Below are 230,686 nucleotides of genomic sequence, written 5' to 3'. Positions count from 1 at the left end.
GACCACCCGCGTGCCTTCACCCACACGCGATGTGATCTCGAATTCATTCACCAATCGTCTGGCTCCACCGAGTCCCATGCCGAGACCTCCACCGGTGGTGTAGCCGTCCTGTAGAGCCAGCTCGATATCCGGAATGCCAGGCCCCTGATCTTCAAACGTCAGGCGCAGACCATTTTTGCTTTCGCGAATCAAAACTTCAATCGCCACGGTCCCACCACCGCCGTAATTGAGGACGTTGCGGGCGAGTTCACTGGCCGCTGTAACGATTTTCGTCTGATCGACCAGACTGAACTTCAATTCAACGCTCACGGCTCGCACTTTTTGCCTCACAATCACCACGTCCGTTTCGGTACGAATGGGCAGTACGCTTTGATTAAGTGTGTTCATCAATCACTATCTCTGGGTTGGACCTGAGCCAGGCTTGCAGATGCTCCATTCCCTGTTCAACATTTAATGCCGTCCGCACGCCTTTCAGTGTGAGTCCCAATTCCACCAGGGTGATCGCCACAGCAGGCTGCATGCCGACCACCACGGTTTCCGCATCGAGGATGCGGGACATACTCGCGATGTTGCTCAGCATCTGACCGATAAAGGAATCCACCATGGAAAGTGAGGAAATATCGATCAGGACACCGCGCGCTCCCGTCGCCGTGATTTTTTCAGTCAGATCATTCTGGAGACGCAAGGCCAGCCGGTCGTGCATATCGACTTGGATGGAAACCAGAAGGATAGGGCCCATCTTTAATATGGGTATCTGTTCCATGACGGCAGGTCCTCTCTACATTCGTCCTGACTGCGCTACGATGTTCATACCGACCCGCTGCATGGCAAGCCTGAACGCATCAGCCAAAGTCGCTTTTGTCGAAATGCCTCCCAGGTCAATGGCGAGGTGTACGATGGTTTGAGCGATCTGGGGTCTGATTCCACTGATGATGCAGTCCGCACCCATCAAACGGGCCGCTGCCACAGTTTTCATCAGGTGCTGCGCCACCACGGTGTCAACTGTTGGTACTCCCGTGATATCGATAATTGCAATTTTCGATCCGGTTTCCACAATCATCTGGAGCAGGGACTCCATCACGGTCTGCGAGCGTGCACTATCCAGGGTGCCGATGACAGGTAAGGCCAGAATTCCGTCCCAGAGTTTGACCACCGGGGTGGAGAGCTCCATCATCTCCTGCTGCTGACGGTTGATCACCTCCTCGCGGCCCTTTTGGAAAACTTCCATCGCGGTCAGACCCAGGGAGTCGATGATTTCGTTTGCAGTCCATATGGCCTGATAGAGGCTGTCGCTATTTTTTCCAAGAGCCTGACCGATGCGAGAGAACAGCGGTTTTTTTAGCAGGAATATGAAGCTGGCCGTCGCACTTGGCGAGAAACCCTGGATGGCCCGCTCCCGGACGAAGCTGCTGAGGAAGTTCCGCAAATCCCCCCATTCCGGACTTTGCAGACCAGGCGCGGAGGCACTTCGAAGTCCTTGAAGGAAGTACTGGAGAAAATTCCTGCACAGCTCACGCAGCTCGGCTTCACGGACCAAACCCATGCGGGTATGAGGGAAGCGTTCATTGTCCTGCTGCCCTTGAATCCATTCGGTAAGGATTTCTGTTTGGTATTGCTGGACAATGTCACCGAGTGGATTCTGCTGCATATTGATTCACCTTTCACACGTAATAAAGTTCAAAGATACATGGGTAATGATGGGGGGTGTGATGGCATCCCATCGTGCCCAAAGGCTTACATGAATTTCCTGCAAAAGCAAAGTGGCGATGGGATTGCGGGAAATGTCATTCGATGACATGCATCCTATTTCATACAGTAAGCAGCTCGACCTTAGGATTCGTGCTGATTCGGGCGCAAGAGAGTTCCCTGTGTTGACTTGAGACTGTCCTGAAATTCCTTCAGTGCTTTGGCTTCATCCCTGTACCTTTAACGAATTGGGCTCGTTCTTTGCAATAAAAAACTCCGTGCATTTCTGGAGGCAGAAATGTTTCACAATGACGTGAGTTGGAGGTGAATCATGCAAAACGAACAACCGGTCGAACAACTGAATCGTTTGCTGCGCGGGGAACTTTCCGCCATCGAAACGTACGAGCAGGCTTTGCAGCGCGTGAAGGACGCTTCCGCCACCGATACCTTGCGACGTCTTGCGGAAGACCATCGTTCGGCCGCGGATATCCTGCGCCAGCAGGTGGCACTGTGTGGTGGGACACCGGACCATGATTCCGGCGCCTGGGGTGTGTGGGCGCGTACTGTGGAAGGCACGGCGACCTTGCTCGGGGATTCGGTCGCGTTGAAAGCGCTCAAGGAAGGCGAAGAGCATGGTCTGAAAGAGTATCAGGATGTGGCTTCGGATGACGCCATTCCGTATACCGCGCGCAACCTGATCACCCAGGATCTCCTGACCCGTCAGCGGCAGCATATTGGTGTTTTGGAACGCGTGATGACCACGCTTTCTTAAATCTGTGGAAGGGTGAAGCATGGATAGTAAAGTCAAGGAAGCCAGGGCCCAGGCCTGGGAGCATCTGCAAAAAATGATCAAGGATGTGGAAATTGCGATGCTGACGACCGTGTCGGGCGAAGATTTTCTGCGCAGTCGCCCTATGATGACCCAGCAGACGGACGATAGCGGAGTCCTTTGGTTCTTCACCAACGATCATCATGCGAAGGCGCAGGAATTGGCGGAAGATCCACGGGTGAACGTGAGCTATAGCAACACCGCGTCCCAGCAATTTGTTTCAGTCAGTGGGCTTGGTGAAGTTGTTCACGATGACGAGAAAAAACGTAGACTGTGGAAACCCATCTATAAGTCCTGGTTTCCCGATGGCGTGGATGACCCACACCTGGCTCTGCTCAAGGTTTACATAGAAAAAGCAGAGTACTGGGATGCCCCCGGGAGCCGTTGGGTGGAACTGGCTGGTTTTGCTAAAGCCTTGCTGACCGGCAAGCCCTACGAAACCTCTCGGGATGAGCACGACAAGCTCGACTTGATGAAAAACCCGCCGCCTGGAACAGGTGCGGAATCGCCTGCAACATGAATCCCCGCGCGGCCTCCTGAGTCGAGGAGGCCCGACACTGTTTTCAAGCGCCTTCCCCGGTTTACCTTGCCATACATGTGATTGAATAAAAAAAACGTGGACGTTCCTATAATAATCTGGCTTTATTCTCTAATCATTGCCCCCGTGCCCGTAAAATATGCCATTTGAGGATATTCTGGCGTTAGGTTGCATGGGCTGTCCGGTTTTAATTCGATGTAAAACCCAGGTTCCAGGAGGGGAGGGCTGCACGACTTATCGCGGATCGGAAGACTCGTCAAAAGAATCTTGTTCACTGAGGGTGTATTTCAGTTCAAATATTTGCAGGAGACTCGGCCGTTTATGAAACATCGCATAGTGCCCATGGCAATAGTTCTCTTGGAACTCGGCGCGACGCAAGCCAAAGCGCAGACGACACCGGAAACAACCACGGAAACGAAACCCACGCAGGAAACCGCAACGAAGAAAACGGAGCGGATTGAAGTCACGGGTTCGCGTATCCGCCGGATTGATGTCGAAACCAGCGCTCCTGTGCAGGTGATCGATAAGAAGGAGATTGAGCAGAGTGGTGTGACCAGTCTGGGTGACGTTTTCCGCAAGTCGGCCTCGTCCAGTCCGACAGGTAACTTCTCGGGTGCGAGTAACTTCGTGGTCCAAGGTGCGGCGAGCATCGACCTTCTCGGTCTCGGCGGCAACCGAACACTCGTTCTTTTGAACGGCAAGCGCCTTCCCACTGTCGGTGGTCTGGATTCCGTCAACATCGATAACATTCCGATTGGTATTATCGACCGTGTTGAAATTCTGTCCGGTGGCGCTTCGGCTGTTTACGGCGCGGATGCTGTCGGTGGTGTGGTGAACATCATTACCAAGAAAGAACTGATTGGTAGTGAGATTTCGTTGTTCAAAACCTTTACGCAGCACAAAGGTGGCGACGAGCTGGAATTTACCGCCGCGCAAGGCATTCCTTTGGGGGATAGCGGCAGCCTGATTCTTTCGGCCGGCTATCGGGCCCGTTCGCCTATTGATAAACGTGATCGGGATTTGAACTATTCCTTTCCGGAACGCTCGCGGTCGATCTCCTCGTCGCCGGCGGGAACCTGGTCGTATCAGGCCAATGATACCAACTTCGACCCCATCGGCAATTGGACCCCAAGCCCGAATTGTCCGGCGGAAAATGCAGCCCCCATCGATCCGAATGCCCCGGATGATCTCTATTGTACGGGTGAGCGGGATACCGTTGCTACCGAATTGTACCCAAAGAAGCGTGATTGGTACGCCGCGTTGTCGGGAACTTATACCTTGCCCTCCGACTGGTCCATCTCCGGATTGCTGACTTATTCCCGGAGTGTGAGTGAATCTGACGATGGTCAGTTCCTGCCCTATGGTGTGGATCCTATCACGGGTCAGCCTCCGTTCTTCTCCCGAGCCAGAGCCCTGGAACTGGGCATTATCGATCCTTCCGTGCAGGGCAATTTTTTCCAGGTTTATGCGCGGATGCCGGAATTTCCTGATCGGACCTATGTCAACACTTACGATACCCTGGCAGCAGGTGTTTATTTGGACGGTAACCTGGGTGATTGGAAATCCTCAGCTGGCCTGTCCTTTGCGTCCAGCGATTCGAAGCGTGAAGGCAAGAAGATCTTCAATCAGGATGAGATGTCGGGCCTCCTCTTTAATGAGGGTAACGATCCAATCTATACACCGCTTGATCCAAACCGTGACTTCAGCCTGATCGAAAACACGATGACCGACCTGACGAGCGAGCTCAACAACCGGAGCAGCAGCTTTGATGTCTTCTTCAGCAAGGACATGTGGGAACTGCCAGGCGGACAATTCAGTCTGGGTTTTGGCGGTTCCGTGGCCGCGGAATCCTTTAAGCTGACGCCGGATGACAAGGATACTCAGTTCTCCGCCACGGGCGATCCTCTCTATACAGGAACATTTGCGGATCGTGGTGACGGTTCACGCTCGATCACTTCGGTTTATTCCGAATTCCTGGCTCCTGTTGTGAAAGACGTGAACATCGAGGGCGCTCTGCGTTTCGATCACTACAGTGATTTTGATAGTACATTGAACTTTGGTCTCGGGTTTAAAGCCTCTCTCTTGCCTTTCCTTGGTGTTCGTGGACGGGCCGCGAGCAGCTTCACAGCTCCGACTCTCAGCTCCTTGCACCAGGTCGGTGGTGGCGGCTATCTGTCGGTAACGGACCAGCACTGGTGCGATGTCCAGATCGCCAAGGGCAACCCCTGTCCCAGCAACATTCACCAGATCTATGTGGATGCGCCTGGTAACAAGGAACTGGAACCCGAAGTCGGTATGAACTACATCGGCGGTATCATTCTGGATCCGCTTCCTGGTTTCAACATCGTGTCCGACTACTACTGGATCAACCTGAAGGATACATTCTCCAGTGACGAACTGCAGGAGATTGTGGATGCCTGGTATCAGCAGAGCGGCGGTGCGGCTGGAGCCGGAACCATTCTCGACAACCCCGTGGAAACGGATGCCGACGGTGTCGTGACCAAAGTCGGTCTGCCCACGAAAAACCTGGGTCGTACCGAAGTTCGTGCGGTTGATACCAAGGCCAGCTATACCTTGACTCTCGGCGGGGCGCGGACTTCGCTCGACGTTCAGTACTTCCGCATGCTGTCCTATAAGGTCAAGGAAGCTGAAGATGCACCGATGCGTCAGCAGGTTGGCTTCTTCGGCGTTCCCGGCTGGCGCTGGAACAACAAGTTGACTCTGGCTCTCTCCGATCAGGATTTCACCATGCAGTCGCGTACCATTGCCCCTATGCATCAGGATCCTCAATCGGCGAATGCCTTCACTCTGAATAGCAAAGCTGGTGTGTACACCGAATACGACTTTGTCTATGGTGTGGATCTGCCCTGGAATGGAACGCTGCAACTGGGTGTGAATAACATCTTTGATACGATCGGCGGTAAAGTGGACCTCAACGCCACAGGTTCCGAAGGCGTAGCGAGTTCCTACATTTACTCGGTTGTCGGTCGCGCTTACTTCGCACGTGTGACACAGAGATTCTAAACTTCTTTCCATGCGATAGAACCATAAGGACTCTCATGAGGGAGTCCTTTTTGCGTCTTGGGCATCAATGAACTTGCCCGTCTTTACAAGGAGAAGATTCATGCGTTTTGTATCCGGTTCTCTGGTTCTTATGCTTCTGACCCTGTCCTGTTCCAGCCAACCCAAGGAGGAAGTCGCCCACGCCACGTTCCGGGAAACCCCCGCGCCGGCGGCGGCCGCTTCGGAAGTGGCGCAAAACAAGGCTCAGGACTGTGCGGACAACAGCTTTTGTACGCGTGAATATCTCCCGACAACGTGTGAGTTTGGTGGTGAAAGCTTTGAGGGCAGCAATCCGTGCGAAGCGAAAAAACTCGTGCGACGTTTCGCCTGCGAAAAGGGTTTGAAATTTGCCGATGCTGAAGTGAAATGCCAGAAGGTGGATCGGACGAAAGGAAACGACAAATGAATCCGAGGGAGCGGCTCTGGTGGGTGGGAGCCTATGCGCTGACGGCGACGCTGCCGTCGTTTTCGGAGCAGGATGCCGCCGGTTTTTATGCGGACGTGCGCCGACTGCCCTCGCTGGGTGGGCTGGAACTGCCCGTGCATCGACTCGAAAAGGCTGATGATCCGTGGCGGCATCTTCATTGTCTGCCGCGGGATATCGATTACATCCTCACGCCGCTTCCTTACGTGATGCAAAGTCTCGCATTGCAGCCGCTCTTTGGTCTCGCGTCGCCTGATGCGGAGGGACGGGTGGCGGCTTTGCAGTTGGTTGAGGATATCAGAATCCGGATTCGTCGTTTGGAGGATCACTGTGGACGCGCGGCGGTGCGTGCGGTGGAGCTGCACAGTGCGCCGACGGGAAAGGCGAAGGACGCCGCGTTGCGACAATCGCTTGAGGAGATTTTGCAGAAGGACTGGGGAACGGTGGAACTTTGGGTGGAACACTGCGATGCGTTCCGGCCGGGACAAACTCCAGCGAAGGGTTTTCTCGATATCGAGGCGGAACTCGCCATCCTTCGTGATTTATCCCTGGGCATGACGATCAACTGGGGACGCTCCGTTTTGGAAACAAGGCGACCGGAAGGAGCACTTGAACATCTGCAAAAGGCGCGAGAGGCAGGCGTGCTGCGCGGCCTTTTTTTCTCGGCGGTGACGGTCCATGATCCTGTTTATGGAACCTGGCTCGATAATCATGCGCCCCTCCAGGGAGTCGGGCAGGGGAGCTGGCAGCCGCAGAACTCCCTGCTCACCGGGGATCAGGTGCAGGCGGCTCTTCAGCTGATCCATGACGCACCGTACCGGGGACTCAAAATTCAACCCGCGCCGTCCACGCTGCCACTGGCGGAACGCCTCGCGTGTGTGCGTCAGCATCTGGAATTTCTCTCAGGTCCAGGAATGCCGTAACATATAGGGGATGGTGGACCTGGGCAGCGACATCGAGGGGGCTGATTCCCTTCGAAGAAGCCAGAAAGAGACATAAAAAAATATATACGATGTCGTCTTCTCTTGTTAGAGTTGCCGCCCGGCCTTGTTTTGGCAACTGTTCAGGAGAACTCTATGCATCTGGCTCCCCTGATTCAAGACCTTGCTGTTATTCTCGGGGTGGCGGCACTTGTCACATTTTTTTTCCGTCTGATCAAGCAACCGGTCGTGCTCGGTTACATTGTGGCCGGCATTATCGTCGGACCTTATACTCCGCCTGTTTTTTCCGTGGTCGATACCGAAAGCGTCAAGGTCTGGGCGGAACTCGGCGTCATCCTCCTCATGTTCTCCCTCGGTTTGGAATTCAGCTTCCGTCGTCTGGCCAAGGTCGGGATTTCGGCAGGTCTCACTGCGATCATTCAGATCGTGACCATGATCATGCTCGGTATTCTTACCGCCAGACTCCTGGACTGGTCGTCGATGGATGGCATCTTTTTAGGCTGTATGATCTCGGTCTCGTCCACCACCATTATCATCAAGGCTCTGGATGAACTGGGCCTTAAGACCAAACGTTTTGCGGAACTCGTCTTTGGCATCCTGATCGTTGAGGATCTGGCGGCCATCATCATGCTCGTCGCACTGGCGAATATTGCGAGCAAAGCCAGCCTGGGCGGCATGGATCTTTTGAGTGCGGGCGGCAAGCTGGCTCTGGTCGTGGGCTCTTGGCTGGTGATAGGCATGTTTGTGGTCCCCCGCCTGATCCGGGCCGTGGGCCGCCGCGGCAACAACGAAATGATGATCGTCTTCTCGCTCGGGCTTTGCCTCGCGCTCGTCTCGCTGTCGGCCTATTTCCATTATTCCGTGGCTCTCGGCGCCTTCATCATGGGGTCAATTCTGGCGGAAACGCGCGAGGCGCATCGCATCGAGGAGCTGGTGGGACCGCTCAAGGATATGTTCGGTGCGGTGTTTTTTGTCTCAGTCGGTATGCTGCTCGATCCTGAAATTATTTTCAGCAGCTGGCCCAGCATCCTTCTGCTCTGCCTTGTGATTATTGTCGGCAAGATGGGGTCGGTGGCCTTCGGGAGCCTGTTCACCGGGCAGACTTTGGGCACGGCGGTGAACAGCGGTCTCAGCATGGCCCAGATCGGCGAATTTTCCTTTATCATTGCCACGCTTGGCATGAACTATAAAGCCATTCGTCCGGATCTTTATCCCATCATCGTGGCCGCTTCGCTGATCACGACCTTTACCACGCCTTATTTCATCAGGTTCGCGCCCCGGTTGACGGAGACTTTGAAAAGCCGTCTTTCGCCCCGGGCCATGTCCCGCCTGGATCGTTATGGATCGTTCATTCAAAGGCGCTCCTCCAGCGGGACGTTCAGCAAGGATTTCTATGTGCGCGCCATGCGCTGGGTGGCGTGCATGGTGATCGTGCTCACCATCTTTATTATAGGGGGCGCGCGGATTTATCCGTGGCTGGCGGAGCATGTGGAACGAAGGGATGTCGCGCAGGCGATGGCCTGGCTTCTGAGTTTTGCGCTCTCGGCTCCCTTTATTTGGGCCATGCTCACGGCATTCCGGGCCCCTTATCAGCTGGCTGTTTTGATCAGCCGCATCGCAACGGTCGTGGTGCTCGTTCTTTTCAGTCTGGAATTCTTCTCGGTCTGGTTCCTTTTGGTCCTGGCGGCTGCCGTGGCCGGCGTGCTCTTCTTCCTCTTCCGACGTCGCTTTGAAATGTACTACCACTGGTTCGAGGAAAAATTTATCGCGGGCATGGATCAGGCGGAGGATCCGAATGTGTCCCATTCGCATTTGGTGCCCTGGGACGCTCACCTTGCGGAAATTACCGTTGAACCGCATTCCTCGATCGTCGGCCACACGCTGATCGAGCTCAGTCTGCGCGAGCGTTTTGGGATGAATGTGGTGGTGATTCAACGGGGCGACAAGGACATCGTCGCGCCCAAACCCACCGAGCGCATTTATCCTGGGGATGTGATCCTGTGCTTTGGCACCGATGAGGAATTGGAACGCTTTGATGCGGAATTGATCCGGCATCCGGAAGTCAACGAAGGCGATGAGGAACCGTCCTATTCCATGCGGCCCTTCGAGGTGCAGCCCAACTCCCGCGTGCTGCATCGTTCCATTCGCGATTCCGGCATTCGGGAGCAATTCGATTGCATGGTGGTGGGCATTGAACGCCAGGGCGAACGCCTGCGCAGTCCCAAGTCCGACCTGGTTCTGGAAGAAAAGGATCTTCTGTGGGTGGTCGGCAATGTCAAGCAGCTCAATCGTTTGCAGGAACATTTTCAATCGGCGGATTCAAGGCGCGCTAGCGTTTGAAGGCTGGCGAACCGGTGGCCAGGGCGTGGGAAAGGACGTGGGATCGAAAAGGAATGTGTCCCCGATCTGAACCTTTCTTTGTCCGGTGCGAATAAAAAGAATGGCCCCTTCATGGATGGGAAATCCGCGCGGTGATTTTAAACCCAGACCGCTCCCGTAAAATGCGACCACATGACCTTTGATCAGGCGCTCGCCGTCATCCAGATAAAGCCGATCATTCATCTCCAAACCCCAGGCCCGCCCGCGATCGAGATAAGCCCAGGCCCCGTAAATTTTGGCGACCTGCGGCCCATCGTCAGGCTTGATACTTTGCGCTTCCTTTTGCAGAAGCTGAATCAGGGCATTGGGCAGCTGCAATTTCTCCTGCGAGATATCAATGGTGGTGCGGACGCGCAGTTTGGAATCGATGGAGGAACCGAGCACGGCCTCGCTCCAGCGGGCTTCCGCTTGAAACTCAGGACCTTTGGGCTGCATGCCCCAGTCCATGACCAGCTCGCGAGTGGCGCGCAGAGGAGGCTCCTGAAGTGTCCACACCCGCCGCAGAAAATCGGCTTCGCGTTCACCCACCAGAGGCAGAACGATGAAGGAAGGGGCCAGGGCATGTGCGGTCAGCATATTCAAACAAAGATGCGAACCCTTGCGCCCATCATGACTGCCGCGGAGCAGGCCGAGCCTTAATTTAAAGGGATTTTCGCGAGCCGCGGATCGGGGTGTGCCGGCCTCTTTCAATAAATTTTGCAGAGCCTCCTGCCAGCGGGCCGTCGGCACCTCAGGGGCTGGACCAGGTTTGAGCCATTGTTCCCAGGGACCACGGGGCACCAGAATTTGCTGTGCGGCGAGCAATTGGCCCTCATGGGTGCTGATCAGTTCCACTGCAAAGAGCAGACTGTCCCCCACCGGACAGATGATGGGCTGCAGATGATGAGGTGTGGTCAGACCGGCTCGACTGGCTCCCACCATCATGCCATGAGCGAGGCGCTGCTCGTTCAGCGAGAGTCCCACACTGGCCTGCTGAGCCACCTGATCCAGGGGACGGGCATTTTGTATCCACGTGTCCTGGAGCGCGCGATGCATGCGCTGCATCTGTTCGCGATGACGGAGTGTGAATTCGGCATCGAGACCGATGAGCTGCCACGGCATCAGCGCCGCGGAGCGCCATCCAGCAGGGGAATCAGCCGCCGCTGCGTGAGTGTTTGCCATCATAATGAGCAGCGCAAGGCATGGGCACCACACCTTTGCGAGAAAGTGCAAAATTTCTCTTGGAAGTCGGGTGCAAAACCGTTTAAAAGGGTGTGAGGCCATATCATTGTATGGTTGTTGTGATGGATCTTCAGCCACGGAAGCTCGCATGGGATGTCTCTTCAGTTTTCCCGTAAGAATGCTTAGACTGTGTATCGGCTTCCGGTTTCCGTTGCTGAAGATGCCGCTCTTTGCGGCAGGAAAGTACGTTTCGCATGATGAATCCTATCCGCGAGTTGGCTCGCGGCAGTCGTCTTTATTGGTTGGGAGTCAAATGGCTGCGCCAACATCCGATTTGGTTCCTTCTTTTGTTTCTCCCAACTCTGGTAGGATTGGGACTGATGGTGGGCGCGCTCCTGTTTTTTTGGGAATACCAAACCGCCATTATGCGAACTTTGCTGTTCGAACCAGGTGAAGGGTGGCTCTGGGTCCTGCTTTATTACATCAGCAAGGGCCTGCTCTTTCTGGCAGCTTTGGGACTGTCGCTTTTGTTTGGTCTGCTGGCAACCAATGTGGTGGCGGCGCCGCTTTATGAGCAGCTGTCCTGCACGGTGGAAAAGGAAAAGCGTGGCTACGTGGAGGAAATCTCCTTCTGGCGCTCGCTGAAATATATTCCGGAGGAGCTTAAGAAGGTCCTGCTCATCATGATACTGTCCATTCTGATCTTCATGGTGCCGGGTCTGAATCTTCTGGGGATTTTTATCACGGCCAGTCTGGTAGGTTGGGATTACTATGATTATCCCATGGCAAGGCGAGGCTGGAGTTTGCGACAAAGAGTGCAGGAAGCTCGACAGGATTATTTTGCCATTTTAGGCTTTGGCCTGTGGCTGGTGATACCCTTCGTACATTTTATTTTGATGCCCATGGCTGTGGCAGGGGGAACCCTCATGGCTCTGGAGCGGATCGACACTATCGAGAGGAGATAACATGGGTTTTGAAAATTCCGCCGAACGCACCAAGGCTATCGACACTGCGCTCAGCGCCATTGAGAAGCAATTCGGTAAAGGCGCTATCATGCGCTTGGGGCAGGCGGAGCAGGAAGCCAGTCGTATTGAAGCGATTTCGACCGGCTCCTTGTCACTGGATGCGGCTCTCGGAGTGGGCGGTTTACCTAAGGGACGTGTGATCGAGATCTTTGGACCAGAATCCAGCGGGAAAACCACGCTGACTCTGCATATTGCGGCTGAAGTGCAAAAAGCCGGCGGCGTGGCAGCCTTCGTGGATGCCGAGCATGCCCTCGATACGTCCTATGCGAAAAAAATCGGTGTGAACCTGGATGAACTTCTGGTTTCGCAGCCCGATACCGGTGAGCAGGCTCTGGAAATCGTCGACATGCTGGTTCGCAGTGAAGCGGTGAACCTCGTGATCATCGACTCCGTCGCAGCCTTGACCCCGAAAGCGGAAATTGAAGGGGAAATGGGCGATATGCATGTGGGTCTTCAGGCCCGTCTGATGTCGCAGGCTCTCCGGAAATTGACCGGTTCCGTCTCCCGTTCGAACTGTACGGTCATCTTCATCAACCAGATCCGTATGAAGATCGGTGTGATGTTCGGCAGCCCGGAAACCACCACCGGTGGTAACGCGCTGAAGTTCTATTCATCGGTTCGTCTGGATATCCGTCGTCTGGCGTCCATCAAACAGGGCGAGGAAGTGATCGGAAACCGGGTGCGCGTGAAAGTGGTGAAGAACAAGGTCGCCGCGCCCTTCAAGGAAGCCGAATTCGATGTGCTCTTTGGCACTGGAATTTCGCATATTGGTGATTTGATCGATTTGGGTGCGACGCACGAGATTATTTCCAAGACCGGTGCCTGGTTCTCTTACAAGGATCAGCGTCTGGGCCAGGGCCGTGAAAAAGCCAAGGAATTCCTGGAAAACAATCCTGAGCTGAAAAATCAGATCGAATATGAAGTGAAAAAGAAGCTCAATTTCCCCAATCTGCAGGAACCGAAAAAAGAGCCGGAAGTGGGCAAGGCTGATGCCAAAGGCGCCCGCAAGGGTAAGGCCGATGACAGCAAGCCGGAAGCCAAAGTTGCCGGCGCCAAGGATTGAGTTTGAGCTTACTGTGCTTTCGAGCGGCTCCTCGGTAAGAGGGGTCGCTCTTATTTATTTCACTCAGCGGGTTTTTCGTCGTTGCGGTAAGCGCGTCCTGGAACCAGATCCGCACTGGATTCGAGCACGAGCTTGCCAAAGGCGAAACTCTCCTGATTCAAAAGATCCGCAACCGAGCGCGGGACATAGTGAACGACCACTTCATAGTCCCCAGGTGGCAGGGTGGTGCCTTTGATCACAGAGACCTTCTTCGCTCCGACGGGGATCGGAGCCTGGAAGTTGACGCCCACACCACGCAGCTCGGCGTAATGGATGGGGCGCATTTGCCCGCAGATTTCATCGACAGTGACGGTCAGAAGACTGTCCGCTGTCACCTTGAAAGGGAAGGTGAATTTCTGGGCTTTCAGGAACAGACGGAGATTTGGAAGCGTAGGATCCGGTTTCGCATTTTCACCTTCCGGTTGCTGGCAGCTCTGCGGAGCTGCGAATGAGAAGGGGTTGGTGTCGACCACAAAGCTGGCTGTGTTGCCATAAGCATAGCGCTTGTCCTGCAAGGTTGCAGGCGTGTCCGAGGTCTCCTCCACTTCGCTCGGCGGCAACGTCGAGATCGTGGTACTGAAATGATAGCGAACACCGTCCAGGAAGATGTCGAGGGCAACCTCAACCTGGTTGTCCTTGGGAATTTTGATCGCCCATTGCCAGCCGGTGGCAGGATCCAGAGCAAAAGGCGCAGCATCATAAGGGACATCGTTTTGCGTGAAGACCCAGTTTTCGAGCGTGGGCAGGGTTTCCACCAGAACAGGTTGATCGTTCTCTTCGAGACGACACCAGACTTCGCCGTTGCTTTCGACGACTTCATAGCGACAGGTCAGATAGGCTCCACCAATCGGCACTGGCTCGAGGGCCTGCTGAGCGGCTTCGGCATCTTCGCTGTCGATCTGATCTTGAGGTCTGAGGTCCTTGACCTGGGCTGATTCGCCTGGGTTATCGAACTTCGGCTCGTCCTTACAGCTGAACCAGCCTAAGGAAATAAAGCATATCCCCAAGATTCTCATGGTGAGTCGCATAATTCTTTCCTTTTGTGGCAGGACCTCTTTCTCTATCGGATGAGCTTTGTCAAAACCTAAAAGGAACCAAATACTGCAATTATTCCCGTTGAAAGCTGCGCATTTTGTATTCTTACTGGGCTTTTCAGACGCTCTTGATCCAAAAGTCCGAACAGGCGAGACTTTCGACACGTAAGAATTTGAAAGAAGGACAGGACATGGCCCAAACACTCTGCTATCTGCCGGGAGAAAAGATTTCGGATCCAGCGCTCTGGACCACACTGCGCGGCTGGCAAAAAAGCCAAAATCTCAGCGCGGACAAGGTTCGCTGGACACCTGATTTTCTGCGTGCTGATAGCATTGATCGCGAGGAGCTGGCAGGAGCCCTGGCTCTCTTACGGAGTGGACAGATTCAAAAGGTGGTTTACTTCGAACCAAGGGATCGGGCGGCGAAGGATCTCGATTGGCTGGCTTTCGCCTGCAGCTGCATTCAGCTCGGCATCGCGGTCGAGGATGCGGCAGGCCTGCCTCTTTTGACACCGGAAAAAGCGACGGTCCTCCAGGAACTGTTTATGAAGGCTTCGAAGAAACCCGCGGCCCCAGCACGTCGTTCCACTCGTGTTTAATGTAGCCGTTTTGGCTGTATGATCCAGCATTCGGTCACCTCAGCATAAAATATTCCAACAGTAAATACCTCATTCCGATAGGCCTGCAAACTCTGCTTGCAGGCTTGTAACCATTGATGCACGTAAAACAATTCAGTCAAAGTTCGTAAGTCAAAAACTTTAGCTTTCCGAAATTGTCTTGGCCAGCCGACCAATTATTCTTATAAACAATTAATAACCCTAAAAAAACAAAGGGAAAAAGAAGATGCTTGCACGAATCACTTCAACGGCTTTCGCTGGACTTGTCCTGACGGCTTCGGTGGCCAAGGCTGACTTTTTGCCGGAGAACGACCTCTGGATGGAAGATGGCCTGCTCCGCGCTTCTGGCATCACGCAGGATGAATTCAACAAGGTTATCGACGAAGCAGAAGCGACGTATGCGCAGGTTTTCCAGGGCTTCGGCGCCAAATTGAAAGTCAACCGCCTGTGGAGCGACTCCACCGTCAATGCCAGCGCCATGCAAATTGGCACAACCTGGCAAGTGAACATGTATGGTGGTCTGGCTCGTCGTCCTGAAGTGACTCGTGATGGTTTCGCCCTGGTTCTGTGTCACGAGATCGGCCACCACGTCGGCGGTTATCCCTTCAGTTCGTCCTGGGCTGCCAACGAAGGTCAGTCGGACTACTATGCAACGCTCGCCTGCGGTCGTCTCCTCTGGAGCGGTCAGGACGAAGAAAACGCTCGCTTTGCCGATGACCTCGATGCGATTCCCAAGGCGATGTGTGACAAAGCCTGGGACACCGATGCCGATCGCAACCTCTGCTATCGTATGATGGCCGGCGGCAAATCCCTGGCTGACCTTCTGTCGGCTCTGGGTGGAACCAAGGCTTCGTGGTCGACTCCCGACAAGTCTGTCGTAAAATCGACCTATAACGCTCACCCGGCTGGTCAGTGTCGTCTGGATACCTACGCAGCCGGTGCGCTTTGCGGCAAGGATTGGGATGTGAAAGTGATTCCTGCAAAGGATCTTGGCAGCAAGCGTAACAGCAAGGAAGGCGAGATGGACGCTGTGCAGTATAGCTGCAACGTATCCGAAGGCCTGACGCTCGGCACCCGTCCGACCTGCTGGTTCAAGCCTCAGCTGCCCGCCAGCACTTTTGAATGATACTCAGGGTCGGCTGCTTGCAGTCGACCTTTCCGGATTTTGCGCAAGAGGGGGGAAGATTCGGGTTCCCCCTGTCAAACGCTCAAAACGCAGGGGTTTCCTGCTCATCTGCGTGGTCCACGCATAGGTATACCAGGCCGCCAGCTCCACCGGCTGCGTCGTACGCAAAGCCTCCGCACAGCTAAAAATCTTCTTCCGTCCCTGCTCTCTGAGTTCCAGCGTAATTTCGATAAAATGCAGACTTGCGGTGTCCTTGGGATCCTGTTCCTTGCTGCCAAGGAAAAGACAGGCTCGCATACGGCCTTCCACGGTCCGCTCCGTATTCTGACAACGGAGCAGCGCATCCTGCTCGCGTTGCGGCATGTGCCGGCGCAACTCCGTCCAGCGCTTATCGGTGGGGTCCTGATGGAATCCGTCGAGTTGGACTGAGGCCAAGGCTTCCGCTGGTTTTTCGCACCAGACCTGCCAGGCGGCGGAGCCCTGCAAAGCCTGGTTGATCATACGACGCCTGGCTTCCAGATCCGAGGAACTCCGGGTGGTGCGTTCCACCGGCCCGATCACGGGAATATCCTCATCATGCCGGAGTGTGAAGTAAATGGAACCCACACTGAGGACAAAAAGGGTCGCCGGCAACCAAAACTGGGACAGGTTTGAGAAACGGTTCGGAGGAACAGCCATGATGTTTCCTAGCCTTCAAACGGGCGTTTCAGATTCCCGAATTTGTTGAGCAAAAGGCGCTGTTCCGTCATGATTCTTTGCAGCGGGACACCTTCTGAAAATTGGAGGACGACCGCATCCGCATCGATGCGCAGGACTTTGCCGGTAACCTGAGCGCAGCCCTTATCCTGAAAAATTATGGTCGCATCGAAATCCGCGTCGGTATCCAGAACAAAAGTCGAACGTTTGGCGTCGAAGGAGAATTTCACACCCTTCTCGCTCAAATTGATCACAGGGAATTTGCCGTCGCCGATGGCAATGTGCGGCCTGGCTTCCTTGGGATATTCCAGGCGAAAGTAATTGCGGCTCGGCTTTTCCGTTTTTTCGGTCATTTCACACCCGTATGCCCAGGATATATTAAAATTGTGACGTAGTTTGGCGGGGCCGTCAATTGCAGGGCCGCCCTGCCGCGACCAGCTCACATACGTTAGACTAAAGAAGAGCCCGCCCTTTCAGCGAACATCCCGGTTACGCGGCAGGCTTTTTTCGGTGGAAAGGTCTTTGCAAGGTGGCGGTAAAGCGTTACTTTGCATTCGACTTTACCGAATGCCCAACCCCCAATATGCCCAGAGGATGGACCTGACTATGAAGGGTGCGAGTCAAAGACAAGCCATACGCCAGCGACTCAAATCGGAGACATTTGATGTGGCCATCGTCGGGGGTGGCATCAATGGGGCGGTGGCGGTGGCGGCTCTCAGTGCGGCGGGCTACAAGGTCGCCCTGATTGAGAAGAAGGACTTCGCCTCCAGCACCTCGCAGGAATCGTCGAACCTCGTCTGGGGTGGGATCAAGTACCTGGAGAGCTATGAATTTTCCCTCGTCTGGGATCTCTGCCGTTCCCGCAACGAATTGATGCGACGCTACCCGCATGAAGTGCAGGAGCTGCGCTTTTTCACCAACCTGGAACGCGGCTTTCGGAAACCACGGTTTCTCGTCTTCCTCGGCGCGCTTCTTTATTGGTTCATGGGGCGTTTCAAAACCCGACCGCCACGACTCCTGTCACGAGCCACCATCACGCGCGATGAGCCGCTGGTTTCCACTCAAACCAGCCAGGGCGGACTTGAATACTCCGACTGCTTTCTGAAGGACAACGATGCCCGTTTCGTCTTTCATTTCATTCGGCGCGGCCTGCGTTCCGGGGCCGCGGTTCTGAACTATGTGGAAGCGCGGCAGGGCCGGCGGGATGCCCAGGGTCTCTGGTCCATCGCCTGTGTGGATCAGGGGACGCAGGAAACCTTCGATCTGAAAGCCCGCGTTCTGATCAACGCCGGCGGTCCTTTTGCGGATCGCTTCAACCAGGCCTGTGCGATTACCACCGAACATCAGCATATTTTTTCGAAGGGCGTGCATCTGATCGTGCCGCGTTTGAACAAAAGCGAACGCGTGCTCACATTCTTCGCTGATGATGGCCGCCTCTTCTTTGTCATTCCCATGGGCTCGTGCTCGTGCATCGGCACCACCGACACGCGGGTGACGGAGCTGCCGGCCCAGGTGAACGATGCGGATCGCAGCTTTATCCTGGATAACATCAACAAGCGTTTGAATCTGCCCCGGCCCTTGACCATGGCCGATGTCATAGCCGAACGCTGCGGCGTCCGCCCCCTGGTGATCAAAGGCAATGCCGGCGACTTTGATCGCGAGGAATGGATGAACCTCTCGCGCAAGCATGTGCTCGAATGCAATCAGGACAAGACTCATATCAGCATCTTCGGAGGCAAGCTCACCGATTGCCTGAATATTGGCCGGGAACTGGTGGAGGAAGTCAGCCGCATGGGTCTGCCCTCTGGGCAACGACTCCGCTGGTATGGGGAAGGTGATGCGGAGATTCAGGTGCAGTATCAGCGTCTGGTCGCGACACTGCCCTGCAAGGATCGCGAGTGGCTCGGGGAAGGCCATGCCAGGGAACGGCTCTGGCGCCTTTATGGTGATGATGCCCTGGATATGGTCGAACGCATTCAGGCTGACCCTTCCCTGGCGGAGCCCGTGATCGAAGAGGCCCCTGTCCTCTTTGCGGAAGTTGCGCACATGGCTGAGCGTGAACTCGTCGTGGATCTTGAGGATTTTCTGCGTCGTCGGACGCGGCTCAGTCTGGTCGTTCGCCATGAGGTTTTGGAGCAGAGTGCTGGTTTGAAAAAAGCGGCGGCGATGCTCTTTGGGGATGAGGCGGAGGCCCGCTGGCAGGCCTATTTCCGCCGGGCCGGCGCCGGGCCGCAGAAGACCCGGGCCTGAATTCACGACTTCACACAGAGACCCTTGAGCACGACCTTCTGCTCATACGAGAGCAGTTTGAAGCTGGTCAGATGCTCGGTGGAGACCTGAGCCAGGCGTCCCGGGCACTTGCTTTCCAGCTCCTTATAAGCCTGCTCCACATAGCTGGTGTTCGTCTGAAAACCGAGCACCACAAAGTCCATCGCATCGGCCGTGACCCACTGTCCCTGACCGGCGGATCGGGCATCCTGAGCACTGACATAGACCTGGTGAATGGAATGCGCGCAGCCGGTGGTCAGCAGAACCAATAACGGCAAAAGTATCTTCATGAACGTCATCCTTTGCTCCTTGGGCTCAGGCAGTAGCCGTGCATCACGACTTCCTGCTTGCTGGCGAGGCCGAAAAAGTAATTGGTATCCTGATGCTTGGTCTGCATGCCTTCAATGGCTCCCCTGGGGCACTGGCGTTCCAGATCCTCCCGCGCGCGTTCCACAAAGGAATTGCCGAAGGGAATGAGGAGGAACACAAAGTTGGAAGCCGAGCTGACCACTTTCTGTTTCCGCGCCGCAGCCGGCGGAATCTGACTGGTCGAGATCGAGGATACCGTCATGCAGCCCGGCAGCAGGGTCAGACAAATCATAAGAGAGACGAGGGATTTCATCACGCTTCACTCCTGTGACGAGGCGATGTCGCCCCATTCGGCTTCGAGGGATGCTGTATTCTGTTGCGGCAGACAATAGCCCTGGGCCTTGACTTCCCGCGCCCAGAAAAAGGCCAGGAAATAAAGGGTGACCGTATCGTGCGTGGTCACACCCCGCACCCGGCCCTGCGGGCAGCGTTCCTGGAGTTTCCTGGTCAGATCCAGGGCATAGTCATTGTCGAAGTTGAAGCCCAGCACGATGAATTTCTTCACGCTGACTTCCACAGGTTTTTTACGCTGCGCGGGAATATTGGTCTGCGACACGGCCATCGTATAGGTGCAGCCGCTGAACGTGAGACTCATGAGAGCACAAAGAGCCAGGAGCCGTTTCATATCATCTCGCTTGATTGTTAGGGTTGAATGCAGGTGGCATCCACACGCACGATCTGGCCTTTCACCACCGGATACTCGCGCGATTCGCGAATCGATGTGACGTTGGTCAGGTAACCGCCTTTGCATTCCGAGGCCAGGCGATCCGGAATTTCCCGGGCATAGAACTCATTGAATACCGGTGCTCCCGTGCGCGGCCCGAACTGAAAAAGGGTTTCATAGGCTTCCGCGCCTTTGCCCAGGTTGCCCAGTCCCTTGGAACCGGAGGAACGACCGAGACGCCCGGCGATCCGCGCCGCTTCCCCGAAATCGACGGTCGTTTCGCTGACTTTGACACTGACGGGACGGCCTCGGGGGGCAAATTCCACATCACTGAGCTGGACCTTGTAAAGAGCCGCACAGCCGCTGTTCAAAAATAGACAGAGCACGGCCAGGAGCTGAGTTCTCGCCATAATGGTTCCTCATGATTATTTCATTAGGATAGAGGACTTGAATCCAGGAATCAACTTTCGAAGCCCTGCATCGCCAGTTCCAAATCCTTGCGATTGGAAGCGTGTTCGAGAGCTTCCGCCTGGGTGATGATCCCGGACTTGTAGAGGGTGAGCAGAGAGTGGTCGAAGCTTTGCATGCCGTAAGTATTCCGGCTGTTGCGGATCGCGTCCTTGAGCAGGCTGAAGTCCTCGCCCTTCTGGATATTTTCCCTGACCAGTTCATTGGCGATCAGAATTTCAATCGCCGGGACCATGCCCTTGTTGTCCTTGCGTGGCACCAGACGCTGCGAAACGATCGCCTTGAGAGTCTGCGACAGCATGATTTTCAGGGAAGGGTGCTGATGCGGTGGAAAATAGGACAAAAGACGGGTGATGCTTTCGGTGGCATCCATGGTATGCAAGGTCGAAAGCACGAGGTGACCGGTTTCCGCCGCCATGAGCGCGGTCTCGGTGGTTTCCTTATCGCGCAGCTCACCCACCAGAATCACATCCGGGTTCTGCCGCAGGGCACTGCGCAGGGCGGCGGCGAAACTTTCCGCATCGACGCCGATTTCCCGTTGATTGATGGTGGAGCGCTTTTCGGTAAAGACGAATTCGATCGGATCCTCGATGGTCAGGATATGCGAGGCCCGCGAGGCATTGATCTTTTCAATAATGGAAGCCAGAGTCGTGGACTTGCCGCTGCCGGTGGCGCCGGTCACGAGCACAAGGCCACGGCGTTCCTCCGCAAATGTATGCATCACCTGCGGCAGCTGCAGTTCTTCCATGGTCCGAATATGATTGTTGATGACCCGGAGGATCATCGCATAGCTTTGCTTTTGGCGGAAAAGGTTGACGCGAAAGCGGTTGCCGAGGGGGCTGGCGTAGGCGAAATCGAGGTCTTCAAGCTGCTGAAGGCGATGCTTCATATGGGGCGGCACCAGCGTGCCGATCCAGGCCATCATCATTTGCGGTGTGATGACCTCACCGTCGGCCAGGTTCAGGATCTCACCTTGAAAGCGAAAACGGGGCATCACCCCGGGTTTCAGGATGATATCACTGGCACCGCCACGGACTGCAACTTTCAGAATCTTCTCGAGGTTCATTTTCCGCTCGACCCATATAAAATAAGAGGCCCTGCCAACAGTATAGCGGCCTCAGATCAAACTTTCAGGAGGACGGAATTGCCGATGGGTCTCCGGTTTCAGAGAACGGATGGTTGGCCTTTTCCCATGAAATTCTCTAAAAGATCGTGGGTTCAGCCCTGCGTTTGCAGCTGGTGGAAACACCGACTGCAAGAGTGTGATAGACTGCGCAAATCGCAGCCCAACCGGGGAAAATTCTGGATGAGTCATCGAGTAGTAACCCCGAAGCCCATCGGCAATATTCAACAGCTTCGTCTTCTGACCGGGGTCAGAAACCTGGGCTATTTCAAGCTTTTTTAATACGATTAACCAGTCCATGGTTTCTCACTGAGTGATGTCTCAACCAAGGGTTCGGCCTTCGCCAAAATTTTTTTAGAAGTCTTGTGATGCATGAAAAAGAAGGCAGTGCTATTCAGAGCTTGGAATGAGGAAGGTGCGTGCTGACCCTTTTTGATCCCTGGTAAGAATGCCCAGTGGAATTTGATTTCCCGCTCCAAGCTGCGGGAATGATGGGGCAATCGGCTCTGGACAGGGTTTACCGGTTTTACAGCCCGGCCGTCACCCTATAAAATGGAGGAAGATCCCTTCAATCATGGATAGTGTGATGAAACAGCTGATCGCGATCATCAGTCTGAGCTGGGCTTCGTTACTTTGGGCTCAGGATGACAATATAGGAAATGAGACGGACCTGGGTCACGTGGCAGCGGAGCCGGCCGAACACTTTGATATTTTGCAGCTGCCGAAAGGCGCTTCGGTGGTGCTGCCGCATCCGGCCTCAACCTTGGTGCCTTTGAATGTGAAGGTGCGAGTGACGGCGACGGATCGGAAGCAGATCCTGAAGATAGGGGCGATCAGTAGCAATGGTTCCACCAAGGCGGTGAACATCGCTGTCTATGATCGTTATCAGCCGCGGGTGAAATACGTGAGCATTCGCCCGGGCGGCTTTGTGCTTTATTCCTTTAAAAATCTCAACACCCTTCAGCTGGTGCCCCAGAACAGCAAGGATCCCGGCTTGCGGCAAACCCGATTGCTGCTCGAAAGCAACCGGCCTATGGGTGTAGGTTATTAATCACGCGCCCCAGCGCAGGGACATCTCCGGTTCGATAAGCCACTCATCATCAGCCTTGCGATGATCGGCAGGGAGCCCCATCGCGCGACTCATCGTATGGATGCCTTCCAGCGAGGGCGGGAAAATATCCTGCAGAATACGGCGGCCCTTGCTCACATTGTCCATTAGATTCAGGACATCGGTATGCATGCCATGACTCAGACGCAGGCTCAGGGAACGATATTCCTCTTCCACGAGCAGACTGAGATGGCTCTGGCTGTTGCGCATCACCCAGCGATGCAGGGCCACGAGGGTCATGCTGCGCGAGTCGATACATAACTTGCCGATCGTCTCCATCACGGAACTGGCGTGACGCAGACGCACCTCAAAGGGAATCGAACTATCATAAAGAGTGTCGATCGTTTCCCAGACGCGGATGGCCACCTTGGTTTTTTGATCCAGCCCCAGCTTTTTGAACGCGCTGCGATACTTGCGTAATTTTTTAATCGTGTCGAGATGCGAAGCAGGATTCGGCTGAGCATAGAGCCACAGCGCCAGGCGTACCACCAGCGAGGGGTGCAGGTTTTCTTCATCCTGTGCAGCCACCCAGACATCCAAATCATCCGGCATGCTGTACATCAGCTGTTCCCATTGCGCATGCTCCTGCACGCGCGCATGAAATTTGAGACCCTGAAGCTGCTGCATCATCTCCGGAATCAAGGTTTTTTGACCAGCCAGACGCAGGGATTTGATTTCACCCACGAGGCCGACCTGGTACCAGAACCGGCTGGCGGTCCCTTCCCGCAACTGGCGGAAGAGCGAGCAGGCGAGCATTGCCGACCCGTTGTTCAAGGCCAGATGCGCGTAAGTAAACTGGCTGATTTCCCCTGGTTTCTGGCTGCTGCCCTGGGCCAGGGTATGGCCGATGGAAACTTCCCAGATCGCGGCATCCAGATCTCCCTTCTGACAATGGTAATAACCCAGAATCTCCGCGACCTGACGATAGACATGACCCAGCTGACTCTTGCGCGGCTTCACCTTGTTGCGGAGGAGAAGACTCTTGATGATGCGCTCGAGTTTGGGAACCAGGGTCTGGGATGAAGCCGCAGAGTCCGCGAGGATCGCGATGCAGGCGATACCGTAATACACACGGTAGGCATCATGCACCGGATCCTCCACGCTCGGTTCATCCATCACTTTTTGCAGAAACTCCTCCAGGACGAGTTTGGGCTCAAGTTCAGCCATCGCGCGCGCCTTTTCCTCCTCGACGGATGCGCAGGCTCTATTGAGCAATTCCAAAGACCATTTGCTTGCCATATGGTGGACTCCCTCGGTTTCAACTGTTCTTGCTTGCCCCTTCTGTTTTGCAAAGCCGGGGCCACGCCTGCGATCGCACAATCTTCGTCACTTATCCCGGCCGCAAGGCGACAGGAAAGACGGCAGGAGAAACACATATTTTATCCGAGGGTTAGTTAACGTGATGATTTTCCTGATAGAAGCAGCACGCGAAATCATGACAGCGAGGCATCAGAAGTGGGGAAACGCACAGCTCACCTGGGATCCTCTGATTTGATAGGTTTTTTTTGGGGGCTTTGTTTAGGACATCACGCTGAAGAAGAGAAGAAGTGAAGTCGTTTCAGGAAGCGAAGGGATCAGAGCATGGGCTCTGATCCTATACTTTGCAGATATCATGCCGCGGCGCGTATGGCCTGAACTATGGAAAGACGCAGGACCTGAAGCGTGGAAAGAAAGGTCGCCGCGGTCGACGTAAAAATACCCAACAGCATGGCCAGAAGAATCGAGGATGCTTCCAGATGGAGCTTCACCGGCAGAAGGCGATTGGTTCCCGGCGTGGGCGGCATCGGAATGCCCTGGCCTGAAATCCCATGCACGAGCAGGGTCAACAGGATACCGAGGGTGGCTCCCGCCAGCGCCAGATAAAGTCCCTCCAGAACAAGGAGCTGAATCAGATCCTGCGGCGTCTCGCCATTGGCGCGCAGCATGCCGAGTTCCCGCTTGCGTTCGAGCACGGTATTCGACGCGCTGTTATAGATGGCGAGCATGATCATGCCCAGAAAGACGAGACGGAAAATATTCAAAAGCGCCGTGAGAAACAGCTCGCCATTCTCGGCCCAGACCTGGTCGAGGACATAGATCGAGAGCGCATCGTAACCCGGAAAGGCCCGCTGAAATCCCGCCGCGACTTCGTCCCAGTGACGTTCATCATCCAGACCTATCGTCACCGACTCCACCTTTTGGGTGTTCATCAGAATCTGGGCCTCGCTCAGCTGCACCTGAAAGAGCGTATCATCCGCTTCCTTCATACCCACCTGAAAGATTCCGGTGACCCGCGTATCAATTGCGTTGATGGTGCCATCAATGGTCTGCCCCATCACGGTCAAGTGATCGCCGACCTTGACCCCCAGAGCCCGGGCGAGCCCCACGCCCAACACAAGGCCATCCCGCTGATCCCCCATGGCCCCGCCGGCGATGAAGTTCATCTTGTTAAAGAAGTGCTGCTCGGCAGCGCCCACCACACCCTGGCCCCGTCCGGCGACATTGATACGGCCGTTGCTGAGAAGCGCAAAGAACTGCACCCGCGGAAATACCGCCTTCACATGCGGCTGCTCCTTGAGATACTGCATCACGGCCTCAGGATCCTCGAGCCAATGCTCCCAGGGCTTTTCAAAGGCCTGACCCCAGTAACCTTTGGTCATGACCTGGCCGTGACCAAAGCGCGAATGGATGGAATTCTCCTTATGCAGGGCGATCAGGCCCGAGAAGAATCCCTGCAGAAAGAGCAGTCCAAAAACGCCGACGGCGATGGTGCCGAGAGCCACGAGCGAACGCCTTTGATTGCGGCGGATATTCCGCAGCGCGAACTTAGCCAACATAACGAGCCTCCTGATCCGCGCTCAGAATGCGGCCGTCCTGCATGCGAATCTCCCGCAGTCCAAAACCCAGAACCATCGGATCATGGGAGGCCAGAATCAAAGTCACCCCACGCGACTCCTGGATGCTTTTCAAATTTTCCATGAGCTGACGACCGGTGCGACTGTCAAGGCTCGCCGTCGGTTCATCCGCCACCACCACCAGAGGCTGTTTCGCCAAAGCCCGGGCCACGGCGACCCTTTGCTTCTGCCCCCCACTGAGTTGATTAGGGCGTTTGAAACGATGCTCCCAAAGACCCAGGTCCTGCAGGGCCGCCTCCACCCGCTCCTGACGCAAGGCCTTGGGCACCTGCTGCCGGGTCAGAAAGAATTCGACATTTTCATAAACCGATAGCACATCGATCAATTGAAAGTCCTGGAAGATGAATCCTATATGAAAGCGGCGAATGTCATTCAACTCAGCCTCCTTCATCCCATGAACCGGGCGATCCAGAAAGCGCAGATGACCGTCCTGCGGCGCCTCGATCAAACCGAGAAGATTCAGCAAAGTGGATTTGCCCGAACCGGAAGGGCCTGTGAGGCAGACACCTTCTCCACGGGCGATCCTTACGCTCACGTCATTCAAAACCCTGGTCCCGCCATCCCGCTCATAAGCGAAAGAAAGCTGGTGTCCTTCATAAATCATAAGTTCCTCGCGACAGAAAATTTTGTGTGGCGTGGTCCTTGCTGCAAGGAATGGACCCAGGTTGAGTTTCCTGAAAAAAGATAATTCCTATCTGTAAGAAGCCCCGGAATCGCAACCCAAAACATCGACACTCAAATTCTCATTTCTCCGAATCCATCAATGAAGGTCCCATGATAACGAGGTTTGACACGATCGAAAGGTCGAAGCATCACAAGCACGCATCCTTAACTCCGATGATCACAAAGAAAAAAACTTTTGAATGCCATCCCCTTTCCTCCGTGTGAAACCCCAGCCCACGTCTGGTTTCCGTGGCTTACGTTCGTGGCGCGGCTCTTGCTCTCTCCCTCCTTACAAGTCGCAATTTTCAAGCAAGCATGCACACGTAGGCACACAAGGAGTAATGGTGATGAAAAAGCAGCAGGAGCGAGGTGGAAGCATAGCCATCATCGGGATGTCGTGCTGGTATCCAGGAGCCCAGACTCTGGTTGAGTTTTGGGAAAATATCCTGTCCAAGCGTCAGCAGTTCCGTCGGATGCCCGACGAACGCCTGCCCTTGCAGCAGTATCACAGCAGTGATCGTGCGACTCCGGACAAGACCTATGGAACGGAGGCGGCTGTTCTGGATGGATTTGAATTCGATTGGAAAGGCCGCCGCATTCCGAAACAGACCTTTGAAAGCACCGATATCGTTCACTGGCTGGCGCTTGATGTCGCCCTGAAGGCCCTGGAGGATTCCGGCCTGGATCTGGCGTCCTTGCAAAAGCTGCAGACCGGTGTGGTCCTCGGCAATACCCTGACCGGGGAATGGACCCGCACCAACGCCATGCGCATGCGCTGGCCTTATGTGGAACGCGTGATGCGTGAAACCGCAGCCGCTCGCGGCATGAGCGGAGCCAACCTGGATGATTACCTGAGATCGGTGGAGGAAGCCTTTAAATCGGTTTTCCCAACCGTGAATGAAGATACACTGGCCGGCGCTCTCTCCAATACCATCGCCGGTCGCATCTGCAATTTCCTGGATTTGCACGGCGGCGGTTACACTGTGGATGGGGCCTGCTCCTCCTCGCTGTTGGCCGTGATCAACGCCGCCCGCAGTCTTTCGAGTGGTGATCTGGATGTGGCCTTTGCCGGCGGCATCGATATCAGTCTGGATACCTTTGAACTGATCGGCTTCGCCAAGACGGGCGCCCTGACGCCTGATGATATGCGGGTCTATGACAAGCGCGCCAATGGTTTTATTCCTGGTGAAGGTTGCGGCTTTGTGGTCCTGAAACGTCTGGCCGATGCGGAACGCGATGGCGATCGCATCTATGCCGTGCTGAAAGGCTGGGGCCTGTCCTCGGATGGCAAAGGTGGAATGACAGCACCCTCCATTCAGGGTCAGGCGTCCGCGATCAGCAAGGCCTACACCATGGCCGGATACGGCCTGGAAAGCTGTGACTTTGTGGAAGGTCATGGCACCGGCACGACGGTCGGCGACAAGGTGGAAATTTCCGCCCTCGTTGAAGTCCTTGGTGACAAGGTCCCCGCGAAAAAGATCGGTCTCACGTCCTTGAAATCCATCGTCGGTCATACCAAGGCCGCCGCCGGCATCGGCGCCTTTATCAAAACAGCGATTGCCGTGAACCAGCGCGTGCAGCCACCGATGGCTGGTGTGGAGGAACCCAACGCTCTGTTTCAGGAGAAGGCCCGCTTCTTTCATCCTTTGATCGAAGGACAAAAATATAGCGAAGACCGTATTGTGCGCGCTGGTGTTTCCGCCATGGGTTTTGGCGGCATCAACACGCACGCCACCCTCGAAAGTTATGGCGCTCCGGCTGAACACCTGCGTCCACGCCTGGACGAGCGCATCATGTTCCACTCTCATGACAAGGCTGAAGTGCTGGTCTATTCCGCTTCATCCCAGGCTCTTTTGCAAAAGAAATTGCAGCAGGCTTTGACTTATGCGCGTCGCATCAGTCGCGCGGAACTCGCCGACCTTGCGCAGGATTCGGCCCGCTTCGTCCAGAATCATGAACCCTGGCGCGCCACGGTCGTGGTTAGCAAACCCGAAGAGGCCTTCCAGGCTCTGAATAAACTGGTGAGCTGGATGGAGCAGCCTTTGGACCAGCAGACCAGCCGTGAACAGATGGAAGGATCCACCTTCATCAGTCTTGGTCACAGCAGCCGCGCTCCCAAACTTGGTTTTCTCTTTCCAGGGCAGGGCGCTCAAAAACCCAACATGGGTCGCAAGCTGACCCGTCGTCACAGCTGGGCCCAAAGTCGTCTGGAAACAGCGGATGCCGTTGCGCACCAAACCAGCGACATCAAACTCTCGGCTGCGTTCCTGCCGGAAATGGGCAGCGATCTGGACGAAGCCGCCCGTCAGCTGGCGCGCACGGAATTGGCCCAGCCGGCCATTTCCCTGGTCAATGCTCTTTGGTTCGAAATGCTGCAGAAACTTGGCCTGACCCCTTCCATCGTCGGTGGTCACAGCCTGGGTGAACTCAGCGCTCTTTATGCCGGCAAGGCCTTTGACTTTGAAACTCTCATTCAACTCGCAGCGGTTCGGGGTCAGCTGATGGCCAACCGCGCGGATCGCCCGGGTGCGATGATTCACCTGAACTGTGATGCCGCCACCGCGCTGCAACTGATCGAAACCGTGAGCGGAACAGTCAGCATTGCCAACCGCAATGCTCACGATCAAACGGTTCTGTCCGGCGATCCCGAGGCGCTTCAATCCATTTTGGAAACCGCCAAGGCGCGCGGCATCCAGGGCGGACTTCTGCCGGTATCCAATGCCTTCCATTCCGTTTACATGGAAGAGGCAGCGGCGGCCTTTGCCAAAACCCTGGCCAAGGCTCCGGTGAAAAAACCGACCATTAAATTCTTCCGAGGCACCGACGGCCAGGCCTGGTCTCCCGATGCGGATGTGAAGGATTACCTCAGCCAGCAGATTCTGCAGCAGGTCGACTTCATCGCTCTGGCGGAATCCATGCGGGCGGAATGCGATCTTCTGATCGAAGTCGGCCCTTCACAAATACTTTCCGGTCTGGTGAAACGCATGACGGGTTCGACCCTGTGCCTGCCGACCGAATCGCGTCCTGGTTTTGATGCGGATCTTAAAATTCTTCTGGCAGTGGCCTTCACCAAAGGCGCGGCCATTCGTTGGGAGGAACTCTATCAGGCGCGCTACCTGCGGCCTTTCATCCGTCCCGAAGAAAAACATTTCATTCACAGTCCAACGGAACGACCGCTGCAATTCTCAAGCGGTGGCGCCGCTCCGGTGACCATCGCGGCTCCTGCTGTCGCCCCTGTTGCCAATCCTGTCCCCGCCGCTGCTCCGGCTCCGACACCGGCAGCGACGGCACCTTCCGCGCCGCCGGCCGGGGCTTCGATCGAGGACGTCATCTACGGTACGATCAACGCGCTTACCGGTTTTGAACGCAGTACCCTGAAGCCTGAAATGCGTCTTTTGGATGATTTGAACATGGACTCGATCAAGGCCAGCGAACTGATGGCGAATGTTACCATGCACTATGGAATCGCCGGTGAACTTGAGTCGACACCTTATGCCAACGCCAGCATCCAGGAGATCGCCGCCGCCATTCGTGAAAAAATCGGTTCGGGCGCCCAGCCATCTGCCCTAGCCCCGGCCGCAACTCCCGCGGTGGACGCACCGAAAAAAGCCGCCCCGGTTTCCCGCGTGGCCGAAACCAGTCTGAGCAGGAACAAGGAACCCTGGGTTAGAAATTTTACCGAAGTCTTTGAAAGAAGTTCACCGCTCGTCAGCGGCAGCTGGAGCGAAACTCAGGTGACCGTGCTCGCCGCCTCGCATGATACGGCTTTGAAGGATTCCTGGCTGTCGGCTCTGGAACTTCAAGGTGCCACCATCAACGAACAAGGCAGCGTGCAGATCATCCTTCTGCCGACAGCCACCCATGATGCCCAGGAAGCCTGGAATGCATCCATCGCCCTCTTGGCTCAGGTCGGACGCACGCCCTGGAAAAAGGGTCAAAGTCTGATCTTTGTTCAGGGTGATGATGGAATCTTTGGTCGCAGTGACAGCAGCCAGCAGTTGATCAGCGGCAAGGCCTTTGCTCAAAGTCTGGCGCATGAGCGTCCCGATCTTAAGATCCGGGTCATCTCCGTACCGCGGAACAAACTGGATGATACGGAAAGCCTTTTGCCCAAGCTGGCTGCCGAGAAGGATGCAGCGGAAAACCTGCTGGTCGCCGGTTATGATGCCGCCGGCATCCGCTTCCAGCCTCAACTGCAGCTCGATCAAACCGCTGACTATCCAAGCCGCACTTTGACTCTGAGCGACCAGGATGTGGTGCTCGTCACCGGTGGAGCGAAAGGCATCACCGCGGCCTGCGCCCTGGCCATGGCCAGAACCTATGGGACCCGCATGGCTCTCATCGGCTCCTCGTCCTTGACGGAAGAGGATGCCAACAATCCCGAGCATCCGATTCAAAAAACTTTGCAATCCTATCGTGACGCCGGACTCACAGCCGCCTACTACGCCTGCAATATCACCGAGGCGGATGATGTGAGTTACATGATCGACCGGATCCGCAGCGAACTGGGTGAGCCCTCCGCTCTGATTCATGGCGCCGGCAGCAACCAGCCTCGTCCCGTCTCGTCCGTGAAGGCGGCCGATGCGGAGAAGGAGATGGCGCCGAAGATCGTCGGCATGCGCAACCTTCTCAACGCCATGAACGGTACCGAGCTGAAACTCATCGTGGGTCTGACCTCGGTCATTGGCGTGACCGGCATGCCCGGCAATGCCTGGTATGGTTTTGCCAACGAAGCCCTGGATCTTATGATCCGTCGCTACCGGGCGCAGCATCCTGCCACGCAAACTCAGACGGTGGCTTACAGCGTCTGGGCGGAAGTGGGCATGGGCGCGCGCATGGGAAGTGATAAGAATCTGGAGCAAAAGGGCATAAGCTCCATCAGTCCGGAGCAGGGTATCCAACGCTTCATGCAGCTGATCCAGTCGGTGAGCCGTGATCAGCAGACCGTCGTCTGCTCACGACTCGGCGCCATCGGTGCCCAGGCGATGCCACGCCTGGATCATGAACATCTGGCTCTTAACTTCGCCCGGGATATCGTCCATCATCAGTCTGGAGTGGAAACGATCGCCCGGGTTCATTTGAATTATGACGAGCATGCCTACCTGCTCGACCATAATTATAAGGGTGCCTACCTGCTTCCCACCGTGCATGGTCTCGAGGCCATGGCTCAGATCGTATCCTTGCAAAAGGATCTGGGTGAGAGCCTGGTGCTGGAGAACATCCAGCTTACCCGTCCCATCACGGTGGGCCAGCAGGGATGCACCATCGAAATTCATGCCGAGGTTCTGGAACAGAACACTCAGGATGATACGGTCCGCGTCCGCGCCGGCATCCGCACCGCTCTGAGCGGTTATAAGGTGGATCACTTCGCGGCGGAATTCGTGCTGCAGGCCCGGGCCGTGGAAATGATCGAGGGCATTCCGGTCACGGAAACGCGTCTCGCCGTGGATCCGATGCGGCAGCTCTATGGCAGCATTCTGTTCCAGGGTCCCAAATTCCAAAGAATCCAAAGCCTCCATCATCTGGAGTCTGATAACGAAACCGAAGGCCGCACCCTGTTCCTGGCTCGCACCAACGCCGGTGATCTGAGCACCCATACGCTCGGTGATCCCTACTTCCGCGATGCCCTGCTTCAGTCGGCTCAGATCATCATTCCGCAGAACCAGTGTCTGCCGATCGAAATCGAGCGCCTCGAACTCCATCGCGGTTATAACAACGAAGTGGAAAGACTCTGCTGGACGGATGTGCATAAGGTCGATGCCAAATCCTATAGCGCGACCATCACAGTGTTCAATCCCGAGGGTCGGATTCTGGAACGCATGGTGAACTATCGCCTGCAGTTCCTGGAGAAGAAACCTCAGCTGCCCAAGGCCATGGATCTGATCCAGGCCGAGGCTTTGCCTGCCAATGAAAACAGCCTGCTCGCTCCCTATCGTGGCCTGGCCAAACGCCTTGTCATCGATGCGGAACCGAACGGACCGCAGGATCAGTCGGTCTTCGTGCATCGGTTCATCCCGGATTTCAAAACCTTTGCAAACCTGAACCGTTCGATCTACTTCTCACACTTCTTCAACTGGATGGGCCAGTCGCGGGAAATGTCCTCGCTGCCCGTGCTCGACAGGATTCGTGAGCTGACGGAAACCGGCCGCTGGGGGCAGGTGACCAACTGGGCCTCGATCGAGGTCCTGGGTGAATGCCGCAACCGCGATCGCGTGGTGGAAGCCCGCATGTGGTGTGGTCAGGTCACGGGTTCACGCAATTCCTCGGCAACGCTGAACTTCGACTGGGTCTCGCTCGGCGAGAACGGCATTGAAGAACGGATTGCCACGGGTCAGATGGGTTTCACCTGGGTGGAAATCCTGGATCACGGCATCGTGCGGCCGGCTGAGTTCCCGGCGGAATACCGGGACTTCATTGCCAGCATGATTGCTCGCAACGATCGTCCCAACAGCTATATCCCGGCGGCTGAACCTTATCGGAATCTGGACAAGGGAAGCACGCTCTTCCAGGCCCAGGAAGGTCCGAACACGGCCGTCCAGATCGCGCAGAAAGTCTTTGACACCAGTCTCTTTGATGCCAATCTGGTCGGCAACCTCTACTTTGGCAACTATTCGATCTGGATGGGCAAGCTGCGCGATACCTACTTCCACGGACTGGCGCCGCACCTCTATCGCGGCATCGGCGAAGCCGGTGAGCTGACCTGTGTGAAGAGTCGCATTCAACATTTACGTGAGGCCATGCCTTTTGATGATATCCTGGTGACCATGGGTATCAAAGCGGTTTATCAAAACGGAGTTGACCTGCAGTTTGAATTCCACAAGGTGACCCCTCAGGGTCAAACGGAAAAACTCGCGACGGCCGATCATCGTGCGATCTGGACCCGTCCCGGAGCCGATGGCGAGAAGGTGGCTTGCGAATTGCCGCCGGACATCATGGGTGCTCTGATCGAGCATGTGGAAATCTCACTCTTGAAAACCGTGATTTAAAAGGGGTCTGCCATGCGTACCATCAAAACTCTGGTTCTTGTGTTCTGGTCCAGTTCCCTCATGGCGCAAAGCGCTGATGAGATTCTGCAGAAAGCGGATGAGATTCGGGCGCCGTCTGAATCGTATCGGATGGAGGTCTCGGTCGAGTCCTCGGACGACAGCCGCTTCCGTTATGAAATCAAGGTGGGGGGGAAGGAAAGTTCCATCATCCGCACCCTGGAGCCGGCCCGTGAAGTCGGCAAGAATTTTCTGATGCTGCATGAGGATATGTGGGCTTATGTTCCCAATATCAAGCGCTCCCTGCGGGTCACGCTGAATCAGAAGCTGACCGGGCAGGCCGCGAACGGTGATATCAGCCGCATGACCTGGGTCGGCGACTATAAGCCCACGCTCGAATCCCAAACGGATAAGGAATGGGTGCTTCTTTTGAAGGCCGAACGTCGGGGTCTGACCTATGATGGCATTCGCGTCTGGGTCGACAAGAGCAACTATCGTCCTCTGCGCGGCGAGTATCTTTCGCTGCAGGGCAAGGTGCTGAAGCGGGTGGAATTCACCGGGTACAAAAGCATCGCCGGCAATGTGCGGCCGACCAACATCAGAATCGAAAATGCGGATCGGAAAGAGGATTATTCCATCCTGCGGATCCTTGATATGCAGAAGGCGGAATTTTCGTCCACTCTGTTTACGCAGAACAATCTCCAGTGAGAGGGTGTCATGAACCGTCTCATTGCGGGAGGGGTCCTGGGGCTTCTGCTCAGTGCACCAGCCCTCGCGATCCCCGGCATCCACGAGCGCCAGGGGCGTGATGCCGGACTCGAATATGCTCATGACCTGGCCGATGGCAGCACCCAGCATGGTCAGCTTTTCTATCAGGAGAAGCATGTCTGGAGCCCGTCGCGTGAAGCCATGGCCCCGCGCGTGCATCTGCAGTATCGTCTGTTCGTGGATGGAGCTGAGGCCGCGACTTATGAAGAGCCTGGTTTTCGGAATGTGGAAAAGCTGATCGCGTTTGTGGAAAAACCTTGGGGTGATTTCAAACTCAACGTCGGCTTGCAGGAAATCAGCTGGGGTGAAAATCTCCTGCTGCCCATCCTCGATGTGGTGAACCCACGCGACGTGGGTTACCTGCGCGGGTTTTACGATCCCGGGGCCAAGCAATCGAGTCCCATGATCCTGGGGGAATGGCGCTCCGGAGCTTTCGATGCGCAGCTGATCCTGGTGCCCTTGGCCGTGAAAAGCCGACAGCCCGAAAAAATCGGGGATTTCGGGATCGCTGATGAGCGTCGCTACAGGATGGGCCGTGACAGCGAGTATGGTGGACGGGTCGGGATGTTTCTCGACGGCATTGACAGCAAGGTCTACTTTTTTCGCCACCATCCGCGCGAACCGGCCTACCGCTTCCAGGCCTTCTCCGGTGAGGAGGATGTCATCATCGATGAGGAAATGGTGGACACGAGCGGTCTGAGCCTGTCGTATGCAGCGGCGAGCTGGCTTCTGCGAGCGGATCTGGCCTGGCATCGGAACTTCCCGGCCACCAGTGTGGCCTCGGAAGTGGAACGCACGGGTCTCGGGCAAAGCATCGTGGGCCTGATCTACACGACCGACGATGGTCTGCAGACGCTGGGTGTGGAGCTGCATAATGATCTTTGGGAGACTCTGCCGGAAGCCTATTCGAAAGGCGCCTGGACGGAAACGGAACGCGATCAAACCCTTCTGAGCTGGCTGGCGTTCACGGCAAACCTGAGTTTTTTTCAGACGCTGGTGGAACCCCAGGTGTTTTATCTGCAAGGACTCGATAACAGTGATCGCATGGTGCGCCTGATCCTTTCGAGTCATGTGAATGATAGCATCAGTATCGGGTCCGAGTATCAGAAGACGGAAGCGGCGACGACCAGCCCCAAGCTTCTTCTGAATAACAAGGAAACCCTGGCCGTGCGCTGCACGTTTTCCTGGTAACCGAGGGAGGAAGGTCACATGAATGAGAGTTTGGTTCAAAGGGTGGATTTGGAGAAGGCGGAGCACCTGACCCTGATCGTGGGTCTGTCGTGCCGGAACCTGCGAGGGTTTATCTTTATGTGGGTGAACATCTTCAGCTTCATCTGGTCGACGAAAAAAGCCGCGGGCTGCACGGAAATTCTGCCCGGAGTCATCGGTCCTTTTTCGATACTGCTCGTCAGCTACTGGGAAACGCCGCGGGATATGGTGCGCTTTGTGAAATCACCGGCCCATCTGCGTTGGATGGAATTTATCTATAAGCATCCGCGTAGCCTGAGCCTGTTTAACGAGACCTATGGCCGGCCCCAAAGGGCCAATCACATCAACCGCCCTCGCGGTTATGCCGCCAGTTTAATCAACAGCCAACAAGGGAGGCAAAAATGAAAGCGTATGTGATGGGAATGTTTCTGCTCCTCGCTCTGAAGCCAGCACCCGTGGTATCCCAGGGTGTTCAGCTCGCCACGCTGCATGTGGTGGTGGAGGGCATCAAGAGCTCCAAGGGACAGGTGAAGATTGGGCTGGAAAAAACCGCCGAGGATTTTGACAAGGGTCCCCTACATGAAGCCCGCTATCGGGGAGAAACGGTGGTGAGCAAGGAGGGGCGGATCGAGGTTCACTTTCGCGATGTTCCCTTTGGGACCTACGCGGTGAAAAGTTTCCATGATGCCGATGGCAATGGCGAGTTGAACACCAACTTCATGGGAATTCCGGCCGAGGATTACGGATTTTCGAATAATGCGCGTGGAACGATGGGACCGGCCTCATTCAAAGATGCCCGCTTTGAAATTGATGCTCCTGAGAAGACCATCACCATACGTTTGAAATGATCGCCTTGCGCTTGCGCGCGACACTTGTGTGCTGGGTCTCCGGGGATAAGTCCTCGGGGACCTTTTTCCATTCGAGCGTTTTTCCCTTCAATTTTACCGCCCAATTTCTGGCAAGCCTTCGTATTCATTTTTAAAACAGAAAATCCGGGATTTCGACTGCCGATCCTCATGCATTCGGTCTGCATTCTTACCTTTAAAATCACAATGAAAACAGATAATTGAGACGAAAAATCACAGCCGATCTTTGGTCGGAATATTGCAAGATCTCAGGGAACGATGAAACGGGGGTTATCATGCAAAGCTGGGCACACAAGGCTCGTTGGACTTTATTGTTGGCACTGGGTGTCAGCGTCAGTTGGATGAGTTGTACGCGAAAGAAAGATCAGGGCACCAAAACTGAGGTGTCAGAATCCAAATCAGCCATCGATATCGAAGCCCTGAATCGGCTGGGTGAGTATCCTGATCCGCAAACCCAGGAAGAGGTTGCGGGTGTCACAACCGGTCGCACGGTGGACCTTGGCGAGGACACCGAGGATCTGAATATCGTTCTGCCACAGTGCGGGATTCCGGATTTCGCCGATTCCAATGCCAAAACGTTTTCGACGACCATGAGCGAGACCTATACGCGCGTGATCAACGCAGGTTTTGCGACGGCCAACGTCGATATCACCTCGCACCTGGACCTGCACGGCACGCTGCGGGAAACGACCCTGGATGTTCACATCACTCATGCCAATTCCAATGGCACTTCGATTTACGGAGAGCTGACGGATGTGGAGCCGATCAATCAAAGGGCCTTGGAGCTGACGAAACTCTTCAAGGGCGCGGTGACCAACTATACCGTCGCGGATAATTCGAACTTTGCCAAGGATTGGAAGGGCATTGTTTGCACCATCCGGGCATCCGATCACCTCGTGAACACACGTGATGGCTTCACCTCCACGGTCGATTTCTATCCACCGGTGGCGCCAGCCATTTCCCCTATCGCTGATGCTGTGCGTTATACGAAGGAGCTGGGAGACTTCCGGTTCTTTAAAAACATCAAGGCCACCGTGACCGCGACCGACAATCCGATCCTGACGGTTGGCAAGGAATACATGGGCAGCATCCTGGTCGAGAAAATTCCAGCCGAGCGCATGACACATTTAGGACTATTTAAAGGGGATGTGGCCTTTCGTGTGACCAATCGCTTTGGTTCCGAGGCTGAAACTCTGGCCCTCGGTTTCCACCTTTGGACGGAATACTATATCGACAACGGCCAGCGGGCTTATTCCGCCATCATCGCCAACGTCGGTGATGAGGAACTTCGTTACTTTGCAGGTGTTTATAAGGGTCCTGCGGGTGTGCCGGCCAACACGATCACCTATACCAAGGATATCAAGCCGCTGATCGCCGAGCATTGCGCCAGCTGCCATCGCCCGAACAATTTTCCAAGGGTTGATCTGAGCACCTATGCGCAGGTGAAGGCCGCTTCCGAAGAGAAGGGCCTGATCGGTCGCGTGCTGGGCGGCTCGATGCCTCCATCCGGGGCTCTGGCCAATGAACCCAAGAAAATCTTTTCAGCCTGGTCGCAGGCTGGATTGCCGGAATGAGGTGGACCATGCGCCAGCTCATTCTTATTGTGCTGATGCTGATCAGCACCAACGCTCTCGGCAGGCCTCAAGCGGCTGACCTGTTCTGCCAGGCCTTTCCGAATAGCCCGTCCTGTACGGGTTCGGTGATCAGCTGCACCTTCTGTCACAAGGGCCAGCCACCCGCTTTGAATTCCTTCGGTGGCTGCTTCAAGGCTGGTGTCAGTCAAACCGTTCAGGAATTTCCGACCACTGTGGAGGATCTGCAGACGGCGATCGCAGCGGTTGGCCAGGAGGACTGTGATCTTGATGGTTTTGCCAACCTCCTTGAAATCGAGGCCGGTCATCTGCCGGGTGATGAGCATAACCGTCCCACGACCAATGGCTGTCAAAACACCTCCACCCAGTTGGTGAACAATCAATGGAGTGTTTGCCAGCGGGATCCGGGTTATGTCTATAAAAAGATCTGGCTCGACGTCTGCGGTGAAAACCCGGACTATGATGACTACAAAAGCTTTTTGGCCCTTTCGCGCGAACAGCAGGACAAGGCTCTGGATGAGCAGCTGGATGATTGCATGGAGAGCCGTCACTGGCGTGGCAAGGATGGTGTCGTCTGGCAGATCGGACACTATAAAATCCGCCCGGTGGGTTCGGTCAAATCCGGTGAAGATGCCGGTGTGGTGCCTATCGTCGACTACTATTCAGACTTTCATCTCTTCGTTTATTCCCAGATTGATGGTCATGATGCACGCGATCAGCTGCTGGCCAACTACACGGTAACCCGAACGGAAACAGGGTCCACGGTCACCTACACCAAGGTCACGCCGCAGCGTTTGATCGACGGCCAGGTGATGCAGCCTGACAAACGCGTCGGGCTTCTGACCTCCTTTTGGAACCTGAGTTTTTACCTGAACTATACGGGGATCGCCCGGGTTCTGGTCGCCCAGGCTTTCAATGCCTATCTGGGCGTGAGTCTGGTGAACATGCAGGGGCTGACGACACCTGATCCTGCCCTGAGTCAGTTCAAGGACTATGATTCCAAAGGGGTCACGCGTCCGGAATGCGCGCAGTGTCATGCCGCGATCGATCCCCTGACCTATCCCTTCCGCAATTACAATGGTCTGACGGGGACCACCGCCGTGCTGCAGGGACAGAATGCAACAGCGCTGCAGAACATTGAAAACCTGGGTGATGAACGCAATCTTACGCCGCTGTCCTATGCTCTGCCACGCATGGAGTATTTGGATCAGCAGTTTCCTGGCATCAAGGCCATGCCGGAAGCCGGTTATATCTTCGGCAAGAGGGTGGAAAACCTGCGCGAATGGGCCCAGGTGATGGTGGAAAGCGATCTCTTTGCAGCCAATACGGTGCGCGATTACTGGCGGGTGCTGGTGGGTCATGAGCCGCGGACCGAGGAAAACGCCGAGTTCGAAAAGCTCTGGCGCGATTTCAAAACCGTGCACAACTATAACGTCAAAGCCATGCTGCACGACCTTATTAAAACGGAGGCCTACAGTGTTCCCTAAAACACCAACACTGCTCCTCTTGATCATGCTCGCCAGCCTTGGCTGTCAAAAATCCAAGGAACTGAGCGGTGGTCCCACGCTGGCTCTCAGGGAGCAGGCCCTGCCTTTGGCGGCTTCCCCGAAGGCCCAGGTCAAGCGCATGCGGGCCGATCTGTTGCGTAATAACCTGGCCAAGGTCCTGGTGCTGGATCCTCAGGGCATGTGCCTTGAACTCGGAAGAATGCCCTGCGCGGATCTCGTGCACAAGGTGAGTCTGGGCAGTATGGATGCCTATGGCAATGCCCAGTATCGGCATCCCGAACAGATCAGCGTCACCTCCGCGATGTCGCTCGATCGTCTGGTTTTATCCGCCTGTATGCAAAGGGCGCAGCTGGACCTTGTGAATCCGGCCCGCGCGGTCATCTTCAAGGATGTGGAACTGAGCGCCGACGGGCGCCTTGTGAAATCCGATGCCGTCGTCACCGCGATTCATACCCTTTATCAAAGGGCTTTTTTGCGGGATGCCAGCGCTACGGAAGTTGAAAATCTTCTGCAATTTTATGAAGCCGTTTATGCCCAGCAGGCCGTAGGCGCCGCACGCAATTGGATGACTTTGAGCTGCTACGCGGTTCTAAGCAGCGTGGAAGCAGCCTTTTATTAAGAGGAGGGACGCACATGAAAAACCGAATCGACCGCCGCAAGGTGCTTCAGCTTATGATGGGTTCGCCCCTTCTGACGAGCTGCCTGAAAGCTCAGAATGCCCACCTATCCGGGGTATCGCAGGACGCCCATGCGGGCCCGCGCAAATTCCTTTTTGTGTTCACCGCGATGGGCGGCGCGTCCATCAATGACAGTTTTCTGGCTCGCCGTGAATCCGAAGTGAAGGATGCCGCGACGCTGAATGTCTTCCCGGACTTGCTCGTTAAATCGGTCGAAGGCACCGATCTGCGCGCGGTGGATATCGCCACCGATGCCATTGGAGCCCTGCCTTTTCCGGTGAAGGCTGTGCAGTCGCGCTTTTTAAACAAGTACAAGGACGATATCATGGTCGCCACCTGCACCGGCACCGCGGTGGCCCATCCCCTTGCCCAGGCCCGCAGCGTCACCGGCTTTGATGCCTGGAATGGTCGCACGCTGCAGGAAGCTGTCGCGGCTCACTATGGAAAGGGTCTGCTCCTTCCCAACATCAACATGGCGACCGTGGGTTACGCCGAAAACGGTCGGGATCACACTCTGCCATCCTTTGCCAGAGCGGAACCGGTGCCTGATCCGGCTTATTTTCCCTTCTCTCTGCATGGGTACAAGGGTATCCAGGGTGCACCCGATGATGTGCTGATGGCCATGGCTCGGCAGCTGCGCGATCAGAAACTGGAGCCGCAGTCCGCCTTTTATCAAACCTTTGGCGCCAGTCCCCTGATTCAGGATTGGCTGAAATTCCGGGCCAAACAGAGCCGATTTGAAGAGTCTGATGCCATCAATAAACTCAATCCTTTCGAAGACAGTAAGGATCTGCCTTTCAAAAACTTTGGTCTGGACCCCAATCGCGATGGCGAAATTCTGCGTGAAGTCTTCCCCGATGTGGGACCGGATTCCCTGCATAATCAGGCGCTGCTCGCTTACCTGAGCGTCACCCAGGGTCTGACCTGCACGGCCACCTTCGGACTGGGAATGAATGTGAGCATTGACGGCAAGGATGAAGATAATCTTTTGCTGACCAATACGCCCACAGCCTTTGACTATTCGCATAACGCCCATCGGTCGACCCAGGCTGTGTTGTGGCATCGCATTCTGGATACTCTGGATCGCCTCATTACGCTTCTGAAAGTAACGGAATATCAGAATGGCGAAAGCTACTGGGATCATTCGATGATTTACATCGCCACGGATTTTGGTCGGGATAAGACCCGGCGCGAAAATCTGCGCGAGTTCCCCACGGGCCACGATGTGAACAATGGCGTCACCATCATTTCGCCCATGGTCAACGGCGGTCGGGTTCTGGGTGGGGTGGACAACAAGACTCTCAAGACCTATGGCTTCGATCCGGAAACCGGCGAACCGGAACCGGGTCGTGAAATGACCGAACGCGAAATCTATGCCGGGATCCTGCATGCTCTGGGGGTCGATACCAGTGGCAGCGGTTTGCCTTCCATGCGAGCCATGCGTCGTAAAGCTTGACGCGCCTTCCTCGTGGCGGCACGGTTCTGGCAAACAGAACTGTGACGCTGTTTTTTTTCGTTTGCTCCCTCGGATATTCCAGCTGAAAAATGCGAAACGCTTTTCTTCCTCTTTTTTACATGTCAAAGCCAAAATCCACCTTAAAAAACAGTAATTTACGCCAAATCCTTGAATTCGATTGACCAGAACCGTGCAGGTCAAATGACGGAAACAAAGGGGTTTGAATGCGGCATGGGAGTTGCTCTATGGAGTTATAACTATTCTGTTGGGGGCACTATGAGAACGTGTTGGGTTCGAATACTCCTGGTCTCTTTAGCGGTTCTGGCGCAAGGTCAGACCGTGGAGCCCGGGCCTGTCTACAGCGTCCTGGCGCCAAAGAATGAACTGGCACTCACGCCGGAGAATCTTTGTCTTGGCTTCAAAAATGTATTCGCCATCACGAAGCAGAGCTTTCAGGAGGAAGTGAATCTTCTCTGCCCGAACATGGCTCCCTCGCCTCTGCTCCTGAGTCTGATTGCGGCGCCCTATCAGGGTGTGGGTGATCCCGTTCTGACCACCATTGCCAATGTCGAGAACGCAGATAACACCACGCTGCTGACCGTCGCCTATGCGATTCGGGTTCCGAAATCGCCCGCGCAAACCCTCATCGGTGAAGAGAAGCATGTCCCTGTTCCTTACTCGTTGGAACCTTTGACCGTGACCACCCGCTTTATGGATCCGGCTCCCAATGAGGGTGATGCGGATACCGTATTTACGGTGGAGCAAAGAACGGTTGTGGACGCCGGTGAGGAGTTCGATGATCTGTCCGTGCATGATTTGAAGCTTTACCGCATGCATCCCAATAATTTCGATTTCCTGGCGGCGGTGCGGACCCTCAGAACCCCCAGCGATCAGTTCAAGAAAGCTGTGGTGGTCCGTGGCGTGATGAAGGATCCGAATGATCCCAACAGTTCCATCAGTGTCAGCGTGCTGAACTTTCTGATGAACAGTCGCGATGAAGCGGACAACGTTGCCGAAGTCTTTTCGCAATTCATCGTGGACGATACCCGCGTCCTTTACACGGAACTCATCAAATAATCGCCCGAAGGAGTCATGTCATGTCACGCAAGGCTAACAAACTTGTTTTCGTTTCGGGCTTCGCCCTGATGGTGTCCTGTACGGCCGCGCCGAAGGCCTTTGATTCGAGTAATGCCGCAGGGACCAATGCTCCGGTTGTGGAAGCCCCCACCCGCACGGTGGACGCTGCTCCCGCAGTCGATAACCGCGGGCCGGAACAGCTTCTTTGTGAAGAGGGGCCCAAGGTCACGGCTGCGGCGAAAAAAGCCGATTTTTCCGAGCAGTTCAAATTGATCTGTGACGGCTCCAAGACGACAGCGCTTTTCAAGGAGACCATGGCCAAGGCTTTTGCCGGGACAGGCGAGCCCGCGGTCAATCTTCTCAAGTCGAAAACCAATCCGAATTTCGACACGGAGATGACCATGATCTACGCGATCAAAGCCCCTTTGAAAAGCCCATCCGAGTTCGCGGATCTGAAGCCGCATGATATTCTGGCCGCTGGTATCAAGGAAAGCGGTTCGGAAATTTTTGTCACGGTGGAATCCCGCAAACCTTTCCCAGGCAAAGGCAGTCTGGAGCAGGTGGTGCTGAACTATGATTTGCGTCTGGCCAACAAAGCCAGTCTGTTTGATAAGCGCCGCATGGAATTCAATTCCTATCTGCTCAATGAAACCAACCGCGATATCGTGGTGTCCACCGAGCATCTTCTGGATGTGGATAAAAATGAGTTCTATCACAAGGCTCAGGGTCTGACGATCGGTATCAAGGGAGAGGACGGCCAGTCCTATTTCGTCTTCATCACGGATATCATCATTAAGAATCGGATCGATACAGATCGTATGAAGGCCACATTAAGTAATTTGAACATCGGGACGGCCCGAATGTTGGGAGAGTTTTTGGTCAGTAAGGCATCCAACTAAGGAGAAGGATCATGCAAGCACACAAGTCGATGGTTTCTGTCCTGTTTCTGGCTCTGGGTACAACCTACTGCGGTGGTGGCGGTGGAGGAGGTGGTGGTGCGGAAGGCTCCGAGCCAGCTGCTGTCACCGGCGACGGGAACGCCACCGGGACTGCAACCGCAGGGATTGATTATCCCAAGCTTTACTGTGACAGTGTGAATGGCCTGAAGCTCCGCACCGACGTGAAAGAGGAAATTTCCTTTTTCTGTCTGAACGGAAAGCCAAGCAAGGAGTTTTTGGACTTCCGCACGGAAGCTCTCAACCAGGCACCCGGTGCCTACAAGCTCAAGCTTTTGCAGGCGGAGCACGATCCCGAAGGTGATCGCTCCGAGTTCCTGATCGCCTGGAGTTTCCGCGTGCCCATCCGGCCTTTTGATGTCAAAAGCCGGCCGATCTATAACTATATCGCCAAGGACTATGCATCGGCGGAGGTCGATTTGAAATCGGCCGCAACCCCGCGCACGGATCCTCTGGATTCCGCGCTGCATCAGTGGTCAGTGGATATTAACTATGACCTGGCCATCAAGGGAACTCAGAACCTGACGCTCGAAAGTCAGCGGACCACCCAATATAACCTTTATCAGGTTCAGGATGGCAACGAGGAACTTGGTTTTGGTGTGGAACACCTGACCGCCAGTGGCAACAACAGCTACACACGCTCGGTGATGTTGAATGTTTCGTTCAACGATGGCAAAGGTGGGTCTGTGATCGTGACAGTTCTGCACTTTGTGTTGAGCAATCAGGGCTTCCCTGCGACCGCCACGAGCGCGATCCAGGAAATCGCCCAGCATGCCGCCGATGGCATGTATAACGGCCTCAAGCAATAAGGGGCGAGCCATGACGTACGCCCAGGTTTTCATCACGGCAGCTCTGATCCTGACGGCCTGCAGTAAAAAAGCGGAAGGCCCACGTTTCTTTGCTTCCGAGCCGGTGCAGACCTGGGAGGACGTCCCGGATCTCTCGCAGGAAGACACAGCCCTGCGCGCAGACCTGAAAGAGGACTTCTGCGCGCAGGCTGAAAGGCTGGCTCTGACGACTGATTTTTATGTGGATCTGACTCTGCTTTGTGATGATGGAAAGCCCCATGAGATGCTGGACCGGATCGACCGTTATGCGGGCCATGTCGGGGACGCTCCACGGTCGATCAAGCTTGACCTGGAGCATGAAGCCGATGGCTTCACCCGGGTCACATATCTCACGGCCTTTCGTGTCCCATTGGATCCTCAAGCGGTCCGCAAGGCCAGCCTCCCCACTTTTATGGTGGCGGCCAGCCGCTTTCCCTACGTTCATCTGGAAGGCACAGTGCTGGCTGATCCAAAGTCCCAGGATGATCCCGATACGGGACCATGGCATTTATCCTACCGCGCCCAGGTTGAAACCTCCGCTCGCATTTCCTTTTCACTGGAGCGCAGGACGGAGCTGAGAAGCTATCCCTTGGAAGACGGCAATCCGGACATCAACCTCAGCGCCGAGCACCTGATCGGCGCGAGCCATCCCGATTTCAAATTTTATAACACCACGACCATGACCATGGGTCATGAGGAAGGAGGCAGCACACTGATCACCATCACGCGTCTCTCCGTTCGACATAATGGTTTTCCTGAGTTGGCTGAGCAGATCTTTAGTGACCTCGCCAGCGCTCAGGCGATGCAGATCCAGGATGGACTGCTGAGTGAAATGGCTGCCGGTCGCAAGCATCCATAACTCTTTCCCCCGGTAAGTAACACGAAAGATTGGCTTTTGCAGGGAAGCAGAAGCACAATCATTTTCGCTGGATAATCTCAATCTTCTTCTAAATTTATAAATTTACTCAAGAAAATCTTTATTTCAGCCGATAGGGTGCGAAACGGAGGGTTTATGCTTTTCCCGAAACTGCCCATCGCGGTCATGTGCCTCGTGGTCGTGAGTACCTGTTCGAAAAAGGCCAAGAACCAGACGCAAGGCGAATACGTCGCCGCGGTTCTCAGCGCGGATGCTGTGCCGGTGAAGCCTCTGCTGCCGACGAAGCCTGACGGTGGAATTGTGGAAGGGAAGCTCCAAACCCTGGACCCTGAAGAAGCGGAACGCCGCCGTAACAAAAACATCGTGGAACCGATTGTATTTGGGACGAGCGTGGCTGGCATTACGATGAATACATCCTATAGCGAAGCCATGAATACGCTGGTGTATTACGGCAGCAATCAGGGCATCGATTTCTTCCAGGAACATATCGTGGTCGCCTGGAGCGCCGGTACGGATCCGGTGCCTTTCCAGATCGGAATTCAGGAAGGTTATGGCGGCAAGCTGAAACTTCCGGAACCCTATGGTGAAGTGACCGTTGGCGAGCCGATGGTCAACCGGATTGGAACCTTGATGGATTTGCGTGCCTTCATGCTGTCCCTGGGCGCGGCCTTCGAAAACAAGGATCCCAATACCTATGACTGTGAAAAATCCCTCACCTGTCAGCTGAATGAGGATGATTCGTTTTATATGCTCGACTACAGGCGCGGCGGGATCTATCTGTCGAAGACCGCAAATCTGCCGATCGGTTTCATCTACTTCTCGCAGCCTCAGCAATTTTTCGCGCCACTTGTTGACCCCATTCTGCATAACCAATCCATTGGAGGTCTGACCTTCCAAAGCCGACGGGCCACGGTTGAAACGCGGCTCGGTCCATCCCTCGGCTTTCAAGACGAAGCTGGTCTGCGCTTCTTTTACTATGATAAGGCCAACTTCGCGGTTGCCTGGGATTCAGACACCTCGCCCCAGGCCACGCCCAGGGCCTTTAAAGCCCTTGGCGCGTATGCCGGCCCGCAGGCCTTTGGCGGAACGATCGGGACTCGCAAGCTGGGTGATTCCTTTGCCAGTTACGCAACGGTGGATGAAACCGGGAAAGCCCTGCTCCTCCTCATGGATCGCACTTTGAATAACCGTCCGGCCGAGCCGGCCTATGATTGCAGTATCGTCAACGGAGAAGTGCAGCCCACCTGTGAAGCCGTGATCGATACGACGGTGACGCCGAATCGCCTTTTGCTCGTGATTGATAACTCAGTTTACGGTTTTACCCATGATGCTACACGCACCTGGTTAAGCGTCGGAATGCGGAAGCCTTGAAAAATATGCGGAGGATACGGGACATGCGAGTTTCAGCCCTAATTCTTGGCCTTGTCATTCCGATGACTTTGGTTTCCACCGGCTGCGCCCGGAAAAGACCGGTCGAACGGAAGGTGGACACGGAAGGCAACCGCTGGGCCAAAGCCGACTTTGAGACCGGCAAGCCCTGGCTGGGCAAGGTCACAGTCGTCAATAACGGTTCGAATAGCGCCTTTGGATTCGTCGGTCTGCAGTCCGAAGTCACGCTGGGTTACTTTAAGTTCACCAAGGATCACCTGCAGTATCTGAATCTCACGGATCCTTACAAAGGTCCCAACGTCACCGATCGCGTGCTTAATCAGTGGACCATCGAACACAGTGACTACACGCAAAAAGTAAGCGGCGGTCGTGTCAGCAACGTCGAAACTGAAAACGACCTCATTCCTTTTGATCAAAAGCGCTTCTTCAAGGTCAATTGGGAAAGTGCCGTGATTGCCGAATCGGCCAGCTTCCCCTTTCAAATCGACGAGACCTGCTGGACCAGGCGCAGCTCGCGCCTCGTCGACGACTCTCAGGAAATCGAGGCGGGCGCCATCAACTTCGTGGTGGCCGTGGATTACCAGGTGAACCCTCTCTGTATCACCTACCCGCAGTATTTCCGTTCGGACTTCACGCATACGATGCACTATAAGTATTCGTTCATGCAGGAGAAGGAAAGTTCGTACAAGCCCTATGTTTATACGGGCGAAGACGATCCTCTGATGAAAAAATACGGCTACTTCCAAACCATCGTCCAGGGCATCGATGACCTGGGCCGCCCCAAGAATACTTTCCTGATGAACCGCTGGGATGACAGCAAGGTTCAGACGATCTATTTCACGGAAAGTTTCCCGGATAAGTATAAGTGGATCTATAACGATCCCAAGATCGGTATCATCCAGCGGACCAACGCGGTCTTTGAAAAGAACGGTTTGAAGCTCCGTTTTGAAATCAAGGAACCCGACGGCAAGCAGAAGTTCGGGGATATCCGCTACAGCTTCGTCCATTTCGTCGAGGAAGCCGACTTCCAGGCTCCTTTCGGTTATGGCCCGAGCAGCGCGCATCCTTTGACGGGTGAAATCATCTCGTCGACGAGTGTGGTCTGGATCAGTGATATGAAGTATTACATCCAGCGCCTCAAGGACTATGAAGCCAATGAACCGGTCCGGGCCGATATTTCGCCGATCTATCGCGAGATGAAAAAATCGCTGGGTCAGGAAGCGCAGAACTGGAGTTCCACCTCCTCGTTCCTGGCGGACACCCGTTACGCCACGCTCTATCGCTTCCTGCTTCCTGAGTTTACCTATGGCAACCCCGGCAGTCCTTTCGCAGCTCATGACACGCCGATGGAAATCCTCGGTGCCAGCAAGAACCTTGAAAAGCTGCAGAACTTCCGCTTGCAGAATTACCCCGATCTGGAAGCGATCGTCAGCAGGACCGAAAAGGCCGTCGCGGACAAGTTGAAGGAGCATGAGCTGCGGATGTCCGGTCCCCGGGCGCAGGCCTTCTCGACCATCTGGAACATGAATGAAGACATGTTTGTCGGTCTTGGTCCCGTGCTCAAAGCCGTGGATACGGAAAAGGCCATCAACGACATCCTTTATCGTGTGGCCATTCATGAATTCGGTCATAACCTGAATCTTCGCCATAATTTCTATGGAACCGTGGATGCCGGAATTGAACGCGCCACAGCCACTGACCCGAAGTTGCTGGTGACGTCTTCCGTGATGGATTATCTGAATTTGAAGGACGAGCTGGGCCTCGCCTATGACTGGGAGGCCTATGACAAGGCCGCCATGGTTTATGCGTATTCCAACGGAGCGAAGGACTTGCCTAAAGCGGCGGGAGCCTTCCCCTATCTTTACTGTACCGATGACCATGTTTTCCAGAACCCGCTTTGCAACCAGTTCGACATTGGCACTTCGCCTTCGGAAATTCTGGTCAGCATGATCAACAACTACGATGAAGCTTATCATATGCGGAACTTCCGCTATGGTCGCGCCTACTGGAACACGGGTTCCTATTATGGTTCCGTGTTCATGACCATGTTTGATATCAAGCGCTTTGTGAACCTCTATCAGCTGACCTTTACGTTGCCTCAGGTGACCGCGAGCCTGGCTGGTATTGAAGGCCTGAACCCGGTACTGCCCGATGCCTTCACCAATGCCATCCAGCTGGATCTGAGGCAATCGGTGAAACTTTCGGCCGCTTTCTACAATGCTGTTATCAAGCAAGGTGATATCGACCGCAGTTTCCGCGATCAGTATGATACGTTCTCGGGTTCTCTCACCCGTCTCGGGATCGGTGCGGACAAGATCTATGCGGCCCGTTTCTTCATGGGCAACGATGCCTTCCCGCTCGATCCCAACAACGCCGGCGTCCCGGTTTCGTTTGTGCCGCTGCGTGATGACCTTTTGATCGGCGGATTCATTGAGACCATGCTATCCGATTCCTTTATCAACTCCGGTCAGCATTACCTCGGCTTCAGTGATATGAGCCGGGCGTATTTTGCGATCAACGCCGCGAGTTACTTCGACTTTACAGGGAATCGCGGAGCGATCGAACTGACCCGCGTCTCCTGCTTCAAGCGGGCGACCTTTGCTGCGGCCTTCAACGTGGATCTCACCACGCATCCTCTGGGTGCGGCACCGAGTACCGATGTGCGGCTGGCGCTGCTGACGCCGACGTACAACGCCAGTGCCGATGCCTATTTTGTGGATGAGCCGCAGGTGGTGGTCATGCGGTATAACGGGGACTTCTATGTCGCCGGATTGATCAAGAATCCTTATTCATCGGGTATGTACTTTACGCAGGATTTGAACGGCGTTTTGAACAGCTATCGCAATTATGCACTGCTCACGGAAGGCAGGTTACCCGAGTGTCGCTGAGCCATGGGAAATATCGGGGACCTTTGGCCATGATATTACTTACCATAACCAATTCCGAGGTCTGGGCCTGGGACACCTCCGTGTCCGCTGACCTGTCCGTTCCCTTCGTGCAGGGGGATCCCGTGATGTCGTTTGCGGGAACGGGCACCTATAAGTTCACCGAGAAATACTCGCTCTCGCTGTCGCAAGGCGTGGAAAAGAACCTTTTCGTGGACAGTGAAGTGCGGGAGTTTGAACTCGCCGATAGCGTGATCTCTTTCAATGTCTATCCGCGGACCCTGATCCCCAAGATTGGTTGGACCGTGCGTCTGCTCGCAACGCTGCCGGTTTCTCATAACTCGCAGGTCAATGAAGTTTTCAGTAAACCGGAAGCCCGCTGGACGGCGGCCTATCCCGTAATTGAGACGTTCAATCTCGCTTTGAGCGCCTTCATCCGCTATACGTGGAGCCGCTATGATACGACCAAGCCGCAGGATCTGAGCGGCGGCCTGCCGTTGCCTGAATTCAGCGGCGGTTTCGGGCATAGCGGAAACTGGACATTCCTGCCGGAGTGGACGCTGTCCTATGGCGCCAGCTATTCGGAAATCAAATACCACACGGTCACCTATGAAGGCCCGGGTGATCCGCCGATCTTCGATCAACCGGATCAGGCCTATTCCCTCTCGGTATCCGTGAACTGGACGGTCACGCCGCTGGACTCCGTGAGTATGGTCTATAGTTATGGTGGCATCCTTCTGCAGCCAGGGCTCGATGATTACGTGCTCTTCGATGAAGAGGAATCACGATGGGCCATCGGCTATGTCCGGAGCTTCGAGTAGAAATTCCTGAGGCCAATACCAGGGCAGGGGCGCTTGAATCCGCAAGGGTTCCTGCGTCATGGGATGCTCGAATTGCAAGCGGGCCGCATGCAGGGCGAGGGGATTGAAGCGGTGATCCAGAGCTTCGGTTCCCGGCACCATGCGCTGCGCTCCGTATTCCTTGTCACCCACGATGGGCCAACCGCGACGGCTGAGCTGCATGCGAATCTGATGACGCCGCCCGGTGCCGAGTTTTATCGCCAGCAGCGTGAGCCCATCTTCACTCTTGAGCTTCACATAGGTTAAAACGCAGGCCTGCGGTCCTTTGGAAGGACGATCCGTCGAGGGTGGTGCTTCCAGAATATCCTCCAGCACAGCAGACTCAGCATCGGGTTCACCTTCAATAAGGGTCAGGTATATCTTATCCAGACTCCGATGCTGAAACTGCTCGCCCAAACGTCCCGCGACTTTGGAGTTGCGGGCGAAGAGAGCCACACCGGAAACGGGCCGATCCAGGCGATGCACAACACCGACATAGGGCTGCACCTCCGCCTTGATCTGATCGACCAGAGGCATGGGCAGGCCCTTCGTATAACCGTGAAACAGAAGGCCAGCCGGCTTATTCACGGCCAGCAGCGCCTTGTCCTGATACAGTATTTCCAGGACCGGCTGAAGGCCCAGGGTCAAAAACCGGTTCATACCAAATCCCTCCGCGAATCAGCTATAATGGAGCGAGCCCGGGAGGTCAAGCGGCATGCCTGAAGTTCCCCTTTTGGAACTGGAAAATCTGCATATCATCCGCAGGCGTCCGCGTGGTGCGGAGGAGACGCTCGTGCCGAATCTTTCGCTGCGCCTTGAGCGTGGCCAGAGCCTGGGGCTCGTTGGAGAATCGGGCAGTGGCAAAAGTCTGACGGCTTTGGCGGCCATGAATCTTTTGCCGGAACCGGAGCTGAGAATTCAAAGCGGTGCCGTGCGTTTTCAAGGTCAGGATCTTCGCACGCTGTCCCCGCGCGCCATGAATGAGCTGCGGGGATCACGCATGGCGATTATCGTTCAGGATGCGCTGGCGGCCTTGAATCCCGTGCGACGGGTGCGCGTGCAGATGGAGGAAGTGTTTCGCTTCCATCAACGTCCTGAGGGCCGCAAGGAAAAAGACGCGCGCATTCAGCTTTGTTTGCAGCGCGCAGGGCTGCCCGACACGGCCACGATATTGCGCGCCTATCCTCATGAATTATCAGGTGGCATGCGGCAGCGTCTGCTTCTTGCCATGGCGCTGCTCCTGGAACCTGATCTTCTTATTGCCGATGAACCCACCACAGCCCTGGATGTCACGCTGCAGGCCAGGTGGGTGCGCGAGGTGCAGGCTCTGCAAAGGGAACAACGGCTGGGTCTCCTGTTCATTTCCCATGATCTGGCGCTGGTGGCTGAGCTGTGTGAACGCATCGCGGTCATTTATAAGGGACAGTTGATTGAACTCGCAGCGACCCCGCAGCTGATGGAAAATCCAAAGCATCCCTACACGAAGGCCATGCTCGCGGCGCTGCCACGGATGGGTTATACGCCTCAGCTCCTGGCGCCGAGGCAGCAGGAAAAGCCTGGAAAACAAGGCTGTCCGTATGCCGCTCATTGCCCGGACGTCCTGCCGATTTGTTCCGAAACACAGGCCGCTCTGTCCGGTTCCGCGGAGCATGCCGTGGCCTGTCATGCCGTAAAAAAAGATTGAGGGAGATACCATGCTGCTTTTGGAAGCCCAGGGTCTCTCGAAAACATTCGCCGCGCATGCCGCTGTTCGCCAGCTTTCCCTGCAGCTTCATGCCGGTGAAGTGCTCGGCATCGTGGGCGAATCGGGCTGTGGAAAATCCACGCTCGCCCGTCTTCTGACCGGACTTTTGACAGCGGATTCCGGCCAGATCCTCTATGCCGGGAAAAAACCGGAAACCATGTCGCGTCTCGAACGTGCCCGCTGGATTCAAATGATGTTTCAGGATCCTTCGGCGGCGCTTCATCCGCGGCTGCGAGTGGGAAACGCCCTCGCTGAGGTGTTGCGAACGGTCCTCGGCCTGGGCCGGGATGCTGCCGCAGAGGAACTGAAGACCTGGCTGCCACGCCTCGACCTTCCCGCGGAGATACTGGAGCGCTTTCCGCATCAGCTCTCTGGCGGCCAGAAGCAAAGGATCTGCCTGTTGCGGGCCCTCCTTTTGCGACCCAGGGTCCTGGTCTGCGATGAGCCCCTCACGGCTCTGGACCGCATGACCCAGGCGCGAGTGCTGCAGCTTTTGCAGAGTCTGCAAACCGAGCTTGGTTTTGCCCTCATCTTTATCTCCCACGATATCACCACGGTGCGCGCGCTCGCCCATCGGGTGGGGGTGATGTATGCGGGGCAATGGATGGAGTATGGACCCGCGCGTGCGGTCCTGGAAAGCCCCCGGCATCCCTATACGCACTACCTGCTCCAATCCTTACCCAAACTTTACCGCGATCCGCTTTTGAAGCCGATTCCCGATTTCCAGGAGGCCACGCTGCGGGAACCAACAAGCGGCTGCCCGCTGGTGCTGCGTTGTCCTCTGGCCGTGACTTTATGCCAGCAGCCAGTCCCACTTACGGATTGCGAACACGCCGTGGCCTGTGTCCAGGAAGGTGTTTTTTAATTCGTCGACAGTGTCGCAGTTTTGGGCGTCTTACGATGGGTAAAATCACATCTAAATTATTGTTTTTATTGAATGTATTCATGTGCAGTTTTTTGGAATAAACGATGCATGAAACCCAGGGCACTCTTTTATGCGACCGTGCCACACAGCGAGGGATCTTTCCATGAACAAGGCCACACTCCTTGGGGCTTTCTTGTCATTTCACATAATACTACAGGGCTGTATGGGAGAACCTCCCAAAGCACCTTTGTCGTCCGCATCCTTGGATGCGGGTGGAAAAGCATTTCTGGCTGAAGATCCCGCCTTATCCGTTAACAAAAATCAGTGCACGCCAGGCAAGATGATCCTGGCCTCGGCGAAAGGCGCCCACTTTACCTGGGGAGCCAACAAAGGCACGACCACCAATACAACTGCGGAAATTCCCGTGATCGGCACAACCGATCTTGCCGGCTGCATCTTTCCCAAGCGGGATAGCAGCGGGCAAACCTTGAACGGCGCCACCGCAAAAATCGACTTCCGTCCTTTGACCACGGAATCCTTCAGTGAAGTGCGGGATAACCGCATCATCCAGTATATTTTTGGTCACGATATTCCTTCCGATCCGGAAGGTCCTGCCTCGAATACGGCCGCGACGGGCATCCTCAGCTTCAACCTGGAATCGGTGAGCGGTGATAACCTCACGGTGCCAGTTGCTGTCGGTGACAGCATCGCGATCAAGGTGAAAGGCACGCTGCATATCGCAGGCCTCAAAGTGCCCCTGGAAGTGCCGGTGGCTCTGACCAAAACTGACAACGGTTATAACGCAATGAACAATGCTCCGTTCAGCGTTAATGTTCGCGGCGGCACCCAATCCTTGAACACGCTGGGCTTGGACCAGCGCGTGACGGAAATTCTCGCACTGGTTGTCAACGGCACATTGCAGGATGTCATCGATCTCAACTTCAATGTGGATTTCGTCAACCTCTGTTCCTAAGCGTTACCCGCAGGTTTTTATCCCCAGCCGGCGAAGGCCTGCCTTTTCAGAAAGGCACGGCCTGCGCATCTGCACGCTTGTCAGTCGATCGCCTCAGTGTTAAAACCCCAAGGGCAACCACAAGAGGTGGATGGCCCGAACCCGTGGCTCAACCTGGATTCTTCAGGTCGTACCGACGGTTTCGTGTTAAGTCGTTTTCGCTGGGAGACTTCATGAGAAACGCGATTCTTGCCCCTGTCACTCTAGCCGTATCCTGTCTGCTGGCTACCGGCTGCGACTGGAACTCCAAAGAGGATTACAGTCCGAAACAAGGCTACAATCATTTTATAAAACAGCAGCAGGAAGCCGCCGCAGTCTCGACGCAGGCTGGTGCAGGTGGTGGTGCTGCGGCTCCAGCGGCTGTCCCGGGCAAGGCGACTTATGATTTGTACTGTGTCGCCTGTCACGGTACCGACGGCAAGGCCGACAGTCCTGCGGCTCTGGCCATGAATCCCAAGCCACGGAATTTCACCGATAAGGCCTGGCAAGCCAAGGTTGACGATGCTCATATTGCCAAGGTAATCAAGGAAGGCGGCGCATCCGTCGGCCTGAGTCCCACCATGGCTCCCTGGGGCGCCGTCATCAATGACGAGGAACTCAAGAACGTCGTCGCTTATGTGCGTCATTTCGGTCAGTAATGTCCGCAGAGGATGGCTGTGCGGTTTCGCTTAGGAGTGAATCTGCACGGCTGGCTGTCTTAGGATGCTTCCTTTTCCGTTTCCTCATCCGCGTCCAGCGCTGCTTTGCCGTTCGGATCGTAGCGGTAGAGGCCCCGCAATGCCACCGACAGATGCCGGTGAGCCACGAGATCATCCATCAGACCCAATAATTTGTAGGACTCGCGATCCTCTTCGGATCCTGTCGCCACTTTGGAAAATTTGAGTTTGCGGCCGGCCGCCTTGGATTCCTCGATGCGCTTGGAAAGGCTCACCGCGCGCCGATGCACCCGGCTTTCATAGCTTGTGGATTTCTGCAGATTTTCGAGACCCGGGTCGATCTCATCGTTTCGCAAAAAGGCCAGCGCGAGGTTGTAGTACACGACCCCGAGGAAATCCTGTTCCTTGGGCGGCAGCGATTTGATCGCGGAAAGATAAAGCTCGATTCCTTTTTGAAAGTTGCCGCTCTGGATGAAGGAAACAGCCTGGTTGTTCATGCGGGTGATGATTTCGGTCAGGTTATCCATATGCGCGAGGAACTGGGCGGCCTGATCGGTCTTGCCGGTCAGCAGCGAGAGCTTGGCGCCGGCCTGGATGACCTGAGCGTTGCCGGCATCGATTTTTTCGGCCTCCTCAATCGCGGCCGAGGCCTGCGTGACATTACCGACGTCGTAGTTCATCTCCATCAGGGCCATGAGGATGGCAATATTATAGGGCGAACGTTCGCGGGCTTTTTCCAGCATCTGGATGGCAATGCTTTTGTCACCCAGGCGGAAGAGACATTTGGCGAGGAGCACGGTCTTATCCAGGTTGGGCTTGACCTCGTCCTTGTCCTTTTCCGTGGTGCTGAGCTTGATGCCTTTGATCAGATAGTTGCGCGCCTTCGTGTAGTTGTGATGATGGTAGTTGAAGACCGCCTCGATATAGTACTTGCGGCTCGGCGGAATATTGCTGTCGGCATGATAGACCTTGCGCAGGTAGTAGGCATCCGCGCGGTCGCCGGTCTGCAAACAATTCACGATCTGCTGCTCGATCGGTTTGCGTTCCGTCGGGACTTTGGCCTGCTGGATGGCAAACGCGATCGACATCACCGCATGCTCTTCGCGCAAAGGCTTCTGCATCAGCTGGATCGCATGCACATCGTTGAGCAGCTGCGCCTCCTGAGGCCGCAGCTTATTGATCATGACGATCACAGGCAGCTTCAGAAAACCATGCCCACGCACCCTTTGCAGGTACTGCGCGGAACTGAGATCACCCTTGCGGGAACTCCACTCGGTGATCATAAGGCTCGGCTCTTCCTGAGTCTTAAGAGCCTCCCACGCGTCCTGGAAGGTCGGGTACTCGCGCACGGTGGGTACTCCGATGCGTTTCAACGCCTGCCGGAGGATCTGCACTTCCCGTTCATCCCGCTCAATAATCACGGCTGTGCGTATATCGAAGCGCTCCGCCACGGAACCCTGTTTTTCGAGGAGGGCCTTGGGAAATTTTTTCAGAAGGTCATCGATCGCCTGATCCAGGGATTCGACGGCCATCTGCTGGGCCTGCTGCACGAGCAGACGGCCCCGGTTGTATTCACCGGCCAGGAAATGGGCTTCGGCCAGGGACAGAAGATTCTCTGACTTCAAAGGGAAGTTATTGCAGAGAGCCTTTTCCATGGTGATCAGCTCACCCCAGATCATGTGCTTTTTCAAATAGCGTCGGAAATATTCCGCAGCGACGAAGGCTTCGTGAAGACTTCGCTCGTGCGCATCCTTCAGGATGTTGAAGAATTCCTCCAGATCGGCCTGAATGGTCCTTTGATCTTCCATCCGGGAAAGGTCAAACCAGGAGAGAAGGCCATCGGCAAAGGCTTCCGGCAGCTGGGGCAGCTGTTTTTCCGTCAGAAGGTAACTGATACGGATCTTGTCATGCATATGATCATCATAGAGACCATGCAGGTACATCGGCATCTTGATCGACTGCTCTTCCAGAAGCGTGCTAAGGACCCAGTCCACCCTGGTTTTGCGCATGCGGTCCGCCAGGTCCCGCACAGACTTGCAGATCATGACATGTTTGAAGCCCAGTTTATGCAAGACTTTGATTATGGCGACGCGTGATTCATGAAAAGGATCGATCAGCGCGACATGCACGGATTTGTTGGCTATCTTGTCGTAAAGCGCGGTTGACAAAGTCCTGTTCCTCAGTCTCCGATCATCACGGAGTCTATGCTGCCGAAAAATGCAATCAGATCGATATTCGACTTTTTGTCATCATGGAGTTCCAGACCACAGCGTCGCATGCTCTCAAAGCCATGCACAGGGTCATCCATCACGGAATGGACGTGTCGCACGACAAAATCCAGACTCGGATGGCTTTGATCCGTGAATTCCACACGAATGACCTGACCTTCCACGGGACTGGGGCTGACCAGCAGGCCGATACCGCGCGTTGAAATATCAATCGTGAGACAGGTCAGTTCCTGCTCGGTTGTGATGTTGATCATGCGGGCCGGGAGTTCCCCGAACAGGCTGTAGCGTATCTCCTGTCGACGTTCCTGACCAGACAAGGCCGTTTTCATGGTTTCCCCTATTTCAGTCACACAGTTCCTCCATCGGTTCCTGTTGGCCTGACATTAAGGGATATTTTGCGAGGTTAAAACAGAAGGATATCACCGGGCTTTTGATTGTTGTCCTCGCCCCGGGCCGCTTCGGGTATGAAAAACTCACAGGAATATTTTTCCTGGTCGGTCACCAGGGTGCGGTTGACGAGACTGAACACCGCGGCCTTCGTCCCACGCCAGTCAGCGCCACCGCGTTTCAGGAAGTCCTGGATGGCCTCGCTTTCATGCAGGCGATGCTCCAGGATCTGCCGCAGAAGATCGAAGCCCTGAAGAAGGATGATGATTTTGCTGAGAGATTGATCCACCGATTCCAGGTGCTGCACGAATTCATTGCGCGTTTCAATCCAGTCGCCATCCGAAAGCGGATCCATGATATCCATAGTCTCACGCACGGCGTTCATGGTTTCCTCGGACACATCCTCGACGCCCAGGACCAGCGCCTTGTATTTCCCAATGCGGCTGAGGTTGCTGATCTGCCTGCCGGTGCTGGCACCGATTTCCTCGATGCTCGCGAGGGTTGGGTAAAGCGTGCCGATCGTATTACTGAATTCACGCAGGAGCTTATAGAGCGCCTCGGCCTGCAGGAAATCCTGACTGCCGGCCAGGAGCTGCATGCGCACCAGCACATCGGAAACCTCGCCGCCGGATTTGTCCAGGATCGTCCCCAGCTGATCACAGGCCTTGCGCACGAAGAGAGCGACTTCGCTCAGGCTATGGGCTCCTTCCGCTTTGAATTCGGGAATCAGAAGGCCCAGCGACGTCTCAATCGCGGTCACGCCGAGTTCGATATCCCTCAGCAGGGATTCCAATGTCGCTTCCTGGCTTTGGATCAGGTCCATGGCCAGCGACAGCGTGATATTGGCAAACGACACATAATCGTACCAAAAGTCAAACTGCTCGGTATTTTGCTGGTACCAGCCGCTCGTCAACGCTGTCTGCTGATAATCCCGGCTGCCGAAGCGGGCGGGGCAGATAAAGCTGTCGCGACCGATCAGCTGCGCGCCATCTTCCAATTGAATGAAGGGTTTGGGATCCGCGTGGGCGATATGATTGAGGACAGCGGAATTCAAAAAGCGGGTCTGATACGCGCCGCCGCCTTCCGCTGAAGCAAGAAGAGTCAGCTCGATTTCGCCTAATACATACTTCTGTCCCACATTGGGCAGGAGCCTTAAATACTGAAAGAGATGATAGGGAATATGGGTCAGCGTGATCTGTCCTGAGAGTTTGCTGAGATAGGCATCCAGGCGCAAGAGGCCGTTCCAGCTTGCGCTAACGACCTGGCTGCAGTCGAAAACATTGCGATCGGATACCATTTCATCCAGAACCTTGAGGTTGGATGTATCCGTGATGATCCCGTGGAGCTGGATCGTCTCGCCTGTTTTGTGTACACGAAATCGTTTCTGTATTCCCAAGAAAAACCCCCACCTCCGAAATGACTTCGCCACGACGTTCGAGTGCTTCACTAAGACTATCGGCGGGGTCTGTTCAAACCTGAATCAGGGCCTGAATATATTCCAACTATCTGAGAATATAGTATTATTAGGGGAAAATTGCACACGAATTTAAGTGGCCTCCCAGACCCTCCGTAGGCCTGGAAAGGGGGGCGGACGGGCTCTGCAATGCGGTGTAAAGTTGTTAAAGGTCCTGCCGATAGACCTTCTGTCAGAATTATTTTTTGATGTAAATGGGCGACTCTAAAGGATGCGTTATGGGTGCTGAAAGCGCAGAAGCCAGAAAAGCAGTGGTGGACACGAGTGCCGTCAAAGAAGTCTTGAAACAAGTGATCCGGCACAGGGTGGAAAACACCATCGTCCGTGCTTCCGCGTTGAAAGAACATAAGTTGCAAGAGGTCAGCAACTCCGATGATTTTCTCTATGGACATTGGATGTCGCTGATCCTGGTTTCCGGCTCGGCCGTTCGGGTGATTCTGAAGATTCATTTCGATACGGCGACCAGTCGCAACATGCTGGCCAACAAATTGAAAAAGAAACTTGATGATATCGATGATCGTATGGCTATGGACCACATGCGCGAAATGTGCAACCTGATGGCCGGTGCCCTGAAGGCCGCCTTTAACAACGCCAATATCATCACAGGTATCAGTATACCCCTCGTCACCAGCGGCTTCGATGAGGCCGTGTTTAGTGATAAGATCGATCCCCGGAAAATTCATGACGTCTGGAAAATCACCTGGCCCGAAGGCGAACTCGCCTGTTCGTCGGTGCTTGATGTCCTTTCCTGGAATGATTTTACCGAGCTCAAAATCGATGAAGACAAACCGGATGACGAGGGAGATGGAGAATTCCTATGAGCGCAACCCTCAAACTCGACAATCGGCCTGAAGTGAACACCGAGATCGTGGCGGCCGAAGGGCTGCGTGCCAGTCATGATGTGATCTCCGTACTGGAAAAGTGCAAGTCGTCTTCGGAACAGATCATTCAGAACCTGCCCGACCTTTTTGCCATCATGGATCGCACGGGACGTATTCTGAAGGGCAATACGGAATGCTCCAAGCTTTTGAATTGCGACTATGAGCGCCTGCTCAACAAGAACGTCTATGATGTCTTTACCATTGAAAGCAAGAATATCTTTAAATCCAGGATATCCGTGCTGCTCAAGGACCTGGGCATCAAGCAGCTCCAGTTCGAGTTGACCTGTATCGATGAGAACGGACACCAGGCGGAATACCTTTGGACCATCAGCAAGTTCGCACAGATCAGCGAACGCCGCGGTCCATTAATCAAGGTCCTTGGCAAGAATATCAGCAAGGTCAAGGAATTCGAGAAGAAACTCTCGCAGATCTTCTCGGCCATTCCGCTCGGCATTTTCACGGTGAACTCGGCCGGTGAAATCGAGTGGCCCTATTCCCTTTACTCCGAATTCCTGCTCGGCGACAACAAGCTCGCCGGCAAGCATATCGAAAAGGTTCTGTTCGAACCCATCTGGGACAACCTCGATCCGATCGAACGCACAGGCGCCATGCAGGTCGTAGATTGCATCGGTGGTGATACTCTTTGGTTCGACCTGGCCAAGCTGCATTTTCCCCGTGAGGTGAAATACACGCGGCAGACCCCGGATGGATTGAAGTCGATCTGGATCGGCATCACCTATCATCCAATCACCCATGAGAACATCGTTGAAAAACTGATGATCGTCCTGGAAGATCGCACCGAGGTGGTGGAAGCCCGTCGCGCCCTTGAAATGCAGCGCGAAATCGAAAACAGCAAAGTGAAAAAGATCCTGGAAATTCAGGGTTGCAGCGGCTCGCTGCTCGAAGTGACCTTTTCGGACTTCGAGGAGCTGTTCCCGCGCCTGAAACGGGAAATCGATAGCCGCGACATGGACAAGATTGCCCGTTCGCTGCACGCCATCAAAGGGATCGCCCGCACCGCGCGGTTCTCGGATCTGGAGCATGACGTGCACCAGATGGAAGACACCCTGATGGATCATATCAATCAAAAGAAGCCGGTGGATGCGACCTGGCTCAATGAGAATTTCGATCGCATCCGCAAGGAATGGGTCGATATGAAGTCCCTGTGCTTTGCCCTGAGCGGCAAGCAGCACGGCCTGCATATCAGTCAGGAGGATTTCAGCGTCGCCATCCACGAACTGAGCGATCTGCGCCGCAAGCTGGATGATCCTGGCAAGCGTCAGGCCGACAAGATTTTGGAACGCCTGGGTGGCGGCAACTTTGCCAAGACCAAGGATCTGTCCACTCTGGAACCCAAGCTGATTCATCAGAAGGACGCGACCTGCCAGGCCCTCGGCAAGCAGGTGGAGCTGGAATTCGAATGGGCCGGCGTGCAGGTGATTCAGAATGAAATGCTGACCTTCACCGAAATTTTCCTGCATCTCATCAATAATGCCATCGACCACGGCATCGAAATACCCGAGGAACGTGAAAAGCTCGGCAAGCCGGCGCATGGCAGGATCAAAATCAAAGCAATCACCCAAGGCAACCGCGTGCATGTGGAAGTCACGGATGATGGAGCCGGCATCAACCGTGAAAAGGTGATCCGCGCCGCCATCAAGCGTGAACTCCTCGACCCGGTCGATGCGCCGAGCCTGAGTCTGGATCAGGTCTATGACCTTCTGATGCGGCCCGGGTTCAGCAGCCGTGACGAGGCCACCAGTATCAGTGGTCGCGGCATCGGTCTCGACTCGGTAAGCGAAGCCGTGCGCAGTTTGGGTGCGAAGAAACTCGAGATCACGTCTGAGGAACACAAGGGAACCACCTTCTCGTTTGATGTGCCTCTGACTTAAGTTTTAGCCTGGCAAGGGAGAGTACCATGGCCAAGATTCTTATCGCGGATGACTCGGAAACGCTGCGTTTGGAGCTGAAGGAAGTTCTGGAAAAGGGCGGCCATGTCGTGGTCGAAGCTCATGATGGTGCCGACGGCTTGAAAAAAGCTGAAGAACACCAGGGCGTCCAGCTGATCATCAGCGACTACAACATGCCTGGTCTTGATGGGATCACCATGATCACCAAGATCAAACAGATTGACCGTTACAAGGAAGTTCCTGTGGGCATGCTGACGACGGAATCGTCGAAAGAGCTGAAGCAATCAGGAAAGGAAGCCGGTGTGGTGGTCTGGGTAGTGAAACCCTTCGATCCCGAACGTCTTCTGAAGACTGTGGATAAGGTGTTGGAGAAGTTTGTCGCCTGATCCCTTCGGGTGCTCCGGCCTCGGCTATTCTCCCTAAAACCCCGCTCTGTACGCGGGGTCTTACCCTTTCCTATTTCACTCGAAATGTGTCGTCGATCCAGGTTCGAGCGGCGATTCGTTCTCCTCGTTTTCGTGCTGCCATAACAGATTCTTGCCGATCTCTGTCGACCCAGAAGAGTCCCCCCGTTGCACTGTCGAAGAAAGGTAAACCGTCAGTACTTTTCGTGCCTGGAACTTCTGGAAATTGGATCCAGCTCCAATAGGCCAGACGGTAGTAGGGGACTTCAAAGAGTGGGATGTAACTGGAATCCTGAAATACAAAGTTCTGAATCGCATGAGCCTTTTCGATCCGCTTCCGGTCATCGCTGGCATGTTCGTACTCCTCGATGAGTTGATCCAGGACTGGACTCGCCGTATTGGAAAAATTCGAGGTCTGCGGTTTGTTCGCAAAACTCGAATGAAACCGCGAGCGGTACTCGGGACGATACGGAATGCTCCAGGAGAAAAAAGCAATCTGATGCGCCTTGTCACGAAAGCTTTTATAAGCCAGGGCAGGGTCCATCGTCTGCAGCTTGAGGTCAATACCGGCCTTGCGCGCATCCTCCTGCAGGATCACAAAGCGCGGGGTCATATTGGGAAAGGCATAGCTTAGGGTGACCGTCAGCGTCTGGCCATCCTTCACCCGAATGCCTTCGCTATTGCGCTTGTCCCAGCCAGCCTGTTTGAATAGTTCATCGGCCTTGGCCAGATCAAAGGGGCGAGCCTTCACTCCAGGCGCCGTGAAGCTGCCATAGCCTTGGGATATCCCCTGGAGCCGCTGATAACCATCCTTCAAAAGCTCATCGATCACCCGCTGCACATTCATCGCATAAGCGAAAGCCTGGCGCACACGCTGATCCTGGAAGGGTCCGTAACTGGAGTTCAGAATCAGAGCATAATCCGCACGCGGTTGATCATTGTATGCCTGCAGCTTATGCACATAGCCCTTGGCAAAGACATCATCGCTTGAGCCAGGTTTCCAGAATTCCGGATTGGTGAGGGTCATAATATCGAGCTGTCCAGCCTTGAGATACTCAAAGGCGATTTGAATGTCCCGCACCACCTTCAGCACCACTTCGTCGACATTGAAGCGATGCTTGAAGTAAGGCAGATCCTTCGCCCACCAATCGGTCTTGCGTTTGAAGACGACCCGCCGGCCTTTATCGAGCGTGCTTAAAGTATAGGGTCCGACATTGGGCGGAATCTTCCAGTTGAATTTCGTCACAAAACCGGCATCCAGTTTGCCATAGAAATGCCGCGGCATGGGTTTGATGTTGGTCTTCAGTATGCGATCCAGGGTCGGTTCCTTAAGACGAATCGAGATCACCTCGGTTCCGGCCTTTTCCTGAAAGGTTTGAATGCCCTCAATGGTTTTGGTGTAATATTCGTTCGACCAGGGCGACTGAATATGCGGCGAACGCATGAATTCCAGTGTGAAGGCATAGTCGGTGGCCTTGACCGGCTGCTTATCCGACCAGCGGGCAGCAGGATTCAGGCGATAGTAAACCGTCCGGCCATCAGGATCCAAAGCCCAGTGACTGGCGAGCATCGGGATCCAGGTTTCCGTGTTCGGATGCATGGTGACGAGCGACATATCGTTTTCATCGAGCAGGACGCGAAAGGCTCCGGTGGCGTCCGGACCGACTTGACGCAAAGTCAGGGGATAGGTATCAATGTAACCCGTAATGCGACCGCCGGTGACAGCCTTGGGACTGCCGATCGGCTGCGGTTTATCGTTGGTTTCCCAGCGCAGCGTGGCCGGTGGCTCCGCCGCGTGCAGGGTTGTGATCCCGCTCGCGAACGCGAAGCTGAGCGCGAGAACATGGCAATGGACGACCCACCGGACCATAATGATCTCACTGGTTTTGTGTTTGCCTGGGATTCTGCTTGTTTCGGATAGCTTCGCCGATCACTGTCACCGCTGTCAAGACAACAAATAGCCCCACCAGAACGGGCGCTGCGATCCACCAGGCGTAAGGCCTTTCAAGAGCCTGCTGCAAAAGATCGCCCCAGCTGGGTTCCGGCGGTGGCAAACCAAAACCGAGAAAGTCAAGGGATGTCAGTGTCACGAGCGCAGCTGCCAGAACAAACGGAAGAAAAGACAGGAGAAAAGGCCAGATCTGCGGCAGAATATGAAAGCAGATGATCCGCAACTGCGGAAGTCCGAGAACGCGGGCGGCCTGAATATAATCCTGTTCCTTCACCTGCAGAATTTGCGCGCGCAGATAAAGACTGAGTGTAGGCCAGGAAAAGATGCTCAGAATAACGACCAGCAAGACCTTATCAAGTGTCACGAGACTCACGATCGCAATCGCCACATAGAGAAAGGGAATCATGACCCAGATCTCCATGCCGCGTTGCAGCACGAGATCGACCCAGCCGGGACTCAGCGCCGAAAGCAAGGCCAGGCCCAGGGCCAGCGCCATGGTGAGGGCCACATACGCGACCGCCATCACGAAGGCTGTTCGAAAGCCGTAAATGAACCGCGCGAGCACATCACGACCCGAGCTATCCGTGCCGAACCAGTGCCGGACATCCGGAGCTGCAGGTGGACTTTGAACAAGATCGATCGTCAAAGGACCGAGCGGGATCCAGGGCATCAGGATCCAATCCGGCGATCCTGTGTTCTGCCACTTTTCCTGGAGTTTGGGATATTCCGCTTCCCAGGCATAGTCCTCGCCAAAGAATTCCCCGGATCTCATGCTGGAAAAGATCGGAAAATAAAAATGATCCTGGTAGCGCACGAGGAGCGGTCGCGCTCCAATCCAAAGTTCCGCGCAGAAACTGATGAGAAGAAACGCGAGCAAGGTGAAGGTCCAGAACCGTTTCATCGCGCCCCCTTGATCAGGCGAATGCGCGGATCCGCCCAGGAGAGACAAAGGTCGGACAGCAGGTTGCCGATAATGTGCAAAAGCCCGGCGACGGTCAGGAGACCAATGACCAGAGGATAGTCGCGTTCATGAAGAGCTTCAAAACCAAGCAGACCAAAACCATTCAGATTAAAAATGCGTTCAATTAAAAAGGAACCGGCCAGCACCAGACTGATCTGATGACCGATCTGGCTGATGATGGGAATGATGGCCAGCGGCAGCGCATGTCCGATTAAAGCCTCACGCGCGCTGGCACCTTTGGCCCGGGCCATACGCACGGCTTCACCAGCCAGCTCATCACGCAGGCTGTCTCTCAGAATAAAGGTGAGAACCGCAAGCTGATGCGCGCAGTATGCGATCAAAGGCAGAGTCACGTGCGCGAGAAGATCCAGAAATTTTTCCCAGGCGCTGAGTTCCGCAAAGCTATCGCTTGTGAGTCCCCCCAGCGGAAAATAACCCTGCGCGGCGACCAGAAAAAACAGGAGCATGGCCATGATTGCAGCCGGGATCGCGTTGAAGAGCAAAAGAAGGCCCTGCAGGGCGCGGACCAGAAGGTGCTGCGGTCGATACGCGCAGAGCAGACCCAGACCGATGCAAAGACCATAGCTACAGAAAAGACTGGCGAAGCCAAAGAGCAGGGAAACCGGCAGCCGCTCCCGCATCATGGACCAGACCGGCTCCTGATAGCGTAGCGAAGTGCCGAGATCCCCTTGCAACAAAGCTCCAAGCCATTGAGCATAGGCCTTCAGCAGAGGCTGATCCATTCCATAATAGCTTTTTAAACCGGCCAGCTGCTCCTCGCTGAGCGTCGGCAGGGCGATGGTATCGGCCTGCGCCATCTCCCGGGCCAGCTGTCGATCCAAAGGCCCACCGGGGAGAAAGCGGGTGATGCAGAAGATCAAAAGGGTCAGACCAAGCACGGTCACGGGCACCAAAAGGAGCCGGCGCATGAGGTAACCATACATAGGAAGTCCCCCGGCTTTTCCAAGTTGAATCCTATTCTATCAAAATGGAGAGCCGGCCGACAGCCTGCCGTATCAGTGTAACTGCATGGATGCGGGCTGCAGCATCTGTCCCACACGGAGAGCCAGTTCCAGGCCCTGGTCAGAGTTCAGACGCGGATCGCAGCAGGTTTTATAGTTGGTCGCCAGCTGTTCGGCGGACAGGCGCGTGAATCCACCCACACATTCGGTGACCTTCTCACCTGATAATTCCAGATGCAGTCCAGCCATGCGGCTGCCTGCTGCACGGTGCACTTGGATCGTCTCGTGTATTTCATTCACGATGTCGTCAAAGATCCGTGTCTTGAGTCCTGTCGACGTCTTGATCGTATTCCCATGCATGGGATCACAGAGCCACACGGTCTGCAGGCGTGCGGATTGCACCGCCTCAAGGAGCGCCGACAGTTGGCTCTGAACCTGTCGGCTTCCGTAGCGGGTGATCAAGGCCGTTTTTCCGGGAACATTATCCGGATTCAGGCGCTGCATGATCAGGCAGATATCCCGGGGATCCGCACCGGGACCAACTTTGATGCCAACCGGGTTGGCGATGCCACGAAAATATTCGATATGCGCGCCGCCCTGGTCACGGGTTCGATCCCCAATCCAGAGCATGTGGGCCCCGAGATTGTACCAGGCATTTCTGCCAGCCACATAACGGGTTTGTGTCGCTTCGTAAGGGAGCAGAAGGCCTTCGTGTGACGTAAAGAAATCCGGTTCCGCTCCAGAGGGACGTTCGTATTCATCACTCTGCGAAAGCTCCGCGGCAATTTCGGCCAGAGGACTCGAAGGATCGTCCGCGAGCATCCGATCATGATCCTGGAGAGAGTTGGGCTCACAGTGGGCCAGCCAGCGCATGTAATTGAGAGTGGTCGCGGCATGAAAATAGCCCAGTTTGAGTCTTTCAGGATCCGCGCGGCGCTTGTCATGATCCGCGTCCTCCTGGTTGACGAAGTCACCGCGATAGACCGCGAAGGACTGACCACCAATGATTTCATAGGGACTGGAGCGTGGCTTTGCATACTGACCCGCTATGCGCCCGACCTTGACGACGGGCATGTGGCTGCGATTGCACAGGATGATGGCCATCTGTTTCAGAATGCGCAGCTTGCTGGCAATCATTTCACGCGTGCAGTCCGCAAATCGTTCCCCGCAGTCGCCACCTTGCAGAATGAAGGCTTCGCCGCGCGCGGCTTTGGCAAAGTGGGCCTTCAGATGCTCGACTTCATCCGGGCCAACGAGAGGCGGCAGCTTCTGCAATTCGGAGAGTGTTTTCTGCAGCCGCTGTTTGTCCGAATAATCAGGCTGCTGCACGATGGGATGGTCATGCCATGAGTGAGGTGACCAGGACGCTTCCCTTTGATTCATGACCGCTGTCCTTGTGTAGCCTGCGGTGCAGGAACTGTGGATGTGACGGGGACGGAGTCAGCCGCCGCTGGCACGCGCGGCAGCACCCCTTCCACCAGAACATACAGTGCAATCAGAAGACAGGCGCAGCTGAGAATCCCAAGACTCGGCATGCCGATGAGAGCGCCTGAGGTATCCAGGGACAGAAACCATGAAGAAAAGGTACCCGCGAGCCCGGCTGCCAGGTTGGAAACGGTTCCCTGCAGGGACATGAAGGAGGCCCGTTGCTGCGGCTCCGGAATTTTTGAAATGATGGCTGTGGTGACACTGGTCCGCCCGGAGCTCATGGCCATGAACAGGGTAAAGGCAATATAAAGCGACATATAACCCGGTTTGACAAAGCCCCCCAGGATGCCGAACAGCAGGAGGGCATTGAGGCCCAGCACGATCGGTTTGGTGAAGCCCCGATCCAGGATGCGACCGCAGAGCTGCAGGATGATTAGACTGGCAACGCCGCCCACGAAGTAGAGCACGGACAATTCCGCTCGTGGAAAGCCCAGATTAAAAACAAAAAAGTTGGCAATGTTGGGCACGATCAGGAAGTGACCAAAAACCTGGATGGCAACCATCATGAGGGCCCAGCGAAAGGCTTGCGGAGCCAGGAGTTGACGGAAGGATGACCGGGCCTGAGCTGGTGCCGAGGACGGGCGCTGCGCGGGAAAAAAAATCCAGGCCGCCGCGGCCAGCAGCAAACCGGAAAGACCAAACACCACAAACGGCGTTCGCCAGCTCGACCAGCGTGCCATTTCCAAAGAGAGAGGCACCGCGATGATCGCAGCCAGGGAAAACGCGCTGCTGACAAACGCCATGGCCTGACCGCGTTTGGCTGGAGGCGTGGCATCAATCACGGAAGCCATCAGCACGGCAATGCCTGGTCCATTCACACAGCCCGAGAGCAAAAAGAGCGCGATCAGGCTTTCGGCATTATTCACAGCGCCACAGCCGAGGATAAGCAGGGAACGGATGGTAAAGAAGAGACCGATCAAAAATTTGCGCGGCCAGCGATCCAGATAGGGAGCCGCTAAAAAGCCGCAAACCGCAGCAATGAACGTGGCTCCACCACTCAATAGGCCCGTGTGGTTGGCGTTCAATCCAATCTCACGCACCAGGTCGGGGCCCAGGGGCATGACCATCATAAAGCTGCCTAACGACACGAAATTTAAGACTGTCGCCAAAACCAGGACAGGTTGTGCGCTGGTACGAAATGCTTTTGGTTCCATCACGAATTCAATCCTTAAAGATGACAATGCTGCTCAGCAATCTGGGCTGCTCACGCCAGGAGTTAGCCCAGGCAATATATTGATAATGACAATGATTATCAATTACATTATAAATTCGTAGCGTGGTGACTTTTCAGTGAGGTTTCGGAACGTAAGTTCCTGTCCTCATGGAACAAAATAGACATATTGTGGAGAACAGTTTTGAGCGAAGAGGTGCTGCATCCCGGCCCTTTGGCCTTGTTTGAGGCCAGGCAGTCGTATTTTTTTTCCTCGCATCAGCTGGCCCTGATCACTCATGGCGTTTATGAATCGATTCGGACGGAGAACAGCTCGACCCATCCCGCCGCGGATCTCCATACTACGATTGACGAAGTTTTGCAAAAGGCCCGCAAGGGCGGAGTGGAAAATCCTATCGTCATCGGTGCGTTGCCTTTCGATCGGGCGCAGCCTGGCCTTATGATTGTTCCTGAAAGTTACCAAAGACTCCCTCTGCAGGCCACCGCGCTCACCGCGCCAGGCTTAAGGCAGAGCCGGATCCTGCGGCAAACAACCCAGCCCACGCCGGACAATTTTCAAAAAGCGGTCGTCCGCCTGCTCGATGAATTCCATCACGGCCAGCTGCAGAAAGTGGTACTCTCGCGCACCCTGGAAATGGAACTGGATCAGGACGTTCACATCCCTTCGCTTCTGGCCGCTCTGATTCAAGCGCAGCCTCATGGCTATCATTTCTCCATACCGACTCATGATGATGCCGTGCTGATCGGCGTCAGCCCCGAATTGCTGCTGGCGAAAAAAGGCCTGCGCATTGAAAGCAATCCTCTGGCGGGATCCATCAAACGAAATCCGGATCCCCTGCGCGATCAGGAACTGGCCGCGAACCTGAAACAATCAGCCAAGGATCTCCATGAACATCGCATTGTGGTCGACGAGGTTCGCAAGGTTCTCGAACAATCCTGTGAGGAGCTCGACGTTCCCGCGCTGCCGTCGGTCATCAGCACGCCTCAGATGTGGCACCTTTCGACCCGCATTCACGGTATGGTCCACGATCCGCGGCTGACGGCCCTGCGTCTGGCCGAAGCCCTGCATCCTACGCCCGCGGTTTGTGGCTTTCCTCCGCATATGGCCAAAGCCGCCATCAAGGAACTCGAAACCTTTGATCGCGAACTTTTTACCGGCATGGTGGGCTGGATGGATGGAGACGGCAATGGGGAATGGGTCGTCACGATTCGCTGCGGACTGGTGAAGGCGAACTTTGTGAAACTCTATGCCGGCGCCGGCATCGTTGCCGGCTCGAATCCGCGCCAGGAGTGGGATGAAACCAACACAAAGATTGGCACCATGCTCCATGCGTTCAACCTTATTTCCTGAAAGGAAGGCATTCGACGATGACAGTGGAATTTACCGCGTGGCCCTCCGAATTCGTGCAGGAATATAAAAGAAAAGGCTATTGGCTGGACAAACCCCTGCAGGACATACTCGATCGGCAGTGCTGCGAGCAGCCGGATAAGATAGCCTTGATCGCCGGAACGCAGGCGCTGAGTTATGAACAATTGAACCGAACCACGGATCGGCTGGCGCAGCAGCTTGCGGCATCCGGCATCAAGCCGCACGACACCGCCCTGGTGCATCTGCCGAATTCCGCTGCGTTTTACCTGGCCTTCTGGTCGCTTTTGAAACTCGGTGTGGTGCCGCTCAACGCCCTTTATTCGCATAGCCGGCGGGAGCTGAGCGCCTACATGGAACAGATCAAGCCGAGTCTTCTGATCGTTTCAGAGGAGCACGCGCTGTTTCGCGACGAAACGTTTTTGAAAACCGTACAGGAAAGTTGTGGCAGTATCCGGAAAGTGGTTTTTCAAAAAGATATCCAGGAGCTGATGCAGACGGCGGATACGGCCGCCGATGACGCCATCCCTCTGCCGGACAGGGATCCCGATCAGGTGGCTTTTTTTCAGCTGTCCGGTGGCAGCACGGGAATTCCCAAACTGATCCCACGCACGCACAATGATTACTACTACTCGGTCCGCCGCAGCGCCGAGATCTGTGAGCTGGATCATACGACGGTTTATCTCTGCACTTTGCCGGCACCTCATAACTTCCCCTTGAGTTCACCTGGCGCGCTCGGTGTCTGGTATCGTGGCGGCACCGTCGTGCTCGCACCTGATCCGGCGCCGTCGACCTGTTTCCCTCTGATCGCCCGGCATCAGGTGACGATGACCTCCCTGGTTCCGCCTCTGGTGAATCTTTGGCTCGACGCGGCTCCGGAGCATAAGGAGAAGCTGCAAAGTCTCCGCCTCATTCAGGTGGGCGGCGCGCGCCTGTCGGCAGCCCTGGCCCAGCGTTTGGAGACGGAGCTGGCTGTGGTTTTGCAGCAGGTTTTCGGCATGGCGGAAGGCCTCGTCAATTATACAAGACTCACGGATGACGCCTGGCATCGCCACCACACGCAGGGGAGCCCCATGAGTGAGGCGGATGAAATCAGAATCGTCGATGCTGAGGGGCAGCCCGTTCCCGTGGGTGAACTGGGCGCGTTGCTGACGCGCGGACCTTATTCGGTGCGCGGATATTTTCAGGCTCCGGAGCACAACAGCAAAGTTTTCGATAGCGAAGGCTTTTATCGAACCGGGGATCTTGTGCGACAAACAACGGATGGCTACCTGATGGTTGAAGGTCGCGAGAAGGATCAGATCAATCGGGGCGGCGAGAAGATCGCAGCGGAGGAACTGGAAGAGGTTCTCATCACCCATCCGCAGATCGCCCAGGCCGCAGTCGTTGCCATGCCTGATCCGGGGCTTGGCGAGAAAACCTGTGCCTTCGTGGTTTGCCATGAGGAAGCACCCACCATCTTCACTCTCAGAAAATTTCTTAGAGCCCAGGGCCTTGCGGAATACAAACTTCCTGATCGCATCGAAGTCCTTCCGAGGCTCCCGACCACAGCCGTCGGCAAGATCGATAAGAAAGCCTTGCGCCAGCATATTGATTCCGCCCTTCGTCAGCAGGAGACTCCCGTATGAGCATTCCAAGAATTCCCAGCTATGACCTGCCCGATGCCAGCTCGTTTCCCAGCAGCAAGGTGAATTGGGCCTTCCATCCTGAACGTGCGGTTTTGCTGATTCATGATGTGCAGGACTACTTTCTGGAATTCTATGGCCCGGGAAGCCAGCTGGTGCGTGATCTTCTGCAGCGTATCCAGGGTATTCGCACTTCCTGCAAGCAGCAGGGAATTCCCGTGATCTATACCGCTCAGCCCATCAACCAGACTCCCGAGGATCGCGGCCTATTGAATGACATGTGGGGACCTGGCATCGACAACCGGCAGGAGCTGCAGGCCATCGTCACGGCTCTGGCTCCGGATCAGGATGATATCGTGCTTACCAAGTGGCGTTACAGCGCGTTTCAAAGGTCCTCCTTGCAAAGCATGATGCAGGAGATGCAGCGGGATCAAATTCTGATCTGCGGCATATACGGGCATATCGGCTGTCTGATGACCGCAGTCGATGCCTTCATGCGTGATATCAAGCCTTTTGTGATCGGTGATGCCATTGCGGATTTTTCGATGGACGAGCATATGATGGCCCTCCGCTATGTGGCGGGACGCTGCGGCCGGGTCATCGCCGCCAGGGACCTGGGATGGCAGGCATGAGAGATGGACAAACCATGAATTATCAGGTGTTGAAGAACCAGATTCTGGATCTGCTCCGGCTGAAGGAAGAGGAGTTCGATCCCGACGAAAGTCTCATCGATTTCGGCATGGATTCGATGCAGGTCATGCAGCTGATGGAGGCCTGGACCAAATCAGGCGTGGATGTCAGCTTCGTGGAACTCGCTCAGAATCCGACGCTGAATTCCTGGTGGCAACTTATTCAAACGAGGATTGAGGCCCGATGATGGCACGCTTGAGTTCAGCCCAGGAAGGCATCTGGATCGGTCATGCTCTGGCCGCCGACAAGGCGATTTACAATACCGCGGAATGCCTTGAATTCGCGACCGGTATCGACCCCGTGCTTTTGCAAAAGGCTGTTCAGCTGGCTGTCAGCGAAGCGGAATGCCTTCAGGCTTTCTACGGCGAGGAAGGCACGGAGGCGCTGAGGATGGGAGCAGGGACGATGGCACCCGTTCGTGTGGAAACCCTGGCACCTGAAACCGCAGCGCTGGATTATATCCGAAGTTTTGCACAGACCGATTTGCAAAAGCCCTTCCTGTTGGCGACCGAACTGCCCTGCGCCTTTGTTATTTTTTCGGGCTCCGGGAAAACCTGGCTTTATGCCAAAATCCATCACATTGCGATCGACGGCTTTGGCTACAGTCTTTTGTTTCAAAGGATCGTCACGATTCTTGCCAACCTTCAGGATAACAGCCCGGTGTCCCAGGCCTGTGACATCCCGGATTTCCGTGACGTGCTGGTGGAAGAAGAGGCGCGCCTGGCGCAAGGCTACCACGACAAGGCCAGGGAATTCTGGGCTTCACGTCTGGACGGATCCCATGTTCCGGCAAGTTTTGCGGAGGGCGAGGCGGAATTGATGTCCGGCTTTCATCGACAGGCCTGTGTTCTTCCGGATGATCTCTGGCAGGGCCTGGCGCAGCTGGAAAAATCCGCGCGGACCTCACGGCTGGAACCCTTGCTCGCGACTCTCGGTCTTCATTTGCTCCTGGCCACAGGGGAACGCAGGCTTGTGCTGGGCTTGCCCGTTATGAATCGCATGGGGTCCCGGTCTTTGCAAATCCCCTGCATGCAAATGAATATTATCCCGCTTTGTGTGGAACTCCGGGATGAGGATACTCTCATCGATCTTTCCCAGCGCCTGCAGGCGGAAATTCGGGCGACCAGAAAATATCATTTCCATCGCTATGAAGCGCTGGCCCGTGACATGCGCAAAGCCGGCCGGAAGGATCGGCTGTTCGCGACGGTGATCAATATTCAGCCGTTTGCGCGGAATTTTCGTCAGGGGCCGATCAGCGCCATCAGTCACAGCATCTGCCCGGGACCGGTGGAAAATTTCAGTCTCGGCCTCGCCTTTGATGCGGCCGGTGCAGGGGCCCAGCTGTTTGCCGACGGCCATCCCAAGCTTTATTCCCAGGCAAGGCTGGCCCAGCTGCAGACGGAATTCCTGGATCTTCTGCAGCTCTGGTTGCCCCAACCTGAGTCCACCGTCGCCGGGATTTTGCAGACATATACCGCGAAGAAGCTGGAGACCTGCCTCATCTCGGGAGAATCCCATCAGGTTGCAGCGGGTCATTTCATGGACTGGATCGACACCCAATGTGAGCTTCATGGTGAAAAGCCGGCGCTGATAACGGGCGACGTGACGATCAGCTATCGCGTCCTGCGGGAGCGAATGGAAGCCGGCGCCCAGTTTTTGCTGGGGCTCGGTCTTCAGCCCGGCGATCGCGTCGGTCTTATCATGTCCCGTTCCACGGATGCGATTCTTGCCATGCTCTCGGTCCTGCGTGCCGGTTGCATCTGTGCCCCACTGGATCCGGGGCAGCCGTGGCCGCGACAGGAGGCGATCCTGAATCAGCTGAACCCGGCTCTCCTGATTCTGGATCAGGGCTGTGATCACGAGCATTTCAAAAAATTTTCTGTGGTGAACGGCCAGGACCTGCAAGCGACGGGCTCCGCCCAGCGTCAGCAGTCCGCCGATGGCACTGCGCTCATCATGTTCACATCCGGTTCAACCGGCAACCCCAAGGGTGTGAAACTCAGCAGCGCCGCTTTGAATCATTTTATCAGTGCCGCCAACCAGCGTTACAAAATAACAGCGGCTGATCAGGTTCTGCAATTCGCACCTTTGCATTTCGACGCCAGCCTGGAGGAAATATTTCTAAGTCTTTGCCATGGGGCCACGCTGGTTCTCCGATCAGCCTCCATGCTGGATTCCATGGCCCGTTTCGCGGAATTTCTGGCCGCACATCGCATCACCGTCCTCGATCTGCCGACAGCTTTTTGGAACGAGTGGGTTCTGGCTTTGCAGAACCAGACGTCATGGTTACCGGAATCCTTGCATACCGTCATCATCGGTGGCGAGGCGGTTCACCGGGATGGACTTCGGAAATGGTTTCAGGTCGCCCCTGCTTCGATTCGCTTGATCAACACCTATGGTCCGACCGAAGCCACCGTGGTCTTCACCACGGTTGAACTGAATGCCGCGCACGCCGCAAATGAAATTCCACCGATTGGCGAGCCTCTGCCGGCACTCCAGATTCTCATTCGTGACAAGGCCGGCCGCCCCAGCGATGAAGGTGAACTCCTACTGCTCGGTCCCACTCTGGCCAACGGCTATTTGGAAAATCAGGATGACCCCTTCACGATCGTTTCCATCCAGGGCGAGCCGCATCGTGCTTACGCCACGCGTGATCGCGTGCGGCGGGACGCAACGGGACTCGTTTATCTGGGGCGCCTGGATCACGAATTCAAGATCAGCGGTGTCCGCATTCAACCGGCCGAGGTCGAAGCACAGTTGCTTAAGATTCCAGGTCTGGACGAAGTCTGTGTGCAGGGCCTCCATCCTGCGCCAGGCGTCAAACGCCTCGTGGCCTTTATCGGTGGTTTGAAAGCGCCCACCAGGCAGGACATCCGGCAAGCGCTGCAGGAGCAGCTGCCCGGGCCGATGATTCCCAGCGATTTCATCTTTCTGCCGCATTTGCCTAAAAACGCCTCCGGAAAAATCGATCGCCCGCGCCTTGTGGAACAGTATTTAAAGGCCGAACGATCCCCCAATATGCAGTCGCATCAGACGCTCGAGGTCGTTGGCACTGTCTGGCAGTCGATCCTGGGCATCAGGGATCTGAACCCCGAGGATAATTTCTTTGATCTGGGTGGGCAGTCTCTGCAAACGATCCAGGTGGCGAATCGTTTGAGTGAGGCCTTCCATCTTGTCATCCGAACATCGGATATTTTTCAGAATCCCGTGCTGGCCGATCTGTGTCAGTTCATTGAGGCCAACCGGAACACGGCTCTCAGTGAAATGGAAGAAAATGCCAGACTCATTCCACTGAGTCAGGCCCCTCATGCGCTTCAACTCTATCTGGTTCCCGGCATCGGTGCCGACAGCACAAGTTTTCTTGCGCTCAGTCGGGTCCTGGGCCACCACGTTGCCATCAAGGTGCTGGAAGCGAATGCCCTCCCGCCCGAGCGTCACCTGCAGGATATCGCCAGGCAGTTTGCCGACCTGATTGCCCATGATGCCGGGGCGGGAACCGTTCACATCGGTGGCCATTCCTTCGGCGGAATTCTTGCTTACGAAACAGCCAGGCTGCTGCATGAAAAGGGGAGGACGATCATCCTTCACCTCATGGATACCTATTTCACGCTGGATCGCGATCCAGTCGCAACGAGAGACTGGATATTCCCGGCTGGTCTGCATGGTCAGGCGGCCCGCCCGGACCTGATTCAAGCTCAGCTGGACATGCTGCGCTCCTATCAACCGCGAGAGCGCTTTACGGGTGCCGTTCGTCGCTATCGGGCCAGGGACAAACAGGGTCCCTGGGCGAGGCAGCTGGATGCCGCGGCGGATGCGGATCGACTCCTGTTTGCTGGACCTCTGTTTGATCAGGAGGTGAGCGGCGATCATTTTTCGATGTTGAGCCTGGCTCACGTGCATGAACTGGGGCAGGGTCTTCACCATGCCTTGACAACCCTTTCACTGGAAAGTATTCGCGATGAATCTGGAAGCCTTGCGCTTTGACAATAAAATCGTTTGGGTCACCGGGGCCAACCAGGGCATCGGTCAGGAGCTGGCCCGCAGCTTTGCGGCCCTTGGCGCCCGCGTCCTTGGCTTTGATCGCCACGTCACGCAGCAGGACGCAGGCATGGAAGCCATCGAGCTGGATGTGAGCGATGCCGACAGCGTGCAGCGCACCCTGAGCCGCGTTCTGGAACGTGATCAAAGAGTGGATGTGATCGTCAACGTCGCGGGCGTTCTGGCCCTGGGCAGCATCGAGGACCTGACCACCGCGGACTGGCATCATTGCTGGAACGTCAATGCATCGGGTCCCTTTTATTTTTTACGGGCCGCGATTCCTTATCTGAAAAGGCAGCGGGCCGGCGCCATTGTCAATGTGGGGTCCAATGCCTCGCATGTTCCACGCATGAAGATGGCCGCCTATGCTGCCTCGAAAGCGGCGCTTGTGAGTCTGAGTCAGTGTGCAGCGCTGGAGCTGGCGCCCTATGGTGTTCGCTGCAATCTCGTGTCCCCCGGATCGACGGATACCGCGATGCAAAGATCCATGTGGGCGAACGCGGATGGACGGTCCCAGGTGATCAGCGGATCGCCTGAGCAGTTCAAGCTGGGCATTCCCCTTGGGAAAATCGCCCAGCCTGCGGACATCGTGCCGGCCATCATTTTTCTGGCTTCTGACCTGGCCCATCATATCACCATGCAGGATATCGTCATCGACGGGGGAGCCACCCTGGGCTGCTGAAGCCCAGAAGGAAGCCCTGTCGTTGTTTGCGTATGAACCGATTGATCAAAGGAATTTTTGTGAAACTGTCCATCAAACTCCTGGCTACTCTGCTCATGACGCAGGGCGCCACCCAACCCTTGCTGGCCGCGGACGTTCAAGAACCTGAGAACGAGGAGGCCAAGGAAGCACCCGCGAAAGCGGAACGCGTTCAGGTATGGGGAACCAAAATCTACAGCTCCTCGCTGTTTTTGAATGAAAGCGATATAGCCGTGAAGCAGGCGGATCATCTGAGCGATCTCCTGCGCGGCACACCCGGCGTCGATGTCGGAGGAACCCACTCCACGAATCAGCGCATCAATATCCGGGGGCAGGAGGATACCGACCTGGAAGTGCTGATCGATGGTGCGGTGCAGAATAACTATATGTATCACCATATGGGCAATCTTCTGATCAATCCCGATCTTTTGAAATCAGCGGATATTCAGGTGGGATCCAACTCGATCATTTATGGTGGTCTGGGTGGATCCGTTCAATTTGAAACCAAGGATGCCCGCGATTTTCTGGTCGGAGAGGAACGCGTCGGGGGCCGGGCCCGCCTCGCCTGGCAAAGCAACAAAGCCATGGCCTATTCGTTGACCGGCTATGGCCGCGTTACGGACACGGTGGATGTGCTCGCGTATACCTACCTCCTGGATCGCGGCAACTACAAGGATGGAAACGGTCGCGAAACTTTTGGCCGCAAAGGCCGCATGCAGAATCATCTCGCGAAGGCCGGCTTTGATGTGTCGGAAAGCCAGCGGATCGAACTCAGTTTTGATATCTACACAGACAAGGGTGACTATTCCGAACGCCCGGATATGGGAACCGCCACCAATGAAGCCATCAGCGGTGATCTCCTGTTCCCCACCGAATACAGCCGCCAGACAGCCAGTCTGCGTCATGAACTGGATCTGGGACCGGGATTCACATCGCAGGCCGTTGTCTATGGCAATATTCTGAACCTGGAGCGCACAAGCAACCTCACGACCGGCACCGAAACCAAAGGCCGGGCGGACAACTCCGGGTTGCGCTGGCTCGCCCAATCACGGGTCGCCACGGATGATGTCCAGCAGACATTCAGCTATGGATTGCAGCACAATACCCTGAAGCAAAAGTATGAGCAGACCGGCGCCGCCGAAGGCAAGGAGCAGGCCGATAGTTCCGCGGTGTTTATCGAGGATCGCGTGGCCGTGGGTCCCGTGGCCTTGACTCCGGGCGTTCGCTTCAATCGCTACACCCGCGAATTGCATTCGGGAGACAGCAAGACCTGGGACAATGTTTCCGGTGCCCTGGGCCTGGAATATAAAGTGCTGAGCAACCTGGAACTCCATGCGAGCGGGACTCAGCTTTTTCAAGGTCCTGACCTTTCGCAGATCTTCATCGGGTCGGGTGGCAACAAAATCTATAATCCTGACCTGAAACCTGAAACCGGCCTGAACACCGAAGGCGGTGTGCGCTTCCGGGACAAGGACGTGCTCGGTGCCGATCGGATTTCCTTCAGCCTGAATGTCTTTGAGACCCGCATCAAGGATATCGTCCAGGAGCAGGATTATCCCCTCGATGCGGACACGAGCCGCGGTGCTCCGGTCTGGGATTACAATGCCGAGGGTGTGAAGATCACGGGCATGGAAGCAAGCTTTCACTATGGGCTCGGAAACTTCAGCGGCCTGCTCGGCTATGGTCATTCGAAATCCAAACTGGATGACACGGGTTATCCCTTGGAAAGAGAACTCGGCGATAGTTACAACGTGACCCTGAATTACTTCGCGCCCAGCCTTGAAACCGCGTTCTCCTGGTCTGCTCTTTTCGTCCTGGAGGAAAAGGATCATGCACCCGGTGCCCAGAAAAAAGCGCCCTATGAAGTTCACAATGTGTCCCTCAATTGGCAGCCACAAAATGGTTGGGATAAGACCTCGGTTATTTTTGGGATAGACAATATCTTCGACAAACACTATGCATCTCATGCATCCCGAACGGGCGTCACCGTGCATCCTGTCTTTGGCGTCCTTGAAACGACTGACTTTGAACCGGGACGCAATGTTAAACTCACTCTTTCGCAGGCGTTTTGACGACATATGAAAACAGCAGGTGAGAAAAAACGAAGTCGATCGTGGATGATCTCAAAGAAGGCCAGACAGGTTTTCCAAACCTCGCGTGAGCTGCATATCTATGTGTCGACCCTGTTTTTTGCCCTGCTGATTTTTTTCAGCATCACGGGGATTCTGCTCAATCACACGAGCTGGATGGCCTCCGATGCGCGCGAGGGGGAACGCGAAATCGAAGTTCCCGCCGCACTCCAAAAGGAATGGGAGAACGCGGTCTGGGATCCGGATGCCGAACCGGTGTCGGTCGTGGAACTGAAAAAGTTTCTGCGGACGACCTATGGCCTGGAGCAGCCCAAGGAACTGAAGTTTGATCATGAATTTCGCGAGATCACTCTCGACTATCAGACCCCTTCCGCCTATGCCTTCGTCACGGTGAGGACAGAGGAAAAAAAGATCCTGCTGGAATTTCGACAGTTTGGTTTTTGGCAGGTCATGGGGGATCTGCACAAAGGCCGGAACAGCGGGAAAGCCTGGTCCTGGGTGATCGATGTGTCGGCGCTCGCGATGATTTTCTTCAGTCTGACCGGTATGGTGATCCTGGTCCAAAATATGAAATACCGTCGTATCGGTCTTGTCCTTTGCGTGGCGGGTCTGTTCCTGCCATGGATGATTTACTATTTTCTTGTTCCTCGATTGACTGGAGTCTGACGTGAAAGCACGCTTGTTACTGGGGTTCTGGCTGAGCACGAGCGCCACTCTTATGCCGGCTCAGACCCCGAAGGATCTTGAGATTGAAATTGAATTGCCGGATATCAAAGTGGAACCCTATCACCGCCCCTATGTGGCCATCTGGCTGGAAACGCCGGATCGCAAAGCGGTCTCCACGATCGCTCTCTGGTGGCAGAAGGATACCTGGCTCAAGGATTTGCGGCAGTGGTGGCGCCGAGTCGGGAAGGAATCGCTGGCCGGGATTGATGGTTACAGCGGGGCCACGCGCAAGCCGGGCACGTACAAAATCAATTGGAAACCTGTCGATCAAAAGGGCAAGCCCCTCCCGGCTGGATCCTACGTCTTGAATTTCGAAGCTTCGCGTGAGGAAGGCGGTCGCGATCATGTGAAGCAGACCATCGAACTGGGGCGCAAGCAGGAGATCAAAATTCCTGCCACCAAGGAATTGGGTGTCATCAGTCTGAACATTCCCGCTTTGTAAATTTCATTCGGAGGTTTTGTTATGGTGAGCCCTGGACTATTGATACACAAGGCCTGCATCGCCGGCTGCCTGCTTCTCCTGAGCCGCCCTGCGTTGGCCCACAGCCGCTGGATCCTGCCGAGTCACACCGTTCTTTCCGGTCAGGAGGCTGAGTCTGTGTCCCTGGATGTCAGCGTCTCGAATGAAATTTTTTTCCCTGATCTGCCATTGGGCGGCCCATCCAAGGCCCCAGCAGACGGGAAGAAAAAGGGTCCTCCCCGGCCGGACGTGAAACTGCAGGTGAAGCTTCCGGATGGCAAAACCAGGGATATTCCCGTCACGCCAATGGGACGAAAAAGTGTGGGCACCTGGCTGCTGGACCAGTCCGGAACCTTCCGCTTCACGATCTTCCAGGATGGCATGAAGTTCACGGAGTTCGAATCCGCCACAGGAAAACCGGAACGGCGCTTTGGTGAGTTTGTCGCGGCCGCTCAGCTCCCAAGTGGCAGCAAGAACATCAAACACGTGCGCTATTTTGCTCGCATTGAGACCTTTGTCAGTCGCAATGGGCAGGCCGGCAAGGCTCTGGACGGGGACGGCAAGGGCATGGAGGTGAAATTGTCCTCCCATCCGAATGATCTTTTCACGGGCGAAACCACCGACATGCAAATTCTGATCGCCGGCAAGCCGATTGAAAAGGGTGTGACCTTGAACCTGATACCGGGAGGGACGCGTCATCGCAACGATCGCGAAACGGTGACCCTGACGACCAATGACAAAGGAGTCGTCTCCATCAAGTGGCCCAAGGCCGGCTTTTACCTTCTGGAAGCCGAATACGCCCGTCCAGGGAAGACGCCGCTCGAGGAGGATCGCTACTCGCTGTTTGTGACGCTTGAGGTCTTCCCGAGCTGAAGCGCCGATATCGTCTTTTAAAAGGCCGTCCGACCCCCTATATTAAATGCATAGGGGGAGGACTCGCATGACCCATCGCAAATCGACGTTCCAAAATGCAGCGGCACTTGGCCAGGCCATCGCCTTTGCCCGGGGCGAAAAGAAGGTCCCACTGGTCATTCGGAACGCGCAGTGGCTGGACGTTTTTTCCGGACAATTTCGCAGCGGAGACCTGGCTCTGGCCGATGGCATGATCGTCGGCGTGGGCGAAACTTATGAAGCCGAACAGGTCATCGATGCCAAGGGCCTCTTTGCAGTGCCCGGGTTTATCGACAGTCACGTGCATGTCGAAAGCAGTCTGATGACACCCGCCCGTTTTCAGGAGGCCGCGCTGCCCAGCGGCACCACCACGGCCATCTGGGATCCGCATGAAATAGCCAATGTACTGGGCATGGAGGGCATTCACTGGGCCCTGGATGCCGTGCAAAATCTTCGGATCGATATCCATGTGATGGTGCCGAGCTGTGTGCCGAGCACCAGCCCCGAACTCGAATTCGAATCCAGCGGTGCCACGTTGAAAGCCGCTGATCTACAGTCCCTGGTGGGACATCCGCGTGTGCTTGGCCTCGCTGAGATGATGAATTTCCCCGGTCTTCTGCATCGCGATCCGGATATCATGCAAAAACTTTTGGACTTTGGTCCGCTGCGTTTGGATGGACACTGCCCTGGCTTAAGTGGCAAGGATTTGAATGCCTATGCGGTCGCCGGCATTCACAGCTGTCATGAGAGCACGACTCTGCACGAAGCCCGCGAAAAACTCAGCAAGGGCATTCACGTTTTGATTCGGGAAGGATCATGCGCGAAGGATGCCGACGCGCTGCTGCCGCTGCTGGATGCCTGGTCATCGGCGACGGTCGGGCTTTGCAGTGACGATCGCAATCCGCTCGATATCCTCGAGGAAGGTCACATCAGTTTTATCATCCATAAGGCCCTTACCAGCGGCACGGAGCCTGCCGATATCTTCCGTGCGGCCAGCTTTGCCACGGCCCGGCTCTATGGTCTGCACGATCGCGGTGCGCTTGCGCCGGGATACCTGGCGGATATCTGTCTGGTGGAAAGAAAAGGCCAGACCTGGCGTGAGGGCATGCGCCTCCATTCGGTCATCAAACGCGGCCAGGTGGTGAATGCAGACGAGCTGAAAAAACAGCGTTCGCCGCTGCCCCAAGCCAGCCGCAAAAATCTCAATCTGCCGGCTCCCCAGCTGAGCGATTTCGCCATCACCGCCCCGGGCTCCACTGCAACTGTGCGGGTGATTGAAGTCATTCCCCAGCAGATCCTCACGCGCGAAAGCCGGGCCACACTCAAGGTTCAGCAGGGAAAAATCCAGGCGGATCCCACCCAGGATATCCTGAAAATCGCAGTGCTCGAACGCCACCATCAACGCGGCTTTCGATCTTCGGCCTTTGTGCAGGGTTTTGGCCTTCGTCATGGGGCGATCGCCACCAGCATCAATCATGATTCGCACAATATCATCGTGGTGGGCTCCAGTGATGAACTCATGCTGGCCGCTGTCGAGGATTTGATTCGCATCGATGGAGGCATTGTGGTGCGCTCGGATAAGGGCGCCCAGGCAGCGCTGGCTCTGCCGATCGCCGGCCTCATGACCGATAGCAGTCCTGAGGCTGTGGCCCAGGCGCTGCGGGAACTGAAAGCGCTGGCCCGAAACATCGGCTGCGTTCTGAGTGAACCCTTTCTGCAGCTTTCCTTCCTGGCCCTTCCGGTCATTCCGAGTCTCAAGATTACCGACCGGGGATTGATCGATGTGCAGGCGTTCTGTAAGGTGCCCGTGGTTCTTGAGACCCCTTGAGTGCGAAAGGTTCACGCATGAACATCCTTGTGATCAATTGTGGCAGCTCGTCGCTTAAATTCCAGCTGATCGAAATGCAGGAACAAGGGGAAAAGGCCCTGGCTCAGGGTGTGGTGGAAAGAATCGGCGGCGAGGCGCTCCTGACCCTGCGAGCCGGTGCCCGCCGGATCCGCAAGTCGGCTCCGGTGCGCCGGATGCGTGATGCCCTGGCGCTGGTTTTGGAATGGCTGGTGTCCCCGGAATCGGATGGGCCGGTGATCCCAACTCTTGCTGCCATTCATGCAGTGGGCCATCGCGTGGTGCATGGCGGTGAAAAATTTCGATCCTCAGTGCGTATCAACGCCACAGTCATGACCGGACTGGAGGACTGCATCGACCTCGCTCCCATCCACAATCCGGCCAACATCAATGGAATTCGAGCCGTGCAGGAGATCCTGGGCAGTGAAATTCCGCAGATCGCTGTCTTTGATACCTCCTTTCATCTGACCATGCCTGAGCCGGCCTGGATGTATGCGATTCCTTATTCCCTCTATCGGCGCCACAAGATTCGGCGCTATGGTTTTCACGGAACATCGTGCCGCTTTGTGAGCCAGCGTTATCGTGAACTCACAGGACGCAGCGAAGCGGACACCAATCTGATTCTCTTTCATCTCGGCAACGGCTGTTCGGTGACGGCGATCGTCCATGGAGTCTCGGTGGACACGTCCATGGGGATGACGCCTCTGGAAGGGCTGATGATGGGCACGCGGTCCGGTGATGTGGATCCCGCGGTGTTGGAATTGATCGCCGACAAGGAAGGCATGAATGTCCATGAAATCGAAGGGCTTCTGAATAAACAGTCGGGGCTCCTCGGCATTTCCGGTCTGACCCATGACATGCGCGATCTTCTGGAAGAGGTGCAGGAAAACGGCGATCGGCGCGCGCAGCTGGCCATTGATATGTTCTGCTATCGCGCCCGCAAATATCTGGGCGCTTATATGGTGGGCACCAGCGGGGTTGATGCCGTGGTGTTCACCGGCGGTATCGGCGAAAACTCGGATGTGGTGCGCGAGCAGATCCTGCGCGGCCTGCATCGCTTTGGAATTGACCTGGATCCGGTACGGAATGCAGAAACGGTTGGCAGTCGCGAGGGTAAAATCAGTCGCGACGGCTTAAGTCCCGAGGTTTGGGTGATCCCGACCAATGAGGAACTCATGATTGCCCGGGATGTGCGGCAGCTGGTGAAGACCTGATGACCGCAGGCTTTCCCATCCTCTTTGAAGACGAGGATCTGATCGTCATCCATAAGCCCGCGGGCATCCTGGTGCATCGCAGTGAAGCGACGTCGCGGCAGGAACCGGCTGTGCTGCAGATCATGCGTGGGGTCGCAGGGCAGCATCTTTATCCCGTACATCGCCTCGATCGTCCGACCTCAGGAGTTCTGGTGCTGGCCCGCAGTCGGGAGATGGCATCGCAGCTCGGGCGGCAGTGGATGGAGCAGCGCTGTGACAAGACCTACTTCGCGGTGGTCCGCGGCTGGGCTCCGGAACAGTCGATAATTGATCATCCTCTGACCGATCCGGACGATCCCACAGCGCCCGCTCAGGAGGCGGTCACGCACCTCAGGCGACTCGCGACCGTGGAGCTGGATCATGCGGTCGATCGCTATCCCAGGGCGCGTTACAGTTTGTGTGAAATGCAACCCGAAACAGGGCGGCGGCATCAGCTGCGCCGCCACTGCAAGTCGATTTTTCATCCGATCATCGGTGATACCGTTTATGGGCATGGCGTGCACAATCGTTTTTTTCGGGAGGCATTCGGTGTGTCCCGTCTGCTGCTGCATCATCGGTTTTTGGAGATCGATCATCCACGTCATGGGCAGCGCCTGAGACTGGAGGCCCCGCTGGATGAGGAGTGGCGGCGTCTGTTTGCACGCTTTGGCTGGACATAACGGCCGGGTTTGGCAGAGTCACCTTTACCCGCGAACCTGTCTATGGTACATCCCGGATTGGATAATATTGCCAGTACCACCCCGGGAAGCTTCATGAAAGTGTTTCTTGTTCTGCCGACCTATAATGAACGAGCCAATATAGGCAGAATGATCAGCAGTCTGGATCAGGTCTTTCAAACTCTTCGACATGACATGAATATTCTGGTGGTGGATGACAATTCACCGGATGGCACCCAGGACGTGGTGCGTGAATACCAGACCACGCGCCCGTACCTGCATCTCATCACGGGACAGAAACAGGGTCTGGGCAAGGCCTATATTCGCGGCATGGAGGAGGCTCTGCGCCTGGGAGCCGATGCGGTCTTTGAAATGGATTCGGATTTTTCCCACGATCCCTGGGATGTGCCGCGCCTTTTGAAAGCGCTGGAGGATGGTGCTGATTTTGTGATCGGCAGCCGCTATGTGCCGGGTGGCAGCATCCCTGCGGAATGGAGCACCTACCGGAAACTCAATTCGAAGTTCGGCAATATCGTGGCCCGTTATGTGGCCGGCATTTATCCGGTACGCGATTGCACCGCCGGTTTTCGCTGCATTCGAGCCAGGGTTCTGCAGGATGTGGATCTCGCTACGATTCGCACGCAGGGCTATGGTTTTCAGGTTTCCCTTCTGCATGCCGCCTATATCAGCGGCGCGCGCATCCGGGAAATTCCGGTGAAGTTCACCGATCGGGTGGAAGGCGAATCGAAGCTTGGTTTTCAGGATATCATTGAATTCATCGTCAATGCCTGGTCCATTCGCTTGCGCGGCCTGGAAACCTTTGCCAGGTTCTGCGTGGTGGGGTTCTCCGGTGTGATTGTGAACCTTGGTCTGTTTTCGCTGCTGCATGCGGCCGGGCTTTCGAAATACATCGCGTCGCCTTTGGCGATTGAAGCTTCGATCCTTTGGAATTTCACCTTGAATCATAAGTGGACCTTTGCCCAACGGCAGAATCAGCGGCGGACGGCCATCAAAGGTCTGCAGTTCAATCTGGTTTCCCTCGTCTCCCTTGGCATCAGCTTTGGAACCTTCGTCCTGCTTTCGCATCTTTTCCCGGAAGGCAGTCCCCATCTCTTTCAGGTGTGCGGTATTATTCCAGCGACTGCTGTGAACTATTTCCTCAATTCCTATTGGACCTTTGTCGATCGCGGCCGGGTTGTGTCCGATGGGACGCCTGCTTCTGAGACGCCTTCGCGTCATTAGGGTGCACCAGCAATATTCCTGCGACTTCAGCATCCCTTGTCTGCACGGGTCTTGCAAAACCGTGCCTGGTCTGTGTTCAAACAGGCTCGATCGATCACAATAAGGGATAAAGTCGTGAAGAAGCAGCTTGTGTTTTCCGTGTTGGTCCTGGCCGGGCTGGGTGTCGGTTGTTCCACAGTGCATGTCACCCGCGTGCAGCCGGGTCGTGGGGGTGAGCTGGCGGTTCAGGAAGGAATCTTTGGCGAACCCGCTCATGTGAAAGCGGAACGTGTGATGCAGGGTCACTGTCCGGATGGTTATGTGATCGAGGAAGCGGCGGACGTCAAGGTCGGTTCCACCACGGTCACGCAGTCGGAAACCGCGGGCCGGGCCTCCGGAAAGAATGTCGCAGCCTCCTCCACCTCGGTGTCGGAAACCCGGGATAAAACAGAACGACGTATCACCTGGAAGTGCCAGCCGGTTGCTGCTGAGGTTGCACCTGTGTCTGCGGCGACCCCCGTTCCCGCAGAGGCCCCTTCCCGGGAAGCACCGGCCGATCCCCAGCCGACCAGTGAAACGCCAACCTTCAGCGGTCTGCAGCCGACCGGCTGGAACGCCGATTTTTCCGTCGGTCGCCGCTGGTACAAACCCGAGGATCGCAGCGTCGCGAACTTTCATTCCACCAATTTTGAAGCCCGTATCCTGTCTGTCCTCCATCCTGCCCTCGAAGTCGGTGGCATTATGCATGTAGATGGTTATGACAACGACACCAACGCCGATGATGAGGACTTTACCTCCTCTCTTTTCGAACTCGGTGTGAGCGCGAAAGTGGGCCCACGCTTTGGTGTGTGGAGGCCTTATCTGGTTGGCAATTATTATGTCTTCGGTGGCGGCAATCGCGAGTATGAACGCTCGGTTGGTTTTGTCAGCGAAAAATACGTTGGAAAGAATTATTCAAAAGGTTTGGATGGAGCTCTGGGTCTGGCCTGGCAACTGGGCGAGGGTTCGGTTTATTTTGAGTGGTATCGCTCCGCGCAGCGCGTGATGACGGTCAAGGGCCGCCTCGAGAAACAGATCGTCTATCCGAATGGTGCGGTCCACAGCAGCAGTGAAGGGGAAAAACGCTCCTTCAAAACCCGCTATGATGGTTTTGCTTTGGGCGTGAGCTTTCCCATCAGGAACTGACCGAAGGTATCGCCGAGGGTCCCACTGTCGTTTTAAGGATTGGATTTTGATTGTTTCCCGGGGAACCTTTATGCTTTACGGACATCCAATAAAGAACTGTTTTCAGATCACCAGCTGCGGGTGATAAGGGCAGGATACGATCAGGCGGTATCAGGTACTAGCCGTCGACAATGATGCGCTTACCATGGAAACGACATCTTTTCTGTCACATACCGTAAAACCTTCTTCGGAATATCCAACTGGCAACAGGAGACCCAGGATCCCGCTGCTCAAAAAAAAGGGACCAGAAGGTCCCTTTTTAGAAATGACTGTATTTAGTGGTCAATGTGGATGTGCGGGGTGGAAAATGCTCCCTCCAGTGGGAGGTGTTTCACGGATGGTAACAACTCCGCCTGGCAACGGCGGGGGTGGCGTTCTAGGTGCGCCGCCAGGGCCGGGGCTCGGCCTGCCGGGTTCCCCTCCCTCTCTGCCACGGCCTTCCCAAGCGGCATTGGCATCAATTTTTCTCTGCTCTTCGTTTTGTTTTTCAATTTCAGCTTTTATTTCAGCATCAATCTCTTCACGTTTTCTAAGAAGAGCCTGGTTTGTCTGCTTAAGGTCGTCGCAATCCCAGCCTGCAATAACGCAACCAAGAGCTGCACCTCCGATTGCCCACCAGTTTCCTACCGAACCAAGGGCGGCTGTCGTACACGCAGCAACCAGGAGAATACATCTTCTGGCATTCTTCGCAATATCCCGATCAATCTGAGCAATCTCACTATACCCACCACTATAAGGATCAACCTCCACCCGCTCCACACCAGCTGCCAAAATGGAGTTATAAGCGGCTGCACTGATTGATGCAACCCAGTCGCCGGTAGGACCCCTTTGACGATGGCCATACGGTAAACCGTTAACGCGCGTCATGTCGCGGACGATAAACGTAAAATCTCCGTTTCTCTCTGTTCTGGCAAGAACGCAACCATCAGGTGCTCCTTTCGCGCAGAATTCATAAAAGGTGGTACCGCCGAACCACTTGAGAGCAAATGCATCCGTGCTGGAAAGAGTAACAAAGGCAATAAGTGCAAATATAAATCTCATCGTCATTTCTCCCGCTTATTTGGTGGCTTTGGAAAGCCGGTATTTGAGCGCCCAGAAAGAAGCTTCGACAATCAGAAACGCTTTGATTGCTGAGTCAAGCATTCCAGCATCGAACGCTCCGCCCAGGAACGTTTCCTGTGTCCCCGTGAGCTTTGTGATAATAGCGGTGAGAAGAACTACTCCAAAGATGACCCGAACCACTCTTATTAATTTCAGAATAAAGCGTTGATAATTTTCCACGTGTCATGCACCTCATAAACTGGCTTCCCAAATACGCCAAAAGGCATATACGTGATTTCAATTAACATGTCCAGGAATTCCATGGACACAAGGAATTTATCGTTTTCGGCGTGCAGATTGATCGTTGTTTCAGTGAGTTAAGTTTCGATTCCCCTAACACGCTGTTCTTATGCGACCGGGCACGCGGAATAATGGGAATTTTTAGACACAACATAGTTTTCGTCGGATAAATCCCCATTTTCAATAACCTTTAGGCTGTAAGTCGTGGCAAATCAGACTTGGCGAGCTAAACAGGAAGGCCTGCTCCGTCATTTCGAGAAAAATGACTACACCTATGGCGCCTGTTCCCGGGGGGGGGGACTCCCCACCAATTGTAAAGTGATTTTTGGGGCGGCTGCAACCGGCAGGAGTGCCACCGAGGGGATGACGCCGGGCACAACAAGGAACAAAAGCCTGCCCATCGAAGGCGGCGTCGCTGCGACATCTAGGAACAGCTGGTCAGGCTGCAGTCAAGCGCCCCCTAAGCCATGCTGCTTTTCCCTCAGTGTTAACGAGGGCGATGCTTAATCTAAAATCTTCTGCAGTTCTGAAGGAGGGATTGCTCTTTCGGAGAGGACTTCGTCGAACTTCTGAGCCAGATACCGGAACTTTTCATATACCTCGATATTGTTCCGGGACTTTTCCATGTTTTGAATAATCTGCCCCCTGAAAGCATTTAACGATCCTATGCCTTCAGCTCTCATTTTAGCCATTGTCTCCGTATCTGGAATTTTATCACCATGAACGTAGGAGCTGGGCTTACCAGTTTGGACGACGGTATAACCCTCTAAACCAGAAAACGGATGAAGAATAACTCTGTCGTCAAAATCTCTTTTAAATATCCAGCTGTTACATATCAGAGCAACGCCTTTCCAGAAAAGGAACTCAGCTCCTCCAGGGTCTCGCCGTAAGTCAGCACAAGCCAGTTTCTGTAATCCATCATCAATCAAAATTCGCGGAACCTTACATATTTTCGATTCGAGCTCATAGGCTCTACTTAAAGCCGGACTTACGATTATATCTTGATGGACAAAGCTTTTCCCTTTCGCAACCGCCCCTCGTAGAAAGAGACCATTTTTCAAGAATTGATTTCTAATAAGTTCGATAACGTTCAGGACGCTCCAAATATGGACAACGGAAGAGTTTTCTGACCACACCAAAATACTGTCGCTCAAGATTTTCATCCGTATTTGCTTGTAGGTCGTTGAGCAGAAGTCGTGGACTTGTCTCATGATCTGAAAGATGATGCGAGGAGCTTCGTCCCTGTGCTTCATTAACAGAGAGCGATATCCAAGAACATCGATAAATGCAAAATAGACTTCTTGATATCCAATTTGCTCGGTGGGCAGGTTGTAAGGCGAATTCATGGAGCCAGCCAAAAAATCGCCATGTTGAAGTTCTTCAGGGAGAGTTGGAACTTGATTCATGCAGACACCTTGATTGGATGGTTCAGGTGTCAAGATATGACATAAATGGACCGGAGACAATGGCGAGACTTCGGAAGCCGGGTCGATATTGTCCAAGAACCAACTCCTACCGCCTGATCAACTTGTAGCCGGTAGCTGACCGGCAGACTGACTGCTAAAGGCCAAATTGTGGTGGTTGATTGACCAACCAGATCCTGTTTATTTTTCGTCGGCCCAACGCATTTAGAGCCGGCATATGCAGGTGGCTTGCCTCCAATTTTTTGAATTTACTGAATTAGACCTTCTTGCTTGGTTAGCCCCCCTATCGGGGGAGTTTTATAACTCGGGAATACAGGATGATTCACATGATGAAGTTCCGGCACACGAGAGAGAAATTTTCAGGCCAATGGCACGCATGACGAACAAGCAATACGTACCGGAACACTGACTGGTCATGTATAGACATCTGGGACGGTGTATGCAGCACAAGGAAATTGTGCATCACCGGAATGGCAGGAAGGCGGACAATCGATTCCAGAACCTGGAACTTCAGAATGTGAGCGATCACACAAAGGAACACTGGCAAGTGATCAAGGAAAAGCAAAAGCTGCGTTGCTTATTAGAGAATCTTAGTTGCCAGAAATGTTGCGCGGAAATTTTGAATTCGCTGGATTCCATAAAATAGCCAGTGTGGCGGCGGCGTTGGATGGGCAGGCGCAGCACTTACATTGAGCAGACTCGGAAAGGAATAGGAAGCCAAACCTAGAAAGGCGCAACACTCGGCACCAAGTTTTTCTATCCCACCTGGGCCAGGGTTCAGTTTATTTTGAATGGCATTGCTCCGCGCAGCGCGTGATGACGGTCAAGGGCCGCCTCGAGAAACAGATCGTCTATCCGAATGGTGCGGTCCACAGCAGCAGTGAAGGGGAAAAACGCTCCTTCAAAACCCGCTATGATGGTTTTGCTTTGGGCGTGAGCTTTCCCATCAGGAACTGACCGACGGGAGCGCCCTATTGTGGTGCTGTTTGTTTCCAGGACAGGACTTCATAATCCGTGCGCGTCTGGGACCCATTGAAATTAAAAACACAGCCCGGTGAACCTTGTTTCAATGACCCTGGGGTCTGTTCGACAACCACGCCATCGGCCTGCGTTCCGCGGCATGAATAGAGCGGCTGACCGGTCGCATCATAGCCTGAGACGTAGGCGTTGGAATGCAGTTGGCCGTTGGATGCCGGGAGCCATTCGAAATATTCAGCGAATGCGCCCGCGTTGATGACGAGCACGTCGCTCTTATAGAGAACACTCAGGCCATCGCTGGAATTGGAGACGATGGAAACCCCGTTGGACGCTGCGTAGCAGATGGATTTATTATTCGGGTCATTAAAATGAGCGGCCAGCAGGCCCGGTATGACTTCATTTCCATAATGGACACGGCAGATATAGAGATTTCGTGCGCCCTCGTTTTCGGTCCCTCCCACCACGGCCTGGGTCGGAATTTTGGCTCCATCCAATGGCAGCCATTGAACAAGGGAATGGCGGATCGTTGATGACTCCTGACGGTTGATACGCCCAGCGTCCTCAACTTCCAATGTGAATGAGATGGAACCCATTTGGGCGAGAACGTCGGACAGGGTTGGGCCTTTGACCGTGAACTGCACGTGCCAGTCGGGGTTGTCCGGCAATTCCTGAACTGTCAAAGCCAGAGTGCTTTGGGCTGGAGTCTTATAGGTCCATCGAGGGTTCGTATAAGTGCCGACCAGATTGACTTTGCCGTTGGAAATCTCGTCCTTCAGGCCGCAGTTGACCAGGACTTCCGGAAGAGAGGCCGTCGCAGGCCTGGCTTCCGAGCAGGCCAGATAGGCTCCTGAAATATTCGCAGGAGGCGAGACCTCTTCAATTGTTTCGCTCGGTAAGGTTCCTTCGGTGCCTTGAAGCGGCGTCTCATCCGGAGAAAGCTGCTCGATATCATTGTTGTGCTCAATACCCTCGCCGGGAACCACCGGTCCTTTCAACTTGGAGTTGCTGCAGGACGGGCCTGCAAAGGTGATTGCGCTGAAGAGTATTATGGGTCGCAGCACCAGAAACTCCAAATCTTGAAAAAATGTGTTCCCTATCTATCGGTGCTCCCGGAAGCCTTATTGAGGAAAGGTAGAAAGCCCCTTCATATCAGGGGCTTAATACTAAACTTCAGCGGGTCTTATTCCCCGCTCTTGCCGTAATTTTTCAAGGCCCGGGCACTGGGATCATTCACCGCGCATCCATCCCAGCTCGCGTTGGGCATCCAGTAACCTGGAATCAGCTCCGCGCGGCCCGGATAATATTTTTCAAAAATCCGGCGGTAGAGCAGCGCCTCCTTGGTGAAAGGCGTATGGATCGGGAACTCGCGGGCAGCGCCGTCCAGTTCCTCGGAACGGATGACCTTGTCGGCAAAGGCCTTGAGGGTATCGACCATGCTGTGTCCGACGGCATCGGAAAACGCGGCTTTTTCCCGATACAGAATGCTGTCCGGAAGAAGGCCCGTGCCGGCGAAGGCCTCACGCAAAAGGGCTTTGCCCATGCCGGTGCGATTCATTTTCCATTCCGGATCAATCGCCATCACGGCATCCACAAAATCAAGATCACCGAAGGGCACGCGTGCTTCCAGGCCGTGCGAGCTGATGCTACGATCGGCGCGCAGCACATCGTAGCAGTGGATTTCGTGAATGCGTTTTTGGGCCTCCGCCTGGAAAGCCGCGGCATCAGGAGCAAAGTCGGTGTATTTGTAGCCGAAGAGCTCATCGCTGACTTCGCCCGTCAGCAGCACCTTCACCGCGCTCTGTTTGCGAATCGCCCGGCAGACGATGTACATGCCGATGGCAGCCCGCACGGTGGTGATGTCCCAGGTTTCGAGCTGACGGATGACCTCCTCGAGGATCGAGACGGCTTCATCCAATTCGAAATAGATCTCATGATGATCGGAGCCGATGAACTTCGCCACCTCCGCTGCGTATTTCATATCGATAGGGCCGACCGTACAGCCCACGGCGAAGGTCTGGAGCCTGTGCCCGGCGAGGCGTGTGGCCAGAGCTGCCACCAGCGAGGAATCCAATCCGCCACTCAGAAGGCAGCCCAGCTCGCGATCGGAATGAAGACGTTTGCGCACGGCTTCGGTCAGCTTTTCGCGGATCACGGGCGCCAGGTCCTCGCGCCTTGCATAGGAGCGCGGCGCCTGATGAATCATCGAGCGATAGGAGCGGAAGGTATAACCATCAAAGTAGTGCCCGGGCGGAACCGGTTTCACCTCAAGACAGATCTCATGCAGAGCCTTGACTTCCGAGGCAAAGGCGATCTCGCCTGGCACTTCGGTCGTTCCATAGAACAGCGGACGAATGCCGATCGGGTCACGCGCCGCCCAGAGCGATTGCCGCTCGCTGTCGTAATAAACCAGGGCAAATTCCGCATCGAGTTCCCGCATGGCGATGGCAAATCCGTCCTCATGAATCAGCGGGAGGAGGACCTCACAGTCCGAATGGGAGTGAAAGGGAAAGGAACCTTCCAGACGGGCCCGCAGCGCGTCGGCATTGTAGATTTCGCCATTGCAAATCAGCGCATCTTTGTTCGCCGGATGATGGAAGGGCTGCTGACCGGCCACGGACAGGTCCATGATGGCAAGGCGATGAAAGCCAAACCAGACCCCGGGCCGGATGCATTCAAAGCTGGATCGGTCCGGACCTCGGTGCTGCAGGGTGGCGAAGGCGGTTTCCAGTTCCTCGGGGGAGCGGCTATGACCGAAAAAGGCGAATATTCCACACATACACGTTATTCCTTGCTGCAGTTCCTCAGTGTAACCCGCGCCGCTGGGCTCGGGCGTCTGTCAGGTGTAGGAAATGGCGCAAAATCCTGCAAAAGGAATCAGCCTGGAGCGTGAAAATTTAAATATGAACCCAATGGCAGCCTATAAATATGAATGAAACTGTAAAAAATATGGTCTAAATTGAAGGCATATCATGGCCCGACCTGGCGATCGGGCGCTATTTTGCTCTTGCCGGCTCCCAGGGGGCTGTTTCACAATACAGAATCCTTCACAGAGGAGTGCTTTGTGACCTTGCGCGACCAACTCGATGCCACTGATCGACAGATTCTGATGGCTTTGCAGCATGATGTACGCACGCCCTATCAGGATATTGCCGAGCGTCTGAGCATTTCAACCGGCACCGTGCATAACCGCATCAAGCGTCTGACCCAGCTGGGTGTCCTGGGCGATGCGCGGGCCGAGATCCATATCGATAAACTCGGTTATTCGCTCTTTGCTTTTATCGGCATTTCCCTGAAGGAAGCCTCCCGGATGGAAGCGGTGCAGAAACGTCTGGCGGCGATTCCGGAGGTGCTGGAAAGTTACTTCACGACCGGCGAATTCTCCTTGATCGTCAAACTCGTTGTGCGGCAGACCTCAGAACTCTATCACATCCTGACCGAAAAAATTCAGCGGATCCCTGATATTCAGTCCACCTATACCTATGTTGTGCTGGAAACCTTGATGCGGCGTGATTTGAATCTGACGCGTGTGGATAAAACCTGAGGGGGCCCCTTTGCAGGAAGATCAGGTATTCGAATGGATTCTGAACTACTGGCCTTACGTCTTTACCGTGGTGACGTCCGCGCTTTCCCTGTGGGCGGCATTCCATGCGGTGCTGTGGAAGCGCGATGTCCGCTCGGCTCTGGGCTGGGCCGGTCTGATCCTCCTGTCCCCTGGGGTGGGTGCGGTTCTTTATTTTCTTTTCGGGATCAATCGGGTTCGCCGCAAGGCCATGGCCCTGCGGGCCTCGCGAGAGAAATTCCGCCTGAGCCTCTCCGCTTTTTCCATGCCTGTGGAGGAACTCAACCTCAAATTCCAGCCCGATGGCGAAGCCCTTGTGCAGATTGCCAACGCTGTCAGCTGCGTGGTGAATCGCCCCCTGCTGGCCGGCAATCAGATCGATGTGCTGGAAAATGGTGAGGAAGCCTTTCCCGCCATGCTCGAAGCCATTCGCCAGGCTCAGCATTCCATTACTCTCGTGACCTATATCTTTTCCTATGATGCTCTCGGCCGGGCCTTTGTCGATGAGCTGGCCCTCGCGGTGCAGCGCGGGGTGCACGTGCGGATTTTGATCGATGCGGTGGGCGTGCGCTATCACTTTCCTTCGGTGTATCGCATGCTGCGAAAACGCGGGGTGCCGACGGCCCTCTTCATTCCCATTCATCATATCAGCGTGTTTAACCTGCGCACGCATCGCAAGATCTGTGTCATCGACGGCCAGATCGGATTTACCGGCGGCATGAATATTCGCGTGAATCATGTGCTCTCCGCACCGAGTCCCATGCCCACGGCGGATGTTCACTTTCGTCTGGAAGGCCCCATCGTGGGACAGCTGCAGGAGGTCTTTGCCGAAGACTGGCTTTTCAGCACCGGCGAAAGCCTGCAGGGGGATCGCTGGTTCCGTCCTCTGCGCATCTCGGGGGATGTGATCTGCCGCGGCATCGCGGATGGACCGGATGAAACCAGTCATGCCCTGGCGTGGGCTCTGCAGGCGGCGATCTCGTCAGCGAAAAAAAGAGTGCGGATCGTGACGCCTTACTTTTTACCCGATATGGCGCTGGCCACAGCGCTGGGTGTGGCCGCCACCCGTGGGATTGAAATCGATATCATCATCCCGGCCCGCAATAATCTGCGGCTCGTGCAGTGGGCTTCGGTGGCTCAGCTCTGGCAGGTCGTGACCTTTGGCTGTCGGGTTTGGGTGACGCCGCCGCCCTTTGATCATGCGAAACTGATGACTGTGGATGGACGCTGGAGTCTGATCGGCTCCACCAACTGGGATCCACGTTCGCTGCGTTTGAATTTTGAATTCAACTGTGAAGCCTATGATACACACTTTACCGCGAAACTGGACGCGCTCATCGAGGAGCGTCTGACCCGGGCGCGGCGTTTGAATCTGGATGAACTGCAGGCCCGGCCGCTACCGGTCCGCATCCGGGATGGTCTGGCGAGACTGGTCTCGCCCTACCTTTAGCTCCTTTCACTGGTATATGGGAAGAGGTGACTGCCATGACTCTGCAACTCGCGACTTCAAAAACGGCCCAGGATGCCTATGGTCTGGTCCGTGATCTTCAGAAGAAACTTGTGAAAAGGCTCGACCGTCTGCCGCCGCCGGCCGCGTCCTCACGATTTAAACCTGTCTCATGGCTGCGGGCCAAAGGCGCTTTCGGTGGTGGCGAACGTTTTGTGGCGATGGATGAGGCGCTTTTCAATCGAGCCTCGGTGAATATTTCGCAGGTGCAATATGAAAAGGACCCCCAGCGCAAACTGAATTCCGCGTCGGCGCTTTCCACGATCGTGCATCCGCGGCATCCTTTTGCTCCCTCCATGCACATGCATATCAGCTGGACGGAAATGAAATCAGGCCAGGGCTACTGGCGGATCATGGGGGATTTGAATCCCAGCATCCCCCGTGAGTCGGATACGGCGGCCTTTAATCAGATGCTGCGCAGCGCGACCGGCGCTCTCTATCAAACCGGCAAGGAGCAGGGCGAACATTATTTTTATATCCCTGCTCTGGGACGGCATCGTGGGGTGGCGCATTTTTATCTGGAGGAATTCAACAGCGGTCATCGGGAGTCGGATTATTCGCTGGCGCAGAACTTTGGCGAACGTTTGATCGAAACCTACGGGGACCTGGTGGAAGCCGCGTTGAACAGACAGGAAAAAGTCACGGATGCTGAGAAACGTCAGCAGCTGGATTACCACACGCTTTATTTCCTTCAGGTTCTGACGCTGGACCGCGGCACCACCTCGGGGCTGCTCGTCCATGATGAGAATGATACGGGCATTCTGGGCTCGCTCCCTTCACATGTGGATCGTGCTCTTCTGGAATCATGGATTCCCAAACATCACGCGCTGCAGCAGAAACTGCTGGCGGATATCATCGCGGTGCTGCCCCAGGCAAATCCCAGCCTGGTGGATGATGCGGTGAAGGTGAAAATCGCCGAGGTCGCGCGCCGGTTCTATCAGCATTATCCCGAGGCTCAGGAACTTTTGGCGAAGGGGAACACCGTTCCCCCCACTGTGGCCAACCATAGTTAAGAGGGTGTTGCAAAGGCCCCTCATTCTGCGTTGCTCAGCCTTTCCCAGCAAAACTTCGTTTTGCCGGGGCCCTGAGTCGCCTCCGCTCCTCATGTACCAGCGTGTACACTCCGGTGCTCGCCTCTCTCGCGCCTTGCCTGAGGAGCCTTTGCAACACCCTCAATAAGCTTTAGGGTTGAGGTGCGGTGCTGAAAACGTTTGAGGCCCGCATCCTCTCCGGCAGGTAACGATCGAAGCGTCCGAGGCCCCAGGCCACGGCCAAAATCACAAGCAGGGCCAGCGCTCCATACAAACGCCAGGGCCGTTTTTTATCGGCATAAGGATCCGCGTTCCGCAGCCCGGCATGCAGAGGCACCTGACGCAAGGCAGTCATCGACGCCGCAAACGGCACATTAATGCGCGCCACGGTATTGATGGCCCAGCCGTTGGCATCCAGAATCGGTCCGAGGTTGCGGCTTTTCAGTTTCAACCAGGCCAGGATCATGGACGGACCGGAGATCAAAAGGATCAGGGCGATAATGCCAAAGGGCATGAGGACGCCCAGATTCAAAAACTGCGCAAAGAGCAGGCCGAAGAAGGTACTGATACTCCCCAGGGCCACCCCGAGGGCGGCTACCGTTCCAACATCCATTTTTTTCGCCTGAAGCATTTCGGGAGCCTTGGCCTTGTCGGCGCTGGCCATGATCTGGGTGGTGTCGGAAAGCTGCGTGACATGGCTGGCCTCGGCAGCCGCGGCGCGTTTGGCGATCTGTTCTTCAATGAAGCGGGTCACCTTCCTGTAAGGCGACCAGAAGGCTTCGCGCAAACTGATGGGATTCGCCACGATGCGGGCGATGGTGGCATCCCAGTCGCGCCCCTCGCGATCATAAAACACACCGTTGCGGCCCACGGAAATATTATCGCTGTCACCATCGGTCAGCAGGGCGACGATGGCCCGCGTCTCCTCCCCGGCCCGCTTCAAATCACAGTACGCGAGATACGCACCCGATAAACCAGCCATCGCCGTGTGCCGCTTGGGATCCGATACCTCGATGCAGAGTTCCGCCGCGCGCCCATCGATGAAGAGCGTGCCGGACTGAAACATGGCCTTCTTGCGTCGATAAAAATCGGAGAAATTGACGAAGTTACGCAGAATACGCCCCAGGTCGCGGCGATAGAGGAGGAGGCGCAGCACTTCATTCAGGCTGTCAAATTCCGGGGCGAGCGCCAGATCGAAACCGATCAGCTCCTCCAGAGTCTCACGAATGCGGCCGCTGCGAATCTCCCGGATGCTCTGCATATCGAGTCGCGAAACCTTGCTCTGCGGCTCACGTCCACGCCAGGCGGCATAGCCCTGCAGGTTTTTTTGAATCTGCCGCCACTGCTCTTCCGTAAGGACATCGGGGCGAAACCCGAGCGTTGTTTGCACTGCGGTTTCGATAAAGTATTGCATCGGCTTCTGCCAGGCCGGATTCAGACGGTCATCCAAAGGCAGCAGGATGGTGCCTGTCACCTGCGCCAGAGGCAGGGCCGCCAGCTCTTCCGAATTGGCTGTCAGCTGCTGATGGGCAATGGCGGCCATATCAGATACGGATCGATTGGCGGCGCTTTCCGCTCGGGGATCAAAGGCCACCCAATGGCAGCGCGTGAAATAATCCTCAATTTTTCTGCTGACGGCTTCCGTGGCCTGAAAGGCGAGCGCGGTTCCGGTGGTCCCAAGGGGCACAAGATGCGGCTGCTGATCGAGTTCGGCAAACCAGTTGGCGCGTGCTTCCATCTCGTTAAAGAAACTGGTGATGATGGTTTGATCCAAACCAGGACGACCGGTGCGATCAGGAGCGGAACCATAATGCTGAATGATGTGTTCGATCAGGGATTTGATGGCGGGATCCTGGCTGGCCTCAGGCACGATCACGCCATCACCGTTGAAGATCTCGGCGCTCAATTGCCCCATGGCCCGATCGAGTTCCTCGACCTGAATGCTCCCGGCTCCCTGTTTGCCGAGCTGGGTCAGCGCGCGCTCCGCACCGGCCTTGAGGGCGGGATCCTTGATCTCCGCGAGCGGAACGCTGTCTCCTTCGCTGAGAATGAGACCTGGATCCACCAAAGTCCTGTCCAGCCACTGAATGGCCTCAAGCAATTCCGGGGGCCGAATGTGACCATCCTGATCGCTGTCGAGCCGATCGAGGGTGCGTGTATCCCCATGTAGACCCCGCGTGGGCATGGACAGAGCCATCCAGAGTTTTTGATCGAGTTGGCTTAGTTGAAGCAAATCCGCGGTCGTTTTTAGCTCAACCTGTACCACGCCACCTGCGCGAAAGTAATTCCAGGTATGCGGTTGGACGGACATAGGAGCTCCTTGAGTGGCGGGCAAAGGGAAACGTCACGTCGCGCCCGGCTGAGGCATCCTAGACAGCCCTTCTGCGGTCGACAAGGAAAATTTCCTGGGGAAGAACAGGAACCGGAACGTCATTTCTGGAAATTCCGACGATGGGCAGAACGAGTTTTTTAGGGCACAATGAGGACCATCACCCAGGGAGTCATACCAATCGTGTCAGCGCATCCTTTTGTCAGCCTATGGGATTACATATCGGAGTCTGGCCTGCGCGATGCCATGAGTGAACGTGAACGGCGTCGCATTCGCTTTTCCAATCAGAATACGGCCATCATCGCTGTTCTGATCCTGGTCTCCTTTCCTCCCGTCTTTTGGCTGGTGGGGCAACCCACGCTCGCTCTGGTCACACTCCTGTCAGCTCTGCATTTCGGCTGCATTTTCCTGATCAATCGCTGGAGTGGTTCGCTGACTTTTGGACGTCTCTACACCATTTTCAACTACAACGCGGTCACGCTGTTTTATTCCCTGGCGCTCGGACCTGGGGCGGGAATCCAGTATGTATTCCTTACCTGCGCGTCGGCGCCTTTCATTCTGCTTGACTACCGACGGCGGGCGAGTTTTATCGTCTGCAGCCTGGCCCCCGTGCTGCTTTTTTTCTTCGTCGAAACCATGGGGCTGGATCTGGTGCAACCCCTGCCGCTGACGGCCGAACAGCAGCGGCTCATCCACCTCGCCACCATGCCTTTTGTTTTCGCCACCGTCTTTCTGTATTCGGGCTACTTCTATCTGCATAATCAGAAGAGCGAGAATAAGTTGCGGCGCACCATTGCCGACCTGCGGACCAGTCAGACGCTGATCGAGGAACAGCAAACCCTTCTTGTCGCCAGCTCGCGACTGTCGGCCATTGGCGAACTGGCGGGCAGCATTGCGCATGAAATCAATAATCCGCTGGGCATCGTCAAAGGCTATAGCGACCAGCTGGTGAAGCTCGTCCAGCGTGAACCGCTGGATCGCCATCGCGTGAGTCATGCCAGTCAGAAGATTTCGGAAACGACCGACCGCATGTCCCAGATCATCATGAGTCTCCGGCGCCTTTCGTATGAAGGGCAGGGCGACCCCTTTGAACGGGTGGACCTTGTGCAGGTGGTCGATGATACGCTGGCCATCTGTCGCCAGAGCATTCGTGAGCTGGGCATCGAGCTGATATTTGAGCGTCCGCCTGGGCCCTGTCACACCATGGGACGCCCGCTTCAGCTCGGGCAGGTGCTGCTGAATTTGATTCAGAACGCGCGGGATGCGGTGGAAAATCTGGATCCGAAGTGGATCAGGATTTCGATCCGGAAACGGGATTCCGTCCTGGAGCTGGCTGTCGAGGACAGCGGCCAGGGTCTGCAGCCGGACGTCCTGGCCCGCGTGGGCCAGCCCTTCTTCACCACCAAACCCTTTGGCAAGGGTACCGGCCTCGGCATCAGCATCTCCCGAAAAATCATGGCGGCCCATGGCGGCAGCATCGAAGTGGATACCCGGCATCCCAACACCCGCTTTGTGGTCGCGCTCCTCTCGCACCCGGCCTGAATCTGTGCTCTCCCGGGCAATGGGGATTCAAGGATACTGCAGGAATTCACCTTGCCAATCAGCCCCCATCAAGGCATGCTGCCAGCCCAGTGGGTCGCCTTGAATATGTAAAATTGGTAGGATTGAGGTTTTTTATATGACACAGCGCTGTGGATATTGCGCCATCATGGGTAGGCCAAATGCCGGGAAAAGTTCCCTGCTGAATACCCTGGTGGGCCAGAAGATCGTCGGCGTCAGCGCCAAACCCAACACCACTCGCAATCGCATCCTGGGCATCCGTATGGAAGATGAAGCCCAGCTGCTATTTTTGGATACACCCGGTATTCATCGCAGTCACAAGAAATTGACCTTGAACTCGATGATGAATCGGGAAGCGTGGTCGGTCCTCGCCGATGCGGATATGATACTTTATGTGATCGACGTTCAGGATGTCGGCCATGCCGAGGATATCAATTTCCTGCGGAACGTGATCAAGGAATCGCGTGGTCGCGTGCTCGTCTGTCTGAACAAATGCGATAAGCTGAAAAAAGTGGAACTGCGTCTGGCCGAGGAGCGTTTGCGCGGAATCCTCGCCATGATTCGCGAAGAGCTGCCCCCCGAGGCGGCCGCGCGCCTGGATGATCGCCATCCGTGGCTCATCAGTGCCAAGCGCAAGGAAAGCCTGACGGAGCTGGTGGCCGCGATCGGTGGCAGTTTACCGGAAGGCCCCTGGCTTTACCCGGATGATGACCTGACCGATCGTCCGCAGAAATTCGTCTGTGCGGAATTGATCCGCGAGCAGGCGTTCCGGCATTTGGGGGCGGAGCTGCCTTACCAATTGGCCGTGCGGGTTGATACAATAGAGTTCAAGCCGACCATTGTGCGGGTCGAAGCCAATATCGTGGTGAGTCGTCAGGCGCATCGTGGTATCGTTTTAGGTAAGAACGGCCAGAAAATTAAGGAAATCGGCATGGAAGCGCGGCAAAGCCTGGAGCTGCATTTCCAAAACAAGGTCTTTCTCGGTCTGGAAGTGATCGTGGATGAAGACTGGGTGAATGATCCGATTTCCATCGCGGATTACGCTGATCTCGATCAGGATGATTAAAGAATTTCCGTCTTAGGATAAAGGAGTCAATGGAAATGACCCAACCTCGCCTCAGGATCGTTGGCGGTAAAAAACTCTCCGGTGGCCGCATCTCGATCGCCGGCAGTTCCAATCAGGTTACCAAATGCATCATCGCCTCGATGCTGACGGACGAACCCGTGATGATCAAAGGTGCCCCGGACGTCGATGAACGCAAAATCGTCGAGGGGCTCTATCGTTACCTCGGTGGTCAGGTGACCACGCATGAATCCGATACGATCGAAGTCTGTGCGAAGACCATGGACCGCTGGGCCATTTCCGAGGAAATCTGTCGCAAGAATCGGATCTCCATCCTCTGCGCCGGGCCGCTCCTGCAGCGCTTCGGCAAGGTGAGCTTCTATGGGGCCCTCGGCGGCGATAAAATCGGTCGGCGGCCGGTGAATTTCCACATCGAAGGGCTCGCCATGATGGGCGCGCAGGTCGAACAGGACGGCAATCAGTATCATCTGAGCGTCGATGACAAGGGGCTGCGCGGCGCGCATATCAAGCTGCCCTTTCCTTCGGTGATGACCACGGAAAACCTGCTCATCGCGGCCTCCATGGCCCGCGGTCGGACCATTATCGAAAATGCGGCGATCGAACCGGAGATCTTTGAACTCTGCATGATGCTGCAGAAAATGGGTGCGGATATCACCCAGACTCCCAATCGAACCTTTATCATCGAAGGCGTGAAAAAGCTGAACGGCTGCGAACTGCGCTGCATGTTCGATCGCAACCAGGTGGTGTCATTTGCAGTGGCGGCCCTGGCCACGGGCGGGGATGTGCTGATTGAGAACGTCACGCATGGACCGGTCTACAGCTTTTTGAATTTCATCCAGCGCATGGGTGCGGAATTCACGGTGAACTCCAAAGGCCTTTATGTGAAAGCCCCGATGGGACGGCCGCTCAAAGGCGTGCATATCGAGGTGGAGGTGCATCCCGGTTTCATGACCGACTGGCAGCAGCCCTTCATGGTGCTCTTCACGCAGGCGGAAGGCGTCTCCATTCTGCATGAAACCGTCTTTGAGGAACGCCTGGGTTATACCTCCTTTCTGAATAACATGGGCGCCAATATCCATGTGACGAGCAAGTGCCTCGGGGAATCCCCCTGCCGTTTCCGAAATCATAACTTCGTGCATTCGGCCATCATCCAAGGACCAACCAAACTGCGGGCGCGGGACTTCGAACTGCCGACCGACATTCGCGCCGGCAAATGCCTCGTGGTCGCAGGACTGGTGGCGGAAGGCATCACGCATCTGACCAACATCCATGAAGTGACCCGGAAGTACGACAACCTCGTGCCCAAGCTGCAGGCGATGGGCGGGGATATCGTGGAACTGCCGGGCACAACGCCCTAAAGGATCAGCCGTAAGCCAGGACTGGAGCCAGGCCGCGCCCGTTGCGGGGATTCGTGGCTCCGGAGTACAATGGAAGAACCGGACGACTGTCGAGGTTTTTCCATGCGGTTTCCATCATGCTGGCTTTGGTCATTTCTGGGGATGTCGGCCTGTTCCGGATCATCCGCGGATCCTCCTCTTTATTCTGTCGTGGATGGATCCTGGTCCACTGTTTGCGTGCCACGGCAGGATCTTTTCGCCTCCTATCGGATTGCACTGGACCTGAAAAACGCCCAGGATGCTACGCGCACCGAAACCTATTATGTGGACGCTGCCTGCGAGGAAGCGGTGGCGACGCTGGAATATCGCGGCCTTTACGAGCTGATGGTCACCTCGCGTGATTTCACATATGGCATTGACTTCATGTATCAGGAACAGGCCCTGGCCGCTCTTAATGCGGAAGGGCAGGCACGCCTGGAGTCCGCCGCCTTTTGCGGGCGTGAGCAGTGGCCTTTGGCGGAAGCGCAGGATCCCTTGAGTTTTGATCCTGGCAACTGCACCGCCGTGGGGCCGGTCCCTCTGAAAAATTTGAATCTTGTGCACATTCATCAGGGTTACAGCCTGGATTTCGGTGTTGATCTGGCTCATGAAAATGAACGTCCCATCAACGTCCAGAACGCACCCCAGCTGGTTTTCCTTTCACAACCTTTGCCTTGAGTCGCATATGATACCAAGACGTCTTTGTTATCCCGGGCCTCAGCAAGGAAAAAGCTGGCTCATCAGCATCGTTCTCGGTGGGCTTTTGCTCGGGGGGCTGATTTGGGAAGCGCGGCAGACCCAATCGATGCGTGCCATCAGCCAGGCCGCGCTCGAAGCCGAAAAACAACTGCTGGATGTCGAGGCCACCGAAAGAGCGCCGCTGACTCTGCGGAACCCTGATCGGGTGGAAAGTCATGAAGCCACGCAGCAGCTACGACTTCTGCGGCAGTGCATCAAAGCCCGCGAAGGTCTGCAGGCCTGTCTGGGCCGCATGCTGGTGGCCTGGCGGCAAACACCTCAGCACCTTGGTGGTTTCTTGGAGGCGCTGCGTTATCAGGAACGTCAGCCGGGACATGAAGGGGATCCCGGCCACATTGTGGAACTTGTGCAAAAGCTCATGCCGGAATCCCGCGACCGGACGGATGTCTATAGCCTTTGGTTTCAGATGCAGCGGCGGCGCAGTGTGGGATTGCATCAACGCCTCCCGCGCCCGCCACAGCGGATGATGCCCCGTTATCTCGGAATGATGTTGAAGGCGGAACTGGCGGCCAGACAAGGGTTTCGGACGGCTTCTCTGAAATATTATGAGACCGCGGCAGACTCCTTTCTGGAGGCCATGCTGGAAAAAATGCGGAAGAGTGAATCCATCGCCATCGAAGCTTATAATCAAAGCCATGACCAGAAAGATCTGGCACGCCTGTATTTGCAGCTGGGCTGGTGGACCGAGGCGGAAAAAGTTCTCTATCGTCTCGCGGAGCAGGAACCAGCTGATCAAATCGTTCTCAGCCTTATGGAGCAGCTGCGCCGGCGCTCGACACAAACCCAGGCTGGCTAGGGATCCTCATTCCCAGCCCGTCTTCGGCCTTGCCAAATACACATGAAGCATTACATTATACCTGGGCAAGAGTCCGAGAAGGACGAAACGGAGGAGTATTCCATGTTGCGTATTATATGTCGGACAATCGCCGGTTTGTTCCTGGTGGGAGCCATGGCAGGCTGTGGTTTGCAGTCCATTCCCCAGGCCAAAAACAAAGTGGAAGCCGCCCTGGCAGAAACCACGAACCAGTATAAAAGACGGGCTGACCTGATTCCCAACCTTGTCAGTGTGGTCAAAGGTTACGCTGCGCATGAACAGGATACTCTGACAGCTGTTGTGGAAGCCCGGGCCAAGGCCACCCAGACGACGGTGGATCCGGGTTCCATGGATCCCAAACAGTTGCAGCAATATATGGCCACGCAAGGCAGCCTCAGCCAGGCTTTGGGTCGACTCATGGTCGTAGTGGAAAAATACCCAGATCTGAAGGCCGATGCGCAGTTCCGCGATCTGAGTGCACAACTCGAAGGCACGGAAAACCGTATTGCCGTGGCACGTCAGCGCTACATCGAAGCGATTAATGAGTTCAACAATTTGATTACCGTGCCCCCCACAAGTTTTACCAATAGCCTCATCTATCATCATGAGAAGATGCCGCAATGGACCGTGACGGACGCCGAGAAACAGCAGATCGAGACCGCGCCCAAGGTTGAATTCAAGTGAGGACGCTCATGCAGCGACTCCTGCTGCTGATAGTTTGGCTAGGGAGTGTGACGTCTGCGCTGGCGGTCACACCCATTCCTCCGTTGGCGGCTCCTGTCATGGATACCGCCCAGATACTTTCCGAAGGGACGGAAACCTATCTCAATCAACAGCTGCGTGACCTGCACCAGGCGGGCGGCAGTCAAATTACAGTGCTGACAGTACCCCAGCTGGAAGATGAAACCATCGAACAATTTGGGATACGCGTCGCAGAGCAATGGAAACTCGGGACCGCGGACAAGGATAACGGCGCCATACTTTTGATTTCAGCCCAGGATCGCAAACTCCGCATCGAGGTGGGGCAGGGATTGGAAGGTTCGCTGACCGACCTTTATTCCAGCCGTATCATCCGGGAGAAGATGACCCCACTGTTTCGTGAGGGTGATTATGATGCCGGTGTGATTGCTGGTGTGGCCCATATCGTGGCTTATACGGATCCGGATTTTAAATTCGGGGTCGACGCTCCCGAGACGCGAGTGCGGAGCACGCGCGGGGAACGCAGAGGGGGCGTGGGCTCCCTGTTTTCCCTCGTCATCTTTCTGGTTGTCATTCTTATCATGGCGGCTGGTGGAGGTGGACCGCGCGGCCGCTTCGGTGGGCGTCGCAGTGGATTTGGTGGCTGGGGCGGCGGTGGTTTCGGTGGCGGCGGCTTCGGTGGAGGCGGCGGCGGCTGGGGCGGCGGCGGTGGTGGATTTTCAGGAGGAGGAGCATCCGGATCATGGTAAAGGAGATTCCTGCCTGGCTCAGATCCTATTTAAGTTTGGAAGGTGCCTCACGCATTGAACGTGCGGTGCTCGAAGCCGAGACCAAAACCAGTGGGGAGATCGTCCCGATGCTGGTCTATCGGTCCACTGTATCCAGCAACAGCGACCTTTTGGGGGCTTTGCTGGGACTGTTGCTGGCCCTCAGCGTCAAGCATATTCTGGTGCTCACGGCGGGCTGGACGGGTCATGATCTTTTATGGTCCCTGGCCTTTGTGATCGCCGGGCTGACCGGTTTTTTCCTGGCCCGTATGCCGTCCGTGGAAAGACTTTTGATTCCACGCAAGGATCAGAAACTGGAAACGGAACGTCGCGCGATGCTGGCTTTTTATGAAGCCGGTCTGTCCGCAACGGCCGGACGCACGGGCATTTTACTCTTCGTTTCGTTCTTTGAACGGCAGGCCGTGGTCCTCGCGGATCAGGGCATTGCGCGTTTCTGCAAGCCCGAGGATTTTCAGGAACTGGTCCATGACCTTGTGCAGGGCGCGAAGGATCATAAACTCGTCGAAGGCTTTGAAAAGGCGGTCGCCAAATGTCAGGACATTCTGGTTCCGCACTTTCCGCCGGATACCCACAATCCCAATGAACTCAAAGATCACCTGCGGATCAGCTGGTGATGTACTTTCCTTCCGCCATTGATCCCGATGATTTTGATCGCCGCTATCGGCTGCAGTCTGAGCTGTGGCGCGAGCCCTTTCTCGCGCTCTGGCGGGAGAAGGGACCCGATCCGGCCCTGGCGGCTCGATTTCAGCCCTTTACCGATGGCACCAATCTGATCGCCGCGCTGGGTGAGGCGTGGATCATGAAAGTGTTTCCGCCTTTTTTGAAACATCAATGGGTCAGCGAATGGCGGGTGATGCAGCATCTTGCAGGTCAGTTGCAGCTGCCGATTCCTCAGTATTATGCGTCCGGTGTCCAGGGCGACTGGCCCTATATCATCATGAGCCGTCTGCCCGGTGTCACTCTGGAAAACGTGTGGCCGCGACTCGGAAATCTGGCGAAGGCGGCGCTCCTGCAGGATATCGGCCGCATCATGTCCCGCGTTCATGCCGTGCCGGTGGGTCATCTGATGGATCTGCCTCCCGCATGGACTCCATTTTTTGCGCAGCAGATCGCCCATGCCAGGGCTCGACATACAAGGCTGGGCATGCCGCGCTGGTTCACCGACTCCGTCGATGCCTTTGTGCAGAAGGCCTTGCCCCTGCTGTCCGGCTCCTTTCAACCGGTGATCCTGACCGGAGAGTATACGCCCTTCAACCTGCTGGTCCTGGATGAGCCCGAGGTCACCCGAATCGCTGGCATGATCGACTTCGGAGATGCCATGATCGGCACTCCCGAATACGATCTGCTCGGTCCTCTTCTGTTCAGCTGCGAAGGCCGGCCGAATCTCGTGAAGGCTTTGCTCAGCGGCTATGGTTATGCGGAAGCGGATCAGAACAGGACCCTGCGCCGACGTCTGATGCTCCTTCAGATTCTGCATCGCTACAGTGATTTCCGGGCGCAACTGCGCATTCCGGGTGGGCTGGATCGCGTGCATTCCATCGAGGAGCTGGAGGAACTGATCTGGCCTTTGCCGTGATCAGGCGCTGGCGGCGTGACGCCGGCGGCTGGCAATGCGTTGGAAATGGAAATCCTTAACAGCCTCGTCATCGCGGATATACTGCCTCGATTTATCCAGCACGAAGCGGGTGAACGCTTTTTGATACTGCGCCGGCAGCGCTTGATAAACGGTGGATTTGATGCAGATCAAATGACCCGAGCCGGGAATTTCATGAATTTTCCGGAGAGCCTCATAGCGGGTGGCCAGCACAATGCCTTTGCCAAAGAGCTCGTAACTCCGAATACCGGACAAGGTGAAGAAACCCTCGATGGGACCTTCGGCGATGCCGATCGACAGCAGAGGTTCGCTGGAACCCTGAATGGGAAAGTGCTCCAAAGTTTCCTCGAACTTCTGGACAAAGTCGGCTGCCATATCGAGAGCAATTTCCCGCAAACTGAGATGGGAAGGAGGAAGAAAGGGAAACCCGACGGAACAGAGAAAGCCATCACCCATTTCCTTGATACGAAAGCCATAAGCCTGCAAGCCTTCTCCGACGTAACCACGTTTCATGACGGCGTCGCATTCATCAAAGAAACAGCGCAAAAAGTGCTTCAATTCATGGATATTCTGCTTGGAGCTGTCGATCATGTCCACACAGAGCACACAGGCGTTTCCGGTGGCGAGGGGCATGGTTTCCTCGAGCTGACGACCCTGTTCCATCATGGACAGCTGATGCGGATAGACCATCTTGCCGAGCTGGGAATAGGCATGCTTGCGACGCCTGGTTTCGTCGATCCTTTCCCGCTTCATTTTGAAAGCCAGAGCATAGGAAATCAGGATCGCTTCCACGGTGGCGCCGACAAAGTTCGCCGAGCGGGTGAGCGGCGTGCTCTCAATTAGACCCCCGAGGGCGCTGACCTGAATCACAGTACCGATCAAAAGAAGAGACCAGGCCACCAGAAAAATTGGGGCCAGCGGATTTTTGAGTTTGATGGCGTAAAAACCATACAGCAGGGCCAGGATGGATCCCACGCCTGAGCCCAAGAGACAGTTCCCGGCGCCGATATCGAAAGGTCCGAGGGTGGTGATGAGGATGTTGCTGAGCGCGAGCCACGCCATGAACCAGAAGAGACGGCTCATTACGCGTGGGAATTTCGGCATTTCGAGCAGGCGACCGACAAAGAGATAGACGAAAAATATGCTGGCGGAAATGCAGGTGATGCCCATGCGTCCCAGGAAAGGCCCCACATCGGTCAGTATATGAAGCTTGGTGTAACCCGTGAGGAACATCTGAACCCAGCCGTAGGAGCCGAGATAAAGGCAATAGTAAAGATGCAGAGGGTCGCGGCTGACGGCGAAAATTCCAAGGTTATAGAGAGACAGCGCAAGGCAGATCGCAAAGAAGCCGCCGTAGAGCATGCTCTCCCAGTTGCTTGCCAGATAAAAGGCTCGCGGTTCCCATATTCTCCAATCCACGCCGGTGATGTCGCGGCTGCTTTGATAAATGCGCAGCCGATTCAGGCCCGGCTGCAGCTTCACGGCAAAGGTTGGCGCCCGATAATGCACGGGCCACTGGGATGCCGGCACATTGTTGCCCGCCATGCCCAGGTCCATCCAGGACAGACCATCCAGCGAATGGAACACCCGGATGACGTCCGCCTGTGTCTGACCGTGTTCGAGATGGACGGAATGTTCCGTGACGTCGTCGAGCCTGATCTGAATGTCCGTCCAACAAATTCGATTGACGAGATAGCCGAGATTCAAAGATCCGGTTTGGGCCTTGAAGAGTGAGGAATCGACCCGGGACGGATCCGCGCTTTCCGGGGGAATCGCGTCCTGGCAGAACCAGGCGAATTCATCCACGGTCATCACGGACGTCTGATCCGGTTTCCATACGAGAGCTGCCGAAGCCTGATCCGTAAGGGCAATAAGGAGCAGCAGAAGTATCCCTGGGATAGTTCCGCGTGCGAAGCCTTGCTTGGAGCGCCTGGCGAAAATAGAAAGCCCTCTGTCTGGATGATGCGTCTTCCTTATCGGTTGTCCGCAGGCAACCTTTCAGAAATCGCATTCCCTGGGGGTGTTGGTCGGGGCGAAGCTTCCGGATTCGCACGGGATTTTTAGCTTTTTTGCCAGGACGCCAGACGTGGGGCAAGACTATTCCACGCGAAGATTGATCCCGAGCCGCACGTGGGTTGCAGGAGCCAGATCGATTTCATCCGCCATCCAACCCCGGGTTTTGCTCATGACTTCCGCAAAGACCGCGGCCCAGGTCCTGACATCCTTGTGGAGTTTAAGGGCCACGAAGCCGCCCGGCTCCCAGGTCCGTTCGCGATAAAGAAGTGTGCGCGGCTGCCACCAGACGGCCGTGCTCACATCAAGCGAAAGCCCGTCGCTCCAGGTCTGACAGCCGATGCATTGCCATTCCAGCCCCGGCAGAGTTTTTTGTTGATTGGTGTACTGACGCGCGATGAAGAGCTGTCCACCTTCCTGAACATCCGCGTCCTTCAGGAAAACATTCTGCTCAAAGCTGTGACCGAATGGAGTCAGATGATGTCGCAGCGTGAGCGCCCACATCCGATCCCCCCATTCCCAGCCGGAAAAGACAAACCAGAAAGGATCGATGAGATTCACCCAGCTGTAAAGCGCCATGCGATGCAGATACTCCTTCTCCGTTGCGGTCAGATCGTCCCGACTGCGATACCGGGCAATGCCTTCGCCGGACGGATGGGGGCCGCGCGCCTCATAAGGTTCATCGGGTCGGAATAGATCATAAACATAGGACACACAATCAAAACCGGTGAAGTCGCGCTTCATTTCATCCGGACCTTCGGTGGCCAGGTCGTCTCGCGTCGCGACATCTCCACTGCGACTGTCGCACAGGTTGCGATAACTGATGGGGCCCAGGTGGGAGAGGAGAATCAAAAAATGCTGCCGCGGCAGGGCCCGATCAAAAAATTGAGCTTTTTCCAGATGCAGAGCGAACTGACTTTCCGCTTCCATGCCGGCCGTGGAAAGACGCACGAAATCCGCGGGGTGCTCACTCTTCAGACGGATCAAGTCCACATCGCGCACTTCATCGACGGGTATGGTGCCATCGCTTATGCTGGCATCGTAGACTCCGTTGTGACTGCGGATTCCATATTGATTCAGGACCGAGCGATGCGCCTCCTCATGCAGCCAGGTGGTGGCGAGCGGCTGAACCTGGCTGAAAAAATCGAAGGCGATCAGAGCGAAACCCTCGAGGCGATGCGAGCGTTCCTGATCGGCGGTGCCGAAGAGTTCAGCGATCAGGCGATGGGAACCCAGGTAATAGTCCTGGGTCAGGGCATGCGCCTGCATCAGACTCGGAGAAAAACCGGTGACTTTTTGGGCGGCACTATCATAAAGAGGCAGCTGCAGAGTCAGACGATAGGGTGACTCGGCAGCGTTTGCGGTCAACGAAAGACTGAGGGCAAACAGAACAAGCCCGGCTTTCATGCGGAACCTCACAAGGTGGATGTTCATCCACCTTAGCAGAGGACGTTCCTCAGGTTAAGCGGCTTCCTTTTGCACCGCGCGAGGCCTGAGGACCCGCGTCCAGGATCCGCCCCAGCGATAAAGAGCCCAACCGCCGAGCGGCATCAGCAAAAGGAGCAGCGAGGCCACAAACTCCGGCACCATGAGGAGGATGGTGGCAAAGAGCGGAGCCAGAATCTGGCAGAGAGTCATCACAAAGGTAATGGCACCGGACGCCAGGCCGGGCTGGGCATCGCCAAAGAATTCATAAAACTTCACCTGTTCCCAGGGAATGAAAATCATTTCACCCAGCGTCCACACTATCGTGACCGCGATCAGCGCGCCAGGACTCGAAACGAGTGGCACCAGAGCCAGACCCAGGGCGATCAGGATCGCTCCGGTCGCGCCGCGGCGTCCATCACTCCAGTCGCGCGTCAGGCGCCGGAGAAAATGCATGCCCAGCACAATCGTCATCGTGTTCACCAAAAGGGTGAGCGCATTCCATTCCACCGCCGGCAGACCACGTTGCGTCAACTGCAGCGGCAAATACGTGATGTGCCCCATGAATCCTATGGTGATCAAACAGATACCGGCCATGGGAACCCCATGCGCCTGAAACGCTGTTCGCAGGACCACAAGGCTGCCCGCGCTGCTGACGACCGGCGCGCTCTGCTTGCGTCGTTCGCTCAAAAGAAACCAGGTCAGGCCGGATCCCAGCACGAGAGTCGTCATCAAATCGATGCTGAGCAGCAGCGTGCGATGCGTGGCCAGCCATTGAAAGGCGATCGCGGCGGCCACACCGAGTGCAAAGTTCGAAACGAGATAACGAACACCGGCCATGTGCGCCCGTTCCTCGCCTTGAAAGCGGCCGACTATGGCGAGCGTGGACAGCGTCCGCAGTGTGGTCATCGCCACCACCAGCGACAAGGCGCCGAGGATGATCAAGGCTATGGAGGAGGCCTCGATGAGAAATGCGACGATACCGAGCGCATAGGCACTCGCGATAATCGCGAACGCCGTGCGAAAGCGGCCTTCATCCAGCCAGCGCCCCACGAGCGGTTGCCAGAAGCCGGACATCAATGAGGCCAGAGCCAGGACAAGGCTGGCCTGAACGGGCGAAAACAGACCGGTTCCTGCCAGTAGATTGGGCAGCAGCGTCACCGCGAACGAAAACGCCTGAGATAAAAACACCAGGGATAACAATGCGATACTTGATTTTTTCCGGAACATGGAAACCTCAGGTGCTCAGGACTTGTTACACTATCACCCTGGCCTTTCATCAAGACCCATGCCGCGGCGTTTGCTCTCTGGCCGGAAATACCAGGTTGCGACAGGAGGCTGAATTTTTTGCGGTTTCCTAACCGGCTTCTCCTTGCTAGGTTAGGGCAAAATTCTTTTGACGAAAGAGGAGTCGTTCGTGAAAAAGTTTCGGAACCCCCTGTTGGTACTGGTCCTTGGTGGACTGACAGGTTCGGGCGCTTATGCCGTGGAAGGTATGTGGCAGCCCGAGCAGTTGCCATTGATTGAAAAAGATTTGAAAGCCAAAGGTCTGGCGATCAAGCCGGAAAACCTGAATGATTTAACCGCTTTTCCGATGAACGCCATCGTCAGCCTGGGCGGCTGCAGCGCCTCGTTCGTCTCGGACCTGGGTCTTGTGCTGACCAACCATCACTGCGCGTATGGTTCGATCCAGTTTAATTCGAGCCCAGAACGCAACCTCCTGGAAAACGGTTTCTATGCCAATACCATGGCGGACGAACTGCCTGCGGCACCGGGTGCTCGAGTCTTCGTGACGGAGAGTATTCAGGACGTCACCAAGGATATTTTGAAAGGTCTCGATAAGACCACGGGGCTCAAGCGCTATGAGGCGATCGAAAAGCGTCGGAAAGACCTGATCACGGCCTGTGAAAAAACACCTGGCTATCGCTGCCGTATCGACTCCTTCCTGGGCGACAGTTCCTACCGTCTGACCCGTCAGCTTGAAATCAAGGATGTGCGCCTCGTTCAGGCTCCGCCCTCGGCCATCGGCAAGTTCGGTGGTGATATTGATAACTGGATGTGGCCACGCCATACCGGTGATTTTTCCTTCTATCGTGCTTATGTCGATAAGAAGGGTCTTCCCGCGGAATACAGCAAGGACAATGTTCCCTACAAGCCCAAGGGTTACCTGAAAGTTGACACCAAGGGCGTGAACGAAGGCTCGTTCGTGATGGTCGCCGGCTATCCTGGCCGCACCAACCGGCATCGTCTGGCCAGCGAAGTGGAATTCTACTTTGACGAATCCAGTCCACAAACCAAGGACTATCTGGACCGCCGCATCGCGCTGATTCAGGACTTCAAAGCCAAGGATCCTGAGCTGGGCATCAAGTATGCCGCGCAACTCGCTGGCCTGAGCAACGCCAGCAAAAATATCGAAGGCAAGCAGAAGGGCTATGAGGCCATGGGCCTTCTGAAGCAGAAGAAAGCTGAAGAAAAGGCTCTTCTGGATTATTTCAAAACAGCGAAGAACAAGCAGGCTCTGCAAAACCTCACCGCCCTGAATAAACTGCTCGACGAAGAGCACGCAGCGGATCGCTTTTCCCTCGTCCTGCGCAAGGCCGGTGATTCAGATCTTCTGAAAACCGCCTCCCGTCTTTACCGCCTGGCCCGGGAAAAGGAAAAACCGGACGCGCAACGGGAAGCCGGCTATCAGGATCGCGACCTTGCCATGATGAAACAAAATCTTCAGGCCATGACCCGCCGCTTCGATCCCAAAGTGGATCAGGCTCTGTGGGAACTGGGTCTCAGCGATGCTCAGAAAGCCAAGGCTGAATTCAAAAAACGCATTCCCAAGGCGCTGCAGGAGCTCGTCAACATGGATGCGGCTGCGCAGAAGAAAGCTCTGGCGGATTACTATGCGAAATCCATTCTGGGTGACGAGAAACAACGCCTGGACCTGATGAACGCGAACCGCAAGGCTTTCGAAGCCTCCAAGGATCCCTTCATTCAGCTGGCCGTGGCGCTCTATGATGATTCCATCAAACTGGAGAACGAAAACAAGGATCGCGCCGGCCGCTTCCAGCAGGTGCGTTCGCAGTACATGCAAAACCTGGCCGCTTACAAAGCGAAACAAGGCGAGGTTCTCTATTCCGACGCCAACTCCACTCTGCGCATCACCTACGGCACCGTGCAAGGCTACAAAAACCGGGCCGGGGTGGAACTGCCTTCCTTCACCAAACTGGAGGAAATCGTCGCCAAGAACACCGGCAAGGAGCCATTCAATGTTCCGGCGAAGCAGATGGAGCTGATCAAGGAGAAGCGCTATGGAAACTATCAGCTGGATTCGCTGAAAACCGTTCCTGTGAATTTCATGGCTGACCTTGATATCACCGGCGGCAACTCGGGCTCCGCGACTCTGAATGACAAGGCCGAACTCACCGGCCTCGTCTTTGACGGCACCATTGATGGGGTGATTTCGGACTGGGCTTATGATCCCGCCTTCACCCGCTCGATCCATGTGGATGTGCGGTACATGCTGTGGGTCCTGGATCAGTACGCCAGCGCCAATCGCATCCTGGATGAAATGGGCGTGAAATACGACAAGCGTGCCACGCACTGATCGTTAAAAGCAGATGATGGCGGCTTCCCCCTGGAGGCCGCCTTTTTCTTTGGGAGCTTAACGCATGAACGGGATATCACGTTGCCCCTGGGCCGGGGACGATCCACTGTATGTGGCCTATCATGATCACGAATGGGGCGTGCCGGTCCACGATGATCGGACGTTGTTTGAGTTTCTGATTCTGGAGGGAGCCCAGGCGGGACTCTCATGGATTACGGTTCTCAGAAAGCGTGAGAACTATCGCAAGGCCTTCGCGAATTTTGATCCGATCAAGGTTGCACGTTTTGATCAGGCCCGGCGTGAGAGACTCATGCAGAACGAAGGGATCATCCGCAATCGCCTGAAGATCGAGGCAGCGGTGATCAATGCGAAGGCCTTCCTGAAGGTGCAGAAGGAGTTCGGCAGTTTCGATGCGTATATCTGGAGTTTTGTCGGCGGCAGGACGCTGATGAATCCCCGGCGTACCCTGAAGGATGTGCCTGCTTCCACAGCGGAATCGGATGCGATGAGCAAGGACCTTAAAAAACGTGGCTTCAAGTTCGTCGGAACCACGATCTGTTATGCCTTCATGCAGGCCTGTGGCCTCGTGGATGATCACGTGGCCACATGCTTCAAGGCCTCAGGTCTTACTGAAAGATGATGTCGCCGTTGCCATGGCTGGTATCGAAGCGCCAGCGCTGATTCGAGCCGCCATTGCAGTTCCAAAGATGGACATTGCGCTCATAGCGCCAGCCGTTGGCGGTGTTCAGATCGATGTCCAGACAGCGCCCATCCATCATCGAAACGATCGAGAACCAGCCGCCGCCCACTGGCTGCAGACGATACTGCTGATTGATTCCGCCGTTGCAGTTATAAAGCTGCAGATTGGTCTGATGGGTCCAGTCTTCCACAAAACCCATATCAACATCAACGCAGCGGCCCAGAGCCTGGATCGTAAAGATCGTCGAAACACCGGATACGGTATGAGGTTGCAGATTGAACTGCTGATTCTCTCCGCCGTGGCAAGGCCATACTTCCAGATTGGTGTCGTAGCGCCAGGTGTTCTGCTCCCCGCGGTTGACATCAAGGCAGAGGTTGGAGCCGTAAGCGCTCTGCAGTGTGACTGCAAAGGCTGACTGATACAAACCGAGCATGCAAATAAGACCGATAATGAATTTCATAAGAATTCCTCCCAATATTGGATGACTCTAACCATTCACGCGGGACCATAGCACGCCGAGGGCTTATGATCAATTACCTGGGGTTTTATGATCACGTCGCAATTGAGGGCTTAAGCGCACATGAGCCCGAGGCTGCAGTAAAGCACCCAGACCGGGTTTCACCGATAGTTTTGTATTATTCAGGAAAGTTTTGCCGTGACGCTTGTCGGGTTCGGGAGGACGATTGTATGCTAGGGGTTCTCTTATCAGAACAGCAGTCAGACCTCTAATAGAAAGGGATTTCCATGTTACGCATGCCTATGAAACGGCAGCTGGAGCTGCGCAAAGCAATGGATGTCTTGCAGCACGAGATCATGAACATCGGGGTGACGCTTATGATTCCACGCCCCATGCGTCTGCGCATGCGCGGCGATGATCCGGAAATTTTTACCGTCGCCAAGCGGTCCCCACATCGGGACGAAGGCCGGGTGGCGGAAAACATGGTGAACTGTCGTGAATGGGTTTACCTGGATCGTTTGTTGTAAACAAAACCCCTTGAGGCTTGCACCTCAAGGGGTGGTGATCTAGCCCGCCTGATGCAGGGGTGATGACTCACTCTCCAGCGCATGAATCAGATTCAAACTCGCCACTACACGACGAATGGTATCCGGTCGGAACGAAATCCGCACATCGGCTTTATCCAGATGAATCAAGTTCCAGGCGCTCGCGCGTTGCAGGACGTGGATAATGTGCTGCCGACTCAGGCTTTGCGCGAGGCGGTTTTCGCATTCCGCCAGGGTCATAACCATACGACCGGTCGCGTCCAATGGCTGAGATTTTGCCCATAGCGCCAGGTCCCAAAGCGCCTTGCGTTCGCCGACCGCCAGAGTCGGTGGGGCTTTCTTTTGCTGGGCGTGGGCACCAAGATGCTGGTTGGCCATTTCATGGAAGGTTTCCAGGCCGGCCAGTTCCTCCTTGGACAGAAAATTCCCGGCCTGCCGCAGCTCTTTCAGCTCGAGCAGGCGATATTCCAGAAAGAGATTGTAGATTTTGAGGAAGAGTTCCTTCTCGGCCAGGAAAATATCGAGCAACGGTGAGAAGCTGGAATGCAGATCGACGACGGTGGTCCCGTCAATCTCCTTCTCCTGCACACGCGCGTTAGCCAAAATTCCCTTGGCGAGCCGCGTGGCCGCCCGCAGGAGATCATGCTGGCCCTTGCCGCCGGGTTCTGCACCGATGGACTGGATATAGATCTCATTCATGAATTTCAGGCGAAAGATGAGATCCTTGATCAAAATGTTCGCCCAGGGCGGGATATCCTTCAGCAGCTTTTCCATATCCTTGCTGCTGATCATCGTGACGACAGTCTCCGTCAAGGCTTTCACGGACGCCGTACGCGGAGTGCCCGTGGTCGCGGTCATGGCGCCCAGCAATTCGCCCTGACCGAGCTGAGCGAGGAGGATTTCATTGCCGCCGCGCGCCTGGTAGACTTTGACTTCTCCCGACTTAATGATATAGATATCACCGCCAGGGTCGCCCTCATGGAAGATCACGGCACCCGCGGGGAAGGTTTTTTCCACTTTCGTCACAGAACCTCCTCGATGACTCGGAGCAGGACTCGAAACTTTCACGTATTCAGAGTAAACTTGCAACGGAGCCATGGTCAAGATTCACCGAGAGGTCAACGGTTCCATCATGGGCTACACCCCGCTTCTGAAACTGAGGACGCCGATGAAGGTCATGCAGCTCGTGTCTGGATTGATCATCGCCACGACCCTCCTGGGACTGGGCTATGGTGTGGCTTCCCAGTGGTCCCTCCTATCTTCTCATGAGACGGACGCGTATGCTCAGATCACCGAGCCGGAGCGTTGGGTGGAGCCGCCGTCTGCGGACCCTGTCTGCCAGCGCTGGGAGGCGGACTGGCCGCCGATTCAGCCGGTGGCGGAACTGCAGGAAATGAGTGGTGTCGTCAGTTCACGACTCTATAAAAACATCCTGTATCACGTGGTCGACTCGGGCAACGAGCCTTTGATTCTGGTCACCGATCTGAAGGGGAATCTGCTCCACCAAATCCACTACGCAGCCAGTTCCTTCGATCCAGAGGCGCTGAGCCAGGGTCCCTGCCCCTGGGGTGGTCCCTGCCTGTTCGTGGCGGACACCGGTGATAATTTTCATATCCGCAGCAAAAAACGGATTCATGTCATTGATGAAAGCACGCTCTTCACCAACTCGCTGCATTCGGCAGAAATGGAATTTCAATTCCCTAAACAGGACCGCCTGGATGTCGAGGCCCTGGCCGTGCATCCCCAGACGGGGGATATGTTTTTATTCAGCAAGGAGCCTAAACGTAGCCTGGTGTTCCGTCTTCCCGCCAAGGCCTGGCGCAAGAACGATGGTGAACAGGTGGCGGAATCCGTTGGCTTTTTCCTCTATGATATGATTACGGACGCGTCATGGAGTGCCGATGGCAAAAGGCTTTTGCTGATCAACTGGCAAGGCATTTTTGAAAGGACTGGCCAGGCGGACAATGAGCACTCCGAGCGGGAGGGCTGGCTTCCTTACGAACGCAAGATCCGTCTGCCGCGCCTGGCCCAGCAGGAAGCAGTGGCATTTCTGCCAGATCAAAGATCCATTATCTACACTTCTGAAAAAAAATTCTTCCGGAGCAGTGGCTGGGGAATGGTGACGGCGCGCTGCATCCACGGTCAGGGCTGAACGTAGCTCAATATCCGTCCTCAAATGATCACACTGATAACCTTTTTCGCTAAGCTTTAATATATTCCGCTTCCCTCCGATAGGATATCCTGATAATGACCAGAAATCGATAGTGGTCAGTGAGTCAGAACCCCCTGAGGTTTCCATGACATACGAAGTTGATAGAAATGATAAAGAAATCAGGATCCTGGAAGCTGCCCAGACCCTGTTCAGTAGATATGGCGTAAGAAAGACCTCCATTGAGGAAATAGCCAAGTCAGCTGGGCTTGGCAAAGGAACCGTCTACCTCTATTTCAAGAGCAAGGATGAGATCTTTGACGCTGTGGCGCAGAAGTTCGGCCAGATCCTGACAGATAAATTGCAGACGGAAATTGCGGACGCTCCAACCCATTCGCGGAAGCTGGAACAATACATCATGGTGCGCCTCCGCTTTATTCATGATCTGATTCAGACCAATGGCTTGACGGCGGAAGTGATGAATGAAGCCAGCTGTACCCCGGCCATGCATCGGGTTCGGGAGAAATTTGGTGCTCAGCAGATCGCCCTTTTGAAGCAGATCATCGACGATGGTGTGGCGGCCGGTGAATTCGAGACCAGTGATTCCGAAATCTCGGCCATCGCCATCTTTGTTGCGATGAATGGACTGGAAAAGCCCTGGACCTTTCAGGGTCGTCAGCTCCCTCTCGACGATTTGGTCAAAGCTTTAATCGACCTTTACCTTGTCGGATTGAAAAAACGAAAATAGTGAAACCGCTGAAGGTTACGATACTGTTACTCTAATTGTTAAGGACGGGAACGATGATGCGATGCAAATTAACCAGCTGGATCATGCTGGGCCTCCTTGGTTCCAGCGGAGGTACAGTCTGGGCGCAGGAAGCGGCCAAACCAAAAGTTCTGACATTGGCGGAAGCTGTGAACCGCGCTGTGACCAGCAACCCCGCTGTGGAACAAGCCCAGGCGGAAATGGACGCCGCCACCGAAAGAAAAAGAAGCGCCTGGACCAACATCGGCCCACGGGTTTCAGCCGAGTATAACGAGACTTATTTTCCGGACAAGCAGACCGTCCAGTTTGGTGGCGCTGATGTTCTCGTTCGCGATGATGTGGCGAAGACAGGCAGCCTGACCATTGCTCAGCCCATTACCGGTCTTTACGCAGCCGTGCAGTATGGTCGCTTCAGCAACATGCAGCAGGACATGAGCTTTGAAGCCTTGCGTCAGGCCAAGCGTGATGTGGCCTTTCAAGCGGCCGAAGCCTTTTTGAGCGCTTATCAGGCCCAGGAGCAGGAAACGATTGCCGGCGCCTCCCTGAACGCCGCCAAGCGACAGTATGAGGATGCCCTGGCCATTCAAAGGGTGGGACGTCTGAGCCAAGGGGATGTTTTGAAATTTCAACTCGCCCTGTCGCAGGCGGAAACCCGAGCCACCCAGGCCCGGACCACCAAATACGTGGCGTTTGCCATGCTGCAGCAGATGATTCAGGCCCGCGATGAGGAGGCCCTGGTTCTGGAACAGAATTTGCCCAAGCTGGAAGAGGAGGCCGTCGATATCCAAAAAGGGATCGAACAGGCGTTGGCTCAAAGACCGGAAGCGCGCCGCGCCGCGCTCAGCACTGAGCTTGCTGAGTATAACAAGGACCTGGCCTATTCCCAGTTCATTCCCAGCGTGAATGTGTTCAAGAAATGGGATCGCAATTTTGGTGAGATGACCGCCTTCGGTGGTGAAAAGGAATCCACTTACTACGGCATCAGCCTGCAGTGGGATATCTGGAGCAACGGCTCCAGCGTCTTTGCCGTGCGGGAAGCGATCGCCAACAGCAACAGGGCGGAAGCCACCCGGGTCAGTGCTCAGGATGGTGTGAAGCTGGACGTGATCCAGGCCTGGCAGAATTTTCAGGCCGCCAAACAAACTTTGAAATTCGCCCAGACCGGTGTGGTTCAGGCTGAGGAAGCCTATCGCATCGATCAGACCCGCTTTAAAAACGGACAGATTTCCGCCACGGATTTGATTCTGTCGGAAAGCGCCATGTCCACGGCTCAGGGAACGCGGGTCGCGGCTGAAACTCAGTATTTGCTCTGGCATTTCCGTTTGCAGCGTTCGATGGGCAAGGATCTTCCCCAGGCCCAGGCTTCCCAACAACCTCAGGCACAAACCGCTTCGTGAGAGCGGTTAAGGAGATAAGCTTATGAAACGGACTCAACTCATTCTTTGGACAGGCGGTTTGCTGCTCATCAGTTGCACCAAAAACAAGGTGGATCTGCCGGCAACACCACCGCCCGCTGCTGTCAGCACCCCGGCTCCAACGGGTGACGCGCAAGCGGCACCAGCGACCATGCCCGCACAGCCAGCGGCGGCCCCTGCTGCCACCGCCACGGTTCCTGCTGCGACAACGGCAGCCGCTCCGAGCGTTGAAAGTAACGTCGGCATGCGACTGTCGGGTGAAGTGGCTTCGCAGACTAAATCGCAGCTGTCCTTCCGGGTCGGCGGTTTTATTCAGGATTTGAAAGTCAAGACGGGTGTGAACTGCAAGAAGGGTGATGTGCTGGCTGTCCTCGATACCCGCGACTATAAATTGTCTCTGGACATGGCGCGCTCGCAAAAGGAAATGGCCCAGGTGGCCTTGACCAATGCGAAAAGTGAGTTCGAGCGTGAGGAAGAGCTTAAAAAAGCCAATGTCTCGACCGAATCGATGTTCGACAAGCTGAAGGCCGGTTACGACAAGGCCCGTCTTGATCTGCAGATGGCTGATCTGAAACTGACCCAGGCGCAGCAGGCCCTGCAGGACACCAAACTGGTGGCGCCTTACAACTGTGTCGTAAGCAAACAGCTGCGCAACATGGGTGAGCGCGTGAATCCCGGCGACGCGGTCTTTGAACTGTATGATACGACGGATGTGGAATTGAATTTCCAGGTGCCTGAGCGCCTCGCCGGCAAGATCAAGATCGGTGACAAGCTCAAGGTTTCCATTCCAGCCACCGGTTTTGCCGGCGATCTGGAAGTGGTTCGCCTCGTTCCCATAGTGGAACAGGCCAGCCGTACGTTCCGGGTGATTGCGAAGGCTCCTGAACATGATGAGCGCGTCGTTCCCGGACTTTATGCCGAGGCTCAGCTCCATTAATAAACTCAAACCTGAGGAACGGGTGCGACCATGATACTTTCAGACGTTTCCATCAAGCGTCCGGTCTTTGCCACCATGCTCAATCTTGTGCTGGTGGTCTTTGGTCTCTTCGCGCTGCCAAGGCTGGCGATTGACCAATATCCGGACGTTGACTTCCCGGTGGTCTCGGCAACCGTTATTTATCCCGGTGCCGACCCCGAAACCATTGAACAGCGGGTACTTGATCCTTTGGAAAAAGCCGTGAACGGTATTTCCGGATTGGATACCCTGCAATCCACAGCCTATCCGAACCTTGCGCAGCTCGTGTTGAAATTCAAGCTCGACAAGAAAGGGGACGTGGCCGCTCAGGAAGTGCGCGATAAAATTTTTGCTGTCCTTTCTGAACTGCCGGATGAAGCGGAAACGCCTGTCATCCTGAAGTTTGATGTGGGTGGTGCACCGATCCTGAACATTGCGGTGTCTTCGGATAGCCTGAGCTATGGTGAGCTGTCCCGCTATGTGGATGATGTCATACAACCTTCCCTGGAACGCGTGAATGGGGTGGCTCGTATCGATACGGCGGGTGTGCGGGAACGCGAAGTTCATATCCTCGTCGATCGCGAGAAGCTTACGAGCTTTGGTCTGACCCCGCAGGATCTTATGACCGCTGTGCAAAGTCAAAGCGTGGATATTCCGTCGGGTAAACTCAAGACCAAGGAGAATACCTGGAGCATCCGCGTCAAAGGCAAGGCCGCTGGGGCTGGCGAGATTGCCAACCTGCCCGTGCAATTGAACGGCCGGAGTCTGCGCGTGGGTGACATCGCCACCGTGCAGGACACGATCGCCGAAGAGGAAACGGCAGCCTACATTGGCAAGACACCGACCATCCTGCTCTCCGCCTCGAAGCAGGCGGGTGGCAACACCACGCAGATCGCGGATGATTTGCGTAAGACCATTGATAAGTTGAAACTGCAACTGCCTCAGGCGGTCAAAGTCGAAGTGGTGACGGATAACTCGATCTACATCAAAGGATCGATCGATGCCGTGAAACTCGACCTTGTACTGGGTGCTCTGCTCGCCACCCTGATCGTGTTCGTCTTCCTGAGGGATTTCTGGATTACTGTGATTTCGGCCGTGGCGTTGCCTACGTCGGTGATTGCCACCTTCGCCTTCCTCCAGGGGATGGGCTTTACTCTCAATATGATGACCACACTCGGTTTGTCGTTGGCCATCGGTATCCTGATCGATGACGCCATCATCGTGATTGAGAACATCCACCGCCACCTGGCGATGGGCAAGAAAGGGGCTGAAGCCGCCAAGGATGCGACGTCGGAGATTGGTCTTGCAGTGTTTGCCACCACGTTAACCATCTGTGCCGTGTTCGTCCCTGTGGCTTTTATGGAAGGGATCATCGGCCGCTTCTTCTATCAGTTCGGTCTGACCGTGGCCTTCGCCGTCATGGTTTCGCTCTTCTGTGCTTTTACCATCGCTCCGATGCTGTCCGCCCGTCTTTTGAAACCGGGTGACCACAAGCCGCACAATGCAACTGCCCTGCGTGCCTGGCAGAAGGTGGAAAACAGCCTGCTCTGGCTGGACAATACCTATCGCGGCATTCTGCAGGCGGCCTTGAAGCGCCGGGGCTTGACGCTGCTGGGTGGTTTCCTGGTTTTCGTCCTGTCCATTGTTCTTCTGAAGTTTGTGCCCGTGGCCTTCTTCCCAAAAGAGGATAGAAGTCAGTTTAACATCAACCTTGAACTGCCTGAAGGGACGAGTCTGGACGCCACGAGGCACAAGGTTTTTGAAATCGTCGATCGCGTGCAGGCCTATCCGGGCGTGAAAACCGTGGTCGCGGCCGTGGCGGCGACCGGTGATCGGAAACCCAACAAGGCGAAGTTTGATGTTCTGTTGATTCCCAAGAATGAACGGAGTTTCACGCAGGCAGAGATCATCCAACGGATCCGTCAGGACCTTGGTCCTGTTTATTCCGGAAATGGCTCTGAACTTACGGTGTCCGAACCTGGTGGTGGGGGCGGAGGACGCACGGAACCCATTCAGCTCGTCTTCCGTTCGGATAACTGGGAGAAGCTGGTGACCTTTACCGATCAGATCAAGGAGCACATCAACAAGAATATTCCGGGTGCGGTGGAAGCCGGCACGACCAAACCCAAGGATGCACAGGAATTCCGCGTTGTGATCGATCAGGGTCGCGCGGCGGACCTGCAGGTTTCGGCTGGGCAGATCGGTGCGGTTTTGCGGGCCCTTTATGAAGGGGATAAGGTCGGTGAAATCGAATCCAACGGAAAAACCGTGGATGTGCGTCTGCGGATATCTGATCAGGATCGCCTCAGTGCGGCGGACCTGGGAGGGATCAGTCTGATGAACCGCAAAGGTCAGCTGGTGACTCTGGGTTCGATCGCGGAAATTCAACCGGCCGTAGCGCCTTCGGCGATCCAACGGTTTAACGGTCAGCGGCAGATTACCGTGTACTCAAGTTTTACCGGCAAGGACTTGCGTGGTGCCATCGCGCAGATTCAGGCCTATGCGCAGCAGAATATGCCGGCGGAAGTTTCGGTGACCCTGACGGGTGAAGCCGAGATCATGGCCGATGCCATCAAAGCGATGCTGAGAGCGCTGGCCATTGCGGTGCTCTTGGTGTTCATGATTCTGTGTGCCCAGTATGAAAGCTACCTCGCGCCCATGGTGATCATGGCCTCGCTACCTCTGTCGTTGACCGGTGCGTTTGGTTCGCTACTGATCACGGGGCAGGTGATGTCGGTTTACACGATGATTGGTATCATTCTCTTGATGGGTCTGGTGACCAAGAACGGTATTCTGCTTATCGACTTTACAATGCAAAAGATACGCGAGGGCCTGTCGGTGAACGCCGCCTTGCTCGAAGCCGGGCCGATTCGTTTGCGCCCCATCCTCATGACGACCTTTGCAGCCGGCGGCGGTATGCTGCCCATCGCTTTTGGTCATGGCGAAGGTGGTGAAGCCCGCTCGCCCATGGGTGTGGCGGTGATCGGTGGTCTTCTGGCGTCGACGGTGCTCACGCTGGTCGTGGTTCCTTGTCTGTTCAGTGTGGTGGAAGAGGTGAAGGAACGCTGGGTTCACCGGCGCGAGCGGCAAAAGGTTCCCAGTGGCGGCGGGTTTGCACCTGTCAGCTGGATGAAGAAGATGCCGCAGAAAAATCCGCCTCCCGATTCCGAGCACTGAGATAGCGTACGGGGTGCGATGGCGAGCACTGAGATAGCGTACGTATGGGGTGCGATGGCGAGCACTGAGATAGCGTACGGGGTGCGATGGCGAGCACTGAGATAGCGTACGGGGTGCGATGGCGAGCACTGAGATAGCGTACGTATGGGGTGCGATGGCGAGCACCGAGATAGCGTACGTACGTGGTGCGATTCCGAACATTAAGCGATTGAAAGTGCCCAGGCCCCAGGCCTGGGCCCCTTTCGTAAGGGCCCTGTTGGCTGGTTTGCGCCGCCCGGGGCCCTTTGTCCAGGAAACCAGGCCTGGAGTATGACAGAATTGCTGGACACCCGTTTTCCAGGCATTAACGGCTTGACATGACCCGGTCTTTCTCAACACTATGAACCAGTTGAAAGCTGAGGAATCGTCGGGATTGCTCCACTGCAGAGGAATTGGAATCTTATGGGTGACCTGATATTTTTGAGCCGCGATGATCTTCAGTACGTGCTGGACGGGCTGTCGCACCGTGAAAATAAACAGCATTTTCGGCAAAGTCTGATCAAGGCGACCGCCGCCTCCCATCGCATGACACCGCATCTTTTACGCTGGCTGGAAACCGCTTTGGAACACCCTGGCCAGGCCACCCAGCTTGGCAATCCGCTGAAAACTACAGCCTGTCTCTTCCTTCTGGCCTCGCTCGGCGAGCGCAAGTCCCTGCCCTCCATCCTGGCTCTGATGCAGATGGAGGATCCTGGCTTTTATGATCTGGTGGAAGAGGAGGCGATCGAAGGCGCCAGCCGTATCCTGGCCGCCGTGAGTGAGCCGGATGAGCTGATGCATATCGCCCAGGACGCCCGTCACGGGCTTGAGCTGCGCGAAAATTGTATCGATGCCCTGCTCCTGCACTACACGCAGGATCTGTTGGATTTCGAGGACCTCAGCGAATTCCTTTATGACCAGTGGCATGTCTTCCGCGCGGATGACTACGAATTCTGGCGAACCTGTCTGCTCACTTCGTTTTATGTTGCCGACGAGCGCCATTATCCGGAAATTCAACTGCTGGCGCCGCGGATCAAAGAGAGCTACGGTCAGGATCTGATTCAAATGCTGAAGAGCAAGGATCAGCCCGATGGTTCCACGGTCAGGGCCAATCTTTTCGCCTGTCCGGAATTTCAGCCGATTCGGGATCCCGTGTCCGAACTCCGCGACATGGTCGTCTTCGATATGATTGAGTCGATCGCGGCGGAAGTCAGACGCCAGGATATCGAAGAGTTTGCGGATGACGAGGATCAAACCGTCGCCACCCGCTCCATTCGGTTCCGCGTGCGGCCCTTTGCCATCAGCGACTTTTCCTGTTCCATCGAACTGCTCGATATTCATGATCTGCACGATCTGCATCTGGCCATTCAGGAAGCGCTGCATTGGGATGCGGACCACTGCTATTCCTTTTTCCTCGACAACCGTTTTCTGGGCTCCGAGCAGCCGTATGAAGCGCCAGCCGATGGCGGCGAGGAAACGCTGATTCAACTCAGCCACTTTCAATTCAAAGTGGGGCAGGAATTCGCCTACGTTTTTGATTGGAGTGAGGAACGCAAGTTCACGGTTCAGGTCGAGGACATCGTCCCGATTGATGATGATTCCGCAGAAACCGCCCGCTTTATCCCCGTCATCGAACGGCGCGGAACACCGCCTCTGCAGTATTCCCATAAGCCACAGCGGAATTAAGCTGAATCCGGTCCATCTTGCCATTTTCCCAAGGGGTCCCGGCTCCAGAAAATCCCTGATCAACCGATAACGGCGTTACGGGACAACTCCTTGGGGAATCGCTGATGAGCGCCAAAAATTTTGATCTGCAGCCTCTGCTTGAGGCTGTCAGTGATGACCCGGACATCATGAGCCAGGTCATTCAGATGTTTATACAATCCACCCGCGAAAATCTTGAAGCGATCCGGGAAGCCATTCAGAACCATGATGCCAAAGCGGTCAAGTGCAGCGCGCATCATCTGAAGGGCTCGCTGCTTGAATTCAGCGCGCAGAAGGCCGTGGCTCTGAGTTTGCAGCTGGAAAAATTGGGCGCGACGGAGCAGCTCGCTGCTGCCGACGGCGTATGGCGTGAACTGGATGCGGAGATTCGTGATCTGGTGGCCGAGCTCCAGCAAACGGAGTATCTTCGCTCGGCCTAGGCCTTGTTCCCTGTTCTTCCCTGGCCAAAGGGTAGGGAGTTTGTCAGACTTGAAATGGATCCCTAGCGTATTGAGGTCGTGATTTTTTCTATGCTGCAGATGGACGTCCAATCAGAACAACCCAAACTTTCCATCAAACGTCTGGTGAAAACCGATATTCGTATCGTGGAACCCATGCAGTTTGAAGCGTCGTTTGAACACCGCCTTATGGTCAAGCAAGGCCAGGACGTGGTGTATCCCAAGCGTTACAAGGTGGAATCGTATTTTGTCTTTCCACCGCAGATGAAGGTGAACAAGAGCACCTATCGCGTGGAAAACTTCTATCGCGATATGAAATCCTATTTCAATTTCCGTATTCCCAAGCTGAGCTATAAGGAAATGATGGGGCTGACCGACGATCCTGAGCGATCGCCGTTGCGCAAGATACTGGCTGAAATCAGCGATGAAAGCCGGCCTTTCAATAGCCAAAGGCAGTCGTTCATCGAGGATGAAGCACGTATTTTTGCCTGCTCCTTCTTTACGTTCCTCAAGCGTAAAGTCAAGCGCATGCACAGCATTCTGAACGAGCTCAGCGCAAGTCAGACGCCGGATGACTCGCTGCGTCTTCTGGATGAGGCTGAGCGCGCGTTTCGCGATAGCCTCGTCAAGGTCCTCAATATCTATCGCGAGTGGCAGAAGGTCGCGCACGAGGTTTTGGCCCGGGTGGCCGGCCTGCATAACGAAATTCATTCGATTGATGAATATTTGATCATGAACATCAAGGACGTGGTCCTTGAACTGGATCTGATCCTGCAGCGGCACGGACTCTGGCCTGACCTGCGCGATCGCTGGCGGCAGCGCCTCCGGGCCATCCTGCGGCTCATGCGGATCTATTCCAAACGCGAAAAGTATATTTGGGTTGATTCGCGCAGCCCGAGCATGGAACTGGAGCAATATTTCTATCGTCGCGGTCTGCTCAAGCGTCGCATCTGGTCAGCGCTTTATCTGGATACGCGCACCAAACCCCTTTTCTTCCTGCAGCAACAGACCTCGGCGGTGATGGCGGCCGGTCTTGCCGGTGCCTGGGCAGTGCTGGCGGATGTCGTCCTGCGTTTGCAAAACGGCCGTTCGAACTTCAGCATGGAATCCATTGGGCTTTCCTCCTTCCTGCTCGGTACCGCTCTGATCGTGGCCTATATCATCCGTGATCGCATCAAGGACGTTGCGAACGGCAGGTTTAAAGGCGGGATTTTTGGCAAGTTGCCGGATAACAGCTGCAAGATCATCTATGCTGGTAATGCCGCTGAAGGGGAAACCATACACGTCGGCAATCAGGAAGAGAAAGTCACCTTCAAGGACAGTACAAAACTGCCGGATGACATCACCGCTCTTTTGGAAGCGGAAAGTGTGACGAGTCTTGAAAATGAAGCCTGTACGGTCATCCGCTATCAAAAAATCCTCGACCTGCGCGGGGAACGCACGCGGGTGCTCAAGCGGAAAATTCGCGCCATTTATACCTTCTATCGCCTCAATGTCGGCGCCTTTCTGAGTCCTCTGGATGCCCCTTTCGCGGAACACCTGCTGCCCAACAGCAAGTGGGAAGCCGGCCTGCACATGCTGCCCAAGGTTTATCACATCGATCTGATCATTCGGGTCAGCGGTGATGATGAGACGGTCAAGGATGTCTACTATCACTACTATCAGTTGATCGTGGACAAGGAAGGCATTCGGCGGATCGACAAGGTTCGTTTGCCGGGTGACATTGAGGAAGAGCCGGTCACAGAAATGGCATAAATTCCAGTAGTCTGTCAGTCTTTTGCGTCAAATGGAGTCTTGCGTAATTTAACGCAAGCCCCTAATCTGAAAAATTGGACGAGACGCTGAGGGATCCCCATGATTGAGATGTCGATTCGAAGACCCGTGTTCGCATGGGTCTTAATGTTTGCTTTGATTGTCTTTGGCGCGATATGCCTGAATCGCATGGGCATCAGCCAGATGCCGGATGTCGACTTTCCCATCCTCAACATTTCCGTGAACTACGAGGGAGCCGCACCCGAAGTGGTTGAGGCCGATTTGATTTCGCCTCTCGAAGAACGCCTTTTGACCATCGAGGGGATCAAGGAGATGCGATCCAGTGCCAGGCAAGGCTCCGGACGGATCACTCTCGAATTCAATATCGATCGCAACATCGATGTCGCGCTGCAGGAAGTGCAGTCCGCAATCAGTCAGTTCCGTATGCCGACCGGCACGGATCCACCCGTCATTCGCAAATCCAACCCGGAAGAGGACCCCATCCTCATCGTCTCGGTTTACGGTGACAAGGATTTTCGCGAGATCCTGAACTGGACCAACAACGTTCTGCTCGATCAGCTGCGCTTTCTGCCTGGTGTGGGCGCCATTGATATCGGTGGTTTCAGCGAGCGCAACCTGCGGGTCTGGTTCGATCCCAAAAAATTGAACCAGTATCAGCTGACGGTCAGCGATGTCGTCGAAGCCCTGAATATGCAGCATTTGGAAAGCGCGGCGGGCCAGTTTTCGGAGGCCGATAGGGAGCTGCGCGTCCGCTGGCTGGGTGAAGCGACAGCAGTCGAGGATGTCGGTGAAATCCTGATTCTGAGACGTGGCGGACAGATCATCCACGGTTCGAATATTCGCATCAAGGACGTCGCCACAGTCGAGGATGGTTTGTCCGATATTCGCCGTGTGGCGCGGTATGAAGGCAAGCCGACCGTCAGTCTGCGGATCAGCAAGCAGCGTGGCACGAACGAGGTCGTTGTTTCCGAGACCCTTCAGAAACAGATGGACATCCTGGCCAAGGACTTTCCCGAAGGCATCAAACATCGGGTGAACGTCGACTTCACACGGTCCACCAAGGCCACGGTGGACCTGACCATGGAAAAAATCTGGGTGGCGGGTGGCATCACCATCCTGGTCTGCTTTCTCTTTCTGGGGAGCTACCAGGCGGCGCTCAACATCCTCTTTTCGATTCCCACTTCGATCGTGGGGACCTTTATCGTTTTGTACTTCTCCGGGTTCACGCTGAACCTTTTTACCCTTCTGGCGCTGACCCTTTCCATCTCGATCGTGGTTGATGATGCCATCATGCTGTTGGAAAACATCGTCCGGCATTACCGAATGGGCAAGGGCTCGTTCCGGGCCGCGGCGGAAGGGGCCAGGGAAGTTCTGCCGGCGGCCTCGGCCGCGACGCTTGCCATGGTGGCCATCTTTATTCCTGTGGTTTTCATGGAAGGTGTGATCGGTAAGTTCTTCTTTCAGTTCGGTGTGACGATTTCGGCTGCCGTTTTGATTTCGCTTTTGGAAGCTGTCACCATCACACCGATGCGAGCCGCTGCGTTTCTCCGCAATGAACCCAAGGTGGGACGCTTTGAACGCTTCATGGATCATATCTTTGAACGCCTGGGGAATGCCTACCGGACGGTGCTTAAACTCACCCTGCGTTGGCGTTACCTCGTGATCCTGATCTCCATGATCGGTTTCGTCCTGTCCCTCAGCCTTGTGACGAAAATTCGTCAGGAATTCATTCCCCCGCAGGATCAGGATATTCTGCTGGTCAGCGGCCAGGCGCCCCCGGGCTCCTCACTGGAATACACCATGGAGCTTGCCAAACAGGCTGAAGCGATCCTCGATAAAATTCCTGAGATCAAAACCTATTCGACCTCGGTCGGGGCCGGGGGAGCCAACGCTCAGCTCAACCAGATGTTTTTCCCGCTTCACCTGGTTCCCAAGGAGCAACGCGAAAAAACGCACATCCAGATCATGGCGGAACTGCGCGAAAAATTCCGCGACATCAAGAATGTGCGGATGAGCATGCGCGATATTTCCTCGCGTAACCTCACCTCGGGCCGGCAGAACCCGATCGGGATCAGTTTGCGAGGGCCGGACCTGGCCGTGCTGGGGGCCAAGGCCCAGGAGCTGATCAAGAAACTGGAAGAGGAAAAACTCGGCGTCGACCTTGATACGGATTATCGGACAGGGATTCCCGAGCTTCGCATTGAACCCAATCGCCGGGCCATGGCGGAACGCGGCGTGTCCGTGGAATCAGTGGGCCAGGTTCTGAGCGCGGCCATTGGCGGTATGCGCTCAGGTCGTTATACGGCCGATGGGAAGCGCTATGATGTGCGCTTCAAACTGCCGGATGAGATGGTCAAGTCAGCCGAAGATATCAAGCGTCTCTATGTTCGCAACATGGCCGGCAACCTGATTCCTTTGCGTGAACTTGTCACGATCGAGGAAGGTCAGGCGTCGCAGGCCATCGGCCGCGTGAACCGGATGCGTGCGGTTTCGGTCTACGGAAACCTTGCCCCTGGTCAATCGCAGGCGCAGGTTTTGAAACGATCGGAAGAGCTGGCGCGCGAGATTCTGCCACCGGATTATATCTTCGCTTTGGAAGGCGCTTCGGCCGGTTTCAACGAAGCCTTCGAAAGTCTTTATGCGGCTCTGCTGATCGGGGTCCTGGTCGCGTATTTGATTCTGGCGGTGCAGTTCGATTCGTTCGTGCATCCCATCTCCATTCTGATGGCTCTGCCTTTCAGTGTGACGGGAGCCCTGCTAGCCCTGTGGATGACGGATCAATCGCTCAACCTCTTCTCGTTCATCGGCGTCATCGTTCTGATGGGGATTGCGAAAAAGAACAGTATCATGCTGGTGGAGTTCGCCAACCATGTGCGGCATGACAAGAAGCTGCCGGTGTATGAGGCTCTCCTGGAAGCTTCGCCGGTGCGGTTAAGACCGATTATCATGACGTCCGTGGCAACCGTGGCTGCCGCCGCTCCTCTGGTCTTCGGCGGTGGCATGGGCTCCGAAGCCCGACTCCCCATGGGTCTGGCGATTATCGGTGGCACCATCGTCTCCACGCTTCTGACGCTCTTTGTCGTGCCGGCGTTCTATATGCTGATGTCCAAACTGGAAAGCAAAAAACGTCACGAGGCGGCAACAGTTGCGTCATAAGAATTTAGTTGTTGATCCGCTGCTGTGAGCCCGCTACTCTCATGAATCCAATGGTGATTTTGACGAAGACCCGGAGGTTTTATGAGAGCGTGGGCTCGACTCTTTCTGATCATGTTGCTCATGGCTGATGCTGCGCCAGCTCTGGCTTTCACATTTTCCATACATCCGTAAAGACTTCTACATGATAAACCCCGTCTTCCCCCCTGGCTCCAGATAGGCGAGTATCAGGGCGGGAGGTTGTCCATGAAAGAACTGTGGACGAAGGCCAACGCCTTCAGTTGGGCAACGGGACAGAATGCCTGGATCTATTGGGATGCGGCCAACTACTTCAAAGCCTTTATTGAAGCCTGCTCCAACGCCACTCATGAAATTTTCATCACCGGCTGGGATATCCATAGTGAGACCAATCTGGCTCCGGATTGGGAAGGCACCTGGGTCCCGCGACGCTGGAGTTTGAATCATTTTCTCCTCGACCTTCTGAAAAGCAAGCCCGATTTGCATATTTATCTCTTGTGCTGGGACTATGCCCCCATCTATCTGCTGGAACGGGAAAAGCTGCAGGCTCTGCGCTTTGGCTGGTTCAGTCACCCACGCATGCACTTCAAGATGGACGCCGCGCATCCGGTCGGGGCCTCGCAGCATCAAAAGTTTGTGGTGGTGGATCAGAGCATCGCCTTCCTGGGCGGTCTGGATCTTACCATTCGGCGCTGGGATACCTGCGATCATTTTGCCCGCCATACGCTGCGTGTGGACCCGCAGGGCCAGCCCTACGGGCCCTATCATGATATGCAGATCGGTTTCAATGGAACGATGGCCCAGCACATGGCGGCACTTTTTTGCGAACGCTGGAAACGGGCCACCGGCGAAACGCTGTCCTCGCAACCGGTCGAGCAGAATTTTACGCCGCAGATGCTGCCCGGGGTCTATGCCTTCGAGGATGTGTCGATCGCTCTCTCGCAGACCATGCCGCCCTTCCGGGACCTTGCCCCGCGCTTTGAGATCGCTCAGCTCTATACGGATGCGCTGGAAGCGGCCAGGCACCATATCGTTCTTGAAAATCAGTATCTGACCTCGCGGCACATTGTGGAAATTCTGTCAGGCGTTCTGCAACGCGAGGGTGGACCCGAGGTCGTCATTATTCTGCCGGAATTGGCCGGCGGCTGGCTGGAGCAGAAAACCATGGGGCTCCTCCAGGGCCAGGCGCTTTATACGCTTCGGCAGGCCGATGCCTACAACCGGCTGCAGGTGTTTTACCCGGCCCATCGGGAGCTGGAAAAGTCCCGGCGCTATATCACCGTTCACAGCAAGGTGATGGTCGTGGATTCGCAGATTATCTCGGTCGGCTCGGCGAATCTGAACAATCGCTCGATGGGTTTTGATTCCGAGGTGAATGCCAGCCTTTATGTGAAAAAACCCTGTTATGGCTTTACAGCTCATCTTCTGTCCCATCATACTGAGGTGGATGCCACGGCGATTGAAAGTCACCTGGAAAGCGGCGGATCGATTCGGGATGCCATTCGGATATTAAATGATGGTTCCGCCAAACGATTTCTGCATGCGTTTCCCATCCAGGCCACCGGCCCCATGCTGCTCGATGCCGAGCTGGTGGATGCGGAAAAGCCGAGTGTGCTGGAAGAGGGCATGGATCGCTGGAGCCAGATGATGCAGATCCTGGCCCGCCGCCTGGGTCTTTCCTCGCCGACGGTCATGTTTGGAGTGGGCTTTATTCTTTTGGGGATTTTTCTGTTCGCACTTTATATGATCTCACGCAAGTCGCCGATCGACCACTATCGTCTGATGGCCTTTTTCCGCGGTGCGGGTGGCGACAGCTGGCAGCGCCATGCGCTGATTCCCTTGACCTTTGCCATCGGGGGTCTGCTCTTTGTCCCTATCAATATCATGATTCTGGCCACGGCGGCCTTCCTGCCGATCAGCCAGGCCCTGGTGCATATCCTGTTCGGCATCGTGATGAATGTGACCACATCCTATTTTGTGGGCCACACCGCCGGGCGCTATTTCTTTCGCAGATTTTTTGGAGCCAAGGTGCGGAATATTCTGCGGCGGGTCGGCAACGGGCATTTTCTGACTCTCGTGGCCCTGCGCATTGTTCCCGTCGCCCCTAATTCGCTGATCAACCTGACCGCCGGTGTCGGGCATGTTCCTTTCTTCCGATTTCTGGCCGCGACGCTGGTGGGCATGGCTCCCGGACTTTTGCTTCTGGTCGTGTTCCAAAAGAGTCTATTTAAGGTTTTGGAAAAACCTGAGCTGGTTTCCATTCTGCTGCTCGTGGCTCTGATCGTTTTTGGTCTGCTGCTGGCTCAGTGGTCGTTGCGACGATTTTCGCATTATGGACGCTCATGAAGAAACGATCCGGGCCCATCAAGGTTCTCAGCTACAACCTGCACTTTGGTCTGAGTGCCTTTCGCAAGAAGGCGGTCGAGGAACGATTGATCCAGACGATCCTGCGCGAGCAATGCGATATTGTGATGCTGCAGGAAATCTGGATTCCGGAGGATGCCGTGGTCGCATCCTTTCTGGATCATCTGCAGGAGGAGCTGGCCCATCGCATCTGTGGCCCGACGGTGAAATTCGCCACCGGCATTCAAGGCAATGGACTCCTCAGCAGTTTTCCTATCGTGCGCTGGTGCAATCGCACTTTGTCGGAATCGAGTCGCACGCAGCCGCGGGCCATCCTGCATGCCGACGTGCAAACCGCGAGCGGGGAGCTGCTCGCTGTGATCTGCACGCATTTCGGTTTAAGTCATAGCGAACGCCTGGATCAGGCCCGTGAGCTGGCCGAATACATTCACGAGCACGTGCCGCGCGACAGGCCGCTGATCGTGGCGGGGGATTTCAACGACTGGCCTTGCAAGCTCAGCCGCTTCTTTCTTCGTGAACTCGGCCTGATTGAAATTTTCAAAAACACTCTGGGGCGCCATCAGCGGACCTTTCCGGCGATTTTTCCGCTCTTCTGCCTCGATCGCATCTACGCCCGCGGATTTACAGTTCAGGACGTACGGGTGGTGCATGAAGCCGGCTGGTTCGGCAGCTCGGATCATTTGCCACTGGCCGCGACCCTGCAGCTGCAGGCCGACCAACAGATTCTGGTTCGCGCGTCTGAATCCTTTTCACGGCGCCCTGGTCCATTTCGATGACCTGATCACAGAGGCCCAGGGTTTCCAGGCGATGGGCAATGATCAGAACGGTTCGATCCCGACATTCTTCGGCGATCGTTTGCTGAATCAGAGCATCGGTGGCGACATCCACGCTGGCGGTCGCTTCATCCATCACAATGATGCGCGTATCGAGCAGCAGGGCGCGGGCGAGGCAGAGGAGCTGCCTTTGCCCCTGGCTGAAGTTCGAGCCGTTCTCCTTGACCTCGGCCCCGAGACCGCCCTCAAGCGTTTCCACCCAGCTTCCCAGATGCGCGCGTCGCAAGGCCTGCAGAATGCGTTCATCATCAAACTGCTGAAAGCGATCGAGATTGCTGCGCAGGGTTCCCTGGAACAGGATCGGATCCTGCGGAATGATCGCCAGGGCGGAACGCAGACGGTCCAGAGGAATCGAACGCGTGTCCACGCCATCGATCAGAACGCGGCCTTCGGTCACTTCCATGAAGCGAAAGAGGATCTGAAAGAGCGTGCTTTTCCCCGCGCCGGTGCGGCCGATGATGCCGACCTTCTGTCCGGCTGGAATCACGAGCTGACAGTTGCGCAGCACCAGAGGCAGACCGGGGGCATAACGGGCGGAAACCGCTTCGAGACGGATTTCACCCTGCAAAGGCCACTCCTGACGCGACGGCAGCGCCGGCGGGAGTGTGACAGCCGCTTCCGCCTCCAGATTTTGAAAATGCTGCAGGCGTTCCACGCCGATCAGATTGGATTCGACCATGGTGAAGGCACGAATCGCATTGTTCAGGTGCTCCCATAATCGCAGCGCATAAACCAGAGCAAGACCGGTGATGCCCGGTGAAATTTGTCCGGAACGGGCCAGCACCAGAATCATGGTGACAAGACCGAACGAGATCAAACCTCCGAGCAGGGGAATGCGTGCGGAAAACCAGCGGTTGAACAGGATCACCCCATAGAACATCGATTGAAAATGCGTAAGGATTCCCCGATAGCGTTCGGTGAAACTGTCCGACTGTTGATGCGCGCGAATCACCGCCGTGTTCTGCAGGGTTTCCTTGAAGAAGGCAAAGCGTGGCGAACGAGCCATCGACATCAAACGCTGGGCATCCCTGCTCGCATAACGATATTTTTTTTGAAACACATAGTAACCATAAAGAGCCGGAACGATCACAAGCAAAAGCCAGGGTATGGTCGCCGCCAGCAAAAGCAGGGCGGCCAGGGCATGAAAGACCGGTCCGAGCGTGCGTTCCAGGTTGGTGGCCACCTCGCGTTCCACCGAATCCACATCGCGCGAAAAGCGATTCAGAATGCGACCAATTGGGGTGCGATCGAAAAAGCGCAAGGGTGCCTTCAGCACCGCGGCGAAGGCGGCGTCATGCAGCTGGGCTCCCGCATACAGAGCGCGGCGCGACCAGAGCAGCTGATGCACGACCGCGGCCAGAACGGCCACGAAACCCAGACCGCTCCAAAGAAGGATGGCCGACTCAGCTCCATACCATGACGCGGGCCAAACGCGCCAGATCCAGGAGGCATCGGCTGCCGGACCGGATTGATGATTGGCCCAGTAGGCCAGCCACCCGTTTTGCAGAAGGGGCAGACCAACGGTCAGAAGACTGGCTGCGGCCAGCTGCGCCGCCACCATCCAGCGCCCGACGCCGCGTGGACCCAGTAGGGCACGACCATAGTCCTTATAGACTTGAAACTGCACAGCACCCGAGGCGCGGTCTTCATCATCCGTGAGTTTGACGAATTCGGCAGCGGCTGCTTTTTCGACTTCTTTTTCCGGCGTTTTCTGTTCCGCGTGCTGCGCCTCTTCCAGAGCTTCGCGATCGACACGATTGTAAAAGCTGCGAAACGCTTCACAGCGGTTCAGCAGTTCCGGCAAAGGCGCGGCGTCCACCATGCGGCCGTCCTGGATGAAGACCACCCGATCAAAACGGTGCAAATGATGCAGACGATGGGTGGTGACCAGCCGCGTGGTGTTATGCCACAGACCGAAGAGCAGGCGCTCGACGAGTTTATCTTCGGTATCAAAATCCACCGCGGATAAGGGATCGTCGAGCAGTACCAGTCCTGGTTTCAGAAGCGCTGCACGGGCCAGGTTCACCCGCTGCTTTTGACCACCGGAAAGATTGATGCCCTGCTCGCCGATCTCCGCGTGCCGTCCACCGGCCAGACGCTCCAGGTCAATATCCAGACAGGTGGCGTGAATCACCTGATCGAGCCAGCGTTCATCTTCGAGTGGCGTGCCGAGCAGGATGTTATCCGTTACGCTGCCATTCACAATGAAGGCTTCCTGCGGCACATACGCAAGACGAGGTTGCAGGCCGTCCGGAACCGCGGTCCAGGTGCTGCGTCCCGCCTTGAGTGGCACCTCACCGAGCAAGCCAAGAAGCAGACTGCTTTTGCCGGCTCCCACCGGACCGACCAGCGCCACGGATTCCCCTGGTTTGAGATCGAGCTCGATGCCCTGCAGAACAGGTTCCGTCGCATCCTCAAATTGATAAGCGGCCTGCTGCCAATGCACACCCACGGGGCCGGCAAACTGAGAGCCGCGCAGGGGTTCGCTCAACAGAGGCGTCTGAAGCAGAGCCACGATACGATCGCCACTCACGCGCGCCGCGGCCAGGGTGGAGATGTGATCGGTGAGGCTGCCGACCGTGTTATCCAGCACACCGAAGAGCGTAAGACAGGCAAAGATGGTGGCGGCATCCAGCGTCTGACCGAGTACGGTGGCGGAAAGAAAGGAAACCAGGCCGACGAGAAGACTGCCGGCAAAGTAGACAAAGATCGAGATCGCCGCATTGTGAAAGAGCCGTCGCCTGGCCAGAAGTTCCGCCGCGCGGATGGTGGACACCTCCTTTTGCATCGGCGCTTCCCACGCAAAGTATTTCACAATGCGCATGCCGGCCAGCATCTGGGCCACCAGCGAAACGCGTCGATCGCGGTGGCTCATCAGTTCATCATCGAGTTTGACAAAGCGTTGAATCACCTTATGGGAGAGAGGGACGATTAGAACCAGCGTCGCAAGACCAAGGACGCCGGCCCACCCGAGCAAATGGATCAACATCGCAGCTGCGCCGATGACGATGATGGTTCGCACGACGATTTCCACCAGTTCGAAGAGAGCAAAGCCGATGATGTCCGAATCGGTTCCCATGAGATTGACGATATCCCCCGTGGGACGGGACTGTCGGGCCGAGCGACTCATGCGCAGCGCATGATGATAGATGCGCATGTTCAGGCCACCCACCACGCGTTGCAGCATCTTCAAACAGATATGAAAGGAATGATGCTGCAGGATGCCGGTGGCCGAACCGCTCAGACAGAGGAGAAGCCCGGCGATCAAGCCCATGCGCAGGGAGGCCTGGCCGGTGGCGGCAAGGCTGACGAATTGCACGAGCTGATAGACCATCACGGGCGTCGCCAGGGTGCAGAGCGCATAGGCCAGACCCAGGCCGAGGGATTTCAACAGTTCGCTGCGCACGATGCCGATCATTTTGCGAATGAGCTGCAAACCGGAGCGCGCCTCAAAGGTCAGAAATTCCGGAGGCAGTTGCCCGGGATCGCTCATGGCGGGAAGCGGCGGCATGTCGTCCGCCTGCAGACTGCGTTGCGCGGCACGCCGGATGATGGGCGTCGCCTGGAGAAAGAGCAGCGTGCGGAGCCAGCCTTGGAGTTTGTTCAACATGATATCTTCCGTAATGCGAGAGTGCGTCGCGCCTCTCGATGGATAAAGAGGAGTGAACCGAACCAATTCCAAGAATTATGCCACGGGTTTTTGATGAGCAAGTTCGCAGAATGGCAGGAAAAAGCGGATCCAATCCAGGACCGAAACTGGACGCCTGTCCTGGATCCGGCCGGCCAGACCGAAAACGCCTTGGATGCGGCGTTGTCTGCCTCGCTGCGGTGCTCGTTTACGGGGGTAAACTGCGCTCCTCGCTCGTTGACGCCTTGCCTCCAAGGCGTTTTCGGCCTGGCCGCCCTGGTCATTCAGCCCTGGAGGGCCAGCGCCAGGCGCTGAAAACCTTCCTTCATACTGACCGCAGGTGTGTAGCCCAGTTCCTCGCGGGCCGCCCGCGTATTGTACCAGTGCGATGTGCTCATCTGGCTCGCTGCAAAGCGGGTCAGAGGCGGTTCATGATTAAGACGCAGAAGGCGGTAAAAGAATTCAAAGGCACCGCCTAAAAAATACGCGGCCCGGGCCGGAATGCGGCGGTTCACCCGGGGCAGGCCGGCCGCCTGGAGGGTGGCATTGATAATGTCCTCCAGCGGCATCGGTTCATCGTTGGTTATGAAATAGACCTTGCCATCGATCGGTGAACCCTTCTGCAAACGATCATAGGCACAAAGGTGGGCCTGTACCGCGTTATCAATGTAAACGGCGTCCACCCTCTTGCCGGCTTCGCCGATCAGACGCAAACGACCCTTGCGGGCGCGATCGAGCAGACGCGGAATGATGTGATTGTCACCAGGACCCCAAATCAGATGCGGCCTGAGCGAAACGGTGGCCAGTTCGGATCCGGAGGCGGCCAGCACCAGCTTTTCCGCCAAAGCCTTGGTGGCAGGATAAGCGGCCACGTAATGGGAGGGCAGGGGATTCGTTTCGTCGATACCGTCCTGATCCCGGCCGGCGAAGGTTATCGACGGGGAACTCGTATATATCAGACGTGAGATTCCAAGCGCACGACAGGCAAGGAGCACATTCTGGGTGCCGATGACATTGGCCTTGTAATAGTCGGCATACTCACCCCAGACACCGGCCTTCGCCCCCACATGAAAAACGGTGGTGCAGCCGCGGGCCGCTTCCTTGACCATGGCCGGGTCAGCGAGGTCGCCCTGAAAGCAACGCACACCCAGGGCTTCCAGGTCCGGATAATGACCACGGTTGAGCGTGTGAAGGGTGTGACCACGCAGGATCAGTTGCTGGATGAGGGCCTTTCCAAGAAAGCCGCCCCCGCCGGTGACAAGGATTTTTTCCGCCATTGCGCTTCCGCCCATGATTTCAATTTTTCCCTGAAAATTTTCGCATTGTGCCGGATATCGACCGGAAAGCTTTCGTGCGTGAGAAAGAGTTTGATATTGCGCGTGTGGGCATAGGACTCGCCGATTTTTTTCAGTTCGATGAAGAGCTGGGTCTCCTCGGTCGCCGTCAACCGACGCCTGGGTTCCACACAGAGCAAGGGCTTTTCCGCACCTCGCGGGCCGATGCCGACCAGTGCGGTGCGGGCCACGAGCGGGTGCTTATTGAAAACGCCTTCGCAATTGATCGTGAAAAGATCGCCATCCTGTGTTTGCACGCGATGAGTCTTGCGACCACAGAACCAGAGCCGTCCCTGTTCATCAAAATAACCCAAATCCCCCAGCCGATGCCAGATGCGGCCCGTGGATGGGTCACGGATCTTGGCCAGTTGATTGGCCCCTTCGCGACGGTAGTAACGGGTGGTGACCTGTTCGCCGGATACCACAACCTCACCGACCACACCGACCGGAAGTTCCAGCTCGGGGTCCCACTCGGGAATCGGATGGTCACTGATGCGAATAATTCGAACATCCGTGCGCGGGACCACAGTGCCGACGCAGATCCCAAAACCCTGTTCGGTGAGTTGGCTCGTTTCGCGCAGGATCATATGACTTTCGGCGATCGCCACCGGCAGGGATTCCGTGGCCCCATAAGGCGTATAGAGAAAACAGTTCTCCGGCACCAGGCGGCGAAACTGTTCGATGACCTCGGCCTGAACCGGGGCTCCCGCCGAGATCACGCGTCGCAGCGTGGGAAACTGCCAGCGATGGTCCACACCATATTGAGCCACCGTTTTGATCAGCGCGGGTGAACCGAACATGTTGCTGATCCCGAAGTTCCAGATCGCTTCGGCAATTTTCTCGGGATCGACGTCCTTGGGGCGCGTGAAATCCATCTCGGGAATCACGGCGCTCATCCCTAGAGCCGGAGCAAACAGGGCAAAGAGCGGGAAGGTGCAAAGGTCGCGCTCACCGGGCTGAATGCCCAGCGTATCCTTGAGCAGCTGCACCTGAGCCAGGAAATTGCCGTGCGTATAGACCGCGCCCTTGGGTGCGCCCGTGCTGCCGGAGGTGAAGAGTATGGCCGCAACCTCGTCCTCGGTGGCCGGTTCGAGCGGCACCTTATGAAAACGTCGGCCGGCTCGTTCCAGATCCTTCAGGCTGATGTCGCCGAACAGAGCCCGGCGGCTGATCGAAACCTTGCGCTTCCAGCCTCCGCCTTTCCAGCGAAACAGGATGCGCGCGGCATGGGCAGCGGGAATGCCGACAAAGGCCTCCGCCTCGGATTCCGCCAGACAGCGGCGCATATTGCGCAAGCCGATGCCCGGATCGATCAGAACCGGGACAGCCTTGGCTTTGAACAGGGCGAAGGTGGTAATGAAAAATTCCAGCGAGGGCTTCACCAAAAAAGCGGTGCGCATGCCGTCCCGGATGCCATAGGCCATCAGCCCGCGGGCCATGCAAGTGCTGGCTTCGTCAAGCTGCTGATAGGTGAGTCGCGTATAAGCCACGCGACCGAATGCATCCCGTCCTTCGGGAAAGATCACGGCTTCGCGATAGGGATGAGCCTCGGCCATCAGGCTGAGGGTGTGGGCAATGTTGGAGTCCATGCAATTCCCTCACCTGAGCATTCAGAGCGGATGCCGTTTCAAAAATTCCCGCATCAGGCTGATCGCCTCATCCCCGAGGTCCTCGAGAATATAATGCCCGGCATCCGGGAAGCTGTGGACCTCCGCCTGGGGCAGACGCGTCTGCCATTCCGCAAGGAAATGACGATCGAAGACGAAGTCACGTTCACCCCAGATGATTTGAAAGGGAATATTCTTGAACTGATCCAGATGCTGACTCGTATACTCAACGAGCTGCCAGGACGGATGTTTGTTGCTCAAGGGAATATCCTGCACAAAGCGATGCACGGCGATGCGCTGCTGCCAGGTGTTATAGGGCAGGCGATAGAGTTTTCTGAGACTGCGCGGCAGTCGATGCCGCTGGCAGCAGACCCAGCTCGCGGTCAAGGCAAAGGCATTCAAGCCACGGATGAGCAAGGCTCCGATCACGGGCGTGCGGCTCAGGGCCAGCGCCAGTGGAAAGCTTTTGCTCCTGGGCAAAGGAAAGCCCGAGCTGTTCATCAGAATGATGCGCTTGATCAGATGCGGATTGCGCGTGGCAAACGCAAGGCCGATCATGCCACCCCAATCGTGGAGCACGAGCGTAATGTCCTTGAGGTTCAGCTGGGACACCAGGGCCTCAATATCGTGCACGCGTTGTTCCAGACGGTAGCTGTACTGTCGATCATTCGGCTTATCGGAAAAACCGCAGCCGATGTGATCGGGGACGACCAGCCGGTATTGACCGCGAAACTGTTTGATCAGATTCCGGTAATAAAAGGACCAGGTGGGGTTGCCATGCAAGGCGAGCAGCACTTCGCCGCTCCCTTCATCCAGATAATGCATGCGCTGGCGGCTCACCTGAGTGAAGCGACTCTGAAAGGGATAATACTGCCTTAAAACTTCCGTGCTAGCTACCATTCGAGCCCCAACATGAGACAATTGAGGCCGCTGCCGATGCCGAGCCAGCCGACCTGATCCTTGGGTAAAAGAAAGCCACCTTCATCGGCCATCGCTGCGGTTAAAGGCAACGATACGGTTCCCATATTGCCGAGCATCGGAAAGGTTGCATAATCCTTGGTTTCCGCAATGCCGAGTGCATTCAAAACAGACTTGCGATGGCTCTGGCCCACCTGGTGCGAGATGACTTTATCCACGCGTTCATTGCGCCAGCCGAGTTCCAGCAGCAGCGCCTGCCAGGTCTTAAGACCAAGGGTGACACCGTGTTTCATCACATTGATGGCATCGGTGATCATGAACTGCTCAAATACCGTCTGCCGCAAACGCTTCACGCCCCAGCGGCAAAGATCGTGATGCTGATGATCATTGCGCATCACGCCGCCCAGCAGCCGATGCGAACGGCCCAGCGACGGTTCATTGCTGAGCACCACCGCCGCCGCACCCGAACCACCGGTGAAGGTGGCAATGCTGTCACGGAAGTGAGGGAGATCCGGATTTTGCAGAAGGTGCTGCAGACTATCCTCGTTCACTTCGCGCGCTGATTCACAGGAGACGACCACACCGATTTTCGCCTGACCCAGCTCGATACGGTTGGCGATATCCACCATCCCGTTCATCACGCCCAGACAGGCGTTGCTGATATCGTAAACCGCCGCATCGGGTTTCAGACCCAATTCGCTGGCGATCCGACAGGCGGTGGCCGGTTCATAATAATCACGGCAGACGCCGGCATAAATCAGGACATCGACATCGCTGCCGCGCAGACCCAGACCGGACAGAGCCTTCTGGGCGGCGAGGATCGCGCCATCGGAAACCTTGAAATGGCGGGGCCACCAGCGGCGCTCACGAATACCCGTGATCGCTTCCAACTGCCCAAGAGGCAATTTGAGCGCCTGGTAAACGGGACGCAGCGCCTCTTCAAGCGAGCGCGTGGAAACGACCTCCTGAGGAAGTTCGTAGCCGATCGCATTAACGAAAACCTTCTGATATCGCATCGACAACCTGGAACCTGGAGCAAAGCTCGGTTTATAAAGAGCTGGAGAGTCCCGTGGACTTTAAAAACAGCTGGGGGATCGTAGCAAGGCAGCCGGACCCATGGCTAGCGTAAAAAGTCTGGCTTTAAGACGCGAATGAAGGTCATTCGGACGCGACTGAGCGTTCATAGGAAACTATAGATCGGTATTGATAAGTAATATTGGCTTGGGCGAGAGAATAATGGGCCCTCGGTGCAGCGTACGTGCGGCAGGCTTACGTATCGCTTGCACCTGCGGGCCCTTATGGGGATAGGTCTGGTCTGGCTTACAGACTCTTCAGGCATTCGTTAACACGCGCCCGACGCTCGTCATCGGTCGTGGCGGGTGGGGGTGGAGCCGCGTCCACGTAGTGCGTATAGCAACCGGTGGTGACTCCAAATCCTTCCTGCAGTTTCTGACAATTGACGCCCTTCACCGGCTTGAGCCATTGAACAGCCACCCGATTGCCATCACTGGATTGACCACAGCTAATCAGTTTCGCGCCGTTGGCGTAATCGTTCTTCAAGGTTTCGGTCAAAAGATTCAGTTCGGTCAGTTTTCCCTGCAAAGTTTCCCAATCGCAGTTGAAAGCGGCTTTGGGCATGGATACGCAGGTTTTAGATTCAAAATGCCAGGTCTTGCCGGCATCAATGCATTCCTTCACAGGACCGGAAAAAGCGAAAACGATGCGATCGCCTTCAACGCAGTCGCCAATGCTGGCCTCGTCCACGGAAGAAGGAACTTCCACGGCTGGCGGGTCAATGGCTATCGAACTTGCATCGGCTTCGTTTCCGGCTTCAGTCTGACCGGAAAAACTTTTTTTCTGTGCGCAGGACAGAACCAAAAGAAGTGAAAGCCAACAGACGTGTTTCATGCTCGTTATCTCCCCTGTGTGTAGACTCAAGTCTTGCAAGGGTCTGGCCAAACGGGATTAGGAGAGAAATTCCGGGCTTTAACGCCCGCTCTGTGCGGGGAAACTGTCGAGAAAAAACAAACAAATGGCCCAAATGCGGTATAAGTCACGGATATTCATGAATAATTTGGCTACTGTACAAAATGAGTACGTAAAGCTGCGAGCGAATGTTACTGTTTTTTCTGTTAGTTGCTGACTTTATTGGGTGTTACCGGAATCTCTACGTATGCAAAAGGGGCAAAATGAGGGGGTTTTGATGGCGTCTGGATCAATCCTGCAAGAGTGGGGCCGCTGCGGACTCCGCAATGACAGTGATTTCTGCATACGCCGCACTCTTGGCAAAAGCGGAACAGCCCTTGCTTAGGTAAGCCGAACGGTTATTCATCCGGGAGGCACACAGCTTATGGTCATTCAATCCAAATTGGGAATCGTGTTGCTTGGGGCCCTGCTCCTGGCTTCCTGTAAAAGTGATTCAGAATTCAAAGCCGGAGTTGCGATCGAAAATCAAGTCCCTGAACCCACTCCGGAGCCAGCTCCGGTCGTGGATGAAGCGACGTCCAAAGGCGAAACGCCTGCTGATTTTGAGGACCTTGGCAGCCTTACGGACAAACATAAGGTTTCGTTAAAGGTGGATGTGGTCTTCGCCATCGATACGAGTGCGAGCATGGGTGATGAGCTGGCAGCCGTGGAGGCCAACCTTCAGAAGCTCATCACAACCTTGAATGATGGCAAACTGGATTCGCGCATTCACATGCTGCTCGATGAAATGATCGCCGTGCCTGCTGGCAGTGATCCCACAAAAATGGCTTTCATTCTGGAGCAGGTGGATTCCACGGACGCCATCAGTCGCTTGAACCTGCTCTTTGCGGGCAGTCTTGCGGTCAGCTACTTCAATATCGACGGCACGGCCATGGCCACGCCCCTGGCTTTCCGCAAGGACGCCCAGCTGGAAGTTGTAGTGATCAGTGATGACAATGGATCCGGGACAGGTAACCTGGCCGCCGATTTTGATCCGAATAAAACTTTGAAGGCCACCTTCAACGCGATCGTGGGTCTGCCCACGTCGGTGGAGAGTGACACCTGCAGTCTGTCCAACATCGGCCAGGAATATATTACGCTCGCTACAGCAACCAAAGGTTCGATGCTCGATATCTGTGCTGTCGACTGGTCGGCTTTGATCACCCGGCTTTCCACCGATATCGTCAAGCGCAGCGTGACCTTTGCCTTGAGCAAAAAACCAGTGGACCCCAAGAAAATTGTGGTGGTCCTGGACAAGCAAAAGATGGCCGCTGAGGATTGGACTTATGATGCGGCCAGTAATTCGGTAACTTTGATCAAGACGACCGCCGTCAAGGATGGTTCGGAACTGACTCTGAATTACAATCCCGCCAATTGAAAAATAAGGGACAGTGATGCCACGCGGCATGACTGTCCCCTTACCAAGATTATCGAGTCGGAAGGGAGCAGCCCGGGGCCTTGGCGTGCTATAAAATAAGGCTGTCCAGATCCGGGGGTTCTATTCAGGAAACGCACGAACCCTCAGATTATTGCAAAAAAATCGAAAAACCTCGCTGATCCTGCCCAGGCAGGATTTTCCCATTCATACCTCCCAACAAATACCGAGGCTGTGTTGCCTGGTTTTTGTACAAGCTGACCACAGCCACTTTCAGCCATCCCATGCGCTGAAGGATATGCGGTATAATGTTGAAACCATGGCCAGCATGCCGAGGCTCTTGGAGCCCGCGATTCACCATCGAATGACGAGTCCTGAGAGGGAGACCAAGTATGAAATATCATTCCATGCTAACGTACGCGGCGGCCTTGCTGTTCGCGACAGCCTGTGGCCGCGCCTCATTCAAGAGCGTCGGGCCGGTGCCGGGAACTGAATATGGCGGCGATGATGCGGCGGCCAATCCCAATCCGGGTCCAGCCGATGGTGATGCGTCCCAGCCAGGATCCGGTGGTCTGCCGCAGGTTCCCGGTTCCCAGCCGCCTCCCGGGCCCATTGCGGTGACGAATCGCGCGCCGATTTTAAATTGCCCTGAGGAGCTGACCCTTGGCGTCGGCGAGTGGGTGCGGGCCAATCTCTGTCGCGCGACCGATCCGGACAATGATCCGCTTACCTTCAGCATGGGGCCAGGTTCCAACTGCCCGGCCTGGCGCGTGAGTGACCTTGGTTTCACCGATGGACGCGTGGGTGACACCGCCTGCCAGCTGGTCATGACCGTCAGCGATGGCAAGCTGGGAGCCAGCGCCACGATTCGCATCGACGGCACGGCCTGGAATCAGACCATCGGCACGGATCCCACCGCCTCGCGTGGTTTTTTCAATGAATCGGATGGAGCGCTGGCGATTTTCAACTGGCAGCTGAATGAACCCTATGCGCTGATTTCCCTCGCCTTCAGCGATGACAAGGGTGAGCTTTTAGGTTGGGACGGCCGTAGCGCCCAGTTGCCTCGCGGCAAGGTCATTCAAAATTTTGCCAACTGTCATCCGCTGACCCGTTCCGCGAACAATGGGCCCCTGGCCATGGCGCGCATTGGGAATTGCGGGATCAACCTGGCTGCGGTTTTGAGCCAGCAGGTTCCCGCCGCCAAACCCTGGGAAAAACGTTATCTACGCTTTGCCGCTTCGAATGGCGCAACTTCGGGCGAGACCTGGATGTCCGCGGTTCGCACGGTGGCCAACGTTCCGGATGGCATGACCTTTATCGATGCTGAAGAATGGCCGCAGGAGGACTTTCCTGCCAACCAATTTCCTTTCTGCAGCGGGGAGGCTGAAGGTCTGAAGAGGCGCAGCTGCCGCTATGATTTTGCCATCGATCGTTATGAAGTGTCGGCAGCCCTATCCTCGACCGCGACGGTGGATCCTTTGAATTATGATGCGGTCAAGAGCCCGCTCGTGCGCGTGGATCATCAGGCGACGATCAACCTTGCGGATACCTATGAAACGACGTGCGAAGATTATCCCTGTCGCGTGGATCTGAGTTCACGCGTGGATACGACCCGCACGGTGACCCAGGCCAATGGCTCGAAGGTGGAATGGGTGGCGGCGAAACAGCTTTGCCTGAACCGCAGCTATGATTATGAGTTTGCCGCCTGGGCCCGACTGGATGATTTGAAACCGGATGATCGCTTCACGCAGAAGACGCCGACGCCGCTCCGGAAGTTTCACCTGCTCCTCGACAGCGAATTCATGGTGGCCTCGTGGCAAACACCGGATACCTCCAAATTTTGCCAAAGCGAAGGGCGCCATCTGTCCGGCGATCCGCTGTGGTCGAGCTGCCGCTCGTATTTCGGCGTTCATGATCTCTACGGGAACCGCAATGAGATGACCGATGATATTTTGAGCACCGAAACCAATCGCATCTACACGCGGCTCTCGCTCTACAATACGCAGGACGAGTACAATCAGCTGGTGCCGCTGATCGGTGATGGATCGGATTCCATTTTCTATACGAACGACTGGGATCTTTCCGCCATGCTGCCGGCAGCGGTCACCACCGTGCCCGGCACGACCACGCTGGGCAAGGGGGATACTTTTATCTGGAACACTCAGTACCCGCTACCCTATGCGATGACGCGCGGCGGTGGTGAAACTTTCTTCTATGTGGGTCTCAATCAAAGGGAAGCCCTCGGCCGCTATTTTGTGGAGGCCGGTCTGCCTCTGCAGTTGGAAGGTCGTGGCGATGGCTGGATGGGTGACTCCGGCATGCGTTGCGCACTGCATCCTCCGCGTCAGCTCCTGGGCAAACGTTTTGTGAGTTTTATGACCTCGTCCAGGCATACGGCCAACCTCGGTGGCCTTGCCGGTGCGGATGCGATTTGCAATGCCCGTGCGCGGGACGCCGGCTATACCCAGTCCTTTACCGCTCTTCTGTCTGACGCGAATACGGATGCGCGCAGCCGGATTCTGATTAATGGTCCAGTCTACAGCACGCGGGGTCAGCTGATCGCGGACAACGCCGCTGAGTTCTGGGATGGCAGCTGGAAGATGAGTCCGTATTATGATGAAAAGGGTGATCTGGTTGAGTCCGTACGTGAAATTTGGACGGGCAGTCAGCGCACGGGTGGAACGATCGGCTGGAAAACAAATGCATCCAGCAGCGCCAATTCCTGGACCAGTGCTGACCTTACAGTTTATCCCAATGTGATCTTCGGCAAGATTTTTACGGATGCCGATGGCACGCGTGCTTGGCTTGATACGCGCCGCTTCGGTGATTTCACCGCTGCCGCCAATAGCAGCAAGCGTCTCCTCTGCGTCAGTCGCGAAGCTTTCTAATCCTTCTTCATGAGCGGCAGGGTTTTCACCCTGTCGCGCTGTTTCCCGCAAGCCCCGCCTAAAATCCGCTCAACCTCCTGTATCAAATGCGCTTTCATTTGTTGCTTGGCAATTCGCCGAAGGCGATGGGATAATGGGGCCCAAACTTTTGGAGAGCCGTTCATGATCGACTTGATCAAAGTTAAAGTTACGGAAAGCAATTTTCACGAGGATCTCCTGCCTGGTCGGGAAATTGAACTGAATCTGGCTCACGTTCGTTTCGTTGTCCACGATCAGGATTCCACGCTCCTCTTCTTTCAAAACGATGACTGTCTGCGGGTGAAACCCAGACTCGAACTGACTCGCTATGCCCGAGTGCCTACGCGCAGTGCCGACGCGAGTCCCACACTCTAATAAAATTCACGCATGGGATGACGCGCCACGGCGCGTCAGTTCATCAGAAATGACTGGGAAAATGGGGGGACGCGCGAAAAGTCGTCGCTTATGGCCCGAAATCGTCATAAAAAACTGCTTTTGTTGTGACTGGCTCTCGTGATCCCGGTCTGACAGAGGACGTGGTTGATGACTGGCTCCGTAGTACGGATGTTGACCTGACGACGAGGTTGATGACTGGCTCCGTAGTACGGATGTTGACCTGACGATGAGGTTGGTGACTGGCTCCGCAGTACGGATGTTGACCTGACGACGTGGTTGGTGACTGGCTCCGTGCTTCCGGTCTGACAGAGAGTACGGATGTTGACTGGCTCTCGTGACTCAGCACGGAGAGAGTATGGGTGTTGACTGACTCTTGTGATTCAAGTCCGACAGATGACGTGGTGGGTGATTGGTTCTCGTGATCCCGGTCTGACAGGGGACGCGAGGCGTATAAGGAATTCCGGATGGACAACGATCAAGATTTTCGCAAGCAACTGAGTCGCATCACAAGCGACCTGGCCTGGACGCGTCCGGATGGACGCAAGGCTTTTGTGCCGGGTCTGAAGCTCAGCGATTTTGGTGATCCTGAATTCTGCCGCGAACACAGGCTGCGCCTGCCGTATATGGCCGGTGCGATGGCTCACGGTATCGCCAGCGTGGATTTGGTCGTGGCTCTGGCGGATGAAGGCATGCTCGGCTCCTATGGTGCGGCTGGCCTGCCTTTGGAACGCGTAGCAGCTGACCTGGATGCCCTCAAGACGCGTCTCGGTTCGAAAACCTTTGCGGTGAATTTCATTCATAGTCCGCAGGAGCCTGTCCTTGAACAGAAACTGGCGCAACTTCTGATTGATAAGGACGTGCGCTTGGTGGAAGCCTCGGCTTTCATGCGCCTGAGCAAAGCCCTCGTTTACTATCGGGTAAAGGGACTACGCCGCAACGAAGCCGGCGTGATCGAAGCCCGGCATCATATTATAGCCAAGGTCTCGCGCGTGGAAGTGGCCCGTCAATTCTGGGCTCCTCCACCCCCGACGATGCTGGATCAGCTGCTGAAAGAAGGACTCATTACCGCGGAAGAGCGGCAGCTGGCGGCGAAAATTCCCATGGCCGTGGACCTGACCGTCGAAGCGGATTCCGGTGGCCATACGGATAATCGACCCCTCGTGACTCTTATGCCGCAGATGCTGGCCCTGAAGGAGCAGATGGAAGCCGATCACGCCTGGCCGATGCGTCTGCGCGTGGGCGCTGCCGGCGGCATCGCGACGCCGCATGCCGTGCTGGCTGCGTTTGCCATGGGCGCGGCCTATATCGTCACCGGCACCATCAACCAGGCCTGCGTGGAATCCGGCACCAGTGCCGCCGTTCGCGAGATGCTGGCGGAAACGCAGCAGGGTGACATCATGATGGCACCGGCCGCGGATATGTTTGAAATGGGCGTCAAGGTGCAGGTGCTGAAGCGCGGCACGATGTTCGCCATGCGGGCCCAACGCCTTTATGAACTGTACCGACAGTATGCAAGTCTGGAGCAGATTCCCGAGAAGGATCGTCAGGTGCTCGAGGATACCGTCTTTCGGCAAAGTCTTGACGAGGCCTGGCAAAGCACGGACGCTTACTTCCAAGTCCGCGACCCGCAGCAGATGGAACGGGCCGCCCGCGACCCCAAACACAAAATGTCACTTCTCTTCCGCTCCTATCTCGGGCAGGCTTCGCATTGGGCCACTCAGGGGCATCCTGAGCGTCGGATCGATTATCAGATCTGGTGCGGTCCGGCGATGCCAGCCTTCAATGATTGGGTGCGCGGCTCCTGTCTGCAGGCACCGGCCGAACGCCGTGCCGTGAGTGTGGCCTGGAATCTTTTATATCACGCGGCGGTGTTGCAACGCCTGCAGCTCGCCGCGCTTCAGGGCCGTTTTCTGGCCGCCCAGGAGGATCTTCTGCGGCCTTTGACTGATGCGGCTTTGCAGGAATGTCTGCAAGGTGCCCTTTAATTCGCGCAAGAAATTTCCTGCTCCTCTAGAAGGTGATCCGACATGGTTCTTGAAACCCGGCCTGCTTCCTCCCGGAAATCGACCGACATCGCTGTCATTGGTATCGGCTGTCTCTTTCCTGATGCCAATGGACTTGAAGAATTCTGGCAAGGGATTAAGCAGGGCCATGATGCCATTGGCCCCATTCCTTTGAGCCACTGGCGGCCGGAGGATTATTTTGATGCTGATCCCAAAAAGCCGGATCACACCTATGCGCAGACCGGTGGCTTTATTAAACCCTACGCGTTTGATCCCTTGAAATTCGGCATCGCGCCGCACGCTCTGGAGGCGACGGACAGTACGCAGCTTCTGGGTATGGTGTGTGCGCATGAAGCCCTGGTCGATGCCGGTTATGGACCGGAGCGGAATTTCGATCGCGACCGCGTGTCCTGCGTGATTGGAGTCACGGGGACTCTGGAGCTTGTGATTCCATTGGGAGCGCGCCTCGGCCATCCGATTTGGAAGGCTGCGCTGGATAAGGCTGGAGTTCCTGCGGAGCAGGCGCAGCAGGTGATGGATGAAATTTCGTCCGGCTATGTTTCATGGCAGGAAGCGTCCTTTCCGGGCCTACTCGGCAATGTCGTGGCCGGCCGGATTGCGAGCCGTCTGGATCTGGGTGGCACCAACAGCGTAGTCGATGCCGCCTGTGCGAGCTCGCTCGCGGCTGTGCATTTGGCCGCCATGGAACTGGAGTCAGGCCGTGCGGATATGGTGATTACCGGCGGCATGGACACCTTCAACGATATCTTCATGTACATGTGCTTCAGCAAGACGCCGGCGCTTTCACCCAGTGGCGCGGCCCGGCCCTATGATGCGAATGGTGATGGCACCATCCTGGGTGAAGGTCTGGGTGCGATCATTTTAAAACGTCTGGACGATGCTGAGCGTGATGGCGATCGCATCTATGCGGTGCTGCGTTCGGTGGGTTCGAGTTCGGATGGCAAGGGCCAGGCGATTTATGCGCCGAGCGCCAAAGGTCAGACCAAAGCCTTGACCCGGGCCTATGAGCAGGCCGGTGTGAGTGCACGTTCCATCGAACTGGTGGAAGGTCACGGCACGGGCACCAAGGTGGGTGATGGTGTCGAACTTGAGGCACTGACTCGGGTGTATCGTGAAGCGGATGCCGACGCAGTCTGGTGTCAGCTCGGTTCGGTGAAATCGCAAATCGGTCATACCAAAGCTGCGGCGGGCGCGGCGGGTTTGATTAAAGCGGTCATGGCTTTGCATCATAAGGTTCTGCCGCCCACCATCAAGGTTACGGAAGCTCATCCCAAACTCGTGGGCTCGCCCTTTATCATCAGCGACAAGGCCCGCCCCTGGGTGGGACATCAGTCCTGGCCCCGCCGAGCCGCGGTGAGCGCCTTTGGTTTTGGGGGCAGCAATTATCATGCGGTGCTGGAGGAATTCCGATCCGAGAAAACCGCTCTGGATTGGGATCCGGAGCTGCAGGTGCTGGCGTTTTCCGCTGATGCACCGGAAGGCCTTTTGGCTGCCGTGCGTGAGGCGCGCAGCCTTGTCGAACAGGGCTGGTCGGGTCGCGGACTGGGACGCAAGCTGCGGCGGGAATTTCGAGCTGAGGCTGCGGAAAGGCTTTGCTTTATCGTCTCGGGGCACGCGCAGCTGCAGGAACGTCTCGCCGCCGCAGTCGAAGCGTTGACGAAGCCTGAGGGCAAGGACCCGCTCTGGCTTTATCGCGGCCGTGGCGGCGCGCCTGGGCCATTGGCTTTTATTTTTGCCGGCCAGGGTTCGCAGGAGCCGGGCATGCTGCGGGAACTCTGCTGTCTTTTCCCCGAATTTTTAACGAGCCTGCAGCAGGGCAATGAAGTTTTGCAGAACATGGAGCCCGAGGCTCTCCGGCTTTCAGATCGTATCCATCCAGGCCAGGCTTTTGATGAGACTCAGCACAAGGAACAGCGTCAGCAGCTGACGGAAACGCGTTATGCGCAGCTGGCCTTGGGCACCCTGGGAACGGCGCTGACGGATGTGCTCGGGCGTTTTGGTGTGAAGCCGGATGCGGTCGCGGGGCATTCTTATGGCGAGCTTCTCGCTTTGCAGGCGGCTGGTGTTTTGGAGCGCACGGATCTTTTGCGGCTCAGCTATGAACGCGGGCGTCTGATGAAAACGCTGGGAAAACCCAACGGCGCGATGCTGGCTGTGATGGCCAGCGAAGCCGATATTCAAAGAGTCCTGAGTGAAAATGGGTTGGAACTGGAATGGGCCAACTTTAATGCGGATAAGCAGGTGGTGCTGGGTGCGGATGCAGAGCTTTGTCAAAAGGCGGCGGCTGCGTTCAAAAAAGCGGGCATCAGCAGTCGCGCGTTGGAGGTGAGCACAGCTTTTCACACGAGTTTTGTCGAGCCGGCGGCGGATGCCTTTCTTGAGGCCCTGCAGGCTGTGGAATTCCGGGCACCCAGCGCTCGGGTTTATGCGAATCTCTCCGGAGGTCTTTATCCGGAATCAACGGCCGAGCAAAAGCGCATTTTGAGTCGGCAGCTGGCACAGCCGGTGCGCTTTGCAGCCATGCTGCGGCAGATGCAGGCGGATGGTGTGCGGACTTTTATTGAAGTCGGTCCGCAGAAGAAATTGAGTGGTCTTCTCAAAGCCGCGGTTGGTGAGGCCGTCTGTCTTTCCCTGGACGCGGATGCGACGTCGAGTCTTGCAGGTCTTGGTCAGGTTTTGGCTCAGCTCGCGAGTTTGGGCTATCCCGTGCGCCTCAGCGCCTGGGATGAAGGACCGGACCTGCCGCGGCCGACGCAGCAGAAGAGTTTTACGGTGATGATTAGCGGGGCGAATTATAAGAATCCGCAGAAACCGAAGGCTGCGAAACGTGAGGCGGGGCAGGGGGCGCAGGCGAGTGTGAATGCTGCGCCTGCGAAGGCTTCCATGGCTCCAGCTCGTCCGGCGGACCGTCAGCCGTCTGCGCATGCGGCATCATTAAATCCGACAGCGAAAGCTGTTCCTGCTGCCAGCGCGAAGCTGTCCCAGCATCATGCACCGCGAGAAGCGGTTCATTCCCCGACGTCGCAAGGCGTCAGTTCTGAATCCAAAGTTCGTTTTCCACAAGAGGGTACCATGTCTTCATCCAACGATTCCTGGCAGCGTCTCGAAAAAATCATGCAGGACATGCATGACATTCAGCGGAAAACCGCGGATGCGCATACTCTCTTCCTGGAAAACCAACGACAGTTCCAAGCGATGCTACAGGGTCTGATGCGCGGTGAGGCCATGCCGGCTGCGTCGGAACCTATGGCCCCTGCACGATACCAGAGTCCGGCTCCTGCGCCGATTTCCAAGCCTGCTCCTGAAGTTAAAACGACAGCGCCTGCTGCTGCAAATATTGCGGTGCCTCGTGCACCAGCAACGCAAACTTCAGCCGTGACTCAATCAACATTAACGGCTTATATCTCGACCGTTGATCATAAACCGGCAGCTTCCCATGCGCCTGCCAAAGCCCATGCGTCGTCTGCATCTCAAGCTGCTCATACATCGGCAGCTTCTCATGCCCCAGCGCGCCCCGCGGCGTCCGCGGATCACAGCGTTTATGAGGTCCTGGCCTCCTGCACCGGTTATCCGGCAGAACTCCTGAAGCCTGAAATGAATCTCGAAAGTGATCTCGGCATAGATTCCATCAAGAAGGTGGAAATCTTCTCCCAACTGCAAAGCCACCACCCCCATATGGAAGGCGACGCGAGCCGACTCGGTGAACTGCAAACCATCGGAGACCTCTTGCAGCTCGCCAGTCAAGGGCAGGCTCTCGATCATTCCCCGCGCGTGGGCGCCTGGGCCGCTGGTACGGTTGCCCTGGCCGCATCTCCTGTGGCGCAGGATCAGCAGACCATTTTGGAAATCGTGGCTGAGAAAACCGGATTCCCTATGTCCATGCTGCAGCCGGCCATGGATCTCGAAGCGGATCTTGGTATTGACTCCATCAAGAAAGTGGAAATCTTCTCCGTCGTTCAGGAGCGCATTCCGCATCTCGCAGGCTTGAGCGCCGAGACGCTCAATACCTTGCGGACCATCGACGATATGTTTGGGCTGCTGGGTGGCATCGTGGATGAGGGATACTCGGAAGACGAACCCACACCACTGACCAAGATCCTGAGCAGCGAGGCGGACGGTGTCGTTTTTCAAATTCTGGCCGAGAAAACCGGATATCCGCAGGAAGTTCTGACGCCCACGATGAGTTTGGAATCGGATCTTGGAATTGATTCCATCAAACGTGTGGAGATTTTTTCCGCCCTGGCGGAAGTGATTCCTGGACTGCAAAACGCCACCCAGGTCCAGGTGGGAACGCTGGAAAAGGTGAGCGACTTTTTGCGGCTCGCCCATCAAGGCATCGGGGATGCCGAGCAACTGGCTGAACAGTCGCTGCTCGAACCCGACCACCGCCATGCAGATTGGGATCTGAGCAAAAAAAAAAATCCAGTCGAGTCTTTCGCAGCTAAAGAAGCAGAACACATAAGGGTTGGGGCCGCTGCTAAAGAAGCAGAACACGTAAGAGTCGGGGCCGCAGCTCAGGAAGCGGAACACGTAAGGGTCGGGGCTGCTGCTCAAGAAGCAGAACACGTAAGGATCGGGGCCGCTGCTCGAGAAGCAGAACACGTAAGAGTCGGGGCCGCAGCTAAAGAAGCAGAACACGTAAGGATCGGGGCCGCTGCTCGAGAAGCAGAACATGTTAGGATCGGGGCCGCTGCTCAAGAAGCAGGACATCCAGGACCTGAAACTACAGCTGAAGAAGCAGAACACATCACTATCGGTGTGGCAGCTCAAGAAACCGAACATGTAAGGATCGAGGCCACCGGTCAAGACGCAGGACATATAAGGGCGGAGACTCCACCTGAAGTATCTGAACACACGACGGTCGGTGTGGCAGCTCACGAAGCCGAACATGTAAGGGGCGGGGCCACTGCTCAGGAAGCGGAATATCCAAGGCCCGAGACTACAGCTGAAGAAGCAGAACACGTAAGGGACGGTGTCGCCCCTCAAGTTTTAGAAACGACAAAGGCCGGGATTACCGTTGACGAAGCAGAACACATAAAGGTCGCTGCAGAACCAGTCATGGCGGCCAGGTCCGGTGGCAGGCTGCTCTCCCTGGCCGATGCTCTCGATGCGGACGAAATCGATGACGGGGCTGTCGACCAGGTCCAGCACCCTCTCGACTCTTTGCATCTGCAGCGGCTTGAGATTGAACTCTTTCAGCCTCAAGGTCACTCCCGCACGTGGAAGGCCGGAACGGAAGTCTGGATCGGCGACGACGGCAGCAATCTCGCCCGCAATATCATGCTGAAACTGCAGGAACGTGGCCTCCAGGCACGTCTGGTTTCCTTGGCCCAGGCGGAGCGCCTGCAGGTGCCCGAGGTCCTGCATGGTCTGATTCTTCTGGCGCCTCTCAAATTGGACGTTCCCCCCGTGCGCTGGCTGGGCCAGGCCTTCCGCCTCCTCAGACGCTGTGGTCATGCCTTGAATGCCTTCCCGGAACAAAGCCTCGTGGCTGTGGTCACACGCAATGGGGGACGCTTTGGATTGGATGGTCTGCAAAACAGCACGCAGGTTTTTGGTGGCGCTTTGAGTGCTCTGGCCAAAACCGTGGCGGAGGAATGGAAGGGCGTGCATGCCCGCGCTCTGGATCTTGGACGCGATTTTACGGACGGCATCGAAGCCGCTCTGCGCTGCCTGGATGGAATTCTTTTGCAAGGCCCCGTGGAACTGGGCATCAACCGCGAACAGATTTTTCAAATCACTCTGCATGATCACGAATTCGAAAGTCAGGCCACCCCTGAATCCAGCATGAAGCCCGGGGACCTGATCCTGGTGACCGGTGGAGCACGCGGCGTGACGGCAACGTCCCTCATTCCGCTGGCCAAGGCCTGGCAGCCGCGGTTTGTCATTTGGGGGCGAACCGCCCTGGGTGACGCGGAACCTGCGGAACTGCGGGATCTCAAGGAGCCGGCCGCCTTGAAGCGCGCGCTCCTGCAGCAGAACCCGCAACTGACCAATCCACGGGAATTGGAAGCTGCTTATCGCCAGCTGATTCAACAGCGGGAATTGCATGCCACGATCGCGCAGCTGGAATCGCTTGGGGCGACCGTAATTTATGAAGCCGTCGATGTCAGCAAAGAGGCCGAGCTGCGCCAGGCCTTTCAGAATCTGACGCAAGCGCATGGCACGCCGGTTGGCATCATCCATGGCGCCGGCGTGATTCGTGACAAATGGATTCTGGATCAAAAGGACGAGGAATTTTTTGAAGTCCTCGATACCAAACTGCGGATACTACCGTATATCGAGGACTGTGCGAAAAAAGGCCTGCGCTGGGCCCTGCTCTTCTCGTCCTCCACAGCCCGTCTGGGACGCAAGGGTCAGGTGGCCTATGGCGTCGCCAATGAAGCCCTCAATAAATTCGCGCAGTATATCAGCGCCCAGTTCAGCAGCTGTCATGCCCTGGCCTTCAATTGGGGCCCCTGGGCCGGCGGTATGGTGAATGATGGCCTGAAAAAAATCTTTGCGGCCGAAGGCGTGGCCACCATTCCTCTGGAAGCGGGAGCCGCCCTGGTGCAACGGGTCATCGCGCTGCCACCGCGTCAGGTGCATGAACTCGTGGTCCTGGCCCATGCGGAACCTCTGGTGGCCAGGCAGGACAAAAGCAACCGGCAACTGACCCAATTTCATATCAACGTCACAGATGTGCCTGTGCTGCTCGACCATGTGATCAAGCAGCGTGCGGTGGTGCCGGCTGCTCTGCTTTTGGAGTGGATGGCGGCGGCTGCGCAGGCTCAGGACCCGGAGAAAAAAATTCTGAAGATCAAAGATTTTAAAGTCTGGAAGGGCATCGTTCTGGATGCCGATCAGGACCTTCCTGTATGGATCGAACAGTCCACCGACGCGGCATCGGAAAACCTGGAGTTGATCCTCTGCAGCCAATCGCTTCAGCGCAAAAAACTGCGCCATGCCCGGGCTCAATTTGTGATGGGTTCACCGGATCAAACAAAAACAGTGCCCGCCTCCACAGCCTTGCCGTTGGATCCTCTGTGTCAGGGTCTTAATCCTTATGCCGAGATCCTGTTTCACGGCGATGATTTGCATCTGATCACGAGCATCCGGAACTGCGCGCCCGAGGGTGTTGATGCCACGCTGAATCTGGGGCACAAACCCCAGGACTGGAGCCATGTGGGATTGCCTGAAGCATGGCTGATTTCCGGCGAAGTGGTGGATGCCGTGTTTCAGGCGGCGATCGTCTGGTCAACGCTGCAGCAAGGCAAACCCTGTCTGCCATCCCAGGTGGGACAGGTGGAAATTTTACGGCCGCTGCCTGAGCATGGCTGCCGTTTGCAGCTGCGCATTCGCCGTGCGGAACCACTGCGGCTCGTGGCCGATGCCGAGCTGATCAACGATCAGAATGAAGTGATCATGCGTTTCAAGGATGTTGAGGCTGTTCTGGATGCCGGACTCGCCCAGGCTTTCCGCCAGACCAAACTGGGTTCCGTGCAACCCGGAATCGGAGCATTGTGATGTCGATAGCCATCGTTAGTATGGGCCTGCGTCTGCCGGGTGCCCGTACCGCCCAGGAGTTCTGGCAGCATATCGTTGAGGGCCATGATCTGGTCCAGCCCGTGGCGGAAGGCCGTTGGCCTCAGCCCTCTCCGTATTTTCAGCAGCACGCGCAGGACCGCATCACGCATGATCGCGTCTATGCCCTGGATCCCATCGCGGAATCATCGGTTGGACTGGAGATCGATGCGGATCTTTTGCAAAGTCTGGATCCCTTGTTCCATATCGCCCTGGGTGCTGGGCGTGATGCCTTTTTTGGATCCCGGCATCAGACCTTGGATCGCCAACGCTGTGGCGTGATCCTTGGCAACATCGCTTTGCCCACGGCAGGTTCAGCAGCCATGGCCGCGTCCTGGTTGACAGAACGCCTCGGCGCGACGCCATCAACCTCGGGACTGCACAGCTGGAATCTTTCCCCTGCAGCCTTGCCGGCTTCCGTCCTGGCTCGCGCTCTGGGACTTGGTGGCGGCGCCTTTACATTGGACGCCGCCTGCGCGTCCTCGCTTTATGCGATCAAGTTCGCCTGCGATGCCCTGCGTTCCCATCAGCTTGATTGCGTGCTGGCCGGCGGTTTGAGTCGACCCGACAACCTTTATACGCAGGTGGGTTTTACCGCTCTGCAGGCTCTGTCGAAATCCGGACGTTGCCATGCGTTTGATGAAAAGGCCGATGGACTCCTCGTCGGTGAGGGAGGCGGCCTATTTGTTTTGAAACGTCTCGCGGATGCCCTGGCCCACGGAGATCATATCTGGGCCGTGATTCGTGGTGCCGGTCTGTCGAATGATCGGGAAGGCCGCCTGATGGCGCCATCGAGTGAAGGTCAGCTGCGGGCCATGCGCCAGGCCTATGCGGAAGCGGGCTGGCAGCCCCATGATGTTCAAATGATCGAATGTCACGCCACGGGCACACCGCTCGGTGATAAAACGGAATGGGAAACCTTGCAGCAGCTTTGGTCCGCCGCACCCGCGACATCCCAGTGCGTGCTGGGGTCGGTAAAACCCAATGTCGGACATATGCTGACCGCCGCTGGAGCCGCAGGCCTGGCCAAGGTTCTCCTGGCCATGCAGGAGGGCCAACTCCCACCGACAGCCAATTTTGAAAAAATGCCTGGAAACTGGAACAAGGAACGTCCCCATTTTCGTGTGCTCCAGCGCGCGGAAGCCTGGGATGCCCCGCAGGGCATTCGACGCGCCGCTATCAGTGGATTTGGTTTTGGCGGCATCAATGCCCATCTGCTTTTGGAACGGCGGGTGAATGCCTCCGCCTATAAGGATTCCTTGCAGCCTTTGCCCCCGTCGCGCCGGATAGCGATCATTGCCGCAGCCCAGCTCGACAGCAAGGATCAGGACTGGCTGCAGATGGCCGAACTTCCGCAGAAAACGGATGAAGTCGCGGCCGCAGCCTTCACTCAGGTCAGCCTGCCTTATGGACTTTTCCGGATTCCGCCCGCGGAATTGAAGGAAATTCTTCCGCAGCAGCTTTACAGTCTGCTCGCGCTGCGCAAGCTCGATCTTCCCGCGTGGGATGACAGCATCCTGAAAAAAATGGGCTGTCTGGTTGGATTGGAACTTGATCCTGTCACGAATCTCTATGCATGCCGCTGGGCTCTGCAGGCTCAGGGTCAAACCGAAGCCGCTGATGCTCTCATTCCTCCGCTGAATGCGGATCGGGTCATCGGGGCCCTCGGCAGTATCGTGGCCTCGCGTATTGCCCGCGAAGCTCATTTAGGGGGACCATCCTTCACGGTTTCCGCCATGGAAAATTCCGGATTGAAAGCTCTTGATCTGGCGCATGCTGCCATCGCTCGCGGTGAAATGCCGGTGGCTCTTGTCTTTGCGGTGGATATGGCGGGCAGCGCGCGGGGGCGTGCGCAGCTGGCCACAAGGCGGGACGCAGGTGAACTCCAGCTCTCTTTTGCTGCGGATACAGCCGCCGCGCTGGTGCTTGCCGATGCGGCCTGGGCCCAGGCCCGGGGTCTTCCTATTCTGGCGGAAATGGACTCTGTCTCCTTGAAAGCCCGGCAGCTGGATGAAGCTCCGCGTACCGTTCCCGGCGCCCCGTATCGCGGCAGTGCCACGGTGCTGGCGGAAGTGATTCAGGAACTCCAGAATCCGAACTGGTCAGCCGGAACCCGTCAGGAATGGGAAATCATGGGCAGCGACCAGCAGGTGGGAACCTTGCGTTTGATTCGCAAGGCGGCTCATTTTCCGCACAAAACTCTTCCGCAGGGTCCTGGCCTGATCCTGGAACGTCGGGATTTGCAGGTTTTCTCCAGCGCTTCTGAGGAACCAGTCGAAGCTCCCGCAGAAAATCCTGTGCTGCCCGCGACATCCACCATCTGGCAGCAGCTGGTCGATCATCAGAAGATGGTCGCGCAAAGTCATGAAACCTTCCTCCGCTATCGCCTGGAAGGTGATGCCATGCTGCAGAGCCTCCTGCAGCATCAGCCCGCTGTGGAATCACAGACGCTTCATCATCCGGCCCCTTCCCGCTGGGTGCAGGAACCATTCAATCCCGAACCGGCCCTCTTTGATTACGCCGCGTGCAAGGAATTCGCCGCCGGCCGCATCGCTCCGGTCTTCGGCCCTGAGTTTGCACTCGTGGATACCTTTCCCACGCGCGTGCGCCTGCCGGATGAAAGACTTCTCCTCTGTCATCGCGTGATGACGATTGAGGGAGAAGCCCGATCGTTGGGCGAAGGCTTTATGATCACCGAGCACGATGTCTTCGCGGATGCCTGGTATCTGGATGGCGGCCGCATGCCCACCAGCATTGCCGTGGAATCCGGACAGGCGGACCTTATGCTTTCCGCCTGGCTGGGGGCGGATTTCAAAACGGAAGGCAAGGCTGTCTATCGACTGCTGGATGCCCGGGTCTGTTTTCATAACCGTTTGCCCGCTGTCGGCAGCACGGTTCGCTATCACATACGCATCAAGCGTTTCTTTGAACAGAGCGGCATCCTCTTTTTCCATTTTGGTTTTGAAGCCACTGTGGATGGCCAGCCGCTGATGACCATGACCGACGGTTGCGCCGGATTCTTCACGGAAGAGGCGCTGGCCGAAGGCCGCGGCGTGAAACGCAGTCAGCTGCAGCTCAACCCCCAGCCTGGTTGCTGGACCGGCGGCTATGAACCGCTGGTGCCTGTGCAGGATGAATCCTATGATGATGATCAGCTGGACGCTTTGCGTCGCGGGGATTACGCGGCGTGCTTTGGTCCGGCGTTTGCCGACCTCCCGATTGAGACGCCGAAAACCCTGCCCGGTGGGGATATGCGTCTTGTGCACCGGATTCCGGAACTGCAGGTTCACGGTGGACGTTACGGAAAAGGTCGCATCATAGGGGAAGCGGATATTCATCCGGATGACTGGTTTTTGACCTGTCACTTCGTGGATGATGAGGTGATGCCCGGTACGCTGATGTATGAATGCTGTCTCCACACCCTGCGCGTTTACCTGATGCGCATGGGCTGGGTGGGATCGGCGGATGATTTCAGTTTTGAACCGATTCCCGGCATGACGTCTCAACTCAAATGCCGCGGCCAGGTGCTCGCCAGCACGCGGACAGTAACCTACGAGGTCGAGATCAAGGAGATGGGTTACGGCCCCGAACCTTATGTGATCTGTGATGCGCTCATGTATGCCGATGGCAAACCCATCGTCGATATCACGGATATGTGTTTGAAGATTCCGGGTCAGAGTCGCGAAACTCTGGAAGCTCTCTGGAAGAAGACAAAAGCGGCACCGGCCTATTCGTATGAACAGATTCTGGCCTTTTCCAGTGGCAAACCCTCCGATTGTTTCGGGGCCCCTTATACGGTGTTCGACGCCGCACGGCGCATTGCCCGTCTGCCCCGGCCACCCTTCCAATTTCTGGATCGGGTGGAATGGGTGAACGGTCCTTTGATGCAGCAGCACGTGGGAACCGAACTGCTTGCGGCCTATGATCCGCCGGAAAACGCCTGGTATTGGCAGGCGGAAGGCAACGGCACCATGCCTTTCGCCGTACTCCTGGAAACCGCTCTGCAGCCCTGTGGTTTCATGGCGGCCTACATGGGATCCGCACTCTTGAGTGAAAAGGATCTGTCCTTCCGCAACCTGTCGGGTGACGCGCGGCTTTACCAAAGCATACGTCCCGGTTCGGGGACGCTTTACACGCATGTGAAAAGTCTAAAAATCTCACGGTCCGGAAACATGATCATCCAGGATTATGCCTTTTCGGTGAGCAACGCAGCCGGGTTGGTTTACGAAGGCACCACGAGCTTTGGATATTTCACAGCCGAAGCCCTGGCGCAGCAGGTGGGTCTGCGGCACGTGACGCCACTGGTTCAGCAGAATCCAGCGGCGACGCCCTATCCGCAGGGTGAAGGCTGGCCGCGTTCGCCCCTTCTCATGGTCGATGCCGTGGCCGTGGATGACGGCGTGCAGGTCCACGGTAAAAAAGTGGTCCGCACCGATGAATGGTTCTTCGACGCGCACTTCTATCAGGATCCGGTGATGCCGGGCTCGCTGGGACTTGAGGCTCTCCTGCAAACCCTGAAAGCGGCTGCCCACGCGCGTTGGCCGGAACATGAAAGCTGGCGCATTCAACCCGCGTCGCAGCACAGCTGGACCTATCGCGGTCAGGTGCCGCCGCGATCCGCCCTGATCACCCTGGCACTCCAGGTTCAGGAGGTCGACGCCGCGCGCCATCGGCTGACGGCGGATGGTCTGCTCTATCGGGATGAGTTGCCGATTTACGAGATCAAAGGCCTGCAGGTGGAGCCGGCGCAGGTGGATCGGCTCCGCAGTTGACGTTGTTCGGTCGGCAGCGCTGCCCGCCGCGCTTGCCTTGCCTCGATGTTTATCAGGGCATGTCGCTGATCAGGCCTGTATCCCGCGGCTGCATGAGGTGGTCGGCTCCGCTGGCCGCCTCCCGTTCGCCCTGTCTGTGTATTTATCAGGGCATATCGCTGAACAGACGTATATCCCGCGGCCGCATGAGGTTGGCCGCTGGAATATAACTGAACTCGCTGTCCTGTGGTCCTTTCCAGTAGAGTTCCAGAGCGATGTCATAACGTGGACCCTGAAAATAACTCACCCGGAAATCATGGATGCCGGCGGACAGTCGGCTTCTTCCATTTTTTGCCTGGGTCTCATGCAGTCCATCGTTGTCGATAACCTTGTTCTGATCGATGTAGAGAACGGCGCCATCATCCGCCACCAGTTTGAATTCCCACTTGCCGCTGCCGGGAATCTTCACGGCAAAGCGCATATCCAGGCTGAACCACTCAAAAAGGTTTTCCACCCCGGGAAAGCCTTCCGAGAAATTGCGGGTCTTGATATCGAGCTGCGCGAGGCACACCTGTTTGAGCGCCTTCATTTTATGGAAATTGGGCAGATGTTTGCTGTCCGGAGCCAATTGATAAAGATCTCCGACGATGGGGCGATCGGGCGCGTTCTGGCAGTCTGTAAAGAGCGGGCTGGCGACGGGGGGCGTCTCCATTTTGTCCGCTTCATCCGGCTGAGACCCAAGGACTGGTGCCTCGACTTCAGGCGTTTGATCCGCCGTGTCCTGCGGGGCTGTGGTGGCGGTCGTCTGGGTCTGCTGGACCTGGTCGCTGAATTTTTCATTGGCACAGGCTGAACACAGCAGAACGCTGAACAATGCTGATAGTTGCAATCCTTGCATAAACCACCTCCTCCATGAGGTCACACATTCGGACTGCATTCGGTGCAAACTCCGGAGGAGTATAGTTTCACACTCTTACTTTGTGGTCATGATGCCTTAAATCGTGATGCGCGTGGCCACCCAGATTCCGCCGCCGCTTAAAAAGAGACCCACAAGCCCCGTGACTATGGTCACTTGAAAGAAGGTCCATTTCATGGCCGGTCGGTTGATGATAAGGCCGACCGAACCGGTCACGAGGCAAAGCTGGAACAGCATCGAGGCGATGTCGAAGAAGTTGCCGGCGCTATCGAAGGCCTCCAGAAAGCCATCATATTCCTTGGCCCCGATGATGAGGCCGAGCCGGCCATCCGTCGGCTGGATCCATTGATCCTCAGGCAGCTGTTTGGAACCGACCAAAATTTCGGTCTTTTCCTTTTCATACTTGCGAACTTTGGCCTGAAGCTGAGCGACCAGTTTCTCCATATCCTCGCGCTTGTCCGCCGCGATGCTGCCTGAGCCAAGCAGCACCTGCAGGAGATCAACCTGACCCTCGACGATGGTGCTTTTGATGCCCTTGCTTTGATACCACTGATAGGAATTGTTGCGCATGTTACTGATTTTGATCTCATCCGAACCGTACTTCCCGGCGAACAGATCGTTGATCGCCAGGACCGCCGCAAAGATGGCGATCGTCAGGGGCATGGCCACTTCCAAATGAAACTTCAAACGCGTCCACGACTTCATCAATGCAAGGCCCTCCATTGCCTTAAATCGAAAAGGTTTCACTTTATTTCAGATAAGCGAAAGTTCAGTCTGCGGTCAAGACCGTTCCCCGGGCTTCAATTCTTTCGTTAGGTAAGAAACAAAAAACCATAAAAAGTATTTTAGATATCAAGATTCCCCATGTTGTGCCGATGGCATTCTGCATGTGAGGAAAAATGGGTTCATTTCAAGCCGCAATAGTGCTCCTTCTTGCCCTGATGACTGGCAGGTTGTCAGCAGAGCCCCTCTTACTTCCCAACGGATCCGAGCTGGCCGAATACGATATCTGGAGCCATAGTGAATTCCAGGTCGACAGCGAGGGCACATGGGACCTCCCCACCATGCTGAATTCAAACAGCTGGCAGTCCACCCTGGATCATTCCTCGTCATTGCCTTATGTCAAGGGCGCGCTTTGGATCCGCACGATCATCATCAATCGCAGCCCGGAAAAAATCGTCCTCATGCTCGATCATCCCTATACCCTGACCGATGAAATCGCGGTGCATGTCCAGCATCAGGGCACCATCACGCAAACGATGATCGCGGGTGATCACGTCGCATCATCCGGTGCCGTGGCCCATCACCGCAATCCGGTTTTTGCTCTGGACCTTCGGCCGGGTGAGAACACGCTCTATATCAAAGTCAAGAGCCTTGCTCTGATCAGCGGCAAGTTTGATCTCTGGGAGCCTATGCCCTATTTCAACAAGGTGAACAGGGAGCTGGTTTTCGTTGCGGTCCTGCTTGGCGGTATTTTGATCCTGATCTGTTACAATCTCTTCCTCTACCTTTCCCTGAATTCCAAAGTCTATCTTCACTATGTGATTTATCTTCTGGCCTTCCTGAGTGTCCAGAACATTCTGTCCGGAGCCAGCCGCATCTTCCTGGTGCGTGGCAACGAGGCCCTGTTTCTTTATTGGAACGAAGGCCTGCACGTCTCCGTGAAAGTGGCCTGGACCTTCGCCTTGAGTTTTGCCGTCCACTTCCTGAACCTCCCGACCTTTCACCCGCGGCTCGCCCGTCTCATGCGCTTTATGACAATTTTCATGGCCAGCACGCTCGTAACCGGCCTCTTTCTGCCTTATCGCATGGACTCGGCATTCACGGTCGCTCTCACGGTGCCCTGCTCGATCACGCTGCTTGGGCTTGGCATCTGGTCGTGCCTGCGCGGTTATCGACCGGCGCTTTATTATACAGCCGGCTGGGCGGTGCTGATCCTGGGCTCGGTGGTGCTGGCGCTGAAAACCGTCGGTCTGCTCCCGATCAACCTTGTGACCACGTGGGCTCAGCTGGTGGGTGCCACGGTTGAAGGGCTGGTGCTTTCCCTGGCTGTCGGGGCGCGCTACACCTATCTGCAAAAGCGTTCCGCAGCCGAACGGGAAGTTTTCATCAAAAAGCTCATGGAAAAGGAAGCCTCCAAGGCGCACAGCTACAGCCAGCTGGAAAAAATTATTTATCCGCATCAAATCGAACTGATCAAAAGCGGTTCCAATCTGGAGCAGACCATGCCCACCGGCGCCGGGGAAGCCTGTGTGATTTCCTTCGATACGATCGGCAGCTCCAAACTCGAACACGATAAAGCCCGCGCGTTCCTGAACGATACCTTCGCGCTGTGCTACCGGGATATGCTCGCCGGTTACAGTCAAAAGAAAATGGAAGCCAGCGCCTATCGCTTGAAGGAAATGGGAGATGGCTTTTTCTGTACCGTCGGCTTTCCTTTCCATACTCCGGATGGTCAAAACCCGGCGGAATTGGCTCTCAGGCTGGCGCTGCAGTTCTCGAAAAACTTTCATGCCGAAGCCCAGCGTCATGGTTTTGCCCGCATGCCGCAGGCCTCCATCGCTATCGCCTTTGGCGAGGTCGAAGCCTATTATCCGTCAGCCGGTGTCGTGGAATATAATATGTTCGGCCGCGGCATAGTCCTGGCTGATCGCTATGAGAAATTGCGGAAAGGCGCCCTCAGGCAGCTCAAATTCAGCGGCAATCTTTTGGTGATCGATGACCGGATTTTTCAGATGCTCAGCCCGACGTCCCAGGCTCTATTTCAGCGCTTTGATGTCGATTCCAGGCATCACACCATCCGCGATGATGAGCAGGCCCACTGCTTTTATTTCAAGGAATTGCCTCACGACGCTCCGCTCAGCCTGCCGGTTTCCGCCTGATCAAACGGCTCGATTCAGCCTTTGAGGCGGCGGCGGTGGAACTGTGATATGCAGGTGGAAGCCCTGGTTTTTGCGGCTCCGTACTTCGTAACGTCCCCCCAGCTCCTGCACAGCTGTGGCCACAGCCGCGAGGCCCATGCCCCGGCCGGCCAGATCCGTGATACGCTCGGCGGTTGAAAAATTGGGATGAAAAATCAAACCGAGGATTTCCTCGTCACTCAGATCCTGAGACTTCGCTATGACCCCTTGCGCCTCGGCATGCGCCCGTATGCTTTCGGGATCCAGGCCACGGCCATCGTCGCTGATGTCGATCGTCAGTCCGCCATCCATCTGGAGCATAAAGCGCAGGGAAATGGTGGCCTGCCTGGGCTTTTCGCCCCGATCCTCCGCCTCCTCGATGCCATGTACCAAAGAATTGCGAATCAAGTGGGGCAGGGTGGTGAGCAGGGGCGCAAACGCGTTATCAACCTTGACATCCGCGCCTTCGACAACGAGGCTCACATCCTTATTCAATTGGCCCGCCACACGCCGAACCATCGGCCCGAGCGGTGTGGTGTAACTTTTCAAGGGCAGGGATTTGACCGAACGCGACCAGTTATCCACACGCGCCAGGGCCACCTGCGAGGCGACTGGCACCAGCGTTTCCTTGAGCGCATTCAAATCATTTTGATCGACGCCGAACACACTGCGCATGGGCTGGTCAAAATCAAGATGCAGGATGCCTTCATTCTCTCGCAGGAACTGCCGCACATGTTGAGCCAGATTGTGAATATCCGTGGTGGAGATCGGATCATTGTCCTCAAGCTGATGCAGACGCCGCACCCAGTCGTTCAAGTTGAAGCTGGCGGCATTGCCCTTCATGGTGTGCAGGATCGAATGCAGAGCGATGGCATCGCCCTGGATGATCGCCTGGGTTGCAGCTTCCAGATCCTTTTTGAAATCGGCCACAAAAATGCGGAACGCGTCCTGATCCTCCAGAATGTGAATCAGGATATCCGCACGCTGCAGCCCTTCCTCCGCCGCCACCAGATCGGTGACATCGTTGATGGTCAGCAGCACGGCGGTGACCTGACCCTTGTCACGGGCTTTGACCGCCGCAGCCTGCAGCCCGATCATGCGTTTTCCTATCGGGAAACGGGCAGGGAGCTGTTGCATGGCGACATCGGTAGGCAGATCCGAATCAAAGATTTGCTGAATGGCCATCATGAATTGCATGGCGAGGTGACCGGTAAAACCCAGCTGCTGGGGCAATGAGGAACCCACCTGGAGCCTCTGGCCCAGAATGGTTTCGCAGGATGACGTGAAGCCCGTCTGCAGATGCGATTGCCGATCCACCAGCAGAAAGCCGGAGCGCACATGGGAGAGGATCGTATTGATTTGCTCGGTGCGTTCCTGAATTTTCTGTTCCAGACTCTGGTTGAGTTTGGTGACTTCCTGCTCGGCTCTTTCCGCGCGATCGAAGGTGCGGGCAAAACGCTGGACCAGGATCAGAGCCTGGCTGCACATGAGGAACATCAGACCGTAATGAATTAAGGGCACCGATTCGATCACACGATGATGATAGCCAATATCGTTGGCCACCGTGATGAAGAACAGGAGATTGCATATCACCAGCAGCAGAGCCCCATCGCGGCGATGGATGGCGGCCACCACGGCCACGCCGATCGTTATGATGCCGGACACAAGGATAAGCAGCTGAAAAAACTCAAGAAAAGCCGGATAGTAAAGCGGAGGAGCCAGGATGATAAAGGCTCCCCAGGCAAACGCTATACGGGTTGGAGGAACGAAGAGTATGGGCCGTGCCTCATGAGGATAGAGTTCACGAATGAAACATAAGATAAAGCCTGTCCCGAACGCGACGCCCAGGTATTCCACAAAGTAGCGCAGGTTCATGGGCGCATGAGGCCAAATCTGATAAAAAATCTGACCGTCGCCGACAAAGCCCATCCGGATGGCAATCGCCAGACAGACCAGCCCGAAGAAAAGAGCCCCGTTACTGCGTTTCAACAGCATGCGGACATAGATGTGGTAAATGGCCATGAACAGGATGAAACCAAAAGTGAGCGCATCACCGATCATCGCCTTCAGCTGTTCGCGCTGCATGGCATCCGGCAGGCCGAGACGGACCGGCAGTGAAGCCCCTCCATACCAGAAGAGGTGGTTCGACACCTGAACGGTAATAAGATTTTCACCTTTCCGGGCCATGAACTTCACGCGATTGGACCGGATAAAGCCCACCTCGCCTTCCTTGGTCAGAGAGGGTTTGCCGAATTCCTGTTTGAGCTCATGATTGATCCAGACGTATGAGGCACTGTTCAGGATGGGAACGGCCAACATGAATTCCATCGATTCGGGAACATGGAGGCGCATGTGATAGGTCGCGGCGCCAATACGATGGAAATCCACCCCAGGAAGTTCCGACTTATGCCATTCCGCTTCCGGTGAGAGATACCCGGACAGCTTGCCCTGACCAGCCTCAATCTCGGCGGGCGTCAAAAGCTGATTCCAGTAGATCTGCCATTCGCCACTCAGATTGATGACGGGCTCCCGCTCCCAGTCGGTGGTGCTGAGATCCGCACGGCCCTGGACAACCCAAGACGCAGCGGTCCCCGTTCCCCAAAGGGGGAACAGAAGCAGCAGAATCACTGAAAAAATCAGGCGCATGGTACGTCCTTGTATGACCGTCGGCTCATCGACCCGATTTCGCATCCCTGAAGAGGCAAAGCCTGCCTGGTCCTGATGCGCGCCAGACAGCCCCAACCAATCCCATCAAATCCCATCATTTTATTCCAGACGCTCTGACTCCCGAATTCTCTCCCGTCGGGGTATTCATCGCCTCATACCGCTTTGAAGGAGCTTCTCCATGAAACCCATGATCCTTTCCTTGCTTTTGGCCGGCAGTTCCACCCTTTGGGGCATGACGCCGCAGCTCTCGAGTTCGATGAAGTTTGTCAATGATATGCCCGAGGTCTGTACCGAAGGCACGTGCAAGCAGGTGGCCTGGGACGCCATTTGCAATCCGGATAATGTGATCTTCGATGCCAATGATGACGGCAGCTTTGATCTTGTCTTCATCGATTTCAAGGCGGAAACCGACGCGCATCATGTGAAAGCCTCGGCCCAGTGTCACCTGGAAATTCCTCTCACTGTTCCCGAGGGCTATCGGGTGGCTTTGCAATCCGTGGCCATCGCCGGCATTACGGAGGTTTCCCAGAAAGGCCTGTCCGAGGCCAGCATCACCCATTCCTTCCGCACCGGGCGTGAGTCGGTGAAGACGGAACGCTTCCGATTCCAAAACGATATCCAGGATGTGATCGTCAACCATCAGATCGACCAGGAATGGACCCAGTGTGGCCGCGATCGCGAGGCGATCATTGGCACTAAAATCGGGATCGTGGCGCAACGTCAGGCCCATGATATGAAGAACACGTTCATCGCGATTGATGAAGGGGCGGGTCAGCGCAAGGCGGTCTACCGTCTGAAGTATGAACACTGTGGTGGCCAACCGCAGGAACCTCAATGCGGCAAGCACGAGATCGCTTTTAACGGAAAATGTCGGCCGCTGGCTTCACACTGTTCTGGATATGATTTCACGGATGCCAACACCTGTAACAACGGCAAGGATACCTTGCAGTGCGATTATGTTCCCGCCACCCGGCGCTGCGTGGCGCAATGCCCGCAGGGACATTTTTCGATGGATGGTCAATGCTATCGGAAGGCGCAGCATTGCGCGGAATATAACCATACGAGTCATGATGTTTGCAACAACGGCCACGATACCCTGCAATGCGATTGGAACAGCCACGAGCGCATCTGTTTCAAGGCGCGCTGAGCTGGGTCGTGCAGAGCCTTTTCTGTAAAGTCTTATCCGCAAGAATGGAAAGATTGCCCAGGGCCACAGCCTGCAAGGGTTCGGCCACGGGCAGGAATTTGACAGGCAGCCGGTGCTCCAAACCCCGAAGGACATGGCGGGACAGGGCCCCGCCTCCCGTGATTCGAATGCCGCGATCCATGATATCCCCGAGCAGTTCCACTGGCGCCTGTTCCAGCGCTTCGATCACGCAGGTGACAATCGCCTGGACATAGGGATCGAGGGTTTCCAGGAGTTCCTGCACGTGCAGCTCGAGACGCTGCGGCAGACCCGTGCTCAGGGAGAGACCTTTGATGTCGAGACGATCATCTGGCTGTTTTTCGTGCAGCCGGCGTTTGAGATCCTCCAGGGTCGCATACCCTACCAGAAGACCATGATGTTCCTTGAGATGATGCTGGATCCGTTCGTTTTCACAGCGCCCCTGCAGACGCAGGGAACTGGACGCCACGACCTCGCCCTGCACCATGATTACGGCCTCGATGATGCCCTTGCCGAGGTCGACGATCATGTGACCCTGGGAACGCAGGATATCCAAACCGGAACCCACGGCCGCGGCCAAGGGTTCCTTGACGAGCAGCACACGCTCGGGATGCAGATGCTGGGCCAGATCACGAAAGGCCATTTTCTCAATCGGCGTGATCGCATGGGGAAAGGAAATGAGCACCTGACCAGGATGCGTTGGCATGCGCGCCTCCAGCATAATGCGCAGCATGTCCACCGCAGCCTGCAAGTGGACGATCACACCGTCGGCCAAAGGCCGTACCGTGCGCACCGTTTCACTGGTTCGCCCTTCCATGCGCAAGGCGCTCTGCCCTGCGGTCCAGGGCGTGATGTTGCCATCCGGTTGCAGAGCGTAGGCCAGGATGGAAGGTTCATTCCAGGTCTGCGCTCCACGTCCACGGGCCTGGATCAAGGTATTCTCAGTCCCCAGATCGATGGCCAAATCCCACGACGAACCGAAGAGTCTCTTCCACGTCTTCATATTACATACTCACCCGTTTTCCTTACGTTAGCAGATTCAACGGGCTCTGACCAATTCGAAGCGCTGATGGACGGACAAATCCTCCAAAAAGCGGAAATCATGTGTGACCACAATGAGACTGGAGGGAAGCGCCCGCAGGGTTGTGACCAGACAGTCGAGGGCATTCAGATCCAGGTGATTGCTCGGTTCATCGAGCAGAATCAAATCCGGTGGCACCTCGCGGGTGGCGAGCAGGACAAGAGCGGCTCGCAAACGCTGGCCCCCACTCAACTGTTCCAGAGGGGTGCCGGCCTCGCGAGCCTTCAGTCCGAGTCGTGCGGCGATCGTACGTCGGAGGCCTTCATCGCGGACATGGAGGGGATCCTGCCAGATTTCAAGGAGACTCTGATGGCGCGGCAGCAGGCTGAGATCCTGATCGAGCAGGAAGGCTTCACGAAAGCGTCGTTCGACCTGTCCGGATGCAGGTTCGATGCGGCCCATGATGATTTGAAGAAGAGTGCTCTTGCCGGAACCATTGGCCCCGACTATCGCCAGATGTTCACCGGCACCCAGCTGCAAATAAAGAGGCTCGCCCCAAAGGTCGGCCTCTGACCAGCGATGCTGCACTTTCTGAAGACTGAGGATGGGACGATCGCCGGGCCGGCGAACGGCTTTGACATCTAGATGCAGCTCGGTGCTGTGGATCAGCTTCCCGGCTTTCTCCTGCAACCTGCTTTCCAAGTCACCAATCTTTTCCTCGTGCCGTGACTGCAGCTTCGCAGTGGTGAGCTCGGCTTTCATGCGCCGGGCTCCCAAGAGGATGCGTGGCATGCCACCCTTTTCCCGATCGCGATGACCCTTGGCCGATTTTTTTGCCTGCTTCTCGCGGACCCTCTGCGCTTCCTTGCGAGCCCGATCCAATTCCTGCTGCGTCTGAGCCCAGGCGGCATGAAACGCGGCCTGCTGCTGATCATAAGCGGCCTTGTAAAAATCATAAGGACCCCCATGGACCTGAATTTTTCCGTCTTCCAGCGCCAGGGTCTGGTCCATGGTATTCAAAAGTTCACGATCATGGCTGGCGACGAGGCAACCGCCGCGATGTTTCTGCAAGGCCTCCATCAGGATCAAGCGACTCTCGCGGTCCAGGTGATTGCTGGGTTCGTCGAGCAGGAGAAAGGCGTCTTCATGCGCCAGGGTCAAAGCCAGCCGCAGACGCTGCCAGGTGCCGCCGCTCCAGGGACCGTTTTGGGAAATATCCAAATCGGCAAGGCCCCACTCCTGGAGACGCTGTTCCATGCTTGCATAGAGCGCCCAGCGTTCCTCCATGAATGACCAATCCGCAACGCTGGCCTCGGTGGCTTGTATCGCGCGTCCGACCTGGAGCACACGCAGCCCCTCCTCGTGGGCCGCATCGGCAACGACATCGAGCTGCGGCAGATATTGAAGGTCCGGGGTTTCATTGAAAATGGAGCCGGCATGCGGCGCCAGGCGACCGGCTATGAGCGCCAGCAGCGTACTCTTCCCCGCAGCATTGGGTCCGACCAGACCGTAACGCGCGCGGGCAAGATTCACATGCAATTGATGAAAGAGAGAAAAATCGTCGCTATAGGCAAAAGACAGATTGATGATCTGTATCATACATGCGTCCTTGAATTTTCATCAAAATAGGCTTCAGGAATCGATCAGGATCGATGCCAGGGAAGCGAAAATATTGAGGAATTCAGTGACGCATAAGACGTCGGCGGGGTGCCGACTGGGGACTCCTTATTCAAAAGTCCAGTTCTATTTAAACAAATCGGTCATGAAAGGCAAGATCTTGATGGGACGGCGCAAATGCCGTTGTACAAGGCATTTTTGGAATCTGTTATCATAATATTCTTAAAGTCAGAATGTTAATATGGGCCTCTCAGGATTCCGTTTTCCTCCCGTATCAGGCACTCCAGTCCCCGAAAAATATGCCGATGGGTCATTATGCTGAGGCCCACGGGACTGCGAGGAAACTCTAACTTTTTGCGACAGATTGTGATATCTCTGTCGATTCCTGTGGGCTCGACCCTAAATTGATGCCAATCCGATGGTCCTGAAGAGGGGGCCGCTGGTATCGACAGCTGCGTGAGAGGGAGTGTGAATGGGATTTTCGGAACAGGAAGTGTTCGCTTGGCTTACGGAATATGCTTATCAGCCCATTGGGATGTATCTCCTCATATTTTGTCTGATGCTCGCCTCCGGATTTGGTTTACCGGCCCCCGAGGAATTCACTTTGGTCGGCTCGGGTCTGGTGTGCTATGTCGCCTCGCGTCCCGATCTTTTCCCACCACCCTATGAAGGCGCGGTCGGGGTCAATCCCTATGTGACCGCTGGAGTCGCGTTTTTTTCTGTGGTTTTTTCCGACTGTCTTGTCTTCTATTTAGGGCGAAGGTTCGGCGGCCGATTTTTACGCTCCCGTTACACAGCCCGTTTCCGAGCCCGTATGGACGACGTCGCCATATGGACCAAAAAGTATGGAATGTGGGCGGCCGGCGCGTTCCGCTTTACGCCGGGTTTGCGTTTCCCCGGGCACTTCGCCTGCGGCATGATGGGTCTTAGCACGACCAAGTTTGTCCTGGTCGATGCCCTGGCGGCGGGCGTGTCTGTTCCCACTCAGGTTCTGCTCGTGGCCTTCTATGGGGAAACGATCCTGAAGTACTTCAAGCAATTCAAGATCGTTCTTGGGGGCATCCTGCTGGTCGTTGCCGTCTATTACCTCGTGCGCTGGTTGAAGCGTCGTAGCGACAAGCGGAAAAGTCTCCCGACCACGTCCGTAGCCCCGGCCACCGGGGAAACCGAAGCCTCAACAGCCGCTTCCGTCAGCGGGGAATGAATCGCCCCACGTGCTCCAAATATCGTTTTCAGAACATGGCCCCGGCCTTGACCGTCTCCACGCGAAGAGGCTAGCCTCGCGCCTTGCCCTTCACGTCAAAGGGGTCAGGGTTTCCCGTGTTCCACCATCCTGTTTGGTTCATCGCTAACATCATGCTCTGGGTTGGACTGCATCCGTTCCTGCGGTTTGTGGTCTATCCGCATTGGGAATTGAAACCCTTTCTTCGCAGTATGGAAATCGTGAGCGCGACACTGCTCCTTCTTCAGGTCCTGAGCCTCACGGCGCTCCATGACTGGCGGCGGCGCTGCGGAAGTCCAGGCCCCTGGTATCGGGCCCTGGGACTTTTGCCTGTGATCTGGCTTTTGAATACCCTCGTGCTGTGGCTCTTCATGGAATTTCATCTCATCCCCGAGCCTTTGCTGGAACCGCTTTATGACAGCCAGCTCTTTATTCGGCGTTTTCCCTTCAGCTGGACGGCGCTCAGTTTTCTGCTGAGTGCGATCCTGGAGGAAATTTTCTTTCGGGCCTGGCTGCCGGATTTTTTAGGGCGGCGTCTGAAAAAAAGTGCGGCCGTGCTGCTCAGCGCCGGGATGTTTGCACTCGCGCATCTTGCGCCTCACACCAGTGCCCAGGCGCTGCTGGCTTATCTGCTCTTTGCGCTGAGCCTCAGCTACGTGCGGTCCTTTCATGGCATCGGTGCAGCGATCGGCGTGCATCTCTTGAACAACCTGCTCGCCTTCGGCAGTCAGGTCTTTTCTTTCAATATCTTCACACAGATTGGAGCACAAAAAGGCCTGTTTTACAGTGTTTTGCTGCTCCTGGGTCTTGGTCTTTACTGGGTGGGGAGGGATCTTGTGCGGCTGGTGGACAAGGGGGCATCAGCCCCCCATTGACCGTCGTATCATTCAAGATACTGCGTTGCTCGGTCGGCTGCGCTGCTCATTGGCCCAAATGCCAACTCCGCTGCTCGCCTCTCTTGCGCCTTGTCTCTTGAATGATCCGACAGTCAATCCAAATCACTCGTTGCCTTGAATGTTGCTGTAGAAGTCATTGCCCTTGTCATCACAGACGATAAAGGCCGGGAAATCCTTGATGCGGATTTTGCGCACGGCTTCCATGCCCAGATCGGCGAAATCCACGACCTCAACACTCTGAATGTTTTGCTTGGCCAGGATCGCAGCAGGTCCACCGATCGAACCCAGATAAAAGCCACCGTACTGCTTGCAGGCCGCGGCCACAGCCGGGGCCCGGTTGCCCTTGGCCAGCATGACGAGCGAACCACCCTTGGCCATGAATGGCGCCACATAAGGATCCATGCGACCCGCTGTGGTGGGCCCGAAGCTGCCGGAGGGCAGACCTTCCGGAGTCTTCGCGGGACCGGCATAGTAGATCGGATGATTCTTGAAATACTCCGGCATGGGCTGGCCTTCATTCAGCATCTGCTGAATGCGGGCATGTGCCACATCGCGAGCCACGATCAAGGTGCCACTCAATTTCAAACGCGTCTTGATCGGATGTTTGCTCAGCTCGCGCCGCACCTCATCCATCGGCCGGTCGAGATCGATTTCGACCGGAGCGGGGAGAGTGGGATCCTGCTTCGGCAGAAAACGCGACGGATTGTGTTCGAGTTCCTCGATGAAGATGCCGTCCTTGGTGATTTTGGCTTTGATGTTGCGGTCGGCGCTGCAGCTGACGCCCAGGCCCACCGGGCAGGACGCCGCGTGACGTGGCAGTCGGATCACGCGCACATCGTGCACGAAATATTTGCCGCCGAACTGAGCGCCGATGCCCGTCTCCTGACAGATCTTCTGCACCCGGGCTTCCCATTCGAGATCGCGGAAGGCCTGACCATGAGTGTTGCCGCTGGTGGGCAGATGATCGAGATAACCGGCGGAGGCTTCCTTGACAATTTTCAGACAGGATTCCGCCGAGGTTCCGCCGATCACCAGAGCCAGGTGATAGGGCGGGCAGGCGCTGGTGCCGAGGTATTTGACCTTGTCCTCGATAAACTTGATGAGGTTATCTTCATTCAATAGCGATTTGGTCTGTTGGAAGAGAAAACTTTTGTTGGCTGAGCCACCGCCTTTGGCGAGGAAGAGAAACTCATAGCTGTCGCCTGGCGTTGCATAGAGATCGATTTGCGCGGGCAGGTTGCTGCCGGTGTTCTTTTCCTCGAACATGGTGATCGGGGCGAGCTGCGAGTAGCGCAGGTTTTCCTTTTGATAGGTTTTAAAAATGCCCTTCGACAGCCACGCGGCATCATCCGCTCCGGTGAAGACGTACTGACCTTTTTTGCCGATGACGATGGCTGTGCCGGTATCCTGGCAGCTCGGCAATTGACCGTCGGCGGCAATGACGGCGTTTTGGAGCAGGGCATGGGCCACAAAGCGGTCGTTATCCGAGGCTTCAGGATCGTCGAGAATCCGGTTCAGGCTCTGCAAATGCGTCGGGCGCAGAAAAAACGAGATCTCGCGCAAGGCCTCGCGGGCCAAAAGTTCCAGCCCTTCCGGCGCGACCTGCAGAACGGTTTGGCCCTGAAAGGTGGTGGTGCTGACATGATCCTTGGTCAGCAAACGATAAGGTGTCTTATCGGGTCCCAAAACCAGCGGTTTTTGGTAAGAGAATTCCATGGCAGGTCCTCACAATTGGGGGGGAGCTTGATACCAGGCAGACCGAAGCAGTGAGTATAAAAACCAGGGGCGGTGCGGTCAACGGGTGGAATGAAAAAAGGACCCGGGAGTCGGGTCCTGGTCAGGACATTTGGCGTTCAGCGGCGGGCTCAGTGGGCCTGTGCCTGCTGTTGTTGCTTCTTGAATTCGTCTTCGCTGGTTTCCTGCTGACGGGCGGTCTCATAACCGCAGGCCTTGTCAGGTGCCATTTCCAGACGTGCGGTATCATTCTGGCAAGCTTTGGCCACCAGAGTCCCGGCTGTCATCTGACGTGCGTCGCGCAGGTGTTTCAAAGCCTCCTGGCCGTCCGGCTTTTTCGTGTCGCCTTTGACGGAGCAAAGCATCGAAGCGGCCAGCATGATTTTGCTGCAGGGGTTGGGTGGATCCACGGCGATGGCATCCTTGTGGTACTGCACGGATTTCTTGATATCACCGCGCACATCGAAGAGCCAGCTCATCAGAAAGAAGTCAGGGATCAGGCGGTAGAACATGCCGAGCGCATAACGTGCGCTGCCTTGCAGTGATGAGGACTCTGCAAAGCGATGGTTGTATTTGGAATTCACAACGCCGAGCCAAAGCGTTTCCACCTGCTTGGCTTTTTTCAGTGAAGAGAAAATGCCATCGATCGAGGCGATCTTGCCGATCATCGCGCCCAGGAACAGCTGACAGATGGGATGATCCGGTTTCTTATCTATGCATTTTCCTGCTGCCTTCTGACCGCGAACAAAAACGCTGCGGGCGTAAGGCAGATCCTTTTCCTCGGTGTAGGAACCGCCGAGCTGGAAGGCTGCATCCGCCACCATCCACTGTCCATCAAGCCACGCAGGTTCCCTGGTTGACATCGACTCGATGAGTTCGAGCTGACGTTTCATCACCGGTTCCGGCATGACGGTATTTGCATATTTCTCTTTATTGGCCGTCCATTCCTTTTGCTGTTCCGGATACTTTTCCATGGGCTTGTAATCGACCGGGTACGGCTCGTACTTATCTGCCGCGGTGCTCAGACCACTCAGGCCAAGACCCAGAGCCAGCATGCAGCCGGTCCACACGCAGCGTTGTTGGGCAAGAAACGTCATGAAGAGACTCCTTTCGCACAGAAACATGGAGCGAACAGAGCTGCTATCGGCAGAGGTCGTATGAATGTGAGGATGGATTAGGGCTTTCCTCAAAATTCAATGGATTCAGCTTGGTAGAGCAGCGTTTGAGGGCTTTTTATCGTTGGCAAGGGGCTCGCGGCCCGGAAAGGCTTCTGCGTGTTCGGTGCTTATGTGTGTCACGTTGGATCCTTGAATCATGATCGGGTGATCATGATTCCAACGAAAATTTTCCGGGCGTAAGAAGCGGCAAGATCAGGCGTGAAATGCGCCCTTTACTTTGTTCTTGTCTTTACTGACACAGCGTATTATCAGTGGCCATCGGTCTGATGTCGGCTCCAATCCTGCCTCCCTCCTGGCTTTCAGCAATACGAGTTCATTTGAGATCCCGGATGGAGGAGTCAACCGTGACGTTCCGTATCGTGCAATTGGTCCTGTTCTGCAGCAGTTTTGTGTCGACGGCTGCGCTGGCCAATATCGTAGGTTCCGACCTGCAAAACTTTGTCCCTGCTTCCACAAGCGTTGATGGTGTCACAGTCAACAACGCACTGACCCTGGGTCAAGGCCGCTTTGGACTTGGCCTCTTTGTCGACTACGCGACGAACACCCTGCCTTATTTTAAAGAGGAAGACGGCACCACCCGGGATCGGGAAAAGGAATTCAATGATGCCGTGACCACGCTCGACCTTCAGGTGGCCTATGGTCTCACCAACTGGTGGGATATCAGTGTCGCCGCTCCCTTTATCGTCGGCCAGCAGGAAGGTGAGGATGACGAACCTCATGGATTCTATGGTCGCAAGGGTCTGGTCGGCTATCGCGTTGGCACCAAATTGCGCGTGCTGGAAGTGGGTCCCTTCGCCGTTGGCGTGGTGGGAACCGCCGCTTACAACCGCGTTCAGGACAATCCCTATTCGCAAAGAAAATGGCCTTCCACCAGCCTGGAACTGGCCACCTCGCTCAACATGGGCCGCTGGCTTCTGACGGCCAACGCCGGCTATCGCTGGCGCCAGGGCGAGCCGGGTGAGACGATTCGGGAAGACCTGCCGGTGGAACGCTTCGGTGATCAGGTGATCTACAGCGCTGGTGCAGTGGTGCCACTGGGCTCGACCTGGGCTGTGCTGGCCGAGGTTTATGGTGCCCGCAATTGGGATGATTTTTCGGAAGAATCACCCCGCGCGACGTCCATCAATGAGTCGGTGCTGGGTCTTCGCTATGATGTCACGCCTGAGATTCAACTGCATCTGGGTGGTGGCGCGGAAATGCAGCACTCGATCAGCAGCGCGGACCTGCGGGCTTATACCGGCATTCGCTGGACCATCGGCGCAAAGGAAACGGCGCCGGTGCCTTCCATGGCGCCTGCTTCTGCTCCCACTCTGCAAAACGTGATGCCGGTGTCCCTGACAGCCAGGCCGGATGCTGTGATCGACCTGGATGATGTGCACTTTGGTTTTGATTCCTTTGAAGTCCGTGATCCCAAGGCTGCTGAAATCATGCAGCGCCTCTCGGAACTGATGCGCCTGCATCCGGACATCGACCGCGTGATTGTCGAGGGACATACCTGTGATATCGGCAGCGATCATTACAATATGAAGCTGAGTGACCGCCGGGCGATAGCCGTCGAGAAATGGCTGGTCAACCGCTATGGTATCGATGCGAAGAAACTGCATTCGATCGGCTGGGGTGAGTGGCAGCCGAAAGTCGCCAACGCCGATGCGGCCAGTCGGCAGCAGAATCGGCGGGTGAGTTTTAAGATCTACTTCCAAAAAAATCAACCGGGTGAAAAAGTCTACGAGGCGCGGAGCAATTTTTGATCGGTCGGCGTCGAAGCCGCCGTTGATCGGTCGGCGTCGAAGCCGCCGTTGATCGGTCGGCGTCGAAGCCGCCGTTGATCGGTCGGCGTCGGAGCCGCCATGGATCGGTCGGCCTCGGAGCCGCCGTTGATCCGCTTAAGGGGCTCACGCCCCTTTTTTTATTGGCGGGAGAGCCGGGCGATCTGATCGATCACCGCCAGATCGAGATGCGGATTCGCAGGATCCGGGACCGTGGAGGTCCAGGCGAAGTCGGGGTGATTCAGGCGTGAGTTGAGGATCCATTCCCCGCCGATGATGCTGCCGTGCCTCAGCTCCAGCACATAGTCGAGCTTCAGGATTTGGCCGGTGGCCAGGCGCACATTCGAACGCACTTTCATAAATTCCGTGGCGTCCGGATTCCAAAGATAGGAACTGGCACTGGCAATATTGGTCAGAGCCCGCGCTGTACCCGGGTCGATCACCTCGACCGTGCTGCGATACCCCTCGACCGCAAAGTTCCAAACCTCATCACCCGCCGTATGATCAATGATGAAAGGCTGCTTGTGCTTGCCCAGCATGTTGCCGAGCAGTACGTGGAAGGCACCGGCATTCATATCCCGGCAGCCCGGGGTGGTGACGCGTCCGGAATCATCCACAATCGGTTGGGTGAAACAGCGGCCGCCCACCAGTGTCACAAATCGGGTTCCCTGCCATTTTTCGATCAGAAGGGCCTTGATGTCATCGACCGTAAAGAGCTGGCCCTGGAACCATACCTCATGGAGAGGCGGATGCTCATTGATCCCCGCCGCAGCCAGCCCATTGCAATGCCCCGCCCAGTCCACATGTCCCTGTTTGGCGACCGTCTCGGCCTCCCAGGCCTCCGCCGCCTGTCCTCCCATGGCCCGATCGTATTTCCGCATCGCTCCGATCGTTCCGCCTTCGCTGAGCGGATACCAGTTGCTGTTCCAGACGAATTTTTTACTATCCCCCGTGGTCGGCAGCTCCCGCGTCAGGGTTGTAAAATTCACAGGAACACCAAGTCGGCTGACGTCATTGATCTCGTCGATGGCCTCGTGGGCCTTCGACGGCGGTTCGGCCGAACAACCGATCACCAGACTGATCGGCAAGAGAACGGCAAGAGAAAGACGGATGCGAGACTGAGAAAACACATGCTTCATGATTAAACCCCCGATTATCCCTGGCGAGAATACTCCCCCCTCTTTAATTCTGTCGATCGGGTGTTAACCCCAGGTATAATGTTCGCACTAGCCAATTGGTACCCCTTTCTCCTTATAATGGAAAAGGAACATGGAACACCCCGAGACGAGGAAGCTGCTGATGACTCGAGATCCCGTTGTTGCGGCTCGCAATATTGTGAAAGAGCGTTTTCCTGGTGCTGTCTGTGCCTTTGCCCGCAGCGATTGTCCGAAACACGAGGAGACGCCTTATTCCGTCCTATCGATCGTCGTGATCATGACCCGGGTTCAGACTGCGTTTCGTGAAAGTCTGCGGGTCGATCAAATTTCAATGGAGGTATTCGTGCACGATCCAGAAAGCTGGGATTACCTGTGTTTGAAAAAGGATCGCGCGAAGGGCGACCCTTCGGTGGCGCAGATCGTGGCTCAAGGCGAACCCTTGCTCCAAGGCAGCGCCATGGCGGGTGAAATGCAGCAGCGTGCCAAGGCTGTACTGGCTGCCGGCCCTGAGCCTTTGACCGCAGAGCAGGTGCAGGAGCGGCGTTATCAAATCTCCGTCCTCATGAATGAACTGCGCGCTCCCCACGGTCACGGTGAAGCCATGGGCAGCCTCAGCGTTTTGCATGAGACGCTGGCGGATTTCTATCTGCGCGGCCGTGGTCTTTGGTCGGCGCGCGGAGCGAATATTCCGCAGGCGCTGAAGGAAGCCGATGCGGACTTTGCCACCCGCTGGCGCCGGGTCTTTACCTCCGCCTTCATGGGCGATCGCAGCAATCTGATGCGGCTGGTGGATGAAGTGCTGGAGCCCCATGGCGGCTTTCTCTTCGATGGCCATGTGCGGCATGTCCCGGATGGCTGGAAGCAGCAGCCGGTGGCTGGTTGATAGGCGAAGGGCTCCCTGGAGAGCCCTTTTTGATTTCAGGATAAGGCTGTGAAAAAATCAGGGCTGACCGTCAGCGGCCAGCCCCTTGAGATGCTTCTATCAACGGCAGAAGATTATGCTCCATGGCCATGGATACGGACATGGTTCAGGTTCGGGAACAGGAGTCGGTGTTGGAGTCGGCGTTGGAGTCGGTGTTGGAGTCGGTGTCGGTGTCGGCGTTGGTGTCGGTGTCGGTGTCGGCGTTGGTGTCGGATCCGGAGTATTCGATGGATCCGAAAAGAGGAAAACGTTCGGCGAATTCCGGCCCGGGTTGGTCACCACATTGCCTGTCGCGTTGCCCAGGATATCACGGGTTGCTTCCTCGGGGGAAGCTTCCGGTTCGTTTTGCAGATAAAGAGCCACGGCACCCGCCACATGAGGACTGGCCATCGAGGTTCCGCTGATGGTGTTGGTCGCGCTATCCGAGCTCGACCAGGCGCTGGTGATTCCATCGCCCGGTGCAAAGATATCCAGACAGGTTCCATAATTGGAGAACGAAGCGCGCGCGTCGGTTTTGGTCGTGGCGCCGACGGTGATCGCTTCCTTCACACCGGCTGGGGAGGAGCGGCAGGCATCCGCATTTTCATTGCCGGCGGCCACCACGAAGGTAATTCCGGCATCAATGGCTCTCCGCACAGCCTGGTCGAGCGAGGTGGAAACGCTGCCGCCGAGGCTCATGTTGGCCACTGCAGGGAAGACCGCGTTATTCGTCACCCATTCGATCCCTTCGATCACATCCGCGTTGGTTCCGCTGCCATCACAGCCGAGAACCCGCACAGGGTGCAAAGTCACTTTTTTCGCCACGCCATAGGTCGAACCCCCAACGGTGCCCGCCACATGCGTTCCATGACCATTACAGTCTTCTGAACCACGGCCATCGTTCGGAGCGCCGAAGCCATTGCCGATGCGACCGGCAAACTCCTTATGCGTGCTGCGGATACCGGTGTCGATGATATAGGCATGCACACCCGCGCCGGTGCTTCCATACTCATAGACCCCATCGCGTCCACTGCGGGAGTCGATGCGATCGAGGCCCCAGGTGGCGTTGCTTTGCGATGCATTTGCATACACATAGTAGTTGGGTTCCACCCAATCGACTTCCGGATCGTTCAGGATGTCCTGCAGCTGCCTGGCATCCGCATTCACGGTGGCTGCATGCAGCAGTCTTTCATAACGCTTTAAAACCTTCACCCCATAGCTGTTCTGGATGCGTTGGGATTTTTGCAGAATAAGACGGGGGTTGATGGTGCGAGCTGAAAAACCGTCGTCCTCACCTTTAAAATGAACAATGTATTGGTTGGGAACTGCCTTGCCCCTTTTGGAATGGAGCAGCTCCGCTGCCTGTCCTGACCCGCTGCTGGCGATGATGAGCAATAAGCTCCCGATCAAGCGCATCTTCATGCTTGTGCCTCCAACTGGATTTGAAACGTGCAAACTCCTTTCATCATAGAGGCAACCATGGGGTGTTGGTCAAGTGGCCAACGTTCAGTATTTTTCACAAAGAACAGTTTCCTGTCTTCACCTTGATGATTCACTTCACTCGCAGTGACGGAACGCTCAGGCAGGAGGATAACTAAAAATAATGGCGACCATGCGATCCTTTTTGCCTTTGATGGGAATCGTGCAGGGGCCGGTAAACTGTCTGATGCGCGGCTTTGCGCCCGTGGTGTAATGAAATTCCATGCGCGGAGCGATCGCGCGAATAATCAGACTCGTGGGTTGCAATGCGAAGATTTCGCGATCCTCACCATCAACCTTCGCCGCTTCCTTGTAAACGATCTGAAAGCCCAGGGATTCGAAACGATAGGGTAAAACCAGATCGAATTTCAAGGGCTTGCCCTGGCGTAATGATGCCCAGTGGCGCAGGATCAGATTATTGAATACTTTGCCGTGATACGCGTTCGGTTCCCAACGAAGTGTTCCATCTTTGTATTTCTGTGTGGAATCTTCACGGTATTTGATGGACATCACATCACCCTGGGTGACGAGTTCCGTTTCCTCGCCGGTCACCGGATTTTTGAAACGATACGATTCCACGCGAAGATGCGTGCTGTTATAAACGACATTTTCGTATTGGACTTCTTTTTTATTCTGATCGTAATACCAGGTTTCCTTGCGGGTTCGCGGACCATCCTGGGTGATCGTTTCGGTGCCGCTGAAGAACAGCTCCCGATTGTCCAGATCACGGACTTCAAAGTCGATGCGATTGACATCTTCCATTTCATAGGCATGCAGACGGATGGGCAGAAAAAGGGCAAGAGCCAGCAGGCCGGCGCGCTTCATCGGGGCTCCTTTCTATTCAGATGATGAATCATCTTAACGCAGAAAAGAGTCGGACCATAGGCAAAGCCTATGATCCGCATGACGATGACATGGGGTGTGGGATTCCCATTTAAGCAAGAGCAGACAAATCAGTAACATTTCTGGTAGATGAAGCGGAATGCGACGCGATCCAGCGAGCCTTTCGACTGGTTTGCATAGCGACCCGCGTTGCCTTTGGGTGCCACGCGCACAGCCGTATTCAAAGTCAGACTGCGATCATCGTGGCATTCACTCCACACCAGGTTCGAACCATTCAGCGCGCGATCAAACGTATAGTTCTGTTGGCTCCAGACGGGACCCAGCGCTTCACTGTCCGATAAGAAGGAGTCGCCGTCCCCAGAGAAGAAGCCATTCACTGTCGCCACGAACTGATCGTTTGGTGCCAGCTGATACGTTCCCCAGGAGACCACACGTTCCACCGCGTAACGATAGCCAGGGACATCCAAGTCCAGGGTTATCGCACAGTTTTTGCGGCTCTCTTCGATGCTGATGCCGGTGCCTTTGACAACTTTGATGTTGTAGGCATGGTTCAGCTCCACGGTCAGCCATTGGCCATCAAAACCATAAGGAATCTTCTTGCCATTCTGAATCGGGCAGCCGCTGCCGTTGGTGGAGACAGAGGTGATACGAGCCTCGGCGGCCAGAGCCAGAGAAGACAAGGACAAGGTTGCGAGCACAGCAAAAACGTTCGATTTCATGGGTGATCTCCTGAGCAATGTTCCTGAAAGCAGTTTTATCGCGAAGCCATGGGAAACGGAAGACGTTCACAGTACAAAGTGTTCTGGGAACTCAGCTCACAGAACAGGGGGTTCTGTGACGTAAGGAGAGTCCTGGAGGGCGATTGAGGGGAATTTTGAAAAACGGAGTATTTTCAAATGTATTTCAGTATTTGCTTAAGCTTTCCGCGGCTTCTGCCGATAGCCTGGTTTCCAGGGTAAGATTTCGAAAGCTGGGGAAAAGCTCCCGATTTCTTAGCTTTTATGATGCAAGGGCCTGGGTTTGACCAGGTCACTATCGGGCGGAGCCCGTGGGGGGAGACGCGATGAGTATCGTAACCCAAAGATTTTTCAAGATTTCTTTGGCCGTCGCCTTGATCTGTCAGGCCCGTGCTGGAATGGGCCAGGAGGAATGGACACCCGAGCGTGTCCTGAGATGGCCGATAACGGATGAGACCTTTGATCTCAGCCAATTTATTCAAAATCTTCAGTCCGTTCCGGAGGCCGCTCGCTCCGAGTGGCTCCACGAGGCCCTTGAGGCCGGTTTTATGCCCGGTTTTCTGCGCCAGCTGAAGGAAGTTCGGTCACGGCATGCCGGGCATGAATTGAGCTTCTGGGTGATGCCCGATTATGTGGCGATCGGCGATAACGAAAGCTATCTGCATGCGCCGATCAGCGGCCGCGATGCCCTGAGTCTGGCGGCCAGCTGGAATATGTATCTGCCGACCCGGAAAATGGTGGATCTTATCTATCAGCAGGCCGGTGTACGTCTGCCCTCCGTGTGGCTCGACATCGATCAGATTCACGATCCGATACGCCTCTGGATCGACCATGAGGAACGTCTGGACCCGGATCTGCAAAGGTATGCGGTCCGCTCAGGCTGGCTGCAGGCCGGTCATAAGAAGGATCTGGTCATGACCCCGCGTTTGATCCATCGTCAGGACCGGGCCGCCATATATGGCTGGCAGGGAACGGATGGGCGTCTTTTGCAAAATCTGGCCACATCCATAAGAAATGATTATTCCGATTACAGCATGGGCCTGCGCCTGGTCGCACCCTTCTGCCTTGTCGATGGCCACTGGATGCTTCTGGCTGATGTCCTGCGGAGTCCTGAGCTGGCTCCGCTGCTCAGTGATGAGGGAGCCTGGGATGTGGATGAGCTGCTCAGGCTTGATCCGCTGCCTGTGCCCCCACCACGGCGTCTGCCGCCCAACCTTTTGGTGCAACATTACCCGTAAAAGGTGATCGGAGACCATTCGGTCGCCTTAGCATTTGTCCCGTTTTAAGGAATCCGGGCAGCGACGCTCCGCTGCCGGGTTCCTCTTTTCTTAGGCGGCAAGGGCGTGCTTCCGCTCCGGAACAATGTTCTGCGCCGGCAGCTGAATGACCAGGGTGAAGCGACGATGCTCGGAGGTGCCTCCCGGCCCACCCAGCACCAGCTGCAAGGTGCCGCCCAGATAGGCAACAAAGGCCTTCACAGCCTCCATGCCCACACCGCGGCCGGAAATTTCCGTCACTTTTTGAGCGCTCGAAATCCCTGACACAAAGATGAGATTCGCGACCTGATCCTCGCTGGCGTTCGCTTCGATCAGATGTCGTTCCAGACCCTTTTTCCGTAGCACGGCCATATTCAAACCCCGGCCGCTATCCTGATAGGAAATGCGGGTGGTGTTGGCCTCATGCTCCAGGCGAATCTGAATGTGGCCGAGGTCCGAATCGGTAAAGCCATGATCCAGACTGTTGCGGAACATGTGCACAAAGATGTCCTCGATACGATCCTGGCCCGCCTGGTCGAGGTAAAAGTCGCGGCCTTCGATCATCACCGTGGGAGTCTTCTTGCCAAGCTGAGCGGCGAGGCTGGACAGGGAACCCACGACGGGTTTCAGCAGCGTGCAGAAGGTGCTGGCATTGAACTTGTCCAGACTGGAGAGCACGTGGGCGAGCTGCGTCCGGCTTTCCTGGGAAACGATTTCCAGCGTGGGACCCATCAGCTGGAACAGACGCATGAGGCTGGCTTCGAGTTCAGCCTGGTCCCCACGTTTCAGGTTTTTATCATGCACGGTTTCATAGAGATTCAGCTTGTTGTGAATGCGTTTGATCATGCCCTGAATGTAGGTTTCATTCTCTTTTTTGAAGGTTTTGGGATCAAACGTGAAGAGTTCCGTTTCGACATCGTGCACAATACGCGAAATTTCCATGAAACCATAGGTGCGGGCGTTGCCCTTGATCGTATGGATATTCCGCAGAAGGATGTGCCACTCAAAGTCCTTCTGCCAGTTCTCCAGGATGCGGCTGCAATGGTCGAGCTGACCGCGGGAGGATTGGAGGAAACGCTTGAACTTGCTGGCCGGAATTTCCAGGATTTGACCGATGATTTCCAGCTCGTGCTGTTTGGCTGCTGCCGCCTCTTCCGCCTTTTTCACGGCCGTGACATCGCGGATGGCGGCCAGAACCTTTTGCACGTTGCCGTCATGATCCTCGATGGCGGCCCAATCGATTTCCAGATGCTTCGCCTGCTGCGCATGCTTATAGCGCAGCTGCCGGGGCAGAAGATGCAGGTTTCCTTCAAAGCTCATCACGTCCTGCCCGAAGGCAAAGGCGATGGCGGTGCGAACCTGCGATTTCATATCGTTCGCCAGATCGGATTGATCGAGCAGATATTCGAAGAGGGATTTGCCGGCGAGACCCTTGGTCCCGATGATGGTTTCCAGATAGCGGGAGTATTGCGCGTGGATCGCTCCCTCACTGTCGATGGTACAGATCCCCTGGTGGATGCTGTCGAGCATCACGCTCATGCCCTTGGTCTGAGCCCAGAGTTCCTGGGTCCGCTCTTTGACCTGACGCTCGAGTTCGACATTCATGTTTTCTGTCACACGGCGTGCTTCAATCTGCGCTTCCAAAGCCGCTTTTTGGGCCCGACGGATCTGACGGTTGATTTCGTTGATCTTGTCGCTGGCGCCGATCGCCATCAGGAGCACCTGAATGCCGGTGCCGATTTCCACACAGTTCACCGTGATGAACGAAACCGGCAGGACGCCTATTTTCTGCAGGCCATAGATCACCGAGGCGACGATCATGGAAATCCACGACAGGAGGAAAAAGCGGGCCGGCTTATAGCCATGACGCAGGGTCATGATGCTGCCGGCCAGGATCGTGATGCTGGTGCAAAGGCCCACCACGATGTAAGCCTTGAGGTAAATATAGGGCAGAAAGAAGGAACCCACGCAGCAGGCCGTCAGGGCTGTCATGAAGAAATAAAAGACCTTCTGCAGGCGCGGGAAATCCTTGATCGGCAGGAATTTGACCGTTGCGAAGGCCGCAGCCAGAAACACCAGAGGCGCGGTGAAGGCTGACGCCTGGTTGCCCCACCAGATCGATTGCGGCCACAGATATTCAAAGGCCACACCGTTCATCACCAGTTTGAAGATCAGAAGGGAACTCCAGTACCAGCTGAGGCAGAAGTACTCAAAGCTGCGGGCACCGGCGGCCATGAGCAGATAATAAGAAATCATGATGAGCATCAGGCCGATGAACGTTCCCTGGATGAGCTGACTTTCATGATCCTTGCGCATCACGGCGGCTTTGGTTTCAAAGGACATTTTGAATTCCGACGCCCCAAGAGTCTGCAGGCGAACAAAGAATTCCAAAGGCTCCTCGGCAAGGGGGACTCCAAAGTGAAAATAGCGGTGTTTCAGATCGCGCTGTTCAAAGAGCTGGCGATCCCCCGAAGATTTGTGCATCCATTGGCCATCTTTTTGATAGTAGACATCAACATGATCGACCAGCGGGTTTTCCATGACGAAGTACCATGGACCCTCCACCTTGCCGTCGGTTTGAGCCTGGAAGTGAAACCAGTAGGCGTGACCGGTGAAGCCATAATTGGGGATCGCGCGTTGCTCGGGCGTGTACTGACCATCCCATAAGGCTTGCCGCGCCTGTTCAAACGTCATTGTGCGGGAGGTGTCGACGAGGGTATCCACACCCTGGCCGATGGGAAATTCGTCGGCATTCACCGTCCAGGTTGCGGCGGCAAAGGCGGTCGGCATGACTAGGGTTAACCAGAGGATTAGCCCATGTTGAATCCAGATCATTAAAGGCTCCTTAGGCTGACCCATGCCAGTCGGCCCTTTTCAACGTTTATCATCGAAAAGCGTAATCGGCAGGGGCCTTGAATTTCCTAGGAGCGAAATCTGATGTTTTGGATATGAATGTGATTGGCCTCTTAAGTCTCCAGGATCACAGTGCTTTTATCTGAGAAATCACACCCATAATCCCATCAATAATGAACTGGATGGCGATGGCGGTCAGGATAATACCCATGATACGGGTCACGAGGTTGATCCCGGTCTGTCCCAGAAAGCGATAGAGATGCGGAGCGCTCTTAAGCAGAAAATACGTAGCGACAAAGACCAGAAGTATCGCGATCAAAAGCAGGGTGGTCTGCAGCGGGCCATGGATCTGGGAGGATTGCAGAACGACCGTTGAGATGGAACCTGGTCCAGCCAAAAGCGGGGTGGCCAAAGGGAAAATGGAAATATCATCGCGGGCGAAGGATTCATTTTCCTCTTCAGTCTTCACGCGTTCACGATGGGCATCCAGCTGGGCAATGCCGAGGAGCAGAAGGAGGATCCCGCCTGCAATACGGAAGGCGGGAATGGAAATGCCAAAAAGGCGAAAGATGCCTTCGCCCGTAATGGCAAAAACACAAAGGATTACGGTGGCAATGCCACAGGCTTTCAGGCTGACGGCCGCGCGTTCATGGGCCGAGTAACGATCCGTAAGGCTCAGATAGACAGGAATGACAGCCACGGGGTCGACAATGGCAAACAATGCGGTAAATGTGGACGCAAAGGTCATAAGCGAGGTTTGTAAATCCACGGGGCCCTTCCCGGTAAGGTGATGCACGCTTCAGTCGACAAGCATATCAGTCTTTGGCTCCATCGGAAAAGGCTTTTGCTCGGGTTCTTCCCCTCTTTGTGTCGGACGGGTCATGGTGAGCTGAGCGGCGGTCAGAAGTCCATGCTGAAAGGCGGCTTCCGCATACGATAGGTAGTAACGCCAGCTGCGAATGAAGCTCTCGTCAAAGCCCAGGGCTTTCACTTCCGGCAGATGACTTTCAAAACGCTGCCGCCAGGCATTGAGCGTGCGCGCATAGGACAGGCCAATGTCCTCGAGGCGGCGCACGCAGAAGTCCGCTCGTTCACTGGCTGCATGCAGAAATTGGGAAAGCGAAGGCGTAAACGCGCCGGGACTGATATACTTACGGATCCAGTCCGCACCCGCGTGATTTTCCGAACGAAAACGCTCGGGTGTCAGCAAAAGCTGGTGCACCATGATCCCCTGGGGTTTCAGGAGTTCATCGCAGTGCGCGAAAAAACCAGGCAGTTCCTGGCCGTCGAGCGCATCAATCAGTTCGATCGAGACGATGCGATCAAAGCTGCCACGGACGGATCGATAGTCGAGCAGGGCTGGGAAGACGCGCTGCTCCAGGCCCATCTCGGCCACCTTCTGCTGCAAATAGCGGTGCTGTTCTTCCGAAATGGTGACCGCTGTGATTTTGCAGGGAAAACAGAGCGCCAGATACAGGGACAGGCTGCCCCAGCCGGCGCCAAGTTCCAGAATGTGATCACCAGGTCTTATTTTCAATTCCTGGGCAATGCGCCGATTCTTGCGGAGTTGCGCAGCCTCCAGATTTTCCTGGCCCTCGAAAATGGCGCTGGAATTGGTGAGGGTGGGATCGAGCATCAAAGCAAAAAACGACCGCTCCAGTTCATAATGGGCCGCCAGTGAATCACTGAAGCCTCCGGGACGGGCGTGATCGAGCATCGATTGGATTTGCTGAACGCTCTGCAGGAATTGAAAGAGCGGATGATCGCCGGCATCGACGCGGCCCAGGGCATCGAGTTGATCAATGTTCAACAAAAACCAGCGAATCAGTGCGACCAGGTCAGGTGAGTCCCAGTCGCCGTCAACAAAGGATTCCCCGAAGCCCAGCTCACCGTGTTTCATGAAGCGCATGAAAAATCGCTCGTGGCGAATTTCCATCTCTGCTTGAACTTTTTTGCCAAACCCGAAAGAGTAGGTGTGAGCGTCGCCGTGGACTTTGAGAGTCAGATGTCCGCGCGTCATGGATTGAAATTTTGCCAAAACCGCGCTTTTATAAAGGTTGCTCTGATAAGTTTCCCAACGTCTGAGAGTGCGGGGTATCAGTTCTTCCATGCGAACCTCCGCTGGCATGCTGGACGGGTACACCATAAGCCCTTGAAATCCTGAGCCGGGCCCAGTTTTGTTTCAGGTCCTGCGATTTCATGGTTCTGGGCAAAATGGCGCCGATTCCCTTATATTTTCATGGGGCTTGCGTTAAGTAAAGAGTGGACTTAAGTTTTTCAAAAAGGACGCCGATTCGCAAAGAAAGGAGGGTGTTCTATGCTGATTGTTTCCGTTGTTACTGGTGTGGTACTTGCTGGAGTCGCTTGGGTAGCTGGTGAAATCGCCAAACTACAACCCGCCCCACAACCTGCCAAAGCACCCGCCCGCAAACCGGGGCGGAAGTAATTCACAACTCAAGCATAATTGTTTGTATAGGGCCCGTACAGCAGATGAAGTTGGCGGGTTCGAGTACCCACAAATTTCCCACTTCACACAACCCGCACATGTCAAAATGACATCATAAAACAGCAACTGGCGGTAATCCGCCAGTTTGGTGCATATGTCATGTCGCCCTGTATCCCGCCATCACCGACCGCAGGAGCTCGGGATCCGCGAGATGAGGCAGAGTGATGCACCCATGGCTCTTCTCGTTGTAGAGGGCCGAGGTCTCAATCGAGTGGGCATTGCCGGCCCAGGCCCGACGTGCCACGCCACCCATCACATCCCAGGGCAGGGCGCTGTCGATGATACGATCGACGTCCTCGCTGCCATCCAGCAGCAGGCCAAAACCTCCGTTGATGGACTTGCCAATGCCAACACCTCCACCATTATGCAGGGCACAGAGCGTCATGCCCCGCGCCGCATTCCCGGCGAAAATATGGGTGGCCATGTCCGCCATGATATTGGAACCATCCTTGATATTCGATGTCTCACGATAAGGGGAATCCGTCCCGCCCGTATCATGATGATCGCGACCCAGCATGATCGGCCCCACTTCCTTGGCGCGCACCATGGCATTGAAACGGCGGGCGATGCGCCGACGGCCTTCGGCATCCTGATAAAGAATACGAGCCTGCGTTCCCACCACGAGCTGATAGCTCTTCGCTTCCTGCACCCAGCGCAGGTTATCCAGATCCTGATAACGCAGCTCGGGCCGCAGCCCGCGAATGGTTTCCGCCGCGGCCGCATCCGTGCGATCCAGATCCGCGGGATCACCACTGAGACACACCCAACGGAAGGGACCATAACCGTAGTCGAAGAGTTCAGGCCCGAGGATATCTTCCACATAGCTGGGCCAGATGAAGCCTTCCTTTTCATTCTGCCCGTTTTTACAGATGCCCTTCACACCGGCATCATACACCGACTTCATGAAGGCATTGCCGTAATCAAAGAAATAGGTGCCGCGGGCGACGAGCTTATGAATCAACTCAAAGTGCTGCTGGAGCGTGGCGTCCACCAGCTGGCGGAAACGTGTCTTGTCCTTGCCCAGCATTTCCGTGCGCTCCGCGAAATCGAGCTGCACAGGACAGTAACCGCCTTCATACACGGCATGACAGCTGGTTTGATCGGACAGCAGATCGATGCGAATCTGATTTTCCACAGCATGCGCGAGCAGGGTCACGATATTGCCGTGATAGGCAATGGCCACACCTTTTTTCGCCGCCATCGCCTCGGCAGCCCATTGAAAGGCTTCCGCAGGCTTGCTCGTGACTTTGCTGACCCAGCCCTGGGAACGCCGCGTTTCAATGCGCGAGGCATCGACTTCCGCAATGATCCCTGCGGCTCCGGCGATCTCCACCGCCTTGCCTTGCGCACCGCTCATGCCACCCAGTCCTGAGCTGACAAAGAGTCGACCGCGCAGATCTCCATCCACGGGAATGCCAAGCTTCAAACGACCGGCAATCACCAGCGTATTGTAGGTGCCATGCACAATTCCTTGCGGTCCGATATACATCCAGCCCCCGGCGGTCATCTGCCCATAATTGGCCACGCCGATGGCGGCCGCGCGGGCGAAGGTCTCGGGGTTATCGAACATGCCGACCATCAGACCATTGGTGGTGATGACCCGCGGTGCGGTTTTGCTGCTGGGGAAGATGCCGAGAGGATGACCGGAGTGCAGAACCAGGGTTTGATCCTCTTCCAATTCCTCCAGATAACGTTTGGTCAAACGGTATTGCATCCAGTTTTGAAAGACCTGACCGGTCTCCCCGTAAGTCACCAGCTCATAGGGATAGAGCGCAATGGCAAAATCGAGGTTGTTATCAATCATCACCTGCAGGGCTTTGCCGGCCTCGCAGCGGCCGCGGTATTCGTGCATCGGTCTCCCGCTGAGTCGACCCCGAGGTCGAAAACGGTAACCATAAATGCGACCGTGATTCATCAGCTCATTGAGAAATTCCGGCGCCAGCTGCTTGTGCAACGATGGATGCACATAACGCAGCGCGTTGCGCAGGGCCAGGGCGATATCCGCCTCGTCCAACTGAACAGCGCGTTTGGGGGCGCGACGAATTCCAGGTTCGAATATGGGATCAGGGGGCAGCTGGGCATCCAGGGCGAAGGCCATAGGTATCCTCATCATGACGTTGGCTCTGGAACTATGCCGCAAAAAGTCCGGAATGGAAAGAGCCTGGTGCCCACAAAGGAGTTCTCGTCCAGGCACGTGTTTGGTGCGAATGGCGCGGTGTGATTCGGACAGGTGTCTGATGGACTATTCGCTAAGAAGGTCGTAGCTCACCTGGATGTCGTAGACTCCGGGGGATCCCGGTACGGCCATTTCCGCCCGCGCCCGTGTTTCGCTATAGCGGCTGGTCGCGGGCTCCAGGGCTATGGCATTTTTCAAAGCGTCGAGGGTTTTGTCACGGTCCTTGATCTGCCAGAAATATGCGGAACGCACGTAGTAACCTGCAGCCGAGGAAGGGTGCGCGCTGAGAAAGTTTTCGGTCAGTGCATTCATCTGTTCGACATCATTCATGACGGCGAGCGCGACAAAGTGCAGCTCCAGAAGCTGTTCATCATGCGGGTTGCGTTCCCTGAGCGCGGTCAGACTGCTCCGCAGCTCATCGGCTTTGACGGAACCCTGTTGATTCATGAATTGAAAAAGCTGGATGCTGGCTTTGGCTTTCAGTGCGCTGTAGGAGCCCGTGCGCTGCACCAGCTGATCCGCCAGAACCGCGAGGTTTTCCAGCTGACTGGGATTCAGGCTGTTGTATTCATGAAAGAAGATCAGCGCGAGCTCTGCCGTGGGCAGATCCCGGATGGGTTTGCCCTTGTTGGCCCATGACACGAGTCCGGCTTTATATAAAATATAATACAGCACGCAATTGCTCTGCATCGCATTGCTGCCTTCCTCGTCCGGTATGATGCAGCTGTTCTGCAGGCGCTTCAGGTGAGCCGGATCATGTTTGGCCAGAGTGGGCAGAGCCTCGCTGCAGGTCTGAAGGGTGACGCGATCCTCGTCTGTAAATTTTTCAAAATCCTCAACCTTGGCTGTGGCGATGCGGTGCCACATCCCTGGGCATGCAGCCGGCAGGTTTTTCCCTTCCTTTTCCATAGCCGCCTTCAGGTCGACCGGTTGCGCCACCAGTTCGCGAATGCTGCTGCCAGGCCCTCCCTCGGCGGGAACCAGCGACCCGGGTTGCCGACTGAAGTAGAGGGCCAGCGCGAGAGCCAGCGTCAGCAAAATTCCGGAAATGATCAGTTGAGTTCGATTGAGTTTCACAGCCACTCCTGGACTAAAAAGGGATGAACTGATGATAGCAGAAGCCTGCGGTGTCATCCAGGATGCTGACGCTGTCAAATTCCTGGTCAGGGCAATCAAATCGCAAAGGCCTGTAAAATATTGATTTTTTAATGTTAGTACGGACGGGGCCGGCTGGCACGAAAGATGAACCTAAACGGTCTTACGGGAGTATTCGAGGAGGGAAGGCCTTGGGATTTTGCGCCAAAGGCATTCGCAGCGCGCTGCGGTTCATGGCAGGACTCTTTCTGCTGCTGAATCTTTGTATCGCCACGATTCCTCGCTGCGATCACGTCCTCGCCGTCATTCAGCATACCTTGAACCAGGACCTTTCCGAAACAGCCTCCTGTCATGATCATGGCAACCCGAATCAGGTGGCCTTCCAGGACGGACACGTCTGTCAATGCCATCTCGTGAAATTCGTTTTTGTGACTCTGCCCGGTTTTAATCCCGAAAGCTTTATTCAATTCCGCGTTCAAACCAGCACGTTGATTCAGTTTGATTATGCATCCGGCCCCTCAAGCCACGACCAAGGCCCGGAGCCGCCTTACCCACGATGGACATTGGTCTAATCATCCTTTGACAACCAAACATCGATAGGACGAGGAATGTGTATGAAACTGCATTCATTGAGCGCCGTTTTGTGTTTAGCCTTTTCATTAAGCATGATCTCCTGTGGCAAGAAGAGCGACAAGTCCGATCCGCAGGATGCCGCGGCCGTCGTGGATGATCCCGCTCTGTGTGCTGCCATTGGCGCCGGTCACCTGCACGGTGATCTCACGGGTTTTATTCCCGCGGAGGCCAAACAATTTTATGTGAAGGTTGAATGGCTGAATCCTTTGAAGTCATCAACCCTGGAAAACAAGGCCAAGGTTACATTCGTGAATGGCCACGCTCAAGCCCTGGCTCTTCGACTCTCCAGCTTTACCCTCTTTTCACCGACCATGGGCCATGGATCGAGCCGGCTCAGTGAGATGGTCATGACCCAGGACGCGGCGAATCCCAATGTTTGGAACGTCGAGAACATCTACTTCTCGATGGCCGGCGCTGTCGGAGATTGGGTCGTGGATGTGGAAGCGGGAGCCTGCGGCATCACCGACAAGGCTCGCGTTGAAATTCCCGTCGCTGTCGAGATTCCCTAATGATTCGAAACGGCAGCATGTTCCTTTCCATGTCGCTGGTGTTCCTGCTCGGCGCAGGGCGGCAGGCTTTGGCCTGTTCGTCCTGTGGAAGCGGCGGAGCGGACCCGGTCGTCCTCAATCCCTATGAAAACCATAAACTTTATCTGGGACTCAGCCAGCAGGCGGGTTTTCGTGATATCGACAAGAACGGTGAGCACCGCCGGGGTTATGGTCCGGAGCGCAAGCAGACCCTGGATTTGGCCTGGGCCGAGCGCCTCAGCTCGCAGGCTTTTGTCAGTGCCGTGGCGACTTTCGGTCGCAATGTGCGCGGTTCCGACAGCGAAATGCAAAACGGTGATCTGGCGTTGAATGCCCGATGGAACCTCATGCAGGCGAATATCGCCGAACCCTGGATTCCGCAGGTTCAATTGCTGGTATCGCATCGCTTTGCGGTGGGGCGCTCGATGTATGATCAAAAACGGGATTATGCCCTGGATGTCTTTGGTGCCGGTTATGATGAAACCTATGTGGGAGCTGATCTCTGGTATGGCATGAACACCCTGATGTTTGGCGGCAGTGTTATTTTTGGTCTACCTCAGGCCGTGGATACGGAAGCCGGCAGGATTCAGCCGGGCGCCATGCAACGCTGGATTGGAACGGTGGGCGGCCTTGTGCGCGAAGACGTCAAGCTGATCGGTGGTGTGATCCATGAGCAGCGCGGCGGCTTTGAGTATAAAGGCGAAAAGCAGCCGGATTCCGATCGCTTGAGTCATGATGCTTTTCTGACTTTCGAAACGCTGTTTATTGAAGGTTCCAATTATCGCCTGACTCTGAATCGGCGCGGGGTTTTGGGCAGAAACCGAAACGCCGTGCACGCCCATGGATTCACCCTGGCCTGGATGAGAGCGCTATGAAATTTCTGCTACTCCTTATCCTGCTCCTATCGAACGATGTGGCTCTGGGCTGTGCGGGACTGACCGCAGCCCAGCTGAAGGACAGATTGCAAAAGGAGACGGTCACACAGCTCGTTTTCTTTGCTTCGTGGTGCGCAAGCTGCAAAAAGCATCTGAAGCCAGAGTCCGCGTCGACGAGTCTGTTCATTGCCGTCTTTGACGAGCAACCGGCCGCGCAAAAAGCCTATACGGCCTTCATGGGGACCGAGCATCAGGCGCGTTGTGTCTGGGATCAGGATGGTTCCATCGCGGCTCATTACCGTATCAAGCGTCTGCCTGTTGTCAGGCCGCTTCAAGGCGGCAAATGAGATACGAACAATCATCCTCCATGGTGACCGTGTCCGGTCCGGTCGCATCCTCGATTCTTTTTTGAAGAGCTGTCAAAGGATCCCTGGAGGTCAGGAGTCGGCAGACGTGATGCAGCTGCAGCCGGCGTGCGGTACGGGCATTGTCGAGCAGTCCGTCGGTATGAAGAAAGACGGTATCACCAGGCTGACCTTGAAAATAACCGGCGCCAAAGGTCGGCTGACTGTTCAGGCCCAAAGGAGATCCCGCCTCCAGAATATAAACCGGATGATCGTCCCGAACCAATACCCAGGGCGTGTGCCCGGCATTGCAAAAATCGATACGCCCCGTCTCCAGATCGACGGTGAGGATGAGCATGGTCGCCAGCAGCGAGGTGTTGGCCGCGGTCATGCAAACCACATCGTTGACCCTTTCCATCAGCATGGCGAGAAGTTCGGGAGCCTTGAGGGCATCCACCTCCTCGGCCCGGGCCAGACCGTGAAAGGCTCCGTGAATGGCGCCGCTCAGGAGAGCCGCGGGCAGACCATGGCCGGTGACATCGCAGATGGCGAGAATCAGGCGTTTGTGTGCGGCATCGTGATGATAGCCGAGCCAGTCGCCACCAATGCGGGCCGAGGGATGATGCGAGGTGACGATTTCAAAGCGCTGGCCTTTCAAATCATGGGGAATAAACGCTTCCTGCACGATATGGGCATCATCCAGATTTTTCTCCAGCTTCCGCCTGGCCTCATGTTCCGCCTCACGATCCTTTTGCGCCTTTTGAAACTGATAACCGATGGCCATGGCCAGAAATCCAGCCTGCAGGGCACAGGCGAGCAGCATCAGTTCGAATCGCAGGGCGGAACGAAGCCAGATCTGATCAAAGTGCAGGAGGTCAGTGGCCTGTAAAATGGAGAACGCATTCACGAGGATGACGGTCAGCCAGCCCATGCTATGGTAGCCCGCTAGGGGATGGCCTCGACGCCAAAGATAAAGGCCAATCCCGTAATAGGTGAGCATCAGCACGCCGGTGCCGAGGACGAATAGGGAGACGAGCCCTGGCGTTACCGTCCAAAAACAAAGACCCATTCCCACCATACCTTTGAGCACCGGGATCCATATCCAGCGGCTCACTCGGGGCAGCGCGCGCCGTAATTCCACCGAATGCTGGAAAAAGAACATGCTGGCGATGCTGCCAAGCTCAACAAAAAAGAGATTGGCGTGATCGGCCCAGATCGTGGCGTTGGGCCAAAGGTGCATCCAGGTCCAACCAAAATGGGTGAGTTGAAAGCCGAGGTGAAAGGTCAACAGCACAAAAGCGAAATAGAGAAAGGACCTGTGGCGCGTGCTGAAGAAAACATAGAGGGAGATCACCAGGGCAAAGCCCATCAGCCCGGTATAGGTGCCAAAGACGATCGCATCCTGGGATTCCTTGGCTGCCAGAGATTCGGCATCGTGGAGCCAGGCGATAATGCAGAGACTGTAGGTGTTTTCAAGGCGGATATACCAGACGCCCCGGCTCTCGGGAGGCAGTGAGACATCGACGACGGGATGACGATGCTGCGTCTCCGGGTTCCACCCACGCCTCCGTCCACCGGACTGGACGGACTGCGTTTCGCCCGGGATATACACATCGAAGAGGCTGATGGAAGCGAGTTCCAGTTCAAGGAAACGCGGCATTTTTTGAAGGCTGCTGTTCTGCAGTTCCAGGCGCAGCCAGATAGCGGATGCGGTGTAACCTGCATTCAAAAGCTCCGCTGTGGCCGGAACAAAACGCGTGTCATCCAGGTCAGCAAAGGTCGTGCGACCCTCCGGGTCCTCCCAGATGGAAAGGAAGGGCTCCGCCATCCGCGGGAGCGTGGCGCCAGCCGCAGGGGATGCCCCCAAAACCAAAAGCAGCACCAGCAGAATTTGCAGCATGGGCAGAGCTTCCAACTTTGTGAAAAGACTTATCTGTTTGGCCTATCGGCGTCCGGCTGGAAAAATCAATCGGCGTGCCGCGCAAAAAACGCTTAACTTTTGGGCTTAAAATCCGATATAAGATTGTGTGCAATTTAATATTGCGCAAGAAATGGAGAGACATTATGAAAGTTCTGTATTCCACGACAGTTACGGCAAGCGGCGGACGCAATGGTCACGTAAAATCCGACGACGGGGTGCTTGATATGCCCTTGTCCACGCCCCGCAGCCTCGGGGGTTCCCGCACTGCGAGCAATCCCGAGCAACTTTTTGCCGCCGGTTATGGCGCCTGTTTTGAGAACGCTGTTCTTCACATCGCCCAAATGAAAAAGGTGAAACTGGAAAAGACCACGATTACGGTCAAGGTTGATTTGCAAACGTATGACGATGGCCACTTCAACGTCGGGGTCGCTATGGACCTTGACCTGCAAGGCGTTGACAGTCAGGTCGCCCAGCAGTTGATTGACGCTGCGCATCGGGTTTGTCCTTATTCCAATGCGACCCGTGGCAATATTGATCTGACAATTTCTCACCGCGGTGAACGGATTATTTGAAAAAATTCCAAAGAGCGAACCGGTTGGGCTCGCTCGTTTCTCCCTCCTGCAAGTGTTGATTGAAAGAATGGCAACTTTCGGATTATCTTGCATCAGGAAAGCCTAATTTTGGGGGAAACCATGACCGATATGTGTCCAAATGAGGACCAACTCCTCGACAATCAGCTTTGCTTCGCCCTCTATGCGGCGTCGAAAGCGATGACTCAGGCCTATCGCGGGTATTTGGACCCCCTTGGCATCACCTATCCGCAGTACCTGGTCTTTATGGTGCTCTGGGAGCAGGACGGAATCCCTTTAAAACGCCTTGGCGAACGTCTTTATCTGGATTCCGGAACGCTGACGCCGCTCGTCAAACGACTGGAAAAGGAAGGTTTTCTGACCCGCGATCGGGCCAAGGAAGATGAACGGGAGATTCGCGTGCGTTTGACCGCCAAGGGACGCAAACTGCAGCAAAAGGCGGCGGCGATACCGGGAGCCATGGGCTGCGCCGCGGACGTTGACGTCAAGGACGCCGTGCGGATGCGGGACGAGTTGAAGTGGCTTCTGCAAAAACTTCAGACGGTCCGTGGCACCCGACTGCCTGAGCCTGAGCTCTGACACCGCGCTCAATGCCGAGCGTGAAAGGCCACGACTCCCAGGAGATTGGAAGGATTAATGGGTTTCGGCAGGTGTCCGGTGCAACCAACACTCAAGCATTTCTTGCGAGACTCCGTCATCGCATGTGCGGTCAGCGCGATGATGGGTTTGCGATAGCCCTGTTCCCGCAGTTTCATCGTTGCGGTGTAGCCATCCATCAAAGGCATTTGAATATCCATGAGGATGATGTCGTAACACTTGCTGAGTGCCTTGCGATACCCTTCCATGCCGTCTTCCGCGAAGTCCACCATGGCTCCCGCCCGCTTCAGCAGGAATGCGATCAAGGAACGGATATCAGGCGCGTCGTCGACCACCAGGATCGACAGCCCTTCCAGTGAAACGGAATCCGTGGTCGGCGCGGGTGTGGAGGAAGGACGAGCGGGTTGCTTGTCCTGCTGATCCTTCAGCTCCGGCAGGTCCGTGATCGTGAAGAGAAACGTGCTGCCTTCGTTCAGTCCGCTGCGCAGCACACGCACATCCCCACCCAGAGCCCGGGCCAATTTCCGGGACAAGGGCAGCCCGAGGCCTGTGCCTCCGAATTTCCTTGTGGTCGATTCGTCGGCTTGCACGAACATTTCAAAGATGCGCTCGTGCTGCTCCGGAGCGACCCCAATGCCGGAGTCCCTGATCTCGAAGGCGAGCTGAACCCGACCTTGCTCATTCCGTTCCCCATAGCTGCGAATATGAATGTAACCTTGCGGGGTGAACTTGATCGCGTTGCTCAAGAGGTTCAGGAGCACCTGCCGCAGCCGCACGGGATCAGTGGTCAGCTGCGCGGGTGTACTCGGATCCGCGTTATAGCTCAGCTCCAGATTTTTTTCACGGGCCTTGATGTCCAGCAGGGAAAAGACATCGCGGACGATGGACGCGGGATCCACTTCGATGAATTCCAGCGTCAGATGCCCTGCTTCCACCTTGGAGAGATCGAGAATGTCGTTGATGATGATCGTGAGCTGCTCCCCGTTGCGAACCAGGATGTTCAGATAATTGGAATGCTCCTCCTGAGTCAGGTTTGGATCGCGCAGAAGGTCGGCAAAGCCCAGCATGGCGCCCAGCGGCGTGCGGATTTCGTGGGACATGTTGGCCAGAAATGCCGATTTCAGTTGGTTGGCGCGTTCGGCCTCCTCCTTGGCCGCCTGCAGTTTCTGCATCAGCTGCCGCAGCTGCTCTTCGATCGCCACCCGGCGCGAGACATTGACCATGGTGGCAATGCGCTGCCAATGGCCGTCCAGCATCAGGTCACGCATGGTGACTTCAACGTGAATGATGGGGGCATTCTTGGGAACATGTCGGGCCTGTGATTGCAGGAATCGATCCTGCGTGAGCGTGGCCTCCTGCATCGTCTTCCAGAAAGTCTCGCGGTCCTCGGGCGGCAGCAGATCGGTGGCCTTCATGCGCAGAAACTCATCGCGCTCATAACCATAGGTTTTCAAGGCCATATTGTTGACGTCAAGAAACTGACCTGAATCCGGATCCATGATCCACATCGGAACCGGGCTGTTTTCGAAGACGATGCGGTAACGTTCACGTGAGCGGGCCAGTTCCTCGGCGGCGAGCTTCTGATCGTGTATGTCCGTCGAGGTTCCAAACCATTCGATGATTTCATCGTTCACTATATGGGGAACGGCACGGGTGACAAACCATCGATATTCGCCACGGGAGCTCCGCAAGCGGACCTCAACATCGAAGCGCGATTTTTCGTGCGTGGCCTTTTCCCAGCCCTTGATGACCGATATCCAGTCGTCGGGGTGAATGATATCGACTGAAATGCGGGTGTACATCACCTCTTCGTAGGTTCCGGTGTACTCACGCCAGCGTTCATTGAGGAAGGTCACGGACCCATCCGGATTGGACACATAAACAATTTGCGGCATGGAGTCCGCCAGCTGTTTGAAACGGGCCTCGCTCATTTCGAGGGCCTGACGCCAGAGCACCTGATCGGTGACTTCGGTGCCAAGAGCCATGATGCCATCAATCGCGCCGTTTTCATCACGACTGGCGGAATAGGTGATATTGAAATAACGCAGCCGATCATTCAGCATCACCGGATGTTCATGGTATTTCGCCACCTTTCCTGTCCGATAGATTTCATCCAGCAGTTCAACCATCTCCGTGGCCTGAGGGTGAGCCTCACGCGCCGACATGCCGGTCGCATCAAAACCGAGCGCTTTGATGTGAGCGTCATTCACAAACTCGAAAATATGGTTGGGGCCACGCAGGATGCAAACCTCTTCGGGCGTGTGTTTGAACAGGTTGCGGAAACTCTCGCGTTCGTTTTCGATCATGCGCTTGGATCGTTCCAGAGCCTGGCGGGATAGGACCTTGTCCGTTACGTCGAAGCCATGGATGAGGATGCCGAAAACACGGCCGCTTTCATTAAATAGTGCCTGGAGGGAGAAATCGAAGTACTTCTGCTGAACCCGGCCATTTTCCTGTTGAAAGATGACAGGTGACTCGGTCCCGGTATAGGCTTCACCGGTCTGATAGACCCGATCCAGGAGATGGATATAGCCCTGTTCCACAAGCTCCGGCAAAGCGTCCCTTACAGTCATGCCGATCACGGAACGCATGAGGCCGGTGCATTCATAATACTTCTTATTGACCTTGACGTAGGTATGATTCGGTCCAAAGGTCAATGACATGCCGACCGGGGAGCTGTCGAACATTTGATCCAGTACTGTGTCGCGGCTGTCTATCACATAATTTCCGGGAGTTTTCTGATCCAACCATGAAACAAAAGCGAGGCACTATCACACGGCCGCAGTTAAAAATCACTCAATAAGTTGGACCATTGTTGACGGAAAGTTTCAATAGGATGAATTGATAAGGGAGTCGACGGAACGGCAGCGGCTTCGATCCGCGAAGGCATGGCTGTCGTGTGGGTTCTATAAAATTTTATTAATGCAGCATTTGTTGAAGAAAACCCGCGCTATTTATGAAAACACCAGAAAAAAGACGCTCACTCTCGCTCCCAGGATCAGTCACAATAAGGGCAGGAGGAGAATTCTGTGCGTTTATTTCCCTCGCTTGTCCTTTTATCGCTGCTCCTGGCTTGCCGTTCCACGGACAAGCCCAACAGCACGCTGAATGACTATGTCTCGGATGCAGCTTCCGGAAAGGTCATGCCTCTGGCCCTGGGTGCGAACTATGCCTGTGTGCTTAATCGCAAAGGACAGGGTCTCTGTCTGGGAGCGGAAGCCCCGGTTCAGAACAACACGCCTGCCCGCTGGCAGACCTTGCGGGCGGCAGGAAAAATACCGGTGCTGCGTGATCTCGTGGCGCGTTCCACTGTGACCTGCGGCATTGGAGTCAGGCCGTCTTCGCTGGAAAATCGGGTCCTGTGTTGGCAGCCTCAGACCACACAGGCTCCGGAACAGATCGATCAGGATGCTGTCCTGTTAAGCGGAAAAATCCGCTCACGGCTGCGTTCGCTATCCCTGCAAAAGGACAAGGTCTGCGGTCTGCTTTCGGATGGTCAAATCGTTTGTGGCGTTCTGAGCGCCACCAGCCGGGCGCTGAACCTGACTCCGGTCAAAGGTCTGCGTTCCATGGAAAGCCTGCGGTCCGGTGAAGGATTTTCCTGTGGATTGCGTGAGGATACCGGCGCCATTTTCTGTTGGGGTGACAACAGTCAGGGACAATTGGGACTGGGCAGCGCCTTGCAGGAAGAGGAGGAACCCGTGGCCATTGCCGGATTCTCCGGGCGTGCGACGTTCCTGGAAACTGGCGCCCATCATGCCTGTGCCATCAATCACGCGGGTGAGGTCCTCTGCTGGGGAAGCAACAGTCATCAGCAGCTGGGTGTCGAAGGCAAGCGTTTTATGGAACCCAAGGTGGTGCGTGGCCTGCCTGACAAGGCAACCGCATTGGCTTTGGGCGCAAGGCATTCCTGTGCCCAGCTCGTGAATGGGACGGTCTGGTGTTGGGGCGACGCTCCGGCGTTGGGTTCCGAGACGCAGGGTGGATTGATTCCCTTGCGCGTCCGCCTGCCAGTGGCGTCCGCTCACATTGTGGCGAGCCTTGAACGCACCTGTTCCAGACTCAGCACCGGGGAATTTTTCTGCTGGGGTACGGAGCCTGAAGTGTTCCCCGTCCCGATGTGAACGCCTTTTTCAACCGTTCCCATTCGGGGCCGTCATGGGCGCGCGACCGACATAACGGGCCCGCGGTCGCAGCAAAAATCCCTGCTGTCTTTGCTCCAGAATATGCGCGGTCCAGCCCGCAAGGCGACCGATCAGAAAAAGGGTCGCCGCCCCTTCACGCGGCAAATCCAGAGCCAAAGCCACAGCCACCAGCGCAAAATCCAAATTGGGTGCTGGAGAGCCCATGGTTTTGGCCAGGTTTAAAACACCTTCAACCTCGTCCATCCAACGCGAGGCTTCCCCTTTCCGCGCGTTCGCCAGCGTGCGCGCTTTTTGCAAAAGAGGTTCCACCCGGGGATCACCTTCCGCATAAAGACGATGACCAAAGCCAGGCAGCAGCTGACCCCCTTCCATCCAGGCGTTGAGCTGCCTGCGCCGTGACCAGCCCGCCGGTGGTTCCGTGAGAAAGGCATGCACTTCGATCGAAGCCAGACCGTGATGGCGTCCGGAAAATGTCGCCAGCGCAGCCAGGAGACTGGCATAAAGATCCGCTCCGGTGGATGCAGCCACACGGGCCGCAAAGGTGGAAGCATTCAATTCATGATCGGCGCTGACCAGCAGCGCAGTTTCAATGGCTTCCACCGCTTCACTCTGCTCCAGATTCAGAGCCGTAGCCATGCGTTGGGACAGGGATCCACCCGCCTGAGTTGCGATGGGAAACAGGGCATCGGTCGTGTGACGAATCAAACCACGCGCCCGCCTGAGCGTTTGATCAATCAGTTCATCCGATCCTCCCTCCGGATCCAAAAGGGCAAGACCTGCCAGCCGATGCAGGAGGCGCCGCGAAAGGGAGGCCTTGGTTTCCAGGCCAGCGCTGGGGACTTCAATCGGCAGCGCCGTCCACTGGACCTTGTGATGCGGAAGATCTCCGGACCAAAGGAGTTCCGCGGTCTGTTCAAAGCTGATGCCCTTGCGCAAAAGTTCCCGCAGCGCATAGCCACGATAATAAATTTGTCCGGCCTGAATGCATGTGATCGCGGAATCCAGAATGGGATCGCCCCAGCGCATGGCACTGGCCGCGGTGGGGCCATGACCGGAACGGGCGCGGCTGCGCGCCAGCAGGGTTTCAATATCATCCCGGGCATAAAGTTTCCCGGTTCGCCCCGGATGGGTTTCCGCCCTTAAAAGACCGCGACTGACATAGGCATAAAGGGTCTGGGCTTTGATGCCAAGCAAGGCGCAGGCCTCGCTGGCCGTGAGCATGGACTTGTCCTTGGTGTTTCTTCCAGCCATGGGACTCTCCTCGAACCGATCTCATTCCGCCTTGCGGGGTGGCACCGCATGGTCCAAAACCCGAATGATGGGATAGATGCCGCCGACGTTCAGATCCTGATCCAAAAACTGCCAACGGGCCAGACCATCATCCGCATGCGGTTCCAAAAGATAGACTGCAAGCGTGCCGGCCCTTTGCGCGACGGGAACCCAGAGATAACCCTCGGGCACTGTATAATCACAGCGTTCCGCGCGCACGGTGAGAACGGTTTCAAAACGTTTGGGCTGTGGCCTTTGACTCAAGGGAATTTCACTTTCACCGGGGCGCGGGACATGCGTCGCGACATCGGGACTGAAGGTTTCCTCGCGGGCGAGGATCCGGTACCGCTCGGCCCTATAAAGCGTGCCGGCCGCGCGCGGTTCAAAGGTGATCCCATGCTGCTCAAGTCGTGCGCTCAAGGAGGCCGGGACCAGGTAGGCGATCGGCACGCTGACCTCCGCCGTGGGAATCGGGCTGCGCCGATGCGGAACTTTATAGGTTTTCTGACGGCGGCCGGGATAACGGCGCGAGCGCAGACTTTCCATGTCATAGGAAAGAATTTTGGCGGTATCACCATGCAAGGCATAGGCGGGATATTCAAAAACCAGGGCATTGTCCGGCGACTGCCGTGCGACCCCGTGATTGATGGCCATGCGCAGGGAAGGATCGTAGATGCGGGCCCGGTTTTCCAAACGCCTTCTCTCGGTCTGCATCAGTTTTATAATCGGTTCGCGTTTCAGGGCTGCAAAGCGAAAGAGTTCGAGAAGCCAGGCGCGCATCACCTCGCAGCGTTTGGCAAAAGGAAGATAGCTGTAAGTTTCGAGTAACACATCGAGACGTCCCAGAAGACCACGATAATGGCTTCCAAAACGGGGCAGAGCCGGGTAGGTGTGCCAGCCGGAAGTGGGGTCATTTTCCTGAACAAAATTTCCGTACCAGAAACTGCGGAAGCCATGTTTGGCTTCCACGGATTTGCTCACGCGTTCCAGCATGCTGCGGGCAAAACCGCGCACGGGGGCGAAAAGATTGTCATTGCCGCGCGAGGTATCAAAGGTCAGATCAAAGGCGTGCAGACTGCCGTCGGTGGTATGACAGTCGATGAAAAGATGGGGCCACCAGGTCTGATAGAAGCGTGCCATGCAACGCGTTTCCGGCGTCTCCTGCTTCATGCTGTCCCGATTCAGGTTGAAGCCCTCGCCACTGTAGCGAATGCCGACGCCTGATTCCGGGCCGTCCTGCCCTTCGAGGTTGGCAAGATCGAGTTTGCGATTTTCCCGACTGATGTGATCGTTGCCGTCAGGATTGAAATTCGGCACGAGGACGAGGCAGATGCGATTCAAAATATTGCGGCCGAGATTGGTCAGAGTCAGGTCGCGAGCCAGGGCCAGGAGTGCTTCCTTGCCTTCCACTTCCCCCGCATGGATGTTGGCTTCCACCATGACGATGCATTTTTTTTGTTTATGAGCCAACTCGGGCGTAAAGCATAGCCGATCGCTGACGACAAGAGCGGCGATATCCTGCCCCTGACTGCTGAGCCCGAGCGAGATACGGTGGGCCAGGGGCGTTGCGGCACAGAGTTCGTCGATAAAGGCCAGAACCTCGGCGCTTCGTGTCGTCTCACGATAGTCAGTGGCTTCCGCGCGGGTCACCGGCAATACTTGGGATGTCATAGAACCTCAACAGCAGAAATGATGGCGATATTTGGCCCTCCCTAAGTAACACGCTCGTGTGGGGGCTTGCCAACAACATTCAGAACTTTTCAAGCCTTACAAAGAATCGCTATGTTGATTGAAAAATCAAGATTGATCAATGCCGAATTTCTGCCGAAGATGCCTTTGTCAGGTCGGGAAACACCTCCCAAAGATGAGGTTCATCATGAATACGCTCAAGGTCAGTGGTCTGGATAACGTCATGTTCGCAGAAACCCAGCTGAGTCTTGTGGATGGCGAGGCCGGGCGGCTTCTCCTGCGCGGTTATGATATTGAAAAACTCAGCGGCACTCTCACCTACAGTGAAGTCCTGCATCTTCTGTGGTGGGGACAAAGGCCCACGCCTCGGGAACGTGAGGCGCTGGAGCAGAAGCTTGGGCAGAAGCGGGTCGAGGTGTTTCCGAGGATCGCGGCTCTGCCGGATGGTCCGGAATCGAGTATGGATTTTCTCCGTTATGCTCTGGCTGCCTTTGAAGATACTGCGGACGATGCCTGGGAGCAAAGCCTGACCCTCTGCGCGGCCACGGCTGTGGCCAGTGCGGTCTGGCTACGGCGGCGTCATGAAATGAATCCTCTGCCTCCGGATGCCAGCGCCGGTCATGGTGAGGATGTGCTGCGCATGATTCAGGGGCAAAAGCCGGATGCGGCCAGGGTTCAGGCTCTGGAATCGTATCTGATAACGGTTATGGATCACGGCATGAATGCCTCCACGTTTACCGCGCGGGTTGTGGCGTCCACCGGTTCTGATATGGTTTCGGCGGTGGTGGCGGGTATCGGCGCTTTGAAAGGTCCCTTGCATGGCGGGGCGCCGGGACCGGTGCTGGACATGCTCGCCGCGGTGGGTGAACCCGATCGCGCGCGGGCCTGGCTGGAAGAGGAGCTGCAGGCGGGCCGGCGCATTATGGGCATGGGCCATCGGATTTATCGCGTGCGTGATCCACGGGCGGCGGTTTTGGAAAAAGCGATCGAACGCCTGGAACAGTCCGGCGTGAAATCCCCACGCCTCACGCTGGCTCGGGCGGTGGAAAAGGCGGCGGCCGCGCTGCTCCAGGAGCGGTATCCTGATCGTCCTCTGAAGGCCAACGTGGAATTTTACACCGCGGTTCTGCTCGATGCGATCGGTTTACCGGCGGAATTCTTTTCCGCGTGTTTTGCCATAGGACGCGTGGCCGGCTGGTGTGCGCATGTCGACGAACAAAGAAAATTTGGACGTCTGGTGCGCCCCCAGTCGCAGTATGTGGGGCCGCAGGATTTAAGTTTGGACTGAGGGTTCCAGGCGGACGCTTCACTCCAGCCAGGCCAGCCTTTCGACGATAATCGTCGGACGCGCGGGCTCACCTTTGCCTCCGGCCGGCATCAGCACGAATTCGCCGTCCGCTTCGAAGTAAAGTCCGTCCGCTTTCTGCAATTTTTCCAATTCGGCCAGTTTCACAACCAGATGAAAGGTTCCGTACTGGGTTTCCAGACTCACGCCCTGGGTCAGCGCGTCCTTGCTGTGCATCACCCCGGAAACCAGGATGGGATAGGGCACGCCGGCCAGGCATTCGCCAATCTTCTGGTTGTACACGGTGGCTTCCGGACAGCGGCACTGACCGCTGTGCCCCCAGGGATTATAATCATCGGTACAGGCCAGCGCTTCCGCTTGAACCACCCAGGCCGCCTCGGCTGCGCCGGCGATAAGCAGACTACCCATAAATACTGCTGCACGTTTCATCGAATGCCTCCTGATTTTGTTTCATTTGTGTCTACCGCTGTTTTCAGAAGGCTGTCCACAAATTCCACGTGCTTGGGTAATTTATAGCTGGTCAAAAAACGACGGCAATGCTCGCGGATGTCCTGCGGCTTGAGCCCCTTGTTGTGGGACACGACGCGGACCTTCACCGTTTCCCCGCTCACGGCATGGGGTACGCCCGTCACTTCACAGTCGAGCACATCGGGATGCAGCCGCACGACGTCCTCCACTTCATTCGGATAGACGTTGAAACCGGACACCAGAATCATGCGTTTCACCCTCCCGACGATGAACCAGTAGCCTTCCTCATCGAAGGTCGCAATGTCGCCCGTGAGCATCCAGCCATCGTGGGTCAGATGCCGGGCTGTTTCCTCCGGGTTGCGCCAGTAGCCGGACATCACCTGCGGGCCGCGGATCCAGAGTTCACCCGGAGTATGCGGCGTGTGAATGTCATGGCCCTGGGTGTCGACCAGTTTCATTTCAGTACCGGGCACCGGTTGGCCAATGCTGCCGATGTGGTTGGCTTCGGGGGGATTGAAACTGGCCACCGGCGAGGTTTCTGTCATGCCGAAGCCTTCCAGGATGGGCCGGCCGGTGACGTCCTCCCAATGCCGCGCGACCTTGGGATCGAGTTTCATGCCGCCGGCAATGGCGAAGCGTAAATGGCTGAAGTCCATGGCGCGGAAGGTGTCCATGCGCAGAAGACTATAAAAAAACGTATTCACGCCGGTGATGGCGGCAAAGGGATAGTGCAGGAGCTCGCGGATTAAGATACCCATCGCGGTGGGATCCAGAATCAGAACATTGTGCGTTCCCGCGAGCAAAGGCATACCGCAGTGTACGGTAAAGGCAAAGATATGATAGAGCGGCAAGGGAGCAATGATCGTATCCTGGCCACGCGCAATGCTGCCCCCTAAAAAGCTGAGCACCTGATGCATATTGCTGACGATATTCGCATGGGTGAGCATGGCCCCTTTCAGAACGCCGGTCGAACCCCCGGTATATTGCAGCATCAGAAGATCTTCGGGTTTCAGCTCAGGCTTGTTCCAGGGCTGCCTTTTGCCAAGCCGCAGGACCTGGTCCAGGGTCTTGTATCGCCGGCGCTCATAATCCGCCACGGCCCGTTTTCGATAGTGCAGATGAAATTGCATGCCCCAGCGCCGCCAGCGGGGTTGGAGCGTGAAAAGTTCACAGATCACCACGGTGGGGTCATGCAGTTCATGGGCGAGCATCGAAACCATGTAGGCGGCTGTCTCGGCCACAAACCAGACCTTGATATCGGCATTGACGAGCTGACGTTGGGTTTCCCGGGGGGTATAAAGGGGATTGGTATTCACCATCACGAGGCCGGCTTTGATGATCCCAAACGCAATCACCGGATAAGCCAGGACATTGGGCAGTTGAATCGCCACGCGATCGCCGGGATTCACGCCGGGCAGCGACTGGAGCCAGGCCGCGACCCGGGTGCTGAGCCGATCCATTTCACGGAAAGTCAAGGTCCGTCCGAATTGCGAATAGGCCGGTCGATCGGCGAATTCTGCGGCGGCAGCTGCAAAGCAGTCCAGCATGGTCTTTCCGGTCGGAATCGAAGCGATCGGCACGGTCCGTCCCCTTGTTTCCCGGGATTCTACCATTAGAGAACGCAGGGTTTCGAGTTTTTTCCAAGTATCTTGAACTGTGGCGTATTGTCAGTCTGCGCCCAAGAGGGCACAATAGAAGAAGCCAATTAAAGGCCTTGAACAGGAGAGGGTAGGTCTATGTCTTCTCACAAGCGGAAACTCAGCAATTTCATGCTGCAGCCTCTTTTGCAAATACGACTGGGACTTTATTCCATCCTGCTATCGCTGGCCTTCTGCCTCGCTTTGGTGGCGATATTTTATGTAAACTTCAACAAGTTCTATGATCTGGTCCTGGAGCTGACCGATCTGCGCGAGGAAGTGACGGATATCCTGAAGTCCTACGTGCGCGGCCTCATCGGTTGGGTGGCGATCGGGACCACAATCTATTTCTTTATCACCGTGGCTGTGTCCATCTTCTTTACCCACCGTTTGGTAGGACCGACCTACGCTTTCCGTCGGCACATTCGTGAGCTGAAAAATGGCAATTACGGATCCCGCGTGGTTCTCCGTAAGGGAGATGCCTTCCAGGAAGTTGCCGAGGATCTGAATGACCTGGCTGTGACGTTGGAGCAGGTGCGGCGGCGCAGCTAACAAGGGAGAACTCATGGGAGTCCCGAGTCTCGACTGGTTTGAACCCGCATTCCAGAGCGCCACCACCATTCCCCTGGCGCTCGATCGCGTCCTCTGCATCGAAGAAAGCAAAGTGCACTTCACCCGCTGTCTGCGGGTGGCTCTCTGCAATCCCGTTCCGCATGGATTGGATCGTATTGCAGCCTTGGCTCAGGATATCAAACTCCTGCAGCAGACGTTCCAGCATCGTCTGGGCATTCTTGCGATCGATCGGCCTCAGGCCTGGTTCCGGCATAGTTCCACAGCGGAACGCGGACCCTTCGCCGTGGCTGTGTTTGAAGAGCCCGTGTTCGCCCGCTTTGATGAATGTCGGGCGGTGGCCGTGCGGCATCTTCTGCCTGAACTCTGGCGCAATCGGCAGGTTTCCTGTTCGGATTATGATCCTGCGCTTTCGCTCTGGGGTCGGCTCCTGCATTTGAACCGACGGCTGGAACAAATCAATCAACTGCCGTCGCCCTTTGCCGACGTGCGCCTGGACGAGCTGCCGGAAGCGATTCCGGATGCCCTGCAATCCCCGGCGCTCAATAAGTTTGGCAGTCAGATCGCCCAAAGGATCAAGACCTGTCAGCGCGAACTCGAAAGCTGCTATGAACAGCTTTGGGCCCGATCGGAATCCTTTCTTTATGCTCTGCATATTCAGTATCTCTCGAACAAGGCTCGGCAGCAGCAACAGCAGCACCAGGACCCGGGCCGGCAGAGACGTCAGGGCGCGCGGCAGGAACCACCGCCACCTCCTCCTCCGCCGCGTTCCCAATTGCCGCCTGTGATCGGTGAGGCGCTGCGTTTCATGGAATTCAAAACGCTGCCCAGTTTCGATGATCTGCGCCAGCGCTATCGGGTGATGGCTCATGCCCTGCACCCGGATCGCGGTGGCAGTGAGGATCGATTCAAGCAGCTGACACAACATTACAAGAGACTCCTGCAGCATCTGGAAGGGACATGACACGTATCCTCCTGGGTCCGCTCCTCGTTCTCTGTGCCTGCAAAACAACTCAGCCCTCGACTGTGCGCCAAGCGCCGGTCAAACCCTCGGCTTTGATCGGCACCGCTTATGATGCGCATACCCAGGAATTCACGGGCATGAGTTGTCTGGATGTCTCCTCCCTGAATGCTGATGACTATGAAATGACAACTCAAGGCGAACTGCGGACGGAAATGAAAGATGCCGTGACGGCGGCGGAGCTGGAGAGCATTTTCGGTTTCTTTCAAAAGAGTTTTTTTGCTCCGGCCACCGGCCTGCGATTATCCCGGCCCTTTGAAGCGATCCAACGTATCCTGGCGGGAGAGCGCGATGTGGCGAAGGTGCTGCTGGTGCAGGGGCCACGCGGAACCCTGCGCTTTCACCCCGCAAGCCGCGCGAAGTTGCAGCTGACGCCTGAGGCGCAGAAGCTCGCGCAGAATATTCTGGCCGCAGGGGATACAGATCGCGCCCGACATGTGAATGCTTTTGTGCAGACCTGTGGCACCGGTTTTTTATCGGGAACCAGCTATACGCTTGGCATGGCCGCGGTGCTGCGATGGATCTACAAAAGTCCCGAGGATAAGCAGCGCCTGGGACCCCAGGTTCTGGCGCTGGATGTGGACGCCAACACGGATGATTCGATCGCCTTGGGCGCTGTGCGTCTGCGCTATGAGATTTTTCTGAAGGAGTCACGCGATATCAATGCGAGGCTCCTCAATGAAGGCCATCGGGACTGTTCTCCGGATGCTCCCGCGCCCTGTCTCGATGCGTTCCGTTTATTCAAAAATGCCACGATTCCCGCCTGGGAAAAACGGCTGAAAAAATTAACCCGACATTTTGATTGGACTCTGCCGCAGGCCTTTCTTTCGCAGCCGGAAATCATCGCTTATCATGAAGTGGAACCTGCGCTGGCCGGTATCGCACTGGAGCCCGCCGCCGCGGATGCCAAGGCCTGGTCCGAGGCTCGCGGGCGCTTTGTGGAACTTTATGTGAAGGCGCTGCGCATGATGCAGGATAAGGAACGCCAACCGCCTGCGTCCCATGAGCCGGGAAGCCGGCTGCAGGACCTTCTGCAGCAGATTTCCCAGGGGGCGGCTCCCTGCTATCGACCGCGTTTGGATCGGGAGCTTTGTCAACAGGAGGCGCAGCGCCTGGAGACAGCAGGGATGCCGGGAAAAAACGTGGACTAGAGTGAGTCTTTCACCGTCTCCAGCTTGCCTTCCTCCACGGTGACCGTGGTATTCGACAGAAAGGGCTTGTAGGCATCCGCATGCTTCAGCGCTTCGCGTTGATTGATGTTATGGATGCGCCAGCAGGAGGAAGGATGGGAGGCGAACCCGCGCGGTGGAAGCTGTCCCGAGGAGAGCAGGGTTTCGCATTCCTTATCGCTGCGACTCTGCGCCATCAGCAGGTTATGGATCGAGGCGAAGCGATCAGGGCGGAAGCCGGCACGCAGATAAAATTCATAGCCCACCTCATCCGCCTCCTGTTCCTTCCAGTTTTTGGAAGCGCCCGCGCCATCCCCGATCAGGTCATCCCGAGGGATGTCCTTCAGGGCTTTGCGCGTGTCTTCGATACTTTTGCGGATGGGAGCCAGTTCGCGATCGCTTTGATCGAGAATCTTCACAATATTCTGCCAGCCGCTGTCCCCTTCCATGGCGGCCTTGCTCTCGGGATCGAACTCAACTTCACCGCGAATGAATTCAAGGCCACTGAGCAGACTGGCCTTTTGCTCCAGACTGGGGCTGGTGGTTTGCAAAACCGTGCGTATGTCGTCGATGCTGAATGAGATGTAGGAGAGGGCAGGTATTTCTTTCAGAGTATCCAGAAATCCCATATCCGCCTTGAGGGCATCCGCCAGGGGCTGGAAATAGTCTGCCTGCTGCTTCTGAAGGTCCTCCTGCTTTTGTTTCAGCTCGGCGTTCAATTCTGTGACCTTGCTTCCTACGACCACCTTGTCATTTTCCAGATCGTAAACATGATTCATGGAAACATGAGCCAGCTCATGAGCCAGGACCGCAGCGACATCGGCATCATAGGTCACGGATTTCAGAAGTCCCGAGGTGATGTGGATTTCCCCATTGCCGATGTAGGCCACGCCATTGATTTCGGAATCCTGGTCCAGCTGCAGACAGAATTTCGACGGAGCCAGGATGCCTTGAAACGTGCCGGAATTCGCGCTCATGAGTTTGTTGAGAAGAGTTTGCATATAGCTGATCGCCGGGCTGGTGGCGTCACCCTTGGTGCAGGACGTGAGGGCTGAACGGGGTCGGGTGGTCTGGCCCAGGATATGGTCCAATGAGCTGGACTCGGGGCTTGAGGGTTGACAGGCTGCGAGGCTGAGCCAAAGGCCGGAAAAGAAAAGAACACGATGTGTGGTTTCCATAGGAAATGCCGCTCCACTAGAATTCATGTGTTTCAACTTCAGACCGGTCCAGAAGTTGAGCGCGTTATCGGCAATTTTCGGTAAAGCTTAAGAGTAAAATGCAGAATGCCTTAAGCGGCTCGACCCTGGAAGAGACGACTCAGCCATGTTCCGGCGGGCAAGCTCAGTTCATAGGCAAAGGTCCAAAGGTCCGTGGAGGATTCTTTCTCGCGAATGATGAGATGAATTTGTCCATGAATATCGCGGAGGAAGCCGCGTACGGCGTCCAGTCCCACGCCGCGACCGGAGATCAGATTGGTTTGCTTTTTGGTGCTGAAGCCGCTGGAAAATATCAGCTCCTCCACCCGGCTTTCGGTCAGCGTTTCATCCGGCTGGATCAGACCCCGGGCCACGGCCCGGCTGCGAATGGCCACGAGGTCCAGGCCCCGTCCATCGTCGCTGCAGGATATCAGCAGGCGATCATGTCGGGTATGCAACTGGACACTGATGCTGCCGAAGGGTTTTTTGCCAAGCTTCTCGCGTTCGTCTTTGCTTTCGATTCCATGATCCACGGCATTGCGGAAGAGGTGTCCCAGACAGTGGATGAGCACCTCCTCGGTGGCTCGGGGAAAGAACACGCCGTCCGCCTCGAGGTTCAGAATGGGTTTTTCCTTGCCCAGATCCTCGGCCACCTTTTGCATACTATTGAAAACATCCGAGATCACCTGATGGGCGCTGACAAAGGTCTGCGGCAAAAGCAGGTCCTCCAGATCACGCGTCGATCGCGCTTCGAGGAAATACTCTTCCAGCTGCCGACGATCGAGCATGATGTGATCGGTATGCCGATTCCAGCCGATCTTGTCCTGCAGCACGACATGATACTGGTTCAGCATCTCGCGCATGTTCGCGACGTTCTCGCGCAAGGCTGTCCAGTTCGTGTTCATCAGATTCTGCTCGGTCTCGTGGGCCAGTTCAGCGAGTTGATTCAGATCGAAGGAGCGGGCGTTGCCCTTCAGGGTGTGCAGATTGCGGAAGATAAAGCGCAGTTCGTCCGATACGGCCGATTCCAAATGAGCCACTGGGGATTCGATCTGATCCAGCAGAGTTTGCGAGGCTTTCAAGAAGCGGGCAAAGCGCTCGGGCGTTTGCGTGAAAATGATCTGAATGAGATGCATTTCCTCCTGACTGCGTGCCGCCTCGGTTTGCAGTTCACGGAAGCGTGTCACGTCACGCGCGGTCACCAGAATTTTCTGGGTGATCCCGGCCTCATCCAGAATCGGAGCCCAGGAGAGTTCCAGGATGCACGGGCTATCGCGGGAGATGAGGCTTGCCTCCTGGGGCAGGTTCGCGGCATTCAGATCAAAACAGGCTTCATCCTCCCCGATCGCCAGTTCCAGAATGGAAAGCAGAGTCTGTTTCTGGTCAGATCCGAACCGGCATTTATCGAGGAAGGTGGAGCGGAACGTGCGGCCGCCGATTTGGGTTTCATTCAGCAGATGTTCCAGATGCGCGGAATATTCCCGGTTGAGGCGCAGCTCGCGGCCTTCGATCATGAAGATGCCCTGCTGGATGTGGCCCAGAATGGAGCGAATTTCCATGGTCTTTTCCTCGACGATGGCCTCCACCTTATGGACGTGATCCTGCAGTTGGGTGTTCAGGTTTTGAATGTCATCGAGCAGCCTCGCCTGCGTGGCAATGGTCTGCGCCTGTTCACTGCGATAACGGTAGGCTAGAACCGCCACCATGCAGCCGAACATGAAGGTCACTCCCAGAGGAAGCATTTGCACCAAGGGCGAGTAGATGAGGTAACGCAAGAAATCATGGAGGCCTGATAGCGAAACCGCCACGCTGCCGAGGATCAGATAGCGTGCTTCCTTGTTCTTGCGAAATGAGGCGATGACCATGCGCGGAATAATAACGATGAGTGGCATGACGAGCACATGCAGGATCGGCAGGAGATACCAGAAATGGATCAGGTTGGCGAAGTGGCAGAAATAGGCGAGAGCCGCGAGGCTCCAGATGCTTCGTGTGGTGAACACGACCACGCGAGAGTTATCCTGCAGGACGGTGGTGAAAAACGTGAAAAGGGCCGGCACGGCGATATAGAGGCCGCAGAGATCCAAGGTCAGCCAGAGCTCGGGTGGCACGCCAGTAAAGGGTTTGATCAGGGAATCCTGATTGAAGATGGTCCAGGTTGCGGCGCAAAAGGTCAGAACGCCGAAGTGGAAGAAGATATCGAAACGTCGCCTTTGTGCGGCGATGGTGAGGCAGATGATGGCCAGAGCGCCAAAGGCTCCGGAAAGGAGAGTGAAGATGATGGAATTTTGCCACTGCCGGGCGTAAACATGAGCATTCGATTGAATCGTGGGGTACAGCGTTCGCGTCATATAGCTGATCATGTAATGCGTGCGATAGCGCAGCTCCTTGCCGGAGTGCTCGGGTTTCAGAGGAATGTAATGCCAGCGCTGCGATGTTCCGCTCGACCAGGCTCCTGAGAAATCACCGTAGGAGTATACCGGGGTGCCATCGATATAAACTTCGAGGGCTTCGAGGCCGTTGACGAAAAAAAGCCCCTGATCGTGGGTCTCGATTTGGGGCAGGGTCTGTTTCAGCCAAACGATGCGGTTGAAACCAAAGGGTACGGCCGCGCCCGTATATTCGTGCCAGCCCTGCTGTCCGCTTGCGTCCTCGGTGAGCTGCCAGGCTTGGAAGAATGCGGGGGCTTGCGTCTGGCCGTAGGAAGTTTTGCCAAAACTGAAAAAGCCTATGAAAAATACCCAAATCCACCGGGCTGGCATGGATGCTCCTGAAAATGAAGTCATTCCAAAATGCTAGCCCAGTGCGGCGCTCTATGCAAGGAAAGGACGGAGGGTAAGCGTCCGTCGCCCTTCGAAAAATCGCGGGGGCGGCCGGGAGTAGACCCACCGTCGCCCTTCGAAAAATCGTGGGGGCGGGCGGGGGGTGACCCTCCGCCGGCTTTCAGGTGGACGGACGCTGAGTCCTTATCAACAAGGGCGCCAGGTCAGGCCAAAGACCTGTGTGATCTGGCCATCAACGGAGTCATTGGTGATAAAACCGCGGGCATCCGGAAAATTCCGTTTGTTGCTGTTGCTCACCCGAATTTTGGTGTTGAGGTTCAAAGCGCGGCTGACGCCACAGGGGGACCAGACCGTGGAGCTGATGCCCACGCTGTCGGAGTACACGTAATCGCTTTCATAGGGCCCGTTCATGATCGATTCGAAACGGCTGGTGCGACCCTGGCCTTCGAAGGAATAGTCCACCGAATGTTCCGCCTTGATGCCTTCGTCCAGTTGCATGAAGCCGCGATAGTAAAAGTCAGCCACTGAATACTGCCAGCCCGCAGGGATATGCAAGGTCACCGTTGCAATACAGTTCTTGCGGCCTTGAGCGAGGCTCACATCGGGACCAGCTTCGGCAAAAAATTCCGAGAAGGTCAAGGTAAAGGCCTGCTTGTCATCCGACACGTTTTGCGCCACGGTGCCGAATGGACAACCGGAACCATTGTACTGAATGTTTTCGATGGTGATCGGCTCAGATGGAACCAGCACGGGGACGCCATCCAGCGGATCCACAGGAGTTCTCTCTTCTGCAAACGCGTGACCAGAAAGCAGAGTTAACGCAACGAGCCAATGACATTTTCCAACGATCATTTCCAACCTCATTTAATGGATGTGGAGTCATTTCCTGAACCCATATTGCTATGCTTGAGTTCGATGAACAAGGTAATTGCTTGCGATAAGGGGGTTTTGGTGTAAAGATTCTGTTCTGTCAGCAAAGGAACAGCTGGCAAGGGTTTCAGGCTAAGATTTGCTAAGATGATTCGCGTGAATTTCGGTGCTATATTCGGGTTTCCAGTTGTTCAAGGAGGGAAACATGAGTTATCAAATCGAGCAGTATCGGCAAAATTATCGGGACCAGGTGATTCCACGTCATTACTCAGGCGTGCTGCATCTGACGTTCACACTGACCAGTCTTTCCGCCACTGCCATCTTTTTATTCAGCCGTGTGCAGCAACCGGGTTGGCTGGATCTACTTTTGATTCCTCTGATGCTTCTGCTTGGCGAGCTGGCGGTCTATGGAATCCACAAATTTCCGCTGCATCGGCCCATGCGCCTCGTCTCCCGTTTCACTTTCAAAATTCACAGCCTGCAGCATCACCGCTTTTTTACAGATGCCTGCGTGACCTGGCGCGACACCCGCGATTTTCACATCATGCTCTTTCCGCCCTTTGCGATCATCGGCTATATCCTGGTGGGGGCGCCCCTTTTGTACGGAATTTTCTGGGCCCTGATGGGCCCGAATGCAGGGTGGATCGGGGCCGGCATGGGGGCCGTCTATTTTTTACTCTATGAACTCGTGCATTTCTGTTCGCATCTGCCCGAGGATCACTGGGTGATGCGCATCGGCTGGATGCGCTATCAGCGGGAATTTCACCGCCTGCACCATGATCCCCGGTATATGGCCAGTCATAATTTTGGTGTGGTGTACCCGCTTTGGGACTTTGTTTTCAAATCGGCCGTTAAACCTGCGCCGGCAAGCCTGTCCCGTCTGACCACGTCAAAGGTTCGATAACAGCCAGTTAGAGGGTGTTGAAAAGGCCTCTCAGGCAAGGCGCGAGTGAGGCGAGCACCGGAGTGTACACGCTGGTACATGAGGAGCAGAGCTGACCGAGCAACGCAGAATGAGGGGCCTTTTCAACACCCTCTAGGCGGCGGTTCCGGCCCGGGCCGCCGTGAGGAGCCGACATGGAGGGCTGAGCTGTGTCGGAATTGCTGCGAAAGTCCCGAAAATACTTGACCAAAGCACTCAAGAAAACCCATATTTTGCTTGCGACGCCCGGATTCGTTCGCTAAATCAGGGGTCTCAGTCCCAATACCGATCTGGCCTTGCGGCCTGATCCCATAGAGGATGTAGCATTTTGAGAGCAGAATTTCCGATATTCGCAGCTCATCCAGGGCTTGTGTACCTGGACAGTGCGGCGACCAGTCAAAAGCCTCAGATCGTGATCGATCGGATGAATCGCTACTATGGTGCCGAGAACGCCAACGTTCATCGCGGTGTTTACGAATTGTCCGAGTCAGCCACCCGTGCCTTTGAAGGAGCCCGGGAGCTGGTGGCGACCGCCATTAACGCGGCGCTCACGGAAACCATCTTCACCCGAGGCACCACCGAAGCCATCAATCTCGTGGCCCAATCGCTTGGCCAGCTTGTGCTTCAGCCCGGCGATGAAATCCTTTTGACCATTGCTGAACATCATTCCAACATCGTGCCCTGGCAAATCGTGGCGGATCGTCACGGAGCCAAGGTCCGTTTTATTCCTTTGAACAAGGACCGGCGCCTGGATATGCAGGCAGCCGCGCACCTTGTGAACCCACGCACCAAGATCATCGCGTTTGCCCATATTTCCAATGTGCTGGGCATTGAACATCCCGTGCGGGAACTGGTTGCCCTCGCAAAGTCGGTGGGCGCCCTGACCGTGATTGATGGGGCGCAGGGTATCGCGCATCTGCCTGTGGATGTGAAGGCCCTGGACTGCGATTTTTATGCGTTCAGTGGGCACAAGGTTTTTGGTCCCACCGGCATCGGCGTTCTTTATGGACGGCAGAGCCTTCTGGAACGCATGCCGCCGTATCAAGGCGGTGGGGATATGATCGAGCGGGTGAGCGTCACCGGTTCGACCTGGAATGTGCTGCCGAGCAAGTTTGAAGCCGGCACGCCGAACATTGCAGGTGCGGTGGGGCTTGGCGCTGCCTTTGAGTTTGTGAAAACCCTGGATCAGGGCCGGATTCTGGCCCATGATCGTTCGCTCGGCATGACGCTGGTGGACGAGCTGAAGCGTCACTTCCCCAAGGTTCAATTGATGATTGAGCCAGGACCGGATTGGATCGGGCTCGTGACCCTCGCCCATGCTTCCATTCATCCGCATGACCTCGCCGCCATCTGTGACAGCGAGCAGGTTTGCATCCGGGCCGGCCATCACTGTGCGCAGCCTTTGATGGAACTCTTCGGAGTGCCAGCGACCGCGCGCGTGGCGCCGTTTCTGTATAACGATGAGAATGATATCGACCGCTTCGTGGCTGCCTTGCACAAAGCGGAAAAACTTTTCGCCTGAGCGGGTGGATGAAGAAGTCACAGGACCCTGAATTTAAAGCGGTCATCATTGATCACTACAAGAAACCGCGTTTCTTTGGAAAGCCGGAGAGGGTGTGGTATGCGGCTGAAGAGCACAATCGCACCTGTGGGGATCATGTTGAGGTGTTTTTAACGGATGGGGCGGAACCGGGCCGCCGCAGTCTTCAGTTCACGGGAGCCGGCTGCTCCCTCTGCATTGCCAGCGCCTCGCTGATGAGCATGCTCCTGCAAAATGTTTCCGCGGCCGAGGCTGGCGTCTGTCTGGATCAGTTTCAAAAGGTCAGCAAGGAAGGCGTCGAGCCGAGCGCTGAAACCGTCTGGCAGATCTTTGATGGGCTGCGTGATTATCCAGTGCGTTCGCGTTGTGTGCGTCTGCCGTGGCAGGCCCTGGAAAAAATTCTGGCCAGTTGGTCTCAGGACGAGGCGGCTCAGGTATGAAGGAATGGATTGCGGTGGGCGCGCTTCTGGACATGCCCGAAAATGAAATCATACCCTTCTCGCATCTTTCGGAAGATTATATTTTGATTCGGCGTGGTGATTCCGTTTCAGCTTTTGTTGATCTCTGTTCCCACCAGGCGATCAAGCTCTCGGAGTTTGGTGAGATTCAGCAGGGTGTTCTGGTTTGTCATGCGCACGGTGCCGCCTTTGATTGTCATGATGGACGGGAGCTTTGCTTTCCTGCGACCGAGCCTTTGCAGAGTCGACCCACACGGATAACCGCGGGACAGGTGGAAGTGCAAATCTAATTGTTATGGACCAGTCTGTCGCTTTTCGCTTCTGAATATTTCTCAATCGTTTCATAGGCATACCTAAAGTAAAAATTCAGTTTGGCTGGGCTGGAAGAATAAGCCCGGCTTATCTTCGTGTATTTGCAGGCGGAAACTTCCCTCATTTAGCTTCCTTGATCCAACACCGAAAAGGCTTTTGTCCCCTTTCACTCATTAGAGGTTGAGGCAAGCCATTCAATTCGATGGGAAAGGGGCGTTATGAAGGCTCTGCAACGATTCAGTCAGGTTGTAATTGCAACCACCTCCCTTTTGTTCAGCGCGACAGTTATGGCAACGTCCATAGTCCAGCTGGAACCAGCGACGAAGGCTATTACCGTAGATGTCGACAAAGGCAAGGTTGACAACGAGGGAACCAAGCTTCAGGTTCATGGCTCCCGCCACAAACTTAAAGCCACTTATCTTTGGTTTGATTTGAGCCGCTTCTCGAACTCTGAAGAGATCGAGTCGGCCACGATCGGACTGTATCCTCATAACACGTCTGGCGACGGCACGATTTACGTCGTGAAAGCTTCGTCGGAGTGGACCTACCGCAACAATAACTGGTCGTGGGATGATGACCGTGACATGCTCGATCATTCGAACTGGGAATGGCGGGCAATTGCAGCGGTTTCCGTCGATCGCCATTCCAAGAGGATGATTGAGATTCCGATCACGAAATATGTGAAGGAAGCGATCGCTTCCAAGCGGAACCCTGGTTTGATTCTTGTTACCAACGATGATCTATCTATGCAATTCAACGAAGAGAGCGAGTATGGACTTGCGCCAGGTGCTTACCTTTCGCAAATGACGAAAGTTCCCCTGTTGAAAGTGAAGCATGATTTCCGATTGAGCCATCTGTGGGAGAAGTGGGGTAAGGGCGTCCCCGGTCCTCAGGGACCGCAAGGTCCTGCCGGTCCTGCCGGTCCCGTCGGTCCGCAAGGTCCCAAGGGTGACAAAGGCGATCAAGGTGATACTGGTCCCAAGGGTGCCACTGGCCCCACGGGTATGCCCGGTCCTCAAGGCCCTCAGGGTTTGAAAGGGGACAAGGGTGATAAAGGTGACAAAGGTGAGATCGGTGCGGTTGGTCCGCAGGGTCTGAAAGGTGATAAGGGCGATAAGGGTGATGTCGGCCCTGCTGGTCCCAAAGGTGACAAGGGTGATGTCGGCCCTGCTGGTCCCAAAGGTGACAAGGGTGATGTCGGCCCTGCTGGTCCCAAAGGTGACAAGGGTGATGTCGGCCCTGCTGGTCCCAAAGGTGACAAGGGTGATGTCGGCCCTGCTGGTCCCAAAGGTGACAAGGGTGATGTCGGCCCTGCTGGTCCCAAAGGTGACAAAGGTGAGACTGGTCCCACGGGTATCCCTGGTGTTCAGGGTCCTCAGGGTCTGAAAGGTGATAAAGGCGACAAGGGTGATGTTGGTCCCCAAGGTCCCAAAGGTGAGATCGGTGCTCAAGGTCTGAAAGGTGATAAGGGCGACAAAGGTGACGTCGGCCCAGCCGGTCCTCAAGGTCCCAAAGGTGAGATCGGTGCGACCGGTCCACAGGGTTTGAAAGGTGATAAGGGCGACAAAGGTGATGTCGGCCCAGCCGGTCCTCAAGGTCCCAAAGGTGAGATCGGTGCTACGGGTCCACAAGGCTTGAAAGGTGAGATCGGTGCTACGGGTCCACAAGGCTTGAAAGGTGATAAGGGCGACAAAGGTGAAGTCGGCCCAGCCGGTCCTCAGGGTCAGATTGGTGAAACTGGTCCTCAAGGTCCCAAGGGAGATATAGGTCCTGCTGGTCCTCAAGGCGCACAAGGTCTTGCGGGTGAAGCTGGTCCCAAAGGTGATATGGGTCCACAAGGACCAAAAGGTGACAAAGGCGATAAGGGTGACCAGGGTGAAGTTGGTCCTGTCGGTCCTCAAGGTCCACAGGGTGAAACTGGTCCACAGGGTGTAGCAGGTGAAATGGGTCCACAAGGTCCCAAAGGCGATAAGGGTGACCAGGGTGAAGTTGGTCCTGTCGGTCCTCAAGGTCCACAGGGTGAAACTGGTCCGCAAGGTGTAGCTGGTGAAATGGGTCCAGTTGGTCCTGCTGGTCCTCAAGGTCCACAAGGTGAAACTGGTCCACAAGGTATAGCTGGTGAAATGGGTCCAGTTGGTCCCCAGGGTCCAAAAGGTGACCAAGGTGAAGTTGGTCCTGCTGGTCCACAGGGTGAAACTGGTCCTGCTGGTCCTCAAGGCCTTAAAGGTGAAACTGGTCCACAAGGTGTAGCTGGTGAAATGGGTCCAGTTGGTCCCCAGGGTCCAAAAGGTGACCAGGGTGAAGTTGGTCCTGCTGGTCCTCAAGGCCCACAAGGTGAAACTGGTCCACAGGGTGTAGCTGGTGAAATGGGTCCAGTTGGTCCCCAGGGTCCAAAAGGTGACCAGGGTGAAGTTGGTCCTGTTGGTCCTCAAGGCCCACAAGGTGAAACTGGTCCACAGGGTGTAGCTGGTGAAATGGGTCCAGTTGGTCCCCAGGGTCCAAAAGGTGACCAGGGTGAAGTTGGTCCTGTTGGTCCACAAGGGCCCAAAGGTGATCAGGGTGAAGTGGGTCCTGTCGGCCCGCAAGGTCCACAAGGTCTCGCTGGTCCACAGGGTGAAGTAGGTCCAATCGGTCCGCAAGGCCCACAAGGACTTGCTGGTCCACAGGGTCCAAAAGGTGATCAAGGTGACGTGGGTCCTGCTGGTCCCAAAGGCGATCAAGGTGAAATGGGTCCAGCCGGTCCTCAGGGTCCACAAGGTGTGGCTGGTGATGTTGGTCCCATTGGTCCTGCTGGTCCCAAAGGTGACAAAGGCGATAAGGGTGATCAGGGGGAAGCCGGTCCTCAGGGTCTTGCAGGCGAAGTTGGTCCTGCTGGTCCTCAAGGTCCACAAGGTGAAGCTGGTCTTCAGGGCCCACAAGGTGAAGCCGGTCCCAAAGGCGACAAGGGTGATGTCGGTCCTGCAGGTCCTCAGGGTGTAGCTGGTGAAGTTGGTCCTGTTGGCCCTGCTGGTCCTCAGGGTCCCAAGGGTGATGTCGGTCCTGCAGGTCCTCAGGGTGTAGCTGGTGAAGTTGGTCCTGCTGGTCCCGCTGGTCCTCAGGGTCCAAAAGGTGACAAAGGTGATAAAGGTGAGCCTGGTAAGGATAGTATTACCAAGGTCGGGAGTGGTAACCCTCCCATCCCAGCTTGCACCCCAACAACAGCAGGAATGATTGTATACGCGGTAGGAGACGGCATTAGTTCTACATCTGCTTTCAAGGGTTGTGTGTGTAATGGTGCATGCGCCTGGCAGGTGCTTACTAAATAAGAGTGGGAGAAATTTCGATGAGAGCTGCAAACCATGTGTTAACCGGTGTGATCATGTCTAGTCTCTTCCTGACATCTTGTGGGAAGAAAGAAAGTAAGGAAAATGACCTTTCTGCTCTGACTACTGTGGTGGCAACGCCCACCGATCTTCCAACGTGTTCGGTTGAAGAGATGTCCCGCGTGTATTGGGTCGAAGAGCAATCAAAACTTTATGTTTGTAATGGAACGTCATTCGTCGAAATCACGGGATCAAAAGGTGACCAAGGGGAAAAAGGCGACCAGGGTGAAAAGGGTGAAAAGGGCGAAAAGGGCGAAATTGGTGAAGCAGGATCGCCTGCAAATTCGGGGATTTGGATTTTTGATAAGAACAGCAAAAGCATAGGTGTCTTGATGGAAGCCTCGCTTGGTCTCGTTCTCTTTCCAAATGGTGGTTTTGCCCGAATCAACTTGCAAACTGGTGAGTACGTGTTGCCAGCAATGTATAGCAGCGGCGTGATAATGGAAATCGATAGGGTTTTTGTGTGTGCTTATACTGATACAACCTGTAGCGGTACCTGCTACGTAAATAGACCCCTTCCCGGCGGAACTATTTTGCGAACATCAGAATCCGGATATGTTATTACCCAAGGTACAGAGACTTTGGAGTCGGGCGTAGTCATGAAGTCGCTTCGCGCCGCAGACGCTACATGTACCGTCTTGGGTGCAGACACTCCACTCGATGCCTACGCAATAACAAAATCTTATAGTTTTCCGGACAGCGTTTCGTTGCCACTTCAAGTCCCACTTTCATATGGCTTCAAAACCGAAGATTAACACCCAAGCTCTCACGAAATCACAAACCCCGCTGCGAGGCGGGGTTTCTTGTTCCCGTCACGCCCGGGAATCCTACGCATCACTCCACCTCTTCCACAAACTCAGACGCTTCTTTCACCAGCATCATCTCCTTCAAGCCAGGAATTGGACGAAGGCGACTGGGACTCAACGAGCTCACGCGCTTGGTAAAACATTGAATTGCCTAACGGGCCCCCCGGGCTTGCCGTGAAGCCGTCCCCATATTCCCTCCCAACCCTTGGGGATTGTGTCATCCGATAAGACTTGTGGCATCATTGAAATTGAGGCCAGGTTGAATCGGCTTATGAGGACAATGTCATGCAAAACGCTGAAAAGATTCGGGTCAGGATAAAGCTGTGGGCGGATCCGGCTCAAACCGCCGTTCGTGGTGAGACGCTACGTCGACTTTCAGCTCTTGCCGGCTTCACAGCAAAGGCCATGGCGCGGGAACTGGATGTCAATCGATCGACCCTCTATCAGGAAAAGGTTCGGATTCCCCAGAAAATTCAACAAAGGCTGAGGGAGCTGACCCGTGTGATCGATAATGCTTTCGTTCTCTTTGAAGGCGATGAAAAAGCGGTCATGGAATGGCTTTTTTCGCCAAGCCGTAGATTCTATAACATGACGCCATTTTCCCTTGTGATGGGCGGAAACGGCTCCACCGTCTACGAATTTCAAGAGAACCTGATCAATGACTCGGAAACCTTCAAATCGATCTAAGATCAAGATCAGCTCCAACGTCTCTTTTGAAAAAATTGCAGAGTTTTCTGAGAAGGACTGGAACCGATTCCAGGCCGAATGCATGCATACGCTTCCCGTCAACGGCCGATCCCTCAGGAGAGGGGCTGAACTTTTGCTTCTATGTGAAAGACGATGAAGAAGCAAAGTCAATATTCGCTGTGGAGCGATATGAACTGCCGTAGATTCCTGACGGCCTGGATCAACACTTTCCATCACCTGTCACCCGCCTGCGTCAGACTTTGACTGCTCTTGCGTTATTTCCCATGCAATGCTACCAATCTTCACGACAGGCTGCCTGTTCATAAACTCGACGCTTTACAAGGCTGGTGACGGAATTCCGGTCAATCTCCAAGCCGACACGTGAATTTTTTTCCTGAAACCAAAGCCTTGGGCAAGGAACGATTCGTGGATTGCGGTAAATCCAGAATCGGGCCGACGCCATGGAGCGTCATCGAACTGAGGAGCGAATCATGTTGAAGATTCAGGTACTGAAATGCGGCTTGTTATTGTTTGGACCCATTCTGATAGCCTCCTGCGGTCTCGCGGACAGGAGTCAAACGAAAGCCCTTGAGGCCAATGACGAAAGCAAAATTGATACCAATACCCTGACGGTTGAACTCCAACCGCGATCAGGTGTATCAGGACGGCAACGGATTAATTTCGCAGTTCCTTTGCTTCCAGGGCAGCTGAAAGATGCTGCGTTGGTTCAGGTTCTTCATAATGACGTCGAGCTGCCCACGGCCCGTCACTCGCTTGCCCTCTATCCGGATGGAAGCATCCGCAGTGTGCAGATACAGTTCGAACTAGAAATCAGTGAAAAAACCTCGGTGATCGTCCACATCGGCAAAGCCCCAGGCACACCTGATATCACCGCCATTCCCGTCGCCGACACACTGGTGGAATCGAATGGAGCGGAAATACCCCGCGTATGGGCCACGCTCCCAGGTTCATGGTTGAGCGCCAGCGGCGCCTTAGGTCCGCTCGTGACTTCAGAGAGCGTGCGCGGGACACCGTTCGAAGCATGGGACAAGCTCTGCGATTACGCAAAATACGATGTTGATGCGTTTCAAGCCAAAAGCAGCACCGCCGACGTCTGGCTCTATGACCGCGGCACCGTCATGTACCGAGGTTATGCCCGCACCGGAAACATCGGTCCCTTGACGAGCGCCTATCGGGAAACCTCAATCTATCGCAGCGGGATTCGCGGCAGTGGATCATCCCTCACCATCGCCGTACCAGGCAAGTCCAAGGATTTGAAATACTACTATGCTCAAAACATGGCGATTCATTACCTCCTCACGGGTGATGAGCGATACCGCGAAAGCGCTGAGGATATCGCAACGAGCATCAATCTCTTGTGGAAACCCCGCTATTCAGGAGGTTTCTGGACCGAGCGCCATGCCGGCTTTCAACTTCTCGCCAATGTCTGGGCTGCTCTGGTTTCTGATGACAAGGCCGCTGAATTCACAGAACGAGCCAACGAAGATGTCGACGCCTTCCTCGCCCTGCAAAACTCAAATGACTACGGCAACAGCCAACCTGATGCCCGCTGCTTTGCGCATACCGCTGCGTCTCACGATGAGGAATATGGCTATCCGGGCTGTAGTCCCTGGATGAGCGCGATCCTCGCCGATGGCCTGGATGCCTATGCCACCGAGCTTGGAGGCAGCCGTGCTGCGGCCGTGCGGGATTCCATCGTCAAGCTCGGACGCGTGATCGCCCAACGAGGACGGGATGCCAATGGCAAGCCCTATTACTGGATGGGAATGGATAAAAAACGCGGTGAGGTCGATCCTTATAATGAACACTGGGGCGAGAGTGCCTATGTCGTGGCCATGGCCTGGCATCATGGTGGAAAGCAGGATGCCGGTCTGGAAAAAGTAGCCAGAGAGCTTGTTCAAGGTTTTTCAAACCAGGGAGAAGTCGGCCAGCTTCGCAGCTTCAACTGGCAATGCCGCAGTGCGGTGGCGACACCTTATTTCCTGAAGTAACCTACGCCCGTCTCACGGCCGTAATCGACTGCTGCGATCACAGCCGTGAGATGGCATCAGGCCACCGGCGCCATTTCCAGAAATTCACTGGCCAATAGATCGAGCATTATGGCAAACAAGTCAGGGTTAAGACCACGTGAGGGAGACCCTGATGAAGAGTTTGTGCCTGATCCCTGCTTGCCTGCTGGCTTCACTATCATTTGCCCACACGAAACCATCTTTTGACTGTCAGAACGCCCGAAGCAACGTGGAAAAAGTAATCTGCAAGGACGACGAGTTCGCCCGCTGGGATCTGATACTGGCCAAAACCTATGTCCAGAAAAAAAATGATGGTGCCTTCAAAAAGGAATACCAAAGTTGGCTGAAGGAACGGGACAGCTGCAATAATCAGACGGCCCTGGGCAACTGCTTGCGTGAGCAGTATGCGCGCATATTCGGGGCCATTTATGAAAAGCATGATGGACCCGCCGAACCTCTGTTACCGGACGCCGAATGCTTTCTTCCCATGGTGCGCGGGATGAATGGAGACGAGGGCTTTTACGCTGTGCGCGTGATTTCCCGGTATCTCAACTGCGGTAAGCTCAATATCAATCTGCAAAAAGTAGACACGGGGGCGAAATACGAAGTCAGCTTTGTCGGGAAAAGGGGGCCGACCTACTATTATCTGCTCAAGGAAACTTACGAAAAGGAGTTCTATCAGCACGAGATAGGAGTCCAATTCGCCGTGAAAGAGATCATCCACAAATATCCACCAGGAAAGTCCTTTACCCTGGTGATGTCACTGATCGAACACTAGAAGCTGTCTTATGCAGCTGCCCTGCCGATAACGTCCTGATCATCATCAAACATATGGAACGGCAGATCCATCACAAAGCGGAAAGGGCAGTAATCCGGGTTGGTCTTCCGATCCTCAAGGAGTTCAATCCTGATATCGCCTTCGCATTCCTGAATATACCGTTTGACAGCATCCATGCCGACCCCTCGGCCCGAAATGTCCGTCACCTGGTTGGCTGTTGAAAGACCGGAGTCGAATATCAAACCGGCTATCTTACTGCCATGGGCGGCATCTGCAGCCTTGAGCAGACCACGGGCCAAAC

General features: G+C 55.8%; 175 protein-coding genes and 5 pseudogenes (1 of these 180 only partly in view). 110 read left to right on the top strand and 70 right to left on the bottom strand.

Features of this window, described 5'->3' with window-relative positions:
- The 3 genes in view from OLTU_RS20895 to OLTU_RS20885 are tightly spaced (at most 15 nt apart) and all read right to left on the bottom strand, a layout consistent with a single transcriptional unit that may run on beyond the window.
- A protein-coding gene (locus OLTU_RS20895) for an anti-sigma regulatory factor (RefSeq protein WP_141734691.1) crosses the window boundary here: on the bottom strand, positions 1–387 show its 5' portion. 18 nt of this gene lie to the left of the window's left edge; only the first 387 of its 405 coding nucleotides appear in the window; its start codon is at positions 385–387; the stop codon falls past the left edge of the window.
- The gene (locus OLTU_RS20890) at positions 374–763 is read right to left on the bottom strand and encodes an STAS domain-containing protein (RefSeq protein WP_141734690.1); all 390 of its coding nucleotides are present in this window, start codon (positions 761–763) and stop codon (positions 374–376) included. The genes OLTU_RS20895 and OLTU_RS20890 overlap by 14 nt, the downstream gene beginning before the upstream one ends.
- Before the next feature lie 15 nt (positions 764–778).
- Positions 779–1,648, bottom strand: a complete 870-nt coding sequence (locus OLTU_RS20885) for an STAS domain-containing protein (protein WP_141734689.1) — start codon at positions 1,646–1,648, stop codon at positions 779–781.
- Positions 1,649–2,017: 369 nt separating this feature from the next.
- On the opposite strand from OLTU_RS20885, the gene OLTU_RS20880 reads away from it, so the two are divergent.
- The 6 genes from OLTU_RS20880 (at position 2,018) to OLTU_RS20855 (ending at position 9,821) form a co-directional block, all read left to right on the top strand.
- Positions 2,018–2,458 carry a PA2169 family four-helix-bundle protein gene (locus tag OLTU_RS20880; RefSeq protein WP_141734688.1) on the top strand — a complete coding sequence of 147 codons (441 nt, stop codon included), beginning with the start codon at positions 2,018–2,020 and terminating at the stop codon, positions 2,456–2,458.
- A gap of 19 nt (positions 2,459–2,477) precedes the next feature.
- Positions 2,478–3,035 carry a pyridoxamine 5'-phosphate oxidase family protein gene (locus OLTU_RS20875; RefSeq protein WP_141734687.1) on the top strand — a complete coding sequence of 186 codons (558 nt, stop codon included), beginning with the start codon at positions 2,478–2,480 and terminating at the stop codon, positions 3,033–3,035.
- Positions 3,036–3,374: 339 nt separating this feature from the next.
- Entirely contained in the window at positions 3,375–6,077 is a 2,703-nt protein-coding gene (locus OLTU_RS20870; RefSeq protein WP_141734686.1) for a TonB-dependent receptor plug domain-containing protein, read from the top strand.
- A gap of 100 nt (positions 6,078–6,177) precedes the next feature.
- The gene (locus OLTU_RS20865; protein WP_141734685.1) at positions 6,178–6,522 is read left to right on the top strand and encodes a hypothetical protein; all 345 of its coding nucleotides are present in this window, start codon (positions 6,178–6,180) and stop codon (positions 6,520–6,522) included.
- Positions 6,519–7,463: a DUF4862 family protein gene (locus tag OLTU_RS20860; protein ID WP_176736816.1), complete on the top strand. Its 945-nt coding sequence runs from the start codon at positions 6,519–6,521 to the stop codon at positions 7,461–7,463. Before OLTU_RS20865 ends, OLTU_RS20860 begins: the two co-directional genes overlap by 4 nt.
- A gap of 153 nt (positions 7,464–7,616) precedes the next feature.
- A complete protein-coding gene (locus tag OLTU_RS20855) occupies positions 7,617–9,821 on the top strand; it encodes a cation:proton antiporter domain-containing protein (RefSeq protein WP_141734683.1) in 2,205 nt (734 codons plus the stop codon).
- On the opposite strand, the gene OLTU_RS20850 is transcribed toward OLTU_RS20855, so the two are convergent.
- Complete coding sequence (locus OLTU_RS20850; protein WP_218110169.1) at positions 9,801–11,024, bottom strand: hypothetical protein; 1,224 nt, start codon at positions 11,022–11,024, stop codon at positions 9,801–9,803. The two genes, OLTU_RS20855 and OLTU_RS20850, sit on opposite strands and share 21 nt — an antisense overlap.
- 251 nt (positions 11,025–11,275) lie before the next feature.
- Here OLTU_RS20850 and OLTU_RS20845 point away from each other — a divergent pair, with 251 nt between their 5' ends.
- Both OLTU_RS20845 and recA read left to right on the top strand, forming a co-directional pair.
- Complete coding sequence (locus OLTU_RS20845) at positions 11,276–11,986, top strand: EI24 domain-containing protein (RefSeq protein WP_141734681.1); 711 nt, start codon at positions 11,276–11,278, stop codon at positions 11,984–11,986.
- Position 11,987: 1 nt separating this feature from the next.
- A complete protein-coding gene (recA, locus tag OLTU_RS20840; RefSeq protein WP_141734680.1) occupies positions 11,988–13,109 on the top strand; it encodes a recombinase RecA in 1,122 nt (373 codons plus the stop codon).
- A 59-nt stretch (positions 13,110–13,168) separates the two neighbouring features.
- On the opposite strand, the gene OLTU_RS20835 is transcribed toward recA, so the two are convergent.
- A complete protein-coding gene (locus OLTU_RS20835; protein WP_218110168.1) occupies positions 13,169–14,164 on the bottom strand; it encodes a hypothetical protein in 996 nt (331 codons plus the stop codon).
- Between the two features lie 209 nt (positions 14,165–14,373).
- Here OLTU_RS20835 and OLTU_RS20830 point away from each other — a divergent pair, with 209 nt between their 5' ends.
- Complete coding sequence (locus OLTU_RS20830) at positions 14,374–14,781, top strand: hypothetical protein (RefSeq protein WP_141734678.1); 408 nt, start codon at positions 14,374–14,376, stop codon at positions 14,779–14,781.
- A 244-nt stretch (positions 14,782–15,025) separates the two neighbouring features.
- Entirely contained in the window at positions 15,026–15,925 is a 900-nt protein-coding gene (locus OLTU_RS20825) for a hypothetical protein (RefSeq protein ID WP_141734677.1), read from the top strand.
- Between the two features lie 3 nt (positions 15,926–15,928).
- On the opposite strand, the gene OLTU_RS20820 is transcribed toward OLTU_RS20825, so the two are convergent.
- Complete coding sequence (locus tag OLTU_RS20820) at positions 15,929–16,603, bottom strand: hypothetical protein (protein ID WP_141734676.1); 675 nt, start codon at positions 16,601–16,603, stop codon at positions 15,929–15,931.
- Positions 16,604–16,611: 8 nt separating this feature from the next.
- Positions 16,612–16,974 (bottom strand): PilZ domain-containing protein, encoded by a 363-nt coding sequence (locus tag OLTU_RS20815; protein WP_141734675.1) that lies wholly within the window; start codon positions 16,972–16,974, stop codon positions 16,612–16,614.
- Positions 16,975–17,227: 253 nt separating this feature from the next.
- Here OLTU_RS20815 and OLTU_RS20810 point away from each other — a divergent pair, with 253 nt between their 5' ends.
- Positions 17,228–18,871, top strand: a complete 1,644-nt coding sequence (locus OLTU_RS20810; protein WP_141734674.1) for a glycerol-3-phosphate dehydrogenase/oxidase — start codon at positions 17,228–17,230, stop codon at positions 18,869–18,871.
- A 2-nt stretch (positions 18,872–18,873) separates the two neighbouring features.
- Here OLTU_RS20810 and OLTU_RS20805 read toward each other — a convergent pair whose 3' ends face one another.
- From OLTU_RS20805 to OLTU_RS20780, 6 genes are read right to left on the bottom strand one after another with little or no spacing between them, the layout of a single operon-like run.
- Complete coding sequence (locus OLTU_RS20805) at positions 18,874–19,188, bottom strand: hypothetical protein (RefSeq protein ID WP_218110167.1); 315 nt, start codon at positions 19,186–19,188, stop codon at positions 18,874–18,876.
- Positions 19,185–19,514, bottom strand: a complete 330-nt coding sequence (locus tag OLTU_RS20800) for a hypothetical protein (protein WP_141734672.1) — start codon at positions 19,512–19,514, stop codon at positions 19,185–19,187. Before OLTU_RS20800 ends, OLTU_RS20805 begins: the two co-directional genes overlap by 4 nt.
- 3 nt (positions 19,515–19,517) lie before the next feature.
- The gene (locus OLTU_RS20795; RefSeq protein WP_141734671.1) at positions 19,518–19,883 is read right to left on the bottom strand and encodes a hypothetical protein; all 366 of its coding nucleotides are present in this window, start codon (positions 19,881–19,883) and stop codon (positions 19,518–19,520) included.
- A gap of 17 nt (positions 19,884–19,900) precedes the next feature.
- A complete protein-coding gene (locus tag OLTU_RS20790) occupies positions 19,901–20,332 on the bottom strand; it encodes a hypothetical protein (RefSeq protein ID WP_141734670.1) in 432 nt (143 codons plus the stop codon).
- Between the two features lie 50 nt (positions 20,333–20,382).
- Positions 20,383–21,456 carry a type IV pilus twitching motility protein PilT gene (locus tag OLTU_RS20785; protein WP_141734669.1) on the bottom strand — a complete coding sequence of 358 codons (1,074 nt, stop codon included), beginning with the start codon at positions 21,454–21,456 and terminating at the stop codon, positions 20,383–20,385.
- A gap of 51 nt (positions 21,457–21,507) precedes the next feature.
- Complete coding sequence (locus OLTU_RS20780; RefSeq protein ID WP_141734668.1) at positions 21,508–21,813, bottom strand: hypothetical protein; 306 nt, start codon at positions 21,811–21,813, stop codon at positions 21,508–21,510.
- Positions 21,814–22,099: 286 nt separating this feature from the next.
- Here OLTU_RS20780 and OLTU_RS20775 point away from each other — a divergent pair, with 286 nt between their 5' ends.
- Entirely contained in the window at positions 22,100–22,564 is a 465-nt protein-coding gene (locus OLTU_RS20775) for a hypothetical protein (protein ID WP_141734667.1), read from the top strand.
- Here the strand turns inward: OLTU_RS20775 and OLTU_RS20770 are convergent, their stop codons facing one another.
- The 3 genes from OLTU_RS20770 to OLTU_RS20760 form a co-directional block, all read right to left on the bottom strand.
- Entirely contained in the window at positions 22,565–23,860 is a 1,296-nt protein-coding gene (locus OLTU_RS20770; RefSeq protein WP_141734666.1) for a hypothetical protein, read from the bottom strand.
- A gap of 371 nt (positions 23,861–24,231) precedes the next feature.
- Positions 24,232–25,437 carry an ABC transporter permease gene (locus OLTU_RS20765; protein ID WP_141734665.1) on the bottom strand — a complete coding sequence of 402 codons (1,206 nt, stop codon included), beginning with the start codon at positions 25,435–25,437 and terminating at the stop codon, positions 24,232–24,234.
- Entirely contained in the window at positions 25,427–26,119 is a 693-nt protein-coding gene (locus OLTU_RS20760) for an ABC transporter ATP-binding protein (protein ID WP_141734664.1), read from the bottom strand. The genes OLTU_RS20765 and OLTU_RS20760 overlap by 11 nt, the downstream gene beginning before the upstream one ends.
- Positions 26,120–26,525: 406 nt before the next feature.
- On the opposite strand from OLTU_RS20760, the gene OLTU_RS20755 reads away from it, so the two are divergent.
- The 16 genes from OLTU_RS20755 to OLTU_RS20680 all read left to right on the top strand — a co-directional run bounded on the left by OLTU_RS20755 (position 26,526) and on the right by OLTU_RS20680 (position 50,069).
- On the top strand, positions 26,526–33,164 hold the full coding sequence (locus OLTU_RS20755) for a type I polyketide synthase (RefSeq protein WP_176736815.1): 6,639 nt from the start codon (positions 26,526–26,528) through the stop codon (positions 33,162–33,164).
- Positions 33,165–33,176: 12 nt separating this feature from the next.
- Entirely contained in the window at positions 33,177–33,869 is a 693-nt protein-coding gene (locus OLTU_RS20750; RefSeq protein ID WP_141734662.1) for an outer membrane lipoprotein-sorting protein, read from the top strand.
- 9 nt (positions 33,870–33,878) lie between these two features.
- Positions 33,879–35,120: a hypothetical protein gene (locus OLTU_RS20745; protein ID WP_141734661.1), complete on the top strand. Its 1,242-nt coding sequence runs from the start codon at positions 33,879–33,881 to the stop codon at positions 35,118–35,120.
- A gap of 18 nt (positions 35,121–35,138) precedes the next feature.
- Positions 35,139–35,543 (top strand): hypothetical protein, encoded by a 405-nt coding sequence (locus tag OLTU_RS20740; RefSeq protein ID WP_141734660.1) that lies wholly within the window; start codon positions 35,139–35,141, stop codon positions 35,541–35,543.
- On the top strand, positions 35,540–35,986 hold the full coding sequence (locus OLTU_RS20735; protein ID WP_141734659.1) for a DUF2141 domain-containing protein: 447 nt from the start codon (positions 35,540–35,542) through the stop codon (positions 35,984–35,986). Before OLTU_RS20740 ends, OLTU_RS20735 begins: the two co-directional genes overlap by 4 nt.
- A gap of 401 nt (positions 35,987–36,387) precedes the next feature.
- The gene (locus OLTU_RS20730; protein ID WP_218110166.1) at positions 36,388–37,578 is read left to right on the top strand and encodes a hypothetical protein; all 1,191 of its coding nucleotides are present in this window, start codon (positions 36,388–36,390) and stop codon (positions 37,576–37,578) included.
- A gap of 8 nt (positions 37,579–37,586) precedes the next feature.
- Positions 37,587–39,083 (top strand): hypothetical protein, encoded by a 1,497-nt coding sequence (locus OLTU_RS20725; protein WP_141734657.1) that lies wholly within the window; start codon positions 37,587–37,589, stop codon positions 39,081–39,083.
- Positions 39,073–39,723: a hypothetical protein gene (locus tag OLTU_RS20720; protein WP_141734656.1), complete on the top strand. Its 651-nt coding sequence runs from the start codon at positions 39,073–39,075 to the stop codon at positions 39,721–39,723. Before OLTU_RS20725 ends, OLTU_RS20720 begins: the two co-directional genes overlap by 11 nt.
- A gap of 14 nt (positions 39,724–39,737) precedes the next feature.
- The gene (locus tag OLTU_RS20715) at positions 39,738–41,237 is read left to right on the top strand and encodes a hypothetical protein (protein ID WP_141734655.1); all 1,500 of its coding nucleotides are present in this window, start codon (positions 39,738–39,740) and stop codon (positions 41,235–41,237) included.
- A 276-nt stretch (positions 41,238–41,513) separates the two neighbouring features.
- Complete coding sequence (locus OLTU_RS20710) at positions 41,514–42,314, top strand: hypothetical protein (RefSeq protein WP_141734654.1); 801 nt, start codon at positions 41,514–41,516, stop codon at positions 42,312–42,314.
- Between the two features lie 20 nt (positions 42,315–42,334).
- A complete protein-coding gene (locus tag OLTU_RS20705; RefSeq protein ID WP_141734653.1) occupies positions 42,335–43,213 on the top strand; it encodes a dihydrofolate reductase family protein in 879 nt (292 codons plus the stop codon).
- 11 nt (positions 43,214–43,224) lie between these two features.
- Entirely contained in the window at positions 43,225–44,079 is an 855-nt protein-coding gene (locus OLTU_RS20700; RefSeq protein WP_141734652.1) for a hypothetical protein, read from the top strand.
- Positions 44,080–44,089: 10 nt separating this feature from the next.
- On the top strand, positions 44,090–44,956 hold the full coding sequence (locus tag OLTU_RS20695; RefSeq protein WP_141734651.1) for a hypothetical protein: 867 nt from the start codon (positions 44,090–44,092) through the stop codon (positions 44,954–44,956).
- Between the two features lie 153 nt (positions 44,957–45,109).
- Positions 45,110–46,345, top strand: a complete 1,236-nt coding sequence (locus OLTU_RS20690; RefSeq protein WP_141734650.1) for a hypothetical protein — start codon at positions 45,110–45,112, stop codon at positions 46,343–46,345.
- A 23-nt stretch (positions 46,346–46,368) separates the two neighbouring features.
- Positions 46,369–49,251: a zinc-dependent metalloprotease gene (locus tag OLTU_RS20685; protein ID WP_176736814.1), complete on the top strand. Its 2,883-nt coding sequence runs from the start codon at positions 46,369–46,371 to the stop codon at positions 49,249–49,251.
- A gap of 29 nt (positions 49,252–49,280) precedes the next feature.
- On the top strand, positions 49,281–50,069 hold the full coding sequence (locus OLTU_RS20680) for a hypothetical protein (protein ID WP_141734648.1): 789 nt from the start codon (positions 49,281–49,283) through the stop codon (positions 50,067–50,069).
- Here the strand turns inward: OLTU_RS20680 and OLTU_RS20675 are convergent.
- Positions 50,031–50,747 carry an RluA family pseudouridine synthase gene (locus OLTU_RS20675; protein ID WP_141734647.1) on the bottom strand — a complete coding sequence of 239 codons (717 nt, stop codon included), beginning with the start codon at positions 50,745–50,747 and terminating at the stop codon, positions 50,031–50,033. The two genes, OLTU_RS20680 and OLTU_RS20675, sit on opposite strands and share 39 nt — an antisense overlap.
- 55 nt (positions 50,748–50,802) lie before the next feature.
- Here OLTU_RS20675 and OLTU_RS20670 point away from each other — a divergent pair, with 55 nt between their 5' ends.
- The 4 genes from OLTU_RS20670 to OLTU_RS20655 all read left to right on the top strand — a co-directional run bounded on the left by OLTU_RS20670 (position 50,803) and on the right by OLTU_RS20655 (position 54,346).
- Positions 50,803–51,771, top strand: coding sequence for an ABC transporter ATP-binding protein (locus OLTU_RS20670; protein WP_141734646.1), 969 nt, complete (start codon positions 50,803–50,805; stop codon positions 51,769–51,771).
- A 10-nt stretch (positions 51,772–51,781) separates the two neighbouring features.
- Positions 51,782–52,696, top strand: coding sequence for an ABC transporter ATP-binding protein (locus OLTU_RS20665; RefSeq protein WP_141734645.1), 915 nt, complete (start codon positions 51,782–51,784; stop codon positions 52,694–52,696).
- A gap of 247 nt (positions 52,697–52,943) precedes the next feature.
- Positions 52,944–53,669 carry a hypothetical protein gene (locus OLTU_RS20660; RefSeq protein WP_218110165.1) on the top strand — a complete coding sequence of 242 codons (726 nt, stop codon included), beginning with the start codon at positions 52,944–52,946 and terminating at the stop codon, positions 53,667–53,669.
- Between the two features lie 212 nt (positions 53,670–53,881).
- A complete protein-coding gene (locus tag OLTU_RS20655; RefSeq protein ID WP_141734643.1) occupies positions 53,882–54,346 on the top strand; it encodes a c-type cytochrome in 465 nt (154 codons plus the stop codon).
- Between the two features lie 59 nt (positions 54,347–54,405).
- On the opposite strand, the gene OLTU_RS20650 is transcribed toward OLTU_RS20655, so the two are convergent.
- Genes OLTU_RS20650 through OLTU_RS20640 form a run of 3 tightly spaced genes read right to left on the bottom strand, consistent with a single transcriptional unit; the run spans position 54,406 to position 58,375 of the window.
- Positions 54,406–56,532: a tetratricopeptide repeat protein gene (locus OLTU_RS20650; protein WP_141734642.1), complete on the bottom strand. Its 2,127-nt coding sequence runs from the start codon at positions 56,530–56,532 to the stop codon at positions 54,406–54,408.
- Positions 56,533–56,543: 11 nt separating this feature from the next.
- Positions 56,544–56,942, bottom strand: a complete 399-nt coding sequence (locus OLTU_RS20645; protein ID WP_176736813.1) for a PilZ domain-containing protein — start codon at positions 56,940–56,942, stop codon at positions 56,544–56,546.
- A 53-nt stretch (positions 56,943–56,995) separates the two neighbouring features.
- Entirely contained in the window at positions 56,996–58,375 is a 1,380-nt protein-coding gene (locus OLTU_RS20640) for a hypothetical protein (RefSeq protein ID WP_141734640.1), read from the bottom strand.
- 296 nt (positions 58,376–58,671) lie between these two features.
- Here OLTU_RS20640 and OLTU_RS20635 point away from each other — a divergent pair, with 296 nt between their 5' ends.
- The 3 genes from OLTU_RS20635 to OLTU_RS20625 are packed head-to-tail and all read left to right on the top strand — an operon-like array spanning position 58,672 to position 61,630.
- Positions 58,672–59,274 (top strand): chemotaxis protein CheX, encoded by a 603-nt coding sequence (locus OLTU_RS20635; protein WP_176736812.1) that lies wholly within the window; start codon positions 58,672–58,674, stop codon positions 59,272–59,274.
- A complete protein-coding gene (locus OLTU_RS20630) occupies positions 59,271–61,226 on the top strand; it encodes an ATP-binding protein (protein WP_141734638.1) in 1,956 nt (651 codons plus the stop codon). Before OLTU_RS20635 ends, OLTU_RS20630 begins: the two co-directional genes overlap by 4 nt.
- A gap of 26 nt (positions 61,227–61,252) precedes the next feature.
- Positions 61,253–61,630: a response regulator gene (locus OLTU_RS20625; RefSeq protein WP_141734637.1), complete on the top strand. Its 378-nt coding sequence runs from the start codon at positions 61,253–61,255 to the stop codon at positions 61,628–61,630.
- 70 nt (positions 61,631–61,700) lie between these two features.
- Here the strand turns inward: OLTU_RS20625 and OLTU_RS20620 are convergent, their stop codons facing one another.
- The 5 genes from OLTU_RS20620 to OLTU_RS20600 form a co-directional block, all read right to left on the bottom strand.
- The gene (locus OLTU_RS20620) at positions 61,701–63,518 is read right to left on the bottom strand and encodes an extracellular solute-binding protein (protein ID WP_141734636.1); all 1,818 of its coding nucleotides are present in this window, start codon (positions 63,516–63,518) and stop codon (positions 61,701–61,703) included.
- 7 nt (positions 63,519–63,525) lie between these two features.
- Entirely contained in the window at positions 63,526–64,500 is a 975-nt protein-coding gene (locus OLTU_RS20615; protein ID WP_141734635.1) for an ABC transporter permease subunit, read from the bottom strand.
- Positions 64,497–65,504 (bottom strand): ABC transporter permease, encoded by a 1,008-nt coding sequence (locus tag OLTU_RS20610; RefSeq protein WP_141734634.1) that lies wholly within the window; start codon positions 65,502–65,504, stop codon positions 64,497–64,499. Before OLTU_RS20610 ends, OLTU_RS20615 begins: the two co-directional genes overlap by 4 nt.
- 72 nt (positions 65,505–65,576) lie before the next feature.
- Complete coding sequence (locus OLTU_RS20605; protein WP_141734633.1) at positions 65,577–66,905, bottom strand: 3-deoxy-7-phosphoheptulonate synthase class II; 1,329 nt, start codon at positions 66,903–66,905, stop codon at positions 65,577–65,579.
- Positions 66,902–68,164: an MFS transporter gene (locus OLTU_RS20600; protein ID WP_141734632.1), complete on the bottom strand. Its 1,263-nt coding sequence runs from the start codon at positions 68,162–68,164 to the stop codon at positions 66,902–66,904. The genes OLTU_RS20605 and OLTU_RS20600 overlap by 4 nt, the downstream gene beginning before the upstream one ends.
- 201 nt (positions 68,165–68,365) lie before the next feature.
- On the opposite strand from OLTU_RS20600, the gene OLTU_RS20595 reads away from it, so the two are divergent.
- From OLTU_RS20595 to OLTU_RS20530, 14 genes and pseudogenes are all read left to right on the top strand, one after another.
- Entirely contained in the window at positions 68,366–69,532 is a 1,167-nt protein-coding gene (locus tag OLTU_RS20595) for an isochorismate synthase (RefSeq protein ID WP_141734631.1), read from the top strand.
- A 17-nt stretch (positions 69,533–69,549) separates the two neighbouring features.
- Positions 69,550–71,175: a (2,3-dihydroxybenzoyl)adenylate synthase gene (locus tag OLTU_RS20590; RefSeq protein ID WP_141734630.1), complete on the top strand. Its 1,626-nt coding sequence runs from the start codon at positions 69,550–69,552 to the stop codon at positions 71,173–71,175.
- Positions 71,172–72,049: pseudogene (locus OLTU_RS20585) on the top strand (isochorismatase). The gene OLTU_RS20590 and the pseudogene OLTU_RS20585 overlap by 4 nt, the downstream one beginning before the upstream one ends.
- Positions 72,046–75,846, top strand: coding sequence for an AMP-binding protein (locus OLTU_RS20580; protein ID WP_141734629.1), 3,801 nt, complete (start codon positions 72,046–72,048; stop codon positions 75,844–75,846). The pseudogene OLTU_RS20585 and the gene OLTU_RS20580 overlap by 4 nt, the downstream one beginning before the upstream one ends.
- Positions 75,821–76,582 carry a 2,3-dihydro-2,3-dihydroxybenzoate dehydrogenase gene (gene dhbA, locus OLTU_RS20575; RefSeq protein ID WP_245676832.1) on the top strand — a complete coding sequence of 254 codons (762 nt, stop codon included), beginning with the start codon at positions 75,821–75,823 and terminating at the stop codon, positions 76,580–76,582. Before OLTU_RS20580 ends, dhbA begins: the two co-directional genes overlap by 26 nt.
- A 59-nt stretch (positions 76,583–76,641) precedes the next feature.
- On the top strand, positions 76,642–78,672 hold the full coding sequence (locus OLTU_RS20570) for a TonB-dependent receptor domain-containing protein (RefSeq protein WP_176736810.1): 2,031 nt from the start codon (positions 76,642–76,644) through the stop codon (positions 78,670–78,672).
- Between the two features lie 45 nt (positions 78,673–78,717).
- Positions 78,718–79,356, top strand: coding sequence for a PepSY-associated TM helix domain-containing protein (locus OLTU_RS20565; protein WP_176736809.1), 639 nt, complete (start codon positions 78,718–78,720; stop codon positions 79,354–79,356).
- Position 79,357: 1 nt separating this feature from the next.
- The gene (locus OLTU_RS20560; RefSeq protein ID WP_141734626.1) at positions 79,358–79,858 is read left to right on the top strand and encodes a DUF2271 domain-containing protein; all 501 of its coding nucleotides are present in this window, start codon (positions 79,358–79,360) and stop codon (positions 79,856–79,858) included.
- 21 nt (positions 79,859–79,879) lie between these two features.
- Positions 79,880–80,749 (top strand): DUF4198 domain-containing protein, encoded by an 870-nt coding sequence (locus tag OLTU_RS20555; RefSeq protein WP_141734625.1) that lies wholly within the window; start codon positions 79,880–79,882, stop codon positions 80,747–80,749.
- A gap of 67 nt (positions 80,750–80,816) precedes the next feature.
- On the top strand, positions 80,817–82,595 hold the full coding sequence (gene ade, locus OLTU_RS20550) for an adenine deaminase (RefSeq protein ID WP_176736808.1): 1,779 nt from the start codon (positions 80,817–80,819) through the stop codon (positions 82,593–82,595).
- Positions 82,596–82,612: 17 nt separating this feature from the next.
- Positions 82,613–83,827, top strand: a complete 1,215-nt coding sequence (locus OLTU_RS20545) for an acetate/propionate family kinase (protein WP_141736832.1) — start codon at positions 82,613–82,615, stop codon at positions 83,825–83,827.
- Complete coding sequence (locus OLTU_RS20540) at positions 83,827–84,525, top strand: pseudouridine synthase (RefSeq protein ID WP_141734623.1); 699 nt, start codon at positions 83,827–83,829, stop codon at positions 84,523–84,525. Before OLTU_RS20545 ends, OLTU_RS20540 begins: the two co-directional genes overlap by 1 nt.
- A 93-nt stretch (positions 84,526–84,618) precedes the next feature.
- Positions 84,619–85,764, top strand: coding sequence for a GtrA family protein (locus OLTU_RS20535; RefSeq protein ID WP_141734622.1), 1,146 nt, complete (start codon positions 84,619–84,621; stop codon positions 85,762–85,764).
- Between the two features lie 114 nt (positions 85,765–85,878).
- The gene (locus tag OLTU_RS20530; RefSeq protein ID WP_141734621.1) at positions 85,879–86,928 is read left to right on the top strand and encodes a hypothetical protein; all 1,050 of its coding nucleotides are present in this window, start codon (positions 85,879–85,881) and stop codon (positions 86,926–86,928) included.
- A gap of 321 nt (positions 86,929–87,249) precedes the next feature.
- Here the strand turns inward: OLTU_RS20530 and OLTU_RS20525 are convergent, their stop codons facing one another.
- From OLTU_RS20525 to OLTU_RS20515, 3 genes are all read right to left on the bottom strand, one after another.
- Positions 87,250–88,008, bottom strand: coding sequence for a hypothetical protein (locus tag OLTU_RS20525; protein ID WP_141734620.1), 759 nt, complete (start codon positions 88,006–88,008; stop codon positions 87,250–87,252).
- 15 nt (positions 88,009–88,023) lie between these two features.
- Positions 88,024–88,248: a hypothetical protein gene (locus OLTU_RS20520; RefSeq protein WP_141734619.1), complete on the bottom strand. Its 225-nt coding sequence runs from the start codon at positions 88,246–88,248 to the stop codon at positions 88,024–88,026.
- A 563-nt stretch (positions 88,249–88,811) separates the two neighbouring features.
- Entirely contained in the window at positions 88,812–89,714 is a 903-nt protein-coding gene (locus tag OLTU_RS20515; RefSeq protein WP_218110163.1) for a hypothetical protein, read from the bottom strand.
- 433 nt (positions 89,715–90,147) lie between these two features.
- Between OLTU_RS20515 and OLTU_RS33260 the strand changes: the two genes are divergently transcribed.
- Entirely contained in the window at positions 90,148–90,378 is a 231-nt protein-coding gene (locus tag OLTU_RS33260; protein WP_141734617.1) for an HNH endonuclease, read from the top strand.
- 167 nt (positions 90,379–90,545) lie between these two features.
- Positions 90,546–90,689, top strand: a complete 144-nt coding sequence (locus tag OLTU_RS32015) for a hypothetical protein (RefSeq protein WP_218110162.1) — start codon at positions 90,546–90,548, stop codon at positions 90,687–90,689.
- 14 nt (positions 90,690–90,703) lie between these two features.
- On the opposite strand, the gene OLTU_RS20505 is transcribed toward OLTU_RS32015, so the two are convergent.
- Both OLTU_RS20505 and asnB read right to left on the bottom strand, forming a co-directional pair.
- Positions 90,704–91,771 (bottom strand): DM9 repeat-containing protein, encoded by a 1,068-nt coding sequence (locus OLTU_RS20505; RefSeq protein WP_141734616.1) that lies wholly within the window; start codon positions 91,769–91,771, stop codon positions 90,704–90,706.
- 119 nt (positions 91,772–91,890) lie between these two features.
- Positions 91,891–93,486 carry an asparagine synthase B gene (gene asnB, locus OLTU_RS20500; protein ID WP_141734615.1) on the bottom strand — a complete coding sequence of 532 codons (1,596 nt, stop codon included), beginning with the start codon at positions 93,484–93,486 and terminating at the stop codon, positions 91,891–91,893.
- 285 nt (positions 93,487–93,771) lie between these two features.
- Between asnB and OLTU_RS20495 the strand changes: the two genes are divergently transcribed.
- Genes OLTU_RS20495 through OLTU_RS20485 form a run of 3 tightly spaced genes read left to right on the top strand, consistent with a single transcriptional unit; the run spans position 93,772 to position 96,789 of the window.
- Complete coding sequence (locus tag OLTU_RS20495; RefSeq protein WP_141734614.1) at positions 93,772–94,251, top strand: Lrp/AsnC family transcriptional regulator; 480 nt, start codon at positions 93,772–93,774, stop codon at positions 94,249–94,251.
- A 10-nt stretch (positions 94,252–94,261) separates the two neighbouring features.
- Positions 94,262–95,719: a cardiolipin synthase gene (gene cls, locus OLTU_RS20490; protein ID WP_176736805.1), complete on the top strand. Its 1,458-nt coding sequence runs from the start codon at positions 94,262–94,264 to the stop codon at positions 95,717–95,719.
- A gap of 35 nt (positions 95,720–95,754) precedes the next feature.
- On the top strand, positions 95,755–96,789 hold the full coding sequence (locus tag OLTU_RS20485; protein ID WP_141734613.1) for a coproporphyrinogen III oxidase: 1,035 nt from the start codon (positions 95,755–95,757) through the stop codon (positions 96,787–96,789).
- Positions 96,790–96,958: 169 nt separating this feature from the next.
- On the opposite strand, the gene OLTU_RS20480 is transcribed toward OLTU_RS20485, so the two are convergent.
- Complete coding sequence (locus tag OLTU_RS20480) at positions 96,959–99,118, bottom strand: hypothetical protein (protein WP_141734612.1); 2,160 nt, start codon at positions 99,116–99,118, stop codon at positions 96,959–96,961.
- 201 nt (positions 99,119–99,319) lie between these two features.
- Here OLTU_RS20480 and OLTU_RS20475 point away from each other — a divergent pair, with 201 nt between their 5' ends.
- From OLTU_RS20475 to OLTU_RS20435, 9 genes are all read left to right on the top strand, one after another.
- A complete protein-coding gene (locus tag OLTU_RS20475) occupies positions 99,320–100,678 on the top strand; it encodes a sensor histidine kinase (protein WP_176736804.1) in 1,359 nt (452 codons plus the stop codon).
- Between the two features lie 136 nt (positions 100,679–100,814).
- Complete coding sequence (era, locus tag OLTU_RS20470; protein WP_141734610.1) at positions 100,815–101,762, top strand: GTPase Era; 948 nt, start codon at positions 100,815–100,817, stop codon at positions 101,760–101,762.
- Positions 101,763–101,797: 35 nt separating this feature from the next.
- Positions 101,798–103,138, top strand: a complete 1,341-nt coding sequence (murA, locus tag OLTU_RS20465; RefSeq protein WP_176736802.1) for a UDP-N-acetylglucosamine 1-carboxyvinyltransferase — start codon at positions 101,798–101,800, stop codon at positions 103,136–103,138.
- A gap of 102 nt (positions 103,139–103,240) precedes the next feature.
- A complete protein-coding gene (locus OLTU_RS20460) occupies positions 103,241–103,834 on the top strand; it encodes a hypothetical protein (protein WP_141734608.1) in 594 nt (197 codons plus the stop codon).
- A 7-nt stretch (positions 103,835–103,841) separates the two neighbouring features.
- A complete protein-coding gene (locus OLTU_RS20455; RefSeq protein WP_141734607.1) occupies positions 103,842–104,711 on the top strand; it encodes a hypothetical protein in 870 nt (289 codons plus the stop codon).
- Positions 104,712–104,813: 102 nt separating this feature from the next.
- Positions 104,814–105,413, top strand: coding sequence for a LemA family protein (locus tag OLTU_RS20450; protein ID WP_141734606.1), 600 nt, complete (start codon positions 104,814–104,816; stop codon positions 105,411–105,413).
- A 47-nt stretch (positions 105,414–105,460) separates the two neighbouring features.
- Positions 105,461–106,177: a TPM domain-containing protein gene (locus OLTU_RS20445; protein ID WP_218110161.1), complete on the top strand. Its 717-nt coding sequence runs from the start codon at positions 105,461–105,463 to the stop codon at positions 106,175–106,177.
- Entirely contained in the window at positions 106,171–106,830 is a 660-nt protein-coding gene (locus tag OLTU_RS20440) for a TPM domain-containing protein (protein ID WP_141734605.1), read from the top strand. The genes OLTU_RS20445 and OLTU_RS20440 overlap by 7 nt, the downstream gene beginning before the upstream one ends.
- Positions 106,830–107,792, top strand: a complete 963-nt coding sequence (locus tag OLTU_RS20435) for a phosphotransferase family protein (protein ID WP_245676875.1) — start codon at positions 106,830–106,832, stop codon at positions 107,790–107,792. Before OLTU_RS20440 ends, OLTU_RS20435 begins: the two co-directional genes overlap by 1 nt.
- Here the strand turns inward: OLTU_RS20435 and OLTU_RS20430 are convergent, their stop codons facing one another.
- The 3 genes from OLTU_RS20430 to OLTU_RS20420 all read right to left on the bottom strand — a co-directional run bounded on the left by OLTU_RS20430 (position 107,793) and on the right by OLTU_RS20420 (position 112,439).
- Positions 107,793–109,622: a 7TM diverse intracellular signaling domain-containing protein gene (locus tag OLTU_RS20430; RefSeq protein WP_245676874.1), complete on the bottom strand. Its 1,830-nt coding sequence runs from the start codon at positions 109,620–109,622 to the stop codon at positions 107,793–107,795.
- Between the two features lie 285 nt (positions 109,623–109,907).
- A complete protein-coding gene (locus OLTU_RS20425) occupies positions 109,908–111,230 on the bottom strand; it encodes a hypothetical protein (RefSeq protein WP_141734602.1) in 1,323 nt (440 codons plus the stop codon).
- Positions 111,231–111,284: 54 nt separating this feature from the next.
- Entirely contained in the window at positions 111,285–112,439 is a 1,155-nt protein-coding gene (locus OLTU_RS20420; protein WP_218110160.1) for an MFS transporter, read from the bottom strand.
- A 226-nt stretch (positions 112,440–112,665) separates the two neighbouring features.
- Here OLTU_RS20420 and OLTU_RS20415 point away from each other — a divergent pair, with 226 nt between their 5' ends.
- Both OLTU_RS20415 and OLTU_RS20410 read left to right on the top strand, forming a co-directional pair.
- On the top strand, positions 112,666–114,846 hold the full coding sequence (locus tag OLTU_RS20415; RefSeq protein WP_218110159.1) for a S46 family peptidase: 2,181 nt from the start codon (positions 112,666–112,668) through the stop codon (positions 114,844–114,846).
- 64 nt (positions 114,847–114,910) lie between these two features.
- Positions 114,911–115,486 carry a DNA-3-methyladenine glycosylase I gene (locus OLTU_RS20410; RefSeq protein WP_141734600.1) on the top strand — a complete coding sequence of 192 codons (576 nt, stop codon included), beginning with the start codon at positions 114,911–114,913 and terminating at the stop codon, positions 115,484–115,486.
- Here the strand turns inward: OLTU_RS20410 and OLTU_RS20405 are convergent.
- Entirely contained in the window at positions 115,473–116,006 is a 534-nt protein-coding gene (locus OLTU_RS20405) for an RICIN domain-containing protein (RefSeq protein ID WP_141734599.1), read from the bottom strand. The two genes, OLTU_RS20410 and OLTU_RS20405, sit on opposite strands and share 14 nt — an antisense overlap.
- A 284-nt stretch (positions 116,007–116,290) precedes the next feature.
- Here OLTU_RS20405 and OLTU_RS20400 point away from each other — a divergent pair, with 284 nt between their 5' ends.
- Positions 116,291–116,530, top strand: coding sequence for a hypothetical protein (locus tag OLTU_RS20400; protein ID WP_141734598.1), 240 nt, complete (start codon positions 116,291–116,293; stop codon positions 116,528–116,530).
- Between the two features lie 39 nt (positions 116,531–116,569).
- On the opposite strand, the gene OLTU_RS20395 is transcribed toward OLTU_RS20400, so the two are convergent.
- Positions 116,570–117,574 carry a Crp/Fnr family transcriptional regulator gene (locus OLTU_RS20395; RefSeq protein ID WP_176736800.1) on the bottom strand — a complete coding sequence of 335 codons (1,005 nt, stop codon included), beginning with the start codon at positions 117,572–117,574 and terminating at the stop codon, positions 116,570–116,572.
- A gap of 70 nt (positions 117,575–117,644) precedes the next feature.
- Here OLTU_RS20395 and OLTU_RS20390 point away from each other — a divergent pair, with 70 nt between their 5' ends.
- The 11 genes and pseudogenes from OLTU_RS20390 to OLTU_RS32730 form a co-directional block, all read left to right on the top strand.
- Positions 117,645–118,700 carry a hypothetical protein gene (locus tag OLTU_RS20390; RefSeq protein WP_141734596.1) on the top strand — a complete coding sequence of 352 codons (1,056 nt, stop codon included), beginning with the start codon at positions 117,645–117,647 and terminating at the stop codon, positions 118,698–118,700.
- 145 nt (positions 118,701–118,845) lie between these two features.
- Positions 118,846–119,445: a TetR/AcrR family transcriptional regulator gene (locus tag OLTU_RS20385; RefSeq protein WP_141734595.1), complete on the top strand. Its 600-nt coding sequence runs from the start codon at positions 118,846–118,848 to the stop codon at positions 119,443–119,445.
- A 53-nt stretch (positions 119,446–119,498) separates the two neighbouring features.
- Positions 119,499–120,860: a TolC family protein gene (locus OLTU_RS20380; RefSeq protein ID WP_141734594.1), complete on the top strand. Its 1,362-nt coding sequence runs from the start codon at positions 119,499–119,501 to the stop codon at positions 120,858–120,860.
- A 22-nt stretch (positions 120,861–120,882) separates the two neighbouring features.
- The gene (locus OLTU_RS20375; protein WP_141734593.1) at positions 120,883–121,815 is read left to right on the top strand and encodes an efflux RND transporter periplasmic adaptor subunit; all 933 of its coding nucleotides are present in this window, start codon (positions 120,883–120,885) and stop codon (positions 121,813–121,815) included.
- 30 nt (positions 121,816–121,845) lie between these two features.
- Complete coding sequence (locus OLTU_RS20370; RefSeq protein ID WP_141734592.1) at positions 121,846–125,010, top strand: efflux RND transporter permease subunit; 3,165 nt, start codon at positions 121,846–121,848, stop codon at positions 125,008–125,010.
- A 441-nt stretch (positions 125,011–125,451) separates the two neighbouring features.
- Positions 125,452–126,714: a DUF1186 domain-containing protein gene (locus tag OLTU_RS20365; protein WP_141734591.1), complete on the top strand. Its 1,263-nt coding sequence runs from the start codon at positions 125,452–125,454 to the stop codon at positions 126,712–126,714.
- A gap of 104 nt (positions 126,715–126,818) precedes the next feature.
- Positions 126,819–127,172 (top strand): Hpt domain-containing protein, encoded by a 354-nt coding sequence (locus tag OLTU_RS20360; RefSeq protein ID WP_141734590.1) that lies wholly within the window; start codon positions 126,819–126,821, stop codon positions 127,170–127,172.
- A 90-nt stretch (positions 127,173–127,262) separates the two neighbouring features.
- On the top strand, positions 127,263–128,945 hold the full coding sequence (locus tag OLTU_RS20355) for a hypothetical protein (RefSeq protein WP_141734589.1): 1,683 nt from the start codon (positions 127,263–127,265) through the stop codon (positions 128,943–128,945).
- Positions 128,946–129,044: 99 nt separating this feature from the next.
- Positions 129,045–132,119 (top strand): efflux RND transporter permease subunit, encoded by a 3,075-nt coding sequence (locus OLTU_RS20350; RefSeq protein ID WP_141734588.1) that lies wholly within the window; start codon positions 129,045–129,047, stop codon positions 132,117–132,119.
- A gap of 243 nt (positions 132,120–132,362) precedes the next feature.
- Complete coding sequence (locus OLTU_RS20345) at positions 132,363–134,480, top strand: VTT domain-containing protein (RefSeq protein ID WP_141734587.1); 2,118 nt, start codon at positions 132,363–132,365, stop codon at positions 134,478–134,480.
- Positions 134,477–135,118, top strand: a pseudogene (locus tag OLTU_RS32730) (endonuclease/exonuclease/phosphatase family protein); the annotation flags it as partial. The gene OLTU_RS20345 and the pseudogene OLTU_RS32730, both read left to right, overlap by 4 nt.
- A gap of 1 nt (position 135,119) precedes the next feature.
- Here OLTU_RS32730 and OLTU_RS20335 read toward each other — a convergent pair.
- The 6 genes from OLTU_RS20335 to OLTU_RS20310 all read right to left on the bottom strand — a co-directional run bounded on the left by OLTU_RS20335 (position 135,120) and on the right by OLTU_RS20310 (position 144,726).
- Complete coding sequence (locus OLTU_RS20335) at positions 135,120–138,941, bottom strand: ABC transporter transmembrane domain-containing protein (RefSeq protein WP_141734585.1); 3,822 nt, start codon at positions 138,939–138,941, stop codon at positions 135,120–135,122.
- 302 nt (positions 138,942–139,243) lie between these two features.
- A complete protein-coding gene (locus tag OLTU_RS20330; RefSeq protein ID WP_218110158.1) occupies positions 139,244–140,251 on the bottom strand; it encodes an NAD-dependent epimerase/dehydratase family protein in 1,008 nt (335 codons plus the stop codon).
- Positions 140,170–141,882, bottom strand: a complete 1,713-nt coding sequence (locus OLTU_RS20325; RefSeq protein ID WP_141734583.1) for a fatty acid CoA ligase family protein — start codon at positions 141,880–141,882, stop codon at positions 140,170–140,172. The genes OLTU_RS20330 and OLTU_RS20325 overlap by 82 nt, the downstream gene beginning before the upstream one ends.
- 21 nt (positions 141,883–141,903) lie before the next feature.
- A complete protein-coding gene (locus OLTU_RS20320; RefSeq protein ID WP_141734582.1) occupies positions 141,904–142,800 on the bottom strand; it encodes an alpha/beta fold hydrolase in 897 nt (298 codons plus the stop codon).
- Positions 142,794–143,834 carry a 3-oxoacyl-ACP synthase III gene (locus tag OLTU_RS20315; protein WP_141734581.1) on the bottom strand — a complete coding sequence of 347 codons (1,041 nt, stop codon included), beginning with the start codon at positions 143,832–143,834 and terminating at the stop codon, positions 142,794–142,796. Before OLTU_RS20315 ends, OLTU_RS20320 begins: the two co-directional genes overlap by 7 nt.
- A gap of 304 nt (positions 143,835–144,138) precedes the next feature.
- The gene (locus OLTU_RS20310; RefSeq protein ID WP_141734580.1) at positions 144,139–144,726 is read right to left on the bottom strand and encodes a hypothetical protein; all 588 of its coding nucleotides are present in this window, start codon (positions 144,724–144,726) and stop codon (positions 144,139–144,141) included.
- Positions 144,727–145,168: 442 nt separating this feature from the next.
- Here OLTU_RS20310 and OLTU_RS20305 point away from each other — a divergent pair, with 442 nt between their 5' ends.
- From OLTU_RS20305 to OLTU_RS20280, 6 genes are all read left to right on the top strand, one after another.
- Complete coding sequence (locus tag OLTU_RS20305; protein ID WP_141734579.1) at positions 145,169–146,161, top strand: vWA domain-containing protein; 993 nt, start codon at positions 145,169–145,171, stop codon at positions 146,159–146,161.
- A 389-nt stretch (positions 146,162–146,550) separates the two neighbouring features.
- The gene (locus tag OLTU_RS20300; protein ID WP_141734578.1) at positions 146,551–149,046 is read left to right on the top strand and encodes a hypothetical protein; all 2,496 of its coding nucleotides are present in this window, start codon (positions 146,551–146,553) and stop codon (positions 149,044–149,046) included.
- Between the two features lie 162 nt (positions 149,047–149,208).
- Positions 149,209–149,439, top strand: coding sequence for a hypothetical protein (locus OLTU_RS20295; protein WP_141734577.1), 231 nt, complete (start codon positions 149,209–149,211; stop codon positions 149,437–149,439).
- A gap of 485 nt (positions 149,440–149,924) precedes the next feature.
- Positions 149,925–151,445: a PfaD family polyunsaturated fatty acid/polyketide biosynthesis protein gene (locus OLTU_RS20290; protein WP_141734576.1), complete on the top strand. Its 1,521-nt coding sequence runs from the start codon at positions 149,925–149,927 to the stop codon at positions 151,443–151,445.
- A gap of 42 nt (positions 151,446–151,487) precedes the next feature.
- A complete protein-coding gene (locus tag OLTU_RS20285) occupies positions 151,488–158,990 on the top strand; it encodes a type I polyketide synthase (protein WP_141734575.1) in 7,503 nt (2,500 codons plus the stop codon).
- Positions 158,990–163,819, top strand: coding sequence for a beta-ketoacyl synthase N-terminal-like domain-containing protein (locus tag OLTU_RS20280; RefSeq protein WP_141734574.1), 4,830 nt, complete (start codon positions 158,990–158,992; stop codon positions 163,817–163,819). The genes OLTU_RS20285 and OLTU_RS20280 overlap by 1 nt, the downstream gene beginning before the upstream one ends.
- A 145-nt stretch (positions 163,820–163,964) precedes the next feature.
- On the opposite strand, the gene OLTU_RS20275 is transcribed toward OLTU_RS20280, so the two are convergent.
- Together OLTU_RS20275 and OLTU_RS20270 are read right to left on the bottom strand one after the other, a co-directional pair.
- Entirely contained in the window at positions 163,965–164,696 is a 732-nt protein-coding gene (locus OLTU_RS20275) for a PA14 domain-containing protein (protein ID WP_176736799.1), read from the bottom strand.
- A 96-nt stretch (positions 164,697–164,792) separates the two neighbouring features.
- On the bottom strand, positions 164,793–165,419 hold the full coding sequence (locus OLTU_RS20270; protein ID WP_176736798.1) for a DUF4337 domain-containing protein: 627 nt from the start codon (positions 165,417–165,419) through the stop codon (positions 164,793–164,795).
- Positions 165,420–165,667: 248 nt separating this feature from the next.
- Between OLTU_RS20270 and OLTU_RS20265 the strand changes: the two genes are divergently transcribed.
- Complete coding sequence (locus tag OLTU_RS20265) at positions 165,668–167,596, top strand: 7TMR-DISM family protein (RefSeq protein WP_176736797.1); 1,929 nt, start codon at positions 165,668–165,670, stop codon at positions 167,594–167,596.
- Here the strand turns inward: OLTU_RS20265 and OLTU_RS20260 are convergent, their stop codons facing one another.
- Positions 167,597–170,260 (bottom strand): 7TM diverse intracellular signaling domain-containing protein, encoded by a 2,664-nt coding sequence (locus OLTU_RS20260; protein WP_176736796.1) that lies wholly within the window; start codon positions 170,258–170,260, stop codon positions 167,597–167,599. It abuts the gene before it with no gap.
- Positions 170,261–170,459: 199 nt separating this feature from the next.
- Between OLTU_RS20260 and OLTU_RS20255 the strand changes: the two genes are divergently transcribed.
- On the top strand, positions 170,460–171,428 hold the full coding sequence (locus OLTU_RS20255) for a DUF4360 domain-containing protein (RefSeq protein WP_141734569.1): 969 nt from the start codon (positions 170,460–170,462) through the stop codon (positions 171,426–171,428).
- Here the strand turns inward: OLTU_RS20255 and OLTU_RS20250 are convergent.
- From OLTU_RS20250 to OLTU_RS33370, 3 genes and pseudogenes are all read right to left on the bottom strand, one after another.
- Complete coding sequence (locus OLTU_RS20250; RefSeq protein WP_141734568.1) at positions 171,415–172,449, bottom strand: rod shape-determining protein; 1,035 nt, start codon at positions 172,447–172,449, stop codon at positions 171,415–171,417. The two genes, OLTU_RS20255 and OLTU_RS20250, sit on opposite strands and share 14 nt — an antisense overlap.
- 36 nt (positions 172,450–172,485) lie before the next feature.
- Positions 172,486–173,229, bottom strand: a complete 744-nt coding sequence (locus OLTU_RS33375; protein WP_439956695.1) for an ATP-binding cassette domain-containing protein — start codon at positions 173,227–173,229, stop codon at positions 172,486–172,488.
- A gap of 360 nt (positions 173,230–173,589) precedes the next feature.
- Positions 173,590–173,994 (bottom strand): annotated as a pseudogene (locus OLTU_RS33370) (ATP-binding cassette domain-containing protein); the annotation flags it as partial.
- A gap of 562 nt (positions 173,995–174,556) precedes the next feature.
- Between OLTU_RS33370 and OLTU_RS20240 the strand changes: the two are divergent.
- Both OLTU_RS20240 and OLTU_RS20235 read left to right on the top strand, forming a co-directional pair.
- Complete coding sequence (locus OLTU_RS20240; protein WP_141734566.1) at positions 174,557–175,288, top strand: DedA family protein; 732 nt, start codon at positions 174,557–174,559, stop codon at positions 175,286–175,288.
- Between the two features lie 152 nt (positions 175,289–175,440).
- A complete protein-coding gene (locus OLTU_RS20235) occupies positions 175,441–176,181 on the top strand; it encodes a CPBP family intramembrane glutamic endopeptidase (protein WP_218110157.1) in 741 nt (246 codons plus the stop codon).
- Between the two features lie 123 nt (positions 176,182–176,304).
- Here the strand turns inward: OLTU_RS20235 and OLTU_RS20230 are convergent, their stop codons facing one another.
- Positions 176,305–177,918: a fumarate hydratase gene (locus tag OLTU_RS20230; RefSeq protein WP_141734564.1), complete on the bottom strand. Its 1,614-nt coding sequence runs from the start codon at positions 177,916–177,918 to the stop codon at positions 176,305–176,307.
- A 149-nt stretch (positions 177,919–178,067) separates the two neighbouring features.
- The gene (locus OLTU_RS20225) at positions 178,068–179,033 is read right to left on the bottom strand and encodes a hypothetical protein (protein ID WP_141734563.1); all 966 of its coding nucleotides are present in this window, start codon (positions 179,031–179,033) and stop codon (positions 178,068–178,070) included.
- A 425-nt stretch (positions 179,034–179,458) separates the two neighbouring features.
- Here OLTU_RS20225 and OLTU_RS20220 point away from each other — a divergent pair, with 425 nt between their 5' ends.
- Complete coding sequence (locus OLTU_RS20220) at positions 179,459–180,862, top strand: OmpA family protein (RefSeq protein WP_176736795.1); 1,404 nt, start codon at positions 179,459–179,461, stop codon at positions 180,860–180,862.
- Positions 180,863–181,020: 158 nt separating this feature from the next.
- Here the strand turns inward: OLTU_RS20220 and OLTU_RS20215 are convergent, their stop codons facing one another.
- Complete coding sequence (locus tag OLTU_RS20215; RefSeq protein WP_141734561.1) at positions 181,021–182,019, bottom strand: hypothetical protein; 999 nt, start codon at positions 182,017–182,019, stop codon at positions 181,021–181,023.
- Between the two features lie 160 nt (positions 182,020–182,179).
- Between OLTU_RS20215 and OLTU_RS20210 the strand changes: the two genes are divergently transcribed.
- Positions 182,180–182,920 (top strand): hypothetical protein, encoded by a 741-nt coding sequence (locus OLTU_RS20210; RefSeq protein ID WP_141734560.1) that lies wholly within the window; start codon positions 182,180–182,182, stop codon positions 182,918–182,920.
- A gap of 99 nt (positions 182,921–183,019) precedes the next feature.
- On the opposite strand, the gene OLTU_RS20205 is transcribed toward OLTU_RS20210, so the two are convergent.
- The 3 genes from OLTU_RS20205 to OLTU_RS20195 form a co-directional block, all read right to left on the bottom strand.
- Positions 183,020–184,360, bottom strand: a complete 1,341-nt coding sequence (locus tag OLTU_RS20205) for a S8 family peptidase (protein WP_141734559.1) — start codon at positions 184,358–184,360, stop codon at positions 183,020–183,022.
- Positions 184,361–184,516: 156 nt separating this feature from the next.
- Positions 184,517–185,242 (bottom strand): hypothetical protein, encoded by a 726-nt coding sequence (locus tag OLTU_RS20200; RefSeq protein ID WP_141734558.1) that lies wholly within the window; start codon positions 185,240–185,242, stop codon positions 184,517–184,519.
- A gap of 128 nt (positions 185,243–185,370) precedes the next feature.
- On the bottom strand, positions 185,371–185,979 hold the full coding sequence (locus tag OLTU_RS20195; protein ID WP_141734557.1) for a DUF4360 domain-containing protein: 609 nt from the start codon (positions 185,977–185,979) through the stop codon (positions 185,371–185,373).
- A 344-nt stretch (positions 185,980–186,323) separates the two neighbouring features.
- Here OLTU_RS20195 and OLTU_RS20190 point away from each other — a divergent pair, with 344 nt between their 5' ends.
- Positions 186,324–187,235, top strand: coding sequence for a hypothetical protein (locus OLTU_RS20190; RefSeq protein WP_141734556.1), 912 nt, complete (start codon positions 186,324–186,326; stop codon positions 187,233–187,235).
- A gap of 90 nt (positions 187,236–187,325) precedes the next feature.
- Here the strand turns inward: OLTU_RS20190 and OLTU_RS20185 are convergent, their stop codons facing one another.
- The 5 genes from OLTU_RS20185 to OLTU_RS20165 form a co-directional block, all read right to left on the bottom strand.
- Positions 187,326–190,088: a 7TM diverse intracellular signaling domain-containing protein gene (locus OLTU_RS20185; protein WP_176736794.1), complete on the bottom strand. Its 2,763-nt coding sequence runs from the start codon at positions 190,086–190,088 to the stop codon at positions 187,326–187,328.
- A 145-nt stretch (positions 190,089–190,233) separates the two neighbouring features.
- Positions 190,234–190,875, bottom strand: coding sequence for a MarC family protein (locus OLTU_RS20180; RefSeq protein WP_141734554.1), 642 nt, complete (start codon positions 190,873–190,875; stop codon positions 190,234–190,236).
- A 30-nt stretch (positions 190,876–190,905) separates the two neighbouring features.
- A complete protein-coding gene (locus tag OLTU_RS20175; RefSeq protein ID WP_176736793.1) occupies positions 190,906–192,216 on the bottom strand; it encodes an SAM-dependent methyltransferase in 1,311 nt (436 codons plus the stop codon).
- Between the two features lie 493 nt (positions 192,217–192,709).
- Positions 192,710–194,725, bottom strand: coding sequence for a urocanate hydratase (gene hutU / locus OLTU_RS20170; protein ID WP_141734552.1), 2,016 nt, complete (start codon positions 194,723–194,725; stop codon positions 192,710–192,712).
- A gap of 129 nt (positions 194,726–194,854) precedes the next feature.
- On the bottom strand, positions 194,855–195,865 hold the full coding sequence (locus tag OLTU_RS20165; protein ID WP_141734551.1) for a hypothetical protein: 1,011 nt from the start codon (positions 195,863–195,865) through the stop codon (positions 194,855–194,857).
- 209 nt (positions 195,866–196,074) lie between these two features.
- On the opposite strand from OLTU_RS20165, the gene OLTU_RS20160 reads away from it, so the two are divergent.
- The 4 genes from OLTU_RS20160 to OLTU_RS20145 are packed head-to-tail and all read left to right on the top strand — an operon-like array spanning position 196,075 to position 198,265.
- Positions 196,075–196,455 carry a hypothetical protein gene (locus tag OLTU_RS20160; protein WP_141734550.1) on the top strand — a complete coding sequence of 127 codons (381 nt, stop codon included), beginning with the start codon at positions 196,075–196,077 and terminating at the stop codon, positions 196,453–196,455.
- Between the two features lie 42 nt (positions 196,456–196,497).
- Positions 196,498–197,025, top strand: a complete 528-nt coding sequence (locus OLTU_RS20155) for a hypothetical protein (RefSeq protein ID WP_141734549.1) — start codon at positions 196,498–196,500, stop codon at positions 197,023–197,025.
- Between the two features lie 17 nt (positions 197,026–197,042).
- The gene (locus tag OLTU_RS20150; protein ID WP_218110156.1) at positions 197,043–197,918 is read left to right on the top strand and encodes a hypothetical protein; all 876 of its coding nucleotides are present in this window, start codon (positions 197,043–197,045) and stop codon (positions 197,916–197,918) included.
- Complete coding sequence (locus tag OLTU_RS20145) at positions 197,915–198,265, top strand: TlpA family protein disulfide reductase (protein ID WP_141734547.1); 351 nt, start codon at positions 197,915–197,917, stop codon at positions 198,263–198,265. The genes OLTU_RS20150 and OLTU_RS20145 overlap by 4 nt, the downstream gene beginning before the upstream one ends.
- Here OLTU_RS20145 and OLTU_RS20140 read toward each other — a convergent pair.
- Complete coding sequence (locus OLTU_RS20140; RefSeq protein WP_141734546.1) at positions 198,240–200,162, bottom strand: SpoIIE family protein phosphatase; 1,923 nt, start codon at positions 200,160–200,162, stop codon at positions 198,240–198,242. The two genes, OLTU_RS20145 and OLTU_RS20140, sit on opposite strands and share 26 nt — an antisense overlap.
- A 164-nt stretch (positions 200,163–200,326) precedes the next feature.
- Between OLTU_RS20140 and OLTU_RS20135 the strand changes: the two genes are divergently transcribed.
- A complete protein-coding gene (locus tag OLTU_RS20135) occupies positions 200,327–200,755 on the top strand; it encodes an organic hydroperoxide resistance protein (RefSeq protein WP_141734545.1) in 429 nt (142 codons plus the stop codon).
- 120 nt (positions 200,756–200,875) lie between these two features.
- Positions 200,876–201,352 carry a MarR family winged helix-turn-helix transcriptional regulator gene (locus OLTU_RS20130; protein ID WP_218110155.1) on the top strand — a complete coding sequence of 159 codons (477 nt, stop codon included), beginning with the start codon at positions 200,876–200,878 and terminating at the stop codon, positions 201,350–201,352.
- Positions 201,353–201,360: 8 nt separating this feature from the next.
- Here the strand turns inward: OLTU_RS20130 and OLTU_RS20125 are convergent, their stop codons facing one another.
- The gene (locus tag OLTU_RS20125) at positions 201,361–204,090 is read right to left on the bottom strand and encodes a PAS domain-containing hybrid sensor histidine kinase/response regulator (RefSeq protein WP_141734544.1); all 2,730 of its coding nucleotides are present in this window, start codon (positions 204,088–204,090) and stop codon (positions 201,361–201,363) included.
- 309 nt (positions 204,091–204,399) lie between these two features.
- Here OLTU_RS20125 and OLTU_RS20120 point away from each other — a divergent pair, with 309 nt between their 5' ends.
- Entirely contained in the window at positions 204,400–205,494 is a 1,095-nt protein-coding gene (locus tag OLTU_RS20120; RefSeq protein WP_141734543.1) for an RCC1 domain-containing protein, read from the top strand.
- Positions 205,495–205,503: 9 nt separating this feature from the next.
- Here OLTU_RS20120 and OLTU_RS20115 read toward each other — a convergent pair whose 3' ends face one another.
- Both OLTU_RS20115 and OLTU_RS20110 read right to left on the bottom strand, forming a co-directional pair.
- Positions 205,504–206,766, bottom strand: coding sequence for a citrate synthase family protein (locus OLTU_RS20115; protein ID WP_141734542.1), 1,263 nt, complete (start codon positions 206,764–206,766; stop codon positions 205,504–205,506).
- A gap of 21 nt (positions 206,767–206,787) precedes the next feature.
- Complete coding sequence (locus OLTU_RS20110; RefSeq protein ID WP_141734541.1) at positions 206,788–208,455, bottom strand: M14 family zinc carboxypeptidase; 1,668 nt, start codon at positions 208,453–208,455, stop codon at positions 206,788–206,790.
- 205 nt (positions 208,456–208,660) lie between these two features.
- Between OLTU_RS20110 and OLTU_RS20105 the strand changes: the two genes are divergently transcribed.
- Positions 208,661–209,761 carry a citrate synthase gene (locus OLTU_RS20105; protein WP_218110154.1) on the top strand — a complete coding sequence of 367 codons (1,101 nt, stop codon included), beginning with the start codon at positions 208,661–208,663 and terminating at the stop codon, positions 209,759–209,761.
- Positions 209,762–209,779: 18 nt separating this feature from the next.
- Here the strand turns inward: OLTU_RS20105 and OLTU_RS20100 are convergent, their stop codons facing one another.
- Together OLTU_RS20100 and OLTU_RS20095 are read right to left on the bottom strand one after the other, a co-directional pair.
- Positions 209,780–210,208 (bottom strand): hypothetical protein, encoded by a 429-nt coding sequence (locus OLTU_RS20100; RefSeq protein WP_141734539.1) that lies wholly within the window; start codon positions 210,206–210,208, stop codon positions 209,780–209,782.
- Entirely contained in the window at positions 210,205–211,827 is a 1,623-nt protein-coding gene (locus OLTU_RS20095) for an AMP-binding protein (protein ID WP_176736792.1), read from the bottom strand. The genes OLTU_RS20100 and OLTU_RS20095 overlap by 4 nt, the downstream gene beginning before the upstream one ends.
- A 156-nt stretch (positions 211,828–211,983) precedes the next feature.
- On the opposite strand from OLTU_RS20095, the gene OLTU_RS20090 reads away from it, so the two are divergent.
- The 3 genes from OLTU_RS20090 to OLTU_RS20080 are packed head-to-tail and all read left to right on the top strand — an operon-like array spanning position 211,984 to position 214,626.
- Positions 211,984–212,436 carry a hypothetical protein gene (locus OLTU_RS20090; protein ID WP_141734537.1) on the top strand — a complete coding sequence of 151 codons (453 nt, stop codon included), beginning with the start codon at positions 211,984–211,986 and terminating at the stop codon, positions 212,434–212,436.
- A 13-nt stretch (positions 212,437–212,449) separates the two neighbouring features.
- Entirely contained in the window at positions 212,450–213,418 is a 969-nt protein-coding gene (locus OLTU_RS20085) for a hypothetical protein (protein ID WP_141734536.1), read from the top strand.
- On the top strand, positions 213,415–214,626 hold the full coding sequence (locus OLTU_RS20080; protein ID WP_141734535.1) for a hypothetical protein: 1,212 nt from the start codon (positions 213,415–213,417) through the stop codon (positions 214,624–214,626). Before OLTU_RS20085 ends, OLTU_RS20080 begins: the two co-directional genes overlap by 4 nt.
- Here OLTU_RS20080 and OLTU_RS20075 read toward each other — a convergent pair.
- From OLTU_RS20075 to OLTU_RS20065, 3 genes are all read right to left on the bottom strand, one after another.
- A complete protein-coding gene (locus OLTU_RS20075) occupies positions 214,623–215,822 on the bottom strand; it encodes a M48 family metalloprotease (RefSeq protein WP_176736791.1) in 1,200 nt (399 codons plus the stop codon). The genes OLTU_RS20080 and OLTU_RS20075 overlap by 4 nt on opposite strands.
- Before the next feature lie 110 nt (positions 215,823–215,932).
- Positions 215,933–218,599, bottom strand: a complete 2,667-nt coding sequence (locus tag OLTU_RS20070) for an Hpt domain-containing protein (RefSeq protein ID WP_176736790.1) — start codon at positions 218,597–218,599, stop codon at positions 215,933–215,935.
- A gap of 207 nt (positions 218,600–218,806) precedes the next feature.
- A complete protein-coding gene (locus tag OLTU_RS20065; protein ID WP_176736789.1) occupies positions 218,807–219,472 on the bottom strand; it encodes a DUF4360 domain-containing protein in 666 nt (221 codons plus the stop codon).
- 223 nt (positions 219,473–219,695) lie between these two features.
- On the opposite strand from OLTU_RS20065, the gene OLTU_RS20060 reads away from it, so the two are divergent.
- The 5 genes and pseudogenes from OLTU_RS20060 to OLTU_RS33255 all read left to right on the top strand — a co-directional run.
- Positions 219,696–220,394, top strand: coding sequence for a sterol desaturase family protein (locus OLTU_RS20060; RefSeq protein WP_141734531.1), 699 nt, complete (start codon positions 219,696–219,698; stop codon positions 220,392–220,394).
- A 346-nt stretch (positions 220,395–220,740) separates the two neighbouring features.
- The gene (locus tag OLTU_RS20055) at positions 220,741–221,934 is read left to right on the top strand and encodes an aminotransferase class V-fold PLP-dependent enzyme (RefSeq protein WP_218110153.1); all 1,194 of its coding nucleotides are present in this window, start codon (positions 220,741–220,743) and stop codon (positions 221,932–221,934) included.
- 8 nt (positions 221,935–221,942) lie between these two features.
- Positions 221,943–222,392, top strand: a complete 450-nt coding sequence (locus OLTU_RS20050) for an iron-sulfur cluster assembly scaffold protein (RefSeq protein WP_141734529.1) — start codon at positions 221,943–221,945, stop codon at positions 222,390–222,392.
- Positions 222,389–222,700 carry a Rieske (2Fe-2S) protein gene (locus tag OLTU_RS20045; RefSeq protein WP_141734528.1) on the top strand — a complete coding sequence of 104 codons (312 nt, stop codon included), beginning with the start codon at positions 222,389–222,391 and terminating at the stop codon, positions 222,698–222,700. Before OLTU_RS20050 ends, OLTU_RS20045 begins: the two co-directional genes overlap by 4 nt.
- A 240-nt stretch (positions 222,701–222,940) precedes the next feature.
- A pseudogene (locus OLTU_RS33255) lies at positions 222,941–223,414 on the top strand (hypothetical protein); the annotation flags it as partial.
- A gap of 48 nt (positions 223,415–223,462) precedes the next feature.
- Here OLTU_RS33255 and OLTU_RS32945 read toward each other — a convergent pair.
- Positions 223,463–225,604: a hypothetical protein gene (locus tag OLTU_RS32945; protein WP_281181241.1), complete on the bottom strand. Its 2,142-nt coding sequence runs from the start codon at positions 225,602–225,604 to the stop codon at positions 223,463–223,465.
- 440 nt (positions 225,605–226,044) lie between these two features.
- Here OLTU_RS32945 and OLTU_RS20025 point away from each other — a divergent pair, with 440 nt between their 5' ends.
- The 4 genes from OLTU_RS20025 to OLTU_RS20010 all read left to right on the top strand — a co-directional run bounded on the left by OLTU_RS20025 (position 226,045) and on the right by OLTU_RS20010 (position 230,385).
- Entirely contained in the window at positions 226,045–226,839 is a 795-nt protein-coding gene (locus tag OLTU_RS20025) for a hypothetical protein (RefSeq protein WP_141734527.1), read from the top strand.
- Positions 226,840–227,175: 336 nt separating this feature from the next.
- Positions 227,176–227,577, top strand: a complete 402-nt coding sequence (locus OLTU_RS20020) for a DUF2384 domain-containing protein (protein ID WP_141734526.1) — start codon at positions 227,176–227,178, stop codon at positions 227,575–227,577.
- Positions 227,578–228,068: 491 nt separating this feature from the next.
- Positions 228,069–229,589 (top strand): hypothetical protein, encoded by a 1,521-nt coding sequence (locus OLTU_RS20015; protein WP_141734525.1) that lies wholly within the window; start codon positions 228,069–228,071, stop codon positions 229,587–229,589.
- A 247-nt stretch (positions 229,590–229,836) separates the two neighbouring features.
- Complete coding sequence (locus OLTU_RS20010; RefSeq protein ID WP_141734524.1) at positions 229,837–230,385, top strand: lysozyme inhibitor LprI family protein; 549 nt, start codon at positions 229,837–229,839, stop codon at positions 230,383–230,385.
- An 8-nt stretch (positions 230,386–230,393) separates the two neighbouring features.
- Here OLTU_RS20010 and OLTU_RS32435 read toward each other — a convergent pair.
- Positions 230,394–230,686, bottom strand: a pseudogene (locus tag OLTU_RS32435) (chemotaxis protein CheA); the annotation flags it as partial.

The organism is Oligoflexus tunisiensis, assembly GCF_001748245.1.
In the GTDB taxonomy this organism is placed as follows: domain Bacteria; phylum Bdellovibrionota_B; class Oligoflexia; order Oligoflexales; family Oligoflexaceae; genus Oligoflexus; species Oligoflexus tunisiensis.
The sequence above is the reverse complement of the archived record's forward strand: the minus strand, read 5'-3'. Positions and strand labels throughout refer to the sequence as shown.

Coding starts and splice junctions, on each gene's coding strand:
- OLTU_RS20890 (WP_141734690.1), bottom strand. CDS start 763: ATGGAACAGATACCCATATTAAAGATGGGCCCTATCCTTCTGGTTTCC.
- OLTU_RS20885 (WP_141734689.1), bottom strand. CDS start 1,648: ATGCAGCAGAATCCACTCGGTGACATTGTCCAGCAATACCAAACAGAA.
- OLTU_RS20880 (WP_141734688.1), top strand. CDS start 2,018: ATGCAAAACGAACAACCGGTCGAACAACTGAATCGTTTGCTGCGCGGG.
- OLTU_RS20875 (WP_141734687.1), top strand. CDS start 2,478: ATGGATAGTAAAGTCAAGGAAGCCAGGGCCCAGGCCTGGGAGCATCTG.
- OLTU_RS20870 (WP_141734686.1), top strand. CDS start 3,375: ATGAAACATCGCATAGTGCCCATGGCAATAGTTCTCTTGGAACTCGGC.
- OLTU_RS20865 (WP_141734685.1), top strand. CDS start 6,178: ATGCGTTTTGTATCCGGTTCTCTGGTTCTTATGCTTCTGACCCTGTCC.
- OLTU_RS20860 (WP_176736816.1), top strand. CDS start 6,519: ATGAATCCGAGGGAGCGGCTCTGGTGGGTGGGAGCCTATGCGCTGACG.
- OLTU_RS20855 (WP_141734683.1), top strand. CDS start 7,617: ATGCATCTGGCTCCCCTGATTCAAGACCTTGCTGTTATTCTCGGGGTG.
- OLTU_RS20850 (WP_218110169.1), bottom strand. CDS start 11,024: ATGATGGCAAACACTCACGCAGCGGCGGCTGATTCCCCTGCTGGATGG.
- OLTU_RS20845 (WP_141734681.1), top strand. CDS start 11,276: ATGATGAATCCTATCCGCGAGTTGGCTCGCGGCAGTCGTCTTTATTGG.
- recA (WP_141734680.1), top strand. CDS start 11,988: ATGGGTTTTGAAAATTCCGCCGAACGCACCAAGGCTATCGACACTGCG.
- OLTU_RS20835 (WP_218110168.1), bottom strand. CDS start 14,164: ATGAGAATCTTGGGGATATGCTTTATTTCCTTAGGCTGGTTCAGCTGT.
- OLTU_RS20830 (WP_141734678.1), top strand. CDS start 14,374: ATGGCCCAAACACTCTGCTATCTGCCGGGAGAAAAGATTTCGGATCCA.
- OLTU_RS20825 (WP_141734677.1), top strand. CDS start 15,026: ATGCTTGCACGAATCACTTCAACGGCTTTCGCTGGACTTGTCCTGACG.
- OLTU_RS20820 (WP_141734676.1), bottom strand. CDS start 16,603: ATGGCTGTTCCTCCGAACCGTTTCTCAAACCTGTCCCAGTTTTGGTTG.
- OLTU_RS20815 (WP_141734675.1), bottom strand. CDS start 16,974: ATGACCGAAAAAACGGAAAAGCCGAGCCGCAATTACTTTCGCCTGGAA.
- OLTU_RS20810 (WP_141734674.1), top strand. CDS start 17,228: ATGAAGGGTGCGAGTCAAAGACAAGCCATACGCCAGCGACTCAAATCG.
- OLTU_RS20805 (WP_218110167.1), bottom strand. CDS start 19,188: ATGACGTTCATGAAGATACTTTTGCCGTTATTGGTTCTGCTGACCACC.
- OLTU_RS20795 (WP_141734671.1), bottom strand. CDS start 19,883: ATGAAACGGCTCCTGGCTCTTTGTGCTCTCATGAGTCTCACGTTCAGC.
- OLTU_RS20790 (WP_141734670.1), bottom strand. CDS start 20,332: ATGGCGAGAACTCAGCTCCTGGCCGTGCTCTGTCTATTTTTGAACAGC.
- OLTU_RS20785 (WP_141734669.1), bottom strand. CDS start 21,456: ATGAACCTCGAGAAGATTCTGAAAGTTGCAGTCCGTGGCGGTGCCAGT.
- OLTU_RS20780 (WP_141734668.1), bottom strand. CDS start 21,813: ATGGACTGGTTAATCGTATTAAAAAAGCTTGAAATAGCCCAGGTTTCT.
- OLTU_RS20775 (WP_141734667.1), top strand. CDS start 22,100: ATGAAACAGCTGATCGCGATCATCAGTCTGAGCTGGGCTTCGTTACTT.
- OLTU_RS20770 (WP_141734666.1), bottom strand. CDS start 23,860: ATGGCAAGCAAATGGTCTTTGGAATTGCTCAATAGAGCCTGCGCATCC.
- OLTU_RS20765 (WP_141734665.1), bottom strand. CDS start 25,437: ATGTTGGCTAAGTTCGCGCTGCGGAATATCCGCCGCAATCAAAGGCGT.
- OLTU_RS20760 (WP_141734664.1), bottom strand. CDS start 26,119: ATGATTTATGAAGGACACCAGCTTTCTTTCGCTTATGAGCGGGATGGC.
- OLTU_RS20755 (WP_176736815.1), top strand. CDS start 26,526: ATGAAAAAGCAGCAGGAGCGAGGTGGAAGCATAGCCATCATCGGGATG.
- OLTU_RS20750 (WP_141734662.1), top strand. CDS start 33,177: ATGCGTACCATCAAAACTCTGGTTCTTGTGTTCTGGTCCAGTTCCCTC.
- OLTU_RS20745 (WP_141734661.1), top strand. CDS start 33,879: ATGAACCGTCTCATTGCGGGAGGGGTCCTGGGGCTTCTGCTCAGTGCA.
- OLTU_RS20740 (WP_141734660.1), top strand. CDS start 35,139: ATGAATGAGAGTTTGGTTCAAAGGGTGGATTTGGAGAAGGCGGAGCAC.
- OLTU_RS20735 (WP_141734659.1), top strand. CDS start 35,540: ATGAAAGCGTATGTGATGGGAATGTTTCTGCTCCTCGCTCTGAAGCCA.
- OLTU_RS20725 (WP_141734657.1), top strand. CDS start 37,587: ATGCGCCAGCTCATTCTTATTGTGCTGATGCTGATCAGCACCAACGCT.
- OLTU_RS20715 (WP_141734655.1), top strand. CDS start 39,738: ATGAAAAACCGAATCGACCGCCGCAAGGTGCTTCAGCTTATGATGGGT.
- OLTU_RS20710 (WP_141734654.1), top strand. CDS start 41,514: ATGAGAACGTGTTGGGTTCGAATACTCCTGGTCTCTTTAGCGGTTCTG.
- OLTU_RS20705 (WP_141734653.1), top strand. CDS start 42,335: ATGTCACGCAAGGCTAACAAACTTGTTTTCGTTTCGGGCTTCGCCCTG.
- OLTU_RS20700 (WP_141734652.1), top strand. CDS start 43,225: ATGCAAGCACACAAGTCGATGGTTTCTGTCCTGTTTCTGGCTCTGGGT.
- OLTU_RS20695 (WP_141734651.1), top strand. CDS start 44,090: ATGACGTACGCCCAGGTTTTCATCACGGCAGCTCTGATCCTGACGGCC.
- OLTU_RS20690 (WP_141734650.1), top strand. CDS start 45,110: ATGCTTTTCCCGAAACTGCCCATCGCGGTCATGTGCCTCGTGGTCGTG.
- OLTU_RS20685 (WP_176736814.1), top strand. CDS start 46,369: ATGCGAGTTTCAGCCCTAATTCTTGGCCTTGTCATTCCGATGACTTTG.
- OLTU_RS20680 (WP_141734648.1), top strand. CDS start 49,281: ATGATATTACTTACCATAACCAATTCCGAGGTCTGGGCCTGGGACACC.
- OLTU_RS20675 (WP_141734647.1), bottom strand. CDS start 50,747: ATGAACCGGTTTTTGACCCTGGGCCTTCAGCCGGTCCTGGAAATACTG.
- OLTU_RS20670 (WP_141734646.1), top strand. CDS start 50,803: ATGCCTGAAGTTCCCCTTTTGGAACTGGAAAATCTGCATATCATCCGC.
- OLTU_RS20665 (WP_141734645.1), top strand. CDS start 51,782: ATGCTGCTTTTGGAAGCCCAGGGTCTCTCGAAAACATTCGCCGCGCAT.
- OLTU_RS20655 (WP_141734643.1), top strand. CDS start 53,882: ATGAGAAACGCGATTCTTGCCCCTGTCACTCTAGCCGTATCCTGTCTG.
- OLTU_RS20635 (WP_176736812.1), top strand. CDS start 58,672: ATGGGTGCTGAAAGCGCAGAAGCCAGAAAAGCAGTGGTGGACACGAGT.
- OLTU_RS20630 (WP_141734638.1), top strand. CDS start 59,271: ATGAGCGCAACCCTCAAACTCGACAATCGGCCTGAAGTGAACACCGAG.
- OLTU_RS20625 (WP_141734637.1), top strand. CDS start 61,253: ATGGCCAAGATTCTTATCGCGGATGACTCGGAAACGCTGCGTTTGGAG.
- OLTU_RS20620 (WP_141734636.1), bottom strand. CDS start 63,518: ATGGTCCGGTGGGTCGTCCATTGCCATGTTCTCGCGCTCAGCTTCGCG.
- OLTU_RS20615 (WP_141734635.1), bottom strand. CDS start 64,500: ATGAAACGGTTCTGGACCTTCACCTTGCTCGCGTTTCTTCTCATCAGT.
- OLTU_RS20610 (WP_141734634.1), bottom strand. CDS start 65,504: ATGTATGGTTACCTCATGCGCCGGCTCCTTTTGGTGCCCGTGACCGTG.
- OLTU_RS20605 (WP_141734633.1), bottom strand. CDS start 66,905: ATGAATCAAAGGGAAGCGTCCTGGTCACCTCACTCATGGCATGACCAT.
- OLTU_RS20600 (WP_141734632.1), bottom strand. CDS start 68,164: ATGGAACCAAAAGCATTTCGTACCAGCGCACAACCTGTCCTGGTTTTG.
- OLTU_RS20590 (WP_141734630.1), top strand. CDS start 69,550: ATGACAGTGGAATTTACCGCGTGGCCCTCCGAATTCGTGCAGGAATAT.
- OLTU_RS20580 (WP_141734629.1), top strand. CDS start 72,046: ATGATGGCACGCTTGAGTTCAGCCCAGGAAGGCATCTGGATCGGTCAT.
- dhbA (WP_245676832.1), top strand. CDS start 75,821: ATGAATCTGGAAGCCTTGCGCTTTGACAATAAAATCGTTTGGGTCACC.
- OLTU_RS20565 (WP_176736809.1), top strand. CDS start 78,718: ATGATCTCAAAGAAGGCCAGACAGGTTTTCCAAACCTCGCGTGAGCTG.
- OLTU_RS20555 (WP_141734625.1), top strand. CDS start 79,880: ATGGTGAGCCCTGGACTATTGATACACAAGGCCTGCATCGCCGGCTGC.
- ade (WP_176736808.1), top strand. CDS start 80,817: ATGACCCATCGCAAATCGACGTTCCAAAATGCAGCGGCACTTGGCCAG.
- OLTU_RS20545 (WP_141736832.1), top strand. CDS start 82,613: ATGAACATCCTTGTGATCAATTGTGGCAGCTCGTCGCTTAAATTCCAG.
- OLTU_RS20540 (WP_141734623.1), top strand. CDS start 83,827: ATGACCGCAGGCTTTCCCATCCTCTTTGAAGACGAGGATCTGATCGTC.
- OLTU_RS20535 (WP_141734622.1), top strand. CDS start 84,619: ATGAAAGTGTTTCTTGTTCTGCCGACCTATAATGAACGAGCCAATATA.
- OLTU_RS20525 (WP_141734620.1), bottom strand. CDS start 88,008: ATGAGATTTATATTTGCACTTATTGCCTTTGTTACTCTTTCCAGCACG.
- OLTU_RS20515 (WP_218110163.1), bottom strand. CDS start 89,714: ATGAATCAAGTTCCAACTCTCCCTGAAGAACTTCAACATGGCGATTTT.
- OLTU_RS33260 (WP_141734617.1), top strand. CDS start 90,148: ATGTATAGACATCTGGGACGGTGTATGCAGCACAAGGAAATTGTGCAT.
- asnB (WP_141734615.1), bottom strand. CDS start 93,486: ATGTGTGGAATATTCGCCTTTTTCGGTCATAGCCGCTCCCCCGAGGAA.
- OLTU_RS20485 (WP_141734613.1), top strand. CDS start 95,755: ATGACTCTGCAACTCGCGACTTCAAAAACGGCCCAGGATGCCTATGGT.
- OLTU_RS20480 (WP_141734612.1), bottom strand. CDS start 99,118: ATGTCCGTCCAACCGCATACCTGGAATTACTTTCGCGCAGGTGGCGTG.
- era (WP_141734610.1), top strand. CDS start 100,815: ATGACACAGCGCTGTGGATATTGCGCCATCATGGGTAGGCCAAATGCC.
- murA (WP_176736802.1), top strand. CDS start 101,798: ATGACCCAACCTCGCCTCAGGATCGTTGGCGGTAAAAAACTCTCCGGT.
- OLTU_RS20460 (WP_141734608.1), top strand. CDS start 103,241: ATGCGGTTTCCATCATGCTGGCTTTGGTCATTTCTGGGGATGTCGGCC.
- OLTU_RS20455 (WP_141734607.1), top strand. CDS start 103,842: ATGATACCAAGACGTCTTTGTTATCCCGGGCCTCAGCAAGGAAAAAGC.
- OLTU_RS20450 (WP_141734606.1), top strand. CDS start 104,814: ATGTTGCGTATTATATGTCGGACAATCGCCGGTTTGTTCCTGGTGGGA.
- OLTU_RS20440 (WP_141734605.1), top strand. CDS start 106,171: ATGGTAAAGGAGATTCCTGCCTGGCTCAGATCCTATTTAAGTTTGGAA.
- OLTU_RS20435 (WP_245676875.1), top strand. CDS start 106,830: ATGTACTTTCCTTCCGCCATTGATCCCGATGATTTTGATCGCCGCTAT.
- OLTU_RS20430 (WP_245676874.1), bottom strand. CDS start 109,622: ATGACCGTGGATGAATTCGCCTGGTTCTGCCAGGACGCGATTCCCCCG.
- OLTU_RS20425 (WP_141734602.1), bottom strand. CDS start 111,230: ATGAAAGCCGGGCTTGTTCTGTTTGCCCTCAGTCTTTCGTTGACCGCA.
- OLTU_RS20410 (WP_141734600.1), top strand. CDS start 114,911: ATGAACGGGATATCACGTTGCCCCTGGGCCGGGGACGATCCACTGTAT.
- OLTU_RS20405 (WP_141734599.1), bottom strand. CDS start 116,006: ATGAAATTCATTATCGGTCTTATTTGCATGCTCGGTTTGTATCAGTCA.
- OLTU_RS20400 (WP_141734598.1), top strand. CDS start 116,291: ATGTTACGCATGCCTATGAAACGGCAGCTGGAGCTGCGCAAAGCAATG.
- OLTU_RS20390 (WP_141734596.1), top strand. CDS start 117,645: ATGGTCAAGATTCACCGAGAGGTCAACGGTTCCATCATGGGCTACACC.
- OLTU_RS20385 (WP_141734595.1), top strand. CDS start 118,846: ATGACATACGAAGTTGATAGAAATGATAAAGAAATCAGGATCCTGGAA.
- OLTU_RS20380 (WP_141734594.1), top strand. CDS start 119,499: ATGATGCGATGCAAATTAACCAGCTGGATCATGCTGGGCCTCCTTGGT.
- OLTU_RS20375 (WP_141734593.1), top strand. CDS start 120,883: ATGAAACGGACTCAACTCATTCTTTGGACAGGCGGTTTGCTGCTCATC.
- OLTU_RS20370 (WP_141734592.1), top strand. CDS start 121,846: ATGATACTTTCAGACGTTTCCATCAAGCGTCCGGTCTTTGCCACCATG.
- OLTU_RS20365 (WP_141734591.1), top strand. CDS start 125,452: ATGGGTGACCTGATATTTTTGAGCCGCGATGATCTTCAGTACGTGCTG.
- OLTU_RS20360 (WP_141734590.1), top strand. CDS start 126,819: ATGAGCGCCAAAAATTTTGATCTGCAGCCTCTGCTTGAGGCTGTCAGT.
- OLTU_RS20355 (WP_141734589.1), top strand. CDS start 127,263: ATGCTGCAGATGGACGTCCAATCAGAACAACCCAAACTTTCCATCAAA.
- OLTU_RS20350 (WP_141734588.1), top strand. CDS start 129,045: ATGATTGAGATGTCGATTCGAAGACCCGTGTTCGCATGGGTCTTAATG.
- OLTU_RS20345 (WP_141734587.1), top strand. CDS start 132,363: ATGAAAGAACTGTGGACGAAGGCCAACGCCTTCAGTTGGGCAACGGGA.
- OLTU_RS20335 (WP_141734585.1), bottom strand. CDS start 138,941: ATGTTGAACAAACTCCAAGGCTGGCTCCGCACGCTGCTCTTTCTCCAG.
- OLTU_RS20330 (WP_218110158.1), bottom strand. CDS start 140,251: ATGGGCGGAAGCGCAATGGCGGAAAAAATCCTTGTCACCGGCGGGGGC.
- OLTU_RS20325 (WP_141734583.1), bottom strand. CDS start 141,882: ATGGACTCCAACATTGCCCACACCCTCAGCCTGATGGCCGAGGCTCAT.
- OLTU_RS20320 (WP_141734582.1), bottom strand. CDS start 142,800: ATGGTAGCTAGCACGGAAGTTTTAAGGCAGTATTATCCCTTTCAGAGT.
- OLTU_RS20315 (WP_141734581.1), bottom strand. CDS start 143,834: ATGCGATATCAGAAGGTTTTCGTTAATGCGATCGGCTACGAACTTCCT.
- OLTU_RS20310 (WP_141734580.1), bottom strand. CDS start 144,726: ATGAAACACGTCTGTTGGCTTTCACTTCTTTTGGTTCTGTCCTGCGCA.
- OLTU_RS20305 (WP_141734579.1), top strand. CDS start 145,169: ATGGTCATTCAATCCAAATTGGGAATCGTGTTGCTTGGGGCCCTGCTC.
- OLTU_RS20300 (WP_141734578.1), top strand. CDS start 146,551: ATGAAATATCATTCCATGCTAACGTACGCGGCGGCCTTGCTGTTCGCG.
- OLTU_RS20295 (WP_141734577.1), top strand. CDS start 149,209: ATGATCGACTTGATCAAAGTTAAAGTTACGGAAAGCAATTTTCACGAG.
- OLTU_RS20290 (WP_141734576.1), top strand. CDS start 149,925: ATGGACAACGATCAAGATTTTCGCAAGCAACTGAGTCGCATCACAAGC.
- OLTU_RS20285 (WP_141734575.1), top strand. CDS start 151,488: ATGGTTCTTGAAACCCGGCCTGCTTCCTCCCGGAAATCGACCGACATC.
- OLTU_RS20280 (WP_141734574.1), top strand. CDS start 158,990: ATGTCGATAGCCATCGTTAGTATGGGCCTGCGTCTGCCGGGTGCCCGT.
- OLTU_RS20275 (WP_176736799.1), bottom strand. CDS start 164,696: ATGCAAGGATTGCAACTATCAGCATTGTTCAGCGTTCTGCTGTGTTCA.
- OLTU_RS20270 (WP_176736798.1), bottom strand. CDS start 165,419: ATGAAGTCGTGGACGCGTTTGAAGTTTCATTTGGAAGTGGCCATGCCC.
- OLTU_RS20260 (WP_176736796.1), bottom strand. CDS start 170,260: ATGCGCCTGATTTTTTCAGTGATTCTGCTGCTTCTGTTCCCCCTTTGG.
- OLTU_RS20255 (WP_141734569.1), top strand. CDS start 170,460: ATGAAACCCATGATCCTTTCCTTGCTTTTGGCCGGCAGTTCCACCCTT.
- OLTU_RS20250 (WP_141734568.1), bottom strand. CDS start 172,449: ATGAAGACGTGGAAGAGACTCTTCGGTTCGTCGTGGGATTTGGCCATC.
- OLTU_RS33375 (WP_439956695.1), bottom strand. CDS start 173,229: ATGAAAGCCGAGCTCACCACTGCGAAGCTGCAGTCACGGCACGAGGAA.
- OLTU_RS20240 (WP_141734566.1), top strand. CDS start 174,557: ATGGGATTTTCGGAACAGGAAGTGTTCGCTTGGCTTACGGAATATGCT.
- OLTU_RS20235 (WP_218110157.1), top strand. CDS start 175,441: ATGCTCTGGGTTGGACTGCATCCGTTCCTGCGGTTTGTGGTCTATCCG.
- OLTU_RS20230 (WP_141734564.1), bottom strand. CDS start 177,918: ATGGAATTCTCTTACCAAAAACCGCTGGTTTTGGGACCCGATAAGACA.
- OLTU_RS20225 (WP_141734563.1), bottom strand. CDS start 179,033: ATGACGTTTCTTGCCCAACAACGCTGCGTGTGGACCGGCTGCATGCTG.
- OLTU_RS20215 (WP_141734561.1), bottom strand. CDS start 182,019: ATGAAGCATGTGTTTTCTCAGTCTCGCATCCGTCTTTCTCTTGCCGTT.
- OLTU_RS20210 (WP_141734560.1), top strand. CDS start 182,180: ATGACTCGAGATCCCGTTGTTGCGGCTCGCAATATTGTGAAAGAGCGT.
- OLTU_RS20205 (WP_141734559.1), bottom strand. CDS start 184,360: ATGAAGATGCGCTTGATCGGGAGCTTATTGCTCATCATCGCCAGCAGC.
- OLTU_RS20200 (WP_141734558.1), bottom strand. CDS start 185,242: ATGAAGCGCGCCGGCCTGCTGGCTCTTGCCCTTTTTCTGCCCATCCGT.
- OLTU_RS20195 (WP_141734557.1), bottom strand. CDS start 185,979: ATGAAATCGAACGTTTTTGCTGTGCTCGCAACCTTGTCCTTGTCTTCT.
- OLTU_RS20190 (WP_141734556.1), top strand. CDS start 186,324: ATGAGTATCGTAACCCAAAGATTTTTCAAGATTTCTTTGGCCGTCGCC.
- OLTU_RS20185 (WP_176736794.1), bottom strand. CDS start 190,088: ATGATCTGGATTCAACATGGGCTAATCCTCTGGTTAACCCTAGTCATG.
- OLTU_RS20175 (WP_176736793.1), bottom strand. CDS start 192,216: ATGGAAGAACTGATACCCCGCACTCTCAGACGTTGGGAAACTTATCAG.
- hutU (WP_141734552.1), bottom strand. CDS start 194,725: ATGATGAGGATACCTATGGCCTTCGCCCTGGATGCCCAGCTGCCCCCT.
- OLTU_RS20155 (WP_141734549.1), top strand. CDS start 196,498: ATGAAACTGCATTCATTGAGCGCCGTTTTGTGTTTAGCCTTTTCATTA.
- OLTU_RS20150 (WP_218110156.1), top strand. CDS start 197,043: ATGTTCCTTTCCATGTCGCTGGTGTTCCTGCTCGGCGCAGGGCGGCAG.
- OLTU_RS20145 (WP_141734547.1), top strand. CDS start 197,915: ATGAAATTTCTGCTACTCCTTATCCTGCTCCTATCGAACGATGTGGCT.
- OLTU_RS20140 (WP_141734546.1), bottom strand. CDS start 200,162: ATGCTGCAAATTCTGCTGGTGCTGCTTTTGGTTTTGGGGGCATCCCCT.
- OLTU_RS20135 (WP_141734545.1), top strand. CDS start 200,327: ATGAAAGTTCTGTATTCCACGACAGTTACGGCAAGCGGCGGACGCAAT.
- OLTU_RS20130 (WP_218110155.1), top strand. CDS start 200,876: ATGACCGATATGTGTCCAAATGAGGACCAACTCCTCGACAATCAGCTT.
- OLTU_RS20115 (WP_141734542.1), bottom strand. CDS start 206,766: ATGGCTGGAAGAAACACCAAGGACAAGTCCATGCTCACGGCCAGCGAG.
- OLTU_RS20110 (WP_141734541.1), bottom strand. CDS start 208,455: ATGACATCCCAAGTATTGCCGGTGACCCGCGCGGAAGCCACTGACTAT.
- OLTU_RS20105 (WP_218110154.1), top strand. CDS start 208,661: ATGAATACGCTCAAGGTCAGTGGTCTGGATAACGTCATGTTCGCAGAA.
- OLTU_RS20100 (WP_141734539.1), bottom strand. CDS start 210,208: ATGAAACGTGCAGCAGTATTTATGGGTAGTCTGCTTATCGCCGGCGCA.
- OLTU_RS20090 (WP_141734537.1), top strand. CDS start 211,984: ATGTCTTCTCACAAGCGGAAACTCAGCAATTTCATGCTGCAGCCTCTT.
- OLTU_RS20085 (WP_141734536.1), top strand. CDS start 212,450: ATGGGAGTCCCGAGTCTCGACTGGTTTGAACCCGCATTCCAGAGCGCC.
- OLTU_RS20080 (WP_141734535.1), top strand. CDS start 213,415: ATGACACGTATCCTCCTGGGTCCGCTCCTCGTTCTCTGTGCCTGCAAA.
- OLTU_RS20075 (WP_176736791.1), bottom strand. CDS start 215,822: ATGGAAACCACACATCGTGTTCTTTTCTTTTCCGGCCTTTGGCTCAGC.
- OLTU_RS20070 (WP_176736790.1), bottom strand. CDS start 218,599: ATGCCAGCCCGGTGGATTTGGGTATTTTTCATAGGCTTTTTCAGTTTT.
- OLTU_RS20065 (WP_176736789.1), bottom strand. CDS start 219,472: ATGATCGTTGGAAAATGTCATTGGCTCGTTGCGTTAACTCTGCTTTCT.
- OLTU_RS20060 (WP_141734531.1), top strand. CDS start 219,696: ATGAGTTATCAAATCGAGCAGTATCGGCAAAATTATCGGGACCAGGTG.
- OLTU_RS20050 (WP_141734529.1), top strand. CDS start 221,943: ATGAAGAAGTCACAGGACCCTGAATTTAAAGCGGTCATCATTGATCAC.
- OLTU_RS20045 (WP_141734528.1), top strand. CDS start 222,389: ATGAAGGAATGGATTGCGGTGGGCGCGCTTCTGGACATGCCCGAAAAT.
- OLTU_RS20025 (WP_141734527.1), top strand. CDS start 226,045: ATGAGAGCTGCAAACCATGTGTTAACCGGTGTGATCATGTCTAGTCTC.
- OLTU_RS20020 (WP_141734526.1), top strand. CDS start 227,176: ATGCAAAACGCTGAAAAGATTCGGGTCAGGATAAAGCTGTGGGCGGAT.
- OLTU_RS20015 (WP_141734525.1), top strand. CDS start 228,069: ATGTTGAAGATTCAGGTACTGAAATGCGGCTTGTTATTGTTTGGACCC.